Origin of the sequence: Lutibacter holmesii (genome assembly GCF_042679665.1) — a bacterium.
GTDB classification, from domain to species: Bacteria; Bacteroidota; Bacteroidia; order Flavobacteriales; family Flavobacteriaceae; genus Lutibacter; species Lutibacter holmesii.
The window spans coordinates 1-230,686 of sequence record NZ_JBHTMV010000004.1; the positions used below are offsets into that span (position 1 = coordinate 1).

Genomic DNA, 230,686 nt, shown 5'->3' on the forward strand with positions numbered 1-230,686 from the left:
CTTCAATTATTTTATTCATTTTGATTCTCAATTTATCAAACTTACTCAAATTTCATTTTTCGAGCCATTATTTACAACGGGCTTTTATAAGATTTGTGCGACTGGAAAATCGGAGATTTTTCGGACGTAGCAAATTGTTTGTTGAATGTTTGTCGGTTCGTTATTTATTTATATGTAAGCATAAATTTTATGAGTTGTTGCCTACAGTTATTTTAAGTACAATCATATGATGAAATCGTAAATGTTCCATCTTTGTGAATTATAATTTTTAATTCCTCTGTTGTACCTTCTGTTGTAAAAAATAACTCATTTTCTTTTTTTTCTTGAAATTGAGGTATTTCCATTTCATTTTCATTTTTAGTTTGGTTTATTAAATAATAAATAGATGTCATTAAATGATAAACCTCATTTGTCGACATTTTTTTTAGATTATAAATATGGTCAAAGCATCCATCAAACATTGAATAAATATATTCTCCATTTTCATATTCTGTTATTTCATCTTCTATTTCGTATTCTTTATTGTCAAATTTCTCAATTCTTTTTTCAATTCGTTTATTTTTTTCTTTCCCAATAATATTTGCAACGAAAATCCCATCATAAACATCTTTTATTTGAGGTTTAATTTTAGTCAAATCAGAGCTAAATAAATAACCAGAGTATGAGCCCGTTTGAATTCTAATAAAATTACCCCCAAGATAAAATCCTTCTCCAATCTTTTTTGATTGTCCTGTTTTTAAAATCTCTTTTGGAATAATTTTTTCTCCAACTTTTATTATTTTAAGAATCTTTGAATTCATACTAGGTTCTTGATATAATTCTGCTCCAAAAACATTAATTACATAATAAAAATCATTTTCGTCTTTTTCTTTTTGCTGAGAAGAACAAGAAACAATTTGAAGTACTAAAATTATTCGTAATAATATCTTTTTCATAATTGTAGGCAACGGGTTAGAATATGAAAAGTTGCGAATTTGATTACGCAATTTTCCGATGTTTAAATTTAAGTTTTTTATGTTTTAGAAACATTCTATTTTATTGAATTATGCAATTTTTTATATGCATTGTTGGGGGTAGTTATTTTTTTAATTCTATTTTTTGTTGTTTTACGGAATTTCCTGCAAGTTCTCTGACTTGAAAATAAATCTGCATTGAGTTTTCTGACAATTCTTTAATAGTTATATAGTTATCAGGCCATTTTATATTTGATATAAGTTTAATATATTTTCCATTTTTGCCTAATTTCCACGTTCCAGTAAAAATCACCTCTTTAGAATCCTCAATTTGGTCTTTAATTAGAATCCCTGATTTTTTAATGTTAAATGTATTTTCTTTTGAAAATGACATTTCAAATCTTTGATTTTTAAGACTATCATATTTTGAAGTTGATGGTTGAGGGATAGGGTTGTTAACCGCAATCCATTTACCAATTAATATAGATTTTATTGAATCTAATTGTTCATTATTTAAGGGAATCTGCTCTGTGAACTTTAATTTGTTATAAATTGGAGTTTTGTTTTCGTGCCACTCATTGAAAAAGAAATTCTCAGCATAGAAGACGGAATTGTTAAAATTATAAAAATGGTAAATGTTTTCCGCCCAATTTAGTGCATCAAATATTCCAATAAAGAAATGATTTTTATAAGAATCTATACCAAATCTGCCAACATTTGAATATCCAATTTCTCCAAAGTCATTTGTTATGATAACATTTTCATTGTCTAAAAAATCATAATATATTTTATTACTTAGAGAATTGGATTTAATAATCCATTGTGAATTATTAAAATAAGTACTATCAGGAATTTGAGATGAACTCAATTTAGATGGTTGCAATCTTCTCAAAAACACTTTTTTAATTGTAAAGCTATCAATGATACTACTAAATATTATTTGATTATCAGTAACTATTCCTGTAATATTTTCTTTATCTATTTTTATGTTTAAATCGTTATTTAACTTTTCATATTGATGTTCCTCTATATTATTGTTATATGTTTTGATTATTACATTTTGAGAATCAATAAAGTCTAAAAGTAAAAAAGAACTGTTAAAAGTTGTATCAGTTCGGTGAGTTCTTTTATAGATTTCCATTGAATATGCTGAAAACCAGATTCCATCTAAATTTTGTCCAATTAACTCACTCGTTAGGACTAAAAATATTGTCATTAATGTAAGAAATCTCTTTTTCATCGTAATTACCCCCAACGGTTTTTTATATGATTTGTGCGACTGGAAAATCGGAGATTTTTCGGTTGTAGCAAATCGTTTGTTGAATGTTTGTCGTTTGTTCTAGTTCAAATTTAAGCATAAATTATATGAGTTGTTGGCAATAGTTTTTTTTATTCAAATCTCCCATACCAATTCCAGTATTCTCCTGAATTTGTCAAATCATATTTCCCATAATCTGCTTTATCATTTTCATATACTCTAAAAGTATTCATATTTGGAAATATTTTGAGAATCGTTTTTATAGAATCAACGGTTTGTTTTTTTATATTTTTATCAATTATTAAGTTGAAATACATTTTGTCTTCTTCCGATTCTTTTCTAATTGCTCTTTCGGAATAGATAAAAGGTTCAATATTATCTAAAATTTTCGAATTATTAAATTGATTTGAGTAATCAGATTTTACAATTAGTTTTCCATTTTTTTGTGTGATGTATAAATTTACTCCTAAATCCATTGAATCGTTCTTTACAAGTTTGAAATCAGCTTTCGGTAAGTTAATTTCCATTTTCATTTCTCGTAAATAGTGTATCCAATAATTCTCTACTTTAAACAAAGCTGGAATTTTGAAAATCGAATCAAAATCATTCTTAATCAATAAAGAATCGTTTGATAATTTATAATTCAGTTTTATGTTTTCTCTTAAATCTGGGTGAATTTTCGGAAATTTTAAGAAAATTATAGATTCATTTGCTTTCCATTTTCCTGTTCTACTGAAATAATTTTCAGTTGAAACAACAGAATCATTGTAAAATTTGAAATCTGTCATTCCATTATTTGGAAGATTATTCCAATTTCCAATCAATTTTTTTTCATATTCGTTTCTCGAACAACTTGATAAAATAATCAGAAATATTATTATAATCTTTTTCATCGTAAATTATTGCCAACGGGTTTTTATAAGATTTGTGCGATTGGAAAATCGGAGATTTTTCGGACGAGGCAAATCGTTAGTTGAATGTTTGTCGTTTGTACTAGTTCAAATTTAAGCATAAATTTTATGAGGTGTTGTGCATAGTATTTTTTTAATCAAATCCAATTTCAGAGTAATACCATCTTTCGTTCAATTGGACAATTCTATATGATGCTCCAATAATTTCGTCATTCCCGTAATTCCGTGGGTTTTTATTGAAGTCATAAATTATTCGTTTCTCAGTTTTAATTATACTTCCAGACCTATTCACAAAAATAATCAGACTGTCATTTTCCTCTACAAATCCAGAATATCTCGGATTTTTCATTCCACTATTTTTTACAATTAAATCAATGTTCAAGTCACGAATATCTCCAATTATGAATTCATCCATTTCATCTCTGTCAAAAGTTCCGTTGTCATATTTGTCAATTTTTGAAATCAAATCAGTTAGTTCCGTTTTATAATCCAAAACTCTTTTTTCATTGAATGGATTACATGATATAAAAACGATTGTTAAAATGATAAGAATGAGTTTTTTCATATTATGCACAACGGTTTAGAGTTATGATTTCGTTGCGACAAATTCGGTAGAATTTTCGTTATAGTAATCAGGTTAAATATACAGAAAGATTGTCGGACAATTACCAAACCTAGCAATGAATTATACGCATTGTTGTACACTGTTTTTTTATTCCGTTAACAATCTTTTTATTTCAATCGTTGATTTTGTAAAATCATCCATTTTTTTACTCGTACCGATGTGAATTGGAACAGAATTTAATCCGCTAGCTAAATCAATAAATGGCATATTTTCATACTTCTCATAATCAACTTTCCAGCATTCTAAATTAGCTAATTTATGATTCTGAAATCCAGCTGTTTTTCTATCGTTATCTGTTGGATGAAATTCAATTTCTCCAATTATTTCATTTAATTTGTCAAACTCAATGTATATTCCATCATTTTTTAATTGCTCATAAAGTGAATCTTTAAACTTCTTATTTATCAAATTTAAATCAGCTGACTTAACATCTGGTAAGATCAAGCAATATTGAGTTTTCGCATTTGAAATTAGCCAACATTTTTTTCTATCAACATAAAATATTGTTGCATTCCATTTTCCTAGTATTCCACTTTCTGAATTTTTATCAGTCTGAATTATTTTTTTTATTGTTTTTTCTAATTTTTTCGTAGTGTAAATTGGTGTTCTCATCAAATAGTGTACAACGTTTATGTATAAGAATAGTGCGGTTTTGTGTGCGAGGATTTTCCGCAGGAAAATCAGACGTAACAAAAGTGCACGGACTCTTGATTAAGCACTAAACTAAGCATTATTTTTATACTGTGTTGTATGCAGTTTTTTATTCAATTCGTTTGAAAATAGCATAATCAGATGTGATAAAGTTGTTAGGTCTTTTTCCATCGGTTCCTCTTGCTAATAATATTTCATTTTTATTATTAAACTTTATTATACAAGGCCAAACTAATTTACGTCCACTTTTTAATTCCGTAAAAGTCAAATCGAGCTCAATTGGTTTCTTTTCAGATACTATTTTGTATTCTAAACTGAATTTCATTCCATTCTGTTCGAAATTCTCTCCGCCAAGAATTCTGTCTTCAGTTTCAATTATTGTTGAACCATCCTTTTTAAAAGTAAAATAGCCAAATCCAGAGTGATCTTCAGATTTCCATTTTCCGATAATTTCAAATTCAGACTTATTTTCATTTTGCGAAAATGATGTTTGAAATGCTGTAATTAATAAAATTATAATCAGTTTTTTCATAGGTTTCTTAAATTGCATACAACGGGCTAGTATAAGATTTGTGCGACTGGAAAATCGGAGATTTTTCGGTGGTAGCAAATCGGTTTGTTGAAATGTTTGTCGGTTTGTACTAGTTCAAATTTAAGCATAAATTTTATGAGTTGTTGTACTGCGTTTTTTTATATTATTTTCAAAAATGAAGGGAATTTCTCGGAATAAACTATTCTTAATTGACTTCCTTTCATTCTGTTTAATGTTAAAGTATTTTGTTTTAACTCAAACATTTTGTTCTCATAATTATCATCTTTCTCTGAATATCTAATCATTAATCCTTTTTGAATGGTTTTCTCATTGTTCTTGAATTTGATTAAATAAAAATCTTCTCTACCAGTTCTTTCAATCTCAAGTCTTTTCATTCCAATAATTACTCCGGTTGTCTCAATTGTATTATTACGTAAGTAAAAATCTCTCAACTTGTAATTAAAATATTCACCTGATTTTTCAAGTCCGAGAACCATTCCTAAAATGATTGTGTATAATAATCCGTTTCCAAAAATCCACAAAATCCATTTTTGAGGTACTTTTAAAAAAGGTTTTTTCGGTTTATTACTGAACTTGTCAAATAGCAAGAAAAACAATGCTGAAACTCCAAATAGAAATAAGAATAATGATAAATATTTTATCAAAACCCAATAATCAATATTATGATTGAGTAATGTCTTTAAAATCAATCCGATTGTTATCATTGAAGTTCCAATAATATATTTTAAATTCTTTCTCAATTATTCAGTTTTTTTCTTTTCGTAAATGCAGTACAACGGTTTTTTATAAGATTTGTGCGTTTGGAAAATCGGAGATTTTTCGGACGTAGCAAATTGCTTGTTGAATGTTTGTCGTTTGAACTAAATCAAATTTAAGCATAAATTTTATAAGTTGTTGTACAATGTTTTCTAATTCTAATCTTTAATCTTGTACGAATTAAATCGTCTAACATTTCTCATTTGTATGTTTTCTATTAATTGAAAAATTATAAATGGAATTGCAAATGCTCCGAGTAATTTTCCAAAACTAGAAAAGTTCTTTTTACTTTCAAATTGTTCTTTATATTCCAAGTAAAATTCTCCAATAAAATGATAAATCAGAATTGTTCCAATTACAAAAATTAAAAATCCAATTATCGAGATAACTCTATTTTTCTTTGCATTTATATCATTCGGATGGTGACAACTTTTAGTTGAGCATTCTTTACAGAATAATTCGATATTTTCTCCTTTTTCAAGACTCAATTCTGCTCGGTCAGAAACATTTTCAGTGAACTCAATATATTTTCCACAATTTTTGCATTTTGATTCGAGTTTCATCTTTTCTAGCAATATTTTTATTTGATTTAAATAAGTTTTGGTGGACCACCTCCTTGTAAATGATTCTCGGGATAACTCAATTCCCAAATTTCACCATCGTTTCTTTTATATCTAGTTATCCAACCATCCTCACTTGATTCAAGTTTAACAAACTCATTTTTAATCATTGATTCTATAATTCCACAATTTGAATCAGCAATCATTTTTTGATCTTTAAAAATCCATTTTCCTATGATTACTTTTTAATTCATCTAATATTGTACAACGGGCTTTTATAAGATTTGTGCGACTGGAAAATCGGAGATTTTTCGGACGAAGCAAATCGTTAGTTGAATGTTTGTCGTTTGTATTAGTTCAAATTTAAGCATAAATTTTATGAGTTGTTGTGTAATGTGGTTTTGAGTTCAAATTAATCTTTTCAGTAATAATTCTAACCGATTCAATTCTCAAATCCGTAATAATTGCTAAATCCTTGAATTTATCTTTCTAGTTTTAATTTTTCATTTTACTTTTCCGTTTCAATGAGTTTTTTCAGATTCAATGCTCATTTTCTCGGTTTTACTCGACTTTCTCCGTCTCAACTAATAATTCCGCTATTGTGCTAAAATCGTTGAGTTTAATTGAATTTATGTTCTAGTAATTTCTCTTTCTATTTTGGGAAATAAATATATCCAAATAGGAATATTTAATATTAAAAATAGTAATATTCTTAAATTTGATTCACTTTTAGTGCTCAGTAGGATAGAAGCTCCTAATAAAACGCCTGTGCAGAAAAATCCTAAAGCAATTATTAAAATTCCTTTTTTTGTTAAAATCAAATTTCCAATTTTAAATGTTTTCATAGTTATTAATTTTCGCTCGTGACTCTGACTGTTTATTATTTTAAACTCATTAAACTCAAATTTGGAATTTCGGAGGAAATTCCGCCATATTACACAACGGTTTAGAATAACCAAAGTTGTGTTTTGGTTTTTACAATTTTTCGTTTTATAAAAATAATAAAATTAGCATTAAGAAACATTCTATTTTACTAAATGAAACAATTTTGGTTATGCATTGTTGGGCTTAGTTTTATAAGTTGTTGATAGCATTAATTTTTTTGTCAATTCCATTAAAATAATCAACATATTCTGTTAAATCAGTATCTATCCATTCTAGCAACTCATACATTTCTTGTTTTATTAAAATTGCATCTGAAAAATCTATTGTATTTCCATTAAAACAGATTGGTTCATTATGGTAGACTCTGTTTCTAAACTCTCGAATTCTATTTAATTTTTGGTTTATAAGACTTCTATTCATAGTTGGTGGTTTATTAGGAAAGCAATGAATTATTACACCTCCAATTAATCGATAATGATGAGTGTCAAATAAACTTGTCCAAAAACCTAAAGATTGTTCTGCTATAATTTTTCCAGCGGTTACTGCTCCTCCTTTTCTTCTTATCGTGTTTTCTGCTTTTTGCACACTATTTTTTAAAAAATACCTAGATCTAGTTAATGATTGATCATTCATAAATCTATTTTTTTCTGTTATTATCCAATTTGGATTTGCAAAATGTGATGAGATTTGATAATTTACAATATTTCTCAAGAAAATCTCAAATAAATTAAAAACAGGGTAGAATGATTGTGAAACTCTTAAGTTTATCCTATATAGTTTTTGAGCTTTTGATTTAGAGTTATTAGTTGCTGATAAAAACCTATCTAATCTGGGTTGAGAGACAAAATATTCAAGTTTACTATATTCCAATTTGGGTTCGTTTTATTTGTGTAATACAAATATAATTAATATATTTGCAACGTAATGCTTGATAAAGCCTCTTTCTTTTTAAGAAACGTAATCAAGTTAAAGATACTAAAAGCCTTTCATTCATTTGAGAGGCTTTCTTTTTTAGTAATTAAGCCCAACGGGCTTTTATAAGATTTGTGCGACTGGAAAATCGGAGATTTTTCGGACGTAGCAAATCGTTTATTGAATGTTTGCCGTTTGTTCTAGTTCAAATTTAAGCATAAATTTTATGAGTTGTTGTGTAATGTGGTTTTGAGTTCAAATTAATCTTTCTTGTTGATATTTTAATCGTTTCCACTCTCAAATGCGTAATAACTTTTAAATCCTTGAATTTATGTTTCTGTTTTAATTTCTCATAAACACTTTTCCGTTTCTGCGAGTTTTCTCGTAATCAATGCTCTTTTTTTCGGGTTTAAGAGATTTTCTCCGTTTCAACTCATAATTCCACTGTTGTGCTAAAATCATTTCGATCCTCCGAGTTTTACGATTCTATTATTCATTTTCCAATTCGTTGCTCAAATCTAACGGCTTTAAATATTATTCAATAGAGTAGAAGTAGTTTTCAACTTTTTCTATCTCATTAATTTTATCGGTTTGTGACTCTGACAGTTTGATATTTTTAACTCATAAAACTCAAATTAGGAATTTCGGAGGAAATTCCGCCATTTTATACAACGGCTTCGTGTATTGTTAGTGTGGGAATAGAAAATCAGAGATTTTCGATTTAGCACTTAGTTAAAGCATTTTGTTTGCTTTTATCTTTTTTCTGTCAAAAGTCAAATCAAAATGATTTGACGGACTTAGTAAAAATGCAGAAAACTTTGGATTAAATACAAAAACCCGCATTAATTATACACATTGTTGTACAACGTATTTTTGTCAAAAGGAAGTAACCTTAATCGGAATTCCTAATCTTTCGTAAAGTCCTTTATACGTTTTTATTTTAATCAAATTAGATTCAATAGTAAGGTCTTTTGTTTTGAGTTGTATTTTCATTTCAACTTCCAAATCGCCTTTAGAATGACTTATAGTGTTAGAATGAAATAAAATATATTGATTTGGTGGTAATTCCATTGTCCAATAACTGTTTCCACAAGATGAACCAAAAGTCGTATGAAGTGTTTCCCATTTTTTATCTTTTTCAACTTTTGTTTCTAAATTTCCGATGGTTGCATCTATTCTCGGAATTTTGATTGTATCATTTGTGAAGTTAAATAAATAAACTTCCATATAAATTCCTTTATTTTCCGAGACGATTTGATAATCTTTCGGGATATGCATAAAAACGCCTTCTTTAGTTTTAAGGCTTTTTATTAATTCAGAGTTATAATCAATTGATTCAGTTTTTTTAAACCAACCGTTTATATTTCTCCAAATAAAGTCCATTTCGAAATTCATTTTTTTATTCGAAGTTTCTTGAGCATTTAAAGAAATTCCAATTCCAATGAATAATATTGTTAATAGTATGTTTTTCATATGTTGTACAACGTTGTTGTGTATGGTTAGTTGCGTGGTTAAGCAACTAAATTAGCAAACTTTTACGAACCCGAGAAAATTCCGCAGGAATTTTCGCAAGTAAGCACATAAAAAGCAATTAATTATACACGGTGTTGGGCATTGGCTTTTTTGATTTTCAGTTGATATCTTATTCCGTAAATCAGTCCAATTATTCCACCAATATAGCTGAAATTATGCATTGCTCCAGCAGTTAAAAAACTTTTTTGGTCAGTCAATTCAACTGATAGATTCCAATGAGCGTCTAAGTTTGAGATTATTAACTTACCAACCATAATTCCTATGACTCCAAATCCGATTGCGATTCCTAATGTCCGAACTGTTGCTCCGAAAGCGCTTTTCCACATAATTTTGGAATTCAGTTGGAACATTCCAACTATTCCGTTTATCAGTCCGATTAAAAGTCCGAACCACCAAGTTGATAATATTCCAACTAAAGAAGCTGTTAGTCTCGGTTGATTTTCTCCCATAAAATAGAAGTCAAATTGGCGGAACTTAAATTTTGTAAAATATTCAGGTGAGATTGAGTAAGAAATTTGATTGTGTAAAAATCCGTAAATCGAAGCGAGAATAATCGATAGAAAAATTATTAAAATTAAAAGTCCAATTTTTTTCGCCATTCTGTTTTTCAGCTTGTGCCCAACGGGCTTTTATAAGATTTGTGCGACTGGAAAATCGGAGATTTTTCGGTGGTAGCAAATCGTTTGTTGTATGTTTATCAGTTCGTTCTTTAGTTTAAAAGTAAGCATAAATTTTATGAGGTGTTGGCAACTGGCTTTTTATTCCTTACAATATTTTTCCATTGCTTCTAAAACCATCGAATTATCATCTCCAAGTGACACAGCTTTTTGTAAATCGTTACATATTTTAGTCAATTCTGATTCTGGTATTTCAGTTTCTTTTGAAGCTATTATTTGTATGTCTTTTGATTTTGATAAAATCCGACCATTATCGAGTTCGTGTTTTCTTAAAATTGTAAAAGCTCGATTTGAATACGCATTTGTAAAATATGGCTCAATTTCAAGTGTTTTATCAAAATCTTTAATTGCCTCGTCAAATTGAAAATCATTTAATTTCATAGTTCCTCTTGCAAAATATCCATCCGCCCAAGTAGGGTCTAATTCCAACGCTTTATTTAGTTTTTTAATCGCTCCTTTATAATTTACTTGTTTATACAGTTCTTGTGATTGGTTATAATAGTCAAACAACTTGTCGTTTATCTTGTCTTTTTGATAAACTCCATTTTTATATGTGTTTTTGCCTTTTTCCATTCCAGTTGAATAATAAGAAAAGGATTCTCCGTTCATTTCCCCATTTTCATTAAAAGTAGTTCGTTGTTTCAATTGTCCATTTGGATGATACATTTCCCAAACACCACTTTCTTTTCCATTTAAAAATTCACCTTTTTGTTTTAAAGTTGCATCCTCATAATACTCTTTTTCCAAACCATTTTCAATACCATTTGAATAAACTCTTTCCATTGATATTTGACCGTTAGGAAAATACATTGTTCTCACTCCTGAAACCTTACCATTATAAAAAACTCCTTCTCCTTGTTTCTTTCCAGTTAAGTAATAGTCAATAAATTTTCCTGAATATGGTGTTGAACTATCTTTTAAATACCAAGTTCCATTTTTTTTGGTCATTAAATTAGTTGTCGGAATAGCTTTTAAACTATCAGGTCTTTTTACATATTCTTTTGTAAAAACATAAATAACTCCATCCAAATCTTTGTAGCCTGATGATTCTATTATTTTTTTATCTTTTACAACAACAATATTATCAATTTCGTTTTCCGTTAAACTTCCAAATTCTTCTTTCGGTTCTTCTATTATTGGAATAGAATCTACAACGTATAAGACGTTTTCATTTGAGTTCTGACTAAATCCAATTGTTGATGATAAAGTCAGTAATAAAATCAGTATTTTGTTTTTCATTCGTGATTTTTTTTAGCTTGTTGCCAACGGGCTTTTATATGATTTGTGCGACTGGAAAATCGGAAATTTTTCGGTGGTAGCAAATAGTTAATTGAATGTTTATCGTTTGTACTAAATCAAATTTAAGCATAAATTTTATGAGTTGTTGTAGCACGTTTTTTTAATCATTTTATTTCTCTTATTCTCAAATATCTGTTTTTTCCAAATGTTAAGAAATAGAACGGATATATCAATCCGATTACAACAATTAAAATCAAAATATTCAATTGTTTATCAAATATATACAATGCTAAAAAATAAATCAATGCAAAAAATGCAGATATAATCGAAATTAATCGACCGTATTTATATCCTGATATTTCAAATTCTTTAGAATCGTTCTCGGTAATCTCGAAGTTAATTTTCGGGCTTTTACACCAATCAATTTTTCCGTTAATATCATAAGTTCCAGAATCTAAATCAAATTCCTTAGTTTCTCCATTTGCAATCGTTCCAATTTTTTTGTCATCGATATAAATTCCGTAATCTCTTAGTTTATTATTCCATTCAGAATTTCTTTTTAAAATCAATTTTGTCATTTTTCATAGTTTTTTTTCGGCAATGTGCTACAACGTGTTTTTATAAGATTTGTGCGACTGGAAAATCGGAGATTTTTCGGACGTAGCAAATCGTTAGTTGAATGTTTTTCGGTTCGTTATTTAGTTTAAATGTAAGCATAAATTTTATGAGGTGTTAGGCAAAGTTTTTTTTATGATGATATTTTTTATAAAAATCAATATACTGTTTATTTAATTCGATTATTTTAGAAAATACTCCCTCTTTATCAGAAGTTTGATTTAAAAGAAAAATATTCTGTCCTTTATAAACTTTTGAAACTAATTCTCCAATATATTTAGTCTCTAAACCTTTTACAGATTCATAATCCAATTTTTTTGATAAATCATAAATTGGTTGGATTTTATTGTTTTTTATTCTAAATAATGTGCCTATTCTTTTTTCTCTATTTATACAGTGTTGAATTAGATACGAATCATTAAAGTAATTTGTTTCATATTCTAATTGAGAATGAATTGGTTGATAAATTGTCAACACTCCTTTGTGTAATTTCAAATTGGTAATTTCAGGTTTGGTTTCTCTATCATATTTCCAATCAGATAATGATAATATTCCACTTTCTGTAAATTCCATTTTATTTGGATAAGGAAACCCACAATTTTGTGAAATTAAAAAATCATTTGAACCATTAATAATTAAAATGTTATTTATACGTAAAGCAAAACAAGATGGATTAACTTGGAAAGCAAAAGTTTCAACACCAAATGCATTTAATCCTTCAGATTTATTATTTGATTCTAAAAAGTGAATTTGCATAAACCTATCTTTTTTCCCTAATCGATTGTCAATACACAATTTAGGCTCAATTTGAGCTTTGTTATTTTCTAAGTAATAATAATTTATCCATAAGCCAATTCTGACTTTATCTAGCCAATCTAAAACCATTATTGCTTCAGTTGAAGTAATTTCAGATTTTTTAGACAGTTTATCAATTATTGGACTAACAATTCCCTCAAAATCAGCGTATTTATCATTGCATTTTGTACAAGAAGGAGAAGTGAAATTTTTCCAATTGAAAATGATATCTTTCTTTTTTATGTAGTCATAGCCAAATTGTACAACTCTATTTGGGTCTCCAGTCATTCTCAATAACCATTGAGGAAGTACGTGTTCTTTATTCTTTTTATTAGGTTTATTTCCACAAAAAACGCAAATTTTATTCATAGCAGGATTTTCGTTTTAATTTTGCCTAACGGTTTTGTGTATGATTTCGTTGCGTGTTTAAGCAACTAATTTAGCAAATACAAACCAAATAGAAAGTCCGCGAGGACTTTCGTAAGTAGGCTATAACTAGCAATGAATTATACACGGTGTTCTACACCGTTTTTTCTTTCCGATAAACATTTATTTCGCTACTTGTCGCTGTAATAAAATATTCTCCATTGGATGAAAATCCGAAAGCTCTTAATTCATAATCGTGAAAGATTCGGAAGCAATGTTTTCCATCATCTTCTTTATATATACTTTTAAAATTCGGTTCAAATATTAAGTCAATTATTGGCCATTCAGTTGCCATATATTGAATTCCATCTCCATATTGATTCAAGAGAGGTAATCCGCCTCCACATAATCCGCTAATAGTTATTTTTTCATTCGCAAGTTTTCCAATTCCCATAGACCAAAGTTCATAAGAATTAAACCAATCAAAATCGGCATTATTATCTCTTTCGGTCAATTCAAATGTCGAACAGTCAATAATTCCTCGACCTTGACTTGAAACAATTAATAGCCATTCAGGATGATTTTTTGAAAATCCAACTTCGCTTAATCCTCCAACAGCAAATGTTTCTTTTTTCCATCCAGTTGGAATGTCAGATTTCTTTGCATTATCGACTAATTTTTGAAGTCTTAATCGATTTTCGTGTTCTGGATTATTGTTTTTACTAAAAATTTTCATTGCGTTGTCAAATGGTGTAGAACGTGTTTGTATATGGTTTGTTGCGTGGTTTTAGCAACTAATTTAGTAAATAATTACCGACCAAGAAAGTCCGCGAGGACTTTCGTAAGTAGGCGAGAAGCCAGCAATAAATTATATACGGTGTTGTAAGCAGTTTTATATAATAGATATATTTTCTTTAAGAGGTATCTCTAAACCAGTTAAATTCATTAATCCTAATTTTAACAATTTTGTGTTTGCTTGTAAGGTCAATGTACTAATAAATGCACGTAGATAGGGAAACATAATTGCTATTGCATTTTTGTAAAAATAATTTGGAATTTCTGTGTATTCTATATTTGACTCAAACTTGAATACAGCAATAGAATTTAGTTGAAATATAAAATTCCCTAAATTATCCTCATTATGCGAAATGAAATTTAAACTTAAAATAAATTCTCCTGTTTTTGAATTATAAGTACCTCTAGGCTCTAAACCGATTTTTAGATTATTCCCATTGTTATTATTTTCATTATATGAAAATTGAGGAACCTTAAATTGTTCAAATGAAAACGCTGCTTTTTGTACTTCTTTCATAAGTCAAATGTATCAAAAAAAAAGACTCTGATAAAATATCAGAGTCTTTTTTATTATTTTCAATCAATCCTATGTCAGGTGGATACCATTCATAACACGATTTTTGTTCGTTAATGATTCCATATGTATCAATTTCATCAAATGAATAATCAATATTTTTTTCTTGAGAAATAGAAATATTTGCTATTGAGAATGAGTTTGATAAATTTTCTATATAAGAAAACACATCAGTACCAATAGAAATTTTTCTCATTTTCTCTAAGTCTAATTTTACTTGTTCTTTGTTCTCAAGTAAATGTTTTCTAAGTGCTATTTTAGCTTTTTCTATTGCTTTCATAACTTTATTCTATACTGCAAATTTACTAAAAGGTTTTTTATTATACACTATATCTTCTTTATTTTTATAAGATATGATAATTCTAGGGTTAAGTATTGTGTAACTAGTTCCTTTATCATTGAATGCAATTTTGATGCCAGAAGTTTCATTATTTTTGTAATCTACAGCTCTAATTACTTTATAAGGAAATACTTCTTCAGGGAAATTATCTCTTAAATAACTTACTATATAACATAAATCAATCCCTTTAGTTCCTTTACCATCTATTAATTCAAATTCTTTAAGTAATTCAACGAAACCGACTAAATGTTCTCTATTACCTGCTAAATCTAAATAATACGAATCATCTCTATAGTCTATAATAATTTCACTCTCAATTATAAAGTATGAATTGTTATAATGGTTTTTACCCCAAACTTTTGCGTAATCTAAATTATATTCCCAAAAATAATATCCTGCACCTATAAAGGGCTTTTTATTAGTTTCTATATCATACTCTGAATAAAATGGAGCATTTTCTATTGCAAAAGCCTCTCCTCCTTTATTTCCACAAGTGTGTTGAACTGTAAACACCATCCTTTATCTTTTCATATTTTGATTTCTCAGTAAATGTAATAAATTAAGTTTACTAGATTTAGGAAATTCATTTTTTTAATTGCTTACAACTTGTTTATATATGGTTTGTTGCGTGGTTTAAACAACTAATTTAGTAAATAATTACAGACAAAGAAAATCCGAGAGGATTTTCGTAAGTAAGCAAGAAGCCAGCAATAAATTATATATGTTGTTGTACAACGTTTTATTCAAAAAAAGGAATAATTTCATTTTCCTTTATATTTTCATATTCACCTAATTGACACCTGAAAGTTTTAGCATCTTTCCAATTTTGTTCACTAATTCTATTCCAAAAAAATGATATTACAATATTTCCTTTATTATCAGCTTCGTCAAAATTTATTCGGATATCAGAATATTTAGGTTTTAGTAAAGTTACTAATTCTGTAATTTTGGCTTTTTTATCGTCATTTGTCATATGTTCTTTTTTAGAATTGTTTTATAATTTGATGAAGAATTATATTCCTTTAATATTATTCTTTGATATTTCCATATATCATTAATAGTATCAATACTTACTATTCTAAAACTTGGTTTTATGTCTTCTTTTTTACAAATACTTAAAGGTTTTGCTTTCATAGCAGTATTTATCCCACATATATAAAGCTTATCCTCCTCTGTAAAAAAATGTAATGGAGTTTCATAATTTATTCTATTTTCTTTTGCCAATGAGGTTCCAGGTAATGCTGAATATAAAACATATCGTTTGTCTTCAGAAAAAATCCAAACATAGTTTCTATCATACCCCTCATATTTTACGTTATAGAGTCCTTCAAAAATTCGTTTATGATTAGTTTTTTCAGATTGTATTTCTTTCTTACAGTTTTGAAGACTTACTGTTAAGAATAGTAAAAAAAAATATTTTAAGAGGTTTTTCATAGGCTTAATGTTGTACAACGGGCTTTTATAAGATTTGTGCGACTGGAAAATCGGAGATTTTTCGGACGTAGCAAATCGTTTGTTGAATGTTTGTCGTTTGTTCTAAATCAGATTTAAGCATAAATTTTATGAGTTGTTGCAAGTTTTAGCGACACGCTATGCTGATAATTGAATTTTAGTACTTTCCGAGTTTTGTCATTCTAGTTCTCATTTTAAATCACTCTTATTTTTTTTAAATCTTTCATAAGCAGGTAAATAGAAATTAATATTGCAATTATATAAACAATTGCAATAGCTGGTTTCTCAAATTTCATATTTTCAAAATCGAATTTATCATATAATGCGTATCCTAAAATGATTATTATAATTACTGAAAAAAAGTTTGGAGTTTTCATATTCTTAATGTTTAAATAATTTTTTTGCGTTTCAATTCTCCATTCGGTAGAGTAGAAGTGAACTCAAATTTATCATTTTTATTTAATTTGTTATTGAACCAATTAAAAAAATCAATTTTCTCCTTTCACTATTTTTAATCAACTCAATTTTGTCATTTTTTTGAATTTATCATTGAACGAATATTTAATGAACTTAAATTTATCTTTTTAGTTTAATTTGTCATTTAATAAATTTTAAATCAAATCAATTCTCCGATTGGTTTTTATCTTAAAATCTATTTTATTAAACTCAATTTTATCTGTTTTGTTTCTGACCGAAAAAATTCATCCGAGCTATTACTTGCAACGGGCTTTTATAAGATTTGTGCGACTGGAAAATCGGAGATTTTTCGGACGAAGCAAATCGTTTGTTGAATGTTTGTCGTTTGTTCTAGTTCAAATTTAAGCATAAATTTTATGAGTTGTTAGCCACAGTATTTTTTCTTTAGTTCTTGAGCTTCATCATAACTTTTATATCCCATTAATAGTAATCCTTCCGTACAATTAATTTTCTTTTCTTTCAATTGTTTCCCAACATATTCTCGGTATTCCTCAAATCCCTTATATTGTTCTGGGATTAGCTTTATTGATTTCTTTCCATCAATATTTCTCAATTTATCGTTAATTACTAAATTATAAATATTTCTCTCAAGTACATTTTGATGAGATTTGCTCTCAAGTTTAAAATTAAATGTTCTCGTTTTAGATTTATGAGTAACTGTCAAAGAATTGCTTATTCCTAAACTCCTTTTTTCTGTTGGATTTCTATAAATCATATTAATCTTCTCATTGTAGTAAGCATCAATTGATAATTCGAAATCAGTTATTTCCTCATATATTATTTTCTCATTGTAGTTTATAATCAATTCGTTTGTGTCTAATTCTAGGAATCCATTTTTCTCATTTTTAATTTTCTCAAAATCATAAAACTGATAAAAATAGGTGAAAATAATTAATAAAAAACCTAGAAACATTATTGAAAATAAAAGAGTACTTCCGGAATCAATATGAAACACTTTTTTATAAATAAAAGTAAAAATCAAGCTTATTATTAATAGAAATAATCCCGAGAGAAAAATCGTTTCTGTATTCGATATTTCTTTCTTTATTATCTTATGAATGTAGGCTTTAAATGTCATTCAGTTTATTGTGGCTAACGTGTTTGTATATGGTTTGTTGCGTGGTTAAGCACGTAATTTAGCAAATAAAAACCGAATAGAAAATCCGCAAGGATTTTCGTAAGTAGGCTAGAACTAGCAATAAATTATATACGGTGTTGCCACACGTTTTTTTATTCCCAAAATTCATATTTGAAATATCTTGGTACATATCCACGAACGCTTTTTAAAAGTCCGTTTTCGAAATATTTATAATTCAGTTCATATTCATTAATTCGGTCATTCATAAATACGGACTTAATATCTGATTTTATAAGTTGACCTTTTTCGTTAAAACTGTTCTTAATGGTTTTATTATCCTCAAATCTTTGTAAATCGGTTTGGTCAGAATATGCCAAAGTATTTGTTATTCCGTTTTCCGTCGTTTTTACTTTTTTTAGTTTAGATTTTAAATAATAACCGAAAAATCTACTAACATAAAAGTCTTTTTCATATTCTTTTGTCTTTTCGTAGACCACTATTGAATCCTTTTTCTGCGTTGTGGTCGATTTAAATGGTTCGTAATAGTAATTCGTTTCATAAACAAAACTGCCTAAATTTTTTCTTGATGAAATAAGTTTATTATTTGTTCCATATTTAAATGTTGTTGAATCTTTCCATATTGAATCTATTATTTTAATTAATCGATTTTGAGAGTCGTATTCATAACGATTTATTTTGTCAGTTAATTTGTGTTTTCGGCTTTTACGATTATAAGATGCACTAAATTCAGTCGAGCGTATCCTTTTTCCATTTCGGTCAAATTCTACAATTTCGGATATATCTTTAGGTGAATTTAAATAGACAAATATTTTCTTTACTTGTCGGTTTACGTAAATACTATCAGGTTGCCATCTATTTTCAATTTGTCCAAAACTCCAAAATGGAATAGAAATAAATATTATAAAAAATAGTTTGTTCATTTTTATGGAATTCGGTTTTTATCAAATGTGTGGCAACGGTTTTTTATATGATTTGTGCGACTGGAAAATCGGAGATTTTTCGGACGTAGCAAATCAGTTTGTTAAAATGTTTGTCGGTTCGTGCTAGTTCAAATTTAAGCATAAATTATATGAGGTGTTGCCACACGTTTTTTACATATTATGGTTAATCATTATTATCAATTTTTCATTCGGACAAATTATAAAAAAGTCCACATTATTTTCTCCACGATTATTGTAAGCATAAAACGAACCTTCTTTATTTGCTAATTTTCTTACAAATTTCATTCGTTCAACAATTTCTCCTTTCCAACCTCCATAATGAGGAGTTGAATGTTCTAAATATTCAACTTCAGATTCAATAACAGGTGTTTTTTTCCAAGTTTTTCGTGTCCAATTTTCTCGGTAATCTAATTCGAGAGGATATTTTTCAAAAAAGTCAGAGTCTGGATTTTTGAAATATTCAGCCATTTCATCGTTAAACTCAAAAATGTCAATTGTATATCCTTCTCCACGAACTCCTAATTCTTCATAGTCATAAATTTCCCAACTCCAGAAATTTTTTCCAGTTAATAATTCTGTTTGTTCTTTAATGTAAAAATTTTTTGAAAATGGAAAAATTTGAAGATTCCAAGTTACAATTATTGTTATGACTGCTAGTATGGAACTTTGTATCCAAAATGATTTTCTGTTTCCGCTCTTGTATAACTTAAATAATCTATAAATCCAGATACAGAATCCAATAAGAATTGCAATTAAAATCAGAAAGATTATCAGGTAGAATATCATTTTTTCTTAATGTGTGGCAACGGGTTTGTATAACTAAAGTTGTGATTTGGTTTGCAATTTTTTCGTTTGATAAATTTAATAAAATAAATGTTTAGAATTAATCTATTTTACTAAAAGCAACAATTTTGGTTATACAGTGTTGTATAAAGTGGTTTTGAGTTCAGATGTTATTTATTTTGTTTAAACTTTAACCGTTTCAACTTTCAAATCCGTAATTATTGATAAAATGAAAAATTTGTCTTTTTAGTCTAATTTATCATAAATACTTTTTCGATTTAAAGCTCAAATTCCACGTTTCATTGATTTTTTCTGTTTTCATTGCTCAATATCCTTTTTTGATTTTCAAATCGACAATGATTAATAAAATCTGAAATTTCTCGTTTTAGATTAATTTATCATAAATACTTTTCCGATTCANAGTATAAGATTTGTGCGACTGGAAAATCGGAGATTTTTCGGTTGTTGCAAATCGGTTTGTTAGAATGTTTGTCGTTAATATTTAGTTTAAATTTAAGCATAAATTTTATACATTGTTACAACACGTTTTTTATTTCGTTTATCTTTTCTCCTTGTTCAATTAATTTGTCTGAATAATCTTTATTCTCATTAATGTTGAATATTTCAAATTCTACGTGTTTATAAAAGTACTTATTCAAATTTGTTTTAATATGCTTTTTATCTAAATCAATCTGTTTATATAATTCAATTCCAATAACAAAATAAGGTTCTTGATACTCCTCAACATTTACAAATAAAGCTACAAAGACATTTTTAATCGGAACAATATTCAAATCTGTTTTCTGTATTGCTTTAATAATGTTCTTTTTATCGGATTTATTAATTTTAGAAAATATGTTGTGAATAATCTGAATATTTACTTCTCCTTTTTCGAGATGTTCTTGAGTTAAATTTGTCAAAATATCTTTTGTTACATCAATTCCTCCATTTTTATTGACTTTATATGCATCATATGTTAAAAATGGTCCTTTAAATATAAACCAAGGCCCAAATATGAAATTTAATCGATTATATTTTTTCTTGAATTTTTCAATATTCTCTTCTCGTTTTATAAATATCGCAGGTGAAAATCGTAATAATGATATTAATCCTAATCCAATTCTGTAATTGAATAATATGAACTTTCCTCCAGAATCAACATCTTTCTTTAGACTATCTAAATCATTGTTTTTTATGTTCTGAAGTTTGTAAATCATATGTGTTGTAACGGGTTTTTATAAGATTTGTGCGACTGGAAAATCGGAGATTTTTCGGTTGTAGCAAATCGTTAGTTGAATGTTTGTCGGTTCGTTATTTAGTTTAAATGTAAGCATAAATTTTATGAGGTGTTGTGCAATGTTATTTTTTTTAGTGAACTCCAATTCCCTCAAACATTAAAAGACTTATCGCTGTATCTTTAAATTTATCTTCTTTGTAAATATCTAATATCTCAAATCGTAGTTTTGTCATTTTATTTGAAGGAAACATAATTTTATCAATTTCAATTGTTTGAATTTCAAATGAATCTAATAAGTTAATAATAGAGTAGGGTTTATCATTTATGTACATTTTAAGTTGTTTAACTCGTGAGTTATTTTTCCAATTGGTTTTATCTTTTTTGTAACCATTTGTCAATAAAATCTTATTTATTCCTAATCCTCCGTTATAATTTTTAAAATCAAAACGGTATTCTATAAATTCTCCAATTCCATAATCAGGTTTTCCCTCAATCCAAGCTGTATTTTTGTCAAAGTCGTGAGCATTTTTCGGTGAATAGTGTATTCCATTTTGTTCTTTCAGTTCTGAAGATACAATGATTTCTGTTACAGAACCACCGCAATACCAACTGCAACCTTTTAAAAACTCTAATTTTCCTATTGGGTTTTGGTTTTCATCATAATCCTCATATTCAAAGTAATCGGAATCTTTTCCTTGAATTGCACTAATTGTCTTAATACTTTGTGAGAAAATATTCGTTGTAAAGAAGATTAATATCAAAATCAGATTCTTATTCATATATTTTTTAATCGGAATATTGCACAACGGTTTTTTATAAGATTTGTGCGTTTGGAAAATCGGAGATTTTTCGGACGTAGCGAATCGTTAGTTGAATGTTTGTCGTTTTAGTTTAAATCAAATTTAAGCATAAATTTTATGAGTTGTTGTAAAACGTTTTTTAATTTTAAGTATTATCAGATAATGTATTTCTTTCAGCTTTTATTCTTGAAATTGAAAATCCTATAATCGCTCCTGTAGGTATTCCAATTAGGGCAAAAATAAACACAACTATACCTCCTGAATTATCACCGTTGATTGCTATTAATCCAAGTCCATATCCGGCAAACCACCCTATAATTCCACCAATAATAAATCCGATTGATTGTAATAGATATTTTCTTTTTTTGGATACTTGTTCCGTTAGTTTCCTATTAGGTATTATGAGCCAAAGAATTAAATATATTAATATTGGAAACGTCATTATTATAGAGGTGATAATGAAAATCGTTCTAAGTATCCAGTTTGGGAGGTTATATTTTCGAGAAATAGCAGAGCAAACTCCTCCAATAATTCTATTTTCACTTCTCGTAAATGCCTTGTTATTTGTCATTAATTATTCTATGTAAGTCGTTTTTCTTAATGTTTTACAACGTCCCGTGTAAGAAACGTAGGTGGTTAATAAGCGATACGTTTCAGATTGGTACTAAGCCAAATATAAATATTTTGCTTTTATCTTTTTTCTCATAAACACCAAATTTTATAGTTGGCGACTTTGGAAATAAGTTCAGACCTTTAAATTAAGCCCAAAAGCCCTATGTTTTCTTACACATTGTTGTGCGTTCGTTGTTTTTTATCCGCTAAATACAAAAATATAGTTTTCACTTTTTTCAGCTCGATCTAGTATTGATTTGAGTTGTTCAATTCCCTCAGCAATATGTTTTTTATTAAATACTTGGTCATCAGATTCGTCATCGTGCCATACTTCAGGATAAATTCTATTTTTATTCAATTCAACCGAGTTATAGTTCATTATAAATTCACTATTCGAGATAGCATTTAATATCACATTTATTTCTTTAATCAATTCAGGATTTAAATAATAAATAGAATTATCCTCTATTTCAGAAAAATCAATCTGTGAGAAATCAATATTTTCATAATCTACAGGCTCACCTAAATAACATTTTGGGTTAAAAATTTGATCAATTTTTTCAGTCAGTTTTTTGTCAATAGTTTTTTTTAAAATAAACTCAAGTCCGAAGAAATTTTGTTCAAAGATTGTATATGATTTTGATAAATCTGATTTAAATAAGGAAGTATCTTTTTTTACTTTCTCAAAGTTTAATTTATCTATTTCATATAGTGTAGAACTTTGTCCCATTTTATTTTATAGTTTTTTCAGAATGACGCACAACGGTTGGGCTATGGCATCGTATGACGTCAGCCGATAGGCTAGACGTCCTGCGAGGACAGAGACGAACGGACAAGCAAATAACTGCTGCCCGCTAGTTCAGCCCTGTAGGCTGCGGCATATGTGCTATAGCCTGTGTTAGCAATAGGTGTTTTTTTTATTCTCGATTAAATGAGATTGGTATTATTGTTTTATATCTAACTAATTTATTATTTATTGATGCGGGTTGCCATAAACCATTCATTAAATCAATAATTCTCAATGCTTCTTTAGTATAGTCAATACAAACACCACCAATATCTTTAAGTATTTCTACATTTGAAATATGGCTATCCTTTTCAATAATAAATGATATATAGATTTTTCCTTCACAATCTATTTCAGGGTGTCTTAATGTATCCTTTAAAAATTCGGTTACTCCAAGTTTTCCTTTTTTTTCTTTATACTTAAACACAGGAGCAGTTATCGCTTGATTGTTTTCAAGACCATAAACTGTTGTGTCTTTTTCTACTTCGATAGAAGTTTCTTTTATTTCATTTTTTTGAGAATAAGAAGAAACACTTAAAGTAAATAAACCCAATATGATTAAAATATTTTTTTTCATTGCTGCGTTTGTTTCTTACACTTATTGCTAACGGGTTTGTATAACTAAAGTTGTGATTTGGTTTGCAATTTTTTCGTTTGATAAATTTAATAAAATAAAAGTTTAGAATTAATCTATTTTACTAAAAGCCACAATTTTGGTTATACAGTGTTGTATAAAGTGGTTTTGAGTTCAGATGTTATTTATTTTGTTGAAACTCTAACCGTTTCAACTTTCAAATCCGTAATTATTGATAAAATGAAAAATTTGTCTTTTTAGTTTAATTTATCATAAATACTTTTCCGATTTAAAGCTCAAATTCCACGGTTCATTGATTTTTTCCGATTTCATTGCTCAATATCCGTTTTGATTTTCAAATCGACAATGATTAATAAAATCTGAAATTTCTCGTTTTAGATTAATTTATCATAAATACTTTTCCGATTCAAAGCTAAAATCTCACGTTTCAATGAGTTTTTTCGTTTTCATTGCTCAATTTATCCGTTTCAATTCATAACTCCGCAATTGTGCTAAAATCTATCCGTTTCGGTGAATTTTATCAGATTCAAGTTTATCAAATAGAGTAGAAGTAGTTTTCAACTTTTTCTATCTCATTAATTTTATCGGCTCGTGACTCTGACAGTTTGATATTTTTAACTCATAAAACTCAAATTAGGAATTTCGGAGGAAATTCCGCCATTTTATACAACGGGTTTTTTATAAGATTTGTGCGCCTGGAAAATCGGAGATTTTTCGGACGAAGCAAATCGTAAGTTGAATGTTTGTCGGTTCGTTATTTAGTTTAAAAGTAAGCATAAATTTTATAAGTTGTTGCCTAATGTGGTTTTGAGTTCAAATTAATTTATTTTGTAATAATTCTAACCGCTTCAATTCTCAAATCCGTAATATTTGCTAAATTCTTGAATTTATCTTTCTAGTTTTAATTTATCATTTTACCTTTCCGTTTCAATGAGTTTTCTCTGAATCAATGCTCATTTTCTCGGTTTTACTCGACTTTCTCCGTTTCAACTCATAATTCCGCTATTGTGCTAAAATCATTTGGCTCCGCCGAGTTTTCCGTTTCAAGTTTTCATTTTTCGATTCGTTGCTCAAATCTAACGGCTTTTAATAATTTTCAATAGAGTAGAAGCAGTTTCAATTTTTTTTAAATGGAGTAGAAGTTGTGTTCACTTTTTCAACTCAATATTTTTTTCGGCTCGTGTCTCAGACAGTTTAACTTTTTTAACTCATAAAACTCAAAATTGGAATTGTCGGAGATAATTCCGCCATATTTGGCAACGGTTTTTGGTATGTTTTTGTTGAGTGTTTAAGTACTAAATTTAGTAAATAATTACTGACCAAGAAAATCCGTGAGGATTTTCGTAAATGTGCTAGAACCAAACAATAAAATATACCAGTTGTTACCTGTAGTTTTTAATCATTTAGTTAATACAAAAAATGGTTCAATTCCACTATTTGATTCCCATAATAAATCATCATTAAGCCAGATTTTTCTTTGAAGTACAGCGTTTGAAGTTCTCTCGTAAATAGTTTCAATTTTATCTATATCATTTTCATCTTTACTCCACTGAACAAATGTTAAAGGTTTTTCCTCGGAATCAGTATTGTTTTGCCAAATAGCTATTCTATATTCATTTTGGTGCTCATAAATTTTAAAATTTCTTGGGTAATCATAATTTGAATTATAAACCTCTTTTTTTACTCCATCAATAAGGTAAAACAATTTAATATCTGATTTATTAATTGCATTCGGATTATTCGGATTTAGAATATCTTCACCATCAGAGTTAATGACAGAGAATTCTACACCAACATCTAGATTAAAAGCATTTACATTTTCATTCTGGTTGTCTCTGCTACATCCAATAATCATTAAACTAATCATTAAAATAACATACTTTTTCATTCGTTTCATTGTTTTTATTTTAAGTTATACAATTTTGTTCAATTACAGGTAACGGGCTCGTATATGAAACGTAGCGCGTAAAAAGACGCTAATTTTTCGGATTATGCACGAGCCAAATTTTTAAATTTTTCTTTTTATCTTAATTTTCTCAAAAGCCAAATTTAAAAATTTGGCGTTCTTTGTAAATACACAAAAACCTTTCGGAAAGCCTATAATAGCTATGTTTTATATACATTGTTGGCGGTAGTTTTTATTTTTTCTTTTTCAAATCAAAATTCCACGGTACTTGAATTCGTGTTAAATCTTCTTCTTTTATATTCATACTTAATCGTAAATGATTAATCGGAACGCATAATTCTTTTTGTAAAGTTTCAATAAATTGTTGATAATTGATTTGGATGGGATTATAATCAAGTTCGCTCTTGAAACTTTCCAAATATTCTATGTCGTGTTGTTTTACTGATACAAGTTTATAGGCTGTCATTTCAGTTTCAAAAACCTTCCAAGTCACTAATTCAAATTGGATTTCAATTGCCAACGTCATATTTGGTATTGATGGAATATAAAATAAGAATTCGTTAAATGGCTGTAGTTGTTTGTTAATAAATTCAAATGAATTCTCAAATTGTTTATTGCCCTGAAGTTGGAAAATCTCATCTATTAATTCACATTTAAAGTCTTCTTGTCTAAAATGACCTTTAGAGTTAAAGTAAATTTCAAATAATATTCCATTAAGAATATGATTTTCTCCATCGATAATAGTACTCTGAAGCCAAGTGTTTAAATTTTTAATTATTGAATTAGCAGAAAATTCTCCACCAATTGCAGTTTGCAAAATATTTCTTCCAAGAATGAATAATGTACTTGAATCAATAGTTTTTAAATCAATTCTTGATAGCTTTTTTATCGCAGGTTCTTGTTTATACCAATCACGAGATTTTAAACCTATAATTATTTCATCTATATCTGTTCCAGTTGATAGAAAGTTTTCATCTGCAATATGTTCCTCTTTATAAGGCAAATTAGTAGAATGAACTAATTGTCCTGAATTAAAACAAAAGTTACCAATTAAAGATGTGTGTTCCCAACTTGTTTGTTTGCCTTTAGACAACGTGTAAACTGATGTTCTTACTCTCTTAAAAAAGTCTTCAATCGGAATATTAACATCATCTATATGATTTAAAAATGCACCTGTGTAAATACTATTTCTTCCAGCTCCATAATCCATTGCTTTCTCTCCAGGTGAAGTTGAAAATGCTATTATGGTTCCTTTTGGTGCATAAATTGGTGCAAGACCTTGGCTATTTATTCCACGATATTGACTAGGAAGAGGATTGTCTCTACAAGCGTCAAGAATCAAAATGTTTATTATTGATTTTGCTCTTTGCATATATTCAATAATTTCACTTAAAGGAAAAGATGTATTTTTTGCCGAAATATCATCTTCAAAATTAGTATCGATTGAGGTTAAATAATTTATTCCTTCAATTTGCAATCCGTGTCCAGAGAAGTAAAAAACTCCAATATCATATTTTGTTAAATCGTTTCCGAATTTCCTAATATCTCTGTCAAAAGTTTCTCTGTTACAATTGATTGATTCGTTTACTATAAATCCTAGGTTTAAAAGCTTTTGAGATACATCTTGTGCGTCATTAACAGCATTAACTAGTTTGTCCTTATCTAAAGAATATTCTGCGTTTCCAATTACTAAAGCTAATGCATTCATAGGTGTTCGTTCAAATTACCGCCAACGGTTTTTTATAAGATTTGTGCGTTTGGAAAATCAGAGATTTTTCGGACGTAACAAATCGTTTGTTGAATGTTTGTCGGTTCGTTATTTAGTTTAAAATTAAGCATAAATTTTATAAGTTGTTAGCCACTGGCACTACATATCTAATTTTTTCTGATTGTTTTTAGGTTTTGACTTATGTAAAAGTACATTTTCAATTGCATAACTATTTTGGTCAATAATATATGTTTGTAATTCATCATCGAAAGTTCTCTTACGAGATAAAATCACTTTTAAACTATCTCCTTTCATAAAAGGTTCTTCACTTAATCTTTCTAGGAATTTAGTGTCTTTTATAATTGCTTTTATTGGATAACCTCTAAAAATAAATGCCCATTTTCCTTTTCCCTCAAAGTGAATTGTTTTAATAATCAAAATTTGCTCATCACTAACAATGTCAGTTTCTGGAATTTCATCTGTTTCAATTATTTTGGTTTTTTGAAGAAGCTCTGAAATCTCATTTTGATTTACATTTATTATTTCCTCATTATCTCGCTCGATTTTTAATCCAGAAATATTAGAATCATTGTTAACAACAACAAAAGTTTGATTTATTTTCTGTTGTGTTCCTGTATTTTGATAAATATTGTAAACGTATTGATTGACTTTCGGGTCTTTAATTTGGTGTTTTTCTAACAGAGTTTTAACTTCCTCGATAGAACTGTTTTCCTCCTCTTTTGTTGCGTGATAAATAATTAATCCAGACAAAGTAGAGACAACTAATGTTGTCAAAGAAGTCACTAATAAATCTTTATATTTTGGAGAAAGTTTTATTTTGAAACTCCCATTTTCTGGAGGAGAAACTTCGATTATTAAATCGTCAGGACTATAACCAAATTCTTGATTTATCTGATATAATAATATTTTGTAATTGTCTAAAAATTCGGTTAGAGTTTCAATTTTAATATTTCCATCTCCGCCAAATCGTATGGTTAGTTGTTCATTATTCATATCTTTTTCAATTTTCATCAATTTTTTAATCCGCTTGTGGCTAACGGTTTGTGGTATGTTTTGTTGAGTGTTTAAGCACTAAATTTAGTAAATAATTACTGACCTAGAAATTCCCTGTAGGATTTTCGTAAGTGTGCTAGAACCAAACAATAAAATATACCAGTTGTTGTAAGCAGTGCATACATCAGTATGTGTAGTAGTCATTATATTTTATCAAGTATATTCCGCCTTTTTCATCCAGTATTTCATAGTCATGAGAATTAGAAAAGCCTAATGTATCTATTGTTATTGACCTAAAATCAGTCCCTTTCCAAATTCTTAAAGAATCATTATATTGCAAGCCTATCCTACCTCTATGTAAGAATGCGCTATTAAGTTTATTCGAATCTAGATACTTTATCAGGTTAATAAATCTGCTTGCTTCACTTTGGGTCAATGTATCAAATGGTACTATGTCTTCGCTAATATTATTTATCCAGTCTGCTTTTTTAGACTCAGGGATTTGCAAGTTTCTAAAAACAGAATCATGAACTAAATCCTCAAACTTCCCTAACCAATAACGATTTAAAGTGAAATAATTGTGAAAATCACGATACTTTCTTATTTCGTAACTCATTTCATTATCTTTCCACCCTTTGGATATTTTAATCATAAAGTCTTGTAATACCAATATTGAATCTCTCACATTTTCAGGCCTCTCCTCAAAAGTCAAGTTATTTATCTGTGGATATTTTTTATCCAACTCTTTTTCTTCTCTAATTTCTATTAAAAGAAATCCAAAAAATAGAAGCGTTGTAAAAACGGGTATACTTATAATAAAATATCTTGTTCTCTTGCTAATCTTTTTAATTAAGACTAATCCAACTGGTAGAACATAGAGAATGACGAATCCTAAAAATATTTTTTGAAAAATTTCCATATATTTTTATTTGTTATTACTCGTGCAGTATTGCTTACAACGGTTTAGAATAACTAAAGTTGTGTTTTTGTTTTACAATTTTTCGTTTTATAAAACTAATAAAATTAGAATTAAGAAACATTCTATTTAGTAGAAAGAAACAATTTTGGTTATGCATTGTTGTATAAAGTGGTTTTGAGTTCTTATTAATTTTTTTAGTAATAATTCTAACCGATTCAATTCTCAAATCCGTAATAATTGCTAAAACCTTGAATTTATCTTTCTAGTTTAAATTTATCATTTTACTTTTCCGTTTCAATGAGTTTTCTCGGAATCAATGCTCATTTTCTCGGTTTTACTCGACTTTCTCCGTTTCAACTCATAATTCCACTATTGAGCTAAAATTATTTGGCTCCGCCGAGTTTACGGTTCAATTTTTCATTTTTCAATTCGTTGCTCAAATCTAACGGCTTTTAATAATTTTCAATAGAGTAGAAGCAGTTTCAATTTTTTCTAACTGGAGTAGAAGTTGTGTTCACTTTTTCAACTCAATATTTTTTTCGGCTCGTGTCTCAGACAGTTTAACTTTTTTAAACTCATAAAACTCAAAATTGGAATTGTCGGAGATAATTCCGCCATATTTGGCAACGGGTTTTGGTATGTTTTGTTGAGTGATTTAGCTATAAATTTAGTAAATAATTACTGACCAAGAAAATCCGATAGGATTTTCGTAAGTGTGCTAGAACCAAACAATAAAATATACCAGTTGTTGTGTGACGTTTTTTATTTACAATCATTCTTTTCATTTATTATCTGCCTTTTCGAATTCCAATAATCTTTATGTTCTTTATCCCTATTCTTGTCATTGTATGATGTATTCTCAATAATAAAATGAAATATCATTCCATCTCGTTTGATAAAAAGTGTATCGGAACATTTTTTTTTATATACTGAATCATTATCCTTTAAAAAACTAAATAATGATACATTTTCATAATCATAATTTCGGCTATTATTAATTCTTAATCTTTGGGCTCTATTAGAAATTTTAAGGTAAGTGTCTCCTCTTTCCTCATAAATATCTGTCACAATCCCATTAAATTGAGTGCTTAAATAGATTTCTTTATATTGTCCTTTTTGCATCATTCCGTAAATCATAAATCCAATTAAGAATGCGAATAACAAATAGACTGGTATATATTCTTTTTGTGTTTGTTTTTTGTCATCGTAGACTTCAATAAATTGTTTCATAGATTTTTCCTAAAATGACACACAACGGTTTTTTATAAGATTTGTGCGGCTGGAAAATCAGAGATTTTTCGGACGAAGCAAATCGTTTGTTGAATGTTTGTCGTTTTAGTTTAAATCAAATTTAAGCATAAATTTTATGAGTTGTTAGCGGACGTTTTCTTTTCGATTATCTCTCCTCAATTTTTAATGTTTATCGATACTCCCTTTAATTAATTTCTTCTCTGTCTCTTTTGAGATATTATTTTTTGAATTAACGGTGTCATTATGTTACTCCTCTCAAATTCCACTGTCATGTTTTTCCAATAATGAATTGTGAATTCATGAATTAAATAGTCTTCAATTAAGATTGGTTCCACTTTATCCCAGTAATTGACAAATTCAGTTTGATTAGGTTGTTCAGCAATTGCGTCTAAAATCATTTCCATGAGAGTGAATTTTTTATCCTCATTTGTTAGAATGACATAATAATCCAAATATTGTTGAATATCCTCTGGATTGCCTGGTGTATATGAATACCCAGCCATTGAGTCCCAATTTGGAATTCTTTCTTTTAGGTTTAACTCTGTAGCTAATTCATCTAATGCTTTTTTCGTTGTACATCTGAATTCTGGTTTGTCCATATTTTTTTTCGTAATGACCGCTAACGGTTTAGTATTAAGATTTGTGCGAATGAAAAATCGGAGATTTTTCGGTTGTAGCAAATCGTTTGTTAGAATCTTTGTCGGTTTTACTAAATCAAATTTAAGCATAAATTTTATACATTGTTACCAAATTTTAGCGACACGTTCTGCTTATAATTGAACTTTAGTATTTTCCGATATTTATCATTCTAGTTTTATTTTTGTTTGAACTCAATCAAATCATTTCTTTAATTATAAATTTATCTTTTTACTTGTTTTAGCGTTTTGCAATTTTTTCTCCGATTCAATTTTAATTTCTCCGATTAAATGCTCAAATCAGTTCTCATTTTAAAACTCCTCCGTTTCAATGAGTTTCCCGTTTTAACTCTAAAATCGATAGAGAGTAGAAGTGAACTCAATTATTCTCATTTTATATTTTCTCAGTTTCGAATATTAAAACTTTGTAAACTCAGGAATCAAACTATTAAAATGCAACAGTATTTTTCATATATTCTATCATTACAAAGTGAAAATAGATTATTGCTATCGGTATATTTAAAAGTATAATTCCAGCACTAATTAAATTCTTATTTCTATTCTCTTTTTCTTTGATAAATTTATTTATTAATCCTAATAATATTCCAGCATTTACAATTGCTGCAATAATTACAAAAAACATTCCTGGTATCATTAATTGGTATCTATAATCAGTATAGAAGAAACTCAAGAAAAATATTGAGCCTAAAACAAAAGAAATAATTGCAGTATAAATTCCAATTTTATTTATCATTTTTCTTTCGAGCTATTTTTGGTAACGAGTTTTTATATGATTTGTGCGACTGGGAAATCGTAGATTTTTCGGTGGTAGCAAATCGTTTGTTGAATGTTTGTCGGTTCNTTGTTATATCCAAGTGAAATTAACGTTTTATCATTCTAAATTTCCGGATAAACGTATGTTTTCTTTATTTTATCAATTAAAATAACTTGGTTATTAATTTTTGATCTAATTTAAAATGTTTTGTGCAATTAAGCTAACGTTTAAGTAAAAATTAAACAATACAAGTCTATTTAAAATGCTTCTATTTAATGTTTTTTAATAAATTAAGTAGCTTTTCTCTATTTATAGGTTTAGAAATATAACTGTTGCAGCCTACAGCCAATAATTTTTGTTTATAACTTTCTTGCGCAAATGCAGTATGACCAATTATATAAACATCTTTATTAAACGTTCTAATTATTTTAGTGGCTTCAAAACCGTTTAAATAAGGCATTTTTATATCCATTAAAATAACATCTGTAGCTGGATATTTTTTAGCCAATTCAACCACTTCATTTCCGTTTTTTGCATAATGTATACTTTTTGAAACATCTTTTAATATTTCTTTTAAAAAATAATAGGTAGTGCTATCATCTTCAGCAATAATAATATGGTAATGTGGTAAAGCTTTAGGTTTTGTAATTTGTGGTGCTTTAGGTTTGGTAACTATTTCTTTTTTAGAAGCATTTGGTATAAAAACATAAAAAGTTGTGCCTTTGGTTGGTGCTGATGTTAAATTAATTTTTCCGCTCAATAATTGTACATAGCCTTTTGAAATAGATAAGCCTAAACCTGAACCTTCATAACCACTTGAGTGCGATGAGTCTGCTTGTACAAATTCATTAAAAATGGTTGCTTGTTTATCTATAGGAATACCTATTCCGGTATCTGCTATCCAAAATTCAACTCCGTTTTTTGAGTAACGATACTTTAGTTCAATTCCACCATTTAAAGTAAATTTTAAAGCATTTTTTAATAAGTTGGTTAAAATAGAATTTAGTTTATAAGGATCACAATAAAATGGAGTAGATGAACCAGTAACTGGAGCATCTAACGTTAAATACAATCCTTTTTCGGTAGCTTCCTGGTTAAAAAAATCTACAAGTTCAGTAACCATAGTTTCAATTGCTACCTGTTTAATTTGAACAACTTCTAACCCCGAATCTAATTTAGAAATATCAACAATATTGTTAATAGTATTCAACATTCTGTTACCGCTTTTTTGAATAATATCAATAAACTTGGTTCTTTTTTCTGTAGAGTAATCTGCGTTTTTCAACAATTCTGTAAAGCCTAAAATACCATTCATTGGTGTGCGTATTTCATGACTCATATTGGCTAAAAAGGCCGATTTCATTCGGTCACTTTCTTCAGCTTTAAATTTTTGAATTTCTAACTCCTGCATTATATCAGCATTTACCTCAATTTGACGCCTCAAATCTTTAGTCTTATTGCGCACCTTGGTTCGTAAAATCCAATTAATTATTAAAAGAGCTAAAAATAAAGCAGTGATAATAAAAATATATTTTATGTAATCTTTCCAATTAAAATGTTGTTTTTCATAGTTTGAAAACCATTTGTTATAAATTTTTTCATACGTGCCATTGGCTAAAATTACTTCTAAACCATTGTTAAGTATTTGGGCTAGTTCAGGACTGTTTTTAGAAACTTTAAAACCCATATTTCGTTCTAAAATACGATGATCTAGTGTTTTTATATAGTCTTTTTTTAACTTATTGGCAAAATACAACCCACCAATTCTTTGCCCAAATAAACAAGTAATAGCATCGTTATCAATAGCTTCAATCAATTCTTCGTAATTTTTAATATAAATGAATTTTGCTGAAGGATTTAAGGATAAAACATAATGTACCAACACATCATTTTTCCACATAGCTACCAATGGGCTTTTAGTAGTTCTAAACTTTTCTAATGAAAAATTTGAGATATACTTTGTATTGTAAAAGAAACAATGTGATGTGTTTATAGTAGAACGTGTATAAATATAATTTTCATCAATACTACCAGGGTAATGCGCACCACCTATAGCGTTGGTTTTACCATTTTTTAATGCTGTATTAATGGCTGCCCAATTACCTGAACTTATTTGTATATCTGTAGTGTCATACAAATCATTAATAGCATTTAAAATATCTACGTTAAAGCCTACTAATTCTTGCTTTTCATTAGTAAAGTTAAATGGAGGGTAATTATTGCTAAAAGTAACTTCAAATTGAGGGTATAATTTACTCGTTGTACTAACAATGAATAAAAATAAGAAGATCAATTTACTTTTCATTAAAAATGTGGGGTTTTAGGTGCCACAAATTTAACAAACATTTTTACATATTTGTAGTTATCATCTATTATTTTTAATATTTAAAGTTTGCTAATCTTTTGATTTGTTGTGTGTTAAACCTTGTGTTTTTTGTGAGTAAAAAGGCAAAATCTACTTTTAATAATTTTCAGATAGCCTATTAATAGTGGGCATTTCATTGGTTAAACTTTTTAAAGCCATATCTAACGGGCTCTTAATTTGAAGTAGGTCTTTTTTGCTAACGTGCGTGTAAATCATAGTAGTTTCAGGTTTGGCGTGCCCTAACAATTCCTGAATGTATCTTAAATCTATACCGTTTTCTAATAGGTGAGTGGCATAACTATGACGCAATGTATGTGGTGTTACTTTTTTTGTAATTTTAGCTAATTTACAAGCTGTTTTTAAAAAACTTCGAATGCTTTCAGCCGAGTATTTTTTACCTTCAACAGCGCCTTCAACAAAATATGTTTTTGGAACATAACTGGTGATGTAATTTACCATTAACGGAATAAAACTTTCAGCTAAAATAATATGCCTATCTTTTCTTCCTTTGGCATTTTTTACAATAATTTGCCGCCTATCAATATCAATATGTTTTAGTTCTAAATTTAAAAGCTCGCTAATGCGTAACCCTGCAGAATAGATCATAGATAAAACAGCTCTGTGTTTTAAGTTTTTTGTACAGCGTAACAAATCAATTACTTCTTCTTTAGACAATACTGTTGGTAAAATTTTGTCCTTTCTTGGTCTTGTAAGTCGCACTTCATCAATAGCGCATTCCGGATAAAAAGCTTTAAATAACTTTATGGCGCTAATTAATTGTCGTTGGGTACTTACACTTAAATTTCGTGGTATAAAAACATCTTCAATAAACAATTCAACATCTTTGTTTGAGAGTGTTTGTAAAGGCTTATCTTTAATATAATCAATAAAGTCTGCTAATAAAGTAAAATAGGTTTTTACAGTACTTTCACTATAGCGCTTTCCTTTTAAATATTTTACATACAGGCGCAATACATTTTTGTTTTCTTCTGAAATGTTTCGTGGTTTTTTTGGTGTTTTTAGCAAAACAGTTTCATATACAGATGCATCTAAAATAAACGTTACATCTTGTTGTATTGCAGCTTTTAAGGTTGAAATACTTGCTGAAGTAAAACCGGTATACCATCCGCGTAGTGTTTTGCTCCATTTATAGTTGCCTATTGCTTTAATATTTTCTTTAATAGCAAAATTAAAATCAAATAAAACTAAAAGCTGTACTTCATTTCTATGTTCAACTTTTTTTAATAATAGTGTAGGTGTAGTGGTTTGTTTTTTCATAGCAAATCAAAAATACAAATTTGCAAACAAACACAAAAATAGAAGCACTAAAATTATTGATTTTGAAGGCTATAAGTACAAAGTGAAGGTGTATTTTTTAATTAAATTTTATAAAATATGTGTACAAACTACTTTAAAAGTAATTGCATCACATAATTTAATTACAAAAATTGATATACCAAGCGCTTAAATTGCGACAAACAATAGCGAGATTTGCATCAAACTTGCGGGAAAGTTTTGTATAAGTGCAGGGAGTTTTTTGTGAAACTAGTACAAATAGCTTGTTAAAAATGTACAATAATTTTACAAATATTGTAGATAAATTTTTAGAAAAATGTACATAATTTACAAAAGGAAGAAAAATACTGTAAAATATGTGTGTATAACGTTAATAAAAAGTTACAAAAAATTACAGTACGTTTTATTATAAATGATTATTTTTAGTAAAAAATTAGTGAAAATGGCCATACGATACAGAATTACAAAAAGAACCAATACCATAGCTTCTGAAAAGAAAGAACAATTTATTATGCAAGCGGTAAATACCGGTACTGTAGATTTAAAACGAATTTGTGAAGAAATTAGCAATGAGTGTACTTTAAGTATAGTTGATGTAGTAGGAGTAACCACCGCATTGGGAATAAAATTACAACAACATTTAGAAGAGGGGAAAATAGTAGATTTAGGAGATGTTGGTAAATTTAAAATTGGTTTTAAAAGCACCGCAGCAAATACCGCCAAAGAATTATCACCCAAACGTAGTATTAAAAAATTTCATTTAAACTATCAACCTTCTAGTTCCTTTAAACATCGTTTAAAAAAAGCGATTACCGTATATAAAGAAGGAAGCAGAAGTACCTAAAAAGGCCTTTGTTAGCTTAGTAAAACAACTTATTAATAAAACAAGCTATGCAACAATTGCAAATGTGGTTGTACGTTGTGTTATCAAAAAAAGGGCTATTACCTTTTTTTTAAAATTATGGCACAAAAAAAAGCCTATCACAATAAATGACAGGCTTGTACATTAAAAATAAAATATATACTTAAATTACTTTTACGTTTACGGCATTCATTCCTTTTCTACCTTCTTGTAATTCGAATTCCACTTCGTCACCTTCACGAATTTCATCGATTAAACCAGAAATGTGTACAAAATGTTCGCTTCCTGAACCTTCTTCTTTAATAAATCCAAAACCTTTAGTTTCGTTGAAGAATTTTACTGTTCCTTTACTCATGTTATTTATTGTTAAATTATATAAGTCACAAATATAACTTTTTTTAATATAAAACCATAAGAATTAATTGTCTAAATTTAAACTAAATGTTATAATAACATTAATAATTGTGTGTATTACGCAAACAATGTATAAAAAATAGCATTAATCAATATGTTTTAAGGTCATTCGTTTCTTATTATTTGTATAGAGCTGAAGTTCATTATTTTGAAGCGTATATTCAAGGTTTTTTAAACTTAAAATGCTATTTATTTTTTGTGTTATTGCTTCGTTTTTAATACAAGCCATCATAGTACTAGCCAAAGGCCCAACAAACAAACGGTTACCTTCATTATAAAAAGACCCTCTAAATGTATTGCATCCATCTGCACCCATAATACGTTTAGCTGTCATGTCAATTTCAACAACGGGCTTATTTTTACGAAAATCAGTTGGATCTATTTTTAAACTATCAACTTGTACAATTGCCCAAATATCATGCAATCTATAATCAGGTATATAGTTTCCACAAGCATTAAAATTGGTGTAGTCTTTTGCTGATGCGGCCTTATAATTTATACGAACCGTATAGTTACTTTCTAATTTGGTTGTTTCATTTACACAAGCTGAAGGTATAATTTGTACAATTAATTCTCCTTCTTCAGTAACAGTTCTATAGCGTTTTACAGGATGATCTTGCGCTAAAATAGGTATAACTGCAGGAGCTTTATACGCAATACCATTGGTGGTTTTAAAATAAAATTCGTTGTCAAAATCCATGGTTAAAATCCAAGCATCATTTTCACCTGCAGCATAAAAATCAATACCGTCTTGCTGCATTGTTATAAGTTTTTGTTGTGTATAGGTTGTTTTGTGAATGGTAGTGTCTTGCAAATTTTCTTGAGCAGTAGGTTTCATTTTTTGAGACTTTTGAGAGCAGGCAGTAAGTAAACATAAAATAATGCATACCAGTGTACTATTTAATTTCATAAGTGTATTTTTTAAGAAATATAAATTTAATACAATCTACTTTGCAAAACTAGTTTTATGCTAAGTTTTAAGTGGTAAGTAAAATGTTTTGTGCTGTTTAAAAGGTTAAATACCTGTAAAATAAGGCGGTTGAAAACAAATAGATCAATAAATTTATTTCAAATTCCCAATAAGTGTTATTGTAGGCCCACTAAATGACAAGTCAAAACTTCCGTTCCAAACATCTTTATTTACATTGGCATTCAACTTAAAAAACCTATAATCAATAGAAACTGCCAAGTTTTTAATAATTTGGTAGCGCACACTTGGCGAAATATCCCATAAGGAACCAGAGTAATCACCATAGGTTAATCCAAACCAATCCAATCTAGCGGTAAAAGCCCATTTTTTAGTAGGTGCATAATAATACCATATTGCAAGGTTTGGAAGCGGTGCTGTAGCTGAAACCGAGGCTGTACGAAATTCATTATCATTATTGTTAACAATAGCATTTCCTTCAATATAAGGTCCTATGTTTAATACGTGGGCACCTAAACCAGCACCTAATTCATGTTGTTGTCCTGTAGAAATTAATGTTCCAACTAACAAACGAAACAAATCTATTTTATATCCAATTTTTACTTCGCTACCTTTTCCAAAGGTATAATCACCTGCAACAATATCTTCCTCTAATTCTTTTTGTCTGCTATAACTTGCGTTAAAATATTCAGTTGAAAGTTTCCATTTTTTTGCAAAACGCCAATCAAAAAATGTATTAGGTCTAGCATTGTTGTTGTTAAAGTCAAAAGTTTCACCAAAATTTATTTCATTATTTTCTGAAGAAGCATTTACACCAAATTTAACTTTTTGGGTAGGAATAAATACACCAATTCCCAATTGAAATTTGCTTGTAAGAATTGGGTGTTTTTCTGTGGTACTTTCTTGACCGTAAAAATGAAATGGAAAAGCAATACCTATTAAAAAAAATAAAACAATTATATTTTTCATGTAAAATTGAATGTGGTTATTATTGAATACTCTAAATTACATGATTAAACGCAACTTACAAATAATTAGTTCAACTAAATAAATAGCTTTTATTAAAGTTTAATGTTTGTTTTAAATACAAGGTTTACTTTTATTACAAACGTTTAATTAACACAATTAAATGGGTGTTTTTTCAAAATAAACGGATAAATAAACCTTATTTCTAGGTTATATTTTCATCTGTCATCGTATATTTGCGAGAGTAAAAATTGATTTATCAAAAAAAAATATATAAGATGTCTGAATTTAAATACCAAAAGCCTTTTCCTATCACAAAGGACACTACAAAGTATCGTTTATTAACAAAAGAGCATGTTTCTGTAGTAGAATTTGACGGTCGAAAAATTTTAAAAGTAGCACCTGAAGGGTTAGAATTACTTTCGCAAGAAGCCTATCATGACGTTTCTTTTTATTTACGCGCTGCACATTTACAAAAATTAGAAAGTATTCTTAAAGATCCTGAAGCTACAGACAATGATCGTTTTGTAGCATATACAATGTTGCTAAATCAAATGGTGGCGGCTGCAGGAGAGTTGCCTACGTGTCAAGATACTGGAACAGCTATTTGTGTTGGTAAAAAGGGTGAAAATGTATTTACAGGTGTAGATGATGCTGCATATATTTCAAAAGGTGTATACAACACTTATGAAAGTGATAATTTACGTTTTTCTCAAATTGTTCCGCAAACAATGTTAAAAGAGAAAAATTCAGGAAACAATCTTCCAGCTCAAATAGATATTTACGCAGCTACAGGAAATAGTTACGAGTTTTTATTTATAACAAAGGGTGGTGGTTCTGCAAACAAAACATATTTGTATCAAATGACAAAATCGTTGTTAACAGAAGAAAACTTAACCAACTTTGTAAAACAACATATTATGGATTTAGGTACAGCAGCGTGCCCTCCATATCATTTAGCATTTGTGGTTGGTGGTACTTCAGCTGAAGTAAACCTAGCAACTGTTAAAAAAGCATCAGCAGGGTATTTAGATCATTTACCAACAGAAGGAAATGATGGTGGTCAAGCTTTTAGAGACCTTGAATGGGAAGAAAAAATCACCAAAATTTGTCAAGAAAGTGGTGTAGGAGCACAGTTTGGTGGAAAATATTTTGTGCATGATGTACGTGTAATTCGTTTACCACGTCACGCAGCATCTTGTCCTGTAGGATTAGGAGTAAGCTGTAGTGCAGATAGAAATGTGAAAGGAAAAATTACCGAAGAAGGAATTTTTCTAGAGCAATTAGAAAAAGACCCAAAACAATTTTTACCAAAAGAAGCACCACATTTAAAAGGAGCTATTGAGTTAGATTTAGATCAGCCTATGGAAAAAATACGTGCTGAATTGTCTAAATATCCGGTTAAAACACGTTTTAGTTTAAGAGGAACTTTAATTGTTGCACGTGATATGGCACACGCTAAAATTAGTGAAATGTTAGCCAAAGGAGAAGAAATGCCTCAGTACTTTAAAGATCATCCAATTTATTATGCAGGTCCTGCTAAAACTCCTACAGGAATGGCGTCAGGTAGTTTTGGACCTACAACAGCCGGACGTATGGATCCGTATGTGAATGAATTTCAACAGGCTGGCGGAAGTATGGTAATGGTTGCAAAAGGAAACAGATCTTTACAAGTAACTGAAGCTTGTAAAGCAAATGGTGGTTTTTATTTAGGGTCTATTGGTGGTCCTGCAGCAATTTTAGCAAAAAACTCTATCAAATCTGTTGAAGTAGTTGATTTCCCAGAGTTAGGAATGGAAGCAGTTCGTAAAATTAGAATTGAAGATTTCCCTGCATTTTTATTAGTTGATGATAAAGGGAACGATTTCTTTGCTGAATTTAAATAGGTTTTAAAAAACATTAAAATTCGTCGTTCTGAATAGGTCACACAAAGCTTGTTGAAGTGTTGATTCAGGATGTATGGATGTAATGATTAATTATTAGGAGAACCTTTATTTCGACTGCGCTCAATAACCGGTTACTGAGTGGAGTCGAATTACAGGTTGATTAAAATGTTACTTTTAAACAATCTCTTTTTTGGTCTAAAATAGTAACCATTGTGTTGCTGAACTTTTGATTATAGCGTTGCACTTTTATTTTTAATATTTAAATGAGAAATATCATCTAAAAAAAATAAAAAGTAGTTATGATTAATTAAAAATAAATACTAATTTTGTTTAAAATTTAAAACAAACATTTACAAATTATGGATTTATCTCAATTTTCAGGATTTTTAGTATTCTTAACAATATTCACCATGGGATTTTGGTTAATGATTTTTCTATTAACATTTGTAATTCCTTATTGGTTGTTTGGATCAGCAATGGAAGCTTGGAAACATAGAAAACAAAATAAAGTAGCCAAAAAATAAATAGCACTATATAGTATAAAAAAAAGCGTCTCTTTGGAGACGCTTTTTTTTGTGCTATGCTTTAAACATTTCTTCTTCACCACCATCAAAGCCTTGTTGGCGCTGGCGTTCACGTTTCTTTTTCTGATTGAATCTATAGGTGAAATTTAATCGGAAACTACGAGGTCTAAATCTAAAGGAAGAATCAGTATACGTAGTTTCAGTCGTTGTATTTGATTTACGTAATCTTGAATTTAATAAATCACTTACGTTAAATGAAATAGTAGCATTTTCATTTAAAATATCTTTGCTAAACGCTAAATCAATATTTAACATTCCTTCTCTTTTTGTTTGCGCACTTTCTGAGGGCCCTCTGTACATTGCACGGGTTTGCCAATCAATATTACCAGGTAAACGTACAGTAGAATTAATACGTGTAAACCAACTTCTGTTATCAGCATCATAATTTACATCGTCATAATCACCTTCAGTAATGGCTCTGTAAAAATTAAAACTGGTATTTAATTTCCACCATTTAAACGGATTGTAATTTGCAGTAAACTCAAAACCATACCTGTCTTGAGAGCTTAAATTAATAGGCATTGTAACAATTATCAATGTTGGCTCTCCGTTTATTTCTCTTGTTTCTTCGGTTTGTACATATTCAATATTATTTGTTGAATGTTGGTAGTATACAGATGAGTTTAATGTAAATTTATTCCAACGTTTTAAATAGCCAACATCAAAAGCACTAGTATAAGTAGGATCTAAGTTTATATTTCCTTTTCGTATAAAAGTTTCACTAGTTCTTGATTCAAACGGATTTAAAAAGCGAGATCTTGGTCTTCTTAGTCTTCTGTTAAAACCAATGGTTAAACTTTCCATATCGTTAAATTCTATTCCAACATTTACTGTAGGGAAAAGTTCTGTCCATTTCTTTTGATTGTATTCTTCAGTTTGCACTAAAAATATGGTTCTATCAGTAGTTTCAGCACGTAAACCTAACAGTACAGAAACATTGTTAAATTTTGTACCGTATTGTGTATAATATGAATAAATGTCTTGCGAAAATTCTAAGGTGTTAGAAAAATCAGTGTTATTTTCAAATTCACCAGAATCAGGATTAAAATCTTCAACAATATAATCTGATGTTAAGTCATTTAATACCATTTTAAAACCAGCCTCAAATTGTGCGTTTTTTCCTAAAGGAAGTACATAATCACTTTGTACTAAAAAATCGGTTGAAGCATCATTTGTAGCGTTTTTTTCAGGGTTATTATCTATAAGTGACGGATATGTAGTAAAATCTGAAACTGCAGCAGCCTCGTTATCTGTGTCGCTACTGTGTTGCACATCCACCGTTAATTTGTGCCCATCAGTTTTAAAATTATGTGTAAAGTTAAGAGAGTATTCTATATTTTTTCCTTTTTCATCTTCATCATTTGTACGAATACTTGTTTGTGTTAATACCTCACTTGGGTCAAATTCGTTTGTTGTATTTACGCTATAATTTGCACCTTTTGAATCTCTGTAAAAAAAGGTACCCGTAATTGAACTTTGGTCGGTAATATAATATTCAACACCCATATTTGTGTTAAATCTATTTCTTGAACGGTCATAATCTGCTTCCTCATTTCTGTATCCTATAACTTCATTATCAGAATCAAAATAGGTAGCGTAGTTGTAAGAATCTCCTGGATATTCAGTATAACTGTAGCCTGTATTTGTAAAGAAGTTGAATTTTTTAGTACGGTAATTTAAGTTTGCAGACCCTCCGTAATTGTCTGGAATTCCTGTGGTTGCAGTAACAGAACCATTAAAACCTTGTGCTTTTCCTTTTCGCAATACAATGTTTAAAATCCCCGATGTACCTTCAGCATCATAACGTGCAGACGGACTTGTAATTACTTCTACTTTTTGAATAGCATCTGCAGGTAATTGTTGTAAGGCATCAGCACCGCTTAAACCAATCATTCCTGATGGTTTTCCATTAATTAATATTTGAACATTGTCGTTTCCTCTTAAACTTATATTTCCTTCAACATCAACAGTTACAGAGGGTACATTGTCTAATACATCAGAGGCACTTCCACCTTTTACGGTCATATCTTTACCAACATTGTATATTTTTTTATCTAAACGAATTTCAACAGTACTTTTTTCAGCAATAATTTCAACTTCATCTAAAGCTTGCGCATCTAAAGCTAACTCTATTACGCCCAAATCTTTAGATTTTACAATGGCTACGTTTTTTAGTTGATAGGTTTTAAATGAAATATATTCAATTGATACGTCATAGTTTCCTGCTTTTAGGTCTATGTTAAAAAGTCCTTTGCTGTCTGTAATTCCTCCTGTTATTTGAGTTCCATTTAATGGTTTTAATACTACCGTAGCGTATTCTAAAGGTTCTTTAGTATCAAAATCAATTACTTTACCAGTAAATTTTACGGAAGCATTTTTTGAGCCTTTTTGTTGTGCAAAAGTTTGAAAAAATGCGGCAATACAAAAGATAAAAATTCCTAATTTTTTTAAATGCATGTTTCTGTTTTTTTTGTGAAACAAAGATATATTGAATTTAAGAGAAACAGTGTTAATCAGTGTTAACGCATATAAGCGTAATTTTTGTAGTGTGGGTAAGTAGTTTTACTTTAAAATAGAATAATGTGTTGATTTTCAAAGGGTGTTCACAAAAAATCCTATCAAAATGAATTGATAGGATACTTGTTGTTAATTGTTAAAAAATCCCTAAAATTTACAAGATTGTTTTAATATTTTCTGGAGGTCTTCCAATAACAGCTTTTCCATTATTCACAACTATTGGTCTTTCAATAAGTTTTGGATTGGCAACCATTGCTAAAATAATTTCTTTATCAGTAAGCTCTTTTCCTTTGAAGTTTTCTTTCCAAATAGCTTCGTTTTTTCGTACCAACTTTAATGGTGGAATGTTTAATAATTGGATAATCTCTGTTAATTCAGATTCAGTAATTGGAGTGTCTAAATATTTTATAATTTCAAATTCAAGGTTCGAGTTTTGTAAAATTTCTAAGCCTTGACGACTTTTACTGCAACGTGGATTATGATATATTTTCATGGATATTCTTTTTTTCAAAAATAAACAATTTTACGGTATGTATTAAAATTCAGGCTTGATATCTTTTTTGTTGTAGTTCAAGTTTCGGTTGTGTTTGTGTTGGTTGAAACGATAGGTAAATGAAAGTATAAAAGTAGGAAACACGTTGGTTACAAGTCCTTCAGCGTAATAATGTGCATCAAAACGATCGCGGGCTGTTTTAAAACTATTAAAAACATCATTTGAAGTAAGGCTTATAGAAGCTGCATTGTCCCAAAAATCTCTGTTTGCTGATATGCTAGCGTAGGTAAATGCTTTGCGTTTTGAAAAATTACTTTGTGAAAGCAATTCATGATTTATGGTTGTTTGAAAATCAAACACCTTCGGAATTTTAATTTTGGTTACTAAGCTTTGTGATCCTCCAAAATTACGACTTGTATAATCTAAATGAATGGCATCTCCAGCACTATTAATAGTTTCAAAAACACCATGTTGGTCAAAAATATGAAGATGCGCGTATGCTGTAAAACTTAACCACTTATTTGGTGTGTAAATAGCTGTTAAATCTATTCCGTAATTGTTTACATACCCAACATTTTCAGGAGTTGTAATTAATTTGTCAATGTTTTCAATTTGCTGCCCTGTTTCATAGGTTACACGTTGCCAATAATTATTGTAACGGTTAAAAAATAGAGAAGGAGCAAGGGTAAATTTAGGTTTGCTAAGTGTATAAGATAAACGAGTTAAATGGTAAAATACTGGCGCTAAATAAATGTTCCCAACAAAAGACCAAGTTTCAGTATATTTTTGTTCGTACGGTTGTAATTGAGTGTAAGAAGGTCTTCCAATTTTTTTAGTGTAAGAAAGCGTTATACTCTCATCATCATTAAACATATAATCTAAATAAACGGCAGGAAACAAATTGTTATAGGTGGTTTTGTTTGTTGCTGCTTCTGTTTCAAAATCAACGGTAACCGTTGAAAACTCAGCTCTTAAACTAATACCAGCATAAAAATCGCCAATAATATGTTCATATTCAGCAAAAAAGGCATGAATATTTTCCGTATACTCCATATTTTCTGAATAAGCTTCGCTTTTGTAGCTAAACGGAATTGTTCCAAATTCACCGTAATAACCGGTTACAAAATTTGAATCTTCAGTAATGGGTGCGGCATATTTAATTTCAGTTCTATAATTTTCAATATAATTATCTTCAATATAACTTTCATTGGTAAATGTTGGATTTGAGTTTAGAATGTCAAAATCATACATTTCATCATCATTTGAATAGCTAAAATAGGCAGAAAGTTTTTGTGCTTCGCTTTTAAAATAATGATCAAAACTCACGGTAGCTTCAAAAATAGTATTGTTAAACAACCCTTCATGAAGTCTATCGTTTGAACCGGTTTCAGTTTCTGTAGCATCAAGTAATATTGCTGTTGTTTGGGTGCAATTATTAGCATTAATTGAAGTGTAATTAAGTACTGTAGAAAGGGTAGATTTTTTTGATAGGTTAAAATCTGCGCCTAAAATTCCGCTAAAATCATTTTTTGTAGCATTAAAATCACTGGTTCTATCAATAACGGAATAAGGATCTCCTTGTGTAAGGTACGTGGTGGTTGTTAGCGCGTTTTTGATGTCGTTTTTATGAATAAAACTAGGGTAAAAATAAATGCTTGTTGTATTGGTGTTGTAGTTTAAGTTTACCAAGGCGCCATAATAATTTTTATAACCACCAGATAAGGTTGCTGAACTATGAAAACCTTCTTCTTTTCCTTTTTTTAATAGAATATTTATAATTCCTGTAGAGGTAGCTTGGTAACTAGCTCCCGGGTTTGATATAACTTCAACTTTTTCAATAGAACTAGCAGGCAATGTTTTTAAGGCATCAGCTTTAGACAATGCTGTTACTTTACCATTTATAAGCACTGTAGGGTTTGCCATTCCATTTAAACGAATAGCACCATTAGGATCAACCGTAACAGAAGGAATGTTGTTTAACACATCTGTGGTCATTTTACTTTCAGCAGCCACATCTTTATGAACATTAAAAACGAGTTTGTTTGCTTTTACAGTAACCGCTTTTTTTGTGCCTTGAATTTCAATTTCTTCAAGTGTTTTGGTGTCAAGTTCTAAGGCAATAGTGCCTAAGTTTAAATCGTGTTTAAATTCAGATATGGCTAGTTTTTTGGTTTTATACGAAACAAATTCAATATAAGTTTGGTAAAAACCACTTGTAATATCTATAGAAAAATGACCTTTTTGATTGCTAATACCGCCATATTTTATGGTGCCTGAATCTATAGATTTAAATATAATGGTAGCATACTCAATAGGTTTTTTTGAGGTAGCATCAATTATTTTACCTGAAATGGTCGCTGAACTTGTTGAATTATTTTGACTAAATAAAACAAGGGGTAATAGTAGGGTGTATAAAAAAAAGAGTTTTCGCATTCAAAAAATCTTCACTAGCTATTCATAACAATTTGTACTTACATATGTGTAAATACAATACAATTTATTTTGCACGAAAATACAAATTATTGTTAAATAATTGCTGTTTAGATTAAAAAAAACACCTTTTGTTGATTTTTTGGTGTTACTACGTTTAAAGTTTAATGTTGAGATCCTTTAAATCTTGCAGTAATTGTTCGTGATTTTGAAAATGAATTCCGTTGAGTTTTAATTGGTTGGAAGCTTCAATATTTTCTTTATTATCATCAATAAAAACTGCTTTTTCAGGAGTAATTTGAAATCTTTCAAAAATAATTTGAAATATTTTTTCAGAAGGCTTTCTACATTTTTCTTGACCAGAGACTACTACGCCATCAAAATCGTTGAAAAAAGGAAATAATTCTATGGCTTTGTCCCATTTCTCTGCGCTCCAATTAGTTAGCGCAAATACGCGATAATCTTTTGAAGCTTTAAAATGTTTAAATAACGCAACATTTTTTTCAAGTGTACCTTTAAACATATGTTCCCAATCTGTATAAAAGGCTCTAATTTCAGTTTCATATTCAGGAAATTCAGCTATTTTTTGTGCTTCACCATCAGCTATTTTTTGTCCGGCATCGTGGGCTAAGTTCCATTCAGGCGTGCACACATTGTTTAAAAACCATGCCATTTTTTCAGGGTTATCTTTAAAAATTTGTTGGTATAAATATGTTGGATTCCAATCTACCAATACACCTCCTAAATCAAAAATAATAGTATCAATTTGCTGTTTCATTACAATTCGTTTGAAGATTCGTTTTGTCCTTGTTGCATTAAATAGGCTTTTAAAAAGGCGTCAATATCACCATTCATAACCGCATCAACATTTCCAGTTTCGTAAGCTGTACGCACATCTTTCACCAATTTATAAGGATGCATAACATAATTTCTAATTTGTGATCCAAAATCAATTTTCATCTTACCAGATTCAATGTCTTCTCTAGCTTCTAATTGTTTGCTCAATTCAATTTCGTACAATTGAGATTTTAGCATTTGCATAGCTCGGTCTCTATTTTCATGCTGTGAGCGTGTTTCTGAACACGAAATTTGAATGCCTGTAGGTTTGTGCTTTAACTGTACTTTGGTTTCTACTTTATTTACATTTTGTCCACCTGCACCGCTTGAACGTGAAGTTACAATTTCAATATCAGCCGGATTGATGGTAATTTCAATACTGTCATCAACCAAAGGATACACATATACAGAGGCAAAACTAGTATGGCGCTTGGCATTGCTATCAAATGGCGAAATACGTACCAACCTGTGTACACCATTTTCTCCTTTTAAATATCCAAAAGCAAATTCACCTTCAATTTCAATGGTAACGGTTTTAATACCAACAACATCACCCGCTTGAAAGTTTAATTCTTTTACTTTAAAACCTTGTTTTTCACTCCACATTAAGTACATACGCATTAACATTTCAGCCCAATCACAGCTTTCTGTACCACCTGCGCCTGCAGTAATTTGCAACACAGCACTTAAACTATCACCTTCATCAGAAAGCATGTTTTTAAATTCTAAGGCTTCTAATAATGTGACAGTAGTGTTATAGAGTTTTTCAACTTCTTCTTCTGAAGCTTCTCCTTCGGCATAAAAATCAAATAGAATTGAAATATCATCAAAATTTGTGGCAACAGTAGTGTAATCTTCCACCCATTTTTTTTGAGATCGAAGCTCCTTCATAATCAATTCAGCTTCTTTAGGATTGTTCCAAAAATCTGGATTGGCAGTTTTTTCTTCCTCATTTGCAATTTCAATTATCTTTCTATCAATATCAAGGTAAGTTTTTAACTTGCCAATGCGTTGTTCTAATTTCTGTAATTGTTCGTTTGAAACCATGTGTAGTGTTAAGAATTACAAAAATAACTTTTCATATGAAATAAACACAATTATTATTAATTGAGTTTAATTATGAAATAGCTGTGTTTTATTGATAAAAATTAGTTAATTCCTGTCTTTTGTTAAAATAAATTTTAAATTTATCATCTTTTTAAACAATCTATTATGAAAAACAAAATAACCCTATGTTTGTTACTATTTATTTTTAGTCAACATTTTATTGCTCAAACATTTGAGAAAACGTCTAAAATGCAGTCTTTTAAAGGCTTTTTTAACTTTTATTATGATGAGAGCACTGATAAAATTTTTATTGAAGTTGCTAATTTAGAGCAAGAGTTTTTATATGTAAACGCGTTGGCTGCCGGTGTTGGTTCAAATGATATTGGTTTAGATAGAGGGCAACTTGGTAAAAGAGCCGTTGTTAAGTTTATTAAAACAGGAAATAAGTTATTATTAATTCAGCCAAATCAATATTATAGAGCGATTTCTGAGAATGAAGAAGAAAAAAAATCTGTAAATGAAGCTTTTGCAACATCTGTTTTATTTGGTTTTAATATTATAGAAACAAAAGGAGAAAGCTATTTAGTAGATGCCTCCAAATTTTTTATTAGAGATGCGCACGGTGTTTCATCAAAATTGAAAAGAACAAAACAAGGAAGTTATAAGTTAGATGCTAGCAAAAGTGCTTTTTATATGGAAAGAACAAAGTCTTTTCCTAAAAACAGTGAGTTTGAAGCCATACTAACATTTAAAGGCGAAGCAAAAGGAAGAGAAATAAGGTCGGTTTCTCCAAATGCTTCCTTAGTAACTGTTAGGCAACATCACTCATTTATTGAATTGCCAGATGATAATTTTGAAATGAGAGAATTTGACCCTAGGTCAGGTGCAATTAATTTTTCATTTTTAGATTATGCAACACCTATTGAGGCTGCAATTGAAAAGAAATACATTATTAAACATAGATTAAAAAAGAAAAACCCTGATGCTAAATTAAGTGAACCAGTAGCACCAATTATATATTATTTAGATAGAGGCGCACCAGAACCAATTAAATCAGCCTTATTAGAGGGTGGAAGTTGGTGGAATCAAGCTTTTGAGGCTGCGGGTTATAAAAACGCGTTTCAGTTTAAACTATTACCTGAAGGAGCTGATCCTTTAGATATTCGTTATAATGTTGTACAATGGGTGCATAGATCTACCCGTGGTTGGTCGTATGGGGCAAGTATTGTTGACCCTAGAACTGGTGAAATATTAAAAGGACACGTTAGTTTAGGTTCGTTAAGAGTAAGACAAGATTATTTAATTGCACAAGCTTTGTTAGGCGCATCTAATAAAACGGGTGCTGAAAACCCTTTGTTACAAATGTCGTTAGCAAGAATTAGACAATTGGCAGCGCACGAAATTGGTCATACACTTGGATTTGCACATAACTTTGCGGCAAGTTTTAATAACAGATCTTCTGTAATGGATTACCCACATCCATATATTGCGTTAAAAAATGGAAACATTGATGTTTCCAATGCTTATGATACTGGAATAGGTGATTGGGATAAAGTAACGGTTGCTTATACGTATCAAGATTTTCCAAATAATACGAATGAGAAAGAAGCTTTAGATAAGATACTTCAAGACGCTATAAAAGAAGGTTTTAAGTTTATTTCAGATAAGGATGCACGTGCCAAAGGAGGTGCTCATTTGTATGCTCATTTATGGGACAATGGTAACAATCCTGCTGAAGAGTTAGAAAGAGTTTTAGAGGTGAGAAAAACCGGAATTCAAAATTTTTCAGTACAAAATATTAAAGATAACGAGCCTTATTCTAAATTAGAAGATGTGTTTGTTCCGTTGTATTTTTTTCATAGATACCAAGTGGAAGCTACCGCAAAATTAATTGGTGGTTTAGATTATTCATATGCTGTAAAAGGCGATGGGCAAACAATTGTTAAACCGGTTGCTGCTGACTTAGAAAAAGAAGCTTTTCAAAGTTTGTTAAAATCTATAAGTGTTGAAACGCTAAAAATTCCTGAAGCTATTGTTTCATTATTCCCGCCAAGATCTTTTGGTTATAATAGAAATAGAGAATCATTTAAATCAAATACAGGTGTGGCATTTGATGCTTTAAACGCTGCTTCAACAGGAGCAGAGTTGGTAGTTCAATATTTATTTAATGCAGAGAGAGCTAATAGAATGATTCAACAGAAAGCGTTATTTAAAAATAACTTAGGATTTGATGAAATGATTGATGAGTTGTTTGAAAATACATTTGAAAAAAAGAATAAAGATGCGTATGGTGTTGAGGTTCAGCAAAATATAAATCAAACAATTCTTCAAAATATTTTTGAATTGTATAGTGCCAACATAACTTCGTTTCAAGTAAAAGCAATAATCAAATTAAAATTAAATGAATTAAAATCTTCACTTTCAAATAAAACAACTGATAAGAATGCCTTATATGCAGCCGGTTATATTGAAATGATTGATAGTTTTATGAAAAACCCAGTTAGCTACAAAAAACAAGATGCTCCTAAAATACCAGACGGTTCACCAATAGGAAGTGGAAGTTGTAATTTTGGCCATTATTAATCAAATTTTAAATACATTTTTTAGTTCAAAATAGTTTAAATTAGCTTTTAGAATTAAAATTAGAAAATGAAATAATGGATATCAATTTAATAAGTGATACGGTTACAAAGCCTACCAAAGGAATGTTAGAAGCAATGCTAAATGCTGAAGTTGGTGATGATGTTTTTATGCAAGACCCTACAGTAAATGCGTTGCAAGAGAAAGTAGCGAAACTGTTTGGAATGGAAGCTGCTTTATTTTTTCCTTCAGGAACAATGGCCAATCAAACCGCAATTAAAATTCATACGCAGCCAGGAGATAAAATGTTTTGCGATAAATGGGCACACGTTTATAATTTTGAAGGTGGAGGAGCTGCCTTTAATTCAGGTGTAACCTCACATTTAATTGATGGTGAAAGAGGTATGTTTACCGCAGCACAATTGCAAGAGGCTGTGTCTAGTGGTAGATCAGATATTCACGTGCCATATGCTCGCTTAGTGGCCATAGAGAATACCACCAATAAAGGAGGTGGTGCTTGTTGGAATTTTGAAGAAATTATTAAAATACAGCGTATTTGTGCAGAAAATGAATTGGCATTGCATTTAGATGGTGCACGTTTATTTAATGCAATGGTGGCTAAAGGTGAATCTCCGTTGCAGTATGGAAAGGTGTTTGATACCATTTCAATTTGTTTGTCTAAAGGCTTGGGCGCGCCAATTGGTTCGGTGTTAGTAGGTTCAAAAAAACATATGGAACAAGCGTTAAGAGTTCGTAAATTATTTGGTGGTGCTATGCGTCAAGCAGGGTATTTAGCGGCTGCTGGTATTTATGCTTTAGATCATCATGTAGAGCGTTTGGCGGTAGATCATAATCGTGCGAAAATATTGGGTAGAACACTACAAAATTGTGATTTTGTAAAAAGTGTTGAACCAATTGAAACAAATATTGTAATATTTAATGTGGTAGATAGCATTAGTGAAGAAGCATTTATTAGCAGGTTGCAAGATGCTGGTATTGGTCTTATTTCTATGGGACAAGGTAAATTAAGAATGGTAACACATTTAGATTTTACGGAGCAAATGTTAGAATCGGTGGTGCATACCTTAACACATATTTAATTTTTTTGGTAGTGTAATTTTAGTGAATTTGTTACGACTTATTGCATACAAATAGAAATGTATGAAAAAAACAATGTTAAGTATAAGTGTATTGTTAATGGTAGCAGTAACAAATGCACAATCAATTCAAACTAAAGAAAAAAGAATGTCAAAAAAATTAGAAACAGCCATTGTGGCAAATGGATGCTTTTGGTGTACAGAAGCGGTTTTTCAATTGTTAGAAGGTGTTACATCTGTAACTTCAGGATATACCGGTGGTACTACTAAAAATCCTACATACAAAGAAATTTCTACAGGACAAACTGACCATGCAGAAGCTATAAAAATAGTATTTGATCCTCAAGTAATTTCGTATCAAGAATTGTTAGAAGTATTTTTTAGTACGCACGATCCAACAACTTTAAATAGACAAGGATATGATAAAGGTACGCAATACCGCTCTGCTATTTTTTACAATTCTTCAACACAAAAAGAAACAGCAACAGCTTTAATTGAAGCACTTAGCAAAGCTGAAGTTTTTAATTCACCTATAGTAACTGAAGTTACTGCTTTAGGCGAATTTTATAAGGCAGAAGATTATCATCAAAATTATTACAACAACAATAAAACACAAGGGTATTGTGTGGCGGTTATAAATCCGAAATTAGAAAAGTTTATAAAGAATTATAAGGATAAACTAAAGAAACAATAATTGTGGTATATTAATTGTTATAGTTTTTATAATAAACTATGAAATGAGTAAAAAATACAAATTACTATTAGCAAGTATCTTGTTTGATGCTATTGGAATGTTATCTTTTGTAATCCCCGGAATTGGTGAATTTTCAGATGTTATTTGGGCACCGGTATCGGTCTATTTTATGACAAAAATGTACAAAGGTACTGTGGGTAAGGTAGGAGCAACTGTTTCTTTTTTAGAAGAAATAGGTGTATTTGGTACAGATTTGCTACCAACATTTACATTTACGTGGGTGTATACCTATTTTTTGAAGAAGAAAGATGATTAGGCTTCTTTTTTAAATAGAAACTTAAAGCCCATTCTAGACAATGTTTTTTTTGAAAAAGCTTTAAAGAATTTATATTGCCCAAAACAAAAACCTACTATAGGCAAGGTAAATTGGTAAATTAAAAAAATGAGCGCTATGCGTATAGGCCAAAATACCCAAGGGTTTGTTGTTTCTTGAGCCAAGCCAATAAATTCTGTCAACGGTTTTGCAATATAAGCAGCAAATGAACCATTAATTGAAAATACAATTATAATTAATACTACTTGAAAATTTGAAGTAAGTCCCCAGCGTTGTTTTAGTTTTTCCATGTAAAATAAAAATCTGCGCAAAAATACATTTATATTTTAAACTGAAAATTTTAAACGAAAAAAGGTTGAGAAGTTTAATTCTCAACCTTTTTTATTTGTAATTAAATATGTATTAACTAAACATACCGCCTAATAAATCACCAATTCCTCCTTTTTTAGAACCGCTAGCCATTCCAATAATATCATCTACAACACTACCATCTCCATCTGCATCCAATAATTGTGTAACTAAATTTTGTTCTTGTTGTGCGCCTCCGCCAAGCAATCCGCCTAGTAAGTTTTCAACACCACCAGCATCACTAACATTATTTTGACGTGTTTGTTTTCCTAAGTACCCTAATACAACAGGAGCAGCCATTTGTAATAATTTCATAGCTTGTCCCATATCCATTCCACTTTTTGCACCCACAGCTTGCGCTATGTTTTGTTCTTTTCCATTAAAAACGTGTCCTAAAATACCTGCACCATCAGTTATTTCGTCTGAGCTTCCTAAAAAGCTGTCTAAATTATCTAAAATGCTTCCATCATGTTTTGAATTTGAAAGTGCCCCTAACAATCCTTCTGCTCCTTGTGGAGTAGCGGCATTATTTTTCATAGCTCCTAAAATTAAAGGAAGTGCTGATGTTAATGCTGAACTTGTAGTTGATGCGTCTTGACCTAGTTGTTGGCTTGCACCATTTACTAAAGTTTTCCCTAAATCGCTGTTTAATAAATCTAATAATCCTGCCATAATATTTTATATAGTTTAGTTTTTTTGTTTTTTAACAATGCCTTTTAAATTAAGACACTAATATTTCTTAAAAGTCACCAATTTTTATGTTTTTTCCAACATAATTGTATTTATTTCAAAATTTCTTTACCAATTCTCAGGTATTTTCTATCTTTCCATCAATTATAAAATAAATATCTGAATGAAGAAAATAGCATTGCACTGGCAAATTCTTTTAGGAATGTTGGTTGGCGTATTAGTAGGAATTGGAATGACGCAATTTGAAGGTGGAAAAGAGTTGGTTCAGGATTGGATAAAACCATTTGGTAAAATATTTATCAATTCGTTAAAGTTAATTGCAGTGCCGTTGATTTTAGCTTCTTTAATTAAAGGAGTTTCAGACTTGAAAGATATTTCAAAACTTTCTAAAATGGGAGGAAGAACCATTGGTTTGTATTTATTAACAACAGTGGTAGCGGTAAGCATTGGTTTATTTTTGGTGAATATAATTAAACCAGGTAATTCTATATCTCAAGAAACACGTCAGGAGTTAGTGCAAAACTATACTGGCGATACTACAAAATACAAAGAAGAAGCTGCAAAACAAAAAGATAGCGGCCCATTACAAGCCTTGGTTGATATTGTACCCGATAATATTTTTGGAGCAGCCACAGAGAACAAAAACATGTTGCAAATCATCTTTTTTGCCTTGCTTTTTGGAATTGGCCTTATTTTAATTCCTGATGAAAAAGCGACACCAGTTAAAAACTTTTTTGATGGATTTAATGAAGTTATTTTAAAAATAATAGATTTAATTATGTTGGCAGCACCGTACGGTGTTTTTGCGTTATTAGCAGCATTGGTTGTAGAATCTCCAAGCGTTGATTTGTTTAAAGCTTTAGTTTGGTATGCTTTTACAGTAATTTTAGGCTTAACTTTTATGGTTACATTTTATATGTTATTAGTATGGTTATTTACTAAAAAAACACCGGCTACATTTTTAAAAGGAATTTCTCCAGCCCAATTATTGGCATTTTCAACAAGTAGTAGCGCTGCTACACTTCCTGTTACTATGGAACGTGTAACAGAACATTTAGGTGTTGATGAAGAAGTGAGTAGCTTTGTTTTACCAGTAGGAGCAACTATTAATATGGACGGAACAAGTTTATACCAAGCAGTAGCAGCTGTTTTTATTGCGCAAGCCTTTGGAATGGACTTATCTTTAAGTGTTCAATTAGGAATTATTGTAACTGCAACCTTGGCAAGTATTGGCTCTGCAGCTGTTCCTGGAGCAGGTATGGTAATGTTAGTTATTGTTTTAGGGCAAGCAGGAATACCAGAAGCTGGCTTAGCATTGATTTTTGCTATTGATAGACCTTTAGATATGTGCAGAACTACGGTGAATGTTACCGGAGATGCATCTGTGTCAATGCTAGTGGCAAAGTCTATAGGGAAACTACACAAACCTAAAGTAAAAGATTGGGACGATAATTATCCGAAAAAATAAATTTACTTTAAGAGTAGCCTAAGAAAGAAAACGTTGTTTCAATTTAGGGGTTGGTAGCATACATTTTTTTTGTTTTCCAAACCATTGATACCTATGTTTGGCTATAAAATTATACACTCCATCTCTGATAGGTAAAGGTAAATACTTAAAATAAATGAGCAGTTTTAAATTTGTTTGTAAGTGCTTTAAAATGAGTAAGGCTGCGGTAGATTTATCGTAAATAACACCGTTTTCAATTAAAAGTACCGAGTTGAAGTTGTATTTTTTTGAAGGAAACTGTAACAAAAGATCTTTTGCAGCGTCTGATTGAAGAGAAGCAAATAAAAACTGATTAGTTGTATCGTGTTTAATTATAAAATTAACAGATGAGTTGCACAAATTGCAAACACCATCAAACAATACAATTGATTTGTTTTTAAATTGTTTCATAAGGCAAAGTTACATGTTTATTGAGGTTTTAACATTTAATTAGTAACAACTCTCAATTGCTATATTTATTTTTAGTTTCAAAATTAACGACAAATGATTAGAATCGAAAATTTACACAAATCTTATCCAATAGGAAAAGATTCTCTACATGTTTTAAAGGGATTAAATTTACACATAAAAGAAGGCGAATTCGTTTCAATTATGGGATCTTCTGGGTCAGGAAAATCTACCTTGTTAAATATTGTAGGTTTATTAGATACACACGATGAAGGGAATTATTATTTGAATGGTCAAAAGATTGAAAATTTAAATGAGAAAAAAGCAGCCATTCTTCGTAATAAATTTTTAGGATTTATTTTTCAATCGTTTAATTTAATTACTTACAAAACAGCTTTAGAAAATGTTGCTTTACCTTTATACTATCAAGGTGTAGGTAGAACTGAGCGTGAAAAAATTGCGATGGAGTATTTAGACAAAGTTGGATTGAAAGATTGGTCTCATCACTTACCAAATGAACTTTCTGGAGGGCAAAAACAACGTGTAGCAATTGCACGTGCTTTAGCTACAAAACCAAAAGTGGTATTAGCTGATGAACCAACAGGAGCTTTAGATTCTTCAACATCTCATTCAGTAATGGAAATGTTAAAAGAGATTAATAGAGAAGGAATGACAGTTTTTGTAATTACGCACGAAGAAGATATTGCAGAACAAACGGATAGAATTGTTCGATTGAAAGACGGTGTTATTATTAGCGATGAGAAAGTTGATAAATCTGTAACAGCTTAATTATGTTTGATTTAGATCGCTGGCAAGAAATATTGCAAACCATTAATAAAAACAAGCTAAGAACGGCGTTGTCTGGGTTTACTATTGCATTTGCTATCTTGTTATTTACATTATTGTTTGGTGTTGGTAATGGTTTAAAACACACGTTTGAAGAACAATTTGCAGGAGATTCTCAAAATTCCATTTATATAAATTCAGGTACAACTACAAAACCGTACAAAGGTTTACAAAGTGGTAGAGACATTCAATTTAGAAATGGTGATTCTAAATTTATAAACGAAAAATTCTCTGATAAAATTCAATATTTCAGCCCAAATATTCAACGTAGTATGCAGGTGATTTATAAAGGAGAACAAAATAGATATACAGTAAGAGCTGTTTATCCTGATTATCAGCCTTTAGAATCAGCAGTGATTGAAGATGGTCGTTTTTTAACTTATTTAGATGTTGAACGTAAATCTAAAGTAGTTGCTATAGGACGCTTGGTTGAAAAGGATTTGTTTGGCAATTTAAGTGCCATGGGAAAAAACTTAAATATTGAAGGAATTTCATACAAAGTTGTTGGAGTTTTTAGTGATCCGGGAGGGGATAATGATGAGCGTTTTGTTTATACGCCATTTTCAACATTTCAAAGTATGTATAAACCAAATGATGAATTGGATTATATTGGTATGACTTTTAACCCTAATTTAAACGTAGATCAAGCAATAGCTTTTAGTAATTTACTAACTAAAATGTTAAAAGAAAAGCACAATGTAGATCCAAGAGACCAAGGTGCTATTCGAGTTCGAAATTATGCTGAAGGTACTAAAAACGTGCAATCGTTTATGATGGTATTAAATATTATTATTTTATTTATTGGAATAGGAACTTTAGTTGCCGGAATTATTGGTATTAGTAATATCATGGTTTACATTGTAAAAGAGCGTACAAAAGAATTAGGGATTCGTAAAGCCTTAGGTGCCACGCCTAAATCTATTGTAGGTTTGATTATGATGGAATCTATTTTTGTAACTGCATTGGCTGGGTATTCAGGATTAATGATTGGTGTATTTACCTTAAAAATTATAGGAAAAAGTTTAGAGAAATATTTTATTTTAAACCCTAGTGTTGAAACGTATGTAGTTGTTGGTGCAACCATAGTTTTAGTAATAGCAGGAACAATTGCAGGTTATATTCCAGCAAAAAGAGCAGCGAGTATTAAACCAATTGTAGCATTAAACGACGAATAGATATGATTAAATTTTTATTTGATTCAGATACTTGGCAAGAAATTTACAGTAGCATACGTAAAAATAAAATGCGTACTGGAATTACCATTATTGGTGTAATGTGGGGTATTTTTTTATTGGTAGTTTTACTTGGTGCTGCAAAAGGAGTAGAGAATAATTTTAATAAATTATTTGGAAATTTTGCAACTAATAGTGTTTTTGTGTGGGCACAGCAAACAAGTAAACCTTTTAAAGGATTTCAAGAAGGAAAGTCATTAACACTTAAAATGTCTGACCTTGAAAACATTAAAAATGAAATTGAAGGGTTAGAATTTGTAGTACCTCGCCATCAAACACAAGCAATGGCTATAAATAATTTTAAGTCTGGAACCTTTGGTGTATTTGGAGATTATCCTGAATTAGATAAAGTTCAGAAAAAAGATTTAGTCTACGGAAGATTTATCAATGATAATGATATCAAAGAAAGAAAAAAGGTTTGTGTAATAGAAGAAGAAATTTACAAACAATTATTTGATGAAGGTGAGTTTCCTATAGGAACCTATATTAAAATAAACGACATTAATTATAATGTTGTTGGAATGTATAAAGACGGACAAGTTGGTAGTGGAGGCCCGCAAGGAAATATTCACATTCCATTTACCACGTTTCAACAAGTATACAATAGAGGAGATAGTATTGGTTGGATGATGATTACAGGTGATATGGATCACGATATTTCTCAAATTGAAGCCGATGTAAAGTTGTTGTTGAGAAACTTACATAAAGTACATCCAAATGATGAAAGAGCCTTTGGTAGTTTTAATTTAGGTGAGCGCATTGCGCAAGTAACAGGCTTTTTAACAGGAATGCAATTTTTAACGTGGTTTGTAGGTATTGCAACACTTATTGCGGGTGTTTTTGCCATAGGAAATATACTCTTAATTACGGTTAAAGAACGAACAAAAGAAATTGGAATTAGACGAGCGTTAGGCGCAAAACCATGGGAAATAAAGCGTCAAATTATTTTAGAGTCGGTATTTTTAACAAGTATAGCCGGCGCTTTAGGAATTATATTTGGAGGCTTGGTATTAATGCTCATTGATTTAACATTGGGACAAGGTCCAGAAGCGGCGTTAACCAACCCAACGGTAGATATTCCTGTGATTATCACAGCAGCTATCACCTTGGTTGTGTTAGGAACTTTAATAGGAATGATACCAGCACAAACAGCAGTAAGTATTAGACCAATAGAAGCATTAAGAGAAGAGTAATATTTGACATTTTAAAAGGTGTTAAGGTAAATTTAGAAACAAGAGAACATTTAATAAGAAAAATAAGGAACCGATGAAAAAAACATTAATTTTTGGATCAATAGCAGTTGCACTTATCGCTGTTTTAGCATGGTTTGGTATGAAAAATACAAAATCACCAATTCAATATGAAACAGAACAGGCTTTTAAAACCAATATTGTTAAAAAAACAGTGGCTACAGGAAAAGTTATTCCGTTAGAAGAAGCAGAAATAAAACCTAAGGTTTCTGGAATTATTGAAAAAATATATGTTGAAGAAGGTGCTAAAGTAGAAGTAGGAGATATGATTGCAACTATTAGAGTTGTGCCAAATGTACAATCTTTAAATAGTGCTTCTGGAAGTGTAAAAACTGCTAAGTTACGTTATAATAATACCGAGATTTTATATAAAAGAAATAAAAATTTGTTTGAAAAGGGTGTTATTTCTCGTCAAGAATTTGAAACTTCAGAGTTGAATTTTGACAGTGCTAAGCAAGAGTTAAGAAATGCTCAAAATAATTTACAAATTATTCAAAAAGGTTCAGCAGCTGGAATGGGAAAAACAGCAAATACATATGTATTAGCTGAAATTGCAGGAACAATTTTAGAAATTCCTGTACGAAAAGGTACACAAGTAATTGAAAGTAACACGTTTAATGCAGGTACTACCATTGCTACCATTGCTGATATGACCAAAATGATTTTTGAAGGTAAAGTAGATGAAGCTGAAGTTGGAAAAATTAAAAATGGTACTGAACTAGAAGTTACATTAGGAGCCATTGAAAAGAAAAAATATCCTGCAAAATTAAATTTTATAGCTCCTAAAGGAACAGAAGAAAATGGTGCGGTACAATTCAAAATTAAAGGTGATGTAACCTTAGATGACGAATTTTATGTGAGAGCAGGTTACAGTGCAAACGCCGATATTGTGTTAGAAGCTAAAGACAGTGTATTATCTATTAAAGAAGCATTGTTACAATTTGATAAAAAATCTGAAACTCCTTATGTTGAAGTTGAAATTGGAGATCAAGAATTTGAGAAACGCGATGTTGAGTTAGGTATTTCTGACGGGATTAATGTGGAAGTTTTATCAGGGATTACAATGGATGATAAAATAAAAATTTGGAATAAAACATCAAAAAAAGAAGAGGAAGATGAAGGAGATAATTAATAGTTAATTTTCATCAATTAAAAAGCGTTTTAAATTATTTTAAAACGCTTTTTTTATATCTTTATAAAAGATCTTTGAAGGTTTTCTGTTAAATATGATTTTTATCAGACGATTTTTCAAATAAAAGTTAGAAATTTAATGTATAAATTTTAAAGAAAATCAAATATGGAGAGTCAGTTATTATTCTTAAGTGATTTAAACTTCAACCTTGACGTTTGGAAAAGAGAATTGAAGTTTCAAGAAAGCGAAATGGATTATTTTGAAGAAAAATTAGAGCATATTGCCATTAGAAATTTTGGTAGTGAAATGATGAGGCAGCTAGAATCTTTTCAAAATAAGATAATACGTGAACGTAAGGTAATAAGTGATTTACGACATAAAATAAGGATGAAAAGAAGAGAAATTGCACAAGCTAAATATGATAATAATGCAGAAGTAAAGTTTTATGAAAAGCAAGTGTTGTTAAAAGATGAAATGAAAACATTTGTAAAAATGCATTATGAACTAAAAGAAGATATGATGGATTTCTTCTTAAAATATTTACAATAAATAATTACTGAATACTAAAAAAGCCGCTTCACGCGGCTTTTTTAATTATATAAATTGTTTGGAAATTTTCTCAGCTTTTCTGCTTTCAGCATAATCGTAAAAACCTTCACCAGATTTTACGCCTAATTTACCAGCTTGTACCATATTTACTAATAAAGGGCAAGGTGCATATTTGGGGTTTTTAAAGCCATTATACATCACATTTAAAATAGATAAGCAAACATCAAGTCCTATAAAATCAGCTAATTGTAAAGGTCCCATTGGATGTGCCATTCCTAATTTCATTACGGTATCAATTTCTTTTACCCCGGCAACGCCATTGTAAAGCGTTTCAATAGCTTCATTTAACATAGGCATTAAAATCCTATTGGCAACAAAACCGGGATAATCATGTACTTCTACAGGATCTTTATGTAGTTTTTTTGAAAGCTCCATAATAGTCTTAGTAACTTCATTAGAAGTGTTGTAACCTCTAATAATTTCAACTAATTTCATAATTGGAACAGGATTCATAAAATGCATTCCTATTACTTGTTTAGGTCTTGAGGTTGCCGCAGCAATTTTTGTAATAGAAATGGAAGAAGTATTGGTGGCTAAAATTGCTTCAGCAGGAGCTTCTTCATCAATTTGTTTAAAAATTTTGAGTTTTAAAGCTTCATTTTCAGTAGCAGCTTCAACCACTAAATCAATATGCTTAACACCTTCAGTAATTGAAGTAAACGTATTTAAGTTACTTAAAGTGTTATTTTTAATGGCTTCCGAAATTTTTTCTTTTGCAATTAATCTATCTAAATTTTTTGTGATAGTTGCAATAGCTTTTTCTAAAGCAGTTTCAGAAATATCTATTAAGTTAACCTTAAAATTATTTTGCGCAAAAACGTGTGCAATACCGTTTCCCATTGTACCTGCACCAATAACAGCTATATTTTTCATAAGTTTAAGTTTTAATTGTCTTTTGAAGGAGGCATTGTTCCAAAAATGCGATCCCAAAGTGTATTTGAAACTCCAAATGCTTTATTTGGATATTTGTAATGATGCAAGCTGTGGTGCTTCCATAAAAATTTCAATCGCTTTGGTGGTTTTGCAACGTGGGTTGCTCTGTGTAAAAAAGAATACAATAAATAACCTAAGAAAAAACCTGGAAAAAATGCCCAAGTGTACGTAGAGAAACCAATTATTGTAAAAATAACGTAAAAAAAAGCAAATAATACTGAAGCCATTAAAATACCTGGTACAGGCGGCATTAAAAGGCGTTCAGTATCTCTTGGGTATAAATGATGTGAGCCGTGCATTATAAAATGAAACCGTTGTACCAATTTGTTTTCATTAATCCAATGAAACAAAAAACGATGCAATATGTATTCAGCAAAAGTCCAAAAAAACAGTGCGAAAATAAACAAACTTAAAAATTCATTGAAAGCTATTTCTTGAATATACAGTGCATTGTATATTAAAAAAAGAACAATGGCTCCGTAAATAATAATATTTGATTGAAGCGATGTTTTTGTTAAGCTTTCTAAAAATGGATTTTTAAAAATTGTTGCATTTCCTTTGTTGTTTTCTGTGGTTACTTTTGGGCTCATGTTTCATAAATAGTTAAAAATTATCAATTATTTGTTGTGCTACACGCAAAGCTTCAGTTCCTTGTTCTAAAGAAACAATAGGTGTAGTGTTATTGTTTACAGCATCTGCAAATGTTTCCAACTCATCTAATATAGCATTATTTGCTTCAACGGTTGGGTTTTCAAAATAGATTTGTTTTTTTATGCCTTCAGCATTTTGCAAAATCATGTCAAAATCTCCCGGTTGTTTTGGTGCATCTTTCATTTTTACTACTTCTGTTGCTTTTTCAAAAAAGTCAACGGCGATATATGCATCTTTTTGGAAGAAACGAGATTTTCTCATATTTTTTAATGAAATTCGGCTAGCAGTTAAATTGGCTACACAGCCATTTTCAAATTCTATACGAGCATTGGCAATGTCTGGAGTTTCACTAATTACTGAAACACCACTTGAATTAATATTTTTAACTTTAGATTTTACCACGCTTAAAATAACATCAATATCGTGAATCATTAAATCTAATACTACAGGAACATCTGTACCTCTTGGGTTAAATTCAGCCAATCTGTGTGTTTCAATAAACATTGGGTTTTCAATAGAATCTTTCACAGCGGTAAAAGCAGGGTTAAAGCGTTCTACATGGCCAACTTGTCCTTTAACGTTGTGTTTTTTTGAAAGTTGTATTAACGTTTCAGCTTCAGCAACTGTTTTAGTAATAGGTTTTTCAATAAATATATGTTTTCCTTGTTGAATGGCTTGTTGGGCACAATCAAAATGTGAAAGGGTAGGTGTAACAATATCTACAATATCTACAGCATTAATTAATGCCTCTAACGTATCAAATGCTTTATAGCCAAACTCTTTTTCAACTAATTTTGCGTTTTCAATGCTAGGATCGTAAAATCCAACCAATTCATATTTTTCAGATTGTTTTAATAATTTTAAATGAATTTTACCTAGGTGACCTGCACCTAAAACTCCAACTTTTAACATCATAATACTTTAAATTTTATGTAAACAAAAATAAGAATCTTTAGGCATTTATTCCTATTTTTAACAACTCAAATTTTATTTTTAGTGAAGGATACGCATAAACACCAAGGGCTTAGAAATCAGCTAGTAAAGACCATTTCGGCAAAAGGGATTACAGATACACAAGTTTTACAAGCTATAGGAAATATTCCACGACATTTATTTATGGATTCTGGTTTTGTTGATTTTGCTTATCAAGACAAAGCTTTTCCAATTGCAGCTGAACAAACAATATCACAGCCTTATACCGTGGCTTTTCAAAGTGAATTGTTAAAAGTAAAAAAGGGTGCTAAAATTCTTGAAATTGGTACAGGGTCTGGGTATCAAACCGCTGTATTAATTGAAATGGGAGCAAAGGTGCATACCATTGAGCGTCAGCAAGAATTGTTTAGAAAAACAAAATCATTTATTCTTAAATTAGGGTACAAACCAAAATCAATTATATTTGGTGATGGATATAAAGGATTGCCTTCAGAAGCTCCTTTTGATGGCATTATAGTTACTGCAGGTGCGCCTTTTGTTCCTAGTGCATTGTTAGCACAATTAAAAATTGGTGGAAGATTGGTGATTCCTGTGGGAGATGAAGTACAAATAATGACGTTGTTTATAAGAACAAGTGAAAAAGATTTTGAAAAACACGAACTTGGAGATTTTAAGTTTGTACCTATGTTAAAAGAAAAAAATTAAATACTATGAGAAAGATAATTATAATTTTAATGAGCATAATAGTTTTGGGCGCTTGTAAAGAAGTACCAAAAAAAGAAAAAATGGTCATAAAAAAAGTTATTGAAAAAAAGAAAGTTGAAAACGCAACAAAAGCCATAGATACTACTGAAATGGTATATTTTGAAGGTGGTGTTATTACCATAGGCTCTGTAAATGGTTTACCAAATGAGCAACCATTGTTTGAAAAAGAAATTGCTCCCTTTTATTTAGATAAAAACTTGGTGACTGTTGCTGAATTTAGAAAATTTATTGAAAGCACAGGGTATAAAACAGAAGCAGATACTTTTGGTGATTCAGGTGTTTTTTTATTTGAAACTGGCAATTGGATTTTGCAAAAAGGAGCTAATTGGGAATATCCGTTGGGTCCTAATAAACCAAAAGCAATAGACAATCATCCTGTTACTCAGGTAAGTTGGAATGATGCAAAATCATATGCTACGTGGATAGGGAAGAGGTTACCATCAGAATTTGAATGGGAATATGCAGCTAAAAACGGAGCCAATACAACAGATCCTTATGCGTGGGGAAGTAGTTTAGTAGTTGATGGTAGTTATAAGGCTAATGTTTGGCAAGGAAAAACAGTAAGTGAACAAACTGTTTTAGATGGTTTTTTGCTAACTTCGCCAGTTGGACATTTTGGAGCAACCAAAGCTGGATTAAATGATATGGGAGGAAATGTATGGCAATGGTGTGAAAATTATTACAAGCCATACCCTTATAATAATGATGCTGCACCACAAAATGTAACTATTAAAAGTACGCGTGGTGGTTCATTCATGTTTGATCAAGCTTTTGAAAAGAGTTATACCACTACATTTAGGGGACAAAATTCTGTAGATACTTCATTGTTTAATACGGGGTTTCGTTGTGCTAAATAAGTAATGAACAAAGCATAAAAAAAGGATCATCTTAACAAGATGATCCTTTTTTATTTAGGTTTGGTTTGGTTTACATGCGTGTCCAATATTGTGTTCTTCCTATTAAAGAAAAACCTAAATAGCCACGTACTTTTAATTTGTTGTCTTCTTCTAATACAATATAACATTTGTATAATTTACCACTTTTAGGGTCTAAAATTTTGGCATCATTCCATTCACCATCTTCATCTTCGGTCAATCCGTCAATAATTTCCATTCCCTTAATTGGTTGATTTTTTTTGGCGCCATCACAATTTTCACAAAGTTTGTCTGCTTTACCTTCTTCTAATAATTCTAGAATTTTAGCATATGCTTTTCCATCTTGCTCAAAAATTTCAACAATTGATTTTTCCTTTCCGGTTTCTTCATCAAAAGTTTTCCATTTTCCAAAAATTGTTTGGCTGTAACTGTTAACACTTAAAGTTAACACAAATACGGTAATAAGTAGTTTTACATTTTTTATCATAATTAATCATATTTAGCATTGAACTGATTTGCCCAATTTCCTTGTACTTTTAACACTTGTTCAATTACGTCTCTAACGCAACCATTTCCTCCTTTTTTTTGTGAAATATAATGAGAAATTCCTTGAATTTCAGCAACTGCATCTTTTGGACAAGCGGCTAGCCCAACTTTTTTCATCACTGGGAAATCTGGAATATCATCACCCATATATAATATTTCTTCAGCAGTAATATTTTTTTTCTGTACGTATTCTTTAAATTGATCTGTTTTATTATGCGCACCTAAATAAATATCTTCTATACCTAAGTTTGCCAATCTAACACGTACACCTTCATTAGAGCCACCAGAAATTATACACACATTATAACCTGCGTCAACAGCTGCTTTTAGCGCATAACCATCTTTAATGTTCATATTTCGAATTAATTCTCCGTTTGTGGTAATGGTAATTAAACCATTGGTTAATACACCATCAACATCAAACATAAACGTGGTTATTTGTGGCATTATTTCTTTATAACTTTTTTCCATAGGTGTTTTTAATAGATTGGGTGAGTAATTTATAAATTTTTTGTTGATTTTCACAAATTAATGATAAATGAGTTTCAATTGTTTGTGAATCGTTCCTTTTTGCAGGGCCGGTTTGCGCTTCAAAAGGTGACAAAGAGCTTAATTTTAAAGCGGTTTCTTGAATGAGTGGTGTTAATATTTCAAATGGAATTTGATGTGCATCACAAATTTCATTTCCTAATACATACATATGGTTCACAAAATTATTTACAAAAACTGCCGCTACGTGCAGGTGTTTTCTTTGCTCAGAATTGATTAAATAACATTGCTTTGAAATGGCTTTTGCCAACTGCATTAATAAATCTTCATCTTTTGTTCTATTGGCTTCAATACCAATAGGAATATTTGAAAAATTAACTTCTTTTTCTTTTGAAAAGCTTTGTAACGGATAAAAAACGCCTTTATTTGAAGTTGATTTTAGCGTATTTAAACCCATTGCACCTGACGTATGAACAACTAATTTATTTTTAAAAATAAGTTGTATCGAAAGTTCAGAAATGGCATTGTCTGATACACAAAGCATGTAAATATCAGCTTCTTTTAACTGCTTAATATCATTGGTAATAGCGGTTTTTCCCTTTAAATAACTAATGGAAGCTAAACTTCTGTTATACACTTGAACCAGATTTATTGCAGCATTATTTAAGAATTCATTGGTTAAATGATAGGCCAAATTTCCACCTCCAAGAAGTATCACATTTATCATATTGCGAATATAATAGATTTGTAGCTAAATTTTAGATGATGATTAAATTATGTAGATGATTTTCTGGTAGAATATGCTAATTTACAGTGTTCAGTAATTTTGTGTGTAATTTTTGAATTTCTTGTTATTCTTCTTCTTGCTTTATTAAATGCCCATCCCAGTTGTAGCCGTTTTTTGATACGGAGTAATATATTTTAGAACCTCTTACCTTATTAATTTTAACTGTTAGTCTATCTCCAACGTTGTATTTAAAGTTTGGTTCAGAGACCTTAAGTACGGTAGAAATATATTCACAGTCATTTATCCAGGTTATATTGCTTGTAATTATAAGTTTACCGTAGCCCCAATCCTCAGTCATAATATTATTTTTTATAACAATAGTTTGGTGCAATCTTTTTGTGTTTCCATAAAGGAACGTACCTTCAAGCATTATTGAACATGGGTTACTAGCTGTTTGAGCAAATGAAGTATGTGCTATGGTATACATCAAAGTTACAAGCAAACATTTAATGGCTGTTTTCATTATATTTATGATGGTTTTTAAGTAACTATATTTAAAAATCTGTACATAACTTCAATAATTTTTTTACTTTGAATTGGTTTTGAAAGGTAAGCATCGCAACCGTGACTAAAGGCTAATTCTTCATCAGCTAGAGTTGAATAAGCGGTTTGTGCAACAATTGGTAAGGTTGGGTGCATTTTTTTTATAAGTTCTGTAGCCTTGTAACCATTTAAAACAGGCATTTTAATATCCATAAATATAAGATCTATATCTTTATTTTGCGTGCAAATATCTACAGCTTCTTGACCGTTTTTTGCATGGATTAAATTTATTTTTAGCAAGTCGAACCTTGAAATAACAGATTCAAAATACAAGTAATTTACTTCTTCATCTTCAGCAATTAAAATGTTGTACTGCTTTGGTTGAGTAGTAGTTGGGTTTGTATTATTTTGGTTTAAATGTGCTGGATGGTAAGGTAAATTAACATAAAAAGTAGCTCCTTTTCCTTTTTTCGATTCAAAAGAGATTGTACCTCCTAAGAGTTGTGCATTTTCCTTTGAAATGGATAAACCTAAACCTAAACCACCGTGTGTGCTTGCCACGTCATTGGTTTCTTGTGAAAAACGTTCAAATATTTTATCTTTATTTTTTTGCTCAATTCCTATACCTGTATCTTTTACATATAAAATTAAGGTGTTTTCTTTAATAAAATATCCTAACTCTATAAATCCTTTATTTGTAAACTTTAAAGCATTTTCAAGAAGGTTACTTATAATTTTATGAAGTTTTATTTTATCTGTTTGAATAATACTTTCTTGATCAGATAAACTATTTTTTACATAAATAGGAATGTTTCTCTCTTTTGATTTTAAATCGAATACTGAAAATAATTCTAGGATAAAGTTATTCAAAGAAAATTCTTCCTTGTTTAATTTTATTTGTTTGGTGTCTAACCTTGAAATTTCTAAAATATCATCAATAATACGCAACAATTGTTTGCTGCTATTTTGAATTATAGTAGTGTAATAGTGTTGTTTTTCTGGATTGTTTTCTACGCCACTTAATAATTCTGAAAAACCTATAATACCATTCATAGGTGTTCGAATTTCATGTGACATGTTATGAAGGAATTCAGATTTTAATTGGTTGGATTCTTCAGCTTTTTCTTTAGCAATAATCAATTCTTTTTCTGTTTTTTTTAGATCCGAAATATCAATATGAATACCGCTGATTCTTAATGGATTTCCATCAATATCTCTATCAATAACTTTTGCTTTGTCTTGAATCCAAAAATAATTTCCATCTTTATTTTTTACACGCAGTTCAGCATTATAAACATCACTGCTACCTATGATATGACTTTTCATTAATTTTTTACATTTTTCAAAATCGTCAGGATGTGAATTTTGAATCCACCAATCCATATCGTGTATCACTTCGTTACTATCATACCCAAGTTTTTTCATCCATAATGGGCTAGTATATACATCATTTGTTTTTATATCCCAATCCCAAGTACCTATATTTGCACCTTCAATGGCTAAACTAAGATGTTCATCTTTTTGTTTTAATCGATTATCCATTTCAATACGTTCATGAATATCTATGGCCATAACCAAGTAACCGTTTAGCTCACCTAAAGAATTTCTTTTTGTTGTAACTAAAGTATCTACCCATTTATAGGTGCCATCTTTACATTTCATTCTTTTGTTAATGCGATAGGAGTCTTTTTTCCGTTCTTTTAATAGTTGTCGCTGCTGTAATTCTTTCGCTATATCATCTGGGTGAGTAATGTCTATAAAATTAAGGTTTAGTAATTCTTCATAGGAATAACCACTAATTCTAAGAAGCTCTTCATTTACATCAATAGGATTTCTTTCAAGATCACTTAATGCAATACCAATGCTGGCACCTTCAAATATTCCTCTAAATTTTTGTTCGCTTTCCTTTAAACGGTTATCCATTTCAATACGTTCAGAAATATCGAAAACCATAATTTGAAACCCTTCAATTTCGTTTAAAGAGTTTCTTTTTGCTGTAACTAAAACGTTTATCCATTTAAATGAGCCATTTTTACAGATCATTCTTTTTTCTAAACGATATGAATCTTTTATTCCGTCTTTTAGTAATTGTAATTGCGCAAAAACTTTTCCAAAATCATCAGGATGTGTAATTTCGTGTAAGTTTAAGTTTGTTAATTCTTCATAACTGTAACCACCAAGGAAACAAAATTCTTGGTTAATATCTTTTATATTTCCTTCAGCATCACTTAAAACAATTCCAACAACACTGTTTTCAAAAATTCCTCTAAATTTTTGTTCACTTTCTAATAAAGCTAGTTCAGCTTCTTTATGTTTGGTTATATCAACGGCAGTAAATATGATATTTGTTAAATTCTTATGTTTGTTATCCCACTGTGGTACACCTTTGTCTTTCACCCAAATTATAGCACCTGTTTTGGTAATAATTCTAAACTCTGAAACAACGGTTTTTCCTTTTTTTAAATTATTATTTCGTTCTTTAATTAATTCAAGATCATCAGGATGAAGAATTTTAATGACATCATTTTTTGTGTAAATATCTTTAGGTTGATAGCCGGTAATTTGTTCAAAGGCGCCTAAACACCATTCTAAAGTAGTAATTTCATTATTTTCAACTTTGTAGGAGTAATAATAGTCTGAAGAAATATTGGAAATTAGTTTGAAACGAGCTTCGCTTTCTAAGAGTTTTAGTTCAGTTTCTTTTTGAATTGTAATGTCTTGTGCAACTCCTATAATTCTTATGACTTTCTTTTTTTGTGAGTCCCACCCAGGAATAGCTTTATTTTTTATCCATTTTATTTTACCGTCTTTAGATTTGACTCTTATTTCAACAGTAACAGTTTCTCCTTGTAAAACTCTTTGCATTCTTTTTTGATATGTTGCAATATCATCTGGATGAATTTTAGAGGTTATTATTTCTAAAGAAGTAAATTCTTCAGGTTTATAGCCTAAAATTTCTTCAAACGCACCAAATGACCATTCTAATATAATTTTTCCTGTTTTGGTAATTTTGTGTGAATAGGAGTAGTCTGTAGAAATATTGGAAATTAATTTGTAGCGTTCTTCGTTTATCTTCAGTATTTTATTTTTTTCTGAAATTTCTAACTGAATTTCTTTTTCTTTTCGAACGTCTTTAAATGAGCAGAAAGTTGAACTATGAGGGCCTTCAATTTTTGTACAACCTTCAAAAAGAGCAATGATATAATCTCCATTTTTTTTTAATAATTTATATTCAATGTTTTTTTGAAGGCCTTCATTTAGAAACTTTTTAAAATTAACTTCAAAGTTTTCTAAAGAGTCAGGATGTACAAATTTTTTAAAGCTAGTGTTCAATACTTCATTTTTGGTATATCCTAAAATTTGAAGCCATTTATTGTTTACTTCTAGAATTTTACCGTTTTTATCTAATGACTGTAAGGCAAATGGAGATTGGTTATATAAAGCAAGGTATTTTTCATTACTTTTTTTTACAGCTTCTTTTTCTTTTTGAAGTTGTATTTCATTTTCTTTAAGTGAAGTAATGTTTTGGTGGGCACCTAACATTCTAATTGCTTCACCTTGTTCATTTCTAATAGCTAACCCTCTGCAGCGTATCCAAACTGTTGAGCCATTGCTATGTTTGTATCTTACTTCTTGGTCGTATGGAAATTTTGGGTCGTTTAAATGTTTGTTGAAATTAACAAGTGCTAATTTTAAATCATCTTGGTTAATAATATCTTGCCAGGCACTTGCTAAATGTTCTTTTGTTGTAGGATCATAACCTAAAACGGTCCAAAAACTAGGACTCATCCATTCTTGTTCAGGGTTTTCTAAATCCCAATACCATAAACCATCTAAGGAACCTTCAACTATAAAATCGAAAAATGATGTGTCTTTTTGTATTAAACTGTATAATTCTTTTTTTAAATAATTTTCCATAATAACCTTAATCTATGAGGGGTATAAAACAATATGTGTTTTAACCATTTAAAAAATAGTAGTGTATACAAAAAAATGAAGGCTAATTTATACACATAATGATAAATTTAAATTAAAATTGAGAGATCTGTAATGATAAAAGTCAGATTACTAGATTTTATTTAAAATTTCAGGAAATTTATTGTTCTATTTTAAATAAAATACTTGTTTTACAACATATAAAAAACCACCTTTTTTTTAAAGGTGGTTTTAAAATTAGAATATGTATTGATTTATTGTTGCGCTTTTATTGCCGCTTGGGCTGAAGCAATTCGTGCAATTGGAACTCTGTAAGGTGAGCAACTTACGTAGTTCATTCCAGTATTGTAACAGAACTCTACAGAACTTGGATCTCCTCCATGTTCTCCGCAAATACCAACTTTTAGTTTTGATTTTACGCTTCTTCCTTTAGAAGTACCAATTTGAACTAATTGACCTACACCTTCTTGATCTAATACTTCAAATGGATCAACTTTTAAGATGCCTTTTTCAATATAAGTTGGTAAAAATTTACCCGCATCATCACGAGAATATCCAAATGTCATTTGTGTTAAATCATTTGTTCCAAAAGAAAAGAAATCAGCTTTTTCAGCAATTAAATTAGCTGTAATAGCAGCACGAGGAATTTCAATCATTGTACCAACTAAATATTCTACCGTATCATTTCTTTCTTCAAAAACTTTATTGGCAGTTGCTCTAATAACAGCTTCTTGATGTTCAAATTCAGCAATTGTTCCAATTAAAGGCACCATAATTTCTGGTTTAGCTTCTATACCTTTTTCTTTTAAATTTAATGCCGCTTCAATAATAGCTCTTGCTTGCATTTCAGTAATTTCAGGATATGTAATTCCTAATCTACAACCTCTATGTCCTAACATTGGATTGAATTCTTCCAATTCAGCAACTTTAATTTTTACAGCTTCTAAGCTAATATGCATATCCTCGGCCAAACTTCTTTGTGTTTCAAGTTGGTGAGGAACAAATTCATGCAATGGTGGGTCTAATAAACGAACCGTAACCGGTAAGCCTTCCATAGCTTCAAAAATACCTTCAAAATCTTCACGTTGCATTGGCAGTAATTCATTTAAGGCTTCTTTTCTACCTTTTAAGGTATCAGCTAAAATCATTTCACGCATTGCTTTAATACGGTCAACTTCAAAAAACATGTGTTCAGTTCGTGTTAATCCAATACCTTGTGCTCCAAATTTAACAGCTACTTTGGCATCTTTTGGAGAGTCAGCATTTGTGCGTACTTGCATAGTTGCGTATTTGTCTGATAATTCCATTAATTCAGCAAATTCACCACTTAATTCAGGTTCACTTGTTGCTACTTTACCTTCAATAATATTTCCTGTAGAACCGTTTAATGAAATCCAATCACCTTCTTGATAAACTACACCATCAACGGTTAAAGTTCTCTTTTTATAATCAATTTTTAAAGCACCAGCACCAGAAACACAACATTTACCCATTCCGCGAGCTACAACGGCTGCGTGAGAAGTCATTCCACCACGAGCGGTTAAAATACCTTTTGCAATATTCATTCCTTCTAAATCTTCAGGAGAAGTTTCAATACGTACTAAAATACTACTTTTATAATGATCTGCTTCATCTGCAAAAAATACAATTTTACCAGTGGCTGCTCCCGGTGAAGCTGGTAAACCTTGTGCAATTACATTGGCTCTTTTTAAGGCTTTTGCATCAAAAACAGGATGTAGTAATTCATCTAATTTTGAAGGTTCAATTTGAAGTAATGCTTCTTTTTCAGAAATTAATCCTTCTTTTAAAGAATCCATTGCAATTTTAACCATGGCAGCACCCGTACGTTTTCCATTACGAGTTTGAAGAATCCATAATTTACCGTCTTGCATAGTAAATTCCATATCTTGCATATCACGGTAATGCAATTCTAATTTCTTTTGATATTCATTAAGTTCGTTATAAATAGTTGGCATTAACTCTTCTAACGAAGGGTAATTTTCTGCTCTGTCTTCTTCTTCAACTTTGGCTAATTCGGCCCAACGAAGTGACCCTAATTTTGTTATTTGTTGTGGTGTTCTTGTTCCGGCAACTACATCTTCACCTTGTGCGTTGATTAAGTATTCTCCATTAAAAACGTTTTCACCTGTACCAGCATCGCGTGTAAAACAAACTCCTGTTCCAGAGTTGAGTCCCATATTACCGTACACCATAGCTTGAACGTTTACGGCAGTTCCCCATTCTCCCGGGTATCCATTCATTTTTCTGTAATAAATTGCTCTATCACTATTCCAACTGTTAAAAACGGCTACTACAGCACCCCATAATTGATCCCAAGGATTTGTTGGGAAATTGTGGCCTGTTCGTTTTTTTACAGCTTCTTTAAAATCGTACACTAAATCTTTTAAATCTTGAATGGTAAATTCAGTATCTAATTCAATATTACGTTTGTGTTTTAAGGCCTCCATTATTTCTTCAAAAGGATCAATATCTTCTTTTGATTCTGGTTTCATACCTAAAACTACATCGCCATACATTTGAATGAATCTACGGTATGAATCCCAAGCAAAACGTTCGTTTCCAGATTTTTCAGCTAAGCCAATAACCACGTCATCATTTAAACCTAAATTTAATACAGTATCCATCATTCCGGGCATTGATACTCTTGCTCCAGAACGTACCGATACTAATAAAGGGTTTTCTTTGTCTCCAAATTTAGAACCCATTATTTGTTCTATATTTTCTATGGCATCTTCAACTTCTTGTGTGATCATTGCTATTACAGCATCTTGACCTAATTGATTGTATTCAGTACATACATCTGTAGTAATTGTAAATCCGGGCGGTACGGGTATTCCTATCAATCCCATTTCGGCTAAATTAGCACCTTTACCACCTAAAAGATTTTTCATTGTACTGTTTCCATCGGCTGTTTTATTACCGAATTTATACACTCTTGTTTTGACTTCTTGTGCGGTTTCCATCATATTATTAATTATTTATTTGTTTGGTATTTGTTATAAATTTAAGAAGAGCCTTTCAAATTAACTATGATTTATATCATTTTCTAAACCGGATGTTTTTCAAAGAAATGTTTGATACTTTCGTGTATATAAAGGTGCATTTGATTTGATTTTTAAGTACGTTTTTTAAAGGTTGTAATTAAAAATAATTGATTTAAAGTGTAACAAAATGTATGGTTTAAACGTCTCTTTAAAAGAGATGCATGAAAAAGCAGTGTAATAATTAAACTATGTTTGATATAGATCGTTGGCAAGAAATTTTTGAAACCATTCGAAAGAACAAGGTAAGAACCTTTTTAACAGGGATTTCTGTTGCTTCTGGTATCTTTATTTTAGTGATTTTATTGGGCTTTGGACAAGGCATGGAAAATGGAATTAGGAAAGAGTTTGAGGCTGATGCTACCAATAGAATTTGGGTTTGGACACGTATAACAACAAAAGAATATAAAGGATTAAATCCCGGACGAAGAATTGAGTTAAGTAATGAGGATTATGCCAATTTAAATGCACTGTACAAAGATGAAATTGAATACAAATCTGATTTGTTTAGAGTACGTGGTGCTACTATAAATTATAAGGAAGAATCTGTTTCTTACGGTATACATGGTATTAGTCCAAATTATCAGCAAATTGAAAATCAAAGTATGGTGTTGGGGCGCTATATCAATTATGCTGATATAAAAGGAAAGAATAAAGTGATTGTTATAAGTTCAAAAATCAAGGAAGAACTTTTTAAGAATGTTGATAATCCATTAAATGAGTTTGTACAACTTTCTGGAATTAATTTCAAAATAATTGGTGTGTACAGTGACGCCGGTGGAGATCGTGAAGAAGACCGTGTTTTTATTCCTATTTCAACTGCTCAAAGTATTTTTAATGGGGCAAATAAATTGGCAAATTTAGGGTTTACAGTGCAGCCTGAAGAAAATTTTGACAAGGCATTGGAAGCTTCTAATAAGTTTGCAAATAATGTAAAAACCTATTTGCAACAACAACATATTGTTTCACCTGATGATACAAGTGCTGTAAACGTACACAATGCTATTAATGAAGCCAAACGTTATTATACCTTAACCAATAATATTGCCGCTTTTTTCTGGTTTGTTGGTATTTGTACAATTATAGCAGGTGTTGTAGGCGTTAGTAATATTATGTTGATTATTGTAAGAGAACGAACCAAGGAAATTGGGATACGAAAAGCATTAGGCGCTAAACCGTGGTCTATAATTGGTATGATTTTACAAGAATCTATTTTTGTAACTGGAGTCTCTGGTTTTGCCGGTTTAATACTAAGTATGGGATTGTTAGAAATTGTAGGTCCACATATTGAAGTAGATTATGTTTTAAATCCGTCAGTTAATTTTTCAATGGCTATTACTATGGTAATTGTTTTAATAATTGCTGGTGCGTTGGCAGGTTTTATACCTGCTTGGAAAGCAGCACATATACAACCTGTAAAAGCTTTAAGCCACGAATAAATACTAAAAAATGTTTAATAAAGACCGTTGGAACGAAATAATTGAAGTGCTATCCAGTAATTGGGTACGAACACTGCTAACAGCGTTTGGTGTTTTTTGGGGTATATTCATTTTAATTTTGCTGTTGGCAGCAGGAAAAGGGCTTGAAAACGGTATAAAACAAGGTTTTGGTGATGCAGCAACAAATACAATGTTTATTTGGACACGTACCATTACAAAATCATATGACGGAATGGCAAAGGGAAGAAGGTATAATTACCGTTTGAGTGATGTTGCTGATATTCGAGAAAATGTACCCCATTTAAGGTTTATTTCCCCAAGAAATCAATTAGGTGGTTTTAGAGGAGCTAATAATGTAATACGTGGATTAAATGTTGGAGCTTACAATGTGTATGGTGATTATCCTGAAATTATAAAGCAAGAACCAATGGATATTACATCGGGTAGATTTATCAACTATGCAGATATAAATTCAAAAAGAAAAGTTGCAATTATTGGTGAAGGTGTACAAACCGGGTTGTATGATAAAGGTGAAAACCCAATTGGAACTTACATAAAAATTCAAGGTGTGAACTTTATGGTGGTAGGAACCTATAAGAAAAAAAATACAGGCGGTGATGGTGAGGAAGATCAAAGTCAAATATTTGTGCCTTTTACAGCATTTTCACAAGCTTTTAATAGAGGTGATAAAGTAGGATGGATGGCGATAACAGCAAATGATGATACTCCAATAACAGCATTAAAAAATCAAATTTTTGACATTATAAAAAAGAATCATAAAATACATCCTGATGATAAAAGAGCAGTTGGTTTTTTTGATTTATATGAAGAATTTAGTAGGGTAGAAAGTTTGTTTATGGCGTTAAGAGTAATAGCTTATTTTGTGGGAACGTTGGTTTTAATCTCTGGAATAATTGGTGTAAGTAACATTATGTTAATCGTGGTAAAAGAGCGAACTAAAGAAATTGGAATTCGTAGAGCATTAGGAGCTACACCCAATACAATTAGAGGTCAAATTTTAACTGAATCAGTTTTTTTAACTATTATATCAGGTATGGCCGGAATTGTTTTTGGTGCGGTATGTATTTACCTAATTAACTATGCGCTAAGTGCGTCAGGTCCTATTGATATGTTTGCCAATCCAAGTGTTAATTTAGGTGTTATAACAACCGCCTTAACTATATTAATTTTATCCGGTTTATTTGCAGGCTTTATTCCGGCACAAAATGCTATACGATTAAAACCTGTAGATGCTTTAAGAAATGAATAATTATCAATTATAAAGAATACAATTCAATGAAAAAATCAGTAACCATTTTTGTTTTAATTTTTATAGCCGTATCATTTACTGCTGCTATGTATTATTTATATCAAAAAAATGCAGAAGACCCTGTAGTGTATAAAACAGAAAAAGCTTCTATGCAAACTATTGTTAAAAAAACCGTAGCTACAGGAAGTATTATTCCATTAGAAGAAGTGTTAATTAAGCCTAACATTTCTGGAGTTATTGAAGAGATTTATGTTGAAGGCGGTGATATTTTGCAAGCCAATGATTTAATTGCAAAAATTAAAGTTATTCCAAATTCTTCAGCATTAAATAATGCAAAAAATGCTATTGAAACGTCTAAAATCACCTTGGATAATGAACGAAGAGATTACCATAGACAAAAGGAGTTATTTGCTAAAGGAGTGATTTCTAGAAAAGATTTAGAAGCTTCTGAAGTTGCTTTTATTCAAGCTGAACAAAAATACAAAGCAGCCAATCAAAATTACGATATTGTTAGAACAGGTTCAACAAGTGGTTTGGGAAATTCGGCAAATACATTAATTCGTTCTACAGTTCCAGGAATGGTTTTAGAAATGCCTGTAGAAGTTGGTAATCAAGTAATTGAAAGTAATAATTTTAATGATGGAACTACCATTGCAGTTTTAGCAGATATCAATAAAATGATTTTTGAAGGAAAAGTAGATGAATCTGAAATAGGAAAAATTAAAGAAGGTTTACCTTTAGAAATTACGGTTGGTGCTATTGAAGATATTGTATTTGATGCTGTTTTAGATTATATAGCTCCGAAAGGAAATTTAGAAAATGGAGCAGTACAGTTTGAAATTAAAGGAACTTTAAACAAGCAAGATTCTACGTTTATTAGAGCAGGTTTAAGCGCAAATGCTTCTATTATATTAGCAAAAGCTACAGATGTTTTAGCCGTTAAAGAAGCTTTGGTACAATTTGATGAAGAAACCAAAGAGCCTTTTGTAGAATTAAAAACTGGAGCTAAAGAGTTTACAAGAAAAGATATTAAAACAGGAATAAGTAACGGAATTTATGTAGAGGTTTTAGAAGGAATTACTTTAGATGATGAAATTAAAGTATGGAATGAAATTAAAACCAATGAAGGAAGAAACTAGTTGATTTGATTGATAATAGTTAATCTAAAAAGGCCTAAACATTGTAGTTTAGGCCTTTTTTTAGTAGTGTTTATGTAGTTAGAAATTATTGCATATTTGGTGCTGTACCTTCACCAACTGAAGCATTTTTAAACCATACTTCAGAATAGCAGCCATTTGCGTATTGTTTTGCAATGTCTCCATTATACGTTTCAGAACCTGTGTACCAAACAATATTATCTTCTGGGTTTTTTCCGTTAGTTTGGTTGTAAGCACCTTGTTTAAAGTAATTTAATTCACCTGCATAGGCGTTTTCTCTTTCAACACCATCACGTCCAATAGCCGCGTATAACTTCCATATTTGTTGAGGAATAGCTTCTTTAGTTGCAAATTCTGATTGTAATAAGTTTTTAGTGAATTTAACTGTTTTGTGCCCTTCACTGGTAAAAGTTAGGTACATAATACCTTTGTAAACATTTATTTCATACGTAAACTCTTCACCTAATGCAATACCATCTTGCGGTTCTTCAGGATAACTTGTTGAACTTTCACCAACTACTGACATATCATATCCCCAAATTGCTGTAGAATAATCCCATCTTTTTGAATTGTCACCAGCGGTATTAATTTCATAATTCCAAAAAAGTGATCCTTTTGTGTGTCCCGGAAATTTTTTGTAAAATATTTTAATTGGTTCATTTTCATGACCTTCATCACTATGAATTTGCCCTACAACTACAGAATAGGAAGCTGCAACTCTTGCATCACCTGAGGTTGATACGTGCATAACTTTTAGCGTTCCTGTTAGTTTTCCGCCAACTTCAGGAGTCCAATGTTTTTTTTGCCCTAATTCTGTTCTTGTATTGCTTGAAGTTCTTGAAGTAACACCAGAATTTGGTGTTTTGTAAACTACCCAATCTGTTTGTTCTTCATTTTCAACATAAAAGAAATCCTTTTTTTGATACTTATTTAATTCTTTAATAGATGTTCCATCACCTAAAAGAATTTTGAATTCATCCATAAACGGAATCACATCACTTGGATATTTGATAGTTTCTGTGACTGTAGTACTTTGTTTTTGAGCATTATTTTTACAACCAATTAAAAGCGCCAGTGCAGCAATTAAAAGTGATTGAGAGCATAACTTAATTAGTTTTGTATTCATTATAATTGGTTTTAAATCTTGAATTTATTTAGAATGTTATTTAAAAATTCGAAAATAATTGTTTTAAATAAGTTGATGTGTGATAATTGTCAGCATAAAAAAAAGACTTTCAAATATATGAAAGTCTTTTTAAATCAATTTTTATAGTATTTCTAAAACGCTGTATTTAATAAATCTCCGGTTAAATTAATTAGAAAAATTTCAGCATTTTTTGCATCGTATTTTGCTTGATTTAAATTGGATTGTGCGTTCAATAAATTTACTTGTGCCAATCTAAATTCAATGGAGGTAATTTGCCCTAATTTAAATTGTTCTTCAGATCTTTCAAAGTTTCTTTTATTGGTTTCAACATTTACTTCTTCTGCGTTCATAATAAAAATAGCGTTGTTGTACACTTCCAACGCGTTGGCAACATCGCGTTCTAATTCATTTCCTACTTGTTCTTTTTGAATTTTTACGTTTTCAGCAGAAATTTTTGCATTTTGAATTCTAGTTTTTGTAGCGCCACCATCAAAAATATTCCAACTTAAACTTACACCAGTATTTAAACCGTCAGATTCAATAGTTTTAAAAAGTGAAGTTTGGTTGTTTTTAGAATTATTATAGCCGTAAGAAGCATTTAAATTTAAAAAAGGGTAGAGGCTAGACTTACTAATTTTAATATCGTATTCACTTAGTAAAATGTTTTTATCTATTTTTTGAACTTCAATATTGTATTCTTTAGATTTTTCTAATAATTGGTTGAATTCAAAAAATAAATTAAATTCAACTTGTGTAAGCACGTTAAAATCGTGTGTTACATCTCTACCTAATAATAAGTTTAAATTACGTTTAGAGTTTGCTAATAAGCGTTGTTCATTTATTAAGCTAATACTGTCATTATTTACATCAACTTCAGCATTTAAAACTTCTAATTTGGTATTTTGCCCATAGTCGAAACCATAATTTACTCTATCTAAACGTTGCTTAGAAATGGTTAATGAAGCAGCAATATTTTTTTTGTTTTCAGTAATTCTTGCAACTTCGTAATAGTTGGTAAATATTTGAATAAGTGCATTTTGAATTACAGTTTCAGCTTCTAACTCAGAAAGATTGTATTCTTCTTTCAATCTTTTAAAATTATACGATCTTCCTAAACCATCAAACAACGTATAATTTACAGATAAAGAACCGTTGTAATTAGAAGATTCTGCATTGTTAATTTCAACAGTTGTTCCTTCTTGTCTTGTTGCAACAGAATTATCGTTACTATAACTTGCAGAACCGCTTGCAGAAACACTTGGCAAATAGCCGCTGTTGTAAATACTGGCGTTGTTTTCGGCTATTTTTACACTGTTCTCAGCCATTTTTATGCCGTAGTTGTTCTCTAAAGCAATGCTTACTGCAGCTTCTTTAGTTAAAACTTCTTGTGCTGAAATTGCTGAAACACTTAAAAGAAATAAGCCTATAATATTATGTAATTTACTCATTTTCACTTGTTTTAATATCCATACCTTTAAGTTGTTCTTCCTCATCGTGTACGCTTTTTTGTTCAATTACGGCACGTTCAACTTCTTCTTTGGTAATTGGTTTCCCTGTAATCATCCATTTTATAAACACTTTCACACTATTTGCAACCGAAAGAAATAAAGGAAGCATAACCAAGGTTAAAACTGTGGCAATAATTATTCCGTACGAAATTGAAATTGCCATTGGTTTTAAAAACTGTGCTTGTCTACTTTTTTCTAATAAAAGTGGTGCTAAACCTGCTACTGTTGTTACAGATGTTAAAATAATTGCTCTAAATCTTGATTTACCTGCTTGAATTAAAGCATCGTCAAATTTCAATCCGTCTTTTAAATAGCCGTTAAATTTTTCAATTAAAACCAATCCGTCATTTACCATAATTCCAATCAGGGCAATAATACCTAACCACGAAAGAATGTTAATTGGAAAACCGTGAATATAATGTCCCCAAACCACACCAATTAAACTAAAAGGAATCATTAAGATTAATAAAATAGGACTATCAAAAGATCTAAAGGTGAACGCAATGGTTAAATAAATAAGCGCTAAAATTATAAATCCTACTTTTTTTGCAGAATTGATTGTTTTATTTGCTTCTCTATTTTGACCTTCATAAGCAGCTGAAACCGTTGGGTATTTTGAGCTTATTTCAGGCATAACAGTTTCTTTAATATCATCAATAATATCGGTTGCACTTTCATCGGGTGATTTTAAATCTGCCGTTACTTGAATTTCACGTTTTCCGCTTAAGTGGTTAATTAATATTTCACCACGTTCAATTTCATAAGTAGCAATTTCAGAAAAAGGAACACGTGCATTTGTAGGTGTTGTAATCCACATATCATCTAAATTTTTAATAGATGAACGGTCTTCTTTTTTATAACGAACCCAAATTTTTATTTCATCTTGTCCACGCTGAAAACGTTGCGCTTGAAGACCAAAGAAACCTGAACGAACTTGTGTCATTACAGTTTGCAAGTTTAATCCTAATAAATACGCGTTGTCTTTTAACTGAATACGCACTTCTTTAATACCTGCCGGATCATTATCAGCAATATCTTTAAGCAATGGATTTTTGCTTAAAATTTCTTTCAATTCAATTTTTGCAGCCTTTAATTCAGTAATGTTATTTCCTAATAAAGATACTGCAACAGGACTTCCTCCAAAGTTTCCACCAGAGCCAAAAGTTAAGCTTTCAACACCGTAAACAGCACCAACTTTATCACGAATAGCATTGTTTATTTCTGCAGATGAAAAGTCACGTGTTTCACCAGGTAGCAAGTTAATTGTTAAGCTTCCGTATGAAGAACCCGGACCAATTCTTTTTATAATATTTTGAATTACAGGTTCATTTCCGGTTTGTTTTTGTGTAAATTCATCATTTACTTCCCAAGCAGCAACTTCAATTTCAGAAATAATAGAATCTGTTATTTTTTCATTGGTTCCTTGTAACATTTTTAAATTAATTGAAACTCGGTCACTAGCAATAGAAGGGAAGAAGGACGTTCTCACTATTCCACCACCAATTGCACCAATACTAAAAACTAGTAAGGCAATTGGAATTGCAAAACCTAATGCTTTATTTTTTAAAAAGAATGTTAAATAAGGTATGTATAATTTATCTCTAAATGCGAATAAATATTTCTCTGCACCTTTATTTATTTTGAAGAAAAACTCGTTCATTTTAGAACGTTTGGTTTCTTTTTTTACCAATGCTTTTGAGTGAGCAATATGTGCAGGAAGTATAATTAATGCTTCAATAAGTGAAACACCTAGCGTAAGCATTACAACCAACGATACTTCGCTAAAAAAGTTTCCAATTCTTCCATCTAAAAAGAAGAATGTTGAAAAAGCAATAATGGTAGTTAAAATTGCTGAAACAATAGGAGGAATAACCTCTAAAGTTCCATCAATTGCTGCTTGTATTGGTGTTTTTCCTTTTTCAAAATGGTGGTAAATATTTTCACCAATTACAATACCATCATCCACCAAAATACCAATTACAATAATCATCCCGAATAAGGACAATACATTAATGGTAATTCCTAAATTGGCAGCAAACATAAACATTCCAAAGAAAGCAATTGGTAAACCTGCTGCTACCCAAAATGCCAAACGTACGTTTAAAAATAAGGCTAAGAAAAACAATACTAATAAAACTCCCATTATGGCGTTGTCTCTTAGTAATTCTGTTCTTTGATTTAGTGTGATAGAGCTATCACTTGAAATATTTATGTGAACATTGTCATATTGTTGGTTAAATTTCTCAATGTATTCTTTTACGCTATCTGCTGAAGAAATTAAATCTTCACTGTTAGTATTACTTACAGTAACACTAATTGACTTTTTACCGTTGTAAAATATTCTGTCTGGAGTTTCAGACCAGCTATCTTTCACATCTGCAATGTCTTGTAAACGAATAATGTTTCCTGTAGCATCTGCTTTTACAACAATGTTTAAAATTTCATTACCGTAATAGTTTCTGTTTCTGGCTCTAATTAAATAATCTTCGTCTTCGGTTTTAATATTTCCACCAGAAATTAGCAAATTTGTTCTGCTTACAGCTGCAGAAACTTCGGCAAAAGATAAGTTATATGCTCTTAAATCTTTTTCTCTAACTGCAATTTCAATTTCTTGATCAGGAAAACCAGATAAGCTAACTTGAGAAATACCTTCAATACCTCTTAAATCATTTTCAACGGTACGTCCGTATTCTTTTAGCGTAGCTAAGTTAATGTTGTCTCCAGTGATAATGAAGCTAATGGTTGATCTAATATTTTCAATTTTAGCAACAACAGGAGGTTCCATTCCTGAAGGAAAGGAAGGAACTCTATCAACCGCATTTTTAACATCAGCTAAAACAACATCAATATTTTTTCCTTTAACAACTTCAACATTCACGGTTGCTGAATTTTCTTGTGAGACCGATGTTACTCTATCTATACCAACAATTCCTTTTAAATTGTCTTCAATTTTAAGTACCACACCTTCTTCCATTTCTTGAGGTGAAGCTCCTGGATATGTTAAGTTAATAGAAATGTTTTGCGAATCAGTTAATGGGAAAAAGGACGATTTCATAGAAAGCGCACCTATAGCACCAAAAACTAAAAATGCCAGTATAAAAATATCTACCGCAACAGGGTACTTAATAAAATAAGTGATTATTTTTTTCATTATTTTATTGTTTTTCTGTATGAATTTTAACCAACATTCCTGTGTGTGCTCCTGGAACTATTTTAGATAATAACTGTGTTCCGTTTGGTAAGTTTTTAATTACAACAGTATTTTTGTTTTCAAAAGCAATATCTACATCAATTAAATCAAGAACAGTGTCTTTTACAATAAACAGCTTTGAGTTGTCAATTAATAGTTTTCTAGAAACTTCGTAGGCATTTTCTTCAGATTTAGCTTCTAACACTACTTCTAAATATTGACCTTCTTTTAATTCTTTACCTTTAACTTGAATAAACGCTTGAATAGTTTGTGTAGCGGCATCAACTTTTCCGTTGATACGTATTACTTTTCCCATCCATTTTTTAGTTTTTTCTAGATTTTGTAATTCAACGTTTTTACCAACTTCTAATAAATTACGGTATTCAGATTTTACAGATACACCAACTTCATACACAGACGGATCAATATATTCACCTAATTTTTGTCCAGATCTTACCAAAGATCCCGGATTTACAGATGCTTCTGTTAAAATACCATTAAAAGGAGCTCTTAAGTTGTATTTAGCTAATTTAACTTCTAAATTTTTAACGTTGAAATAGCTGGTTAAAATTCCACGTCCTGAGATAAAGAATTTCTCTTTATCTGAAACAGTTAAAGGAAGTGGTTCAATTGGTTTATTAATAGAAAATGTATTAACATATTTTTCCCATTTGCTATATTCTTCAGGGTAATCCATTCTAATATCTGGCATAATAGCCGTTAAAGTATTGAATAAATTACTTTTTTGAGCTTGTAAATTTGTGTAAAACTCGTCGCTATTAATTTTTATAATAGTTTCTCCTTTTCTATAAGAAGTTCCTGGTTTAAATTCTTTTGAAGTATTAATTAAAACACCTTGCACTTCAGAATAAATTTCAATTTTATTTTTAGCCACTAAATTTCCATTAGCCGTAATTAAAATTGGTGTGTTTTTATTTTGAACAGTTTCTGTAAATACGGTTTTAACAATTTTATCAAAACGTGGTTTTGGTTTGTTTTTATTGTCTATTAGATATTTTGCTAATAGAACAGATCCTGCTATTAGTAAAATTGCAAGTACTATAGAAATTCCTTTTCTCATTATAATAAATTGGGTTGTTTTAGGTTATTTGGATTGATTTGTTAGATTTTGTTGAATTTTGTTTATAATATTTCTAAATGATGTCATTTCATCATCAGTAATTCCTTCCTGTATTTTTTGAATGCTATTAAGCATTAATGGTTTTGTTTTTAAAAATAGTTCAGTTCCTTTTTCTGTGCTGTACACAATATTTTTTCGAGAATCTAATTTAGATTGAATTCGTGCTACCAAATTTTTTTTCTCCATTCCGTTAATTAAACGTGTTAAAGAAGCTTTATTTCTTTCTGTTATAAAGGCTAATTTATTTTGAATGATCCCTTCAGGGTTTTCGTTCAAAATTTTTAAAATAATCCATTGCTGTTTGGTTATAGAAATGTTGTTGCTGTTTAAAACATCTGAAATATAGCCGTTTAGCATTTTTGAAGTTCTACCTATCCAAGGAGCAAGGGTTTTATTAAAATCTGATTTTTCTAAGTCTAGGAGCATTGCAAATTTTTACCACAAATATACTTATGTTAAAAATAGTTGCATATACAACTATGTTAAAATCTTCATAAAAAAAGACCACTCCAAAGAGTAGTCTTTTATTTTTAAAATAAATGAATTATTTTATTGGGGAATAATGCTAGTTTGTGAAACAGGATAAGCATCTGTTTCAATTTCTTTAGGGTTGTTTCCGTATTCAATTACACTTAATAAAGGTAATTGCTTAATGCCATTACTAATTGTAGCGTTTAGTCTGTTGTTGTTTAATAATAACATTTCTAATTTTGATAAATTTTCTAGCGAATTAGGAATTTGACCTTCAAATAAGTTATTAGATAAAGTTAATTCAGTCAATTGCGTTAGTGAACCAATTTCACTAGGAATATTTCCAAACATAGAATTATCAAATAAGCTTAAAACTTTTAAATTGCTTAAGTTTTGAATATCGTTATTTATTTTTCCAGATAATTTATTACTACTAATATGTAAAATTTCTAAATCTTTTAAATTGTAAATTGAAACAGGTAATTCACCACTAATAAAGTTATTGTACAATGATAAATCTTTTAAATTATGTAAGTTTCCAATGTTTTGTGGAATTTCTCCATCTAAATTATTCATAAACAATTGAAGAGATTCTAAATTTGATAATTCACAAATTTCAGTAGGAATAGTACCTTGCAGTTTATTAAAGCCTAAGTTTAATTTTTTTAATGAAGTTAAATTTGAAATAGAAGTAGGGATTTTTCCATTTAAATTATTCATTGTTAAATCTATTGCAGTAACTGTATTGTTGGTAATTGTTACACCGTGCCAAGTGTTAGCGTCTTCATTAAGATTCCAAGTAGAATTCCACTGTTCACCATTTGTTGCATCATATAAATCAATCAAAGTATTTTTCTCTACCTCTGAAATTTGCGAAAAGCCAATAAATGAAAATGCAAATAATATTAGGAATAGGGTTGAATATTTTTTCATAATTCTGGGGTGTATAGGGTTTTTTACTCTAATTGTTGAAGCTAATATATAAAACAATATCTGTTTATACAAATAAATACCACCATTTATTGTAAAAAACATACCGTTTATTGAAAAACCTTACTTTTTAAAGGTTTTTCATTTTATCAATATTCTAATTTTGTACGAAGTATAACTTGCTGTAAATAATGTTATATTTGTTTCATAAAAGATGGAATACATGAAATTAGATATATTAGCTATAGGTGCGCATCCTGATGATGTTGAATTGGGTTGTGGTGGAAGTATTGCTAAAGAAATTGCCTTAGGGAAAAAAGTAGGTATTATAGATCTAACTAGAGGAGAACTTGGAACAAGAGGTTCTGCTGAAATTAGAGATGTAGAGTCTAGTAATGCTGCTAAAATATTAGGAGTAGCTGTAAGAGAAAATTTGGCATTTCGTGATGGCTTTTTTTTAAATGATGAAGCACATCAATTAGAGGTTATTAAAATGATACGAAAATATCAGCCTGAAATAGTTTTATGCAATGCTGTTGATGATAGACATATAGATCACCCAAAAGGAAGTAAATTGGTTTCAGATGCTTGTTTTTTATCAGGACTTATTAAAATTGAAACCAGTGTAGCTGGTATTTCCCAAAAAGCTTGGAGACCAAAACAAGTTTATCATTATATTCAATGGAAAAATATAGAACCAGATTTTGTTGTAGATGTTTCAGGTTATATACATACAAAGTTAGAAGCAGTAAAAGCTTATAGTTCTCAGTTTTATGACCCTAAAAGTAAAGAGCCAAGTTCACCAATTACAAGTAAAAATTTCTTAGATAGTATTGTTTATAGAGCGCAAGACTTAGGGAGATTAATAGGTGTTGAGCACGCAGAAGGTTTTGTTTCAGAACGTTATGTTGCAGTAAAATCTTTTGATAAATTATTTTAAAAAAATTGTTTGCATGAACTAAGAAATGTACTATATTTGCATCCGCAATATGGTGGTTGTAGCTCAGTTGGTTAGAGCATCGGTTTGTGGTACCGAGGGTCGCCGGTTCGAATCCGGTCTTCCACCCAAAATTAAAGATCTGTTTTTACAGATCTTTTTTTGTTTCTATACTTTTTTTTATGAAAATATTTAGAAATAGTACCTATAATATTTAATAGTTTTACAATTAATTAAAATTTTTAATATGAAGAATCTTTTATACGTTTTAACTTTTATTATTACAACAACTGTAATAGCACAACAAAGTAATACCATAGCCTTTGAAAAAAGTAAATTGCAATTAGCAAAATCATACGGAGACGAAAGTATGATTACGTCTTCAATTTATAATATAATTGCTTTGGAAGGTCCTCAAAGTACTTATAAAGATAGTTTGGCCTACATTTATTTTAGCGAAAGAGCGTATGTTTCTTGTTTTTTGGTAACAAATGATTTATTAAAAGGTAAACCTGATCATATTGAGTTTTTAGAAATGAATGCAGTTTCTTTAGAATCTATGGGTGCTTTAGAAAAAGCAATTGATGTTTATAAAAAGATATTTGCTAAAACTAATAATAACTATCAAGGTTATAAATTGGCAAGTATTCAATATAGAGCAGGAAAAGATGAAGATGCGTATGCAACTATTAAAAAAGCAGACCAATTACCTGATGATGGTACATTAAAAATGACCTTTCAGGTGAATGAAAATTACAATCAAAACGTTGATTTAAAACCTTCAATTGCTTATTTAGAAGGTTTAATTGCACAAAATTTAAATAAAACTGCTGAAGCAAAAATTTGTTATGAACGCGCTATTCAACTTTCACCAAAATTTGTATTGGCAAAAAGTAAATTAGAAATATTAAATGCGCAGGAAGAAGCGCAGAAATAATGATAACGACATAATTAAACAATAATAATTGTTTTTTTGAAATGATAAGGTGAGTTTTTATAAAGCTCACCTTTTTTTGTAGCGTTTTTAATTTTTGCAAATTTATTTTTGGTGATTTTCTTAGTAAAACCAATACTTCGAGGTGTTTTATTAGTTATAAATGGCGTGGTATTGTAAATAAATGGTAAATTATTTCAAATATATGGTTGAATATTTGAAATTGTTTTGTACATTTGATGTATTAAAACATTATAACCCCAAATATTTAATTTGAGTTTTAATTTACGTTAAGTTGTTTGAATTAATTGATGTAACCCCTAATTGATTAAGGATATCAAAAAAAATCATTAAACTTAATTTGATGCAAATTAAGTTTAATGATTAAAAAAAAGATTTCGATTTCATAACCTAATCCCCAAGATAATGAATTCTACTTTAAAATCAACCCCGGCAGACTTTATAAATACTGAAACCACGTATTTAAAAGTTATCAAACGAGAAATCAAAAAGGAAGTTCCAGTTAAACGAATTAAGATTAACACATTAATGCCAAATTTTAGCTATACAAATAGCTCTGGAGCATTAACTAAACCCGAAAAGTGCGTTTTACTATAAAAGCGAAACAAAGTCCCCACAATGTTCGTTAAGTTTGAGTTCAAAAGCAATTGTATTTCTACAATTGCTTTTTGAATTTATAATTTTTCAGCTAAAAAAGGTGCGGTGTAGGAGCTAGGATTTTTAATTAAATCTTCTGGCGTACCTTCAAATAATAGCGATCCACCATTTTTTCCACCTTCTTTTCCTAAATCAATTACATAATCGGCGCACTTTATTAAATCTATATTGTGTTCAATTACAATAATTGAATGGCCGTTTTCAATTAAAGCGTTGAACGACTTTAATAATTTTTTAATGTCATGAAAATGCAATCCAGTAGTTGGTTCATCAAAAATAAATAATGATTTGCTTTGGTTACTTCCTTTTACTAAAAATGATGCTAACTTAATACGTTGAGCTTCTCCGCCAGAAAGGGTAGAAGATGATTGCCCTAAAGTTACATACCCTAAACCAACGTCTTGTAATGGTTGTAATTTTCTTACAATTTTAAATTCTTGATGTTCATTAAAAAAAGCAATTGCATCATCAATGGTACTATTTAAAATGTCGTTTATAGATTTTTGATGAAATTTTACTTCTAAAACTTCTTTTTTAAAGCGTTTTCCTTTGCAAGTTTCACATTCTAAATGCACATCGGCCATAAATTGCATTTCAATAGTTACTTCACCTTCACCTTTACAAACTTCACAACGGCCACCTTCTACATTAAATGAAAAATGTTTGGGCTGATAATTTCTAATTTTTGATAATTTTTCTGAAGCAAATAAAGCTCTAATATCATCGTAAGCTTTTATGTAAGTTACAGGATTAGATCTACTTGAGCGTCCAATAGGATTTTGGTTGATAAACTCAATATGTTCAATTTTAGAGAAATTTCCTTTAACTTCAGAAAACTGACCTGCTTTTTCGCCATAGCCGCCAATTTTTTTCTGAATTACAGGATATAAAATTTTACTTACCAAAGTACTTTTTCCACTTCCAGAAACTCCAGTAACAACGGTTAAACAGTTTAAAGGAAAAGTAACATTAATATTTTTTAAATTATTTTCACGAGCTCCAATTATTTGAATGCTGTTTTTTGTTACGCGTCGTTGTTTAGGAACTTCTATTTGTAATTGATTATTTAAGTATTTTGCTGTTAAAGACTCAGATTTTAAAATTGTATCAAAGTTTCCTTCAGCAACAACTTCTCCTCCAAAAGTACCAGCTTCAGGTCCAATATCTATAATTAAATCTGATGCTTTCATTATGTCCTCATCATGCTCTACTACAATTACGGTATTTCCTAAATCTCGTAAATCTTTTAAAACTTTTATTAAGCGTTCAGTATCTTTAGGGTGTAAGCCAATACTTGGTTCATCTAAAATATACATAGATCCTACCAAGCTACTACCTAGTGATGTTGCTAAATTAATGCGTTGACTTTCTCCACCTGATAAAGAATTAGATCTTCTGTTTAATGTTAGATAACTAAGTCCAACATTATTTAAAAATTGCAATCTGTTATTAATTTCAACTAATAAACGTTTTGCTATTTTTTCTTGATGTGGTTCAAGTGTTAAGTTTTTGAAAAAAGTGGCGAGTTCATTTAATGGCACATCAACAAGTTCACTAATGCTTTTACCGTTAATTTTTACATTGTTAGCTTCAGCGCGAAGGCGTTTTCCCTGGCAAGTAGTACAAGTTGTTTTTCCGCGATAGCGAGATAACATAACTCTGTATTGAATTTTATAGCTTTGCTCTTCTAAAAATTGAAAAAATTGATGTAAGCCTTCAAAACTTGAATTTCCATTCCAAATAAGTTCTTTTGCTTCATCAGAAATTTCAAACCAAGGTTTATGAATTGGAATACCAAATTTATAGGCGTGTGTAATCAAATCATTTTTAAATTTTAAAAATGAATCTGATTTCCAAGGTAAAATAGCATCTTCATAAATGGATAATGAAGTGTTTGGAATTACTAAATCAGCATCAATACCAATAATATTTCCATAACCTTCACAGCTTGGACAAGCACCATACGGATTGTTAAAACTAAATAAATGTGTATTTGGCTCTAAAAACTGAATGCCATCTAGTTCAAATTTATTATTGAATAAAGTTTGTTCTTCGGTGTCAAGCGTTTCAATAATGCAAGCACCTTTGCCTTCAAAAAAAGCAGTTTGCACAGCATCAGCTAAACGATTAAAAAAATCTTCATCATCTTTTACTACAATTCTATCTATAACTAAATAAAAATTATGCTCTAATTCGCTATCAACTTCTTCAATACGAATAACTTTTCCTTTGTATTTTATTCTTGAATAACCTTGTTGAGCTAAAATTTTTAGGGTTTGTATAACGCTACGATCTTCAGGAATATGAACTTTAGCTAATAATAACAATTTAGTTTTAAGTTCTAATTCTTTTACATAGTTAACAACGTCACTAACAGTGTGTTTTTTTACAATATTTCCTGAAATAGGTGAGTAGGTTACTCCAATTCTTGCGTATAATAATTTTAAATAATCATAAATTTCAGTTGAAGTTCCAACTGTTGATCTAGGATTAGTAGAATTTACTTTTTGTTCTATAGCAATTGCAGGAGCAATTCCTTTAATATAATCTACTTTTGGTTTGTTCAATCTTCCTAAAAATTGACGTGCATAAGACGACAAACTTTCAACATATCTACGTTGTCCTTCAGCAAATAATGTGTCAAAAGCCAAACTAGACTTTCCAGAACCTGAAAGCCCTGTAATAACCACCAATTTGTTTCTTGGAATAGCAACATCAATATTTTTTAAATTATGAAGTTTAGCTCCTTTAATTAAAATGTTTTCTTTAGGATTTAGTGTTGCTAAGTTTTTTGTCATTTGAATTGAGAAAATTGAATAAATGCAAAGATAACTACAAAATTTCAAAATTTAGAGAAAGCTTTTGGCAGTTTTTTTAATAATAGAAGGTTTTAATGAAGCTAAATTTGTAATTCTAAAAAAAATACTTGATATTTGATTTTTAATCCAAAAAACAAAACGCGTATAAAACACTATTACTTTTTATAATAATAAAATAAACACAAAATTAATCCCCTAAAGTGTATTTTAGTATGGAAAGTAAAGTTATAGCCGACAGCGTTTTGGTTAGCAATTATATTCAAGGAAACGAAAAATCATTAGAGATTCTAATTGTACGTCATAAACAACGTATTTATAGTTTTATTTTGTCTAAAGTTTTAGACAAAGAGGTAGCAGAAGATATTTTTCAAGATGCTTTTATAAAAGTAATTAATACGCTTAAAAAAGGAGCGTACAATGAAGAAGGAAAGTTTTTGCCTTGGGTAATGCGTATTGCTCATAATTTAGTGATTGATCACTTCAGAAGAATGAAAAGAATTCCAAAATTTAACAATACGGATGAGTTTGATATTTTCTCTGTAATAAGTGATGAAGTTTTGAATGTTGAAAAGCAACTGATTAAAAATCAGGTGTTAGAAGATGTAAAACATTTGATTTTAGAATTGCCAAATGATCAAAAAGAAGTATTGATAATGCGTATGTATAAAGATATGAGTTTTAAAGAAATCTCAGAAAACACCAACGTAAGTATTAATACAGCTTTGGGAAGAATGCGATATGCTTTAATTAATTTGCGAAAGCTGGTTGATAAACATCAGATTAGTTTGATTAATTAAACAATATATAAAAAGTTTTATCGTTAATTAAGTATAAAAAGATACTATATGATGAAACTTTACACTGAAAAGTCTTCTTGTGAGGAGCAACCAAGAAATGAAATAATTCAATATTTACTAGATTATTCTCAACAGTTAAGAATAGTTAAAACCAACAAAAACAACCATATTGAATTACATTTAAATTAATGTTCTTAACCCATTTCAATTTTTGAAATGGGTTTTTTTAGCTTTTTATTAAGATAAATTTTAAAAGCAGATTTTTACCTTTGAATAACTAATTTTAAAAATAAAAAAATGAAGAATTTAATTAAATCCATTACTCTAATTTTGTTTTGTGTAGTTGCTATTGAGCCTGCTACTGCTCAAATAACGTATGATTATGACAAAGAAGCTGATTTTACAACATATAAAACCTATAGCTTTGGTGGTTGGCAAGAAAATTCAGAAAAATTGATTAATGATTTAGATAAAAAAAGAATTTACAGTTCTTTTAATGATGAATTGAGTAAAAGAGGGATGACATATGTTAAAGAAGGTGGTGATTTGGTAATTACTTTTTTCTTGGTGATTGATGAGAAAACTAGCACAACAGCTTATACAAGTTATATGGGTGCAGGAATGGGTTACGGACCTCGTTATGGCGGATATTACAGACCAGCTTGGGGTTGGGGTGGAGGATACTCTACAACATCGTACAGCCAAAACGATTATAAAGAAGGTACTTTTGTAATGGATGTTTATGATACGGCTACTAAAAAATTAATTTGGCAAGGTGTTTCTAAATCTACTATTAAAGAAAATGCTAATAAAAGAGAAAAGTCTATTCCAAAAGGTGCTAAGAAGTTAATGAAAAAATACCCTGTTGCTATTGTTAAAAAATAGCACTAAATATACTACTATTATAAAAATGCGCTAATTGTTTAATTAGCGCATTTTTTATTTATTCATCTTCTAAAGCTCGTTCTAACAAACGATCATTAAAATTCTTTGTTCCTTTTGCTCCAAGTTTTTTAATGTTTTCTACTTTTCTAATTAAATTACCATTTCCGGTTAATTTTTTCATAGTCACATCATAAGAACCTTGTACTGTTTTTAATTGGTTTCCAACTTTTATAAGGTCGTTGGTTAGGTTCACAAATTGATCATAAAGTCTACCTGCCATTACAGCAATATCAATAGCGTTTCTCTGTTGTTTTTCGTTGTTCCACATACTGTCAATAGTTCGCAGTGTAGCTAATAGAGTGGTAGGTGTTACAATTACAATATTTTTTTCAAAGGCTTTGTTGTATAATTGGTTATCACTTGTTAAAGCTGCTGCAAATGCAGGTTCAATAGGAATAAATAGCAATACAAAATCAGGAGAATCTATTTTGTAAATATCTTCATATTTTTTTTCGCTTAATTGTTCAATATGTCTTTTTAAAGAGCTTACGTGTTCCTTTAAAAGTTGTGCTTTTTCATTTTCATCATCAGAGTTTACAAATTGTTCGTAAGCAGTTAAAGAAACTTTAGAATCTATAATCATTTTCTTTTCATCTGGTAAATGAATTACCACATCAGGTAAAATTCTTTTGCCTTCATCATTTGTAAAACTTTGTTGCACAAAGTATTCACTGTTTTTTTGCAATCCAGATTTTTCTAAAACACGTTCTAATACCAATTCGCCCCAATTTCCTTGTGCTTTACTATCACCTTTTAAGGCTTTTGTTAAATTTAAGGTTTCTTTACTCATTTGAATATTTAAGTCTTTTAAACCTAAAATTTGCTCACGTAATGCTGCGTGATAGTCAATACTTTCTTTATGAGTGGTGTCTACTTTTCGTTCAAAAAGCTGAATCCTTTCTTGAAGCGGATTTAAAATTTGTTTGATATTTTCTTTGTTTTGCTCAGTAAATTTGGAAGACTTTTCTTCCAGAATTTTATTTGCTAAAATTTCAAAATCTTTGGTAAATTTCTCTTGAAGTTGAGATACTTCAGCTTTATTTTCTAGTAGCTTCTCTTCTAGATTTTTTAGTTCTGAAACTTTTTCAGTATACTTTAAATCTACCGCATGTTTTTGCTCGCTTAGTGATATTTTTTCTTTAGTTAAAACACTTATTTTGTTGTTATTGTCTTCTTTTTCTTGAAGTAATACTTTATTGTTGATTTCTAACTCGGAATTGATTTTTTCTAAGCTGTTTTTAGTAACTAATTTTCCTATTACAAAACCAATACTTATGGCAATAATAAATACAATTGCAATACTAATATAAAGCTCCATAATTTAATTAAAATTTATAATTTGATATCCGTTACTTTGGTATTCAACTAAAGCAGTTAATGCTGAAAGTGATACTTTAACGTTTTTTGAAACATCCTCTAAATCAAATTTATTAAATAATAAGGACTGTCCGCAAACAAATATTTCAACATCTTTTTTTTGTAAAGCTTCTATAAGTTCAGTATTTGGGTTTTTAGCATCGTATTTTTTTTCATACGCTTTCATACTTAAAGCGCTTTTAGTTGCTGCTCCGTGTAAAATAACAACTACCTTCATGTTTTCTTCCTTAATACCTTGTTGTCCGTGCATATTTAAAAAACGTGCGACCGTATTTATCAATGGATTTTCTTGTCCTTCTTTTGATCTGTCGGTATAAATGTCAAAAATAACCTTATACTCTTTCCCTTTTTCTAATTTTAATTCTGCTTTTTTAATGGCGAATGAAGCTCCGTAATCATTAATTATTGGACCTGTTTTTGGTTTTTCTGATTGTGCAATTACGGTGAATATGCATAAATAAAAAATAACCGTTGATATAATTCTCTTCATAAAATAAAATATAAATGTTGTAACAAATGATTTTATAAAAGTAAGATTTTTATATTTGCGGCCATAACCAACAAATAAACTTTAAAGGTTGAGTTATTAACAGTATTATGAAAGGAATTGCACGATTTATATTTTACACATTATTGGGATGGAAAACGGTAGGGAGCTTTCCTTCAGAATTAAAAAAATATGTGATAATTGGTGCGCCACATACGCATTGGTTAGATTTTATGGTTGGTTTGGCTCTTAAGTTTGCTGAAAGTTTACCAGCAAATTATATTGGAAAAGCATCATTATTTAAACCTCCTTTTGGGTTTTTCTTTAGATGGTTGGGTGGTACACCAATTGATAGGAGTAAAAGCAATAATAAAGTTGAAGCTATTGTTGATGTTTTTAATGCACACGAGAAATTTATTTTGGCCTTGTCTCCAGAAGGAACTAGAAAAAAAGTAATCAAGTGGAAAACAGGGTTTTACTATATTGCTAAAGGTGCAAATGTGCCAATTGTAATGTTTACTTTTAATTTTAAAGACAAAGAAGTGAAAATCTCCGAACCTTATTATTTAACTGATAATATGGACGAAGATTTTAAATATTTTCATAAGTTTTATGAAGGAGTTCAGGGGAAAGTTCCTGAATATTCTTAGCCTTTATAAAAAGGTAATTTTACAGTAATAGCTGGAATTGTTTTTTTACGAACTTGTATAAATATTTGAGTGTCTTTTTTAGCAAACGCTTTTTCAACGTAACCTAAACCTATTCCTTTTTTAAGTGAAGGACTCATAGTTCCTGAAGTTACTTCTCCAATAACAGCACCGTTTTCAGTTACAATTTTATAGCCATTTCTAGGAATTCCTTTTTCTGTTAATTCAAAAGCAACTAATTTTTTGGTAACGCCTTCTTCTTTTTGTTCTTTTATAGCTTCGCTATTTACAAAATCTTTGGTGAACTTGGTAATCCAGCCTAATCCAGCTTCAATAGGAGAGGTGGTATCGTTAATATCATTTCCGTACAAACAGTATCCCATTTCTAAACGCAATGTATCACGTGCTGCCAATCCAATTGGTTTTATACCAAAGTCTTTTCCTGCTTCAAAAACTTTATTCCAAACTTGTTCAACCTCACTGTTTTTACAATAAATTTCAAATCCGCCAGAACCAGTGTATCCTGTTGCTGAAATTATAACGTGTTCAATTCCGGCAAAATCACCAACTACAAAGTTGTAAAATTTAATAGCTGCTAAATCTACTGAAGTAACACTTTGCATAGCTTCAACTGCTTTTGGTCCTTGAATTGCTAATAAAGAATAGTCTTCTGAAATATTTTTCATTTCAGCATTCATAGTATTGTGACTGCTAATCCAGTTCCAATCTTTTTCTATATTTGAAGCATTTACTACCAATAAATAAGTTGTTTCTTTAATTTTGTAAACAATTAAATCATCAACAATTCCGCCTTTATCATTTGGCATACAGCTATATTGAGCGTTTCCAATTTCTAATTTAGATGCATCGTTTGAAGTAACTATTTGAATTAATTCCAATGCATTTTCTCCTTCAATTAAAAACTCTCCCATATGCGAAACATCAAAAACACCAACACCAGAACGAACTGTTTCATGTTCAATATTTATACCTTCATATTGCACAGGCATATTGTAGCCAGCAAATGGAACCATTTTAGCTCCTAATTCTTCATGTACGTGAGTTAATGCAGTATTTTTCATTTTTGGATATCTGTTTTAGTGCTGCTAAAATAATAAAATAAGAAGAGTTTGGTTGGTATTAATTTACCTTAAAAAGATCATATTTTTTAATATATGGTTTTAACAAAACTGTTAGAAACAATAAAGCTAGGTGATTTTTCAAATTAATATATGAAAATACACCTAGCTTTATTAGTTGAACGAATTATAAAAGCAATTACTTTGTATCAAGCAAGTACTTTTTTAGTTCTTCGTATGTTGAAATTTCAACTGCGATTTTCTCTTTATCCATAACTGCTGTTATTTGTGGAGGAAATTCAATAGTTTCATTTAATATTGGCTCAACAACATCTAAGAATTTCACGGGATGTGCCGTTTCTAAAAATAAACCTTGAGCTTTGTTCTTTTTTAAATATTTTTTCAAACCTAAATAACCTACAGCTCCGTGTGGATCAGCAATGTATCCAGATTTCTTTTTAATTTTTTTAATTGCTTTACGTGTTTTTTCATCTGAAAAAGAATACGAAGTCAAGTTTTCTTTTAGAAAAGAGTCATCATTATTATAAATCTCTTGGATACGAATAAAATTACTTGGATCACCTACATCCATAGCATTTGAAATGGTTTGAATTGAAGGTTTTGGAGTGTATACACCCGTTTTTAAGTAGTTTGGAACAATATCATTTACATTGGTTGCAGCAATAAATTGTTTAACTGGTAAACCTAATTGTTGCGCCATAATACCCGCACAAATATTTCCAAAGTTTCCACTAGGAACAGAAAACACCAAATCTTTCTTTTTATTTTTTAATTGTTTGTATGCAAAAAAGAAATAAAACATTTGTGGTAACCAACGTGCAATATTAATTGAATTTGCTGACGTTAAATTACGCTGCGAAGTAATTTCAGTATCTAAAAAAGCTGTTTTTACCATAGCTTGGCAATCATCAAAAGTACCGTTCACTTCCAAAGCTTTAATATTTTGACCTAAAGCTGTTAATTGTTTTTCTTGCACATCGCTAACTTTACCGCTAGGATATAAAATTACAACATCAACACCATCAACTCCTAAAAAACCACTTGCTACAGCACCACCAGTATCTCCAGAAGTTGCTACTAAAACAGTAACTTTCTCAGCGTTTTCATCTTTATTAAAAGCTCTAAAACAACGTGCCATAAAACGTGCTCCAACATCTTTAAAAGCCATTGTTGGACCGTGGAAAAGCTCTAATGAGGCAATATTTTTTTTAATTTCAACAATTGGAAAATCAAAACTTAACGTTTCTTCAATAATTTGTTTTAGTTCAGCTTCAGGAATTTCATCACCAACAAATTGTTTAATTACTTCAAAGGCAATTTCATTGTTTGAGAAATATTCAATATGATTGAAAAAATCCTTTTCTAACGGTGTAATACTTTCAGGAAAATATAATCCTTTATCAGGAGCTAATCCTTTTACAACAGCTTCTCTAAAAGAAACATTTGGTGCGTTTTTATTTAAACTATAATAGTTCATACTATTCTTATTTATGAAATTTCGTCTTTTTAAAATTACTTAAATTTTTAAGTTTTTAAATTATAAATTGACATTTATTTATTGTTCTTGTAGTTTTCTATTGTAAAACCACAGTTAATTAATTTAATATTTTTATACCTTGTTTGTTCACTTTTGAAACGTGAATATCATAATCTATTCCAACCTTGTTGTAAACCGATTTCATTGCATTGGCAACTTCTAAGGCTTTTTCTTCTCCTTTACTCAAAGCAAAAATAGAAGGACCTGAACCTGAAATTCCACATCCTAAAGCACCTGCTTTTATGGAGCTTTGCTTAACAGCATCAAACGCCGGAATTAAAATTGAACGAATAGGCTCAATTATATGATCTTCTAAAGAACGACTAATTAAATTGTAATCTTCTGTATACAAACCGCTTATCAATCCACCAACATTTCCCCATTGTTTAATGGCGTCTTTTAGCGGAACTGTAGTTTTTAATATTTCACGAGCGTCAGACGTTTTTACTTCAATTTGTGGATGAATTACTGTGGCATACAATTCACTAGGAGTGTGTATGCTTATTACGTCTAAAGGCTCATTACTTCTAACCAATGTAAATCCGCCAAAAAGGGCAGGAGCTACATTGTCTGCGTGTGCAACGCCTGTTGCTAAACGTTCACCTTCCATAGCAAAACGTACTAAATCTGAAATCTCAAAAGGTTTTCCTAATAATTCATTTATAGCCCAAACTGCACCTGCTGAACTAGCAGCACTGCTTCCAATTCCGCTTCCTGGTTTTATACGTTTGTCTATTTCAATTTCAAAACCAAATTCACTTTCTGTTTCTGCTAACAATGCTAATGCAGCAACACCAGCTACATTTTTATGGGTTTCTAAGGGTAAATCCTGACCAATAATTTTGGTAATTACTACGCCTTTTTTTGAAACTTTCTTAATAGTCATTTCGTCACCAACGGTATCTAATGCCAATCCAAGAATGTCAAAGCCACAAGAAACATTGGCAATGGTTGCAGGAGTAAATATTTTAATTTCTTCCATCATTTAGTTGTTTCCAATTCTAATAATATCAGCAAATAGGCCAGAGGCAGTTACGTCAGCACCAGCACCGGCACCTTTTATAATTAAAGGTTGAATAGGGTATCTTTCAGTAAAAAACAATACAATATTGTCACTTCCATCTAAATTATAAAAAGGATGATCTGAAGGAATCTTTTGTAAACCTACATTTGCTGTTCCGTTGTCAAATTCTGCAACAAATTTTAATCTACAATTATTAGCATCAGCATTTTGTTGAATTTTATTGAAATGCTCAGCTTCTAATTTTAATGTTTCTAAAAAGTCTGAAACTGAATCAGCATCTAAAGAAGATTGTGGTAAAAACGAGTTATTTTTAATATCGCTTAATTCTAATTGTGTACCACTTTCACGGGCTAAAATTAAAATCTTTCGCATTACATCAATACCACTTAAATCAATACGCGGATCAGGTTCTGTATAACCTTGAACACCTGCTTCATTTACAACATCTGAAAAGCTTGTTTCTGCATCAAAATTATTAAATATAAAGTTTAAGCTACCTGATAGAACTGCTTGTATTTTAGTAACTTTATCTCCTGAAGCTATTAAGTTTTTAAGTGTGTCAATTATAGGTAAACCTGCCCCAACATTTGTTTCAAATAAGAACGGTGCATTGTACTCTCTTGCCAAATATTTTAAATTTAAATAGTTGTTGTAACTTGAAGAACAAGCAATTTTATTACAAGTAACTACAGCAACACTTTCTTTTAAATAATTAGCATATAATTTTGAAACACTTTCATTTGCTGTATTGTCAACAAATATGCTATTTCTGTAATTTAAATCGGTTACATTTTGGTGAAACACTTCCATATTTAAAGGTTCACCATTTGGTAATTGTGATTCCCAAGTGTCTAAATTAATACCATCCTCATTGAACAACATTTTTTTAGAATTTGTTAATGCAATTACACGTACTTGTAATTTTAAATTTTCTAATAAATATTGTTGTTGTTGTTTAATTTGTTCTAACAATTTACCACCTACATTTCCAACACCTACTACAAATAAGTTTAATTGTTTTGTTTGATTTTCAAAAAATTCAGAATGCAAGGTGTTTAGCGCCTTTTTAATGTCTTTATGAGAAATAACAGCAGAAATATTTTTTTCAGAAGCACCTTGTGCAATTGCTCTAATATTCACATTGTTTTTTCCCAATGTGCTAAACATTTTACCACTAATACCTTGGTGACTTTTCATATGGTCTCCAACCAATGCTATAATAGCGTTGTTTTGTTCAACAACTAATGGTTCAATTCTATTTTGTTTTATTTCGTATTCAAATTCTTTATTAATGGCTTCAGTTGCTTTTTCTGAATCACTATTATTAATTGCAAAACAAATTGAATATTCTGAAGAAGCTTGTGTAATTAACGAAACGCTAATTTTTTCAGTAGACAATGCTCCAAATAAGCGTTTTGAAATTCCAGGAATACCAATCATTCCACCACCTTCAAGTGTAATTAAAGCCATATTTTCTATATGACTAATTCCCTTTATTGGGTTTTCGTTAGAAGATTTTTTTGAAATTAAAGTTCCTTCAGCCTCAGGCTCAAATGTGTTTTTAATGCAAATTGAGATTTCCTTTTTTAATACAGGCTGAATTGTTGGCGGATATAATACTTTTGCTCCAAAATGCGATAATTCCATCGCTTCTTGATACGAAATGTTTTTAATAGGGAAGGCCTCACGAACAAATTTAGGGTTTGCCGTGTACATACCGCTTACATCTGTCCAAATTTCCAAAACACTAGCGTTTACTGCAGATGCAATAATAGCTGCCGTATAATCTGAGCCGCCACGTCCTAAAGTTGAAACTTCTCCTTGTTCAGTTTTAGCAACAAAACCAGGTAACATTACAATTTTAGCTGAATTTTGTTTGAAGAAATTTTCAATATTTTTATTTGTTTTAGAGAAAATTACAGCTGCGTTTGAAAAATTATCATCTGTTACAATTAGTTCTTGTGAGTTTTTTAATTCACTATGTAAACCATTGCTTTTTAAGGCTTCACAAATAATAAATGAAGAGAATAATTCACCAAAACTTACTATTTTATCGGAAGTTTTTGCAGATAATTCATTGATTAAGAAAACACCTTCTAACGTGTTTTCAAGAGTGTTTAGCATTTTTTTAATTTGCCCTAACACACCACTTTGATTGTTAACAGGTATTAATTCTCTAATGATATCAATATGTTTGTTTTCAATAATTTGAAAGCTGTTTTTGTAGCTCTCATCACCTTTGCAAGCAAGTGCTCCAGCATTTAACAATACATCAGTTATACCTCCTAAAGCTGATACTACTACAGCAATATTTGTTTCTGCTGAACTATTTTTAACAATGTTTATTACTTTATTTATGTTTTCTGAAGAAGCTATTGATGAGCCTCCAAATTTTAATACTTTCATATTAATTTTTTAAAATGATATTGTTTTTTTTAAGACTACTTATTCCTTGTTTCATTTTTATGAAAACGAATAGGTATATGGATGATATGAATAGAATATAACCCCTAAAGGGTTGTAGTAGTGGTAGTAGCAATAATTAAGTTGCGCATTTGGTTTGCGTTTTGAGTAAACTTATATGTTGTTGCTGTTTGCATAGTTCAAAAGTAATAGTTTTTTTAAAACTACAATACTTTTAAGTGAATTTTACTGAAATTTTATTTTTCAACCACAATCACTAAACACTCATCATTATTTTAAAGAACTTTTTATGAATACCAAAAAACTCCAAAGTGATCTTTGGAGTTTTTTGCATTTATTATAAATCTAGAATTACTTGATTTTTAATTAAATCATCAAACGTTTCACGCTTGCGAATTAAATAATCTTCACAGTTATACACCATTACTTCTGCAGGTCTAAACCTTGAATTGTAATTTGATGCCATTGAAAAACTGTAAGCACCAGCATTGTGAATACACAAGATATCGTTTTCAGAAATTTTGCTAACACGCCTGTTAGATCCAAAAGTGTCATTTTCACAAATATAACCTACAATATCATATATTTTTTCTTCACCCTCAGGATTTGAAATGTTTGTAATATGGTGGTAAGCATCGTACATCATTGGACGAATTAAATGGTTCAATCCGCTATCAACACCAATAAAAACAATGTTTGGCGTTGGTTTTACCACATTAACTTTTACTAATAAACTTCCTGAAGCACTGACTAAAAATTTTCCTGGTTCAAAAATTAAGGTTAAATCTCTGCCGTATTCAATACAAAACTCATTGAAACGTTGACTTAAAGTTGCACCCATTTCTTCAATGTTAGTTTCAATATCACCTTCTTTATAAGGTACTTTAAAACCGCTTCCAAAATCTACAAACTCAATAGTATCAAACTCTTTTACCGTATTTAATAAAATTTCAGTAGCAGTTAAAAAAGCTTCAATATTGTAAATATCAGAACCAGTATGCATATGAATACCATTAACAACTAAGCCAGTTTCGTTTACAATTTTCTTTACATCTTCAATTTGGTGTATAGAAATTCCAAATTTAGAATCGATATGACCAACAGATATTTTATGATTTCCACCAGCCATAACGTGTGGATTGATACGTAAACAAACTGGAATGTTTGGATGTTTTTGCCCAAATTTTTTGGTTACAGATAAGCTGTCTAATGTGATTTGAACACCTAGTTGGGTGGCTTTTTCCATTTCTTCAATAGAAATACCACTTGGTGTAAAAAATATTTTTTCTACTGCAAATCCAGCCTCAATGGCCAATAATACTTCTTGAATAGAGACACAATCTACACCAGTATCTAAATTATTAAGTATTTTTAAAATGTTGATGTTTGAATTGGCTTTAACCGCATAATTTATTTTTAAGCTTTTTACATTTGAAAAAGCATTTTTCATACGGTTGTATTGCGATTCAATTTTATTTGCGTCGTATACATATAAAGGGCTACTGTATTTTTCAGTAAGCGCTAGTAGTTGTTGATTGTTCATTCCTTTAATTTTTGAAGTGTCAAAAGTATAAAACCCTTTTTGTTTTCAAAATATATTGTCCTATTATAACAATATTTAACACATTGTTAAATAATTAAAAACTCCCTTTTGTTGAGAAGGGAGTTAAAACAGTATTTTGATGTGGTTATTTGTATTTTTTTGCTGTTAATTGCGCAATATTTACAATTACATCGGTAGCTAGTTGTAATGATTCTGCTGCGATATACTCATATCTACCATGAAAATTATGTCCACCTGCAAAAATATTAGGGCAAGGTAAGCCTTTGTAAGATAATTGAGATCCATCTGTTCCTCCTCTAATAGCTTTTATTAATGGCGTAACTCCAACATTTTTCATTGCTTCTTCAGCAATATCTACTATATGCATAACTGGTTCAATTTTTTCACGCATATTAAAATATTGATCATTTATTTCAACTTCAATTAAATTATTTCCCAATTTTTCATTTAAATCATTGGCTATTTTTTGAAATTGAGCTTTTCTTCCTTGGTACAATTCCATATCGTGATCACGAATAATGTATTCAAGAACTGTTTTTTCAACTTCTCCATTCATAGCGTGCAAATGGAAAAAACCTTCGTAACCAGTAGTTTCTTGCGGAATTTCATTTTGCGGTAACGCAGCAATAAATTCGTTTGCAATTAGCATAGAATTAATCATTTTTCCTTTTGCGTAACCAGGATGTACAATTTTACCATTTATCGTAACCGTTGCGCCAGCTGCATTGAAATTTTCGTATTCTAATTCTCCAACTTGGCTACCATCCATAGTATAAGCCCACTCAGCACCAAATTTATCTACATCAAACATATGTGCTCCTTTTCCAACTTCTTCATCAGGCGTAAATCCAATTCGAATTTCTCCGTGTTTAATTTCAGGATGTTGAATTAAGTATTCCATTGCTGATACAATTTCAGCAATTCCTGCTTTGTCATCGGCACCTAAAAGGGTAGTACCATCGGTTGTAATAAGGGTTTGCCCTTTATAAAGTAATAAATCGTCAAAGTAACTAGGTGATAAAACTATGTTTTCTTCTTTGTTTAAAACAATATCTTCACCATTATAATTAGGGTGAAATTGTGGTTTTACGTTGGTTCCAGTATAATCTGGACTTGTATCAATATGCGCTATAAAACCAATTGTTGGCACTTTGTAATCTACATTTGATGGTAAAGTTGCCATAATATAGCAGTTATCATCAAGTGTAACATTTTCCATTCCAATGTCTTTTAGTTCTTTAAAAAGAACATTTGCTAAATCCCATTGCTTTTCTGTGCTTGGAAAATTTGGATTGTTCGGATCAGATTGTGTGTCAATTGTAATGTATTTTACGAAACGATCTATTATATGTTGCATTCTATTTAATTTTTGCTCAAAAATAAGCATTCAATTAAACAGTCACAACGGATAGGTCTTAAATTATTCCAAAAACTCAATGTTCTCTAAAATGGAAATAGCATCACAAAAACGCTCGTCAATATTTTTATCTCCATATACTTCAATATAACAATTGAAATAGGTGTTTTGACTTAGCAGTACCGTAATATTAAATTGGTGATAATCAAAACCGTTTTTTGCACCATTTGCAACATACCAAAAGCTTGGTTTGTTTTGAAATAAGGTGGTGTTTGATTTGATTATTTTTAAGTTTTTAGCTTTTAAAATTGAATCGTTTTTTGAGTGGAATTTATTACTGAATTCAATTGTTCCTAAGTTGTAAGAGGCGTCTAAAATGTAAGTGTTTGTAAGTTGCTTTACTGTATCAGCTGAAATTATTTCGGATTGATAATTATTATAATAAAGTGTTGTTTTCCAATTTGATGGAATATTTAGTTTAAAGTTTTTATGAAAGTCGTATTGCTCGGATTTTTGCTCAGAATTTATATTGTTACAATTAAAGTTTTTTCTTAATTCAGACTGTTTTGAACAGCTTGCAAGTACCATAATTAAAACAAGAAATTGAAGTAGGTGTTTCATAAAAAAATTAATTGAAATTCAGTTTAGCAATTACTTCATTTCCTGAAAGCCAAGCAGTGTTTTTATTTGCAATTCTAATACTGTAAAAACCTTCGTCGCTCACTTTTTTCCAATTTTCACCTGAATTATTTGAAAAGAAAATTCCGTTAGTTGAAACGGCAAAAAGTTCTTTTCCTTCCGAATTTGGTACATATTGTACACAACTTACATAATGAGGAGCAGAATTTTCAGCAACTAAACTCCAAGTTTTTCCTCCGTCATTAGTAATTGCTTTATTTGCACTTTCTCCAAATTTATTTAAGTAATCGCCACCACAAATTATACCTTGTTTGTTGTTGTAAAATGCAGCTGTGTAAATTCCTGTGGTTTCTTTCCCTTCAATTATTGGTGTATTGTAAACATTCCAAGTTCTTCCCATATCTGAAGAGTGAAATACTCTAGCTCTTTTACCTCCAGTAACAATCCAAGCGTTTTTTCCTTTAACTACAATGTTTGTGTTGCTTGCGGCAAAAGCAGCTTCACCTGGTTCAATTTCGGGTAAAAATTCACATTTTACTTTATTCCAAGTAGTTCCACCATCGCGGGTAATTAAAATTGATAAGCAATTATCTACAGGATCTCCCATTGCAATTCCATTTAAATCGTCAAAAAATTTCATAGCATCATAAAACACCTTTTCATTGTCTTCTTTATATACAAGTTCAATGCGGTTTTCAGTGTTTCTATATAACAACGCAGGATTGGCAATGCTTAACATAAATATATCAGACTCTGTTAATGCTAGTGATCTAAAGTGTGGAACAATGGTGTCGGTTTTAATTTTACTAGCTATTGGAATAATTTCATTTCCTCTTACAACTCCTAAATCGCCTCTTGAACCAGCGTAAACAACTGTTGAGTCATTAATTATTTCTATGGCGCGAATACTTGAACTATCAATTTTGTATTTTTCTAATGAAATTTGAGTTATTTCACGAGGTTTTTCGGTTTTTGTACAAGCTGTTAATGTGATTATTATTGAAGTGATAAAGAGTAATTTTTTCATTTAGAAGTCTATTTAAAACAAAAGTACTTAAAAATTAGGCGTAAAAAAAGCAGGAAGAATCCTGCTTTTTTATACTTAAATGTTTAGATGTTTATTTGTTGAAAAAATCTGAATCTATATACATTTCTTTTTCAAATTTCTTTTCAAGTTTAGACATATCTAAAGCTTCTGCACGTTGCGCTCCTTTTTCAGGACCTCTGGCAGATAAACCTCTAATATGATCTAAAGCACCTTTTAAAACAGTTTCATTTTCATCACCAAAAGGTAAAATATTGTTCCAACTATTGTATTCAACTACTTCAATATCTGGCTCAAAACCTTGTGTGTAATCACTTTCACCACTTTTATTATAAATTTGAAACACAATTGGCTGCATAGCATTGTAATGGCTTGTGTTTGCGCTATCTACGTTGGTGTAGTCTGAGCTTGGTGAATCGTATAAAGTAATAGATCCTACATTTTTACCGTATGTTGTAGTTCCTACAGTCACAACAGGAATAAATGGCTTTAATCCGTTGATGATCATTTCACTAGCAGAAGCAGTGCTTCCTGATGTAAGTACGTATAATCTATCAATATTACTTAATCTATTCACTGTTTCCTCTCTTAAGAATAAACCGTTTTCATCATAAATATTCATTGAGTTCCCAAAATAGTAAGAGCTACTTGCATCTGTATGTTTAAAGTTGAATTTTAATTCAGCAAATTCATCGTCACCAGCACTTTCGTTAATCATACTTGCTAAATAAGCCGATGTTTGTACAGATCCACCACCATTTAATCTAAAATCAAGAATTAGCTCGTTTACACCTTCGCCTTTAAAATAAGCAAAAGCTTCATTTAATTCATCATTATAAGAAGATCTAAATCCGTTATAAACTAAATATCCTACTTTTCTACCATTAATATCTTCAAAAACTTTTTTAAAGTAAACAGGATCTTCAGCTAGTTCAACAGCAGTAATTGTTTTATCTTCAATTACAGTTAATACGCCATTGCTTTCAGAAACCATAGTTAAAGTAACGCTTGGGTTTGATAATTTTCCAACGGTTTCGCTATAGTTTCCGGTAGTAAGTACAACTCCGTCCAAAGCGTTTATAATATCACCTCTTTTAATTCCAGCGTTAAATGCAGGTGAATTATCAGCGACATATCTTACGTAAAATATTACGTCATCTTTGTCAGCATCAATTTTTACAGCTTGTAATCTAAAACCAAAAGTTGTTGAAATTCCTTGAAAAGATTTTTGTTGCTCAACATAATCTTCAATAAACCAAGAAAATCTATCAATAACACCTTCATTATAAATTAATGACTCAAATAAGTCTTCAGGTGTATCGTATTTATTTAAATAAGTGTAATAGTCATCTTGATCATCACTTTTAGAATCTAAAAGGTTTGGCACTTGTTGTTGCCAGTTATACCAAGAATTCATTGCTTTCCAAACAAAATCATTTTTAGGTTCGTTAAGCGTTACCGCTTCTTCAGTAGGATCCGGAGTTTCTTTTTCAGTTCCTTCATCATCGTCATCCTTACTACAACTTGCAAATGCAAGTGCAAACCCAATGTAGGCTAAAAGCAAATAGTTAGTTTTTTTCATGTTAGATATAAATTTTATTAATTTTTCTGCAAGATATCATTTTTTGAAACAAAAAATAAATACAAGTGTTACAAAATTGTAACTTGTTCGTCATACTAGAAACGGCAACAAAAATAATGCCGAAATTATTAATTAGAATGAAGCAATCAGAGTTTTTAAAAACAGTAACGCCCTTTAAGGATAAAGTGTTTCGGTTAGCGAAGAGATTATTGGTGTCTACAGAAGAAGCTGAAGACGCCACGCAAGAGCTTTATTTTAAGTTGTGGAAAAACAGAGGTAAATTAAAAGAGTATAAAAGTGTAGAAGCTTTTGCAATGACTATGACAAAGAATTATTGCTTTGATCGTTTAAAATCTAAACAGGCAAGTAATTTAAAATTAGTTCATAGTAATTATAAGGAAAACGACACTTCGTTATCAAGAAAAATAGAATTAAATGATAGTGTAAGTTTGGTGCATAAACTAATTGAAAATTTACCAGAGCAGCAAAAATTAATAATACAGTTAAGAGATATTGAACAATATGAGTTTGAGGAAATAGGTAAAATGCTAAATTTAAAACCTACAGCTATTAGAGTTTCATTGTCAAGAGCTAGAAAAACAATAAAAGAACAATTAATAAAGCAACATAATTATGGAATTGGATAACATAGAAAAGTTGTTACAAAAATATTTAGATGCAGAAACTTCTATTGCAGAAGAAAATGAACTAAAGCGTTATTTTTTAAGTAACAATGTAGCGCCACATTTAGAACAGTACCAAGCATTGTTTGGGTATTTTTCTATTAGTAAACAAGAAGTGCATACAAAACCATTGCAATTAAAAACTCAAAAGAAGAATTGGAAATGGTTATCTGTAGCGGCTTCAGTAGTATTACTGGTTGGATTGTATACAGGGTATCAAAAAAATGAACAAAGAAAGGCTGAAATAATATATAACGAAACTCAAGTTGCGTTTAATATGCTTTCAACAAATTTAAACAAAGGAAATGAAGCTATTGCACAGTTGCAATACTTTGAAACAGCAAAAAGTAAAATTTTTAAATAAACTAAAAGCACAAAATAATGAAAAAAATAATTTTATCAATCGCAATAGTATTAATGGCTTTCACAAGCTACTCCCAAACTTCAATTTTTGATAAATTTGAAGAAATGAATGATGTATCATCAGTTATTGTAAATAAAGAAATGTTTAAAATGCTAGCTAAATTTAAAGGCGGCGGAGAAGAAGGGCAAGAATATTTAGAAATGGTACAAGGATTAAACTCTTTTAAAGTGTTTACTACAGAAAAACCAGAAATTGCAGCGCAAATGTCTTCAGTAATTAAGAAATATTTAAGTTCAGCTAAATTAACTGAGTTAATGCGTGTTAAAGATGAGGATACGAATGTGAAAATTTATGTTAGACAAGGAAAAGATGAAGATCACGTAAGTGAATTACTAATGTTTGTAAATGGTGTTGGAAAATACATGGAAGATTCTAACAGCCCGATTAAAGCTGAAACTGTAATTTTATCATTAACAGGAGATATAGATTTGAATAAAATTTCAAAGCTAACAGAGAGTCATATTCCTGATAGTGGAAAACATTTAAAATCAGAATAAAAAAATAATGAAGCGGCTTGTTTTAACAAGTTGCTTCATATGTTTAAATAAACTAAAACAAATAAAATGAAATCGATTTTAAAAATAGTAGGAGTTGTTTTTGTGGTTGCAACATTGTTTACAGCTTGTAATGGAACGCCTTCCCTTCAAAAATATATTGTAGAGAGTAAAGAGAATGACGAATTTATTTCAGTAGATATACCTTCAAGCATATTGCAATTAAAAGATTCAGAAGTTTCTGAAGATATAAAGAGCACGCTGGAAACAATAAAAAAAGTAAATTTTTTAGCGTTGCAATTATCTGATAGCAATCAAGGTTTTTATGAGTCAGAAGTTTTAAAAGTTAAAGCTATTTTAAAAAACCCGAAGTATCAGCAGTTAATGCGTGTTAAAATGTCTGGTACAAATGTAACAGTTAATTTTTTAGGTGAAGATGATGCTATTGATGAAGTAATTATTTTTGCTGCAGATAGTGAAAAAGGCTTTGGAATTATTAGAGTTTTGGGTGAAAACATGAATCCTTCAGATATTATGAAATTGTCGCAAGAAATAAAGTTAGATGGTGATTCAAATGAATTGAAGCAAATAGAAAATATTTTTAAGGATATTTAGTAGAAAAAACGTACATATTGAAATTTATAAAAGTCACACCATAAAAGGTGTGGCTTTTTAACTGCTTTTTAACTTCATAGCATAATATTTATATTATTTTTGAGGCTTTAAATTTAAAAATACAGAATGAGAAAATTATTACTGACACTTTTACTATTAACCTCAATTGTAGTAGGTGCTCAAGACAAAATCTATCAACCCGAAAAAGAAAAAGTAAATAATTTAATTCACACCAAATTAAAAGTAGATTTTAATTTTAAAGAAAGTCAGTTAAATGGTGAAGCTTGGGTTACTTTAAGTCCGCATTTTTACGCAACAAATAAAGTTGTTTTAGATGCAAAATCATTTGAAGTAAAAGCAGTAAAAGTAAATGAGAAAAAAGCAACATTTAACTATGAAAATGATAAGTTAACGGTAGATCTTGATAAAAGCTATACTAGAACTGAAACATTTACAGTATATGTAAAATATATTGCCAAACCTGAAGAAGTAAAACAAAAAGGAAGCGCTGCTATTAATGATGCAAAAGGACTTTATTTTATTGATCCTTTAGAAGAAGACCCTTCAAAACCAACGCAAATTTGGACACAAGGAGAAACAGAATCAAGTAGCTGTTGGTTTCCAACAATTGATACTCCAAATCAAAAAACTACACAAGAAATTTATATGACGGTTCCAGATAAGTTTGTAACCTTATCAAACGGACTTTTAATTAACCAAACAAAACATAGCAACGGTAGCAGAACAGATTACTGGAAAATGGATGAGAAACACGCGCCGTATCTTGTTTTTATGGGTGTAGGTGAGTTTAGTGTGGTAAAAGATTCTTGGAATGATTTGGCTGTTGATTATTATGTAGAACCTGAATTTGAAGATGTAGCCAAAGATATTTTTGGAAATACACCTGAAATGATGACTTTTTTCTCTGAACTCACTGGAATTCCTTTTCCGTGGGATAAATACAGTCAAATGGTGGTGCGTGATTACGTAAGTGGAGCAATGGAAAATACAACGGCAGTTGTTCACGGTGAAGATGCGCAACAAAAGAAAGGGCAATTAGTAGATCATAATGAATGGGAGGGAACCGTAGCGCATGAGTTATTTCACCATTGGTTTGGAGATTTAGTAACAACTGAGAGCTGGGCTAATTTAACTGTAAATGAATCATTTGCTACGTATAGTGTGTATTTATGGTATGCTCATAAATATGGAAAAGATGCTGCTGATGCGCATATGAGCGAAGATATTGAAGTGTATTTGCAAAGTCAAAGTGAAAATAAAGATTTGGTGCGTTTTTATTATGAAGACAAGGAACATATGTTTGATCCTGTAAGTTACCATAAAGGAAGTGCAATTTTACATATGTTAAGAAATTATTTGGGTGATGGAGCGTTTTTTGAAGCGTTTAATTACTATTTAACAAAACATAAATACGGTACTGCAGAAGCTCATGATTTGCGTTTAGCGTTTGAAGAAGTTAGTGGTAAAGATTTAAATTGGTTTTTTAATCAGTGGTATTTTGGTAGTGGGCATATTCGATTAAATGTGACGTATGACTATAATACAATTAATAATACGGTAACAGTCAATTTAAATCAGCAAGGAAAAGTGTTTAGTTTTCCATTGTCAATTGATATTTATGGTGAAAATGGTGTAAAGCGTGAAGAAGTTTGGTTAGATAAAAAACAAAATTCGTTTACATTTCCATTCGTAAAAAAACCGAAACTTATTAATATTGATGCGAAGCATATTTTATTGGCTGAAATTGACGATAAAAAAAGTTTAGAAGGATATATTTATCAGTTTAATAATGCGCCTCATTATTTAGATAGAAAAATAGCTTTAGAAGCTATAGTAAAGGAGCAGCAAACCAGTAAAGAAGCATTTAATACAGTTTTAAAAGCTTTTGATGATCCTTTTTATAAAATAAGAGTGTTGGCTTTAGAACAAATAGATTTGTTTCAGAAATATACTAAGAAAGATGCAATTGCAAAAATTGAGCGTATTGCACAATATGATAAAAACACTTTGGTTCAAGCGGAAGCAATAAATGTTTTAGGGAAACTTATAGATCCTATTTATAAGCCTGTTTTTGTTAGAGGTATAGAAAGTGAATCTTTTTCGGTAAAAGGGAAATCGTTGGTTTCTTTGTATCAAATAGATAAAGCAACCGCTTTGGTAGCTTTAGAGGATATTGATGAAGTTGTAAAAGAGCAAATTCCTGATGCAATTACTACTATTTATATTAATGAAAAAGATAAAACAAAACTTCCTTTTATTGCAAATCACGTGCTAAAAGGTATGTTTTTGTCTCAAAATCCTCGTACACAACAGTTGTATGCCGGGGCATTTAAATGGATTTCTGAGTGTGATAATGAAGAGGCAATCACAAATATTACAGCAGATTTTGTAAAACTTGGAAAGCAGTATAAAAAATACAATTTTGATAAAATGGCTGTGAATATGCTAAACCAAATGGTTGCGACACAGCAAAATTCAACTAACGCAAATAAAAAAGATTTAACGGTTATTTTAAAAACTGGTATTGCTGAGTTGATAGAATAGATATAAGTTTCTTAATAATAAAAAAGCTTCTCAATTTGAGAAGCTTTTTTTTGTTTTATGAAGTATAACTTTTAAAAGAGCCGTCTTTATAAAAGATAACAATGCGCTCAATGTCTGAATCTTTTGTTATAGCAATGTTTGGTTGAATATCATTTTTGATTGTTGCTTTAGTGTTATGCTGAATAGTAGGAGGTGGTAATGGAGTAGTGTTTTCTTCTTGTTTAGTTTTAGGAAAACTACCAGTACCATTTAATAACCAATACAATTCTACCTCCGGAAAAGCATTTAAAATTTTCATTACAAAATCTAAGCTAGGTTTATTTCTGCCTGATAGAATATGTGAAATGCTAGAGCGTTGCACCTTCATTTTTTCAGCCAATATTGCCGCAGAAATATTGTAGTGTTCTATAATAATTTTTATTCTTTTTGTAAACTCTTCTGTATTTACCATTGTAAACTAATTGTATTTTACAAATGTAACTTATTATTTTTAAACAAACAATCATAGTTTTAGAAATAGTGTTGATGTGGTTTAAATATTAATTACTTGTTTAAGTGGAAGGTGTTAATTAATTAAAAATAAATAAATTATGGTTTACTTATAGGTTTTACCTATATAAAGAAACGTTGTTTTTTTAAAGTATCGCAGGTTGTATACAAATGTAATTCACAATTGTAATCATAAGTGTAGATTATCTGTTTACATTTGTAATAAGTGATTTGTTTACAATTAACAATTAACATATTTCTTGTTAATTATTTAAACTACTTTTTTATATCATGAAGATTCATATACTTTTGTTATATGAATAGTTTAAACCCAAACATATTAGAAAGTTGGTATGCTTCTAATTTTCAAAATGAATTAAAAGGAAGGCAAATTTTATTTGAAGATATTGCTCCTTTAATCCAAAACTTATCTTCAATATTTGAGAAAGAGATTATAGGTCATTCAGAAAACAATATTCCTATTTATAAAATTTCTATTGGTAATGGCTCTAAAAGAATTTTATGTTGGTCTCAAATGCATGGAAATGAAAGTACAGGAACAAAAGCATTATTTGATTTGTTTAACTTCTTTGATTCAGAAGATTTAGCCATAAAAAATATTGCATCAACTATTCTTAAAGAATGTAGAATGGAGTTTATTGTATTGTTAAATCCTGATGGAGCTATTAAATTTACTCGTGAAAACTTTAACAATATAGATTTAAACAGAGACGCGGTTGATATAAGTGCTATTGAAAGTAAACTATTAAGAAACTGTTTAGATACCTTTAACCCTGAGTTTTGCTTTAATTTACACGATCAACGTTCAATTTTTAATGTTGATGGACAACCAAATCCTGCTACTATATCGTTTTTAGCGCCTTCTGAAGATTTAGAAAGAACGTTAACAAATGGAAGAAAGGAAACTATGAGTGTAATTGTTGCAATGAATAGTTTGTTGCAGCAAATGATTCCTAATCATATTGGAAGATATACTGATGAGTTTTATCCAACGGCAACGGGTGATAATTTTCAAAAACTAGGGCACAATACAATTTTAATAGAAGCAGGTCATTTTAAAGATGATTATAACCGTGAAAAAACACGCGAATATAATTTTTATGCATTGGTGCAAGGGTTGTATTTTATAGCTTCTACTTCAAATTATTCCAATTACGAGCCTTATTTCGATATTCCTAATAACAATAAGCTATATTTAGATATCATTTATAAAAACATAAAAGATTCTGACGATAATGTAATAGATGTTGGTGTTCAGTTAAAATACAGTGTAATTAACAGCGTATTAAGTAGTTACAAGTGTATTGAGTGTACTGGAGACTTATCTAACTACTATGCCAATACAATCGTAAATGGAGAAAATCTAAATATTAACGATTTAAAATTGTCAAATTCGTAAATATTATGTTTGTTTTTCGAATTATTTTAATAAATTTGTATTTTACATCATTTAAATAAACATCATGAAAAAATTTGTGTTAGATGAGATTGATCATCAAATTTTAGATATTCTTATTGAGAATGCTAGAACACCTTTTACAGATATTGCAAAGAAATTAGTTGTTTCAGCAGGTACAATCCACGTAAGAGTTAAGAAAATGGAGGATGAGGGTATTATTAAAGGATCAACTCTTACGCTTGATTATGAAAAAATGGGATATTCGTTTATTTCGCATATTGGGATTTATTTGGCGAAAACTTCAAAAACTAAATTAGTAGTTAATGATTTAAAGAAGATTCCAAATGTTACAGTTGCTTTTATTACAGCGGGTAAATACAATATTTTCTGTAAAATTAGAGCACGTGACACTACTCATGCCAAAGAAATAATTTTTGAAATTGACGATATTGATGGTGTTTCTAGAACTGAAACAATGATATCTTTAGAAGAAAGTATTAACGATAAAAAGCGTTTAATGCACTCTATCTTTAGAGAAATATAGTCTACTACTACTTACTAATTTTAAAATACCTTTTCATTTATTTGAAAAGGTATTTTTGTTGTTTAATTTGTACAAAACAGTTATAAAATTCTAGCTGTATAAATTAAAATGAAACGCTAATTACGGTTGGTAAAATACTGTTTTTTAAATATTTACTTTCGTGAGTGATTTTTATCATAATTTTAAAATGTAAAAAAAATTAACTTTAACATTAAAATAGTCTTCTAAGGATATAGAAGCTTAAAATTGTATGAGCTTAATGTATTTGTTACCCCATTAAAATACATAGATTTAAATATTATTAAAAATTGTGTAAAATATTTTTAATAGTTGTGTGCATAAAGGAATTATTTTAACAGTGAATAACTAAAAATAGTTGCACCATGAAAAAGAAAGTGCTTTTAATTGAAGATGATAAAACTGTAAGAGAAAATACATCGGAAATTTTAGAATTAGCCAATTATACCGTTAAAACTGCAAAAAACGGAAAAGAAGGCGTAGCATTGGCAAAATCATTTTTACCAGATATAATTATATGTGATATTTTAATGCCATTATTAGATGGCTATGGTGTATTGCAAATTATCTCAAAATCACCATTATTAGAGCATATTCCATTTATTTTTTTAACTGCAAAAACTACTCACGACGATTTAAGAAAGGGAATGGAGCTAGGTGCTGATGATTATATTAGTAAACCTTTTGGAGAATCTGAATTATTAAGAGCTATTGAAAGTCGTTTGAAAAGAGTAAAAATATTAGAACAAAATTCAAAACCAATTGAATTTAAAAATGTGTCAGGTTGTTTAAATATAAAAAACATTGATCAGTTTTTAGCTACAAAAAAGGTATTTACATTTAATAAAGGAGAAACTATTTATTGTGAAGGAAATTTAAGTAATCATATTTTTTTAATAAAAAAAGGTATGGTGAAAACTTATAAAATAAACGAATATGGAAAAGAGTTAAACACTGGTTTTTATTCCTCTAATCAATATTTTGGTTTTTCTTCTTTTTTAAAAAACACACCGCATTTTGAAAATTCAAAGGCAATGTCTTTTACGAAGCTCTACAAAATAAATAGAGCAGAAATAGCTTCTATCATTAAAAATAACAACCATATTTTATATGATTTAGTTATACACCTAGCGGGGAATTCTGTTGAGTTAAAAAACAAATTAATGTTATTTGCATATGGATCTGTTCGAAAAAAAACTGCTGTAATTTTATTAAATTTACATGAAAGTTTTACTGAGGTAGTAGATAATGAAATTTTTATAACTCGCTTAAATTTAGCAAATTCAATAGGTATAGCTAAAGAAACACTCGCAAGAACACTTCATGATTTTAAAGAAGAGAAATTAATTGATATTTCAACCAAAAGCATAAAAATTTTAAATAAAATGAAGCTTTCAAAAGTAGATTAATACATTTTAATTAATGATAACAATCATTACTTTTATTGATGAGCGTCATTGTACGTACTTCTATTTTGACATAAATTAGCAATATAAAATCAAAGTAAGGTTTCATAAAGATGAGTTTTATTAAAGTGAAATTTGTTATTTATAATTACAAAAGATTTTATGAAGAGGGTTAAAGGACTATGAATTGTTGATTGATATTTTGAATTAACAATAATGGTTAAGATGAAATAATCTTCTTTAATGAATTCGAGGGATTTAAGGATTAAATTCCTCGGATTCTATTAAAACTAAATAAATGAAATAATGAAACGAATAATTCCAATACAAAAGTCATCTACATTTACCAATAGTGTTGAACATTTATTGTTTAAAACTAACAAATGGATGTCTGAAATTGAGTTTATTGAGGTTGAACAAAATTTTTTAAAGGAATTATTATCAGAACATATTATTAGTTTATGCGAAACACATAATTTTCAAAAAGCAAAATTATTGTTGAATGGCTTAGAGCACGAAACAAAATTGGGTAAAGTGTTATTGGCTAGCATAAAAGATCATAATATAAATTTATCATTATTAATTGAAAATATATATTTAAAGAGAGAAGATAATTTTAGAAATCATCATGAATCTCTTAAATCTGAAGTTATTAATTACCTTGATAACTTTAAATATTTGAAAGAACAAGTGTTTGAATTAGTTTTATTTATAATGAAAAAAGAGAAAAAACAAAAATTGTTAACTAGTTAAAATTCAAATACTTTGCCGTTTTCAAACTTTGATTCTTTGATATTTTGTATATAAATTATTAAATCAATATTGATTTTTTTAGCAATAAACGTAATTGTTAAAAAGGTTATTAATTTATAATGAAAAAATATTTTAACTGAATTATTTTATTTGGGGTGAGATTAATTTACAAGAAATATTTGTACAAAATTATTCAAAAATGTTTGTATTAAATTGAGAATCAAATTTTGAAAACGGTTTTTTTATTCAAAACTTTTCCAGCCAAATTTCTTCATAACAAAATTCCAATCATTTGGTAATTTTGCTGTTAACTCAATTTTTTGTTGTGTTATTGGGTGCTGAAACTTTAAAGAAATTGCGTGTAAAAACAAATTGTTGCAATCAAATTCATTTTCAAACATGCGATTATGAAATCTATCTCCATATTTATAATCACCAACCAGTGGATGACTAATTTTATTCATATGAATTCTTAGTTGATGCATTCTTCCGGTTGCAGGTTTTAATTCAACTAAGCTATATCTTGACGTTTCATAAGGGTGAACAGGTATATTTAGCACAACTTTTTGCATTGGTTTACAAAGTGTTTCGGCATTTTTATAAACTTGTGTGTCAGGGTTTTTAACAGGTGAATTAATTAATTTTGATTCTTCAACAAAACCTCTCACAATTCCCACATAGGTTTTTTCAATTTTATTAGAATTAAATAATTCTTGAAAAATAGCAACATTTTCTTTTTGTTTAGCCAATAATAATACACCTGATGTTTTACGATCTAACCTATGAACAGGGTACAAAGGAAATCCCAATTGATTTTGAAGTACATCTAAAATAGTTGCATCCTTTATATTTCTTGCATAATACGAGTTATGAATCAATACATTGTTGGGTTTATTTACTACAACAATGGTTTCATCTTCAAAAATAATTTCAACTATCATTGGGCAAATATAAGTATCTTGCGTTGTTCAAAAAACAAAATGAATGTTAGAATTAATTAGCCAATTTCAACTTACAAATTCACAATGGTTTATTGCTTATTTAGGTGTGTTTCTGTTAGGTTTTAGTAAATCTGGAATTAAGGGAATTGGAGTTGTTATTGTGTTGTTAATGGCTTTTGTTTTTGGAGGGAAAGCTTCAACAGGAGTTTTAATCCCTTTAATGATAGTTGCTGACGTTTTTGCTGTAATTTATTATCATCGACATACACAATGGAGTTTGTTATTAAAATTATTACCTGCAATGGTAGTTGGCGTATTGTTTGGAGTTTGGTTTGGGAATGACATTTCAGAAAAATTTTTTAAACAAATAATGGCTGTTTTTATTTTAATTACTGTAATTATTATGATTTTTATGGAGCGCAAAAAAAATAAAAGTGTTCCTACAAATAAGTTTTTTTCTAACGGAATGGGATTGTTATCTGGTATAACTTCTATGATTGGAAATTTAGCTGGCGCTTTTACTAGTATTTATTTTTTGGCAATGCGTTTACCTAAAAATGAATTTATAGGAACGGCTGCTTGGTTGTTTTTTATAATCAATGTTTTTAAGTTACCCTTTCATATATTTGTTTGGAAAACTGTAACTGTTAATACAATTTTATTGAATTTAATTTTATTTCCTGGTGTAATTCTTGGGTTTTTAGTAGGTGTACAATTGGTAAAATTAATTAAAAATGATGCTTACCGTAAATTTATATTACTAGTGACAGCCGTTGGAGCGTTAGTTATTTTATTAGGTTGAAAAAAATGTATATTCACAATATTATTAAATAAAAAAAGAAGAAGTTAAAATATGAGTAGTATAGAAAAAAACAATGAAAACTTTGTTCACGTAGTTTTATTTTGGTTGAAAAACCCAAATGATGAAGCTGATAAAGAAGCGTTTAAAAAACATGTTCAAACGTTGTTAGAAACATCAAAACATGCAAAAAATAAACATTTAGGAGTTCCTGCTCAAACGGCAAGGTTTGTTGTTGAAAGTAGTTATACCTTTTGTTTAAAAGTTACTTTTGATAATTTAGCTGATCACGATAAGTACCAAGTTGAAGCAGCACATAAATTATTTATTTCAGAAGCAGCTTATTTATGGGAAAAAGTATTAATAATTGATTCTGAAGTATTTTAAATATTTTATTGCTGTAATGCCTGTTTTAGTTGGGCTACAGATTGCATTCCTGACTGTCTCCAGGTTTGTTTACCATTTTTAAAAATTATAAATGTTGGCACACCTTGCACTTGATATTTAGCAGCAATAGATTGGTTGTTGTCAACATTAATTTTTATAATACTTATTCCATCTTTTAATTCAGATTTTAATTGCTTTAAAATAGGAGCCATAGATTTACAAGGTCCGCACCAATCTGCATAAAAATCTACCAATACAGGTACGTTTTGATTGATAATATCTTGAAATGATTTTTTCATACATTAAATTTTTAATATTTAAAATTACAAAATTATTGTAAAATAAAGTTCAAAAAAATATAAAAGTAGAGTAGTGGCTATATTGAAGTTTTTAAGGCTAGTTTCTTTTCTTTAAACTTAACACGTTTTAAATAAACCAATATTAAAATTGAAAGAAAACCACAAATAGAAAAACCTACAAATAACGGAAGTGCTGTGTCTTCAGTAAAACTACCAATATAAGTACTAATAGGCACAGCCATTATAGTTGAAGCAAAACCAGTAATAGCAGCACCAATTCCTGCAATATGGCCAATTGGCTCCATGGCTAAAGCTCTTAAATTTCCAAATAAAAATCCAATTGAAGAAAATTGCAATCCAAAGAAAAGAAGTAAAAATCCAATATGTGGATTACTTGTATTATAAAATAGAACCACATAAAGTAATGAAATAATAAAAAATGAGGTAAGTGCTACAGTTACCAATTTGTCCATTCCATATTTTAAAACAAGACTACCGTTTAAAAAAGTTGAAATTCCCATAGCAACTGCTAAGCCTGCAAATATGTAAGGAAACTCAGTTTTTAACATATATTGTTCTTGAAAAATATACTGCGAAGTACTTAAATACACCATAAAAGAACCGGTAATAAAACCCGAAATAATAGTAAAACCAATAGTAACTTTAGATTTAGAAATTTCTTTTAAACCATCAATAAAAATATGATGGGTAAACTTAATTCTGTGTTCTTTAGAGAGTGTTTCAGGTTGTCGTTTCCAAAACCAAAAACTGATTAAAATACTAAATAATAGTTGAATATAAAAAATTGCTTGCCAATTATAATGATTTAATACAAATTGTCCCATTGCAGGAGCTACAATTGGTACTAACAGAAAAACAACCGTTATAAACGACATAATTCTGGCCATAAAATCACCATTAAAAGTATCTCTAACCATAGCAATACTAATGGTTCTAGGTGCTGAAAGCCCAATTCCTTGCAAAATTCTTCCAGCAATCATAACCTCTAAACTTTTAGCATAAATACAAATAAAACTTGCTATAATAAATATTAAAATACCTAAATACACCATTGGTTTTCTACCCAAACTATCTGAAATAGGCCCAAATAATAACGGTCCAACTCCTAAGCCTAAAAATATCATTGTAATTAATAGTTGCGTATCTGTTGATGCTGTTGTTCCTATAGAAAAACCTATAAAATTTAATGCAGGCAATAAAGCATCAATAGCCAATGCTACAATTGACATTAATGAAGCCATTAATGCTATAAACTCTAGTTGAGAAGGTTTTTTTTGCATTTGACAAATGTACTTTAAATGTATTTAATGAAATATTTTCTTAGATAAAAATGTTACGAATTCATTAAAAATTGTACTTTGCTTTGTAAAAATAAATACTATGAACATTTCACTTTTAAAGCAAGCTATTGGAAATATTGATATCTATTTAATAGATCAAATTTTAAAAGAAAGGTTTAAAGTGGGAGACAAAATTTTAGATGCTGGCTGCGGAAAGGGTCGTAATTTAAAATGGTTTTATAACACAGGTTTTCAAATTTATGGTATAGATCTAACTGAAGAGTGTATAGATTTGTGTAAAGAAAATTTTTCAGCCCAAAAAGATCATTTTAAAGTAGCTTCATTAAATAGTATATCATTTGATGAAAATTATTTTGAATATATAATTTGTAATGCAGTTTTACATTTTGCAATTGATTTTGATGATTTTAATAAAATGTTTTCAAATTTATTAAGTGTGCTTAAGCCAAATGGAATGTTGTTTATTAGAATGGCTTCTAATTTTGGAATGGAATTAAACGTTGTAGATTTGGGTAAAGGAAATTATTTGTTACCAGATGGCTCTCAAAGATTTTTATTAACGGCTGAAATTTTGGATGAGCTAAAAGATTTAGATCAAATTTCTTTTGTTGATGATGTTAAAACTACAATAGTAGAAGGTAAACGATGTATGACCACATTGATTTTGAAAAAGCTTTAAATTATTAAGTTTAAGATATTCTATTTAACATAATATAAATTATAATACAAATTACAACATTTTCATTTATACAGGTATTTAGCCAATTGTAAGTTATAATTGAGTGTTAAGTTAAATAAATCATTTTAGTTTATTAAATTTAATATGAAATCTTATCTAATTTAGATGAACATATTTACGCTAATAAAAAATAAATGAATTGAGAAAAATAAAAAAGATATTATTTGCACTTTTGATAATAATAGCAATTGGACTGATCTTACCTCAGCATTTTAAAATGCCAGTTGAAAATGCAACAAATAATGATTTTAATAAGGACTCTTTTTGGTATTATCCTTGGGGACAATCTGTAACCCACAAAGGAGTGGATATTTTTGCCAAAGATGGAACGAAAATTAATTCTTCTGTGAGTGGACTAGTATTATTCTCTGGAGAAATTCCAGTTGGAGGAAATATCATACTAATTATTGGTCCAAAATGGAGAATTCACTATTACGCTCATATGAAAGAAAATATGACATCCGTTTTGTCTTGGGTTAATCAAAAGACGACAATTGGTAAAGTTGGAACAAGTGGAAACGCTAAAGGAAAACCACCTCATTTACACTACTCAATGTTAACTCCAATTCCATATCTTATGAGATATGACTCTGAAAGTAAACAAGGATGGAAAAAAATGTTTTATTTAAATCCAATAAACTATTTGACTAGTAATTAGCATCCTGGAATAAGTTTTTTAAGATTAACTAATTACGTTTAAAGCATTGTAATTAAGAGATTTAACTTAATTTATCCAAGATTCTCTATGAAATAATTAAAAGCTCTTAAAACTACCCTAAGTTATTAACTGCCTACCGTGCAGGCGTACAATATTATCTTCCAACTTTCCATATCTTCCATAGAATATGTTTTTTTATTGATTATTTCTAATACTTAATAAATCTAGAATCAATCTAAACTAGCTTGTTAACTAATAATAAACATTCTATATCTAGTAATAATTTTAATAGTTTCTTAAATTTACTATAAAAATACACTACTCAAACAAAACTACTTTATTATTTCTAACAGTGATTATTATATCATTGCAAGGTTATATGTCGTGTTGATATTATAATAATTAGTAAAAATTTGTGTAATAAATTAAATAATATGAAAAAGTTAATGCTTAAATTAGGTATATTAATGATAATGGTTTTGTCAATATCAATGATTAGTTGTTCAGATGATTCAGATGATACATTTTTAGGGAGGTTTGATGGAACTCAATGGGAATTTTTTAAAAATGGAGAATCACAAGATATTTTTTTCGAGTTTAATGACAATATAAAAAACCCAGTAACTGAATGGTTTGATGAAATAGGCAGTTGTTACTATAAATATAATTGGGCTGCTAAAGTTGAATTTGAAGTGTTAGAAAATTCATATGATACTTTTATTGTAAAATGTGAATATAATGACGGATATAATACTACAGTTTACAATTTTACCGTTATAGATGGTGAAATTGTTGTGCAAGTAGGTGTTAGTGATGACGGATATAGAGGTAGCTATGCAGGGGTATTACTAGATCCAACTACAAATATAGATGACCTGTCAATATGTTATTAAATGAATAAATTAAGAATAGTGAAATTAAAAGAAACCGATTATTAATAGTTAAAATTTTTTTAATTTATGTTTAAAAACCCATTTTCGTTTGAAGGCAGAATTAGAAGGCTTGAATATGGTTTAAGCCTTATCATAGGATTCGTCTATGTTATATTTTTATTTCTAGTTTTCGCTAGCTCTAGTGTTGATTCATTTGATATTATTATTCCATTTGCAATTATGCTGATGCTCCCCTATTTCTGGTTTATATGGGCGCAAGGGGCAAAAAGATGCCACGATCTTGGAAATAATGGATGGACTCAATTAATACCATTAGAATTTTTTGATTTGTTTTTTGATGATAGTGTAAAAGGCCCAAATAAATACGGAGATAACCCTAAAAATAAGGTTGTAAATACAAATATTAATTATTCTAAACCTTTTTCTAATTCGAACATTGAAACAGATATATTCAAATGCAGAGAATCAAAAAAAAGCCATTATAATATAATTTCAAATAATTCTATCGTAACAGTTTTATCATCTTCATTTATTAAAATTGGAACAACTCCACTTAATTTAGATAGAAGTCAATTTGAAGGCAAAAAAATAATAGTATCGAACGGGGAAGAAATCAAACATATTTTATTAGGCACTTCTCAATTTGATATAGTTGTAACTTTTAATAAATAATACATATGTATTATAAAAAACCTCAGATTATATTTTAATCTGAGGTTCTTAAGTTTAGTTAGTAATGATTCTTAATTCTTTAAATTCTTATTATTTCTATATCCAGATTTATCTTGATACCAATCTGAATACGTTGAACCACCTGTAGTAGCCCAATCAGCAAAATAGTTATAAGCATCGGTAATAACAGTGCTTTCTTTTGGAGCACTAAAATCTCCAGTAACATTTATAGCCCAAGGCAATCCTTCAGGTGTTTTAAAATTACCATCAGCATCTTTAACTGTTGGTAAATCGTCTATAGTTGTTGTAGTTGGAAAATATGTTGTAGGTTTATTTGGTAAATGTATTTCAGTAAGTCTATCTTTATTAACAATTAAGAAAGGATTAAAAGGCGCTGTACCTAACGTTTCCGTGGTTATAGGTTCAGAAAATATAACAGAAATAGTATTGAATAAATTTTCATTTTCTTGTGCGTTATCAAAAAATATAATTACTGCGTTTGGTTGATTTTGTTCTGTTCCGTTTGAATTGTTTGTTATAATTCCTTCAGTTAAATTCATTCCAGTTACACTTGAAATTAATGATGGTGATACACCTTCAAGTTCCACACCAAATCCATTAGTATAACCGGCTCCAATTGATTCTACTTTGTAATTAAAGTCTACTTGTGTTACTTTATTTTGAGCATTTAAAAATGTTTCAATATTGTAACTAATAATTAAATCATTAAAATCATAATCACCAGAATATGGCCAAAGATCTTCAAATGCTATTGTACTTACTGCAAATTTAGTAGGATAAAATATTTTATTAACTACTTCAGTACAATCACCTGCAACTGTTTCTGTAATAACAACATTATCAATAAAATTACCAACACTTATACTACCTGCAGTACTTACAGCTTCAAATAAAAAATAAGTATCTATTTGTCCTTCTGGCACTTTATATGTTCCAGAGTATTTTTTCCAGGCTGTATTATCCGTAATCATTGTAACTTCAGTAGTCGCAGTTGCCAAATTTTCTCCTATTCGAACCACAGCTTTGTCTGTTCCTGCTCTTCCCCTATGCCAAACAGACCAACTTATTTCTGCACCTGGACTTGTACAAATACGCTGATATAAGGCTGCATTTTTATTTGCATTTAGTTCGGCAAAATAGGTTCCGTTTTGTGCAGGAACTCCATTGAATCCAGAATTCCATAACTCTATTTTACTATCAGTAGCTGTTGTAGACCAGCCTTCAACATTATTTTCACTTGTAATAATAAAGGTTTTAGGTAGTGATGGTCCGTTTTCAAAATCTCCATTTAAAAAGAAATTGTCTTCACATTCTACACATCCGTTATCATTAGTTTTATACGATTCATTGGTTTTTCTTGAAGATTTAGATGAATTAGAAATATTAAAATCAATTTCATTATTTATGATGTCAATAATTTCTGAGGAATACTCTAATCCATCTTTTCTTGATATGTATACTTTATTATAAACGGTAGATAGACTAAAAACGTGAACAATACTTCCGTTAGATGGTTTTCCTGAATAAAGTAAATTATTAAGTGCTTCAGAAATATTTTCTTCTTCTGAACTATAATTAGTTGAATACGCGAAAATTTCATATTTTACATATGGTGTTGCATCATTAATTGTTAATGTTACATTTCTTTCGGTTTCAAAATTAAAATCACTTGGAATTGATAAATTTTCTAAAATTTGTTTTGAAGTCTCTACAATTATTTCAGTTTCAGGCTCTTCTATTTCATCTGAATTTGGAGTGCATGAAATATAAATCACTAAAAAAGACAATAGCACGTATAGGTTTAAAGATTTCATAAAATATAAGTTTGAGGTTCTGCAAAAATTATTATTTCTTTTCTTAGCATTAAATTTACAAATAAAATTGCAGATTTTTTTAAAAAACAATAACAAATGTCATTATTTACATAATAAACGGGGTGTAAATAATAATAAATGGTATATTTCACATGTGAGATACCTCCTTCAATTATTTTTATTACATATTTCAAAATAGAAATTAGAAACTTCTTCCATTTATTTTAATACAATCTTATATTTGCATAAACTATAATAAACTTATAAAATGCCTTTTAAAAAATTACATTTAGAGATTCAAGAAAAATTAAAGGATCAAGAAATTGTAACACCAACTACTTTTCAAAGTAAAAGTATTCCGGTAATTAAAAGTGGTTCAAATGTTTATTGTACCGCCCCAAAAAATAGCGGAAAAACAACTACACTAATTTTAACTACTTTACAAAAGTTAAAATATGAGGCTGTTGGAGACCTTCCTAGAGCTATAGTTCTAGTTGAAAATAAAGAAAAGGCTAAAGAATTGTATGATGCTTTTTTAACCTATACCAGACATAGTAGTTTACGGGTTTATGTAGGGCTTGATCACGTGTATCTTGATTTGCAAAAATCAGAAATATTTGAAGGTATTGATATTCTAATTTCTACACCAACAAATATGAATAAATTGTTTTTGTTAAACGGAGTTAGTACTTCACAATTAAAGATTTTTAGTATTGATGATGCTGAATTTTTAACTCAAAAAAAAGCATATAATTCATTAATGTCTATTAGTCAAAGTATTGCAAAATGTCAGTTTGTAATTTATTCAGAAAAAATGCTTCCTGTTTTAAAGAGATTTGAGTCGTATTTTATGGAATATTCTAAGAAAATAGCTGTTTAAAACACAAAAAAGAATGTTTACTCTAATTGTTTAATGAATTATTTGAAATAAATTCTAAGAATTTTGGTTTGTACTGCTCGGACACTGTAATTCGTTTGTTATTTATTATAATTTGACTACGTTCAATTTCTTCTATGTTTTTTAGTGAAACTATGAATGACCTGTGCACTCTCATAAATTTAGTTTCTTGAAGTTCTTCTTCTAAAGATTTTAAACTCATTAGCGTTAAAATAGGTTTTGGATTGTCTTTTATCCAAATTTTTATATAATCTTTCAATCCTTCAAAATACAAAACATCAGCTAATTTAATACGTAATTGTTTGTATTCAGATTTTACAAAAAGAAATTCTTTTTCTTCAGAAAGTACTGTTGGCTGTTGACCTTTTACCAATTCAAACCATTTATTCGCTTTATTTGCGGCAACTAAAAACTCTGCATAATCAAAAGGTTTAAGCAAGTAATCAAGTGCTTCAACTTTTATACCTTCTAAAGCGTATTGATCAAATGCTGTTGTAAATATAATTCGAGTTTCTTTAGGTAACATTTTAGAAAACTCCAAACCCGTTAAATCTGGCATTTGAATATCTAAAAACAGTAAGTCTACAGGATCAGTTTTTAAATATTCCAATGCTTCAATGGCACTACTGCATTTTTGTTTAAGTTCTAAAAACGCAGTTTTTTCTACATAGCTTTCAACTAAATTAATAGCCATTGGTTCATCATCAACAATAATGCAAGAGATTTTTAATTTGCTCATATTTAGTCAGTTTCAATTTGTAGCGTTACTTTAAAGCGATTGTCTTGAATTGCCGTTTTAAATATGTGTTTTTTTGGATATAATAATTGTAAACGTTTTTCTAAATTTTGTAACCCTATTCCTGAACCGCTTTTATCATTGGTTTTTTTAGGTAAATTATCATTTTCTATAGTAAAAAAAACAGTTTTATTTTCACAGGTCATATTAATATCAATACTACTTTCTTTATTTGCAGCAACTCCATGTTTAAAAGCATTTTCTACTAACGAAATAAATAATAATGGTGCTATTTTAATTCCAAAATCAGTTGATGGAAATTTATAATTAACCACGGTTTTATCTGAAACTCGCAACTTCATTAAATCTGTATATTTTTTCATGAAGTCTATTTCCTTTGAAAGTGGTACTAATTCCATATTGGTTTCGTACAACATATAACGCATTAATTTTCCTAAACCGTGTATAGATGTTTTTGCCTGTTCAGGCATTACATCAACCAATGAATAAATATTATTTAAAGAGTTAAAAAAGAAATGTGGTTGTAATTGGTAATGCAAATGTTGCAATTCTGATTGTAATTTTACATTTGCCGCATCTTTACGTTCAGCTTCAATTTTAACCCATCTTTTTGTACTTTTTATTGCTATTGCAAACAGTAAGGGCGCCATATAAGAAATTGATTGAATGTAAATAAACATTCTTATTGGCGGTCCTTGGTTCTTTTTATCAACTTGGAAATTACGCGATAATTCTTCAAAAAAAGTGCTTTCTATTAACTCTTTTAAAAAAACAAATAATGCAATTATTAAACAATTAAAGGCAATGAATTTAAGTGTTTTTTCAACAAATAAATATCTATCAATTAAAACAAAATAATTGAAATAAAATATAACAGCATAAAACCCTAAAGGAATCCAAAAGTGAGCTACTACTCTATTGATATTTAGTTGCTGCGTTGATGCTGATAACATATAAGGCATACTAACTAATACAATCCAAACTAATAGGTGAGAAAATACTGTTATTTTTTTGTTTTTATCCATAATTAATTATTCGTATCTCAACGCTGTAATTGGGTCTAAAGCTGCAGCCTTTCTTGCTGGGTACCATCCAAAAAATATACCTGTTATAGCACATACTGCAAAAGATATAACAATAGAATACAATGCAACACTTGTAGGCCAATGTAAGAAATTTTCAATAAATAAAGTAGCTCCAAGGCCTAAAACTACACCTATTAAACCACCAGTAATACTTATTAAAATAGCTTCAATTAAAAATTGCATTAAAATATCAGATCCCTTACCTCCTACAGCCATTCTTAAACCTATCTCTTTTGTACGTTCTTTTACAGAAACATACATAATATTCATAATTCCAATACCTCCAATTAATAATGAAATACTTGCTACCGCAACCAATAAAATTGTTAGCATTTCACTAGTTGAACTAAATGTTGAAATTAATTCTTCCATAGATCTTACGGTAAAATCATCGTCTTCATTGTCCAACAATTTGTGTTGATCTCGTAAAATTTCAGTGACTTGAGTTACAGCTTCAGGTGCATCATCTTCACTAATTGCTGAAGCTACAATTTGATTTAAATAATCTATTGCTAAAATTCGTTTTTGAACAGTAGTATAAGGTGCAATTACGACATCATCTTGATCTTGACCAAAGGTGTTTTCACCTTTTTCTTCTAAAACACCAATTATTTTAAATGGAATATTATCAAAACGAATCATTTGTCCTACAGGTTCTTCACCATCAGGAAAAATATTATCTACAACTGTTTGTCCAATTAAAGCCACCTTTGCTGCAGATTTTACTTCAGCATCTGTAAACATACTTCCACTTTGAAGATCTACCACTTTAATATTTAAATAATCTGGATTTACACCGTAAATTGTACTTGGCCAGTTATTAGAACCATTAATTACTTGTCCGCCACCATTTACCATTGGTGTAATGTAACTTAATAAATTAGTGGTTTCCTCTTTTATTTTGTAGTAATCTTTTAATGTTAAGGTTTGCACATTCCCACCACTTCCTCTTGCCGGACCTCTATCATCTGCTCCTGGTCTAATAGTAATCATATTAGAACCCATACTTGAAATTGTTGTACGGATACTTTCTTTAGAACCTTCACCAATAGCTAACATTGCAATTACAGATGCTACACCAATTATAATTCCTAACATGGTAAGCAAAGTTCTTGTTTTATTAAGAATAATGGCTTTAAATGCAATTTTAAATAAATTTAATAGTCTCATAATTAATCTTCTTGTTTTGGTAATTTAGCCAATTCAACTGCAGCAGATTGCACATTGTTATTTTTATAATCTTGAATAATATTTCCATCTTTTAAAACAATGGTTCTGCTACTAAATTCAGCAATATCAGGCTCATGAGTCACAAAAGTAATAGTGATTCCTTTTTTGTTTAACTCTTGAAATAAAGACATTATTTCGTAAGATGTACGTGTGTCTAAGTTTCCTGTTGCTTCATCGGCTAAAATCATTACAGGGTTGTTTACAAGTGATCTTGCAATTGCCACACGTTGTTGTTGCCCTCCTGAAAGTTGTGCTGGTGTATGATCCATTCTTTCACCTAAACCAACCATTTTTAACGCTTTTATAGCACGTTCTCTTCTTTCTTCATTTGAAACTTTACTATTGTATAATAAAGGTAATTCTACATTTTCAATAGCTGATGTTCTGGCTAACAAATTATATGATTGAAATATAAAACCAATTTTTTCATTTCTAATAGTTGCTAATTCATTTCTACTTAAGTCTTTAACTCTTACACTGTCTATTTCATAAGTTCCTGAAGTTGGCTGATCTAAACATCCTAAAATATTTAGCATTGTACTTTTACCAGAACCACTTGAACCCATTATTGTTACAAATTCACCTTCTTCAATACCAAAAGATATTCCTTTTAGTGCGTGAACCGTTTCGGTTCCCATTGTAAAATCACGCTTTAAGTCTTGAATTTTTATAATTTCTTTTTTCATAACGGCTTATTTTTTACCTGGTGGTTTTGGCATAAATGGACTTTCACCTGCACCTTTAGGTCCGGCTTCAGCTCTTGATAAACCTTTTAAGCTGTAAACCAATTTATCACCTTCATTAACTCCACTTAAAATTTGTACGTGTACACCATCACTAGCACCAAGTTCTACTTTTTTTGAAGTAATACTTTTATTAGCTCCAAGTACCCAAAGTGTAGTTTCTTTATTAGAATTGTTATTTGCATTGTTAGGTAAATTATGGTGTGTATTGTACATTGCTAAAGTTTCAGAAACAGGTTTAAAATTAATAGCTTTCGCTTCAGCAGTTAATACATCTTTTAATTCTAATGTATAGATTGAAATTGTTGCAGTTAAACCTGGTTTTAACTTAAAATCTGGATTGTCAGCTTTAATTACCACAGTATAAGTTACAACATTAGAAGAAATAGTAGGATCTAAGCGAACCTGAGTAACTTTCCCTTGAAATATTTCACCTAAATAAGCATCAACTGTAAATGTAACACGTTGTCCTTCTTTTACGTTTCCTATATCAGCTTCATCAACATCAGCTTCAACTTGCATTTCTTTTAAATCTTGTGCAATGGTAAAGAGTGTTGGTGTGCTATAACTTGCCGCTACTGTTTGGCCTTCATCAATATCTCTTGAAAGTACAACACCATCTATTGGTGCGTATATATTTGCATAACTTAAATTAGTTTTTGCTTTTTGAAGATCAGATAAACGTTCTGTTACTGTTCCTTTTGCTGTTTCAAAATCATAAATAGCATCGTCAAAATCTGATTTACTAATTACCTGACTATCAAATAATAATTTTTGTCTGTCGTAAATTTTTTGAAGGTAGTTTTTTTGAACTACAGCATTGTCATATGAAGCTTGCGCCTGATTTTTTGTAGCTATTAAGTTTGTTTTATCTAACTCAGCTATTAATTGTCCTTCTTTCACTTCGCTGTTGTAATCCACATAAATTTTTTCAACAACACCAGAAACTTGTGTACCAACATCTACTTGGTTAATTGGTTCAATTGTTCCGGTAGCAGTTACCATTGTTGTTACATCAGCTTTTTTAGCAATAACTGTTTTTGCTTCAATTATAACAGCTTCATCGCCTTTAAAAAAGTTGTAGGCAATAATTGCAAGAAGTATAATTGCAATGCTACTTATAATAATTTTTTTATTTGTTTTCATGTTGTAATTAATTAAAGTTTAATATCGTTTCCTTGGTAAAATTGTAATAATTGGTGGTATAAAATATTTAGATATTTTGATTGTAAATATGTTTGTTGTGCATTGGTATATGTGTTTTGACTAATAACCAAATCTGTTGTGCTTAAATCTCCTAAATCATATTTTTTTTGTGCAAGAATGTATGATTGTTCTGCAGCAACTTTAGATGCTTCAGAAGCAATAACTTGCTCTTGAGCTGATACAGCATTTTGATAAGCAGTTTCAACTTTTTTATACACTTCTTTTTCAGTATTTGTTTTTTGAATTTCAGCTTTTTCAATATTTATTGTAGCCGTTTGTACTGCAGCTTTGGTTTGATTTTTATTGAAAATAGGAATGCTTAATGATAAACCTAAACTTTGGTTGAAATTTGTATCAAATTGATCTGAAAATGAATAGTCATACGTACTAGAATATCCAGTTCCTAAATTCCCTGTTAACGATAAAGTTGGTAAGTAACCACCTTTAACAATATCTAGTTCTTTTTCATTTGCTTCAATATCTAAAGCGCTAACCTTAAGTTCAGGTAAATAGTTGATAGCGTTTTCATATATTTCTCTTTTATCAAGTTTATAATTAGCCAAATCTTGATTTTCATTTATTGACTCAATTTCAATATCTTCCAAAGGAGGAAGTTCTAATAATTGTTTTAAAACAATAATATTTTGTTGATAGTCATTTTTGGCTGCAATAACATTAAATTTGTTTGTAGCTGCTTGGCTTTGCGCATCTGTATAATCATTTAAAGCAATTGTTCCTGCATCTAAACGTGATTTTGCTCTTACTACCTCATTTTCTGAAGCAATTAAATTATTTTCAGCAATTGTAATACTTTCTTTGCTGTATAATGTTTGCAAATACGTTTCTAAAATATTTAAAACAATATTATTTTTTTCAACTTCTTCTTGAAGAATACTTTGGTTTAATAATACTTTGTTTTGTTTAATTTGATTGTTTATTTGGTTTCCTTGAAACAAGGTCATTGAACTTGAAATACCAACATTTGTACTACTAATTTGATCTGTTACAAAATCACTGGTAATTGGATCAATACTATTACCATTTGTAAAACTTTGTGAAGCATTACCATAAACACCCGGTAATCGTGATGATTTAGAAGTGTTATAATCTACTTCAGAAATGTTGGTGTTTAATTTAGCATCTTTAACAGTAATGTTATTCTCAAGTGCGTAGTCAATACAGTCTTGTAATGACCATACTTTTGGTGTTACTGAATTTGAAGCATCTTGAGCAAAAGCTATTTGCGCAAAAAGTAAGCTTATTATAATGAGATATGATTTCATTTTTTTTGAGTGTTTTAATTTAACACTTCAAAGATGATATTATCATACTTTATTATGAAAGGCAATATACGTTTGAGGTTATTTGCTATACAAATGCTGCTGTTTTATCGATGAGATTATTTTAAAAACAACAACTATATTTCTTTTGTGAATTTAATTGCTTTGTGGAATTTTAATGTTCTTTTCACCAGTAAACAAAGGAAATACTACGTTAAACCTCTTTTCTTAAAACTTCTAAAGGCGCACTTTTTAAAACACTTCTTATATTACTTAAACCAATTAACAACACTAACATTGTAATTCCTGGTAGAAATATTAAGAATGGAATTATAGAAGGAATAAAAGGTTCTTTAAATAAAAATAATGCTAATAATTGACTACTTAAAAGTGACAACAAAATACCTACTAAACTTCCTATAACACCTAAATACAAATACTCTAATGCTGTAATTTGTAAAATTTGTTTACTTTTTGCGCCCAAAGTTCTTAATAAAACACTTTCTTTTATACGTTGGTATTTGCTGTTTTTTACCGAACCTATTAAAACAATAATACCAGTGAAAATACTAAAGAACGCCATAAAATTAATAATCCAAGAAATTTTATTTAAAATATCTTCTATTATAGTGTAAACCTGTTGTAAATCTAATACTGAGATATTTGGAAATTTTTGAACCAAATCTTGTTGCAAGTTTGCTGAACTAACTTCATTAGCAACGTTGGTAGTTAAAACATTAAATTGTGGGGCATTTTCAAGCACTCCTTTTGGAAAAACTACGGTAAAATTTAATTGCATTCTACCCCAATCAACCTTTCTTATGCTGCCAATTGTAGTTTTCATTAAAACACCTTGAACATTAAAAACTAGTTCGTCTCCAACTTTTACATTGGCATCTCTTGCAATATTATCTGATATTGAAATAACTATAGGTGTTCCTTGTGCAACGCTACCTGTCCAATTTCCTTCTACTATTTCTTCTGAAGCTATTAAAGAATCACGGTAAGTTACTCTAAATTCGTGATTTAAAAACCATTTTCTATTTTTTGAAGTAGTATCTCTTCTAATTGTATTAACCAATTCACCATTAATTTTATGCAATCGCATGGTAACAATTGGAATGTCATCTATAATATTTAATTCCTTAGAAACTACGGTGTTAATAACTGCTTGCTTTTGGTTGTTTTGAACATCCATTAAAATAATATTGGCAGTTTCTTGATTGTTCTCAATAGATGTTTTAGCCAATAAAATATCTTTCGTAAAATATAAAGTGCTGATTAAAAATGTACCTAAACCTATGGCTAAAATTAGCACCATTGTTTGGTTATTTGGTCGAAATAAATTTAACAAACTTTGACGTTTTGTAAATCCCCAATTACTAGGAAAATACTTTTTAATAGCATTTATAAATAGGCTTGCAATACCTGCCATTATAGAGAATGTGATTAAAATTCCAACGGTAAAAACCAATCCGAAAATTATATCTTTTAACAACCAAATAGAAAATAAAAACACAAAAAGTAAAATAGCTGCAAAGGTTAAAATACGTGCTTTTCTTGGTTTTACTAAGTTCTCTTCAGTATTTCTTAAAACTTCCAATGGCGAAACATACCAAGTACCCAATAGCGGTAATAATGCAAATAAAACCGACATTAAAACACCCAATGTTATTCCAATAATTAGAGGTTGTAAAGTAATTACTATTTGCACATCAAAAGGTAAAAAACCTTTTAAAATATAAGGAAAAGCGTATTGCAAACCAATTCCAATAACAGCGCCTAAAACACCACCAATTAAACCAATAGCAATCACTTGAATAAGGTAAATTAAAAAAGTTTGCTTTCTTGTAGCTCCTATACATTTTAAAACTGCCACATTTTTTAATTTTTCTTTAATATAAATATGTACAGAACTTGCAATACCAATACAACCCAACAAAAGCGCAATAAAAGCAGCTAAATTTAAAAATTTACTCACATTATCATACCTTCTTCCTAATCTATCGCTTGTACTTGTATGTGTATCTAAATCGGCATTTTCATCATCTAAAATAGGATCTATTTTTTTATCTAATTCTTCTAGGTCTTGGTTTGAAGTTGCCTTGAAAAAATATTGATATTCTTTTCTACTTCCTAATTGTAACAATTCTGTTTTTTCTATAAATCTAAACGGAATTAAAACTGTTGGCGCAACTGAACTTGAGAAAGCTGTACTACCCGGAATAGATTTTAAAGCACCAATAATAGGAATGGTAAGTTTTCCCAATTTAATAGAGTCACCAGGTTTAACATTAAATTGTAGCATTAAAGTTGCATCTACCACTGCTCCACCCAATTCTTGATACGAAGAAGCTGCAGTTTCTGGTTCAGTATCTAAAGTTCCGTAAAAAGGAAAATTACCTTCAATAGCACGCACTTTTACTAATTTTGTTCCATTGTTTTTTGAAAAAGCAGCCATAGAAACAAAATTAACTTCAGATGCGGCTGCACCTAAAGAATCTATAATTCCTTGCACTTTTTCTGTAGGAAGCTGTCTACTGTCAATAATAAAATCAGCGCCCATCAATGCTTTTGATTGGTTTTTTATGTTTTGTTTTAAGTTATCACTAAATAGTTGAATGGAAACAACAGCTGCAATTCCTAAAATAATTGATGCCATAAACAACATAAGCCTAGAAATACTTGCTTTTCCATCTCTCCAAGCCATTTTTAATAGCCATTGTACCGATGCTTTTGAGGTTAAATTACTCATTAACCAATAGTTGTTTTTTGATTAGACAAAATTGAACCTCCTTTTAACCTTAAAATTTGTTGAGTTCTATTCGCTAAATCTAAGTCGTGAGTAATAATTACAAGTGTTGTACCAGCTTCTTTATTTAATTGAAATAGTAATTGAATTACTTTTTCACCTGTTTCTTCATCTAAATTTCCTGTAGGTTCATCAGCAAATAAAATACTTGGTTTGTTAGAGAAAGCGCGCGCTAAAGCAACTCTTTGTTGTTCTCCACCAGATAATTGCGATGGATAGTGATGAAGTCTATCTGCCAATCCAACTTTTTGCAATAGCTCTTTACCAATTTTTGTTGCGTTTTTTTCGCCTTGTAATTCTAAAGGTACAATTACATTTTCTAAAGCAGTAAGTGTTGGCAATAATTGAAAGTTTTGAAAAATAAAACCAACCTCTTTATTGCGTAATTTGGCACGTTCATCTTCATTTAAATTTTCTAAATTACTTCCACATAATTCTATAGAACCGGCACTTGGATAATCCAATCCAGCACATAAACCTAATAAAGTAGTTTTTCCACTTCCTGAAGGACCAACAATTGAAAATATACTTCCTTTTTCAACTTCAAAAGAAATATGTGATAATACAGTTAATTTTTTTGAACCACTTGTATAAGTCTTCTCTAGTTCATGAATCTTTAATATCTTTGTCATTCTATATGCTTAAATAATTTACCAAATATGCTGAAATTGAAAATTAGACAATTGCTTTTAAATTTTAATACTATTGTAACGAAGATTTTCTTAAAATTTTGTTATTTTTCATTGTTCTTGTTTTTATTTTCATGTGGATCAGATACTGTTAAAAAGGAAAATTCTTCTGAAAGCGCTAATATTGAAGCAACTAAGAGCCAAACAAAAACTATTTTGTTTTTTGGAGATAGTTTAACTGCTGGTTATGGTTTGGAAGATGTAAACGATGCATTTCCTGCACTTATTCAAAATAAAATAGATTCACTTTCTTTGGATTATACGGTAATAAATTCTGGATTAAGCGGAGAAACAACCGCTGGTGGAAAGAATAGAATAAATTGGGTGTTGAATCAAAAAATTGATGTTTTTGTTTTAGAATTAGGTGCTAACGATGGTTTGCGCGGTGTTCCTTTAGCAGAAACCAGAGCGAATTTACAAGCAATTATTGATGTTGTTTTAGAGAAAAACGCAGCTACCAAAATTATTTTGGCAGGAATGCAATTGCCTCCAAATATGGGGCAAGATTATACGGAAGAATTCAAATCTATTTTTCCTGAGTTGGCGAAAAAAAATAACCTTGCATTAATTCCTTTTTTATTAGAAGATGTTGGAGGAATTGCTGAGTTAAATCAAGCCGATGGAATTCATCCTACTGTTGAAGGACAAAAAAATGTAGCTAATAATGTTTGGGCAGTTTTAGAATCAATTATTAGTTTAGAATAGCCTATCTAAAAATTTAACAATCAGCTAATTAATATTTTATATAGTAAGATTTTTATAAATGTTTATACCAAAATTACATTACATATCACAAGGAGATTCTCCAAAAGATCATATAGAAAATATACAAAAAGCTTGTACTTCAGGAGTGGAATTGGTACAACTGAATTTGAAAAATATTTCAGAAAAGAAATATTTAAAAACAGCTAATGAAGTAATAAAAATTACCTCACATTTTCAAACCAGACTCATAATTCTAAACCATTATAAAATTGCCAAAGATATTAAAGCCGATGGTGTGTTTTTAGATAATTTGACAATTTGCCCTTCGGAAGTAAGAAAACATTTATATACTTGGCAATTAATTGGAGTTGCCACAAATACACTAAAAGATTGTGAATTTTTAATAGCTAAAGAAGTAGATTATTTATGTTTAGGTCCGTTTAAACAAGTTACAAATACAAACAATTCAACTACTGAATTAGGCTTAAATGGGTACAGTTTAATTACAGAAGCTTTGCAAACTTCAACGCCAATTATTGCTTTTGGAGGTGTTACAACTAAAAATGTATTGGAATTGTTAAAAGCAGGTGTTTCGGGTGTTTCTTCTTCAAAAGAAATTACTTCCAATTTTAATAGCATTCAAACATTTAACCAATTATTAAATGCTTCTTCAACAAAAGAGCAACGTTATACGTTTGAATAAATGCGTTTTAAGTTAAAACTATTTATTGTTTAAAATAATTTCTCCAATGGAACCATTTTCTGTTGGAACTAATTTATAAATGTTTTTTGGGATTAATCCCTTTTCTTGTTGGTGCGAAACATAAATAATGGAGGTTTCGCTTTCTTGTGCAATTTTATTTACTAAACTTGTAATTATTGACACGTTAGCATCACTTAATCCTTGCGTTGGTTCATCTAAAATTAATAAAGGCGGATGTTTAACCATTGAGCGTGCAATTAAAACCATACATTTTTGTTCTTCCGAAAGTGCTGAAAACCAACTAGTTTTATGGGCTGTTAAACCAATTAATTCTATCCATTCATTTGCTATTTTTTTTTTAGCAATTGTAGGCTGTTTGTACAGACCAATAGAATCATAAAATCCTGAAATAATCATTTGTTCAACAGTGTATCTACCATTAAATAATGAAGTCATTGCGGGTGTTATGTAACCAATTTTTTGTTTCACTTCCCAAACGCTTTCTCCACTACCTTTTTTTTGTCCAAATAAAATTAAATTTTTACCATAAGCTTTAGGGTTATCACCGGTTACCATTGTAAGCAACGTAGTTTTTCCTGATCCATTTGGTCCCATTAATTGCCAAAAATCGCCTTTGTTAATTTGCCAATATATATTGTTTAATATGGTTTTGCTTGCATAATTTACAGATACATTTTTAAATTCTATGAGCGGATTTTTAGTTATTTTAAATATATTAATTGCTGGCGGAATTGTTTTATTTAACTTGAAATTTTGCTCGACTTTAATTTGAGCTTTATATGCATTTAGAGTGCCTGTAAAAACAATTGATTCTTCTTTAAATTGTAATACATTGTTTATAAAAGGTAAAACCGTATCAACTCGTTTAAAAATTTGAATGAATGTTATGTGTTTTGATAACTCCTTCAATTTCAACAATAATTCTTTTTGAAACGCTTGATCTAATAAATCAAACGGATTGTCTAAAATTAAAAAGTCTGGATTTTTAGATAACAAATAACTTAGTAAAGCTTTTTTTTGTTCACCGCTTGAGTATGTTGTAATACTACGTTCGTTTTTATTGGTAAGCGTAAAAATATTGTGTTGAACTTCTTCTTTAATAAAGTTTGTTAAAGTGGATTTTGAAAATAACAATCCTTTTTTGTTTTTTAAAAACGTTAAGGGAGCTTTACCTTCACCTTTTAACATTTGTTTGATGAAATTTGATTCCATTGAAAAATTAGAACCATCTATTGCCCAATGTTTTTGTTGTTCCATCTTGTAAATTTAAAACAATCTTTCAATTCATTTTATGGTTTTCACCCAAAAAGAACAAAAAAATAACCATTATTTTAAACCTTAATAATTTAAAACAACGGCTATTAAAAATATAAAAGCCCATCAAAAGATGGGCTTTTATTAAACATGTAAGATATATATTTTTAGATAACTTTTACGTTTACTGCGTTTAATCCTTTTCTACCTTCTTGTAAATCAAATGAAACTTCGTCTCCTTCACGAATTTCGTCAATTAATCCAGAAATGTGAACAAAATGATCTTTTTCTACTCCTTCTTCAGTGATAAAACCAAAACCTTTTGTTTCATTGAAGAATTTTACTGTTCCTTTACTCATTGTAATGTAATTTAATATTTATATTTTTACTTTTGCAAATATGCTGCTATTAATTTAAAAAACAGATAATTAGTTTGTTTATTTTTTATAATAATTTTAGTACCTGTTTTTAGAATAAAATTCCCCCGTAAATTATACTTATTTAGGTGTTTAGATTCCATAATAAACAAGTTATATTTGTGGCTTAATAATTAAGAATCACTATAACGTGCTACAAATTAAAGAGTATCTTGAACAAATTGCCACCATCTCAGATGCTGATTGGGAGTTTTTTACATCAAGGTTACATAGAAGAGTTATTCCTAAAAAAGAAGTTTTTTTAGAAATTAATATGGTTGAAAATCATATTTCATTTATAGAATCTGGTGTTGTTCGTTTATTTATTCCGAAGGAAAACCCAGAAAAAGAGATAACTTTTGGTTTTAGTTTTAAAGATCAATTTATAAGTGCTTACGATTCTTTTCTTACCAGAAAACCTTCATTATATCAATTACAAGCTTTAACAGACACCACACTTTTAAGCATAACTTATAATGATTTACAAGAAGTATATAAAACCACTCAAATAGGAAATCTTATTGGACGACTAACCGCAGAACGATTGTTTTTAATTAAATCTAAACGAGAACAAAACTTGTTAAATTTAACTGCAGAAGAACGTTATATGAAGTTGTTTAAAGAAAGACCAGAGTTGTTAAAAGTTATTCCTTTAAAATATATAAGTTCATACATTGGTGTAACTGCGCAAGCTTTAAGCAGAATTAGAAAGCGTATTTCTTGACTTAGGTTCATTGTTTTGGCTTTTTAATGAAATTATATTTGCCAAAAATATAAATATGGCCATTTTAATTCTTGTTTTTATACTTTGGTATGGTGGATTGTTTTTTCAATCCTTTTTTTTACACAGATACGCTGCACATCAAGTGTTTACAATGTCTAAAACTATGGAGCGAATCACTTTTATTTTAACTTGGATTTTTCAAGGTCCTAGTTATTTAAGTGCTTATGGTTACGGAATTATGCATAGAATGCATCACGCATATACTGATACGAAAGATGATCCGCACTCACCTGCTTTTGATCCAAATATGTTTGCAATGATGTGGAAAACTAAAAATATTTATCAAGACATAAATAACAATCGAGTTGAAATTGACAGTCGATTCACAAAAAATGTTCCGCAATGGGCTAAATTTGATGCATTTGCAGGTTCCAGATTTTCAAGATTATTATGGATTGTTTTATACCTACTGTTTTTTATTTATTTCGCTACAGCTTGGTGGCAGTGGTTGTTATTGCCGCTTACTTTTTTAATGGCTCCTATTCATGGCGTAATTATTAATTGGTTTGGACATATTTATGGATATGTTAATTTTAAAATGGATAATACAAGTAAAAATTTATTTCCTTTTGACTTTTTAATGATGGGTGAAGGTTATCATAACAATCATCATAAACATGCTAGTAATGCTAATTTTGGATTTCGTTGGCATGAAATTGATATAACATATGTTATTATGGTTTGTTTAAATTTTGTGGGTGTTATTCAGTTGAAGAAGTAATTTTTACTAATTACTGTTATTAGCAACTACAAAACTTATTTCAAATACTTTATTTAGAATATATTTGAATATATTAGCTTATCTTTTTGTTTGTAGCATTAGAAATTTGTTTTCTTTTGCTACAATTGTTGTTATAAGTGAAAAAATATGGCATTCTAACTATTTTTAATAGTAATACTATTATATTTGCGACTAAAATATTCATAAATGGATAAATTACTATCAAATATTAAAATAGAAATACCAACAGGTATTTATTTAAAAGACCCTGAATCATCTTTGTTAGGAAAAAAAATTATACAAAATAGTATTGTTTTAATTGAAGAAATTGGGTTTGAAAATTTTAATTTTAAAAAGTTAGGAAACCTTATTCAATCAAATGAAAGTTCAATTTATCGTTATTTTGAAAGTAAACATCATTTATTAACCTATTTAACTTCGTGGTACTGGAGTTGGATAGAATATCAACTTGTTATTGAAACTTTCAACATAACTAACGCTGAAGAAAAACTTTACAAAGCAATTCATGTAGTTACCAAAACCACAGAAGAAGACAGTAATTTTAGTCATATAAATGAAGTGTTATTAAATTTAATTATGATAAACGAAAGTTCAAAATCATTTTTAACAAAAGATGTTGATATTGAAAATGACGAAGGTTATTTTATTGCTTACAAACGTGTTGTACAAAGGTTTTCAGAAATTATGAAGGGCTTAAACCCTACTTATAAATATCATTTAAGTTTAGCAAGTACAATTATTGAAGGCGCATTGCATCAACAATTTTTAAAAGTGCATTTTAAGTCTATAACCAACTGCGACAAAACGGTTACACCAACACATTTTTTTACCAATTTAATATTTAAAACATTATCTAATGAAGAATAAAATATGGACACCTTGGAGACGGCTAATGAAATTATTGGAATTAGAGCGAAAAGTTGTTTTTCAAATTGGTTATTACGCTATTTTTGAAGGTCTTGTAGCACTTTCATTACCATTAGGAATACAAGCCATTATTAATTTACTACAAAGTGCTGTAATTTCTGCATCTTGGATAGTTTTAATTGTATTGGTTACATTAGGTGTTACCTTTGCAGGTTTATTAAAATTAATGCAAATGCGTATTATTGAAACCATACAACAACGCATATTTACTAGAGCTTCTTTTGATTTAAGCTATCGGTTTCCAAAAATTAAAATGAACGAATTAAGAAATTATTACCTTCCTGAGTTGGCCAATAGATTTTTTGATACGTTAACCATACAAAAAGGATTGTCAAAAATTTTAATTGATGTTCCTTCAGCTTTATTGCAAATTATTTTTGCGTTAATTTTACTTTCATTTTACCACGCTTTTTTCATCTTTTTTGGTCTTTTATTACTTGTGTTAATTTATATTATTTTTAAGTACACGGCTCAAAACGGATTAAATACAAGTTTAGTAGAATCTAAAAGCAAGTATAAAGTAGCGCATTGGTTACAAGAAGTTGCGCGTACAGTGGTTAGTTTTAAACTTTCAGGAAAAACAAGTTTAGCCTTACAAAAAACAGATGATCTTGTAAATGAATATATTGATTCACGAGAGAAACACTTTAAAGTATTGATTTTGCAAGTGGCTCAAATGATTGGTTTTAAAGTGCTTATTACCGCAGGATTACTTGTTATTGGTGGTTTTTTAGTATTAAACCAACGTATGAATATTGGTCAGTTTGTAGCTGCAGAAATTATTATACTTTTAGTAATTAACTCTGTAGAAAAATTGATTTTAGGTTTAGAATCTCTTTATGACGTGTTAACTTCTATTGAAAAACTAGGTCAAATTACTGATAAGCCAATTGAGTTGCAAAGTGGAGAGTTGTTAGAAGATAATTCAGCATTAACCGTTGAACTAAAAGATTTGGATTACAGCACCAATGCCGGTAAAAATCCAATTTTAAATGGAATATCGTTTACAATAAAACCAAATGATAGAATTCTTGTAAATGGTGAAAGTGGCTCAGGTAAATCTAGCTTATTACATCTTATTTCAGGTATAAACCTTCCAACCAAAGGACATATTTATGTGAACAACCTTTCCATTGAAAGTTTATTTATTAATGAATATCGTTCTAAATTAGGATTATCTCTTTCTGAAGAAACACCTTTTGAAGGTACAATTAGAGAAAATGTTACTTTTGGAAATAAAAAAATTAGCGATAAAACTATTCAAAAGGTTTTTGAAGAATTAGAATTAATAGATTATTTAAAACAGCAACCTAAAGGCTTAAATACCATTATGAAACCTGAAGGAAAGCAAATTGCATATACTATTTCTAAAAAAATTGTTTTGGCCAGAGCTGTAGTAAAAAGACCAAAATTATTGATTTTAGAAAATCCTTTAGATCAATTTCATAGAGATGAAGCTGAAAAAATAATCGCATTTTTAACAAAGCCTTCTCAACCTTGGAGTTTAATTGTTGTTAGCAATAAAAATCAATGGAAAGAAAAATGCAGTAAACATATTACAATGCAAAAAGGAAGTATTATTAATATTGAAAAATTGTAAGTTATGTTAAATATTTCAAGCAATAAAGTATCTCAAAACATAGACTTAAATTCATATAAATCAGGAAAAAAAATATTCTCTAAAGAATATCACACAGGATTTAAAAAGTTTTTAATGTATTTTTCAATTGTATTATTTATAGTGTTGTTTTTACCTTGGACACAAAATATATCAAGTACTGGTATTGTAACTACTTTAAAACCAAATCAGCGTCCGCAAACATTGCAATCACAAATTCCTGGTCGTATTGAACAATGGTATGTGCAAGAAGGAGATTTTGTACATAAAGGCGATACTATTTTAAGAATTTCAGAAATAAAAAGTGAATATTTTGATGAGAAATTGGCTGAACGTACAGATAGTCAATTAACAGCCAAATCATCATCTGTTGAAGCTTATAAAAATAAAGTTATTGCCTTACAAAATCAGTACAATGCGTTGCAACAGGAGCGTACTTTAAAGCTTCAGCAAGCAAAAAATAAAGTAATTCAAGCAAAACTGAAAGTTAAAAGCGATAGTATAGATTTAGAAGCTGCAAAAATTAAAGCTACAATTGCAGAAACACAATTCAATAGAACGATTTCATTACAAGAAGAAGGTTTAAAATCTGTAAAAGATGTTGAGAACTCTAGAAATAAATTGCAAGAAGCCAATGCAAAATTAGTGTCGCAACAAAATAAATTTTTAAGCACTAAAAATCAAGCGATTAATAGTGAACTTTCCATAGCAACTTTAGAAGCAAGTTATAGAGATAAATTATCAAAGTCTCAAAGTGATTTATATACTGCAAAATCTAGCGGATATAATACGGAAGTTGAAGTTTCTAAACTTGAAACTAATTTGGCAAATTATAAAAAGCGAAGTAGTTTATTATATGTTACAGCACCTCAAGATGGGCAAATAAATAAAGCTTTAAAAGCCGGAATTGGTGAAACGTTTAAAGAAGGTGAGCAATTGGCAAATATAATGCCATCAAATTATGAATTGGCTATTGAAATGTATGTGCAACCAATAGATTTACCATTAATTCATATTGGTGAAAAAGTACGTGTTCAGTTTGATGGTTGGCCTGCAATAATTTTTAGCGGATGGCCAAATGTTTCTTACGGAACCTATGGTTCAAAGGTTGTGGCTATAGAAAATTTTATTAGTACCAATGGAATGTATAGAGTTTTGTTAAAGCCAGATGAAAATGATGTAGAATGGCCAACAGCAATTCGTGTAGGTTCAGGAACTAAAACAATTGCTTTGTTAGAAAATGTACCAATTTGGTTTGAATTATGGAGACAAGTTAATAGCTTCCCTCCTAACTTTTATCAACCTGTAAAAACTGATGAGTCAACTAAAAAGAAAGCCTAATGAAAAGATTATTCATCATTTTATCCTTTTTAACTTTCGGTGTTTCTTTTGCTCAAGAAGTTACTAATATTCTAACATTAGAAGAATATTTGGGTTATGTAAAAAAATATCATCCTGTAGTAAAACAAGCGCAATTAATTACAAGTGAAAGTGAAACAAAATTATTGAAATCACGTGGCGCTTTTGACCCTAAACTTGAAGTTGATTACAGCAGAAAGAAATTTAAAAACACTACTTATTATGACAAGTTAAATGCTTCATTTAAAATTCCAACGTGGTACGGAGTACAATTTAAAGCCAACTATGAAAATAATGAGGGTGTATATTTAAATCCTGAGTATAAAACACCTGAAGATGGATTGTATAGTTTAGGAGTTTCAGTTTCTTTGGCAAAAGGCTTACTTACAAATAATAGAATGGCTACTTTAAAACAAGCCAAATTGTATGTAAAACAAGCTGAAGCAAAACAAAAAATAGCAGTGAACGAAGTTTTGTACGCAGCAATTACTTCCTATTTTAACTGGTTAAAAAACTACCAAGCAAAATTGATTTATACCAATTATATGCAAAATGCGAATGAACGTCTTCAAAATGTAAAAATAAGTTTTATTGAAGGAGATAAACCTGCTATTGATACGCTTGAAGCTAGTATTAATTATAAAAGTAGATTGGTAGATCTTGAAAAAGCAAAAATTGGGTATTTAAAATCTAAATTAGAACTTTCAAATTATTTATGGTTAGACAATAATTTACCGTTGGAATTAGAAGAAAAAATGATTCCTGATAGTTTAACAATTACAAAAATTGATTTAGTATTAAATAGTTCTATCTTAAATATAGATGACGAACTTGTAAACAACAATCCTAAATTACAGGCACTTGAACTAAAAAAAGAAAGTTTGATTTTAGATAAAAGGTTAAAGTCAAACAACTTATTGCCTAAAGTAGATTTAGAGTATAATTTTTTATCTTCTGATTATGAAAACACAGACTCTTTTAATACAGCAAATTATAAAACTGGCTTAAATATGAGCTTTCCTTTATTTTTAAGAAAAGAACGTGGCGATTTAAAATTGGCAAAACTAAAATTACAAGATGTTGAATTTGATATTTCAGCAAATAGAGTAAGTATTAAAAATAAAATTGAAAGCACGCAACAAGAAATAATATCCTATTCTAAACAATACACTATTTTAAATGATTTAGTGAAGGATTACAAACAATTAGTACACAAGGAAGATAGAAGATTTATGTTGGGTGAAGGTTCTTTATTTCTTGTAAATTATAGAGAAGTAAAACTAATTGAAAGTCAGCTAAAAAAGATTGAGAGTGAATACAAACTATTTAATAGTAAGTCTAATTTACTGCGAATTTTAACAGCGTTGTAATTTTTTTTACTGAGTTTTTTTAACTTTTATAGAAGCTATAAGTAAAACACCTAAAAAAAGTAAATTTAAATAACCAATATAGCCATAAGAGCCTAGTTTTGTGTAGCAATAACTAAATAAACTTGGAGCAATTGCACTTGCAATCACCAAAAAACTCATTACTTTACCAGAAATTGCTCCTAAGTATTTTCTACCAAAATAACGTGGCCAAGTTACAGCATTTATAACTCCAAATAAACCACTTAAAATTCCTAAACCTCCAATTAATAAATAAATTCCAATTGGTGAAGCTAACCATAAAAGTCCTAGTGAAGCTATAATTCCACTAATTAACATCAAATATAAATATATTTTATGTTGAATATAATCGCTTAAAATATTACAAATAGTAGAAACTATAATTGCTATGATTGATATAGGTAAAAAAATGGCAATAGCTTGTGCTCTTGAATAGTCTTGACTTGAAAAAATAGAAACAATGTGAAATGTAAATCCGGTGGTAAAAAAACTGCTAAAAGCTAGCACTAAACCAAACATCCAAAAAGCTCTTGTTTTTTTTGCTTCATTTAGCGTTAAGTTATTTTCTTGGTCAACTTCAACTTTAATATCAGTATGTTTTACACCATCAGGTTTCAAATTAAAATCTTCAGGTTTGTTTCTATAAAATTGAATTATACAAAAACTGAAAATGAATAAACTTAGAGCTAATAATTGCCAACTTACCTCCCAACCATTGTTTTCAATTAATCTATTTAAAAAAATGGGTGAAGAAGAAAATCCTAAGGAAATGGCTATGCTGCTAATAGAGTTTACTTTACCTCTATTTTTATTAAACCACATCATAATCATATTTCTTGAAGCCATAGTTAACACACCTTGGCCACTAAATCTCATAAAGAAAAAAAGCAATGTCATAATTCCAAAAGGAACTGTCCAAGAATTACTATTTAAAATAGTTTTAATGCCTTCGCTAATTTGAACAGAAATAGATGCAAGAAGTAATGAAATTCCTAAAATAACAGTTGCAAAAAAAGCAACATATCTTGCACCAAATTTATCAAATAAAACACCTGATTTAGAAACAAAAAAGGAACTTAATAAAGTTCCAATCATATATGCATTACTAAATTGATTTCTGCTTAAGCCTAAAGCATCTTTTAAAGGATCTGTAAAAACAGATACTCCAACAGTTTGCCCAGGAATACTGGCAAAAATTCCAATTGTTCCCATAATAAGAACAATATACCCATAGTAAAAAGGTGATTTGCTAGGCTTTACAAATGAATATTTATTTGGATTTAGAATCACTTATTTTTACGAGATTTATACAAAATATTTAGTATCAATGATCCTATAATTAAAGTAATACCTAATAAACTCCAAATAGAATAAATTTCATCAAATAATAGCAATCCAAATATTACGGTAAAAACTACTTCAGCATATTTAATTGGTGCAATTTGATCTGTTTTTCCAGTTTGAAAAGCTTTGGTCATAAATACTTGGCCAAAATACCCAAACACTCCCAAACTAAATAATAAAACCCATTCAAACCCAACTGGATTTACCCAATTATTTATGGAAAGTGCCAATCCTGTTAATGTTGCAATGGCCATAAAATAATTAACCACAACAACCGGATGTTCACTTGTACCAATTTTATTGATAATAATAAAAACCAAACCACTTGTTATAGCAGCAATTAACACAAATAATAAACCTGTTGTATTAATTTGAGAATCAAAACCTTTTAAAACTAAAACACCTATAAATGCCATTACAAAAAACAACCATTGCAAAGGCCAAATTTTCTCTTTTAAAAATAAAACGGCAAATATTCCAGCAAATATTGGCGCTAAATATCTTAGAGAAACAGCGGTACCTACTGACAAATATTTTATAGACATAAAAAATAACGTCATAGAAGTTACACCTACTAAACCTCTAAGTATTAACCATTTTTTATTATTTCCAAGAATGGGAATTCTATTTTTTAATAAATATGTAAAGGTGAAAACAAATGAACTTATAGATCTAAAGAATACAATTTGATAAGCACTTACGTTTTCTAAATATTTAACAATTACATTCATACAAGCAAATGCAAAAGTGCTTATAAGCATAAATTGAATAGATTTTTTAGTATTTGAGGCCATTTTACCTACTTCCATAGAAATAAACTTTTTTAAGTGGCAAAAATACATTAATTATTTACTTACGTTGGTTCTGTTGAAGTTTAATACCTGATTTCACAATAAATTAAACCATTTTTTATAATTAAATGATTAGTTATTTGGTGTAATTGTGTACTGCTGTTTTTAAATGAACAACTGTAACTATTAAGCGTTTACAGGTGGTTGCAAAGTTTTAATTTAATAAGAAGATAAAATTAAACGAAAACGTTATCGTAAATTATTCGGTTTACTGATAAAAATCAGCTAGTTAACACATTAAATTTAGGTATTTTCGCATTTTTAAAAATTATAACAAATAAAAAATATGAGTACCGTAAAATTAGGAAATCCAGCGGTTGTTGGTTTAGCAGGATTTGGATTAACAACGTTATTATTACAATTTCATAACTTAGGGTTATGTGGATTAGGACCAATAGTTGCTATGGGTTTTATTTTTGGAGGATTGGCACAAATGATTGCCGGTTTTATGGAGCAAAAAACTGGAAATAATTTTGGGTTTGCTGCATTTACTAGTTATGGAGCTTTTTGGATTGGTTTAGGAATTATTTGGATTTTAAATCATCTTGGTGTTTATGAATCATCACATACTGATGTTGGTTTTTACCTTGTAGGTTGGACATTATTGACATTTATTTTTTGGATTGGATCATTGTTTATTCACACTGCTATGGCTATTACTTTTACTACCTTATTATTAGGTTTTGTATTTTTAGATTTAGCTCATTTTGGCTTTCCAATTTTCACAACATTTGCAGCTTACATATTAATAGTTTGTGCTTTAGCAGCTTGGTATATGATGGCAACAGTAATTTTAAATGATGTTTCAGGAAAAGAATTATTAAAATCAGGAAAACCTTGGATTAAAAAATAATAAGTCGACTAAAATTATATTATTTTTAAAAGGCATTACTTTAATTAGTAATGCTTTTTTTATGCAATTTCATAAAAAAAACTCTTTTGAATTAAGCATCAAAAGAGTTTTATTTATGTTTTATAAGACTGTATTAATCTTCAGGTGGATATCCGTGAATTTTCTCAAAGTCTTCATCAAAATTAGTCAATAAATAAGAACGTAATTTTTGTCTGTAATCAGTATTTAACCATTCAATAAAATTATGTGTACTTTTACAAATACAACGAATATATTGTTGAATTCTATAGGTAATATCATCATCTAACAATTGAGATAATGCCAATGCATCATATACATCTTCACTATTTTCAATACAAATTTTAGCCTGTTGTTCTATAGAACGTTTCAATACTTCTTTTGATGACAATCCTTTTTGAATAACATCAACATAAGCTGCTTTTACATTAAAAAACACTTCTTCAGATTTTCCAAACTGTTTCCTTACTTCATCAGGCATTTCATATCTAAAGTTGCTCTCTAAATCTTCGTCATTAATTAAATTGTCTAAATAATAGTTAGGAGATTTAAATATTTTTTGCCAATTTAAACTTGCTCCCCACATTCCAAATCTGTGAAAGTTATTACCTAAATCAATTACTGTAAAAGAAGTTTTTCCTTTTGAAATACGAGAACCACGACCAATCATTTGGTAATACAAGGTTAAAGAACGTGTTGCTCTATTTAATATAATTGTATCAACAGTTGGCTCATCAAAACCAGTAGTTAAAATACTTACAGATGTTAAAATGGCATTTGGAGTTTCTTTAAACCATTTTAAAATGTGTTCTCTTTCAGATTTTGAAGCAGTATTATCTAAATGCATTACAGGATATCCTGCAATTTTAAATGTATGATATACGTTTATTGATGTGCTAATACCGTTGTTAAAAATTAATGTTTTTTTGTTTTTTGAACGCTCTTCGTAAGCTTCAACTAACTTATTAAGCATATTTCCACTCGTATATAAATCATCTGAAGATTTCACTGTGTAATCTCCATTTGCACCAACTACCAATGAAGTTAAACCAACATTGTACGAGTACGTTTTTGCACGTGCTAAAAAGTTGTTTTTTATTAAAGACTCTATAGTTTCTCCAACAATTAACTCTTCATAATTATCAGTCATAGGTAACTGAATATTTGAGCTTAATGGAGTTGCTGTTACACCTAAGAAAAAAGATTTACTAAAAAATTTAAAAATTTTAGTGAATGAATTATTATGAGCTTCATCAATAATAACTAAACCAATATCAGAAATATCTAATTTATTATCATTTAAACGGTTGTTTAAAGTTTCAACCATTGCAACATAACAACTATATTTTTGTTGATCGTCTAGGTTAGCTTTACTATCAATTACTTTACTTTCAACTCCAAATTCAGTAAGCATTTTTGAAGTTTGTTTACAAAGCTCAATTCTATGTGTTAAAACAAGTACTTTTTTTTGATGATGTTTTAAGTATTGTCTAACCATTTCAGAAAAGATAACCGTTTTACCACCACCAGTAGGTAATTGGTATAATAAATGGTAATCTTCTTTAGCTTCTTCAAACCTTTTGAAAATTTTATCAATAGCCTCTTTTTGATAGCTATATAAATCTTTACCAGCCTTCCTTTCTTCTAATTCAATATTTGTTAGCACCACATTTCAAATTTAAAAACCCACAAAAATACAGCGTTTAAAGGGTTATCACAATTTTTAAAGCAAAAATATTCTTAAATAAAAAGTTAAAATGCCTTATCTCTTTAAATATAAGGTGTTTAATGTGTAAAATTATTTTTTAAATCTTGCGAATAAAATTAATTTTCTTTTGGTGTTTATAAAATAAACACCTGTTAATAATACAACCGCTGCTATTATAGATTGTGTTGTAATTTGTTCATTTAAAACATACCAACCTAATAACAGCGCAATTATTGGATTTACATAAGTTGAAGTTGCTACCTTTTCAGGTGAAACAACTTTTAATAAATAATTAAATGCCGTAAAAGCAATTATACTTCCAAATACAATTAATAGAATCATAGATCCTAAAACAGGTGCGCTCCAATTAGTGGGTGAAGTCCAAGTTTCACCAAAAGTTAAACTTAAAATACATAACATAACTCCACCTGTTAACATTTGGTATCCTGTATTTACAAAGTAATTTTTGGGGAAATTAGCCTTAGCCACAAATAAACTTCCGTATGCCCAACTTAACATACAAGCAAAAATGGTTAACATCCCTAAAGCCATTCCTTCTTGTTTAATAAGTTCTTTTTGACTAACTAACAGATAAATACCTATGATGCCAAAAATAACACCTATTAACGACATTGGTTTTATTTTTTTTCCTTCCAAAAAATACATCATTAATAAAACAACCAATGGTTGTGCTGAAATTTCAAGCGCTGTAAATCCGCTATCAACAAATTTTAATGCCCAAACTACGCCTCCATTTCCAAATGTTAAAAATAAAAAACCAATTATAGAACAATTTAACAACTGCTTTTTTGTGATTTTTAAACTAGTTCCTGCAATTTTAGCAATTATAAAAATAAAAATACTTGCTACTGTAAATCTTATAGATGCCAACATAAATGGAGGCAACTCTGCAACCGCAATTTTATTTAATAAATACGTAGATCCCCAAATAACATAAATAGCAAAAAATGCTAAAACTATAAGAAGCTTATTGGTGTTTTTAGACATTAAAACTTAATTGTTATAATCCAATAAAATATTATTCTGAAATTAATTCATATCCTTGATTGATTCCTTTTTCAATAGCAGGAACACCTTTTTGCATCCAAACAGGCATTTTAGCTCCTTTTAAATAATAATCAAAAAATTGTGCCATACGAATATTAAAATCTTTTCTGTTTTGCATTTTTAAAGGCCAATGTGGTTCTTCATTGTAATTTAAAAACCAAGAAGGTTTTCCTAATCTTCTTAATGAAACAAAGAACTCAATTCCTTGATACCAAGGCACGTGACCATCAGCATCATTATGCATAATTAATAATGGAGTTGTAATTTTATCAATGTTAAAAATTGGTGAGTTTTCAATATATCTATCAGCAACTTCCCAAGGTGTACCTCCTATTCTACTTTGTGTATGTTCATATTGAAATTGACGACTTAAACCTGTCCACCATCTAATTCCGCCATATGCACTTATCATATTTGCAACTGGCGCACCTGATTCTGCAGCTTTAAAAATATTGGTTTTTGTAACTAAATGTGCAATTTGATATCCTCCCCAACTATGACCTTGTACACCAATATTATCTTTATCTACAAATCCTTTTTCAATTAAAGCATTTACACCAGGAATTACACAATTGTAAGCACTTTCACCTGGATAACCAACTTTATACACCACATCTGGATTGAAAATTACATAACCACGACTTGCATAAAAACTATAATTTATAGTAGAACGTCCTGGTGATGGTGCAATGTGTCTGTGCAATCTATCTGAACTTCTTTCATAAAAATTCACAATCATTGGATATTTTTTAGACGCATCAAAATTTTCTGGTTTAATTAGCATTCCTGTTAACTCAATTCCATCTAAAGATGTCCAATGAACCAATTCAGCTGTTCCCCAATTGTATTCACTTTGTTGTGGATTTGCATTAGTTAGTATTTTTTCACTTTTAAAAGATAAATCTGAATAAATTAAATCAGGAAATTGAGTGAATGATTCTTTGGTAAACACAATATTGTTTGTGTTTTTTGCTTTTAAAGGTTTTGTAAAACGGTTAGGTCCTTTAATAAGTTGTTTTCCTTTATTGTTTTTTGAATTGTATTCATAATATCCAGCATCCATTGTAACTCCATTAAAAGTACTTAAAAGCCATTTTTCATCCTTCGGAATAAAACGTTCTTCATCATTTAATTTTAGATATTTATACGTGATTTTTGAAGCTCTACCATTGGTTAGTTTTACTGCTGTACCATTTTCAGGGTTAAATTTCCAAATATCATATCTGTCATAAATTAAAAACGCATCATCATTAGTTGTCCACCCGGCAGCTCCATAAGATCTTGGATGTTTTGGAGAATCGTTTAACTCGTCATAAAAACTAGTTTCAGCAGTTAAATTCACCAATTTATTGGTTGCCACGGAATATGCGAACCAAGTGCTATCAACAGAATTGTAACCATACGCATATTTTCCAGCAGGGCTTAAACGAACTCTACCAGCAATATTATTTAAAATTTCTGTTGTTTCTCCGGTAGCAACGTTTACCAATGCATAATCGCTAGCGGTGTAACCTTTCCACTGACTCTCAAGTTGATATGGCTCTGAGTTACGAACCAAACTATAAGCTGCATTCCCTTCATTTCCAATATTGGCATTTGGATATTCTTTAGTTGCCAATTGCACTATTGAATTATTGTTTAAATGAAGAACTGTTTCATAAGATTTTTTTTGATCATCTTTTACTTGTAATTCTTGTACTGTATATAAACGTGGCTCGTTATAGGTCCAAACTTCTACATTTACAATTTCTTCATCAATTAAAGTAGTATCTTTTACAATAGGTGGTGTTGCCAATCCAAAATACATTTTTGAAGCATCTTTTGAAAAGTGAATTTTCCCATCTGAAGAAACTCTATATCCTTTTGGTGAAGATTTAGCATCTAATATTTTTTCAGCAAGTGGTTTTCCTTCACTCCAAACATATAATTCATTGGGTCTTACTTGCACTTTTGTAGTGTCTGCATCTACAACAAAACCAATATTTTTACCAGTATCACTTATACTTAATTGATGGTATTTTGCTTTTTTTGATGTGTAAATATTTTTTGATGTATTTTCTTTTAAATCAACAACATAAACACCTTCAATTAAAGTAGAATCTAACCCTGTAGTTGTATATGTAAAATAGGCTCCTTCTTTAGCAAAAAGATAATCTTTTACAAATTTAATGGTATCTTGTTTGTTAGTATTTAAATTTCTTAATACCAAATGATAGCCGTTTTCTTTACCAACTTTTTTAAGCTTCTTTTTGCTTTTCTTTTTATCTGATTTCTTTTTTGAAGTATCCTTTTCTTTTTTAATATCTTCTAATAAATAGGCTACATATCCACTCCATTCCTCCGGAACTTTATACGATTTTACATTTCCTATTTTTGTAAGCGTTTGGCTGTTTAAATTATAAATACCTAATGAGTCTTTTGGTAATTTATCTTTTTTTATTTTTTTTCTTTTTAATGCAACTACACTATCTTTCCAAGGTTTAATAGTGAACAATGCAAATTTAGAATTACTTGTAAAAATACCTTTTTGGGCTCTTTCTTGTTGAAAAATAGTTGTAGCCTTTGCATCTTTAATTTGAAGAAAATTATCTTTTTCTCCTTTCTCTAAAGAATACATAACGTATTTTCCATTAGCTGAAATTTGTTTGTTTTTTATGGAGTTCCAAATTTCAAAATCTTTATGATCTAAAACTTTTTTTTGTGCAAATGTTGCAACCGACAATAAAATAAATAGTGAAGTTAATTGTGCTTTCATTAAAAGTGAATTTTTATAAAAGCATAAATATAAGTATTAACATTATTAAATTGGTGAGCTGTTTAAAATAATTACTAAAAAAGCAATTCATTTGAATTTCACAGCATTGTAAAATTTAGTATATTTGAGAAGCAATTTATCTAATTATTGAAATCCCAAAAAATAACCTCAAAAACAATAATTAAGATTATTGCACTCGTTTTAAGGAGTTTAATTTAAATTTCTTAAAATTTATATAGAATACTTTACTACTACTAAATTTAAATAGCGTTTAAAATTAACATAGGTAATTACACCTATTTTTTGCATTGATTTAAATTAGAAGTTATGGGTTGGTTTCATAAAAATAAGGATAAATTCTATAAATTTAAGAGCTTACAAACCTATGCTTGGGACAGAACTATAAATAATAACAGAAAATATAGAACTGTTTTTGACAAGCAAGAGTTAAATTATTTAAGCGTTGGCTTAGAGTTTTACAATAAACTTTTTGATGAAAAAGACTGGAAAGCAATTGTAGTTTTTAAAGCCTATAAAATTGATGACGATAAAAAATCTACCTTACTTTGTGAAAAAGAAGAAGAATATACCATAACCAAAGATCTTAATATTGCCGTTTGTGATTATGGTTGGGGAAATGACGATTATGGAAGCTTTTGGAAAAAAGGAACTTACTGTTGGGACGCATATATTGATGAGAAATATATAACATCAACCAAATTTTATATTGAAGATGTTGGTAAAGTTTCAACTGAAGAAAACCCATATTTTGGTGTAGTTTCAGCCTTTACTTATGAAACTGATGATGAAAATGACACTCCTGAAAAACGTTTGTATTTAAAGCAATTTATGTACAAGCAAATTGAATATGTTTTTACTGAGTTTAAATTTATAAGTAAAGTAGATCACGATTGGTTATGTGAACTTTTCTTTAATTATTATGACGATTCTGGTCTTTTAATAGGTACTTCAAATACTATTGAATATATAACAACTAGTGTAAATCCAAATGAGTTGCAAGAAGTTGTTTGTGCTTGGGGAAGCACAGATAATACTGTATGGCTAAGAGATAATTACCGTGTTGAAGTTGTTTTTATGGATACCGTTGTAGCAAAAGCAAAATTTAGTATTGGAGACGATTTAATAAGCATTTTTGAAACTATTGATGATTTAGTTGAACCAGAATTAGATGAAGAAGATCCGCTTTTAAAAGAGGTTGTTTTAGCCAAACCTGAAGAAATTTCAGCTAAAATTGAAAATAGACCATTGCCTGAAATTTTAGAAGAATTAAATAGTTTGGTTGGCTTACAACAAATAAAAAATAAAATAAAAGAATATATAGATTATGTAACCTATTTACAGCTTCGAAAAAACAAAGGAATTGAAGATGATGACGAAATAAACTTGCACAGCGTTTTCACAGGAAATCCGGGAACTGGAAAAACAACAGTTGTAAAATTACTTGGTGAAATTTACAAAGCAATGGGTTTATTGTCTAAAGGACACGTGCTAACAGTTGAAAGCAACGATTTAATAACGGGTTATGTGCGTCAAACTGGTGAAAACACCAAAGAAATTATTGAAAAAGCACGCGGTGGAATTCTATTTATTGATGAAGCTTATATGCTTTTTAAAGATGGCGCACCTAACGATTTTGGACCAGAAGCTATTGCAGCACTTATTACTGAAATGAGTGATGGTATTGGAGATATTGCAATTATGGTTGCGGGCTATCCCAAAGAAATGGAACGTTTTATGGCGTCAAATCCTGGGTTAAAATCTCGTTTTAGAAATTACTATCATTTTAAAGACTACTCACCTAACGAGCTTACAGCAATTGCAATGTACGCAGCTCATAAAAAAGAAGTAGTTTTAAGTGAAGCTGCTATTTCTAAATTATCTAAAATAATTACCAATGCCTTTAGAGATAGAGATCACACTTTTGGAAACGCACGATTAATAAATGCTTTGATAGATGAGGCAAAAATGAATTTAGGAATTAGATTGGTAAGAACTCAGCAAAAATCAAAGCTTACCAAAGAAGTACTTTCTACAATTCAAGAAGAAGATATTGAAGATGTTTCTGAAATTATAAACACAAATAGTCTAAAACTCCCTATTGATACCGCTTTACTTTCTGAAGCTGTAAACGAATTGAATAATTTAATTGGTTTAACTCACATAAAACAAGAAGTTGAAGAGCTAATTAAATTAACTAAATATTACAAAGAAATAAATAGAGATGTTTTAAAAGCTTTTTCTATGCACAGTATTTTTTTAGGAAATCCTGGTACAGGTAAAACAACAGTGGCAAGAATCATTGGAAAAATTTATAAAGCGTTGGGCTTACTTGAACGTGGTCACGTGGTTGAAGTTGACGGAAGTAGCTTAATTGCCGGTTATGTTGGTCAAACATCTTTAAAAACAAAAGAGCTTATAAAAAAAGCAATGGGTGGCGTTTTATTTATTGATGAAGCTTATGCAATAACAGAAGGTACAGCAACTAATTCTGCAAATAATTTTGGAAAAAAAGCCATTGCCGCACTTATAAAAGAAATGGAAGATCATAGAGGGAAATTTAGTGTAATTGTTGCTGGTTATACTCAAAATATGAAAGGATTTATAAAATCAAATCCAGGATTAAAATCGCGTTTTGATAAAACCTTCCACTTTAATGATTTTACTGAAAATGAAATGTGGGAAATTACAAAAGTAATGTTGCATCAAAAACAGTTAAAAACTACAAATGATGCAGAGCTACATCTAAAAAAATACATCAATGTATTGTATACACACCGCTCACCTTATTTTGGAAATGCTCGTTCTATTCGGAAAATTGTTGAAAAAACAGTGCGTAATCAAGAATTAAGAATGGCTAATTTGACTAAAAAACAAAGAACTAATCAAATGATTTCTACTGTTGAAATTGATGATGTTATAGAATTTAATTCAGATAAAATAGAAGAAAACAAAAGTGTACGAATTGGTTATAAATCAAATTCATAACGTATTAAAAACAGTTGTAATCCACCAGTAAATTCTAAATAATGAAAACACAAAATATATCTACAAAGTTTCAAACATTCGCAGCAATTCTACTTTTATGTAATTGCTTATTTATCAATGCTCAATCTGCTCCAATTGAGCCTATAAATCCAATTGATGAAGTTTGGAGAAAAGACAAAAATATTCCTGTAAGTGGAGAAATTAGAACAGGATTGGTTTATAACATTGACGAAACTACAGCTATAAAAGAGTATTTCTTTGTTAATTTACCAAATGAAAAATTTGATTTTCTTTTTGTTGAAATTACTTCAAATGATGGACGTTACAACGCTTCTTTAAGTTTTGATATTAAAAATAAACCCGCTGGTGAACTTAAATTAAAATGGAGTACTGAGTATTACAACGATTTAAAAAACTTCAACAGTAAAGAGTTAACCATTCTTTCGTGGCTTGCAAATAGTGACGATTCAATGCGTAAACACTTTGTTATCTCAAATTGGTCTTCTTTTAATTCTGAAGAATTTGTATACATTATTTTAAATTCAGAACAACAAGCAACTATCAATGTTTACAACCCAAATACAAATACATCGCTAGATTTTAAATGTGAACAATTCATCAATCAGCCTAAAGTTTCTTTTTGCGCTTACTGTAAAATTCCAATTAAAGTAATTTCAAAAGATAGCGAAGTCTCTGTAATTCAACGAGCACGAAAATCTTTCAATAGGTATCCAATGAATTTGAAACTATAACAATGGCGCATCTTCTACATAAAAAAAACATTATAAAAGGTTTATGGATAACACTTGGTTTGGGTACTTTGTCATTTATTTTGTACTTAATATTGTTGGTGTTTTTTGACAATATTAATACGCTTTTTAATATTACAGCACATACTGAAATTATTAAATTTCAAACAGTTAACAAACCAATAAGCAGGTATAATTTAAACAACGCTTCTATTCACGTAACAGACAATTATAACTTTAAAAATATTTATAATTCTTTTAATGGAAGTTTAGAAATTAATAAAAATGTAAAGGTTGAAATTGAACGTATTTCACAAGGAAACATTATTTTTTTATTAGAAAGTGACAACGGTACGTCAATTGGAAATTTGTACAACAGCAGCAATGAAAACATATATGCAGCCAAAGATTATATGTTAATTGAAATTAAAAAGGTTGATAGTCTTTTAAATAATGGTATTAGCATTGTTTTTCCATTGTCTGGCTATGTTGAATTAGGGAAATCTGTAGATGTAGAAATTTTGAATGAAACCAACCCTGTTGTAAGAACAGGAGATATTACAATGACAGGTTATTCAAATTTTGGAAGTGGTCAATATTTTGAAGCAGGTAATAAAAAGCTGTATTTGGGAGATTGTTTAGAGTTTGAAAACAAAGATGCCATTGGGTTTGTTGCTGTAAATGATAGTCCGGCATTACAAGTTGCTTATAGAATTGAAGCAAATGAAGCAATTATAAGAAAACCTGGGCCAAAAGGTAAAAACAGCGGTTATAGAATTTCTGCCTCTGTGTATGATAAATTTATCAATGATAGGTTTTTCCAAGGATTGTCAATGATTTTTGCTACATTACTGGTAATTACCTCATTAACAGACTTTACATTGAATATAATTAAACGTAAAAAAAGATAAGTTATGAAATTTTTTAGTCAATTATTTTTATGGATATGCATACTATTTTTTCAAAATATATTTAGTCAATCTACCGTTTATGTTCAAACCAATCAATTTGGAAGAGGCTTTTTAAAAATGCGCGGAAGCGAGTGTTTTGTTGTAACACCGAACCATTTGTTAAAAAATTACAACGGCCCAATTTCTATTTATGGTGAAGGTCGTCAAAGGGCTAGAGCCGATTTGTTTAAAACATATGTTGGTGATTTAGCCTTACTTGAATTTTCAGAAGAACACAATCAAAATTGCACAAAATGGCAACTAAATAAAAATTATAACACAATAGTTAATAATATTCACAAAGGTTATTTAGAACTAAGAAACAAAGATGGAAGTGCAACAAAAGTCTCGGTAAAAATTACAGATATTGATGTACAATATATCACTATTGAACCTGAAGACGTTAAAGATAAATTTTATCAAGGAATGAGCGGCTCTACTCTATTTGTTGAATACCAAGGACAGAAAGTATTTTTAGGAATGTTACAATCCATTTCAAGTGATGGAATTGGATACGGAGAAGTAATTAGAGCTGATGAAATGGATAAATTATTAGAAAGTTTTTTTAATCCAATAACACAGCAAAAAAAATCGAATGTAATCACAGATAAAGATTTAACCAAAGAAGTTTCAGATTTCAGGTTTGAATTATTAGATATTGAAAAAAGTGGTAACCGAGTTACATTTATTATGGATGTTACAAGCTTAAATAATGACAAAGAACTGCATTTAGATAACAGAAATATTTTTTTATATGAAAACAACGGATTGGAATACAAGCCAACAAATATTACTTTAGGAAACCACTCTTATTGGACTGTAGATTATAATTTGATAAAAGATACGCCTGTTCCTTTAAAAATTACGTTTAATGAAATTGCTTCAACAGCAAAGTTTGCTACATCTTTCAAAGTTGGATTTTCATCAAATAAAATAGCAAGTAACTTTAATTTTAACGATTTGTATTTTGGAGATGAATCTGAAGATTTTTCAACAGTTGTTAAAGAAAAAGGACATTGGAGCGAGGAAACATTAGATTTTAAATTTGATTTACTTTCAGTTGAAAAATTAAATTCAGATGTTGTCCTTACATTCACTGTTACAAGTTTAAACCTAGATAAATTGATAAAAATTAATACACGAAACATATTTTTATACGATAATAATGGATTTGAATTTAAATCTAATAATATTATAATTGCGAATAAATCTTATTGGAGTGTAGAATATAATTTAATAAAAAATATTGCGGTTCCTTTAATTATTTCATTTAAAGAAATACCTGCAACTACATCAAGTATTTCAAAACTAAAAATTGGTTTTTCAGATAAACAAAACCAAGGAAGTTTTGCAATAGAAAATGTTCCTTTTATGGTGAAATCTTCAGAAAATAACACTTCAAATACAAGTAATACAAATGAAACTACAAATTCATCAGCGTGTAGTGAAATTTATTTCTACAGAAAAAATGGTTTTTTAGAATGTGAAGAAACAGTGTATTTATACAATCACGGTGAATTATTAGCTAAATTACAACCTGGAACACGTTATAAATCAACTGTTTGTGATGATAGGTCTTTTAAATTTTCTGTACGAACAAACCCAAATGAAATGGCACTTTCATCAAATAGACCACAAATTGAATTGGGCACAAATTATTATTTTAAAATTAGTTGTGCAGTGGGAGTATCAACCATAACGCAACAAGAACCAGCAAAGGGTAAAAAAGAAATTGGAAATAATAGTAAATTTAAAAGAAAGCTACAAGCACTTCCGTTAACCGAATATTAATTGCTTTTTTCATCTCTAATTACAGATTGAGAAATGTATTTACCAACAACAATTGCGGTTAAAATAACCATATAAAATTGACCAGCTAAACCAGTTATAATAGTTGCTTTTTGAGCAATTAAAGTAACTGGTGTAATTTCTCCATAACCTATGGTTAATAACGTTATATACGAAAAATATAAAAATGAATCTACTTGCGAAGTGCTTTCATGTAAATTTAAATTAGCAACTGTAAAAGAACCCGGACTTGAAATTTCAATAGCTAAAAAAATAAAAAAACCTATTAAACCCAAACATATATAACCTGACATTAAACCAATTATAATGTTTTTGGTTATAATTTTAGATTTCCAAACTTGCTTAATTAATTCAGAAGTTACTGTAACATAAAACACAAAATATGCAGCTAATCGAACAAAATCATTTGAATTAGTTTGATCTTTTAATACCTGAGCTCTGTAAAATACAATTATAATTATGGCTAGTAAAAACAAAAATAACCTTCTTAGTTTTTTTGTTTTTGAAATCATTAAAATTCCTGATAAGAAATTTATTATAAATAAAATTGGAGATAAAATATCTTCAATCAATTTGTTTGGAAAAAAAATAGCACCAAACAAAATTGTAATTAAACTAATAAAAAATATTTCGAAACGATATGGATATATTTTATCTACCACAACTAAAATTCACAAATTATTAAACTAATTATTAGCAGCTTTTCTTTGCTGTTTTTCTAATTTTCGCTGCTCTTTCGCCATCTCTTTTCTTAATTTCTCTTGATCAGGAGTTAAGTAATAATCTACAATTTGACCTTGATAAAACAATGTTTCCTTATCAATTGGATCTACATCTACACCTTGTTCATTTGCTACTTGCGAAGCGTATTTATCTAATTCTTCAGGAGTTATCCATCCGCCTCCAAGCGCTTGATATAAATTCACATAAGAGATTAGTAAATCTTGATAATTTCTTGAATATTTTAATTCTGCTTCAAACTCTTGACGTTGATTTTCAATAACTTCCAAATAACTTGTAACACCTTGGTAGTATCTTTCATAAGATAACTTACTTGCATTTGAAGCGGCATCAACCATTGCTTTGTAAGCAGCTAATTCATTTTTATATGTTGAAATTTCAATTAAAGCATTATTTACATCACTAAAAGCTAGCAATACATTTTTCTCATAACTAAGTAAATATTGATTAGCTCTTTCTCTTTCAATATCAACTCGCCTTGCATTTTTACCCCACTCAAATAACGGACTTAATAAACTAGCACCTGCGCCCCATCCTAAACCGTTAGAAATTAAATTTGAAATGTCTGAGCTTCCAACTCCTAATAAACCAGTTAAACTAATAGATGGAAATCGTAAAGCAGTTGCCACACCAATTAATGCATTTTGTTGTCTTAATAATTGTTCACTTTGAAGTAAATCAGGTCTTCGTTGTAATATTTCTGAAGGAATTCCAGACGGAATAGCTTCAGGAAAAGGATACGCTTCGTAAGAGATGTTTACCGCAACGTTTTGTGGGTTCACTCCTAGTAAAACACTTAAGTTATTCTCTATAAATGCAATTTGACGTTTATAAACTGGTATTGCAGCTTGTGCAATTGATTTTTGAATTTGAGCTTGATTTACATCAATAATATTGGTTGTTCCAAAATCAAATCTGTTTTGAATAATTTTAAGTGCATTTTCTCTAATTTCTAAGGTGTTTTCAGAAATTTTTAAAGACGTTTTATAATTTAATAATTGGAAATAGTTAGTTGCTATTTCTGAAATTAAACCAATCTCCACCATTCTTTTTCCATAAAAAGAACTAAGCATTGCTGCTTTAGCGGCTTCATTACTACGTCTATATTTCCCCCAAAAATCAAGTTCCCAATTAAATGTTGCTGAAGCTTCAAAAGATTTATACGTTGTACCAGAGACCACATCAGTCACTCCAAAATTTGTACCGCCTGCACTAGCTTGCACACCTAACTTTGGGCCAGAATCAGCTTTTGTAAATCCTAAATTAGCTCTTGATTCATTAATTCTACTAGCGGCAATTAATACATCTTTATTTTGTTTTAAACCTACGTAAATTAAAGAATCTAACACCGGGTCTTGAAATAATTCCCACCATTTTAAATCAATGATACTGTCTAAACTGTTTTTTTCGTACTTGAAAACTTCTGGAGTTTCTACTACCGGTTTCTGATAGTTTGGTCCAACCTTACAAGATGTAATTGTTATTAGTAGTAAAAAAACGCTTGTATATAAACTAAATTTCTGTTTCATTATTTGGCGGTATTAGCATTTTCTAATTGTACATTCATTTGTTTATCTCTTTTCTTTTCGTAGCCAGCAATTTTACCAATAAAAACAAATAGTAAAGGGTACAAAAATACACCTAAAAATGTGGCTATTCCCATTCCTCCTAGTAACGCCATTCCCATAACTTTTCTAGCTTCGGCACCAGAACCCGATGCAACAACTAGCGGAAATACTCCTAAAATAAATGAAAAAGCTGTCATTAAAATGGGTCTAAACCTTGATTTAGAAGCTGCCATTGCTGCATCAAATAAACTTAAACCTTTTTTAAATTCGTCATTGGCAAATTCTACAATTAAAATAGCATTTTTTGCAGCCATACCAATTAACATTACAAAGGAGACTTGAGCAAAAATATTATTTTCAAAAGTAGGACTAATTAAACGCCCAATCCAAAGTGCAAATAAAGCTCCAAATATAGCAAATGGTGTTCCTAATAAAATGGCAAAAGGTAACGACCAACTTTCGTATTGTGCAGCTAAAATTAAAAATACAAATACTAAAGAAAATGTAAGAATAGTTGTTAGGGAACCTGAAGCTTTTTCTTCTTGAAATGACATTGCATTCCAAGAATAACCCATTTCTGGTGGTAATACTTCAGCTGCTACTTCTTTTAATGCTTGTCGTGCTTGATCAGAAGTAAAACCTTCAGCAGGTGCTCCGGTTACTTCTACAGATCTGTATAAATTAAATCTAGTTGTATAATCTGGACCTGAAATTGGTTTTATAGTTGCTAATGTTGACAGCGGAACCATATTTCCTTCATTATTTTTTATAAAGAAATTATTAATCTGTTTTGGATCAACTCTGTATTCAGGCTCTGCTTGAATGTAGGTTTTATACAAACGCCCAAAGCGGGTAAAATCATTTACATAAGCACCACCCATAAATGCACCAACAGTTGTATATAAATCGTTCAACTTTACCCCTAGTTTAAGGGCTTTTTCTTTATCAATATCCATAAAACGCTGTGGAACTGATGCTTGAAAAGTAGTTGCTGCTCTGCCAATTTCTGGTCGAGCATTTGCAGCCTTCAAAAATTTCATAGTATTTTCAGCTAGATATTGAGGTGTATTTCCAACTTTATCTTGCAGCATCATACTAAACCCAGAACCATTCCCTAAACCAGGGATAGCTGGTGGTCCAAATGCAAATGCCTGTGCATTTTTAATTCTAGTAGCTAATTTTTTATTTACAATATTAATAATGTCTTTAGCAGTTTTATCACGTTCTGCCCAATCTTTAACTCCAACAAATAGAAATCCTGTATTTGAGGTCATTGCACCAGATAAAATACTATAACCAGTTGCTGTAGTAATAAATTCAACTTCAGGAATTTCCTCTAGAATTTTTTCAATATCTTTTGTTACTTCATTTGACCTTTGTAAAGATGCAGCATTTGGTAATTGAACATTTACATAAAAATATCCCATATCTTCTTCAGGAATAAAACCTGCAGGAACTAAGCTTCCAAAAATACCCGCACCAATTGTCATTATTACAATAAATACAATTCCGCGTTTAATTTTTCTAGAAACTATATTGGTGTAACTCATATAAGAATCGGTGGTTTTATCCATTCCATTATTAAATTTATTGAAAAACCAGCCTAACGGACCTCCATAAGGTTTTGGTTTTTTTAATAATAATGAACATAACGCCGGACTTAATGTTAATGCGTTAACTGATGAAACTAATACAGAAACTACAATTGTTATTGCAAATTGCTGGTAAAGTAAGCCGGTAATTCCAGCCATTCCGGCAACGGGAATAAATACTGCAACCAACACTAATGTTGTTGCAATTACGGGAGCTGTTACCTTTTGCATAGCATCTAATGTAGCTTCTTTGGTATTCATTCCTTTGGCAATATTTACTTGAACAGCTTCAACCACCACAATAGCATCATCAACCACAATACCAATGGCTAATACAAGTCCTAATAAGGATAATACATTAATTGTAAAACCTAATGAAGGGAAAAATATAAATGCTCCAATTAATGAAACTGGTATTGCTAAAGTTGGAATTAATGTAGCTCTCCAATCTTGAATAAAAATAAAAACAACTAAAACTACTAATATTAAGGCAATTATAAGTGTTACCGTAATATCACTAATACCTGCCTCAATTGCTTTTGTTGTGTCTAAAGAAACTTCATATTTTATACTTTCAGGGAAACTTTCAGAAAGTAAATTCATTTCATCTTTTACTTTTTTAGCAAGTTCTAATCCGTTTGAACCTGGAGCTTGGTATAAAGCAATAATTGCAGCTGTTTTACCATTTACTCTAGGAATCATATTGTAAGTTTCAACACCTAAATTTACGGTTGCAACTTGACCTAATTTAATTTGAGAACCATCAGGCTGTGTTCTTACAACAATATCTTCAAATGCTTCAGCTGAATTAAATCGTTCAGGTAAACGTACTGTATACGTAAACTCTGTTCCAACAGGTGAAGGTTGCGCTCCAAATTTTCCGCCGGGAACAATAATATTTTGCTCATTTATGGCATTAATAATTTCAGGAACCGTTAAACCTAAATGTGATAATTTGTCTGGTTTAATCCAAATACGCATCGAATAATCTGAGGCTCCAAGTACACTTACGCTTCCAATTCCTTTTAATCGAGCAAGTTTATCTTTAATATTAATAAGAGCATAATTTCCTAAAAAATCTTGATCGTATCTTCCATCTTCAGAACTTAAAGCAACAATCATTAAAATATTAGGCAGTGATTTTTCTGTAGTAACTCCTAATTTAGTAACAGAACTTGGTAATTTTGCTGATGCTGCTGAAACTTTGTTTTGTGTTAAAACGGTGTTCATATCAGGATCTGTACCTACATCAAACGAAACTTGTATGTTCATACTACCATCATTTGCATTGGTAGATTTCATATAAATCATATTATCAACACCATTAATTTGTTGCTCTAATGGTGTTGCTACAGACTCTTCAACATTAATTGCGTTTGCACCTGTATAGCTTGCTCTTACTTGAACAATTGGCGGTGTTAAGTTAGGATATTGTTCAATTGGTAATCCAATTAATGAAACAGTTCCTACAATTACTATAACAATAGCAATAACAATGGCAACTATTGGACGGTGAACAAAAAAGTTTCCTTTATTTTCAGACATAGCTTTATTGAGTTTTAATTTGACTTTCAAAAACAGTTACTTCAGGTACAACGGTCATTCCTGAACCTACTTTTTGCAAAGCTTCTAAAACAATTTTATCGCCTTTTTTAAGTCCTTCTTTCACAATATAATAATCATTGTATTTATTATCTATAATAATTTTTCTTGATTCAATTTTATTTTCAGCATTTACAACAAATACTGAATATTCCCCTTGCAATTCAGAAACCACTCTTTGCGGAATTAAAAGCGCATCATTTTCATCTTTATATTTTATTTTTACTCTTACATATTGTCCTGGCTTTAAAATTAATTCTGGGTTTGGAAAAGTAGCTTGAATTAAAATTGCTCCAGTAGAAGCATCAATTTCTCTGTTAACAAAATCCACTTTTCCTTGATATGGATGTACACTTCCATCAGTTAGAATTAATTCAATTTCAACTCTCTCAACACGTTCTCCTAATTCACCACCAAATCGTTTTTGATATTCTTTAGCTAAAGTTAAATAGCTAGTTTCATTTATAAAAAATTGAACTCTCACATTTTCAACTTTTGAAATGGTATTAACAATTACAGGGTTTGGACTTCTTCCAACAAAATCTCCAACACGAGCTAAAGTTTTACCAATAAAACCTGAGATTGGTGCTTTTATTTTAGTGTAACTTAAATTAATTTGAGCCATTTTTAAGGAAGCTTCAGCAGCCTTTCGTGCTGCTAAAGATGCATCTCTATCTGCTTTTGCAAAATCTAAATCACTTTTACTTACTGCATCCATTTCAGCTAAAGGTTTTATTCTAGCTAAATTATTCTCGGCATTTAAATATTTTGTTTGAGCTTCAGTAACCAAACTCATTTGACCTGCAATTGCGGCATTAAAAGGTTCTGGATCTATGGTATAAAGTAAATCTCCTTTTTTTACTCTTGTTCCTTCAACAAAATGAATTCCCATTAAATAGCCTTCAACTCTTGCATTGATAGAAACATCTTCTTGACCAAAAACTTCACCTACAAAATAATTAAATATGGGAACGTTTTTAGTAAATACTTCAACTACTTTAATTTGAGGTACTGGTGGTGCTTTTTGTGTTGTTTCTTTACAAGAGAAAAATAATAAAAAAGGTACTGCAAGAATAAGTGATCTTAGTTTCATTTAATAAGTTTTTAAATTTAAATGTAAGAATATTATTTGAAAATTTAAATGTAACCATTTTAAAAACATAAAACTAAAGTGTGAGTTTAATAATTTTACCTATTCCAAGCGCTTCCAAAAACAATTGTAAAAGCAAAATCCTTGTTGTTACTCCAAGCAAAGTCAATTCCAGCATCTATTCCAAATAGTTTTGATAACGTATATCTAAACCCTAACCCATAATTATAAACCCAAATTGCTGGGTTAAATTCATTAAAAGATTGGAAGGCTTTTCCTGTACCGGTAAAAAAGTTTAACGACCAACGATTGTAGACATTGAATTTCCATTCAGTTTCAATTAGCATTGTATTATCGCTTTGGTATTTCATTGCTGGTACTCCTCTTAAATTAATAAATGGTTTGGCATAAAAAGGAGCATCACCAAACATAAAGTTTCCATCAAACCTAATTGCTGAAGAAATATTTTCTGTAATTTTCTTATAACCAATAAAATAAGGGTTTATTTGATGATACGTGTTGTCTGCACCTAGCCAAGTTGCGTTGTATGAAAATTCAATTCCAGAGTTGATTCCATTTATAGGTGTAAAAATATTATCTCTACTATCAAAATTTGCCATTGGACGAATCATACTAATGGTAGATTTTCCATTTAAATCAGCTAAAAGTTTTTCAAAAATTGGATTGTTTGGAAAAGGATCAAACTTTGTATTTCCTTTAAAATATATATAAGAGCCACCTAAAAATAAATTGGTTTTAGCAATTCTAACATTAACACGTTGTAGTAAATACCAAGCATCTAAATTAAATTCAACAGGGTTTTTACTTAAAAAATCATTATTATTTCCATAGTATTTAATATTGATATTTGGTTTTGCAATCATTCCAAAATATCGAATTTTATCTGGACCCCAAACATGAAAATGAAATAACGCCGCCATCCAAGTTTTATTAGAGGTTCCTAAACCTATTATTCCAGAAATATTTGGTGGAACCGGTATATCATATTCTTTTTTTTGAGGTGTTAAAAACAATGCTGCCAAACCACCACCATAACCCAAAGCAGGCTCAGTTATTATAATTGGAACAGGAAGAAAACCTTCTGGTTCAAGTAAAAATTCGCTTATATCAAATGCACCATCAATTGAATCTTTAAATGAAATTTTTGATGTTTTATTTGGAAGACTTTTAGTGTTTTGAGCTAAAATTGAATTTGTTGAAATAACTAAAACTAGTGTAATACATCTAAAAAAATGTAAATATTTAGCAGCAAAATTCATTTTACAATTTTTGTTGCAATTTCTTTTTTTCATTTTCAGCTTTTTTAGCCGCTCTTTTAGCTGCAGCTTCGGCATTTTTAGCCTTGGCTTTTTCACCTGCTCCTATTGGAATACTGGCAACTACATAAAAAGATGTGTTATATTGTGGATCTCCTAAATTATCTTTTTTAGTATCAATTACTCCGTGATAATATTTTACTGCTAAACACATATTATTCATAGCTTTTAGTTGATAACCAATACCAACTTGTGCTCCTAAATCTAATGTGTGATAATTATCTTTTATTTTGTTTTGGTATTGTAACTCTCCATCTTCATTTTCAAAATCTGTTTCTGTAAATTCATCATGAGATTTTTTCAACATCCAGCCTAACATTGGTCCAGCTTCAATAAAAACATTATTCTTAAATTTATACCTTGCATTAATAGGAATGCTAAATAAATTTATTTTTCTACGAACATCGGCGTCCTCTAACACTGCATTTAAAGACTCATTATCCAATGTATACGAATCTATTTTAGCACCCATTGTTGATTTTACAATAACACCTGTGTGCAAATACCAATTGGTATTTTCTTTTAATAAAATATCGAAATAAAATCCTAAATTAAAATTAGATGCTGCTTTTGCTGATTCTAAATTAGTTATGTTTGATAGATTGTAACCTCCTTCTAATCCAAATTTTAATTTTTCAGTATTTAATTTATCTCCTAGTAATAAGGAAATAAGCACTTGACTTTGTGCGGCTTGTAATGTAAAACCGATTAACAATAATGTTATGATATTTTTTTTTGTCATAATAGTGTTATTAATACATCAGAATTTTTAAAATGCATTTTGCATAAAAATATGAAATAAATGATACTTTATTTTAATTCTAAAAAATAATTTATTTCATAAAAAAACTCCTAATAAATTCAATTAGGAGTTTTAGAGTAAAAATTTAGTTGTAACTATTTTTTCTTTTTATTGATAGCTACAGGGTATTTTTTCATAATTTTAGCTACACCTTTAGGAATGGTTCTAGCTCGTTTGCTTGCGTTTTCATTAATTGTTTTTTGAGAAACACCTTGCCAAATTAGTTTTTTAGTTTTAGCATCGTAAATATCAATTACAAAAGTACCTTCTTTATAATCGTTTTCGCTGTAACTAGTTGTAGAGTATCCTCCACCCCAGCCCCAAGCTGGTCTGTAATAACCTCCGTAACGGCCACCACCGTAACCATATCCGTAACCCATACCTGCACCCATATAATCAGTATAAGCAGTTGTACTAGTTTTATGGTCTACTACAAAAAATAAAGTAATTACTAAATCAGCTTCAGCTAATTGATAATCTAAATCTCTTTTTAATAATTCAGATTTAAATGATGATAAAATTCTTTTTTTGTCTATATCATTAATTATTTTATCACTATCATCTTGCCAACCACCAAAACTGTAGGTTTTATATACCGAAAAATCTACGTCTTTGTCGTAATCGTATGTAATTTGTGCTTCAGTATTTGTACTAAACATGAAACAAATAGCGATAAAAAATATTGTTTTATAAAAATTCTTCATAATTAATTTATATTTTATTTAAAATTATAAAACAAATATAATAGTTCAATTGACATATTCGTTCATTTCTTACTTATTATTCAAAATTTTTTTATTTTTTATAAAGTCTTTATTTACCTTGTTCAGATTAATACCAAAGAAAAACCTGCAAATTGCAGGTTTTTTTTAAGTCTATTTTTTAAGTATTTTATCTAATACTTCATCTTTATCTAACTTCCTTGTACAAAAGTACCATTCTTTACAATCCATATCTTCATTTCCTGCCATTCTGTTTTCAGCTGTTCCACAAGAACCTGCAGGACCAATAATTACATCGTCACCAGGGCGCCAATCAGCAGGTGTTGCTACTCCAAATTCATCGGCTGCTTGCAATGCAATAATTACACGGTACAACTCATCAAAGTTTCTTCCTAAGCTTAATGGATAGTAAATAATACTTCTTATAATTCCTTGTGGATCAATAAAAAATACAGCTCTAACAGCTTGAGTAGCTGCTTCGTTTGGTTGTACCATACCGTATTTGTTAGCTACATTCATTGTAATGTCTTCAATTAAAGGGAATTTAACTTCAACATTTTTCATGCCTTTGTATTCAATTTTTTCTTTTATTGAACGTAACCAAGCAATATGACTGTATAAACCGTCAATAGACAAACCAACTAATTTACAATTAGCTTCTTCAAATTTATCAGCCATTGATGCAAATGTCATAAATTCAGAAGTACAAACAGGTGTAAAATCTGCTGGGTGACTAAATAAAATAACCCATTCTCCCTTATAATCATTTGGAAAATGTAAATCTCCTTGTGTGGTTACGGCTTTAAATTCTGGTGCTTTATCTCCTATACGCGGCATTGGCGTAATTTCTTTTTGTTCTTCCATTCTATTCGTTTTTAAATTAATAATAATTGTTAAAACTCAAAGTTAGATTTTGAAAGCTAAAAAGTTGGTTACTAAAATTACTTAAGCTTGTTAAATTTAGGTTAAAAAAAATCCCGCTTGTAGCGGGATTTTTAATATTTAATTAAATATTTTATTGATACCTAGAAATTATTTCTTGAACCTTAATTCCCCAAGTTTGGCCAGCAACCATTCCTTTTTGGGTAAGTGCACCTGAATTATCAGCCATCTTTTTTCCAACCGGAGTTGCGTAAAACTTTAACAATTCAAGAATTTCGTCATGTGTAAATTGATCCATGTAAATTTTTGCCATTTCACTGTATAAACCAGGCAAAGTTGCTTCAATCTCTTTTTTAAAATCTTCTTGTTTTTCTGCTGCAACCATTGATGCAAATTGATCAATATAAGGTTTAAAAGCATTTTCAGAAATTACAGCCACTAATTTTTCAGTATCTGTTTTATATGAAGTGTCTTCTTGTGCGTTTACATTAAATGCACATAGAAATACAACTACTATTAAAATTATTTTTTTCATATTATAGAATTACATTTTAAATAAAGGTCTGTTAGCCATCATTGCATTTACTTTTTCAGCAACTTCTTCTAACTTTTCTTCATTTTCATAATTTTCTACAACTTCATTAATTAATTCAACAACTGCAAGCATATCAGATTCAACTAAACCACGTGTTGTAACTGCTGCTGTACCAATTCTAATTCCTGAAGTAACGAACGGAGATTTATCATCAAAAGGAACCATATTTTTATTTACAGTAATATCAGCTTTTGTTAATGCGTTTTCAGCATCTTTTCCGCTAATACCTTTACTTCTTAAATCAATTAACATACAATGGTTGTCTGTTCCACCTGAAATAATTTCGTAACCTTTTGTAACAAAAGCTTCTGCCATTGCAGCTGCATTTTTCTTTACTTGAATTTGATAATGTAAAAACTCTTCAGTTAAGGCTTCACCAAAGGCCACTGCTTTTGCAGCAATAACATGCTCTAATGGTCCACCTTGATTTCCTGGGAAAACAGATGAATTAATAAGTGTAGACATTTTCTTTAATTTCCCACTTTTTAATTTCAATCCAAATGGGTTATCAAAATCTGTTCCTATCATAATCATTCCTCCTCTTGGACCACGTAAAGTTTTATGTGTTGTTGTAGTAACAATATGACAATGTGGAATAGGATCATTTAATATTCCTTTTGCAATTAAACCTGCAGGATGTGAAATATCTGCCATTAAAATTGCTCCAACTAAATCAGCAATTTCTCTAAACTTTTTAAAATCTATATCTCTAGAATAAGCTGAAGCACCTGCAATAATTAATTTAGGTTTGTGTTCTAAAGCTTGTTGCTCTAAATGGTTGTAATCAATTCTTCCTGTAGCTTTATCAACTCCATAAAAAACAGGATTGTATAGTTTACCTGAGAAATTTACTGGAGAACCGTGCGTTAAATGTCCACCGTGAGATAAATCAAAACCTAAAATAGTATCACCTGGTTTTAAGCAGGCAGCAAAAACCGCTGTATTTGCTTGTGAACCTGAATGTGGTTGCACATTTACATATTCAGCACCAAAAAGTTCTTTAGCTCTATCAATTGCAATTTGCTCAACAATATCAACTACTTCACAACCACCATAGTAACGCTTGTTTGGGTAACCTTCAGCATATTTATTTGTTAATATTGAACCTTGAGCTTCCATAACTTCATCACTCACATAGTTTTCTGAGGCTATTAATTCTAAACCATTTGTTTGTCTTTCTCTTTCGTCTTCTATTAAATCGAAAATAATTTGGTCGCGTTGCATAGTATTTTACTGTATTAAACGTTAAATTTTCGCAAAAATAGTAATTTCATTTTGCTTTTGGGTAGAATCTTATATATTTGATAAGAAATATATTAACTAAATACCTTACTTATTAACAATGAAAATAGCCGCAAATGATCCAAACAGAAAATCATGGTTAAAAGGTACTGCTGGGTGTGATTTCCCTATTCAAAACATTCCTTTTGGTGTGTTTATAACCAAAGATGATATTATTACAATAGGAACCCGAATAGGTGAATATGCCATAGATTTAGGTGCATTTCATCAATTAGGTTACTTTGAAGGTATACCTTTAACAGATGATATATTTATGCAAGACTCTTTAAATGATTTTATTGCTGACGGAAGAAAAACTTGGCGTTTGGTACGTAATAGAATTTCAGAAGTATTTGATGAAAACAATCCTATTTTACGTGAGAATGCTAAGCATAAAGGAATTATTGTATTTGATGTAAATGAAGTAGAAATGTTATTGCCAATTGATGTGGGTGATTTTACAGGTTTCTTTTCTAGTAAACACCACGCAAATAACGTTTCAAACATTTTTAATTTTAAAAACACTGAAATTGAATCTAATTGGTTACATATGCCATTAGCTTTTAATCAACGTTCTTCAACAGTAGTGGTTTCAGGAACTTCTATAAAAAGACCTTTAGGACAAACAATTTCTGACGGAAGAGTTGCACCTGTTTTTGGTGCTTCAAAAAAAATTGATTTTGAGCTAGAAACTGCTTTTATTACTACAGCTGCAAATCATTTTGGAGAGCCAATTCCTGTAAATGAAGCTGAAGAATATATTTTTGGAATGGTGCTTATGAATGATTGGAGCGCTAGAGATTTTCAAAAATGGGAAACAAAACCTTTAAGTCCGGCAGCGAGTAAAAGTTTTGCAACAACTATTTCACCTTGGATTGTTACTTTAGATGCTTTAGAACCATACAGATGTGAAAATCCAAACCAAGAAATACAAAACATACAATTACTACCATATTTAAAGCAAACATCTAAAAACAACGCTTTTGATATTAAGCTTCAAACATTTATTGAAACTGAGAATAGCGAAGTGAATAGTATAAGTGCCTCTAATTTTAAAGATATTTATTGGTCAATTTCACAACAGTTGGCGCATTTAACATTAAATGGTTGTAACGTTAGAGCTGGTGATTTAATGTCGAGCGGAACACTTTCTGGTGCAACTAAAAATAGTTATGGTTCTTTATTAGAAATTACAAAAGATGGTGAAGAGCCAATTACTTTAAAAGATGGAACTAAACGCGCTTATGTAAATGATAACGACAATGTTATTATTAGAGGGTATTGTGAAAACGAAAATGGTAGAATTGGTTTTGGAAAATGTACGGGCAAAATAATACCTGCTATTAAACATTAGTTGTACATCTTAAAATAAAAATAGCTCTAAAATTAATTTTTTAGGGCTATTTAGTTTTTAATACATTTTTTATTTCTTCAACAGAAATTCCATAATGTGAATCGTGGTAAATTACTTTTTCCTTATAAATTACAATTGCCTGTGGAGATTGATGTTGCACGTTAAATTCAGCAACAATTGTATTAGATATTTCTCTAAACCGCAACAAATCTAAAAAGTAAATTGTTAACTCCTCCTCTGCTATATCAAAGCTTCTTTCAAAGTTTTTTAACGCCATACTACTAATACCACACCTTGTACTATGTTTAAAAATAAGAATTGGCTTTTTATTTGAAGCTGCTTTTAGTTCACTCAATACATTTATTTCATTTAAAGGAATCCAATTTAATTGAGGTTTTTTATTTGTTGAAGTATTTGAATTAAAAATGTTTTTAAATAAACTCATTGTGTAAAAAATTAAATTAACATAGACAAAATGACATTTAAACCCTTGTAAAACAAGACTTTTTGTCTGTTTTGTGCCATTCATATCAAATGGAATATTGTTTGAAGTGTCAAATATAAATACAAAAAAGATAAAACGTTATGAACTTTAATAAATTTACAATTAAATCGCAAGAAGCTATTCAACAAGGACAGCAAATTGCACAGAGTTTAGAAAATCAACAAATAGAAAATGCTCATATTTTAAAAGCAATTTTTGAAGTTGATGAAAATGTAACTCCTTTCATTTTAAAAAAATTAGGAGTAAATATAGAATTACTAAAAAGTTTAATAGATAAAATAATTGAGAGTTATTCAAAAGTTTCAGGAGGTGATACAATGCTTTCTAGAGGTGCTTCAAAAATGCTAAATAATGCTACAAGTGAAGCTAAAAAAATGAATGACGAATATGTATCTATTGAACACTTATTATTGGCTCTTTTAAAAACAAAAGATACTATATCTCAATTATTAAAAGATCAAGGTGTAACCGAAAAACATTTAAAAGCAGCTATTGATGAATTAAGACAAGGTGGAAATGTAACATCACAAAGTGCAGAAGAAACCTATAATTCTTTAAATAAATATGCTAAAAATTTAAATCAATTAGCAAAAGATGGAAAATTAGACCCTGTAATTGGTCGTGATGAAGAAATTAGAAGAATTCTTCAAATTCTTTCACGAAGAACCAAAAACAATCCTATGCTTGTAGGTGAACCTGGAACTGGTAAAACAGCTATTGCTGAAGGTTTAGCACATAGAATTATAAAAGGTGATATTCCAGAAAATTTAAAAGATAAACAAATTTATTCTTTAGATATGGGTGCATTAATTGCTGGTGCAAAATATAAAGGTGAATTTGAAGAACGACTAAAAGCAGTAATTAAAGAAGTAACATCTGCAAATGGTGAAATTGTATTGTTTATAGATGAAATTCATACACTTGTGGGTGCCGGTGGCGGCCAAGGTGCAATGGATGCTGCAAATATTTTAAAGCCTGCTTTAGCTCGTGGAGAATTGCGTGCAATTGGCGCTACTACTCTAGATGAGTATCAAAAATATTTTGAAAAAGATAAAGCGTTAGAAAGAAGATTTCAAAAAGTAATTGTTGATGAGCCAGATACAGAAAGTGCCATTTCAATTTTACGTGGAATTAAAGATAAATACGAGCAACACCATAAAGTACAAATTAAAGATGAAGCTATTATTGCCTCTGTAGAATTGTCGCAGCGCTATATTTCAAATAGGTTTTTGCCAGATAAAGCCATTGATTTAATGGATGAAGCTGCATCTAAATTACGTATGGAAATCAATTCAAAACCAGAAGAACTTGATGTTTTGGATAGAAAAATTATGCAAATTGAAATTGAGCTTGAAGCTATTAAACGTGAAAATGACGAGAAAAAATTGGCGCTTCTTAAAAAAGAATTGGCCAATTTAAAAGAAGATAGAAATGAAATTAGCGCAAAATGGACAAGTGAAAAAGATTTGGTTGACGCTATTCAAGACTCTAAAGATGCCATTGATAATTACAAATTAGAAGCTGAACGAGCTGAGCGCGAAGGTGATTATGGAAAAGTAGCTGAAATTCGTTATGGTAAAATTAAAGAAGAACAAGAGCATTTAAATGAGCTTCAAAAAGAATTGGATGAAAACTCAGAAACGGCGCTTATTAATGAAGAAGTAACGCGTGATGATATTGCAGAAGTTGTTGCTAAATGGACCGGAATACCAGTAACTAAAATGTTGCAAAGTGATCGTGAAAAATTATTGCAATTAGAAGTTGAATTGCATAATAGAGTTGTTGGTCAAGAAGAGGCTATTGTTGCTGTTTCTGATGCTGTTAGACGTTCACGAGCAGGTTTGCAAGATACTAAGAAACCTTTGGGGTCCTTCTTGTTTTTAGGTACAACTGGTGTAGGAAAAACAGAGTTGGCAAAAGCTTTGGCTGAGTATTTATTTGATGATGAAAATTCAATGACACGTATTGATATGAGTGAATATCAAGAGCGTCATTCAGTAAGTAGATTAATTGGTGCGCCTCCTGGATACGTTGGTTATGATGAAGGTGGACAATTAACTGAAGCTGTTAGAAGAAAGCCTTATTCAGTAATTTTATTAGATGAAATTGAAAAAGCGCATCCTGATACATTTAATATTTTATTACAAGTATTAGATGAAGGAAGATTGACAGATAATAAAGGTAGAATTGCAGATTTTAAAAACACCATTATTATTATGACATCAAATATGGGAGCTCATATAATTCAAGATAAGTTTGATAATATAAAAATGGAAAATAGAAATCAAATTACTGAAGCTGCCAAAGTTGAAGTTTTAGGATTGTTAAAACAAACTGTACGTCCTGAATTTTTAAATAGAATTGATGAAATTATAATGTTTACGCCTTTAAATAAAAGTGAAATCCATCAAATTGTAGAAATTCAATTAAAAGGTTTGGCTAAAATGTTGAAAGAAAAAGATATTTCAATTGAATTTACAACTGAAGCTATTGAAACATTAGCCAACAAAGGGTTTGATCCTCAATTTGGGGCAAGACCAGTGAAAAGAGTAATTCAAAAAGATGTTTTAAATTCATTATCTAAAGAATTATTGGCTGCAAGAATTACTGCTGAAAGTCATATTTTATTGGATGCTTTTGATGATAAAATTGTCTTCAGGAATAAATAAAAATGCTACATAAAATTAATAGAACTCCTTATAATTCATTTTATAAGGAGTTTTTTTATGTATCTTCGATTTTAAATTTATCACCATGAAAAAACAATTCTTATTTATAGTTCTTTTTATTTGTGTATTTAGTTTAACTGCACAAACAACAAATACTACTACTTACTATTTAATAAGGCACGCAGAAAAGGTACGTACAGATAAAACAAATAAAAACCCAAATTTAACTGCAAAAGGACATCTAAGAGCTAATAATTGGAGCGTTGTTTTTGAAAATGTAAATTTTGATTTAATTTATGCTACAAATTACAATAGAACCAAACAAACTGCGGCGCCTACTGCTACAAGTAAAAATTTAGAAATTCTATATTATAGCCCAAAAGAATTATATAATTCTGATTTTCAAGAAGCGACAAAAGGTAAAACTGTTTTAGTTGTAGGTCATAGCAACACTACACCGCAATTTGTAAATGCTATTTTAAATGAAGAAAAATATCAAGACATTGATGATAAAAACAATGCCAATTTATATATTGTAACTGTTACTGATAGTCAAAAAAGCAGTACTTTAATAAAAGTACCTTATTCCAAATAACTTGAAATAACACTTAATTTGAACACACTAAATCGTGTGTTTCAATTTGATTTTATAGTATATTTGCACAATATGCAGAAGAAAATAAACATACAAAATAAAAAAGCTCGTTTTGAATACGAGATTCTAGATACATACACCGCAGGAATTCAATTAACAGGTACTGAAATTAAGTCTATTCGTGAAAGTAAAGCGCGTATAACAGAAAGTTTTTGTGAGTTTAATGATCAAGGTGAGTTGTTTGTTATTAATATGTTTATTGAAGAATATTTGTACGGACATTCATACAACCATAAACCAAAAAGTGAGCGTAAATTATTGCTTAATAAAGGTGAATTAAAAAAACTTCAAAAAGAAGTGCAAAATGTAGGTTTAACAATAATTCCGTTAAAATTGTTTTTAACTGATAAAGGTTGGGCAAAATTAAATATTGCATTGTGTAGAGGTAAAAAGAACTACGATAAACGTGAAGTAATAAAGGATCGCGACAATAAAAAGAACTTGGCAAGGATTAAGAAAAACTTTAATTAAATCTTATGGATTTAAAGGTTTATTTAAAATGTATTCGTTGGAAAAACTTATTGTTAATTGGTTACGTTTTCATTTTAATAAAATTTGTTTTATTTCCTTCTTATCAAATTCACACCATATTATCTAATTTTCAATTTTTTGTTTTATTAGCATCAGTAGTGTTTATAACTGCTGCTGGTTATATTATTAATGATATTTTTGATATTACCACAGATTTTATAAACAAACCTAAAAAAGTAATTATACCCAATTTAGTTAGCGTAGAAAAAGCAAAAACTTGGTATAAAGTAACCAATGCTTTAGGAGTTACTTTAGGTGTTTTTTTATGTCTTAAAATTGAAAAACCTAATTACTCATTTATATTTTTAGGAAGTAGCCTACTACTCTATTTTTACTCTAAAAAATTGAAAGGATTACCTTTTATTGGGAATGTTGTTGTTGCCTTTTTAGTTTGCAGTAGTATTTTTATTATTGTCATTTTTGAGCTAAACTATCCTGTTGAAAATCCTGCTCAATTTATAGTGTTGCAATTTATTGTATTACTTTCTTTTGTTGCTTTTCTTATTAATTTAATTAGAGAATTAACTAAAGATTTAATTGATGTAAATGGAGATTACAAAATGAAAATGAACACATTACCAATATTAATTGGAATTTCAAGAACAAAAAAAATAGCACTTTTTATTTGTTTAATTATTATTTTATTCTTGTTGTATTTTGTTATAAATTATTCTTCAGAATATAAATATCTCAACTTATATTTAGTAGTGTTTATTTTGTTACCATTACTTTATACTTCTATAAAATTAAATAAATCAACCACTAAAAAACAGTTCCAAAAAATAAGTATTTGGCTTAAAATAATTATGTTTTTAGGGGTGAATTCAATTCTTATTTTTTCAAAATTCTAGAATAATGCTTTCAAAAAAATTAAAAAACAAACATATAATTTTAGCTTCAGGTTCTCCAAGAAGACAGGAGTTATTAAAAGGCTTAGATATTGACTTTTCAATTAAAGTAAAATCTATTGACGAAGTATATCCGCAAAGCTTAAAAGCTGAAGAAATTACCAACTATTTGGCAGAATTAAAAGCAGAAGCTTTTGATAATTTGTTAAAGGATAATGAAATAGTAATTACTTCTGATACTATTGTTTGGCATCAAGACAAACCACTTGAAAAGCCTAAAAATGAAGCACAAGCAATTGAAATGCTTCAAGAACTGTCAAATAAAGTGCACAAAGTAATCACTTCTGTTTGCATAAAATCAAACGATAAGCAAAAGGTGTTTTTTGATGTAACAAAAGTTCATTTTAAAGCATTAACCAATAATGAAATTAGTTATTATGTTAAAAAATACAAGCCTTTTGACAAAGCTGGTAGTTATGGAATTCAAGAATGGATTGGTTTTATAGGTGTTACAAAGCTTGAAGGTAGTTATTTTAATGTTATGGGCTTACCTGTTCATAAATTATATGAAGAATTATTAATATTTTAGTTAGTTCAAATTTATATCATTATTTTTGAACGATTTTTATTTAAAACAACAACATGAAAAAATACACATTTACTGAACAAAAAGACACAAGATCAGGTTTTGGAGCAGGTTTAGCTGAATTAGGAAGAACAAACCCAAATGTAGTTGCCTTGTGCGCTGATTTAATTGGTTCTTTAAAAATGGATAAATTTATTGAAGAAAACCCTGAACGTTTTTTTCAAATAGGTATAGCTGAAGCAAATATGATTGGTATTGCGGCAGGATTAACAATTGGAGGTAAAATTCCTTTTACTGGTACATTTGCAAACTTTTCAACCGGAAGAGTTTACGATCAAATTCGCCAAGCTGTTGCGTATTCAGATAAAAATGTAAAAATATGTGCTTCACACGCTGGTTTAACTTTGGGTGAAGATGGAGCAACACATCAAATTTTAGAAGATATTGGGTTAATGAAAATGTTACCTGGTATGACAGTAATTAATACTTGCGATTACAACCAAACAAAAGCTGCAACCATTGCAATTGCTGAATATGACGGACCAGTTTATTTACGTTTTGGTCGTCCAGTAGTTCCAATTTTCACTCCAGAAGATCAAAAATTTGAAGTTGGGAAAGCAGTTCAATTAACTGAAGGAACTGACGTTACTATTGTTGCTACTGGACATTTAGTTTGGGAGGCATTACAAGCTTCAGAGCAATTAGAAGCTATGGGAATTAGTGCTGAAGTTATTAACATTCATACAATTAAGCCTTTAGATGAAGAAGCTATTTTAAAATCTGTTGCAAAAACAGGTTGTATAGTTACTGCTGAAGAGCATAATGTAATTGGTGGTTTAGGTGAAAGTGTTTCAAGAGTATTGGTTCAAAACAATTTAGTACCGCAAGAATTTGTTGCTGTAAATGATAGTTTTGGTGAATCTGGTACACCAGCACAATTAATGGAAAAGTACAAATTAAATGATAAGGCTGTTGTGGCTGCTGCACAAAAAGTTATTGCAAGAAAATAATTTTACCTGCACATCGTTATTAAATACATAACTCAAAAACATATATTATGACAAAAAAAGGTTTTACATTTCTGTTTATTTTAATGACAACTTTAATTTCTTTGAATGCACAATCTAGTTGGGGTATTAAAGGAAGTTTGCTTTTTAATTCAAATGGAGAATTACTTGACGATGCAGAAGATATTATTGACAACAAAGGAAAAGGAGAATCTGGGTTTAACGTAGGTATTTACGGAAAATTAGACTTAGGTCCTATTTATTTAAGACCAGAGCTTGTTTATTCGCAAGCATCAAGTGAATATACTGTAAATGGAAATTCTGAATCTTTTAAAATGTCATCTATAGATTTACCTGTTTTAGTTGGTATTAGAATTATTGGCCCTTTAAACATTGTTGCAGGTCCGGCATTTAAATTTATAACAAGTAATGAATTTAATAGTATTGAAGGTGATTTAGATAAAGATGTAACAGTTGGTTTAAATTTTGGTGTTTCGGCTAATATTGGAAGATTTGGTTTTGACGTAATTTATGACCGTGGAATAAACTCTAATGAAGCAGATTTTATTGGCCAAGAAGTAGTTGATAATTTTACTTTAGACAGTAGACAATCACAAATTAGAGTTGGTGTTTCTTATCGTTTATCTGATAAATAATAGTTACTCTTAAAATAGTTATAAAAAAAAGCTTCTCATTTGAGAAGCTTTTTTTATTTGTATAATATCTTAATTATAAATCTTCAATACTTTCTGTATCGTCAGCATCTAAATAATTAGGAATTCCATCTCCATCTGTATCATCATTCATAGGATTTCCATCTCTATTAATATCTTCATACTTTGTTAAAACACCATCGCCATCATCATCAGAATCTATAAAATTTGGAGCTCCATCGCCATCAGTATCATCATCAACCATTGACCTATTATTATTTAAATCTTCTTCAAAAGAAGGAACTAAATCTAAATCTTGATCGGCTCTATTTACATCTTGTAAAGTCATTTCAAAAATTAAATTAGCATTTTTAGGAATTGAACCTTGTTCATTGTTACCATAAGCTAAACCTGAAGGAATAAACAAAATACCTTTTCCGTAATCTTCAAAATAAAAAGATTCATCATCATTCACTACAATATTACCTCCTTTAAAATTGCTAAATCCGTAACCCCAACCTGGTATTGTTCCTGTTAACGAAAACCATCTTAATGAAGAACCTATGTCAAAAACAGTACTGTCTAAAAGCATTCCAACGTAAGTTGTGTAAACAGAATCTACAGTTGAAGGAGAAATGGTTGCTCCTTCATTTTCAGATAAATAATACAATTTATACGAAATATCATTATAATCAATATAATCAACATCTACTTGCTCCATTAAAGGTGTTTGCCCAGCATCAATTGTCCAAATTCCACCATCTTCTTCATTTAAATAATGTGTTTGTAAATATTCAACCAAAGCTTCATCATCTATCAAAGCTTGGTCTTCTTCATTATAATTGTCATCATCTTTACCACAAGCAAAAACAAACAAAAAAATGGCAAGTATTATAAGTAAATTTTTAATTTTCATTGATTAAATTTTTAAACGTCGCAAGATACTATTTTCATATCTTTGTTAAAAGCTAAAAGTTAAATTTAACTTTAATATATGAGAATTGATAAATATTTGTGGTGTATTCGTTTTTTTAAAACAAGAAACATTGCAACTGAAGCTTGTAAAAAAAATCAAGTTAAAATAAATGATGGCGCTGCAAAAGCATCAAAATTAGTTTATAATGGCGATAAAATTTCAGTACGAAAAAATCAAATAAATTATGAATTAGAGGTTTTAGATATTCCAAAAAGTCGCTTAGGTGCTAAATTGGTTGATTTATACCGAAAAGATATAACTCCTGCAGAAGCTTTTGAGAAGTTAGAATTATTGAAATATTCTAAAGATTATTATCGTAAAAAAGGTACAGGAAGACCAACCAAAAAAGACCGAAGAGAACTTGATGAATATGCTGATGAAGACCTGTAATTTTTAATTTATGAACACTAATTTTAATAAAGATTATTGGGAAACTAAATATAAAAACAATAAAACAGGATGGGATATTGGTTATGTTTCAACACCAATGAAATTGTATATTGATCAATTAACAAATAAAAATCTTCAAATTTTAGTTCCTGGTGCAGGAAACGGACATGAAATTGAGTATTTGTACAACAAAGGATTTAAAAATATTTCTGTAATTGATATTGCAGAACAACCTCTAAAAAATATTAAAAGTAGAATCCCTAATTTTCCAAATAATAAACTGTTCCATCAAAACTTTTTTGAGCATCAACATTCATATGATTTAATATTAGAACAAACTTTTTTTTGTGCGCTTCATCCAAGTTTAAGAAATTTATATGGTCAAAAAATGTTTGAGCTTTTAAACAAGAAAGGCAAAATTGCAGGAGTGTTATTTGATTTTGAACTTACAACTGCAGGTCCACCTTTTGGAGGTAGTGAAAAAGAATACAAAAGTATTTTTGAACAAAAGTTTCAAATAAAAGTTTTAGAAAAATGTTTTAATTCAATAAAACCAAGACACGATAGAGAATTGTTTTTTATATTTGAAAAAAAATAATATTTAATGGAAAGTTCAGTTATTTTAAATCACGAGCAAATTACTAACAAAACACGACGTATTGCTTATGAAATTTACGAATCTAATAGTAATGAAAAAGAAATTATTATTGCAGGAATAAATGGTAATGGCTATATTTTTGCTGAAAAAATAACTGCTATTTTAAAAGAAATTTCAGATTTAGAAATTCAATTATGTTTGGTTAAAATTGACAAGAAAAATCCGTTAAATAAAATTACTACAGATATTGATTCAAAACTATATACAAACAAATCTTTGGTGTTAATTGATGATGTTTTAAGCTCTGGAGCCACTTTAATTTATGGAATTAAACATTTTTTAGAGGTTCCTTTAAAACGATTTAAAACAGCAGTTCTTATTAATAGAAACCATAAAAAATTCCCAGTAAAAGCAGATTTTAAAGGGTTATCACTTTCTACTTCTATGCATGAAAGAGTTGATGTTGTTTTTGAAAATGGCGACTCTTACGTTGTTTTAAACTAATTCCTCAATAGCTTCTACAATAGTATTTAAACTTTTATTGTCTACTGAAATTGTGAAATCGGCTTTTTGATAAAAAGGGTTACGCTCAAACAAATGTTTAGCCAAATATTCTTTTAAATTTTCTTTTCCTATGGTAGCTACTAATGGTCGTTGTGAAGTTTCACCTTCTAGCCTATCAAAAATTGTTTGTATAGACGCGTTTAAATAGAACGAAACCGATTTGTTTTTCAAATATTCCATGTTATTTCCATAGCACGGAGTGCCTCCTCCTAGTGAAATAATACAATTTTCAGATAAATTTAATACTTCCTCCAAATATATTGCTTCAACTCGTCTAAAATAGATTTCACCATGCAAGTCAAAAATATCTGAAATTGATTTTCCTTCTTTCTTTTCAATAAAATCATCTAAATCAATAAATTGCAAATTCATTTTTTTTGCTAATACCTTTCCTACAGCAGATTTTCCACTTGCCATATAACCTAATAAAACAATCTTCATTTGAATAATTTATATTGAAATTAAAAAAAAACAAATATCGTTTAAAAAAGTACATAAAAAAACTTGCAGAATACATTTTTGATAGTATATTTGCACTCGCAATAATGAAAGGGATATTTGACCTGGTAGCTCAGTTGGTAGAGCACCTCCCTTTTAAGGAGGTGGTCCTGGGTTCGAGCCCCAGCCAGGTCACAAAAAAAGTTAAGCATTTGCTTAACTTTTTTTTTATACATAATGCACATATGGCGGAATTGGTAGACGCGCGGGCTTGAGGGGCTCGTGTCCGAAAGGACGTGCAGGTTCAAGTCCTGTTATGTGCACTTTTATGCTACAATTCTTCTTTTTTGAAATGCTTTTACATTAGTATATTCAATTTCTACAGCTTATAGCTTTTATTTTTCTTAAAATTTCACCAAAATAATTTTGAATATAAATAGCTTAAATAATTGCTCTAAAGATTTTTTAAAAATCATTTTTAACGAATTTTAATTACGGTTTAGTATAATAACTTATATGAATATAATCTACTCATAATGAATAAGATACTCAGCTTTCATCTATTTTATTTCCTTGTTATTTATTACTACCAAAAAATTTGTATATTGCAAATACCCTAATCTAAAATTATATGCAAAATAACTCCCATTTAACTAAAGAAGAGCTTATAATTAAAGTAAATCAATTAGAAACTAAACTTTCTAAACTAGAGGTTTCATTAGAAACTTCAAGTAAACATCAAACTGAAGATTTTTTAATTGAGAGCAACCAATTTCTTGATTTTATTTCTCAAAAAACAAATGTTAATTTGGAAGTAGATATTGATTCTTTAGAGCTTTCTGAAATTATTGATATTGAAGTAATGCAATCAATAATGTCTGATTTTTATGATATTACTGGTATGGTAGGTGCTATTGTTGATGTAAAAGGGAATATTTTGGTTTCAGTTGGCTGGCAAGACATTTGCACAAAATTTCACAGGTGCAACCCAGATACGTTAAAAAATTGTGTAGAAAGTGATGTGGTTTTAACAAAAAATGTTCCTAAAGGCACATTTAAAGCATATAAATGTAAAAACAATTTATGGGATATTGTTACACCAATAATCATTGGTGATAAACATGTTGGAAATGTTTTTATGGGACAATATTTACTAAACAATGAAAAAGTAGATATTGAGCTTTTTAAAAAACAGGCAAAAAAATATGGATTTGATGAAGATGAATATCTCTCAGCATTAAAACGTGTACCCAACTTTAATAAAGAAACTATTGAGTCTGGAATGAAATTCTATTCTAAACTTGCCGTACTTATTTCAACTTTAAGTTTTAATAGTTTACAACAAGCTAAGTTATTGAACGAGAAAAAACAATATGAAATAGAACTGCGTAAAAGTGAAGAAAAATACAGAGATTTAATAAATTTAACACAAGAAGGGATTTGGGTTATAAATGAAAATAATATTACAAGTTTTGTAAATCCTAGTATTGAAAAAATGTTGGGGTATTCCGTGAATGAAATGATTGGAAAACCTTTAGTTGATTTTATGGATATAACTGTTGCAGAAGAGATTAATAGTTGTTTAAAACAAACAAACATAGAATTAAATGAACAGGATGATTTTGAGTTTATTTGTAAAAGTGGAAATCGTATTTTTTGTAATATATCAACAGCACCAATCTTCAACAAGGATAATAACTATGAAGGAGCAATAATTGGTATAATAAATGTTACCAAACGAAAAAAAGCAGAACAACTTTTATTGAAAAATAAAAACAGGCTAGATTATGCTTTAAACGCTATAAAAACTGGAGCTTGGGAACTAGATTTAGAAACCTTTGAATCATGGAGGTCTTTAAAACACGACCAAATTTTTGGTTATAATGAACCTATTCCTGAATGGACATTCAATGATTTTTTAGATCACGTGCATCCAATTGATAGAGATGAAGTTAATGAAAAATTTCAAAATGCTGTTAAAACAAATACGGATTGGGATTTTGAATGTAGAATTCAGCATAAAAATAGTGGTGAAATTCGTTGGATTTGGGCTAGTGGTAATCAAGATGAAAATGGTAAAAAAATGTTTGGGATTGTTCAAGACATCACCAAAAATAAATTAGCTGCCGAAAAACATAGAAATCAAGAGAAAAACTTAAAAAATACTTTTGACATCTCTCCTAGTATAATCGCCAGAGGTGACGCTACTAAAAAACGCTTTATTGAAGTAAACAAAGCTGTTACAAGAATATTAGGGTATTCAATTGAAGAATTTACATCAAAAAACATTGATGATTTTATTCATCCTGATGACAGACAAAGAACACAAAATGAAATATTAAAGCAACTAAAAGGAAATAAAACATATTCCTTTGAAAATCGCTATTTATGTAAAGATGGTAGCTATAAATGGATTAGTTGGCATAGTACCAAGGCAAATGAGCAAGGTATTGTTACACTTAATGGTTCTGATATTAGTCAACAAAAAATAATTGAACAAGAAATTATAAAAACAAAACAATTTTATGAAGATATTACAGAAGGAGTTCAAGATGGAATAATAGTAACAGATGAAAATGATTTTGTTTATTATATAAATTCTGCCATGGAAAAAATTTCAGGTGCAAGCCGTGATCAAATTCAAGGTAAAAATTTACTGAATGGTTTTTTAAAAGATAATATAGAAGAATTTAACAAATATTACAAAAAAGCTAAAAAAAGTAAAAAACCTACTTGGTTTGAGGCGAAAGTAATAACACCTGCACAAAGAGAAACTTGGCAAAATGGATGGATATTACCGCAATATAAAGATGATGTATTTACAGGTGTAATTTGTACCATACGTGATATTTCTATAAGAAGAAAAGCTGAAGTTGACATACTAAAACTTTCAACAGCAGTACAGCAAAACCCTGCTGTTGTTTTTATTACAGATACACAGGGATTTATTGAGTATGTGAATCCTAAATTTACAGAAATAACAGGTTTTACAAATTCAGATGTATTAGGGAAACATTCTAATATTATGAAATCTGGAATGCAAGATGCCTTATTTTACAAAGAATTATGGGATACTGTAAAATCTGGAAATATTTGGAAAGGTCAATTTCAAAATAGAAAGAAAAACGGTGAGTTATTTTGGGAATCTGCTTCTATATCTACCATTTTAAATGAATCTGGAGAGGTAATTAATTATATTAAAATTGCCGAAGATATTACTCAACAAAAATTAATTGAAAAACAGCTAAATACAGCATTAGAAAAAGCATTAGAAAGTGATAGACTTAAAAGTGCATTTCTGTCTAATATGAGTCATGAAATTAGAACACCAATGAACGGTATTCTTGGCTTTATCAATTTATTGAATGAACCAAATTTAAGTAAGTCTAAAATTGGAGAATATTCCGCAATTATTAATAAAAGTGGAGAGCGCTTGTTAAACACAATTAATGATATTATTGATATAGCCAAAATTGAAGCTGGTGAGGTAGTTATCTCAACATCAGAAGTTTCTGTTGAAGCACAAATTCAAGAACTATATGCATTCTTTTTACCTGAAGCAAAAGAGAAAGGATTAACATTTTCTGTAAAAACATCAAACAAAATAAAAGATTTAACTATTGTTACAGATGGTCATAAATTACACGGAATACTTACAAACCTTATTAAAAACGCCTTAAAATTTACTGAAAAAGGAGAAATATCTTTAGGCTATTATTTAAAAGAAAATACAATAGAATTTCAAGTAAAAGATACAGGAATTGGTATTCCTAAAAATAGGATAAACTGTATTTTTAATAGGTTTGAACAAGCAGATATTGAAGATTCTAGAGTGTTTGAAGGTTCAGGTTTAGGTTTAGCTATTACAAAAGCATATATCACAATGCTTGGAGGTGAAATATTTGTTCAATCTACTGAAGGTAATGGATCTACTTTTACGTTTAGTTTACCTCACACACAAAAAACAACTGAAGAAGCAGTACTCACTCAAAATACCATAGAATACGGAAAATCAACAATTAAAAATTTAAATTTACTTATTGTTGAAGATGATACGGTTAGTTCTTACTTTTTAGAAACTATTTTAAAGGATGATTTTTTAAATATTACAATTGTTGAAAATGGTATTGAAGCCATTGCATATTGTAAAAACAACCCAGATATAGATTTAATTTTAATGGATATTAAAATGCCATTAATGAACGGTTATGATGCAACAAAAGAAATAAGAAAGTTTAACAAAGATGTTTTAATTATAGCTCAAACTGCTTATGCGATGTCAGGAGACAAAGAAAAAGCATTAGAAATTGGTTGTAATGACTATGTTGTTAAACCAATAAATAAAGAGCTATTATTTCAAACAATAGAGAAACTTTTGGTTGAATAAATCCCTATAAAAAAGGGAAGTAAAACAATTACTTCCCTTTTTTAGTTAGTTTTAAAGTAGAAAACGATAATTTGCTGAAAGCATAAATGATTTTCTATTTCCTATTATTCCGCCTTCGGTTCTAAATTGCCAATTTTTATTTAATTGAAATTGAGCTCCAATAATTCCATTCCACAAATCTTTAGTTTGTTTATCCATTGCATACCTCACTACTCCATCTCCAACTACATTATCAATTGCATTTACTATAGGATCTAAAACTGTATTAACAATAACTTTTTGTTTTGCAGTTAAATCATCAAAAGCAGGTGAGTTTTTCCAATCTTCATAATCACTAACTATTTCATCTTTTCTATCCCAAACATCACTGGGTAAAGCCTCATTTAAAGTAATTTCTCCTGAAGTTTCAGAACCCATTTTAGCTCTCATACCACCAACCCAAACAGCAAAGTTTCGTTTTGGATTATGTTTAAACACAAACGTATGTCCAACTCTAATTCCCATAACATTCACTTTTACAGGTTTATCTAATAATTTTGGCTTGTTCCAAGTCCAATTTGCATCAACTGAAATCCATACAGGTCCTACTCCACCGGCTCCCATAATACCAAATCCTGAAGTTCTTAAATCTTGTTCTACAACGGCATTTAAGTTAATTGGCGCAATTACATTAACATCAGTTGTTGAACTTCCAAACCCAAATAATCCGTATACATTTAAAAAAGGTAATACCCAAACATCTGGTCTAACCGTATAATTTTGAGAATTATTAGTGTTTTGCCCAAATTTAATAAAATCAACATCCGTTAATGGAATATCTCTATTGTCATTTTTAAAACCAAGTTGAAAATTACTAAAAACAATGTCTTGACGCATCCAAATAGAATTTGTCATTATACCAACCGGATAAGGAATATCAAATCCTTTTTCATACACTTTTTGTCCTAAAGCAGGGAAAATATAATCATAATCAACTTGCTTTAAACTATCTGTATAGGCTTCGTATTTTGTTTTAATTTTTTTTGAAGAGTATTGTGCACTTATTTTATTTGAGTGTAAACCAATTACAAACAACAATAAAAAAAATATTTTAGAAACTAATTTCATAAATTTTATTTAAACTTTAGAAAACAAATATAGTAACATTATTCAAACTAGCTTAGTTAATAAATTTTACCCTTTAAATAAGAAACCAGTTGAAACACTGATTAGTAAATAAATTTATTTAATTTTATGTTTTAATTACCAATTAAATAAAAAAATCTATGGATTTGAAAAAGGATGATTCAAAATTAATTATTGCTGGTGTTGCTGGCGGAATTGCAGGCTTATTATTAGGCGCTTATATTTGGCGAAACGATGAAAAAAATGCAATTTCAAAAAAACTAAAAACAATAACTAAAGTTATAGAGCAACTTGAAAACTTAGATTCAGAAGACGCTATTGTTTTAAAGGATAAACTAAAAAATTTACTTTTAAATTTAAATTATGAAGAATCTAAAGAATAACATAGCAGACATTTCAAAAAATGGTGAAAGTTTAATTCAAAATTATTTGAAACTTTTTGGAATGCGACAATCTGAAAGATTAGCTACTTTTTTGGGTGGAATTTCTTCAGTATTTCTTATTTCAGTACTTCTTTTAATTATTATTGTTTTTGGCTCAATTGTGCTGGCTGATTTTTTAAATTCATTATTTGAAAGTAAATATATGGGCTTTTTATTAATTTCTATATTATATTTAATTACCGTTGGAATTTTACTTTTAAAAATGAAAGCAACAGGTAAACCTTTGTTTACCAATTTGTTTATGAAATTTGTGTTGCCATTATTAAATATAGATATTAACCAAGAGCCTACTGTTAAAGGTGTTGAAATAGAAAGAATACAAATAGAAGAAAAAATTGAAAACGATAAAGAATTTATAAATGTACATACGCAGTTGATTAAATATGCCATTTTTGAAGATTTATTTGGTGTTTTAACAGGTTTTTTTCAAACTAAATCTGATACCGAAAAACAAACTAATGACAAAAAAGAATCAAACGATTAAAGTAAATATTCTTTTACTAAAAGAAAACAGGTTTTCATAGAATTGAAAACCTGTTTTTGTTTGTATATTAAGTTCTATTAATTTCTGTGGTATCCATTACCTCTTCCCATTCCGTTCCCGTTACCATTTCTATTTCTGTTTCCATTTCCGTTTCCGTTTCCCATTCCATTTGGGTGTTCTTCTGTAAAATGCTGTTCAAACCAACTAGGAGCTTCTAATTCATTTTGATACATGTAAGCTGCTATAATACGTATTTCATCTTCGTTAAAAGGTTGCTTTGGCATTATATTAAAATTTGAAATAGCTCCTCTCATTAACGCATTTTGTTCTTCAGGGTTCATAACCCAACTTGTTAATCCATTAACAAAATCATTTTCATTTGAAAAAGACATTTGATACCTCCTTTTAACAGCAATCATTGGAGGTGCAATAATTTCATCATGAGATTTTGAGGTAATTGAATGACAAGCATAACACTTTTGTTGTAATAATTTTAATCCATTCTCATTAGTATTAGCATGAACTAAATCTGTAACAATCTTATGATCAGTATTTTTAGCTTCCTTTTTTTCTGTATTACAACTAAATAATAGCGCTATTAACATTACTAAAACACTTGTTTTTTTTAATATTTCCATAATTTTAATTATTTGTACATTTTTCATTTGATGTTGAAACTATTTCTTCGAATTCACTTTCAGATATATACATAGGACTGTATACAACGTTTTTTTTAATCAATTGCTCATAATAATTTCTTAAATGATTTCTTGACCCACATTTTAGTGCCCCATAAGCTGTTAATAAATCTGTTTTAATAGTTCTTTCTTCATTTAACTGTAAGTCTTTAATGTCTAAATCTTCAATTATATTTCCAACTTTTAAAGCTTCAACTTCTGAAATTGATGATTGCTGAATTAAATGTTCATAAATTTCTTGCAATTCATTATTGTAAAACTCTCCTTTTACGTTTGATGCAGGATCATTGATATTGTATTTATTAAGTAATGCTAATACTGTATCCATGTGAGTTTGTTCACTATTTGATATGTTTTTAAAAATTGGATTACCATATAATTCATACGAATATAGATATACATCTCGTGCTAATTTTTCTTCTTCTCTCAAAAAAATCAAATCGGTAATTTCTTCATTTGTTAATGCTGAACTAACACTCAAATTTAGATCCTCTTGAATGATCTCAGAATCGTTACTTGAACAACTGGTAATCAATGTAAAAGTAGCAATAAAGCCGTATAAAAATAAATTTTTCATGGTATCTTTTTTATTAGATTATACATTGTTAGACCCTAAGTTTTTAATATAGTTTGAATTGCTAATGGTAACAATAGTTACTAAAATTTTGGTATTTCTTTTAAACATAAAGCTTATTTTAAAGCAAAAAAAAAGCTTCCAAATTGGAAGCTTTTTTTGTTGTAAATAATTATGTATTATCTAAAGTTTATTTTACGAATTCTTAAACTTAAAGGTGTAACCTCTAAATACTCGTCAGTTTTAATATACTCCATACATTCTTCTAAAGAAAATTCTTTTTTAGGAGCAATATTTACTGCTGAATCTGTTCCAGACTTACGAACGTTTGTCAACTTTTTACCTTTTGTTAGGTTAATAGACATATCTTCTTGTCTGTTATTTTCACCAACAACTTGTCCTTTGTAAATTTCTTGATTAATATCGATAAAGAATATTCCTCTATCTCCTAATTTATCTAAAGAATAAGCAGTTGCTTTACCAGCATCACCTGAAACTAAAGCTCCATTAACTGAAGTTTCAATATCTCCTTTATACGGGTCAAAACCACGTAATCTATGGTTTATAATAGCTTCACCTTGCGTTGCTGTTAAAATTTTATTACGTAAACCAATTAAACCACGAGAAGGAATATCAAATTCTAAATGTTGCATATCACCTTTTGGCTCCATTACTAACATATCTCCTTTTCTTAAACTTACTAAGTTAATTGCTTTACTTGCCAATGCTTCAGGTACATCAATTACTAAAGTTTCATAAGGTTCACATTTAACACCATCAATTTCTTTGATAATTACTTGTGGTCTACCTACTTGCAATTCATATCCTTCTCTACGCATTGTTTCAATTAAAACTGATAAATGCAGAATTCCTCTACCGTAAACATTAAATTTATCTTCAGTATCAGTATCTTCAACTCTTAAAGCTAAATTTTTCTCAGTTTCTTTGTATAATCTATCACGTAAATGACGAGAAGTTACATATTTACCTTCTTTTCCATAAAACGGAGAATTGTTAATTGTAAATAACATACTCATAGTAGGTTCATCTACCTTTAACCTTGGTAATGGTTCTGGGTTTTCAAAATCTGCAATGGTATCTCCAATATCAAAACCTTCAACACCAGTAATAGCACAAATATCACCACTTCTTACAGATTTCACTTTATTTTTACCTAAACCTTCAAAAGTGTGTAATTCTTTAATTCTAACTTTTTTATTTGTACCGTCAGCTTTACAAAGCATATAATCTTTACCTTCTTCTAAATCACCTCTAAATACACGTCCAATTGCAATTCTTCCAACAAAAGATGTAAAATCTAATGAAGTAATTTGCATTTGTGGTGTACCTTCTAAATAAGGAGCTGCAGGAATATTTTCAATAATTGAATCTAATAATGGAACAATATTATCTGTTTCATCTTTCCAATCATAACTCATCCATCCATTTTTGGCCGAACCGTAAATTGAAGCAAAATCTAATTGCTCTTCAGTTGCATCCAAAGCAAACATTAAATCAAATACTTTATCGTGAACAATATCTGGAGTACAATTTGGTTTGTCAACTTTATTAATAACTACAATTGGTGTTAATCCAAGTTCTAGTGCTTTTCCAAGTACAAAACGTGTTTGTGGCATTGGTCCTTCAAAAGCATCAACTAAAAGTAAAACACCATCAGCCATTTTTAAAACACGCTCTACTTCACCTCCAAAATCGGCGTGACCTGGTGTATCAATTACATTAATTTTTACATCTTTATATGTAATTGAAACATTTTTAGATAATATAGTAATTCCACGTTCACGTTCTAAGTCATTATTATCTAATAATAATTCTGTACGTGCTTTACGCTCATCTAAAATGTGAGCTTGGTCAATAATTTTATCAACCAATGTAGTTTTACCGTGGTCAACGTGAGCAATAATTGCTATGTTTCTGATAGATTGCATATTCTGTTTTTTAAGAAGTTGCAAAAGTAAGTGTTTTATTTTGTTTATTACTACAAAACTGAAAGAATGATTAATATCATAAAAAATTAATTTTCAACTAATTAAGTTTGTGTAAAATTAATTATTATGAATTTAACAAATAGTATTGCATTATTTAATTGGAATTGGGGAATTATTGGAGCAATTTTTATGTTGCTTGTTTTTATTGGTTTAATAGTTATGTTGCTGTTATTTTTAGGTACAGGAAAAAAGAAATAAAAAAAGGTACTGTGAAAACAGTACCTTTTATAATATATTTTTAAACCTTACGTCTTTCACGCTCTCGCTTTAAAAGCTGTAGTTCTCTACTTGTTTGTCCTGCAACAGAAGTATTTTCTTCAGCCCTTCTAATTAAGTAAGGCATTACATCTCTTACTGGGCCGTATGGTAAGTATTTAGCTACGTTATATCCGTTTTTAGATAAATTGTAACTAATATGATCACTCATACCATATAACTGCCCAAACCAAATTCGTTTATCATTTTTATCAACACCAGATTTTGCTAACAAATCCATTAATAAATAAGAGCTTTCTTCGTTGTGCGTACCCGCAAAAACAGCCATATCATCAATGTTTCTAAACATATAAGTTAGCACATCATTAAACATTTTATCGGTTGCTGCTTTATCAACACAAATCGGGTCTTTATAGCCTTTCTCTTCTGCACGTTCACGTTCTTTTTCCATATACGCACCACGAACCAATTTCATTCCTATTTTAAAGCCTTGCTCTTTTGCTCTTTGATGCAATTTTTTTAAATAATCTAATCTATCCCAACGATACAACTGTAACGTACCAAAAATAATTACTTTTTCAGTATTGTACTTTGCCATCATTTCTTCTATTAAATCATCGGCAGCTGTTTGCATCCAAGTTTCTTCAGCATCAATTAATAAAGGTACATCTCTATCATATGCAGCTTTAGAAACAATATCATAACGTTCTTTAATACGTTCCCATTCGGTTTGTTCACTTGCATTTAAAGGCTCTCCTTCTGTTAGTTTTCTATAAATTTCTAATCGTCCAAAACCTGTAGGTTTAAATACTGCAAACGGAACACTTTCTTTTTCTTTACCAAACTTTATATTGTTTAGTGTTTTTTCCATAGTTAAATCAAACTGCGCCTCATCTTCTTTTCCTTCTGCAGAATAATCTAATACTGAGTGTACTCGCTTTGTAAACATTTTTTCAATTACCGGCATGCAGTCAATTTCAGTTACACCGCCACAAAAATGATCAAACACTGTAGATCTTATTAATCCTTCAACAGGTAAATGTGTTTTTAGTGCAAATTTAGTCATTGCAGTGCCTATTTTTACTAAAGGCTCACGCTTAATCATTTCAAACAAATAAAAGGCTCTATCTATCTCTGAATCTGTTTTTACTTCAAAGGCAACCTCTGTATTGTTAAATATTTTCTCCATTGTTAAATTGTCTTTTAACAAAGATAATTACAAACAGTTTATTTTTTCATTTTTTTACCCTTAATTTGCACAAAAATATTATCCAAAATGCAGCCTATATTATCCAATAACTACTATGTGAATTTTCAAGAAGATGCTTATATGAAATTGAACGCATATATAGCAAAATCTAATCCTTCAAAAATATTTATTTTAGTAGATGAAAACACAAATGAAAATTGCTTGCCTATTTTATTACAAACTATTGAAACAATTAAAGAGATAGAAATTATTGAAATAGAAGCAGGCGAAGAAAACAAAAATTTAGATACTTGTACAGGTGTTTGGCAAGCATTAACTGAACTTGGTGCCGATAGAAAAAGCTTGTTAATTAATTTAGGTGGTGGAGTTATTACAGATTTAGGAGGTTTTGTAGCTTCAACTTTTAAAAGAGGAATTTCATTTGTGAATATTCCTACAACACTTTTAAGTATGGTTGATGCTTCAGTTGGTGGTAAAACAGGTGTTGATTTAGGTGTTTTAAAAAATCAAATTGGTTTATTTTCTGACCCTGAAATGGTGCTAATTGACACGCAATATTTAGCAACTGTTCCTGAAAGAGAAATAAGATCTGGACTTGCAGAAATTATTAAGTACGGATTAACTTATGATGTTACTATTTGGGAGAAAATTAAAAATTTCAACACACTTTCACTTGAAAATATTAGCACACTAATTCATCGTTCTATAGAAATTAAAAATGAAGTGGTTACTGAAGATCCAAAAGAAGGTGGTTTACGTAAAGTATTGAATTTTGGACATACATTAGGTCATGCGGTTGAATCATATTTCTTAGAATCAGAAGAAAAAGAAAAACTTACTCACGGTGAAGCCATTGCTATAGGTATGATTACAGAGTGTTTTATTTCTGAAAAACTTTTAGGTTTTCCTTTAAATGAAGTAGCATTAATAAAAGATGAATGTCTTAAAATTTATAATAAAGTTCAAATTGACACTAAAGATTACGACGCTATTTTAGAACTTTTAATCCACGATAAAAAGAATGTTGGCGGTCAAGTAAACTTTGTGTTACTAAGCAATTACGAAAAATACAAATTTGATTGTAAAGTTGACAAAGCGTTGTTAATTGAAGCGTTAAATTACTACAATTCTTAATAACAATTTTTAGAAACTTTTCGGTAAACTTCTTGGTATGCAGGTAAAACGTTTTGTAAACTAAAACGTTTTGCTTGTTCCAAAGCATGTTGTTTAAATTCTTGAAGTCTTTCTAAGTCTTTTAAAATAAATATCCCATTTTTAGCCATATCATCGGTATCTCCAACGTTGCTTAAAAAACCTGTTACACCTTCAATATTTACTTCAGGTAAGCCACCAGAATTTGTTGATATTACAGGAGTTCTAGCTGCCATAGCTTCTAAAGCTGCCAAACCAAAACTTTCTGTTTCTGAGGGTAATAAAAACAAATCGGAATAGCACAATAGTTTATTTACTTCATTGCTATTTCCTAAAAATAAAACTCTATCTAATATACCAAGTTTTTTTGCTTGGCACTCAATAGTTTCTCTATCAGGGCCTTCTCCAACTAATAATAATTTTGAAGGAATTTCTTTTTGAATTTTATAAAAAATATCCATCACATCAGTAGCTCTTTTTACAGGCCTTAAATTACTAATGTGTGTTATAATACGTTCATTATCATTTGCAATTGTATTACGTTTACACTCTTCTGCATGAATTTCAGGGTACTTTTCAAAATCTATGAAATTATGAATTACATGAATCTCTTTTTTAATAGTAAACAAACGCAACGTATCTTTCTTTAAACTTTCAGAAACTGTTGTGACCACATCAGAATTATTAATACTAAATTCTACAGCTGTTTTATAGTTTGGATGACTTCCAACTAAAGTAATATCTGTTCCATGTAAAGTAGTAACCACTTTTATATCAATTCCTTTTTCTTTGAGCATTTGTTTTGCCATATAAGCGGCATATGCGTGTGGTATTGCGTAATGAACGTGTAAAATATCTAAATTATACATTTCAACAACTTCAACCATTTTACTTGATAAAGCTAACTCATACGGTTGAAAATGAAAGAGAGGATATTCTTCAACAAAAACTTCATGAAAATGAATGTCATTTGAAATAAAATCTAATCGTACAGGTTGTTTGTACGTAATAAAATGAACATGATGTCCTTCTTGAGCCAATGCCATTCCTAATTCTGTAGCTACTACTCCGCTTCCTCCAAAAGTTGGATAACAAACAATTCCTATTTTCATTTATAAAGATTAAAATGTTTTGTGAACAGTCGTAAATATAAATTTATTCTTACAATTAAACTTATTCGTTATGATAAAATAATCACAAAAAAACCTCTTTCAAAATTAAGAAAAGAGGTTTTGTAATGTATGTATAAAAACTAAAGTGTTTTTACTAATAATCTCCTAAAGTTGCAGGGTTTTGATTTAAAGCATCTTCTAATTGTGCATCATTTGGCGCTTTTCCGTGCCAAGCGTGCGTATGCATCATAAAATCAATTCCGTTACCCATTTCTGTTTTTAATAAAATACAAACTGGTTTTCCGTTTCCTGCTAATGATTTTGCTTCAGCCAATACTTTTTGAATACTTTCAATATCATTTCCTTTTTCTTCTTCTAAAACAATCCATCCAAAAGCTTCAAATTTAGCTTTCAAATCTCCTAAAGGAAGTACGTGATCTGTAGAACCATCAATTTGCTGACCATTATAATCAACCGTTGCAATTAAGTTATCAACTTTTTTACCTGCAGCATACATAATTGCTTCCCAATTTTGACCTTCTTGTAACTCACCATCACCAAGCAAAGCATATACAAATCTGTCATCTCCATTCAGTTTTTTAGCTTGCGCAGCACCAATTGCAACACTCATTCCTTGTCCTAAAGATCCTGAAGCCATACGAATACCTGGTAAACCTTCATGAGTAGTTGGGTGCCCTTGTAAACGTGTATTTAACTTTCTAAAAGTTGCTAATTCTTCTACTGGAAAATAACCACTTCTTGCCAAAACACTATAAAAAACAGGTGAAATATGCCCGTTTGATAAAAAGAATAAATCTTCGTTTTTACCGTCCATTGTAAAATTAGAGGAGTGTTTCATTACATCTTGATAAAGAACAGTTAAAAATTCATTACATCCTAATGAACCTCCTGGGTGACCAGAATTTACTGCGTGCACCATACGTACAATATCTCTTCTAACTTGTTGTGCAAAATCTTTTAATTCTTGTGTAGTTGACATTATCTATAGTTTTATTTGAAGTGGTAAAAATAGCTATTTTAAATAATTAGGCAATAAAATTCAATTAATTCTTTGGCTTAAAAAAAAGATAATCATATTTTAATATGATTATCTTTTATAAATATAAAAAGCTTTTAAATTTAATCTATTCCATTGGTTTGATAAATACTTATTCCTTCAGTTGTAGCGACCACCAATTCATCATCACTCCTACCAATATTATTGATGGAAATACCTGGGTCAGAATCTACATGATAAAAGTTTTCATCAAATTTAACATCTGTTGTAACATATGGAATAATATAAATTCCTGCACCACCTGCAGCTACATAAAACATATCTGCATGATAAACAATAGAATTTACAACATGATTTGGCTCACTAGTATCTAAAATTTCTTCTTTTAGTTGATGCTTTAAAGTTGCTGTAGCTTTATCATCACTAGTTGTAACTTTATAAATACCCATTCCTTCACTTCCTAGACTTACTACAAGAACATCTTTTCTTGGTAATACCAGACTATGTTTAGCTTCAACATTTAAATCAAAAATACCTAAACTAACTTCATAATTTAAGGTCATTATATTTGTTTCAATAGATATTAAATAAGAAAATGCTTTTAATTCTTTTGTTGAATCATTATAAGCTATTGCAACAAAATAATATAAACCATCTCTTTTTTCAATTGAAGTATCTAAAATATATAACCCATTAGTTTCATTTGATTCATTTAAAATTAAAGTTTCCGTATTTTCATCAAATGCAAAAATCACTCCAGAATTTCCTCCACCTGAACCAGTAATTATTGATTTATCAGATTTTATATTTCTTAATTTATTTCCAAAAACAGAATGAAAAACTTGATTTTCTTGTAAACTAAGCATATCAGATTTTTCATTGTATTTAAATTCATATCCTGCGAAAAAAGAAGGATGATCACCACCATAAAACTCTGTTGCATCAAACCCTCCTCCTAAAAATAAGTTGCTTGAATCAAATAAGCTTACAGCATCAATATCTCTGTGAGGTAATAATAAAGTACCTTGTAAATTAACTAGTTCTCCACTATCATATAATATATCAACTGCTCCTGAATATGGTTCCCCTGCTAAACTATATGATGCTGCAATTTTTTTTCCATATACTGATACATGGTTTGCGTTTAACATAACCTCCTGCTCTTCATGAGTAATATACAAAGGTGCTAATTTAGCTTTAAGTATTAATGAAATATCTTCAACTTTTGAAGTAGTATTTTTTGATTTAACTCCACGTTGAGAAAGAGTAACTGTTTGATTGTATTGGGTTAAACGATTTGAATCTTTTACTATATCAATATCACAATCTTCACAAATTAAATCTGGATCAATTGTATCATCTGTAAGAACATCAGTTTCATTCTCACACGAACATAATAAAAGTAAAAAACTAAAAAGGAATAGATATTTTTTCATGATATAAGGGTTTAAAAATTTATAATATCTTGTATCGAAAGTACAAAATTTTAAACAATTAAACAATTAAAATTACCATTCATTAAATAAAGTAAGCTGTTTACCTTGAAAAACCTTCTGTTTATTATGTTTTTTGCTTTTTCTTTTTAGCGGCAGGAAATAAAACATTATTTAAAATTAACCTGTAACCAGGAGAATTAGGGTGTAAATCTAATTCAGTTTTAGGATCTCCTACTCTGTGTTGGTAATCTTCTGGATCGTGCCCTCCATAAAATGTAAACATTCCTTTCCCTTTTACACCATGAATATAACGCGCTTCTCTATTTGATTTAATTTCTCCCATTACTAACACATTAGATTTAATGGCATCTCTATCAAAAGAGGTAGTTTGCCCCATAAAACCTTTTATTAATAAGGTATGATTTTGGCATAACATAGTAGGAATAGGATCCCATTTTGCTGAATATTCTTTTAGCGAAAAATAATCTGAAGTACGTTTTATGCTCGTTCTTTTGCGTGTCATATCAATTGATGAAAACTCATATTCTCTTGGGTTTTTAACCAACGTATAATCTTTAAAAGCAAATGTTTTACTATAATCAATTTTAGATTGATATTCTTTTTCTGATGGATCTCCGTCAAACATAGGTTCACAAATATCTACACCTTCAGCAGAGAGTGCTATATCAAAACTATCGGTTGCTGAACACATTGCAAACATAAATCCGCCTCCAACTACAAAATCTCTAATTTTTTTAGAAACTGCTAATTTTTGCTGTGACACTTTTGAATACCCTAATTTAGTGGCTAAAGTTTCAGCATCTTTTTTTTGTTCAATATACCAAGGAGCCATTCTATAAGCGCCATAAAATTTTCCATATTGACCAGTAAAATCTTCATGATGTAAATGCAGCCATTCATATAAAAGTAATTTTTCATTTAATACTTCTTCATCATAAATTACATCAAAAGGAATTTCAGCATATGTTAAAACAAGAGTAACCGCGTCATCCCAAGGCATTTTTCCTTTAGGAGAATACACTGCAATTTTTGGTGCTTTTTCTAAAACAACCGCTTCCATATTTTTAGAAGGACTGCTAATTTCACTTAAAATTTGTGCGGCTTGAGTATCTGAAATTACATGAAATGTAACACCTCTAACTTTACACTCATTACGTGTAGCTTCATTATCCTCTAATAAAAAAGAACCACCTTCATAGTTTAACAACCATTTTGCTTTATTGCCTTTTTCCAAAGACCAATATGTAATTCCGTAAGCTTTTAAATGGTTGGTTTGGGTAACATCATCCATTGGAATTAAAATAAATGACGCAAAAATTGAATTTGAAATCAAACAAAAAAATGCAAACAACACGTATTTTAGTATTGGTTGTATTGTTAATTTGTATTTAATGTTTTTAAAAAGGAACATCACCATCATCTAAATTATCTGGAACTCCAAAGGCATCTTGTGCACTACTAGGAATACTACTTTCAGGAATTACATTCATTTTTGATTGAAATTCATTCCCCATATCTTCATCTAAATTACTAAACTGTGCTAAATGCCCAGTAAATTTTAAACGAATATTTTCTAGTCCTCCATTTCTATGTTTTGCAACAATAAATTCTGCTTGCCCTTCACAAGGAGAATGTTCATCATCATCCCATTCAGTTAATCCATAATATTCTGGTCTAAATATAAACGAAACAATATCTGCATCTTGTTCAATTGCACCAGATTCACGTAAATCTGATAGTAACGGTCTTTTACTTCCTCCACGTGTTTCAACCGCACGAGATAACTGAGAAAGTGCAATTACTGGTATAGATAATTCTTTAGCTAAGGCTTTTAAGTTTCTAGAAATCATAGAAATTTCTTGTTCACGATTTCCTCCTGTAGAACCACCTGCAGTCATTAATTGTAAATAATCAATAATTATAATTTTAATTCCGTGTTGAGAAGCTAAACGACGTGCTTTTGCACGTAAATCAAAAATTGATAATGAAGGTGTATCATCAATAAAAATTGGTGCTTTTGATAAGTTTTTAACTTTCACATTTAACTGTTCCCATTCATGAGGCTCTAGGTTACCTTTTCTTAATTTCCCCGAAGAAATTCCGGTTTCACTAGAAATCATACGCGTAATTAATTGAACTGATGACATCTCTAATGAAAAAATTGCAGCTGGTGTTCCAAAATCAATAGCCATATTTTTCGCCATAGACATTACAAATGCAGTTTTTCCCATACCAGGACGAGCAGCTAAAATAACTAAATCTGAAGGTTGCCATCCAGAGGTTAATTCATCTAAACGTGTAAAACCAGTAGCAACACCACTCATTCCACTTTTATTAGAAATTTCTTGAATTTTTTTAATCGCTTGGTTAACCAAACCTTCAGCATCTTCAGATCCTTTTTTTAAGTTTCCTTGTGTTACTTCAAAAAGTTTTGTTTCGGCATTGTCTAACAAATCAAAAACATCCATTGTTTCATCATATGCTTCTTCAATAATTTCAGAAGAAATTGAAATCAATTTTCTTTGAATAAATTTTTGAAGAATAATTCGGGCGTGAAATTCAATATGTGCAGATGATGATACTTTTTGCGTTAATCCAACCAAATAGAAATCGCCACCAGCGGCTTCTAAATTTCCGCTACTTCTTAATTGATTTGAAACAGAAAGTAAATCAATAGGTTCCGTATTTTGAAACAAAGCGTAAATAGCTTCATAAATTAATTGGTGAGCTTCTTTATAAAATACTTCAGGGTGAATAATATCAATCACATCATCTACCCCTTTTTTATCAATCATCATTGCACCCAAAACAGCTTCTTCCAAATCCATAGCTTGAGGTGGTAATTTCCCCTTCTCAAGACTTATTACTGAACTTTTTTTAAACTTTTTTGCGGGTGTTGGCTGTAAATTCTTCACTCAATTAACTTTATAAATGGTTGTTTATTAGACTCTTGATTTTTGATGTAAAATCGTAAATTTTTGTTGCAATATAAAAACATATTGTTTAGAAAAACAATAAGAATTATGTTTTTTTAAGTAAACAAAAGTAATTTTTAAAACACAGTTTTAACCACTTTTTTAGAACTTTAGTTGTACACAAATGTTGTTAACAAGTTCCTTTTTTGTTAATAACTATTTAATCGCGAATTACTCTTAATAATTTCATATTTTTGGAAGATGAAATTTGAAAAATCGTATAAAGTATTAACTGTTTTTTTAATAATACAATGGGCTTTTGTACAAATTATTGCGCAACACCCTACTTTTGTTGAGCAATATTACTCTAACGGTCTTTATATTTTTATTTCAAAATCATTACGATTAATTTTAGGAAGATTACCATTTTCTGTTGGAGATGTTTTATATGCATTTTTAATTATATTCATATTAAAATCTATTTACATTGCTATTAAAACCAGAAAATTAAGTTTCAAAAAAACATTTTTTAAAACAGGTGCTGTATTGTCTATTCTCTTTTTTCTATTTCATTTAAATTGGGGGTTCAATTATTTTAGAACACCTTTATTTGAACGGTTAAATTTTAACAAAACAGAATATACTGACACTGAACTTATTGAATTTACCGAAAAGCTTATTGTTAAAATTAACAAGGTACAAAGTTTAATTACTTCAAATGACAGTTTATTAGTTGAAAATCCTTTAACCAAAAAAGAAATACAAAAAGAAGCGCCTTCCATTTATGATAATTTACAGAAAACAATGCCGCAGTTTGCATACATAAACCCAGCTGTAAAACATTCATTATTTAGTGTTCCTTTAACGTATATGGGCTTTGCAGGTTATGTAAGTCCACTAACCAATGAAGCGCAAGTGAACTATTTAATTCCTAAGAATAATTACCCAGCAACAACGTGTCATGAAATTGCACACCAATTAGGAATTGCTTCAGAAAAGGAGGCTAATTTTGTTGGGTATTTAGCAACAACAAATTCTAACAATGTATATTTTAAATACTCTGGTTATTTAATGGCTTTAAGATATTCTTTGTTTGAAGTGTACCGTAAACAACCAGAAACTTTTGAAAAATTAAAAACTACATTAAATAAAGGTGTTTTAAAAGATATGCAACGAAGTCAAAACTTTTGGAAATCGTATCAAAATTGGTCTGAACAATTTTTTAAAATATTTTACGACTCTTATTTAAAAGCAAATAAGCAACAACACGGAATTGATGGTTACAATAAAGTTGTATTGCTTTTAATAAATTATCACCTAACTGAAGAATTATAGTTTTATAAATCTTATTTTTGTACAATGTTTAAACAAATTACAAGTCCACAAAATTCTTTTGTAAAAGAGCTGGTTCAGTTAAAAGAAAAATCGCGTCTTCGAAAAAAAACCAACACTTTTATTATTGAAGGTTTACGTGAAATTACATTGGCTTTAAATGGTGATTATGAAATAACCACAATTTTAGCTGATTCTTCAATTATTTATGAAGATGATTTTGAAACTTTAAGCAACTTATTACCTGCAGAAGTTGAAATTATTGAAATTTCAAACGATGTATATAAAAAAATTGCTTTACGAGACAGTACCGAAGGAATTTTAGCGGTTGCAAAAGGCAAAAATTTGGCATTAAATAACATTAACTTCAAAAATAAAACTCCGTTAATTTTAATTGCTGAAGCTCCAGAAAAACCAGGGAATATTGGTGCATTATTAAGAACTGCTGATGCCGCTGGTGTTGATGCTGTTTTTATAGCAAACCCAAAAACAGACCTTTACAACCCAAATATTATTCGTTCAAGTGTAGGTTGTGTGTTTACAACAACTATTGCTACAGGTTCTACTTCAGAAATTATTGATTTTTTAAAAGAAAACAATATTCAAATGTACGGAGCCGCTTTAACAGCTTCTGTAGAATATCAAACAATTGACTACAAGCAGGCAACAGCCATTATTGTGGGTACTGAGGCTACAGGTTTAAGCAATGAATGGTTAAATAATACTACTAAAAATATTATTATTCCAATGCGTGGGGCAATAGACTCTATGAATGTTTCCGTAAGTGCTGCAATTATTGTTTTTGAAGCAATTAGACAACGTAATTTATAAAATAAAAACATGACAGCTCAAATTATTTTTTATATTCTTATTGCTATAATTATTGTTAAGTTTTTATTTGACACCTATTTAGACGCGTTAAATGCCAAACATTTTGATGATAAAATTCCAACCGAGTTAGATGGGATTTACAATGAAGAAGAGTATGTGAAATCTCAAAATTATAAGAAAACAAATTATCAATTTTCTGTTATAACTAGTACATTTTCAATTATAACTACCTTACTATTTTTTATTTTTGATGGGTTTGCATTTGTTAATACTATCGCAAAAAATATAACAAATAACACTTTACTTATTACACTTATTTTCTTTGGAATAATTCTATTTGCAAGTGATATTATAAATACACCTTTTTCATATTATAAAACATTTGTAATTGAAGAAAAATTTGGTTTTAACAAAACCACTAAAAAATTATTTATTCTTGATAAATTGAAAGGTTGGCTTATGTTAGCTATCATTGGAGGAGGAATTTTAGCTTTAATCACTTGGTTTTATCAATTAACAACAACTTCGTTTTGGTTGTATGCTTGGGCTTTGGTTACAGCATTTAGCATTTTTATGAATATGTTTTATTCAAAATTAATAGTTCCTTTATTTAATAAGCAAAGCCCGTTAGAAGATGGCGAACTTAAAATAGCTATTGAAAATTTTGCTCAAAAAATTGGCTTCAAATTAGATAATATTTTTGTAATTGACGGTTCTAAACGTTCTACAAAAGCAAATGCATATTTTTCAGGTTTTGGTTCTCAAAAAAGAATTACTTTATATGACACTTTAATTAAAGATTTAAACACAAACGAAATTGTTGCCGTTTTAGCTCATGAAGTTGGTCATTACAAAATGAAGCATATTATTTACAATTTACTATTATCCATAATTTTAACTGGATTAACACTTTATATTTTATCTTTATTTGTTGGAAGTGAGCTACTTTCACAAGCATTAGGTGTACAAACTCCTAGTTTTCATATTGGATTAATTGCTTTCGGAATTTTATACAGTCCTATTTCAGAAATTACCAATTTATTTATGAATGTATTGTCTCGTAAATTTGAATATCAAGCAGATGATTATGCAAAATATAATTTTGGTGCTGAACCTTTAATCTCATCTTTAAAAAAACTTTCAAAAAATAGTTTGAGTAATTTAACACCAAACGCTTTATACGTTAAAATTCATTATTCTCATCCTACTTTATTGCAAAGAATCATAAATTTGAAAAAATAATTGATAACTATTGTTAAATAGATTTTAAATAGTATTTTTAATTCATGGCGTACGATTTAAATCAAGAAGAAGAAAATAAAGAAATTGCAAGAAGGTATAAAGACCTTTTAAAAGGTGCTTATCAAACTTTTACAGACTCTGATAAAAAAGAAATAAGAAAAGCTTTTGATATTGCATTAGAAGCACATAGCAGTCAACGCAGAAAATCAGGTGAACCTTATATTTTTCATCCTATTGCTGTTGCTAAAATTGTGGCTTATGAAATTGGTTTAGACACTACTTCTATTGTGTCTGCTTTACTACATGACGTAGTTGAAGATACTGATTATACCATAGAAGATATTGAACAATTGTTTGGAGAAAATGTAGCTAGAATTGTTAGTGGACTTACCAAAATATCTTTTTTAAACAAAGAGCAAGACGCTTCAATACAAGCAGAAAACTTTAGAAAAATGCTTTTAACTTTGCACGATGATGTACGTGTAATTTTAATAAAAATTGCTGATAGATTGCACAATATGCAAACTATGGATGCAATGCCACATCACAAACAAATTAAAATCTCTTCAGAAACACTTTATATTTATGCGCCTTTAGCACATAGATTAGGTTTATACAATATTAAAACTGAACTTGAAAACCTTGGTTTAAAATATACTGAACCTGATGTTTACAATGACATTTTAGATAAAATGTCGCAAAGTAAAGAAGAGCAAAATATTTATATAGATAAATTTTCAAGTATTATTCAAGAAACATTGGATGCTGAAAATTTTAAATACACCATTAAAGGAAGAAGAAAGTCTATTTATTCCATTCGAAAAAAAATGCTTTCTCAAGGTGTAACCTATGATGAAATTTACGATAAATTCGCTATTCGTATTATTTACGAATCTACTTTAAAAGCTGAAAAATTTGATGCTTGGAAAATTTATTCTATTGTAACAGACCACTTTAGACCAAACCCAAGCAGGTTACGTGATTGGATTTCACAACCTAAATCTACAGGTTATGAGTCACTTCATATTACTGTAATGGGACCTCAAGGAAAATGGGTTGAAGTTCAAATTCGTTCTGAAAGAATGGATGAAATAGCTGAAAAAGGATACGCTGCACATTACAAATATAAAAACAAAGAAGAAGGGGAAAACGGATTAGATGATTGGTTAAACAAAATTAAAGAAACACTTGAAAGTCCAGATTCAAATGCCATTGATTTCGTTGAAGATTTTAAATTAAATTTATATTCTAAAGAAATATTTGTTTTTACTCCAAACGGTGATTTAAAAGCTTTACCAAAAAATGCAACAGCACTAGATTTTGCATTTACCATTCATACACAAGTAGGTATGAATTGTAGAGGCGCAAAAATTAATGGTAAGTTAAAACCAATTAGTCATCAGCTAAAAAGTGGTGATCAAGTAGATATTATTACTGCAAAAAATCAAAAACCTAATGTTGGGTGGCTTGAATTTGTTGTAACAGCAAGAGCTAGAACAAGAATTAAAAACGCTCTTAAAGAAGATCAAAAGAAAATTGCTGAAGAAGGAAAAGAAATATTAGCTCGTAAATTAAAACATCTAAAAATAAATTTAGATGAAAAAACGGTGAATGAATTAGTTACCTTTTTTAAATTAAAAACTAGTTTAGACCTATTTTACCGTATGGGAATTGGCTCAATTGACAACAATCAATTGAAAGAATTTATGTCTAAACGAAGTAATGCTTTTGTAAATTTCTTTAAAACAAGAATTAAAAGATCTGTAAAAAATCCGGCGTATATTGATAAGGATGAAGTAACAGAAAATTATGATTCACTAGTTTTTGGAAAAGAAGAAGAACGTTTAGATTATAAAATTTCTAAATGTTGTAACCCTATTCCTGGAGATAAAGTTTTTGGATTTATTACCATTAATGACGGAATTAAAGTACACAAAAAAGATTGCCCAAATGCAATTAGTTTACAAGCAAACTATGCCTATAGAATTTTAAAAGCAAAATGGATAGATTCTACCAAACAAGAATTTAAAGCTATTATTAAAATATATGGAGTTGATCACGTTGGTATGGTAAATGAAATTACCGAAGTAATCTCTAAACATATGAGTGTTAATATTCAAGGGCTTAATATTTCAGGTAACGATGGCGTATTTGAAGGTAAAATAACAGTGAGTGTAAAAAACAAATCACAACTTCAAAAACTGTGTGATAACTTGAAGAAAATTGATGGTGTTGAAACAGTTGATAGGATTTATAAACATTAACTTTATTCACAATTAAAGTTAATAAATATGATTTATAACATAGGTTTAATTAAAAATTAAAATTAACTTTGCATTTATAGTTTTATGACTCTATTTATACATAATTATGGGGAACGATAATCAAAAAATTGTTAAAAGTGTTTTTGTGAAATATTTGGAAACAAATAATCATAGAAAAACACCTGAACGTTTTGCAATTTTGCAAGAAATATATGATTTAGATCACCATTTTGATATTGAATCATTGTATATTCAAATGAAAAATAAAAACTATAGAGTTAGTAGAGCTACACTCTACAATACTATTGAACTTTTATTAGAATCTGGTTTGGTACGTAAACACCAATTTGGCCAAAATCAAGCACATTACGAAAAATCATATTTTGACAAACAACATGACCACGTTATTTTAACAGATACTGGTGAAGTTATTGAATTTTGTGATCCAAGAGTTCAAATAATTAAAAAAACGATTGAGGAAACGTTTGACATAGACATCTACAATCATTCACTATATTTCTACGGAACAAAAAAACAAAACAAAAACTAACATTTATAAAGCAATGGCTGTAAATTTATTACTAGGACTGCAATGGGGAGATGAAGGAAAAGGGAAAATTGTAGACGTCCTTACTTCTAATTACGATATAATCGCACGTTTTCAAGGTGGTCCAAATGCAGGTCACACATTAATTTTTGATGGTCACAAACACGTTTTACACACAATACCTTCTGGTATTTTTCATGAAACTGCAATTAATGTAGTTGGAAACGGTGTTGTAATTGACCCTGTAATTTTTCAAAAAGAAATAGACAATTTAGCAAAATTCAATTTAGATTTTAAATCTAAATTATTAATTTCAAGAAAAGCACATTTAATTTTGCCTACGCACAGGTTATTAGATGCTGCAAGTGAAGCTTCAAAAGGAAAAGCCAAAATTGGTTCTACTTTAAAAGGTATTGGTCCAACTTATATGGATAAAACTGGAAGAAATGGAATGCGTGTTGGAGATCTTGAATTGTCTGATTGGAAAGACAAATACAAGGCTTTAGCAGCTAAACACATTAAAATGATTGACTTTTATGAAGCTGATATTGAATATGATTTAGATGAATTAGAAATTGATTTCTTTAAAGCTGTTGAAGACTTAAAAAAGTTAACATTTATTGATAGTGAAGAGTATTTAAATAGTGCCATGAAAGCTGGAAAAACAATTTTAGCTGAAGGTGCACAAGGTTCTTTATTAGATATTGATTTTGGAACATATCCTTTTGTAACATCTTCAAATACTACTGCTGCAGGTGCTTGTACTGGTTTAGGTGTTGCTCCAAACAAAATAGGAGAAGTTTTCGGAATTTTTAAAGCTTATACTACAAGAGTTGGTTCTGGCCCATTCCCTACTGAACTGTTTGATGAAGTTGGTGAAACAATGTCTAAAGTTGGTCATGAGTTTGGTGCTACAACTGGTAGAGCAAGACGCTGTGGTTGGTTAGATTTAGTAGCTTTAAGATACGCTGTTCAAGTTAATGGTGTAACACAATTAATGATGATGAAAGGTGATGTACTTTCTGGTTTTAAAACTTTAAACGTTTGTACTTCTTACAACTATAAAAATGAAGAAGTTAGTCATTTACCTTACAATATTGAAGCACACAACGTAACTCCTATTTATACTGAATTAGATGGTTGGGAAGAAGATTTAACACAAATGACAAGTGTTGACACGCTTCCAAAAGCATTATTGGATTACATTAAATTTATTGAAGATTTTGTTGAAGTTCCAGTGAAAATTGTTTCTGTAGGTCCTGATCGAAAGCAAACAATATTAAGATAAACTAAAAAAAGCTTCAATTAATTGAAGCTTTTTTTTTACAATCATTTTATAATTTACAATCAACTTTTTCGTTAATTTGTAATAAATTATAGCAATTTGAAAAAAATACTAATTTTTAGTTTTATACTATTGAGTTTTACTTCATTTTCCCAATCTAAAAAGATAAGGATTTTGAAAGCAGACAACACAATGGCTGATCCTAAATATCCCGGAGCAACAATCTCTTTGGGAAATGTTTTTGTTGAACATGAAGGTGCAACACTACGTTGTGACAAAGCATATATTTATCAAGAAACCAAGTTAATTAAAGCAATGGGAAATGTTGTTGTTAACCAAGGTGACACCATTTTTCAATATAGCAAATACACAGATTACGATGGAATAAATAAAAAAGCTACTTCTTGGGGAGATGTTTTCTTAAAAGATGACATTATGGAACTTAGAACAGATACACTTTATTTTGATCGTGTTAAACAACATTTATATTATAAAAGTGGTGGAACTATTAAAGATACTACCAATGTTTTAAAAAGTAAAATTGGAAATTATTATTTAGCCGAAAATAAATTTCAGGCATTTACAAATGTTGATGTTACTAATAAAGACAGCAAATTAGTTTCAAATCATTTAGATTATTTTACTGATTCTGGTATAGCAGAATTATATGGCCCATCAACTATTACAAGTGAACAAAATAAAGTTTATACAGAAAGAGGCCATTACAATTCTAAAACAAACATTTCATACTTCATTGAAAATTCTAAAATTTATTACGATGATAGAACTATTGAAGGTGACAGTTTGTACTACAATAAAAATAAAAGTTTTGCATCTGCAACAGGAAACATTGTTGTTAATGATACATTAAATGACACTACTATTAAAGGTGGATATGCAGAATTATTTCAATTAAAAGACTCTGTATATATTACAGATAGAGCTGTTGCAATTTCTGCTGTAGAAAATGATTCTACTTATATTCACGGTAATGTATTAATGGTTACTGGCCCTACTGATGAGCGCATAATTAGAGCATTTAATTATGTGAAATTTTTTAAAACTAATATGCAAGGTAAATGTGATTCATTAGTTACCAATGAAAAAACTGGATTGACTGAATTGCTTAAAAACCCTGTTATTTGGGCCGAAGGAAATCAAATTACCGGAGATACTATTCATTTAATTTCTAATATAAAAACCGAACAATTAGATTCGCTAAAAATTATTTCTAACGGATTTATGGTTCAAAAAGACTCTATTGGTTATAGCCAAATGAAAGGTAAATTTATGTTTGGAAAATTTAAAGACAATTCTTTAATATCATTAGATGTGTTTGGAAATAGTGAAGTTATATTTTATGGTAGAGATGACAACCAAAAGTTAATTGGAATTACTAAAATGCAGACTAGTAAAAACATATTTATAACTTTAGATAGTAACGAAATAAATAGCATTAATTTTTATGTAAGTCCTGATGGTAACACCTATCCTCCTTCTAAATTCCCTGAGAATGAAGCCTTGTTAAAAGGATTTATTTGGAGAGAAGATGAAAGACCTTTAACAAAAGAAGCTATTTTTATTAGAGATGATAAAACTCCTGAAAAAACTGAATTAAAACCTACTGATACTACCATAGAACCAATAAAATTATAAAAATTGAAAGCAGATTTTTTTAATCATCAAGCACAAACATCTCCACATCCATTAGCTATTGAAATTTCAAAAGCTAAAGGTAGTTATGTATATGGTTCAGATAAAAAAGCTTATTTAGATTTTATTGCAGGGGTTTCAGCAAATACATTAGGTCACAACCATCCAAAAGTTTCTGAAGCCATTAAAACCCAAGTTGATGCGTATACACACGTTATGGTTTATGGTGAGTTTATTCAAAAACCACAAGTTGGTTTATGTAAGTTATTAGCTGAAAACTTACCCGCTACTTTAGATACTGTTTATCTTACAAATTCAGGAACAGAAGCTACAGAAGGAGCTTTAAAATTAGCAAAACGATTTACAGGTAGAAGCGAAATTGTTGCTGCAAAAAATGGGTATCACGGCAACACACAAGGTTCCATGAGCGTTTGTGGTGCCGAACAACAAAATAGCGCATTTAGACCATTAATACCGGGAATTAGATTTATTGAGTTTAATAATGTACTGGATATTGAAGGTATTACAACTAAAACTGCTGCTGTTATTTTAGAAACTATTCAAGGTGGTGCAGGTTTTATAGAACCTAAAAACAACTACCTTTTTCTTGTTAAAAAACGATGTGAAGAAGTTGGTGCGCTTTTAATTTTAGATGAAATACAATCAGGTGTTGGAAGAACAGGAAAATTATATGGTTTTCAAAATTATAATGTTGTTCCGGATATTCTTGTAACAGGAAAAGGTTTAGGTGGCGGAATGCCAATTGGAGCATTTATTTCATCTAATAAGATGATGAGTTGTTTGCAAAGTGAACCAAAATTAGGACATATAACTACATTTGGAGGACATCCTGTTATTGCTGCCGCGGCAGAAGCTACTTTAACTGAATTGTTACAAACAAATTTAATTGAAGAAACACTTCAAAAAGAGAAACTTATACGAAAACTATTAATTCACCCTTTAATAAGTGAAATTCGTGGAAAAGGACTTATGCTTGCTGCAATGGTTGAGTCTCCAGAAATGGCTTCTAATGTAATATTAAAATGTATGGATAAAGGTCTCCTTTTATTTTGGTTGCTTTTTGAAGGTAAAGCTATTAGAATTACACCTCCATTAACTATTTCTGATGATGAAATTTGTAGTGGATGTACAATTATTATTGAAGCCTTAAATGAAGAATTAAAAAACTATTCTTAATCTTTCTAGTTTTATTTATTATAACTACTTATAAATTAGTTGTTTCGTTAAAAAATTGTTAATATAGTACTTTGCAATGCATAATACCGTAACAAAAGTAATTGTTGTACGTCATTTAGATAAGAAACAATTACTTAAAACTACAAATTATGAAAACTATAGACGTTAACACAGGACAAGAAAACAACAAAAAAGCATTATTTATCAATTTCACTAACACCAAACGAATTCAATGGGATCGATATAGAAGATATGGATTGTACAACGCTTAATAAATGAACATAAAACCTGTAGAAACTTCTACAGGTTTTATTTTGAAATTAAATCATTTAATAAATTCCTTACTTTTTCACTATTCCAATCTGCTGCTCCAGTTTTACTTATTAAAATATTACCTTTTTGATCTAACAAATAAGATGCAGGAATACTATTGGTTTCTGTAAATTTATTTGGAGGAGAACTAACCGAATTATAAGTTGGCAAATTGTATGAATTCTTTTTAAAAAAAGCTTCTACAGTAGCCCAATTTTCACTTGTAACAAAAACAAAAGCCACATCGTCTTTATAATCATTATATAACTTTTGAATCATAGGCATTTCAGCTCTACAAGGAGGACACCAAGTTGCCCAAAAATTTACAAAAACTACTTTTCCTTTAAAGGAATTAAAATTTACTGAATCAGTATTCAATCCTTTTAAATTCCAATTATAAGTAGCTATTTTTTCTGCTTCTGCAACTTCGTTTACCGAAGGAGAAAAAGCTATTTGACGTTGAAACCATTCTCTTGAAGGTGGATATAATAACAATGCAGCAACCACAATAAATATAATATTAGATGTGGAAAAATTCTTTTTATTGAAAATTTTATTCATAAAACTGTTTAATATATTGTAGTTCTTCTTAATACCTAATTACAAACAAATATAACAAAAAAGCGATGCTACAATGTAACATCGCTTTCAAAAAAGAACTGCATCAACTATCTCGAAACGGTTCCTGTTGGGAAATTTAAATTTTGTCCCATATCATAGGTTGTATGATCAATTGCACCAGAAGGAATGTTACCTACTAAAGGTTTTAGTAAGAAAGGGGCTGCACTATTGTCTGGGTAAGGTTCAATTGAAATTACCGCTACTCCTGATTCAAGATCAACCGGAAATGTTAATCCGCTTGGAGCGTTCTCTAAAAAGTCTTCACCTGGAAAAGGAGGTCCTGCATTCATACCGCTAAATCCGTTAAAATCATCAGCAACATCAAACGCTGTAAATGTTCCTGTAGAAACAGGCGTTCCGTCTATTACTGCCCAACCTTCATATTTCCAACCATCAGGTAATGTTGGTAAATCTAGGCCAACTGTAGGAGAACCTGTTTCCAAACTTAAAAACCAAAGACCACTATTTTCATTGGTATCTAAATCATCTGTAGGTGTTGCTAAAATATATTTTCCTGCTGCTGTTGTATAATCATTTCCTAAAGCTGCTGCATGCTCAATACTTAAACTTCCTGATGTACCATTAAAATCTCCAGCTAAAATATGAACTGAACTTGGAGCTGGATCATCCCCTACTGAAGGTTCAATTGTTAATACAAATGTTGATGCATTTGATACGTCTTCATAATCTAAAGAAAAAGATTCTTGTGAAAGTTCACCATTTGCATCAACCGAAAATCTTCCAGTTGTTACAGGTGTACCATCAACTATAATCCATCCTTCATACACATAATCGGTTCCTAAATCTTCTAAACCTGAAATGTTTAATTCTAAATCTTTGTACTTTGGGGTATCGTCATTATCATCACAAGATGCAAAAGCTAATCCCAACGCTAGTAAACTAAATAATACTTTAATTTTTGCCATATCTAATATTTTTTAAATTGTTATATGACAAATATATTTCGATTAGAAATCTTAAAATGTTAGCTAGCTAACACTAAGCAGATTTTTTTAAAAAAAGTATTTGTTTTCCTTTAAAATCAATAACTCCCTCCTCTTTTAATTCGTTCATTATTAAATTTAATGTTGGTCTTGATGTACCTAATAAATTAGCTATGTCCTTTTGAGTATATGGATGTTCAGCCTTCATTTTTCCTGTTTGTTCACAACAAACACCATAATCTTCACATAATTCATCTAAAAAATCTAATAATCTTGTTTTAGCATCTTTAAACAATAATAACTGCAAACGACGTTCTAATTTTTGAATTCTAAAACTAATAAATTTATAGATTTTCAAAGTAAAGGTTTGATTGTCTCTCATTAAATCGTGTAAAGTTTCAACACCAATAGGACAAATAGAAGTTTTACTGTCTATGGATTGTGCAAACTCATTACGTTTATCTTCACCCAAAATAGCCTTTTCACCAAATAATTCTCCTTTACATAAAATTGCTTTTACAACTTCATTTCCATCTTTTGTATAATAGCCTAATTTAACCTTTCCTTTATCAATTAAATATACGGTTGACGATGCGTCTTCCTCAAAATAGATATAATCATTTTTTGAATACGCATTAAAATTATGACAATCTTTATATTCTGAATATTTGTGCGGACATAATATTTTAAAAAGATTTACATTTTCTAAAAACCAAAGCTTACTCATAATTACAATTTTATATGTTTTTAGAAGTTGTCGAAATAAAAAACAAAAGCTTACAAAAAAAGCCTCTTAAATTAAGAGGCTTTTTTTGTGTTATAATAAAATTACTATTCGCTAATAATATGCAATTCTCTAAAGTCTTTTGTGATTTCAAAAGTTACATCACCATTTAGTAATTGAATTTCAACTTCTTCATTATCTACTTGGATAGATTTAATTTTAAATGGTAAACCGTGAATATTAATTTTAAAGGTTGAATAGCTTGTTATAAATTTACCTGACTTATATTGTTGAATAATAAAAGAATTACTTTTCCCAACTTGAGTAAAGTTTCTTAAACTATATCTTCCTTTTTTATAGTCATAGCCATCTTGGGCATCTTCATAAACATCAGAAGATTCTTTACCTCTTTTATAGTAAACATCTAGTTCTAGTTGTTCAATAACTTTTTCTCCAACATATTGTTGAATTGGATACTTAGGAATGATAGCTCCTTCTTTTACAAAAATTGGCATGCTATCAATATCTGCATCTACCCAAATTTCTTCACCTCCTTCAATAATTGTATTATCCCAAAAGTTATACCATCTTCCTATAGGAAAATACATTCTTCTTCCTTTTGCATTTGGTTCTAAAATTGGACAAGCTAATATTTTTTCTCCAAATATAAATTCATCATTTCTATAATGTGTATGCGGATCTTTTTGATCATAAAGTACCAACGATTTTAAAATTGGAATTCCTTCACTTGCATATCTCCAAAAAGCAGTGTACAAATATGGTAATAACTGATATCTAATTTCAATAAATTTTCTAACAATATCTGTCATTGTTGGTCCAAATGTCCAAGGCTCTTGATCACCGTGATCACCTGAAGAATGTACTCTAAAGAATGGATGAAAAACACCTAATTGAACCCAACGTGTAAATAGTTCTCCGTTTGGTTGTTCAGCAAAACCACCAATATCAGAACCTACAAAAGAAAAACCAGACATACACATACGTTGTGCTTGATTGTTTGCTAATGATAAATGATCCCAAGTAGCAACATTATCACCTGTCCAAGTTGAAGTATAACGTTGTGTACCTGAATATGCTGCTCTTGTAATTACAAAAGGACGTTTAGGGTAAGAAAACTTTTTTAAACCGTGATAGGTTGCACGTGCCATTTGCATTCCATAAATATTATGAGCTTTTCTATGGCTACAAGGATTTCCATCATAATCATGACGAACATCTTTTGGAAAAGTTTTACCAGGAACATCCATTACTGCAGGTTCATTCATGTCATTCCAAACACCTTTTACTCCAATATCTTCAATTAATTCTCTAAACAACTCAGACCACCATTCACGTACTTCAGGATTTGTAAAGTCTGGAAAATAACATTCACCAGGCCAAACTTTTCCTTTCATATAAGCTCCATCTGCACGTTTACAAAAATAATCTTTTTCAAGAGCTTCTTTATAAACGCCATAATTGTTATCAATTTTAATTCCTGGATCAATAATAGCTACAGTTTTAAAACCATCATCAGCTAATTCTTTTACCATTCTTTTAGGATCTGGAAAATACTCTTTATTCCAAGTAAAACATCTAAAGCCTTCCATGTAGTCAATATCTAAATAAATTGCATCACAAGGAATTTTTAATTCTCTAAATTTACTTGTTATTTCTTTCACCTTACTTTCTGGATAATAACTCCATTTACATTGGTGAAAACCTAATGACCAAAGTGGTGGAATGTGTTGTGGACGCCCTGTTAAATCGGTATAATTTGATACAACTTCAGACATTTCAGGTCCATAAATAAAATAATAATTCATTTCTCCACCTTCAGACCAAAAACTTGTAACATTTCTTTTTTCATGGCTGAAATCGAAAAACGAACGAAATGTGTTATCAAAAAATATTCCGTAAGCTTTTTTATGATGTACACCTAAGTAAAAAGGAATTGTTTTGTATATAGGATCTGTGCCTCTACCGTAAGCATAAGAATCTGTAACCCAATTTTGAAATCTTTTTCCTTTCAAATTTACATCAACAGGTTTATCTCCTAATCCATAATAGCTTTCTCCTTCTTGTGAAGTTTTAGACATTTTAACTATATCTCCACCTTCTTCATAAAATTCTTCCCAATGAAATCCTAACTCATCTTCACAAATAAGAGTTTTATCTTTTGCATCAAAAATAGCTGTACGCATATCTTGTTTAGAAATATGACATATTAATTTTGATGTTGTAATTATATAATTATCATCATCTTCATCAATATCTAATCTATTATATCCTTTGCTTGCGTATTTTGTAATTCCATAAGAAAAGTCTTTTTCAAAAATGGCAGTAGTTGCAAAACGAAATCGAATTACACTATCTCTTTGAACAGTAACTTGTAAGGCTACTCCATTTTCACTTTTAAAATATAATGTATCTACATCCTTTTTATAAAAGACAATTTTTGTTGGAAATAAGTTTCCTTTATACTCTAATTCTGTATTTAAAATCATAATTTAACTTTAATGCACTAATTGCAAACGTACTAAAATTTATATTTTATTACCATTTCTTTTTACTAAAAAAACACTTGTTAAATTATATAATTTATAAAATAACAAGTGTAATATTATTCAAATTAAATTTAGATACTATTTTAACTTTAAAACAGTAATTCCTAGTGGTGGTAACTTTAATTGTGCTGAATATTTTTTACCATTCCAAGGTGCTTTTTTTATTGAAATTTGTCTTGAATTTACAACTCCACTACCTCCAAATTTTTCTGCGTCACTATTTAAAACTTCTTTTAATTTACCGGCCCTGTGTACGCCAACTAAATAGTTATCATGAACAATTGGTGTGAAATTACAAACAACAATAACGTCATCTTCTGGATTGTTTCCTTTTCTTATATATGAAATTACTGAATTTACATTGTCTTCATAACTAATCCATTCAAAACCATCATTTTCAAATGCTTTTTGAAACAATGAAGGTGTATTTCTATAAAATTTATTCAATTCTTTATAGAACGTATTTAATTTTTTATGTGGTTCATATTCTAATAAATGCCAATCTAAACTTTTCTTAAAATTCCATTCATCATATTGACCAAATTCACCACCCATAAATAATAATTTTGTTCCTGGATGCGTAAACATATAACCATACAATAATCTTAAATTTGCAAACCGTTGCCATTCATCACCTGGCATTCTTCCTAAAATAGATTTTTTACCATATACCACTTCATCATGTGATAATGGTAGCATAAAATTTTCTGTAAATACGTAGGCCAAGCTAAATGTAATCTCATTTTGATGATAACGTCTGTAAATAGAATCTCTTGAGAAATACTCTAGTGTATCGTGCATCCAACCCATCATCCACTTCATTCCAAATCCTAAACCACCCATAAATGTTGGCTTTGAAACCATTGGAAAAGCCGTTGATTCTTCGGCAATTGTTTGAACATCAGGAAATGATTTATACACTTCTTCATTCAATTCTTTTAACAAAGAAATTACAGCTAAATTTTCATTTCCACCGTATATATTTGGTTGCCATTCACCCTCTTCACGAGAATAATCTAAAAATAACATAGATGCTACTGCATCAACTCGCAATCCATCTGCATGAAATTGATCTAACCAAAAAATAGCATTACTAATTAAAAATGAACGAACTTCATTTCTTTCATAATTAAAAATTAAACTTTTCCAATCTTGGTGATAACCTTTTTGTTTATCAGGATGTTCATACAAAGCAGAACCATCAAAATAGCCTAAACCATGTATATCTTCTGGGAAATGTGAAGGCACCCAATCTAAAATAATTCCAATACCATTTTCATGAAGTTTATCTACCAACAATTTAAATTCATCAGGATATCCAAAACGTGAAGTTGGTGCAAAATAACCCGTTATTTGGTATCCCCAAGAAGGGTCGTATGGGAATTCCATAATTGGCATGAGTTCTACATGGGTAAAATTCATTTCTTTTACATAATTCACCAAATCATCGGCCAATTCAACATACGACAAAAATCTATCTTCTGTTGCGTGTCTTTTCCAAGAACCTAAATGAACTTCATATACTGAATAAGGTGCATCTAAAGCATTGTACTCTTTTCTAGTTTTTAACCATTTTTTATCATTCCATTTATAATCATCTTCCCAAATAATGGAAGCTGTTTTTGGATTATGCTCATATCTACGTGCATAAGGATCTGCTTTTTCAGAAATATAACCTTGATTATTGGAATGGATTTTATATTTATATGAATCTCCTTTTCCAACAAGAGGAATAAATCCTTCCCAAATACCTGATGAATCCCAACGAACATTAAGTTTGTGTTCTCCATCATGCCAAGAATTAAAATCACCAATTACAGATACTTGATTTGCCGTAGGTGCCCAAACAGCAAAATAAGTTCCTTTTATACCGTTAACTGTAGTAATATGTGATCCAAATTTCTCATATAAACGGTAATGTTTTCCAGATTTAAATAAATCTACATCAAAGTCAGTAAAAAGGCTATGTGCTATTACTTCATTCATGTATTATATAATTGTACCGTTAGTAATTACAGCTCCTTTTTTAACCACTACAATACCATCTCTAACAACATAAGTATCTGTTTCTACATCTTTTAAACTTTTACTTCCATTTATTCTAACATCATCACCAATACAACAGTTTTTATCTAAAATTGCATTTTTAATAAAACATCTTTTTCCTATTCCCATAGAAGGAATATTCTCATTCATAATATCTTCTAAAGATTGGTAATAATCACTACCCATCATATATGTATTAATAACTGTAGATTCTGTATCTATTTTAGATCGAATTCCAATAACTGAATGTTGAATTTTACTAGCATTAATTATACAACCTTCTGCAATTACAGTTTTATCAAGGTTTGTACCTGATACTTTTGTAGTTGGTAGCATTCTGGCGTGTGTATAAATACGCTTTTCTTTACTATATAAATCAAATTTTGGAAACTCATCTGTCAACCCTAAATTGGCTTCAAAAAATGAGTCTATATTACCAATGTCAGTCCAATATCCTTCATATTGATGACTGAATACTCTATTTTTTTCAATAGCCTGCGGAATAATTTCTTTCCCAAAATCAATTGTTTCAGGGTTTTCCATTAACTTAACTAAAAGCTCTCTATTAAATATATAAATACCCATTGAAGCTAAGTAGTTTTTACCTTCAGCTTTCATTTCATCACTTACTTCTGAAGCCCAATCAGGTAATAAACTTGCTTCAGGTTTTTCAATAAATGAAGTTATTTTTCCTTTTTCATTTGTTTTTAATATTCCAAAAGAAGTGGCATCTTTTGCATTAACCGGAATTGTTGCAATAGAAATTTCAGCATTATTTTTTTTATGCACTTTTACCATTTCATTAAAATCCATTTGATACAATTGATCACCTGATAATATTAAAGCATAATCAAAATCATGTTGTAAAAAATGGTGCATACTTTGTCTTACAGCATCTGCCGTACCTTGAAACCAAGTATCATTTCCTGGAGTTTGTTCTGCTGCCAATACATCTACAAAGGCCGAACTAAAAAAACTAAAATGGTATGTATTTTTTATGTGTTTATTTAATGATGCTGAATTAAATTGTGTTAACACAAAAATTCTTTTTATATCTGAATTAATACAATTAGAAATTGGAATATCTACTAATCTATATTTTCCTGCAATAGGTACAGCTGGTTTTGAACGATCTTCTGTTAAAGGATACAATCTTGAACCCTGTCCTCCTCCTAATATTATTGATAATACTTTTTCTCCTGCCATAATTTAAGCGTTTAATGTTTTGTATAAGTTGGTATATTGTTTGGCTGAAAAATCCCACGAATGGTCAATTTTCATAATTTGTTTTCTAATATTTTTATATGAAGTTTTATCTTTATAGAACTCAACTCCTCTTTGAATTACTTCTATTATTTCTGGAACGGTTACTTCGTTATGACAAATACCAGATCCATTTTCTTTTGAAATATCAATTACGGTATCTTTTAACCCTCCAATGCTACGAACAACAGGAATAGTTCCATAACGCAAAGCGTACATTTGATTTAACCCACAAGGTTCAACTCTTGAAGGCATTAAAAGAAAATCGGCACCTGCATAAATAATATGTGAAAGTCTTTCATCATAACCAATAAAAGCATTGTAAGTACCTTTAAAATCTTCTTTTAAATCGTTTAATTGTTTTTCAACTTCTTTATTTCCTGAACCTAGTAATAAAATAGTACATTCATTTTTTTCTAAAACTGCTCTAAACACTTCTGGAAATAAGTCTGAACCCTTCTCGCCTACTAATCTTCCAATAAAGGCAAATAATGGTTTATTTACATCTAGATTAAATTCATTACAAAGCCATTTTTTATTTTCTTTACTACCAGACTGAACGGTACTAATTTTGTAGTTTTTAATTAAAAAAGGATCTGTTTCTGGATTCCAAACATCTACATCAATTCCATTTAAAATTCCAATGCACTTTTCACTCTCTGAACTCAAAAGACCTTCTAATCCATTAGCTTCAAGTTTTAGCTCCTCCATATAACTTGGCGAAACCGTATTAACTCTAAACGCACATTTAATTGCTGCCGCTAAAGGATTGATACAGCCATCCCAATCTAATAATCCTACATTATCAAAGTTAAATTCAGGAAAAATATTCATTCTATCATGTGAAAACCATCCTTGATATTGTGCATTATGTATTGTAAATACCGTTGGAATATTTTTAAGTTCGTTATACACATAACATTGCGAAATTAAAAAAGGAATTAAACCGGTATGGTGATCGTGACAATGAATGGTTGTTGGTTTGTTCTCCCATTCTAAAATCCAATTTAAAACTGCTAATTGAAAGGTAAAAAAACGATCTGTATCATTTTCTGTATAAACATTTTCAGTAAACAATAATTCTGGAATATCTACTAAATACAAATTATATCCTAAATCAATATTAGTAGGTTTTAAAATTTTAAAATCATAATTTGTAGTATCTACTGTAACTGTTCCTTCATAAATTGAAACAAATTCATGCCCATTTGTAAACTTATTGTTATAAAAAGGCATTATTACTTCTGCAGTATTATTTTTATTGTTTTGATATTTGGGTAATGAACCAACAACATCAGCTAATCCACCAACTTTGGCAACAGGATAACATTCAGCACTAATGTGAAGTATTTTCATAAAATTTATATTTTTTCTTAAATCAGTAAAAAATCAAAAGTCTAAGCCTATCTATTTCACGAAATTAATTTTGATAAAAATCAAAACCAACACCACCTTAACTCTTGAAAACCAAAAACTTACAGTAAATTACCTGTAATTAAATTCACTTTGTTTAATATATAAAAAAAAGAGGATATAGAGTTCCTCTTTTTTATAAAAAAATCATAAAAAGAAAATTACTAAGCCATACCATTTTTTTAAATAAATTTTAGTTTTTACATATACAAAAACTAAAAATAATTGCTGTATTCTTTTATATAAAAAAAGCCCGAGTATTACACTCAGGCTTTTAATTTTATTTAATAAGTAATATTAACTCACTAATTTTTTGCTTGATGGTTTAAATTTAGTTAAAACAATTCCTTCAACAGCAGCTTGATATTCCTCTAAAGTTGGAGTTCTACCTAATATTGTAGATAATACAACAACTGGTGTAGAAGACAATAATGACTCACCTTTCTTTTCATTAGTATCTCTTACAACTCTTCCTTGGAATAAACGCGTTGATGTTGCCATTACTGTATCTCCTGGTTCAGCTTTTTCTTGGTTACCCATACATAAATTACATCCTGGACGCTCTAAATACAACATATTTTCATATTTAGTACGTGCTAACCCTTTAGGTGCGTTATCATCAAATTCAAAACCAGAATATTTTACTAATACATCCCAATCTCCTTCTGCCTTTAACTCATCAACAATATTATATGTTGGAGGCGCAACAACTAAAGGTGCATTAAATACAACTTCACCTTGTTGTTTCTCAATGTTCTTTAACATTTGAGCTAAAATCTTCATATCTCCTTTATGAATCATACAAGAACCAATGAAACCTAAATCTACTTTCTTAGTTCCACCATAATATGATAATGGCTTAATATTATCATGAGTATAACGCTTAGACACATCTTCATTATTTACATCTGGATCAGCAATCATTGGCTCAACAATCTTATCTAAGTCTATAACAACTTCTTGATAGTATTTAGCATCTGAATCTGGTTTTAAGGCTGAATTTTTCCCTGATTTAATATCAGCAATACGATTGTTTGCTTTATCAACTAATCCTTTAAGATCTTGCTTAGGATTATCCATCCCCTTATCAATCATAATTTGAATACGATCTCTAGAGATTTCTAACGATTCAATTAAAGTATCATCTTCTGAAATACAAATAGATGCTTTCGCTTTCATCTCAGCAGTCCAATCTGTAAATGTAAATGCTTGATCTGATGTTAACGTTCCTATGTGTACCTCAATAATTTTTCCTTGGAAAACATTCTCTCCTTCAAACTGATCTAACATTTGCTCTTGAGTAGCGTGAACAACATCACGGAAATCCATATAAGGTTTCATTTCTCCTTTAAAAGTAACCTTTACAGATTCTGGAATTGGCATTGTAGCTTCACCAGTAGCTAATGCTAAAGCAACTGTTCCTGAATCTGCTCCAAAAGCAACTCCTTTTGCCATACGAGTATGAGAATCTCCACCAATAATTACATCCCAATCATCAACTGCAATGTCATTTAATACTTTATGAATTACATCTGTCATTGCATGATATTTCCCTTTTGGATCACGTGCAGTAACTAATCCAAAGTCATTCATAAACTTCATTAATCTAGGAATATTCGCTTTAGATTTATCATCCCAAACCGATGCCGTGTGACACCCAGATTGATAACCACAATCTACAATTGGAGAAATTACTGTAGCCGCCATCATTTCTAATTCTTGAGAAGTCATTAAACCTGTAGTATCTTGAGACCCTACAATATTTACTTCAACTCTAACATTTGAACCAGCGTGCAATGTTTTACCTGGTGTAGTACCAACAGCATTTCTATTAAATATTTTTTCAACAGCCGTTAAACCTTGTCCTTCTATAGAAACTTCTTTTGAAGGAGCATATACTTGAGGAACAGCAATATTTAAAACCTTACAAGCAAATGTTTGTAATTTTTTACCAAAAACAACAGCATATGAACCTCCTGCTTTAATAAATTCCATTTTTGGTGGAGTTAAAGCGGTTGAAATATCTTTTAACTCTTTATCTCCGTTGTATAATTTTTTTGTTTTTGTATTAATAGTAAGAACTGTACCTGTAGCTACAGAATACTCTTCTTTTAAAATTGGTTCACCATCTTCATCTACAATAGTATTTCCTTCAGCATCTTTTTCCTTTACCCAGTTTTTTAAATCAATTCCTATACCACCTGTTACACCAACCGTAGTTAAGAAAATAGGTGCAATACCGTTTGTACCAGCAATTACAGGTGCTATGTTAATAAATGGCACATAAGGGCTTGATGAAATACCTGTCCATAAAGCAACGTTATTTACACCAGACATTCTTGAAGAACCAACTCCCATAGTTCCTTTATCTGCAACTAACATCACGCGCTTATCTGGGTGTTTCTCTTTTAATGCTAATAATTCTTGTTGCATTTCTTTATTATGCTCAAACATACATTGACCGTGCAATTCACGATCAGATCTTGAGTGAGCATCTGCTCCAGGTGATAATAAATCTGTTGAAATATCTCCAATACCAGCTACAAATGTTACTATTTCAATTTCTTCATCAACCTCTGGTAGTTTGGTGAAAAATTCTGCTTGAGCATAACTTTCTACTAACTCTTTTGCTATAGCATTACCTGCATTAAAAGCTTGCTCTAATCTATCAGTATCTGCTTCATATAAGAATACTTGCGTTTTTAACACCTTAGTAGCTTCTTTTGCTATTGCAACATCTTCTCCTAAAGCTAAATCTAACAATACTTCTACTGAAGGTCCTCCCTTCATATGAGATAATTGTTCAAATGCAAAAGCCGGAGTAATTTCTTTTACTACTTCTTCACCTAAAATAATTTCTTTTAGAAACTTAGCTTTTACACCTGCAGCACTTGTAGTTCCCGGCAAAATATTATAGATAAAAAAGTTTAAAGAATCTTCTCTATACTCATTATCTAAATCTTTAATTTGATCAATGATTGCACTTGTTAATTCAGCACTATCAATTGGCTGTGGGTGTAACCCTTGCCCTTTTCGGTCTTCAATTTGCTTAAGATAATCAATATACGTATTCATAGTATGTTTGGGAATTTTAAAAAGATACTTAACTTATAAGGCGTCAAATATCATAATTATATAATTTTAGTTTTTTTAATCAAGCGAAGTTACAAAAAATGATGTTTTTAAATAGTATATTTACCTAATCACTAGTATTTTTACAAATATAAACCTCACATCCGTTTATTTTTTTTGATAATATAAAAACATCTTACGAAAACGTTATAATTATTAATATTTGATAAAATCACTTTCTTAAATTTTTATAAAATATTGACAAAATGTATAGCTAGCTTTGAATTTACACCTTTAAAATGTCTTTTTAATAGTGCATATTATTACTCTAAAAATAGCTATGAATTGAATAATTACCTTGTTTGAAGTAAAAAATTAAGTAGGTCTGTAAGCTGGATCCTGTTCTTTAAAAAAAGTTCTTATCATTTATCTAGGCTATAATTTACATTATAGCTCAAGCTGCCTACCCCTTGAAATAAAGCGAGTAACTTTAAAATTTCAATATACGTGGCATTTCACCGCATAGAGTTTACCTGGTTTCACTACAGCCTAACTGTACTTGCTTTCTGTTGCACTTGTCCTCAACTCACGCTGGACGGATGTTATCCGCTATGCTACTCTTTGGTGTCCAGACTTTCCTCTTAATAAAAAGCGATAAGACGACCTACTTAATGTTGCAAATGTACATGTTTTAAACAAGAAACCCACTCAAAATTTGAGTGGGAAAATTGCTTTGAAAAAGAAAAATTATTATTGGATATTTCACCAATAATTATGTCAAATATAATTTATTTTTAATACTTGTTGAAAACACTATGAAAACATGTCTTTTACCTTTTCAAAAAATGATTTATCATATTTTGAAGGTGAAGGCTCAAAATTTTCATCACTTTTCATAGATTCAAAAAACTTCTTTTGTTCTTTATTAAGGTTTTGAGGTGTCCAAACGTTTATATGCACTAACAAATCTCCATTTCCATAATGATCAATGCTTGGTAAACCTTTACCTCTTAATCTTAAAATTTTACCAGACTGTGTACCTGGTTCAATTTTAATTTTTACTTTTCCAGAAACTGTATCAATATTTTTACTTTCTCCTAAAACAGCTTCAGAAAAATTAATATACAAATCATAATGTAAATTGGTGCCTTCACGTTTTAGTGTGTCATGCTTTAATTCTTCAATAACAACAATTAAATCACCATCAATAGCATTATTTCCTGGTGCGGCGTTTCCTTTACCATTTACTTTCAATTGAACACCTTCAGTTACACCTGCTGGTATTTCAATAGAAACCGTTTCTTCACTAACTACTAATCCGCTACTATCTGCATTTTTTGGTTTTTTATCTATAACTTCTCCTGCTCCTTGACAAGTTGGACAAGTTGATGCAGACTGCATACGACCTAAAATAGTATTGGTTACACGCATTACTTGCCCTGAACCGTTACAAGTTGAACAAGTTTTAAAAGTAGCACCCTCGGCCATTACCTTTCTTCTAACTTTTACCTTCTTCTCAACACCTTTGGCAATTTCTTCTAATGTTAATTTAACACGTATACGTAAGTTACTTCCTTTAACACGAGCTCTTCCTCTTGAGCCTCCGCCACCAAAACCACCGAAGCCTCCGCCTCCGCCGAAAATATCACCAAATTGACTGAATATGTCATCCATATTCATTCCGCCACCGCCGAAACCACCTCCACCTTGAGGACCTTCAAAAGCAGCATGACCATATTGATCGTATCTCGCTTTTTTATTTTCGTCACTTAAAATTTCATAAGCTTCTGCAGCTTTTTTAAATTTTTCTTCAGCAGCTTTATCATCAGGATTTTTATCTGGATGATATTTTACAGCCATTTTTCTATAGCCTTTCTTAATTTCTGCAGGGGTAGCATTTTTTGAAACGCCTAAAATCTCGTAAAAATCTTGCTTCATTTTGTCTAATTTATTGTCCTATAACAACTTTTGGATATC

209 protein-coding genes, 3 tRNA genes and 1 other RNA gene (1 of these 213 cut by a window edge) are annotated in these 230,686 nt (G+C 29.6%); 81 read left to right on the plus strand and 132 right to left on the minus strand.

The window, feature by feature from the left end:
* Nucleotides 1–212: 212 nt before the first annotated feature.
* The 40 genes from ACFQ5N_RS08290 to ACFQ5N_RS08485 form a co-directional block, all read right to left on the minus strand.
* Nucleotides 213–935: a hypothetical protein gene (locus ACFQ5N_RS08290; RefSeq protein ID WP_386809033.1), complete on the minus strand. Its 723-nt coding sequence runs from the start codon at nt 933–935 to the stop codon at nt 213–215.
* A gap of 142 nt (nt 936–1,077) precedes the next feature.
* Nucleotides 1,078–2,169 carry a hypothetical protein gene (locus ACFQ5N_RS08295; protein ID WP_386809034.1) on the minus strand — a complete coding sequence of 364 codons (1,092 nt, stop codon included), beginning with the start codon at nt 2,167–2,169 and terminating at the stop codon, nt 1,078–1,080.
* A 173-nt stretch (nt 2,170–2,342) separates the two neighbouring features.
* On the minus strand, nt 2,343–3,035 hold the full coding sequence (locus tag ACFQ5N_RS08300) for a hypothetical protein (protein WP_386809035.1): 693 nt from the start codon (nt 3,033–3,035) through the stop codon (nt 2,343–2,345).
* A gap of 220 nt (nt 3,036–3,255) precedes the next feature.
* Complete coding sequence (locus tag ACFQ5N_RS08305; RefSeq protein ID WP_386809036.1) at nt 3,256–3,615, minus strand: hypothetical protein; 360 nt, start codon at nt 3,613–3,615, stop codon at nt 3,256–3,258.
* 219 nt (nt 3,616–3,834) lie between these two features.
* Entirely contained in the window at nt 3,835–4,359 is a 525-nt protein-coding gene (locus tag ACFQ5N_RS08310; protein ID WP_386809037.1) for a DUF6933 domain-containing protein, read from the minus strand.
* Nucleotides 4,360–4,507: 148 nt separating this feature from the next.
* On the minus strand, nt 4,508–4,930 hold the full coding sequence (locus ACFQ5N_RS08315) for a hypothetical protein (RefSeq protein ID WP_386809038.1): 423 nt from the start codon (nt 4,928–4,930) through the stop codon (nt 4,508–4,510).
* Nucleotides 4,931–5,088: 158 nt separating this feature from the next.
* Nucleotides 5,089–5,691 carry a hypothetical protein gene (locus ACFQ5N_RS08320; protein WP_386809039.1) on the minus strand — a complete coding sequence of 201 codons (603 nt, stop codon included), beginning with the start codon at nt 5,689–5,691 and terminating at the stop codon, nt 5,089–5,091.
* A 174-nt stretch (nt 5,692–5,865) separates the two neighbouring features.
* Nucleotides 5,866–6,270: a hypothetical protein gene (locus ACFQ5N_RS08325; protein WP_386809040.1), complete on the minus strand. Its 405-nt coding sequence runs from the start codon at nt 6,268–6,270 to the stop codon at nt 5,866–5,868.
* Nucleotides 6,271–6,296: 26 nt separating this feature from the next.
* Nucleotides 6,297–6,506 (minus strand): Imm27 family immunity protein, encoded by a 210-nt coding sequence (locus ACFQ5N_RS08330; RefSeq protein WP_386809707.1) that lies wholly within the window; start codon nt 6,504–6,506, stop codon nt 6,297–6,299.
* Nucleotides 6,507–6,896: 390 nt separating this feature from the next.
* On the minus strand, nt 6,897–7,112 hold the full coding sequence (locus ACFQ5N_RS08335) for a hypothetical protein (protein WP_386809041.1): 216 nt from the start codon (nt 7,110–7,112) through the stop codon (nt 6,897–6,899).
* A 229-nt stretch (nt 7,113–7,341) separates the two neighbouring features.
* The gene (locus ACFQ5N_RS08340; protein WP_386809042.1) at nt 7,342–7,785 is read right to left on the minus strand and encodes a hypothetical protein; all 444 of its coding nucleotides are present in this window, start codon (nt 7,783–7,785) and stop codon (nt 7,342–7,344) included.
* Between the two features lie 1,155 nt (nt 7,786–8,940).
* The gene (locus tag ACFQ5N_RS08345) at nt 8,941–9,537 is read right to left on the minus strand and encodes a hypothetical protein (protein WP_386809043.1); all 597 of its coding nucleotides are present in this window, start codon (nt 9,535–9,537) and stop codon (nt 8,941–8,943) included.
* Nucleotides 9,538–9,659: 122 nt separating this feature from the next.
* Nucleotides 9,660–10,196 (minus strand): hypothetical protein, encoded by a 537-nt coding sequence (locus ACFQ5N_RS08350; RefSeq protein ID WP_282032674.1) that lies wholly within the window; start codon nt 10,194–10,196, stop codon nt 9,660–9,662.
* Between the two features lie 159 nt (nt 10,197–10,355).
* Entirely contained in the window at nt 10,356–11,513 is a 1,158-nt protein-coding gene (locus ACFQ5N_RS08355) for a hypothetical protein (RefSeq protein WP_386809044.1), read from the minus strand.
* 164 nt (nt 11,514–11,677) lie between these two features.
* Nucleotides 11,678–12,091, minus strand: a complete 414-nt coding sequence (locus ACFQ5N_RS08360) for a hypothetical protein (protein WP_386809045.1) — start codon at nt 12,089–12,091, stop codon at nt 11,678–11,680.
* Between the two features lie 154 nt (nt 12,092–12,245).
* On the minus strand, nt 12,246–13,292 hold the full coding sequence (locus ACFQ5N_RS08365; RefSeq protein WP_386809046.1) for a hypothetical protein: 1,047 nt from the start codon (nt 13,290–13,292) through the stop codon (nt 12,246–12,248).
* A 151-nt stretch (nt 13,293–13,443) separates the two neighbouring features.
* Nucleotides 13,444–14,025, minus strand: coding sequence for a hypothetical protein (locus ACFQ5N_RS08370; RefSeq protein WP_386809047.1), 582 nt, complete (start codon nt 14,023–14,025; stop codon nt 13,444–13,446).
* A gap of 156 nt (nt 14,026–14,181) precedes the next feature.
* Nucleotides 14,182–14,601 carry a protein-export chaperone SecB gene (locus ACFQ5N_RS08375; RefSeq protein WP_386809048.1) on the minus strand — a complete coding sequence of 140 codons (420 nt, stop codon included), beginning with the start codon at nt 14,599–14,601 and terminating at the stop codon, nt 14,182–14,184.
* Entirely contained in the window at nt 14,567–14,938 is a 372-nt protein-coding gene (locus ACFQ5N_RS08380) for a hypothetical protein (protein ID WP_386809049.1), read from the minus strand. Before ACFQ5N_RS08380 ends, ACFQ5N_RS08375 begins: the two co-directional genes overlap by 35 nt.
* A gap of 9 nt (nt 14,939–14,947) precedes the next feature.
* Complete coding sequence (locus ACFQ5N_RS08385) at nt 14,948–15,514, minus strand: hypothetical protein (protein ID WP_386809050.1); 567 nt, start codon at nt 15,512–15,514, stop codon at nt 14,948–14,950.
* 223 nt (nt 15,515–15,737) lie between these two features.
* Nucleotides 15,738–15,971, minus strand: coding sequence for a hypothetical protein (locus ACFQ5N_RS08390; RefSeq protein ID WP_386809051.1), 234 nt, complete (start codon nt 15,969–15,971; stop codon nt 15,738–15,740).
* Complete coding sequence (locus tag ACFQ5N_RS08395) at nt 15,968–16,432, minus strand: hypothetical protein (RefSeq protein WP_386809052.1); 465 nt, start codon at nt 16,430–16,432, stop codon at nt 15,968–15,970. Before ACFQ5N_RS08395 ends, ACFQ5N_RS08390 begins: the two co-directional genes overlap by 4 nt.
* Before the next feature lie 212 nt (nt 16,433–16,644).
* Nucleotides 16,645–16,827, minus strand: coding sequence for a hypothetical protein (locus tag ACFQ5N_RS08400; RefSeq protein ID WP_386809053.1), 183 nt, complete (start codon nt 16,825–16,827; stop codon nt 16,645–16,647).
* Nucleotides 16,828–17,291: 464 nt separating this feature from the next.
* Nucleotides 17,292–18,005 carry a hypothetical protein gene (locus ACFQ5N_RS08405; protein WP_386809054.1) on the minus strand — a complete coding sequence of 238 codons (714 nt, stop codon included), beginning with the start codon at nt 18,003–18,005 and terminating at the stop codon, nt 17,292–17,294.
* A gap of 152 nt (nt 18,006–18,157) precedes the next feature.
* Nucleotides 18,158–18,946 carry a hypothetical protein gene (locus tag ACFQ5N_RS08410; protein WP_386809055.1) on the minus strand — a complete coding sequence of 263 codons (789 nt, stop codon included), beginning with the start codon at nt 18,944–18,946 and terminating at the stop codon, nt 18,158–18,160.
* Nucleotides 18,947–19,117: 171 nt separating this feature from the next.
* Nucleotides 19,118–19,753 carry a hypothetical protein gene (locus ACFQ5N_RS08415; protein ID WP_386809056.1) on the minus strand — a complete coding sequence of 212 codons (636 nt, stop codon included), beginning with the start codon at nt 19,751–19,753 and terminating at the stop codon, nt 19,118–19,120.
* Nucleotides 19,754–20,286: 533 nt separating this feature from the next.
* Entirely contained in the window at nt 20,287–20,967 is a 681-nt protein-coding gene (locus ACFQ5N_RS08420; protein WP_386809057.1) for a hypothetical protein, read from the minus strand.
* A gap of 151 nt (nt 20,968–21,118) precedes the next feature.
* Entirely contained in the window at nt 21,119–21,766 is a 648-nt protein-coding gene (locus ACFQ5N_RS08425) for an NADase-type glycan-binding domain-containing protein (protein ID WP_386809058.1), read from the minus strand.
* A gap of 166 nt (nt 21,767–21,932) precedes the next feature.
* Nucleotides 21,933–22,358: a PspC domain-containing protein gene (locus tag ACFQ5N_RS08430; RefSeq protein ID WP_386809059.1), complete on the minus strand. Its 426-nt coding sequence runs from the start codon at nt 22,356–22,358 to the stop codon at nt 21,933–21,935.
* Nucleotides 22,359–22,598: 240 nt separating this feature from the next.
* Nucleotides 22,599–23,129: a DUF1877 family protein gene (locus tag ACFQ5N_RS08435; RefSeq protein WP_386809060.1), complete on the minus strand. Its 531-nt coding sequence runs from the start codon at nt 23,127–23,129 to the stop codon at nt 22,599–22,601.
* Between the two features lie 187 nt (nt 23,130–23,316).
* On the minus strand, nt 23,317–23,763 hold the full coding sequence (locus ACFQ5N_RS08440; RefSeq protein WP_386809061.1) for a hypothetical protein: 447 nt from the start codon (nt 23,761–23,763) through the stop codon (nt 23,317–23,319).
* A gap of 1,417 nt (nt 23,764–25,180) precedes the next feature.
* Nucleotides 25,181–25,678: a hypothetical protein gene (locus ACFQ5N_RS08445; protein WP_386809062.1), complete on the minus strand. Its 498-nt coding sequence runs from the start codon at nt 25,676–25,678 to the stop codon at nt 25,181–25,183.
* 241 nt (nt 25,679–25,919) lie between these two features.
* Nucleotides 25,920–27,395, minus strand: coding sequence for a caspase family protein (locus ACFQ5N_RS08450; RefSeq protein ID WP_386809063.1), 1,476 nt, complete (start codon nt 27,393–27,395; stop codon nt 25,920–25,922).
* Between the two features lie 159 nt (nt 27,396–27,554).
* Nucleotides 27,555–28,427, minus strand: coding sequence for a hypothetical protein (locus ACFQ5N_RS08455; protein ID WP_386809064.1), 873 nt, complete (start codon nt 28,425–28,427; stop codon nt 27,555–27,557).
* 166 nt (nt 28,428–28,593) lie between these two features.
* The gene (locus tag ACFQ5N_RS08460; protein ID WP_386809065.1) at nt 28,594–29,328 is read right to left on the minus strand and encodes a hypothetical protein; all 735 of its coding nucleotides are present in this window, start codon (nt 29,326–29,328) and stop codon (nt 28,594–28,596) included.
* A 762-nt stretch (nt 29,329–30,090) separates the two neighbouring features.
* The gene (locus tag ACFQ5N_RS08465; RefSeq protein WP_386809066.1) at nt 30,091–30,558 is read right to left on the minus strand and encodes a hypothetical protein; all 468 of its coding nucleotides are present in this window, start codon (nt 30,556–30,558) and stop codon (nt 30,091–30,093) included.
* Nucleotides 30,559–30,767: 209 nt separating this feature from the next.
* Nucleotides 30,768–31,178, minus strand: a complete 411-nt coding sequence (locus tag ACFQ5N_RS08470; RefSeq protein WP_386809067.1) for a hypothetical protein — start codon at nt 31,176–31,178, stop codon at nt 30,768–30,770.
* A 484-nt stretch (nt 31,179–31,662) separates the two neighbouring features.
* The gene (locus tag ACFQ5N_RS08475; RefSeq protein WP_089381948.1) at nt 31,663–31,968 is read right to left on the minus strand and encodes a hypothetical protein; all 306 of its coding nucleotides are present in this window, start codon (nt 31,966–31,968) and stop codon (nt 31,663–31,665) included.
* 289 nt (nt 31,969–32,257) lie between these two features.
* Nucleotides 32,258–34,294: an ATP-binding protein gene (locus ACFQ5N_RS08480; RefSeq protein ID WP_386809068.1), complete on the minus strand. Its 2,037-nt coding sequence runs from the start codon at nt 34,292–34,294 to the stop codon at nt 32,258–32,260.
* A gap of 156 nt (nt 34,295–34,450) precedes the next feature.
* The gene (locus ACFQ5N_RS08485; RefSeq protein ID WP_386809069.1) at nt 34,451–35,632 is read right to left on the minus strand and encodes a tyrosine-type recombinase/integrase; all 1,182 of its coding nucleotides are present in this window, start codon (nt 35,630–35,632) and stop codon (nt 34,451–34,453) included.
* 460 nt (nt 35,633–36,092) lie between these two features.
* On the opposite strand from ACFQ5N_RS08485, the gene ACFQ5N_RS08490 reads away from it, so the two are divergent.
* Nucleotides 36,093–36,494 carry an HU family DNA-binding protein gene (locus tag ACFQ5N_RS08490; protein ID WP_386809070.1) on the plus strand — a complete coding sequence of 134 codons (402 nt, stop codon included), beginning with the start codon at nt 36,093–36,095 and terminating at the stop codon, nt 36,492–36,494.
* Between the two features lie 181 nt (nt 36,495–36,675).
* On the opposite strand, the gene ACFQ5N_RS08495 is transcribed toward ACFQ5N_RS08490, so the two are convergent.
* The 3 genes from ACFQ5N_RS08495 to ACFQ5N_RS08505 all read right to left on the minus strand — a co-directional run bounded on the left by ACFQ5N_RS08495 (nt 36,676) and on the right by ACFQ5N_RS08505 (nt 38,823).
* The gene (locus ACFQ5N_RS08495) at nt 36,676–36,867 is read right to left on the minus strand and encodes a cold-shock protein (RefSeq protein WP_386809071.1); all 192 of its coding nucleotides are present in this window, start codon (nt 36,865–36,867) and stop codon (nt 36,676–36,678) included.
* A gap of 144 nt (nt 36,868–37,011) precedes the next feature.
* Nucleotides 37,012–37,836 carry an META domain-containing protein gene (locus tag ACFQ5N_RS08500; protein WP_386809072.1) on the minus strand — a complete coding sequence of 275 codons (825 nt, stop codon included), beginning with the start codon at nt 37,834–37,836 and terminating at the stop codon, nt 37,012–37,014.
* Nucleotides 37,837–37,989: 153 nt separating this feature from the next.
* Nucleotides 37,990–38,823, minus strand: a complete 834-nt coding sequence (locus ACFQ5N_RS08505; protein ID WP_386809073.1) for a hypothetical protein — start codon at nt 38,821–38,823, stop codon at nt 37,990–37,992.
* Between the two features lie 275 nt (nt 38,824–39,098).
* On the opposite strand from ACFQ5N_RS08505, the gene ACFQ5N_RS08510 reads away from it, so the two are divergent.
* Complete coding sequence (locus tag ACFQ5N_RS08510; RefSeq protein WP_386809074.1) at nt 39,099–40,706, plus strand: fumarate hydratase; 1,608 nt, start codon at nt 39,099–39,101, stop codon at nt 40,704–40,706.
* A gap of 359 nt (nt 40,707–41,065) precedes the next feature.
* A complete protein-coding gene (locus ACFQ5N_RS08515; RefSeq protein WP_386809075.1) occupies nt 41,066–41,230 on the plus strand; it encodes a hypothetical protein in 165 nt (54 codons plus the stop codon).
* 54 nt (nt 41,231–41,284) lie between these two features.
* On the opposite strand, the gene ACFQ5N_RS08520 is transcribed toward ACFQ5N_RS08515, so the two are convergent.
* From ACFQ5N_RS08520 to prfB, 5 genes are all read right to left on the minus strand, one after another.
* Entirely contained in the window at nt 41,285–43,747 is a 2,463-nt protein-coding gene (locus ACFQ5N_RS08520; protein WP_386809076.1) for a TonB-dependent receptor domain-containing protein, read from the minus strand.
* 214 nt (nt 43,748–43,961) lie between these two features.
* Entirely contained in the window at nt 43,962–44,300 is a 339-nt protein-coding gene (arsC, locus tag ACFQ5N_RS08525; protein ID WP_386809077.1) for an arsenate reductase (glutaredoxin), read from the minus strand.
* A gap of 42 nt (nt 44,301–44,342) precedes the next feature.
* Entirely contained in the window at nt 44,343–46,733 is a 2,391-nt protein-coding gene (locus tag ACFQ5N_RS08530; protein ID WP_386809078.1) for a TonB-dependent receptor domain-containing protein, read from the minus strand.
* A 154-nt stretch (nt 46,734–46,887) separates the two neighbouring features.
* The gene (locus tag ACFQ5N_RS08535) at nt 46,888–47,508 is read right to left on the minus strand and encodes an HAD family hydrolase (RefSeq protein WP_386809079.1); all 621 of its coding nucleotides are present in this window, start codon (nt 47,506–47,508) and stop codon (nt 46,888–46,890) included.
* Entirely contained in the window at nt 47,508–48,614 is a 1,107-nt protein-coding gene (prfB, locus tag ACFQ5N_RS08540) for a peptide chain release factor 2 (protein ID WP_386809080.1), read from the minus strand. Before prfB ends, ACFQ5N_RS08535 begins: the two co-directional genes overlap by 1 nt.
* Before the next feature lie 165 nt (nt 48,615–48,779).
* On the opposite strand from prfB, the gene ACFQ5N_RS08545 reads away from it, so the two are divergent.
* The 4 genes from ACFQ5N_RS08545 to ACFQ5N_RS08560 all read left to right on the plus strand — a co-directional run bounded on the left by ACFQ5N_RS08545 (nt 48,780) and on the right by ACFQ5N_RS08560 (nt 53,301).
* Nucleotides 48,780–51,197 (plus strand): zinc-dependent metalloprotease, encoded by a 2,418-nt coding sequence (locus ACFQ5N_RS08545; RefSeq protein WP_386809081.1) that lies wholly within the window; start codon nt 48,780–48,782, stop codon nt 51,195–51,197.
* Between the two features lie 74 nt (nt 51,198–51,271).
* On the plus strand, nt 51,272–52,294 hold the full coding sequence (locus tag ACFQ5N_RS08550; protein WP_386809082.1) for a threonine aldolase family protein: 1,023 nt from the start codon (nt 51,272–51,274) through the stop codon (nt 52,292–52,294).
* A gap of 61 nt (nt 52,295–52,355) precedes the next feature.
* Nucleotides 52,356–52,985: a peptide-methionine (S)-S-oxide reductase MsrA gene (gene msrA, locus ACFQ5N_RS08555; protein ID WP_386809083.1), complete on the plus strand. Its 630-nt coding sequence runs from the start codon at nt 52,356–52,358 to the stop codon at nt 52,983–52,985.
* 43 nt (nt 52,986–53,028) lie between these two features.
* On the plus strand, nt 53,029–53,301 hold the full coding sequence (locus ACFQ5N_RS08560; RefSeq protein ID WP_386809084.1) for a hypothetical protein: 273 nt from the start codon (nt 53,029–53,031) through the stop codon (nt 53,299–53,301).
* On the opposite strand, the gene ACFQ5N_RS08565 is transcribed toward ACFQ5N_RS08560, so the two are convergent.
* Nucleotides 53,298–53,609, minus strand: a complete 312-nt coding sequence (locus ACFQ5N_RS08565; protein ID WP_386809085.1) for a DUF6787 family protein — start codon at nt 53,607–53,609, stop codon at nt 53,298–53,300. The two genes, ACFQ5N_RS08560 and ACFQ5N_RS08565, sit on opposite strands and share 4 nt — an antisense overlap.
* 112 nt (nt 53,610–53,721) lie before the next feature.
* Nucleotides 53,722–54,339 (minus strand): DUF937 domain-containing protein, encoded by a 618-nt coding sequence (locus tag ACFQ5N_RS08570; RefSeq protein WP_386809086.1) that lies wholly within the window; start codon nt 54,337–54,339, stop codon nt 53,722–53,724.
* Between the two features lie 181 nt (nt 54,340–54,520).
* On the opposite strand from ACFQ5N_RS08570, the gene ACFQ5N_RS08575 reads away from it, so the two are divergent.
* Nucleotides 54,521–55,825: a dicarboxylate/amino acid:cation symporter gene (locus tag ACFQ5N_RS08575; protein WP_386809087.1), complete on the plus strand. Its 1,305-nt coding sequence runs from the start codon at nt 54,521–54,523 to the stop codon at nt 55,823–55,825.
* An 18-nt stretch (nt 55,826–55,843) separates the two neighbouring features.
* On the opposite strand, the gene ACFQ5N_RS08580 is transcribed toward ACFQ5N_RS08575, so the two are convergent.
* Nucleotides 55,844–56,254 carry a thiol-disulfide oxidoreductase DCC family protein gene (locus tag ACFQ5N_RS08580; protein WP_386809088.1) on the minus strand — a complete coding sequence of 137 codons (411 nt, stop codon included), beginning with the start codon at nt 56,252–56,254 and terminating at the stop codon, nt 55,844–55,846.
* A 93-nt stretch (nt 56,255–56,347) separates the two neighbouring features.
* Here ACFQ5N_RS08580 and ACFQ5N_RS08585 point away from each other — a divergent pair, with 93 nt between their 5' ends.
* The 5 genes from ACFQ5N_RS08585 to ACFQ5N_RS08605 all read left to right on the plus strand — a co-directional run bounded on the left by ACFQ5N_RS08585 (nt 56,348) and on the right by ACFQ5N_RS08605 (nt 61,260).
* Nucleotides 56,348–57,040, plus strand: coding sequence for an ABC transporter ATP-binding protein (locus ACFQ5N_RS08585; RefSeq protein WP_386809089.1), 693 nt, complete (start codon nt 56,348–56,350; stop codon nt 57,038–57,040).
* A 2-nt stretch (nt 57,041–57,042) separates the two neighbouring features.
* On the plus strand, nt 57,043–58,272 hold the full coding sequence (locus ACFQ5N_RS08590; protein ID WP_386809090.1) for an ABC transporter permease: 1,230 nt from the start codon (nt 57,043–57,045) through the stop codon (nt 58,270–58,272).
* A 5-nt stretch (nt 58,273–58,277) separates the two neighbouring features.
* The gene (locus tag ACFQ5N_RS08595; protein ID WP_386809709.1) at nt 58,278–59,522 is read left to right on the plus strand and encodes an ABC transporter permease; all 1,245 of its coding nucleotides are present in this window, start codon (nt 58,278–58,280) and stop codon (nt 59,520–59,522) included.
* 73 nt (nt 59,523–59,595) lie between these two features.
* On the plus strand, nt 59,596–60,711 hold the full coding sequence (locus tag ACFQ5N_RS08600) for an efflux RND transporter periplasmic adaptor subunit (protein WP_386809091.1): 1,116 nt from the start codon (nt 59,596–59,598) through the stop codon (nt 60,709–60,711).
* Nucleotides 60,712–60,876: 165 nt separating this feature from the next.
* A complete protein-coding gene (locus ACFQ5N_RS08605; protein ID WP_386809092.1) occupies nt 60,877–61,260 on the plus strand; it encodes a hypothetical protein in 384 nt (127 codons plus the stop codon).
* A 45-nt stretch (nt 61,261–61,305) separates the two neighbouring features.
* Here ACFQ5N_RS08605 and ACFQ5N_RS08610 read toward each other — a convergent pair whose 3' ends face one another.
* Genes ACFQ5N_RS08610 through ACFQ5N_RS08620 form a run of 3 tightly spaced genes read right to left on the minus strand, consistent with a single transcriptional unit; the run spans nt 61,306 to nt 63,816 of the window.
* Nucleotides 61,306–62,193, minus strand: coding sequence for a 3-hydroxybutyryl-CoA dehydrogenase (locus ACFQ5N_RS08610; protein WP_386809093.1), 888 nt, complete (start codon nt 62,191–62,193; stop codon nt 61,306–61,308).
* An 11-nt stretch (nt 62,194–62,204) separates the two neighbouring features.
* On the minus strand, nt 62,205–62,843 hold the full coding sequence (locus ACFQ5N_RS08615) for a sterol desaturase family protein (RefSeq protein WP_386809094.1): 639 nt from the start codon (nt 62,841–62,843) through the stop codon (nt 62,205–62,207).
* 13 nt (nt 62,844–62,856) lie between these two features.
* Nucleotides 62,857–63,816 (minus strand): Gfo/Idh/MocA family protein, encoded by a 960-nt coding sequence (locus ACFQ5N_RS08620; protein ID WP_386809711.1) that lies wholly within the window; start codon nt 63,814–63,816, stop codon nt 62,857–62,859.
* Nucleotides 63,817–63,900: 84 nt separating this feature from the next.
* On the opposite strand from ACFQ5N_RS08620, the gene ACFQ5N_RS08625 reads away from it, so the two are divergent.
* Both ACFQ5N_RS08625 and ACFQ5N_RS08630 read left to right on the plus strand, forming a co-directional pair.
* Nucleotides 63,901–64,542: a protein-L-isoaspartate(D-aspartate) O-methyltransferase gene (locus ACFQ5N_RS08625; RefSeq protein WP_386809095.1), complete on the plus strand. Its 642-nt coding sequence runs from the start codon at nt 63,901–63,903 to the stop codon at nt 64,540–64,542.
* A gap of 5 nt (nt 64,543–64,547) precedes the next feature.
* Nucleotides 64,548–65,459, plus strand: a complete 912-nt coding sequence (locus tag ACFQ5N_RS08630) for a formylglycine-generating enzyme family protein (protein ID WP_386809096.1) — start codon at nt 64,548–64,550, stop codon at nt 65,457–65,459.
* A gap of 70 nt (nt 65,460–65,529) precedes the next feature.
* Here the strand turns inward: ACFQ5N_RS08630 and ACFQ5N_RS08635 are convergent, their stop codons facing one another.
* From ACFQ5N_RS08635 to ppdK, 6 genes are all read right to left on the minus strand, one after another.
* A complete protein-coding gene (locus tag ACFQ5N_RS08635; protein ID WP_386809097.1) occupies nt 65,530–65,964 on the minus strand; it encodes a DUF2147 domain-containing protein in 435 nt (144 codons plus the stop codon).
* A gap of 2 nt (nt 65,965–65,966) precedes the next feature.
* A complete protein-coding gene (locus tag ACFQ5N_RS08640; RefSeq protein WP_386809098.1) occupies nt 65,967–66,494 on the minus strand; it encodes a KdsC family phosphatase in 528 nt (175 codons plus the stop codon).
* Nucleotides 66,478–67,239, minus strand: coding sequence for a Rossmann-like and DUF2520 domain-containing protein (locus ACFQ5N_RS08645; RefSeq protein ID WP_386809099.1), 762 nt, complete (start codon nt 67,237–67,239; stop codon nt 66,478–66,480). Before ACFQ5N_RS08645 ends, ACFQ5N_RS08640 begins: the two co-directional genes overlap by 17 nt.
* A 124-nt stretch (nt 67,240–67,363) precedes the next feature.
* Entirely contained in the window at nt 67,364–67,762 is a 399-nt protein-coding gene (locus tag ACFQ5N_RS08650; RefSeq protein ID WP_386809100.1) for a hypothetical protein, read from the minus strand.
* A gap of 17 nt (nt 67,763–67,779) precedes the next feature.
* On the minus strand, nt 67,780–71,700 hold the full coding sequence (locus ACFQ5N_RS08655; RefSeq protein ID WP_386809101.1) for a PAS domain S-box protein: 3,921 nt from the start codon (nt 71,698–71,700) through the stop codon (nt 67,780–67,782).
* Between the two features lie 272 nt (nt 71,701–71,972).
* Complete coding sequence (gene ppdK, locus ACFQ5N_RS08660; RefSeq protein WP_449284334.1) at nt 71,973–74,705, minus strand: pyruvate, phosphate dikinase; 2,733 nt, start codon at nt 74,703–74,705, stop codon at nt 71,973–71,975.
* 266 nt (nt 74,706–74,971) lie between these two features.
* Here ppdK and ACFQ5N_RS08665 point away from each other — a divergent pair, with 266 nt between their 5' ends.
* Genes ACFQ5N_RS08665 through ACFQ5N_RS08675 form a run of 3 tightly spaced genes read left to right on the plus strand, consistent with a single transcriptional unit; the run spans nt 74,972 to nt 78,628 of the window.
* Nucleotides 74,972–76,219: an ABC transporter permease gene (locus ACFQ5N_RS08665; protein ID WP_386809102.1), complete on the plus strand. Its 1,248-nt coding sequence runs from the start codon at nt 74,972–74,974 to the stop codon at nt 76,217–76,219.
* Nucleotides 76,220–76,229: 10 nt separating this feature from the next.
* Nucleotides 76,230–77,489 (plus strand): ABC transporter permease, encoded by a 1,260-nt coding sequence (locus ACFQ5N_RS08670; protein WP_386809103.1) that lies wholly within the window; start codon nt 76,230–76,232, stop codon nt 77,487–77,489.
* A 26-nt stretch (nt 77,490–77,515) separates the two neighbouring features.
* Nucleotides 77,516–78,628, plus strand: coding sequence for an efflux RND transporter periplasmic adaptor subunit (locus tag ACFQ5N_RS08675; RefSeq protein ID WP_386809104.1), 1,113 nt, complete (start codon nt 77,516–77,518; stop codon nt 78,626–78,628).
* An 85-nt stretch (nt 78,629–78,713) separates the two neighbouring features.
* Here ACFQ5N_RS08675 and ACFQ5N_RS08680 read toward each other — a convergent pair whose 3' ends face one another.
* From ACFQ5N_RS08680 to ACFQ5N_RS08705, 6 genes are all read right to left on the minus strand, one after another.
* On the minus strand, nt 78,714–79,772 hold the full coding sequence (locus ACFQ5N_RS08680; protein WP_386809105.1) for a polysaccharide lyase family 7 protein: 1,059 nt from the start codon (nt 79,770–79,772) through the stop codon (nt 78,714–78,716).
* A 152-nt stretch (nt 79,773–79,924) separates the two neighbouring features.
* Nucleotides 79,925–81,241 (minus strand): TolC family protein, encoded by a 1,317-nt coding sequence (locus ACFQ5N_RS08685; protein WP_386809106.1) that lies wholly within the window; start codon nt 81,239–81,241, stop codon nt 79,925–79,927.
* Complete coding sequence (locus ACFQ5N_RS08690; RefSeq protein ID WP_386809107.1) at nt 81,234–84,452, minus strand: efflux RND transporter permease subunit; 3,219 nt, start codon at nt 84,450–84,452, stop codon at nt 81,234–81,236. The genes ACFQ5N_RS08685 and ACFQ5N_RS08690 overlap by 8 nt, the downstream gene beginning before the upstream one ends.
* A gap of 4 nt (nt 84,453–84,456) precedes the next feature.
* Complete coding sequence (locus ACFQ5N_RS08695; protein ID WP_386809108.1) at nt 84,457–85,572, minus strand: efflux RND transporter periplasmic adaptor subunit; 1,116 nt, start codon at nt 85,570–85,572, stop codon at nt 84,457–84,459.
* A gap of 24 nt (nt 85,573–85,596) precedes the next feature.
* The gene (locus ACFQ5N_RS08700) at nt 85,597–86,058 is read right to left on the minus strand and encodes a MarR family winged helix-turn-helix transcriptional regulator (RefSeq protein WP_386809109.1); all 462 of its coding nucleotides are present in this window, start codon (nt 86,056–86,058) and stop codon (nt 85,597–85,599) included.
* Between the two features lie 123 nt (nt 86,059–86,181).
* A complete protein-coding gene (locus ACFQ5N_RS08705; RefSeq protein ID WP_386809110.1) occupies nt 86,182–87,036 on the minus strand; it encodes a leucine-rich repeat domain-containing protein in 855 nt (284 codons plus the stop codon).
* A gap of 220 nt (nt 87,037–87,256) precedes the next feature.
* On the opposite strand from ACFQ5N_RS08705, the gene bshB1 reads away from it, so the two are divergent.
* From bshB1 to ACFQ5N_RS08720, 3 genes are all read left to right on the plus strand, one after another.
* On the plus strand, nt 87,257–87,973 hold the full coding sequence (gene bshB1 / locus ACFQ5N_RS08710) for a bacillithiol biosynthesis deacetylase BshB1 (RefSeq protein WP_386809111.1): 717 nt from the start codon (nt 87,257–87,259) through the stop codon (nt 87,971–87,973).
* 51 nt (nt 87,974–88,024) lie between these two features.
* A tRNA-His gene (locus tag ACFQ5N_RS08715) sits at nt 88,025–88,100 on the plus strand.
* A gap of 117 nt (nt 88,101–88,217) precedes the next feature.
* A complete protein-coding gene (locus tag ACFQ5N_RS08720; protein ID WP_386809112.1) occupies nt 88,218–88,907 on the plus strand; it encodes a hypothetical protein in 690 nt (229 codons plus the stop codon).
* A gap of 692 nt (nt 88,908–89,599) precedes the next feature.
* Here the strand turns inward: ACFQ5N_RS08720 and uvrA are convergent.
* Entirely contained in the window at nt 89,600–92,380 is a 2,781-nt protein-coding gene (uvrA, locus tag ACFQ5N_RS08725; RefSeq protein ID WP_386809113.1) for an excinuclease ABC subunit UvrA, read from the minus strand.
* A 233-nt stretch (nt 92,381–92,613) separates the two neighbouring features.
* On the opposite strand from uvrA, the gene ACFQ5N_RS08730 reads away from it, so the two are divergent.
* The 3 genes from ACFQ5N_RS08730 (at nt 92,614) to ACFQ5N_RS08740 (ending at nt 94,083) form a co-directional block, all read left to right on the plus strand.
* Nucleotides 92,614–93,198 (plus strand): RNA polymerase sigma factor, encoded by a 585-nt coding sequence (locus ACFQ5N_RS08730; protein ID WP_386809114.1) that lies wholly within the window; start codon nt 92,614–92,616, stop codon nt 93,196–93,198.
* A gap of 48 nt (nt 93,199–93,246) precedes the next feature.
* A complete protein-coding gene (locus tag ACFQ5N_RS08735; protein ID WP_386809115.1) occupies nt 93,247–93,387 on the plus strand; it encodes a hypothetical protein in 141 nt (46 codons plus the stop codon).
* A gap of 108 nt (nt 93,388–93,495) precedes the next feature.
* Nucleotides 93,496–94,083 carry a DUF4136 domain-containing protein gene (locus ACFQ5N_RS08740; protein WP_386809116.1) on the plus strand — a complete coding sequence of 196 codons (588 nt, stop codon included), beginning with the start codon at nt 93,496–93,498 and terminating at the stop codon, nt 94,081–94,083.
* 58 nt (nt 94,084–94,141) lie between these two features.
* On the opposite strand, the gene rmuC is transcribed toward ACFQ5N_RS08740, so the two are convergent.
* Both rmuC and ACFQ5N_RS08750 read right to left on the minus strand, forming a co-directional pair.
* Entirely contained in the window at nt 94,142–95,461 is a 1,320-nt protein-coding gene (gene rmuC, locus ACFQ5N_RS08745) for a DNA recombination protein RmuC (RefSeq protein ID WP_386809117.1), read from the minus strand.
* A gap of 3 nt (nt 95,462–95,464) precedes the next feature.
* Nucleotides 95,465–96,010, minus strand: coding sequence for a DsrE family protein (locus ACFQ5N_RS08750; protein ID WP_386809118.1), 546 nt, complete (start codon nt 96,008–96,010; stop codon nt 95,465–95,467).
* A gap of 107 nt (nt 96,011–96,117) precedes the next feature.
* Here ACFQ5N_RS08750 and ACFQ5N_RS08755 point away from each other — a divergent pair, with 107 nt between their 5' ends.
* The gene (locus tag ACFQ5N_RS08755; RefSeq protein ID WP_386809119.1) at nt 96,118–96,657 is read left to right on the plus strand and encodes a 1-acyl-sn-glycerol-3-phosphate acyltransferase; all 540 of its coding nucleotides are present in this window, start codon (nt 96,118–96,120) and stop codon (nt 96,655–96,657) included.
* Here ACFQ5N_RS08755 and gcvT read toward each other — a convergent pair.
* The 9 genes from gcvT to ACFQ5N_RS08800 all read right to left on the minus strand — a co-directional run bounded on the left by gcvT (nt 96,654) and on the right by ACFQ5N_RS08800 (nt 108,926).
* Entirely contained in the window at nt 96,654–97,736 is a 1,083-nt protein-coding gene (gcvT, locus tag ACFQ5N_RS08760; protein ID WP_386809120.1) for a glycine cleavage system aminomethyltransferase GcvT, read from the minus strand. The genes ACFQ5N_RS08755 and gcvT overlap by 4 nt on opposite strands.
* A gap of 196 nt (nt 97,737–97,932) precedes the next feature.
* Nucleotides 97,933–99,231, minus strand: coding sequence for a threonine synthase (thrC, locus tag ACFQ5N_RS08765; RefSeq protein ID WP_386809121.1), 1,299 nt, complete (start codon nt 99,229–99,231; stop codon nt 97,933–97,935).
* Between the two features lie 118 nt (nt 99,232–99,349).
* Nucleotides 99,350–100,273 carry a homoserine kinase gene (locus ACFQ5N_RS08770; RefSeq protein WP_386809713.1) on the minus strand — a complete coding sequence of 308 codons (924 nt, stop codon included), beginning with the start codon at nt 100,271–100,273 and terminating at the stop codon, nt 99,350–99,352.
* A 3-nt stretch (nt 100,274–100,276) separates the two neighbouring features.
* Nucleotides 100,277–102,721 carry a bifunctional aspartate kinase/homoserine dehydrogenase I gene (gene thrA / locus ACFQ5N_RS08775; protein WP_386809122.1) on the minus strand — a complete coding sequence of 815 codons (2,445 nt, stop codon included), beginning with the start codon at nt 102,719–102,721 and terminating at the stop codon, nt 100,277–100,279.
* A gap of 355 nt (nt 102,722–103,076) precedes the next feature.
* Nucleotides 103,077–104,282 (minus strand): diaminopimelate decarboxylase, encoded by a 1,206-nt coding sequence (lysA, locus tag ACFQ5N_RS08780; protein WP_386809123.1) that lies wholly within the window; start codon nt 104,280–104,282, stop codon nt 103,077–103,079.
* 145 nt (nt 104,283–104,427) lie between these two features.
* Nucleotides 104,428–105,660 carry a peptidase T gene (pepT, locus tag ACFQ5N_RS08785; protein ID WP_386809124.1) on the minus strand — a complete coding sequence of 411 codons (1,233 nt, stop codon included), beginning with the start codon at nt 105,658–105,660 and terminating at the stop codon, nt 104,428–104,430.
* Nucleotides 105,661–105,723: 63 nt separating this feature from the next.
* Complete coding sequence (locus ACFQ5N_RS08790) at nt 105,724–106,281, minus strand: hypothetical protein (protein ID WP_386809125.1); 558 nt, start codon at nt 106,279–106,281, stop codon at nt 105,724–105,726.
* 7 nt (nt 106,282–106,288) lie between these two features.
* Nucleotides 106,289–107,326, minus strand: coding sequence for a sialidase family protein (locus ACFQ5N_RS08795; protein WP_386809126.1), 1,038 nt, complete (start codon nt 107,324–107,326; stop codon nt 106,289–106,291).
* A 91-nt stretch (nt 107,327–107,417) separates the two neighbouring features.
* Nucleotides 107,418–108,926 carry a S41 family peptidase gene (locus ACFQ5N_RS08800; protein WP_386809127.1) on the minus strand — a complete coding sequence of 503 codons (1,509 nt, stop codon included), beginning with the start codon at nt 108,924–108,926 and terminating at the stop codon, nt 107,418–107,420.
* Between the two features lie 137 nt (nt 108,927–109,063).
* On the opposite strand from ACFQ5N_RS08800, the gene ACFQ5N_RS08805 reads away from it, so the two are divergent.
* The 5 genes from ACFQ5N_RS08805 to ACFQ5N_RS08825 all read left to right on the plus strand — a co-directional run bounded on the left by ACFQ5N_RS08805 (nt 109,064) and on the right by ACFQ5N_RS08825 (nt 113,707).
* Nucleotides 109,064–109,573 carry an RNA polymerase sigma factor gene (locus tag ACFQ5N_RS08805; RefSeq protein WP_386809714.1) on the plus strand — a complete coding sequence of 170 codons (510 nt, stop codon included), beginning with the start codon at nt 109,064–109,066 and terminating at the stop codon, nt 109,571–109,573.
* Complete coding sequence (locus tag ACFQ5N_RS08810; RefSeq protein ID WP_386809128.1) at nt 109,560–109,973, plus strand: hypothetical protein; 414 nt, start codon at nt 109,560–109,562, stop codon at nt 109,971–109,973. The genes ACFQ5N_RS08805 and ACFQ5N_RS08810 overlap by 14 nt, the downstream gene beginning before the upstream one ends.
* A 17-nt stretch (nt 109,974–109,990) precedes the next feature.
* Nucleotides 109,991–110,530 carry a DUF4252 domain-containing protein gene (locus ACFQ5N_RS08815; RefSeq protein WP_386809129.1) on the plus strand — a complete coding sequence of 180 codons (540 nt, stop codon included), beginning with the start codon at nt 109,991–109,993 and terminating at the stop codon, nt 110,528–110,530.
* Between the two features lie 66 nt (nt 110,531–110,596).
* Nucleotides 110,597–111,142, plus strand: coding sequence for a DUF4252 domain-containing protein (locus tag ACFQ5N_RS08820; RefSeq protein ID WP_386809130.1), 546 nt, complete (start codon nt 110,597–110,599; stop codon nt 111,140–111,142).
* 126 nt (nt 111,143–111,268) lie between these two features.
* The gene (locus ACFQ5N_RS08825) at nt 111,269–113,707 is read left to right on the plus strand and encodes a M1 family aminopeptidase (RefSeq protein ID WP_386809131.1); all 2,439 of its coding nucleotides are present in this window, start codon (nt 111,269–111,271) and stop codon (nt 113,705–113,707) included.
* Nucleotides 113,708–113,762: 55 nt separating this feature from the next.
* Here ACFQ5N_RS08825 and ACFQ5N_RS08830 read toward each other — a convergent pair whose 3' ends face one another.
* The gene (locus ACFQ5N_RS08830) at nt 113,763–114,158 is read right to left on the minus strand and encodes a helix-turn-helix domain-containing protein (RefSeq protein ID WP_386809132.1); all 396 of its coding nucleotides are present in this window, start codon (nt 114,156–114,158) and stop codon (nt 113,763–113,765) included.
* A 354-nt stretch (nt 114,159–114,512) separates the two neighbouring features.
* On the opposite strand from ACFQ5N_RS08830, the gene ACFQ5N_RS08835 reads away from it, so the two are divergent.
* The 4 genes from ACFQ5N_RS08835 (at nt 114,513) to ACFQ5N_RS08850 (ending at nt 118,337) form a co-directional block, all read left to right on the plus strand.
* The gene (locus ACFQ5N_RS08835) at nt 114,513–115,616 is read left to right on the plus strand and encodes a M14 family zinc carboxypeptidase (RefSeq protein ID WP_386809133.1); all 1,104 of its coding nucleotides are present in this window, start codon (nt 114,513–114,515) and stop codon (nt 115,614–115,616) included.
* 64 nt (nt 115,617–115,680) lie between these two features.
* The gene (locus ACFQ5N_RS08840) at nt 115,681–116,160 is read left to right on the plus strand and encodes an Lrp/AsnC family transcriptional regulator (RefSeq protein WP_386809134.1); all 480 of its coding nucleotides are present in this window, start codon (nt 115,681–115,683) and stop codon (nt 116,158–116,160) included.
* Between the two features lie 383 nt (nt 116,161–116,543).
* Nucleotides 116,544–117,587, plus strand: coding sequence for a response regulator (locus tag ACFQ5N_RS08845; protein WP_386809135.1), 1,044 nt, complete (start codon nt 116,544–116,546; stop codon nt 117,585–117,587).
* Between the two features lie 303 nt (nt 117,588–117,890).
* Complete coding sequence (locus ACFQ5N_RS08850) at nt 117,891–118,337, plus strand: hypothetical protein (RefSeq protein WP_386809136.1); 447 nt, start codon at nt 117,891–117,893, stop codon at nt 118,335–118,337.
* Between the two features lie 242 nt (nt 118,338–118,579).
* Here ACFQ5N_RS08850 and ACFQ5N_RS08855 read toward each other — a convergent pair whose 3' ends face one another.
* Nucleotides 118,580–119,278, minus strand: coding sequence for a pseudouridine synthase (locus ACFQ5N_RS08855; RefSeq protein WP_386809137.1), 699 nt, complete (start codon nt 119,276–119,278; stop codon nt 118,580–118,582).
* Between the two features lie 43 nt (nt 119,279–119,321).
* On the opposite strand from ACFQ5N_RS08855, the gene ACFQ5N_RS08860 reads away from it, so the two are divergent.
* Both ACFQ5N_RS08860 and ACFQ5N_RS08865 read left to right on the plus strand, forming a co-directional pair.
* Nucleotides 119,322–120,080 carry a sulfite exporter TauE/SafE family protein gene (locus ACFQ5N_RS08860; RefSeq protein WP_386809138.1) on the plus strand — a complete coding sequence of 253 codons (759 nt, stop codon included), beginning with the start codon at nt 119,322–119,324 and terminating at the stop codon, nt 120,078–120,080.
* Nucleotides 120,081–120,131: 51 nt separating this feature from the next.
* Nucleotides 120,132–120,464 carry a Dabb family protein gene (locus tag ACFQ5N_RS08865; RefSeq protein ID WP_386809139.1) on the plus strand — a complete coding sequence of 111 codons (333 nt, stop codon included), beginning with the start codon at nt 120,132–120,134 and terminating at the stop codon, nt 120,462–120,464.
* 5 nt (nt 120,465–120,469) lie between these two features.
* Here ACFQ5N_RS08865 and trxA read toward each other — a convergent pair whose 3' ends face one another.
* Both trxA and ACFQ5N_RS08875 read right to left on the minus strand, forming a co-directional pair.
* The gene (gene trxA, locus ACFQ5N_RS08870) at nt 120,470–120,763 is read right to left on the minus strand and encodes a thioredoxin (protein WP_386809140.1); all 294 of its coding nucleotides are present in this window, start codon (nt 120,761–120,763) and stop codon (nt 120,470–120,472) included.
* 77 nt (nt 120,764–120,840) lie between these two features.
* Nucleotides 120,841–122,064 (minus strand): multidrug effflux MFS transporter, encoded by a 1,224-nt coding sequence (locus ACFQ5N_RS08875; RefSeq protein ID WP_386809141.1) that lies wholly within the window; start codon nt 122,062–122,064, stop codon nt 120,841–120,843.
* 100 nt (nt 122,065–122,164) lie between these two features.
* Here ACFQ5N_RS08875 and ACFQ5N_RS08880 point away from each other — a divergent pair, with 100 nt between their 5' ends.
* From ACFQ5N_RS08880 to ACFQ5N_RS08895, 4 genes are all read left to right on the plus strand, one after another.
* Nucleotides 122,165–122,764, plus strand: coding sequence for a class I SAM-dependent methyltransferase (locus ACFQ5N_RS08880; protein ID WP_386809142.1), 600 nt, complete (start codon nt 122,165–122,167; stop codon nt 122,762–122,764).
* 199 nt (nt 122,765–122,963) lie between these two features.
* Nucleotides 122,964–123,482 carry a M23 family metallopeptidase gene (locus ACFQ5N_RS08885; RefSeq protein ID WP_386809143.1) on the plus strand — a complete coding sequence of 173 codons (519 nt, stop codon included), beginning with the start codon at nt 122,964–122,966 and terminating at the stop codon, nt 123,480–123,482.
* A gap of 434 nt (nt 123,483–123,916) precedes the next feature.
* Nucleotides 123,917–124,375, plus strand: coding sequence for a hypothetical protein (locus tag ACFQ5N_RS08890; protein WP_386809144.1), 459 nt, complete (start codon nt 123,917–123,919; stop codon nt 124,373–124,375).
* Between the two features lie 66 nt (nt 124,376–124,441).
* The gene (locus ACFQ5N_RS08895; protein ID WP_386809145.1) at nt 124,442–125,047 is read left to right on the plus strand and encodes a DUF805 domain-containing protein; all 606 of its coding nucleotides are present in this window, start codon (nt 124,442–124,444) and stop codon (nt 125,045–125,047) included.
* A gap of 71 nt (nt 125,048–125,118) precedes the next feature.
* Here ACFQ5N_RS08895 and ACFQ5N_RS08900 read toward each other — a convergent pair whose 3' ends face one another.
* Nucleotides 125,119–126,882, minus strand: coding sequence for an LruC domain-containing protein (locus ACFQ5N_RS08900; RefSeq protein ID WP_386809146.1), 1,764 nt, complete (start codon nt 126,880–126,882; stop codon nt 125,119–125,121).
* Nucleotides 126,883–127,150: 268 nt separating this feature from the next.
* On the opposite strand from ACFQ5N_RS08900, the gene ACFQ5N_RS08905 reads away from it, so the two are divergent.
* Complete coding sequence (locus ACFQ5N_RS08905; protein WP_386809147.1) at nt 127,151–127,762, plus strand: DEAD/DEAH box helicase; 612 nt, start codon at nt 127,151–127,153, stop codon at nt 127,760–127,762.
* Nucleotides 127,763–127,784: 22 nt separating this feature from the next.
* Here ACFQ5N_RS08905 and ACFQ5N_RS08910 read toward each other — a convergent pair whose 3' ends face one another.
* From ACFQ5N_RS08910 to ACFQ5N_RS08945, 8 genes are all read right to left on the minus strand, one after another.
* On the minus strand, nt 127,785–128,519 hold the full coding sequence (locus ACFQ5N_RS08910) for a LytR/AlgR family response regulator transcription factor (RefSeq protein ID WP_386809148.1): 735 nt from the start codon (nt 128,517–128,519) through the stop codon (nt 127,785–127,787).
* 2 nt (nt 128,520–128,521) lie between these two features.
* Nucleotides 128,522–129,562, minus strand: a complete 1,041-nt coding sequence (locus ACFQ5N_RS08915; RefSeq protein ID WP_386809149.1) for a sensor histidine kinase — start codon at nt 129,560–129,562, stop codon at nt 128,522–128,524.
* Nucleotides 129,563–129,568: 6 nt separating this feature from the next.
* On the minus strand, nt 129,569–130,792 hold the full coding sequence (locus ACFQ5N_RS08920) for an ABC transporter permease (protein WP_386809150.1): 1,224 nt from the start codon (nt 130,790–130,792) through the stop codon (nt 129,569–129,571).
* 2 nt (nt 130,793–130,794) lie between these two features.
* Nucleotides 130,795–131,538, minus strand: coding sequence for an ABC transporter ATP-binding protein (locus ACFQ5N_RS08925; protein WP_386809151.1), 744 nt, complete (start codon nt 131,536–131,538; stop codon nt 130,795–130,797).
* Between the two features lie 6 nt (nt 131,539–131,544).
* On the minus strand, nt 131,545–132,741 hold the full coding sequence (locus tag ACFQ5N_RS08930) for an efflux RND transporter periplasmic adaptor subunit (RefSeq protein WP_386809152.1): 1,197 nt from the start codon (nt 132,739–132,741) through the stop codon (nt 131,545–131,547).
* Between the two features lie 11 nt (nt 132,742–132,752).
* Nucleotides 132,753–134,084, minus strand: a complete 1,332-nt coding sequence (locus ACFQ5N_RS08935) for a TolC family protein (protein WP_386809153.1) — start codon at nt 134,082–134,084, stop codon at nt 132,753–132,755.
* 211 nt (nt 134,085–134,295) lie between these two features.
* Nucleotides 134,296–136,791 carry an ABC transporter permease gene (locus tag ACFQ5N_RS08940; protein ID WP_386809715.1) on the minus strand — a complete coding sequence of 832 codons (2,496 nt, stop codon included), beginning with the start codon at nt 136,789–136,791 and terminating at the stop codon, nt 134,296–134,298.
* Between the two features lie 44 nt (nt 136,792–136,835).
* The gene (locus ACFQ5N_RS08945) at nt 136,836–137,525 is read right to left on the minus strand and encodes an ABC transporter ATP-binding protein (RefSeq protein WP_386809154.1); all 690 of its coding nucleotides are present in this window, start codon (nt 137,523–137,525) and stop codon (nt 136,836–136,838) included.
* Between the two features lie 27 nt (nt 137,526–137,552).
* Here ACFQ5N_RS08945 and ACFQ5N_RS08950 point away from each other — a divergent pair, with 27 nt between their 5' ends.
* Together ACFQ5N_RS08950 and ACFQ5N_RS08955 are read left to right on the plus strand one after the other, a co-directional pair.
* Complete coding sequence (locus tag ACFQ5N_RS08950) at nt 137,553–138,287, plus strand: arylesterase (protein WP_386809155.1); 735 nt, start codon at nt 137,553–137,555, stop codon at nt 138,285–138,287.
* 58 nt (nt 138,288–138,345) lie between these two features.
* Entirely contained in the window at nt 138,346–138,990 is a 645-nt protein-coding gene (locus ACFQ5N_RS08955; RefSeq protein ID WP_386809156.1) for a thiamine phosphate synthase, read from the plus strand.
* A gap of 18 nt (nt 138,991–139,008) precedes the next feature.
* On the opposite strand, the gene ACFQ5N_RS08960 is transcribed toward ACFQ5N_RS08955, so the two are convergent.
* Nucleotides 139,009–140,268: an ATP-binding cassette domain-containing protein gene (locus ACFQ5N_RS08960; protein ID WP_386809157.1), complete on the minus strand. Its 1,260-nt coding sequence runs from the start codon at nt 140,266–140,268 to the stop codon at nt 139,009–139,011.
* A gap of 164 nt (nt 140,269–140,432) precedes the next feature.
* On the minus strand, nt 140,433–140,624 hold the full coding sequence (locus tag ACFQ5N_RS08965) for a cold-shock protein (protein ID WP_386809158.1): 192 nt from the start codon (nt 140,622–140,624) through the stop codon (nt 140,433–140,435).
* 208 nt (nt 140,625–140,832) lie between these two features.
* Here ACFQ5N_RS08965 and ACFQ5N_RS08970 point away from each other — a divergent pair, with 208 nt between their 5' ends.
* The 6 genes from ACFQ5N_RS08970 (at nt 140,833) to ACFQ5N_RS08995 (ending at nt 147,481) form a co-directional block, all read left to right on the plus strand.
* Complete coding sequence (locus ACFQ5N_RS08970) at nt 140,833–141,405, plus strand: Crp/Fnr family transcriptional regulator (protein ID WP_386809159.1); 573 nt, start codon at nt 140,833–140,835, stop codon at nt 141,403–141,405.
* A 55-nt stretch (nt 141,406–141,460) separates the two neighbouring features.
* Nucleotides 141,461–142,186 (plus strand): acyl-CoA desaturase, encoded by a 726-nt coding sequence (locus tag ACFQ5N_RS08975; RefSeq protein ID WP_386809160.1) that lies wholly within the window; start codon nt 141,461–141,463, stop codon nt 142,184–142,186.
* A gap of 207 nt (nt 142,187–142,393) precedes the next feature.
* Nucleotides 142,394–143,074 (plus strand): TetR/AcrR family transcriptional regulator, encoded by a 681-nt coding sequence (locus ACFQ5N_RS08980; RefSeq protein WP_386809161.1) that lies wholly within the window; start codon nt 142,394–142,396, stop codon nt 143,072–143,074.
* A complete protein-coding gene (locus ACFQ5N_RS08985) occupies nt 143,064–144,734 on the plus strand; it encodes a peptidase domain-containing ABC transporter (RefSeq protein WP_386809162.1) in 1,671 nt (556 codons plus the stop codon). Before ACFQ5N_RS08980 ends, ACFQ5N_RS08985 begins: the two co-directional genes overlap by 11 nt.
* Nucleotides 144,735–144,737: 3 nt before the next feature.
* Nucleotides 144,738–146,093, plus strand: a complete 1,356-nt coding sequence (locus ACFQ5N_RS08990) for an HlyD family secretion protein (RefSeq protein ID WP_386809163.1) — start codon at nt 144,738–144,740, stop codon at nt 146,091–146,093.
* Complete coding sequence (locus ACFQ5N_RS08995; protein WP_386809164.1) at nt 146,093–147,481, plus strand: TolC family protein; 1,389 nt, start codon at nt 146,093–146,095, stop codon at nt 147,479–147,481. The genes ACFQ5N_RS08990 and ACFQ5N_RS08995 overlap by 1 nt, the downstream gene beginning before the upstream one ends.
* A 6-nt stretch (nt 147,482–147,487) precedes the next feature.
* Here ACFQ5N_RS08995 and ACFQ5N_RS09000 read toward each other — a convergent pair whose 3' ends face one another.
* Together ACFQ5N_RS09000 and ACFQ5N_RS09005 are read right to left on the minus strand one after the other, a co-directional pair.
* Nucleotides 147,488–148,711, minus strand: coding sequence for an MFS transporter (locus tag ACFQ5N_RS09000; protein WP_386809165.1), 1,224 nt, complete (start codon nt 148,709–148,711; stop codon nt 147,488–147,490).
* A 74-nt stretch (nt 148,712–148,785) separates the two neighbouring features.
* The gene (locus ACFQ5N_RS09005; protein WP_386809166.1) at nt 148,786–149,652 is read right to left on the minus strand and encodes a DMT family transporter; all 867 of its coding nucleotides are present in this window, start codon (nt 149,650–149,652) and stop codon (nt 148,786–148,788) included.
* A 328-nt stretch (nt 149,653–149,980) separates the two neighbouring features.
* On the opposite strand from ACFQ5N_RS09005, the gene ACFQ5N_RS09010 reads away from it, so the two are divergent.
* Complete coding sequence (locus tag ACFQ5N_RS09010; protein ID WP_386809167.1) at nt 149,981–150,547, plus strand: acetate uptake transporter; 567 nt, start codon at nt 149,981–149,983, stop codon at nt 150,545–150,547.
* A 133-nt stretch (nt 150,548–150,680) separates the two neighbouring features.
* On the opposite strand, the gene ACFQ5N_RS09015 is transcribed toward ACFQ5N_RS09010, so the two are convergent.
* The 3 genes from ACFQ5N_RS09015 to ACFQ5N_RS09025 form a co-directional block, all read right to left on the minus strand.
* Nucleotides 150,681–152,234 carry a DEAD/DEAH box helicase gene (locus tag ACFQ5N_RS09015; RefSeq protein WP_386809168.1) on the minus strand — a complete coding sequence of 518 codons (1,554 nt, stop codon included), beginning with the start codon at nt 152,232–152,234 and terminating at the stop codon, nt 150,681–150,683.
* Nucleotides 152,235–152,363: 129 nt separating this feature from the next.
* Nucleotides 152,364–153,281 carry an EamA family transporter gene (locus ACFQ5N_RS09020; protein WP_386809169.1) on the minus strand — a complete coding sequence of 306 codons (918 nt, stop codon included), beginning with the start codon at nt 153,279–153,281 and terminating at the stop codon, nt 152,364–152,366.
* Between the two features lie 31 nt (nt 153,282–153,312).
* Nucleotides 153,313–156,096 (minus strand): alpha/beta hydrolase family protein, encoded by a 2,784-nt coding sequence (locus ACFQ5N_RS09025; RefSeq protein WP_386809170.1) that lies wholly within the window; start codon nt 156,094–156,096, stop codon nt 153,313–153,315.
* Nucleotides 156,097–156,423: 327 nt separating this feature from the next.
* Here ACFQ5N_RS09025 and ACFQ5N_RS09030 point away from each other — a divergent pair, with 327 nt between their 5' ends.
* The 4 genes from ACFQ5N_RS09030 to ACFQ5N_RS09045 are packed head-to-tail and all read left to right on the plus strand — an operon-like array spanning nt 156,424 to nt 162,592.
* A complete protein-coding gene (locus ACFQ5N_RS09030) occupies nt 156,424–159,102 on the plus strand; it encodes an AAA family ATPase (RefSeq protein WP_386809171.1) in 2,679 nt (892 codons plus the stop codon).
* 41 nt (nt 159,103–159,143) lie between these two features.
* The gene (locus ACFQ5N_RS09035) at nt 159,144–159,854 is read left to right on the plus strand and encodes a hypothetical protein (RefSeq protein ID WP_386809172.1); all 711 of its coding nucleotides are present in this window, start codon (nt 159,144–159,146) and stop codon (nt 159,852–159,854) included.
* Between the two features lie 2 nt (nt 159,855–159,856).
* Nucleotides 159,857–160,762: a hypothetical protein gene (locus ACFQ5N_RS09040; RefSeq protein WP_386809173.1), complete on the plus strand. Its 906-nt coding sequence runs from the start codon at nt 159,857–159,859 to the stop codon at nt 160,760–160,762.
* A 3-nt stretch (nt 160,763–160,765) separates the two neighbouring features.
* On the plus strand, nt 160,766–162,592 hold the full coding sequence (locus ACFQ5N_RS09045; protein ID WP_386809174.1) for a hypothetical protein: 1,827 nt from the start codon (nt 160,766–160,768) through the stop codon (nt 162,590–162,592).
* Here the strand turns inward: ACFQ5N_RS09045 and ACFQ5N_RS09050 are convergent.
* The 10 genes from ACFQ5N_RS09050 to glyA form a co-directional block, all read right to left on the minus strand.
* Nucleotides 162,589–163,182: an ion channel gene (locus ACFQ5N_RS09050; RefSeq protein ID WP_386809175.1), complete on the minus strand. Its 594-nt coding sequence runs from the start codon at nt 163,180–163,182 to the stop codon at nt 162,589–162,591. The two genes, ACFQ5N_RS09045 and ACFQ5N_RS09050, sit on opposite strands and share 4 nt — an antisense overlap.
* A gap of 114 nt (nt 163,183–163,296) precedes the next feature.
* Complete coding sequence (locus ACFQ5N_RS09055) at nt 163,297–164,880, minus strand: efflux transporter outer membrane subunit (RefSeq protein ID WP_386809176.1); 1,584 nt, start codon at nt 164,878–164,880, stop codon at nt 163,297–163,299.
* Nucleotides 164,880–168,056 (minus strand): efflux RND transporter permease subunit, encoded by a 3,177-nt coding sequence (locus ACFQ5N_RS09060; protein WP_386809177.1) that lies wholly within the window; start codon nt 168,054–168,056, stop codon nt 164,880–164,882. The genes ACFQ5N_RS09055 and ACFQ5N_RS09060 overlap by 1 nt, the downstream gene beginning before the upstream one ends.
* A 4-nt stretch (nt 168,057–168,060) precedes the next feature.
* A complete protein-coding gene (locus tag ACFQ5N_RS09065) occupies nt 168,061–169,206 on the minus strand; it encodes an efflux RND transporter periplasmic adaptor subunit (RefSeq protein WP_386809178.1) in 1,146 nt (381 codons plus the stop codon).
* A gap of 95 nt (nt 169,207–169,301) precedes the next feature.
* Nucleotides 169,302–170,516 carry a hypothetical protein gene (locus tag ACFQ5N_RS09070; RefSeq protein ID WP_386809179.1) on the minus strand — a complete coding sequence of 405 codons (1,215 nt, stop codon included), beginning with the start codon at nt 170,514–170,516 and terminating at the stop codon, nt 169,302–169,304.
* On the minus strand, nt 170,485–171,282 hold the full coding sequence (locus tag ACFQ5N_RS09075; protein ID WP_386809180.1) for a porin family protein: 798 nt from the start codon (nt 171,280–171,282) through the stop codon (nt 170,485–170,487). The genes ACFQ5N_RS09070 and ACFQ5N_RS09075 overlap by 32 nt, the downstream gene beginning before the upstream one ends.
* Before the next feature lie 155 nt (nt 171,283–171,437).
* Complete coding sequence (locus tag ACFQ5N_RS09080) at nt 171,438–172,046, minus strand: DUF4136 domain-containing protein (RefSeq protein WP_386809181.1); 609 nt, start codon at nt 172,044–172,046, stop codon at nt 171,438–171,440.
* A 171-nt stretch (nt 172,047–172,217) separates the two neighbouring features.
* On the minus strand, nt 172,218–172,928 hold the full coding sequence (locus ACFQ5N_RS09085) for a peroxiredoxin (RefSeq protein ID WP_386809182.1): 711 nt from the start codon (nt 172,926–172,928) through the stop codon (nt 172,218–172,220).
* A gap of 151 nt (nt 172,929–173,079) precedes the next feature.
* On the minus strand, nt 173,080–173,481 hold the full coding sequence (locus tag ACFQ5N_RS09090; protein WP_386809183.1) for a DUF2059 domain-containing protein: 402 nt from the start codon (nt 173,479–173,481) through the stop codon (nt 173,080–173,082).
* A 9-nt stretch (nt 173,482–173,490) separates the two neighbouring features.
* Nucleotides 173,491–174,765 (minus strand): serine hydroxymethyltransferase, encoded by a 1,275-nt coding sequence (glyA, locus tag ACFQ5N_RS09095; protein ID WP_386809184.1) that lies wholly within the window; start codon nt 174,763–174,765, stop codon nt 173,491–173,493.
* A 118-nt stretch (nt 174,766–174,883) separates the two neighbouring features.
* On the opposite strand from glyA, the gene fahA reads away from it, so the two are divergent.
* The gene (gene fahA / locus ACFQ5N_RS09100) at nt 174,884–176,176 is read left to right on the plus strand and encodes a fumarylacetoacetase (protein WP_386809185.1); all 1,293 of its coding nucleotides are present in this window, start codon (nt 174,884–174,886) and stop codon (nt 176,174–176,176) included.
* Nucleotides 176,177–176,222: 46 nt separating this feature from the next.
* Here the strand turns inward: fahA and ytxJ are convergent, their stop codons facing one another.
* Nucleotides 176,223–176,621, minus strand: a complete 399-nt coding sequence (ytxJ, locus tag ACFQ5N_RS09105) for a bacillithiol system redox-active protein YtxJ (RefSeq protein WP_386809186.1) — start codon at nt 176,619–176,621, stop codon at nt 176,223–176,225.
* 140 nt (nt 176,622–176,761) lie between these two features.
* On the opposite strand from ytxJ, the gene clpB reads away from it, so the two are divergent.
* The 7 genes from clpB to ACFQ5N_RS09140 all read left to right on the plus strand — a co-directional run bounded on the left by clpB (nt 176,762) and on the right by ACFQ5N_RS09140 (nt 183,633).
* The gene (clpB, locus tag ACFQ5N_RS09110; protein ID WP_386809187.1) at nt 176,762–179,350 is read left to right on the plus strand and encodes an ATP-dependent chaperone ClpB; all 2,589 of its coding nucleotides are present in this window, start codon (nt 176,762–176,764) and stop codon (nt 179,348–179,350) included.
* An 85-nt stretch (nt 179,351–179,435) separates the two neighbouring features.
* On the plus strand, nt 179,436–179,945 hold the full coding sequence (locus ACFQ5N_RS09115; RefSeq protein WP_386809188.1) for a SixA phosphatase family protein: 510 nt from the start codon (nt 179,436–179,438) through the stop codon (nt 179,943–179,945).
* 72 nt (nt 179,946–180,017) lie between these two features.
* Complete coding sequence (smpB, locus tag ACFQ5N_RS09120; protein WP_386809189.1) at nt 180,018–180,476, plus strand: SsrA-binding protein SmpB; 459 nt, start codon at nt 180,018–180,020, stop codon at nt 180,474–180,476.
* Nucleotides 180,477–180,481: 5 nt separating this feature from the next.
* Nucleotides 180,482–181,387 carry a geranylgeranylglycerol-phosphate geranylgeranyltransferase gene (locus ACFQ5N_RS09125; RefSeq protein WP_386809190.1) on the plus strand — a complete coding sequence of 302 codons (906 nt, stop codon included), beginning with the start codon at nt 180,482–180,484 and terminating at the stop codon, nt 181,385–181,387.
* Nucleotides 181,388–181,391: 4 nt separating this feature from the next.
* Nucleotides 181,392–181,973 (plus strand): Maf-like protein, encoded by a 582-nt coding sequence (locus ACFQ5N_RS09130; protein WP_386809191.1) that lies wholly within the window; start codon nt 181,392–181,394, stop codon nt 181,971–181,973.
* Nucleotides 181,974–182,026: 53 nt separating this feature from the next.
* Nucleotides 182,027–182,980: a transketolase family protein gene (locus tag ACFQ5N_RS09135; RefSeq protein WP_386809192.1), complete on the plus strand. Its 954-nt coding sequence runs from the start codon at nt 182,027–182,029 to the stop codon at nt 182,978–182,980.
* 47 nt (nt 182,981–183,027) lie between these two features.
* Complete coding sequence (locus tag ACFQ5N_RS09140) at nt 183,028–183,633, plus strand: outer membrane beta-barrel protein (RefSeq protein ID WP_386809193.1); 606 nt, start codon at nt 183,028–183,030, stop codon at nt 183,631–183,633.
* A gap of 73 nt (nt 183,634–183,706) precedes the next feature.
* Here the strand turns inward: ACFQ5N_RS09140 and ACFQ5N_RS09145 are convergent, their stop codons facing one another.
* A complete protein-coding gene (locus ACFQ5N_RS09145) occupies nt 183,707–184,546 on the minus strand; it encodes an FKBP-type peptidyl-prolyl cis-trans isomerase (RefSeq protein WP_386809194.1) in 840 nt (279 codons plus the stop codon).
* Nucleotides 184,547–184,624: 78 nt separating this feature from the next.
* On the opposite strand from ACFQ5N_RS09145, the gene ACFQ5N_RS09150 reads away from it, so the two are divergent.
* Genes ACFQ5N_RS09150 through ACFQ5N_RS09160 form a run of 3 tightly spaced genes read left to right on the plus strand, consistent with a single transcriptional unit; the run spans nt 184,625 to nt 186,098 of the window.
* The gene (locus tag ACFQ5N_RS09150) at nt 184,625–184,996 is read left to right on the plus strand and encodes an RNA-binding S4 domain-containing protein (RefSeq protein WP_386809195.1); all 372 of its coding nucleotides are present in this window, start codon (nt 184,625–184,627) and stop codon (nt 184,994–184,996) included.
* Between the two features lie 10 nt (nt 184,997–185,006).
* Nucleotides 185,007–185,594: an SAM-dependent methyltransferase gene (locus ACFQ5N_RS09155; protein WP_386809196.1), complete on the plus strand. Its 588-nt coding sequence runs from the start codon at nt 185,007–185,009 to the stop codon at nt 185,592–185,594.
* 6 nt (nt 185,595–185,600) lie between these two features.
* Nucleotides 185,601–186,098: a phosphoribosyltransferase family protein gene (locus ACFQ5N_RS09160; protein WP_386809197.1), complete on the plus strand. Its 498-nt coding sequence runs from the start codon at nt 185,601–185,603 to the stop codon at nt 186,096–186,098.
* Here the strand turns inward: ACFQ5N_RS09160 and ACFQ5N_RS09165 are convergent.
* Entirely contained in the window at nt 186,090–186,599 is a 510-nt protein-coding gene (locus tag ACFQ5N_RS09165; protein WP_386809198.1) for a shikimate kinase, read from the minus strand. The genes ACFQ5N_RS09160 and ACFQ5N_RS09165 overlap by 9 nt on opposite strands.
* A gap of 119 nt (nt 186,600–186,718) precedes the next feature.
* Here ACFQ5N_RS09165 and ACFQ5N_RS09170 point away from each other — a divergent pair.
* The 3 genes from ACFQ5N_RS09170 (at nt 186,719) to ACFQ5N_RS09180 (ending at nt 190,983) form a co-directional block, all read left to right on the plus strand.
* Nucleotides 186,719–186,791: transfer RNA gene (locus ACFQ5N_RS09170), tRNA-Lys, on the plus strand.
* A 44-nt stretch (nt 186,792–186,835) separates the two neighbouring features.
* Nucleotides 186,836–186,919, plus strand: a tRNA-Leu gene (locus ACFQ5N_RS09175).
* 308 nt (nt 186,920–187,227) lie between these two features.
* Nucleotides 187,228–190,983 (plus strand): PAS domain S-box protein, encoded by a 3,756-nt coding sequence (locus ACFQ5N_RS09180; RefSeq protein ID WP_386809199.1) that lies wholly within the window; start codon nt 187,228–187,230, stop codon nt 190,981–190,983.
* Nucleotides 190,984–191,034: 51 nt separating this feature from the next.
* Here the strand turns inward: ACFQ5N_RS09180 and ACFQ5N_RS09185 are convergent, their stop codons facing one another.
* The gene (locus ACFQ5N_RS09185) at nt 191,035–192,090 is read right to left on the minus strand and encodes a hypothetical protein (RefSeq protein WP_386809200.1); all 1,056 of its coding nucleotides are present in this window, start codon (nt 192,088–192,090) and stop codon (nt 191,035–191,037) included.
* A gap of 158 nt (nt 192,091–192,248) precedes the next feature.
* On the opposite strand from ACFQ5N_RS09185, the gene ACFQ5N_RS09190 reads away from it, so the two are divergent.
* Together ACFQ5N_RS09190 and ACFQ5N_RS09195 are read left to right on the plus strand one after the other, a co-directional pair.
* Complete coding sequence (locus ACFQ5N_RS09190) at nt 192,249–192,491, plus strand: hypothetical protein (protein ID WP_386809201.1); 243 nt, start codon at nt 192,249–192,251, stop codon at nt 192,489–192,491.
* Nucleotides 192,472–193,035, plus strand: coding sequence for a hypothetical protein (locus tag ACFQ5N_RS09195; RefSeq protein WP_386809202.1), 564 nt, complete (start codon nt 192,472–192,474; stop codon nt 193,033–193,035). The genes ACFQ5N_RS09190 and ACFQ5N_RS09195 overlap by 20 nt, the downstream gene beginning before the upstream one ends.
* 77 nt (nt 193,036–193,112) lie before the next feature.
* Here the strand turns inward: ACFQ5N_RS09195 and ACFQ5N_RS09200 are convergent, their stop codons facing one another.
* The 3 genes from ACFQ5N_RS09200 to typA form a co-directional block, all read right to left on the minus strand.
* A complete protein-coding gene (locus tag ACFQ5N_RS09200) occupies nt 193,113–193,673 on the minus strand; it encodes a c-type cytochrome (protein ID WP_386809203.1) in 561 nt (186 codons plus the stop codon).
* A 4-nt stretch (nt 193,674–193,677) separates the two neighbouring features.
* The gene (locus ACFQ5N_RS09205; protein WP_386809204.1) at nt 193,678–194,310 is read right to left on the minus strand and encodes a DUF2202 domain-containing protein; all 633 of its coding nucleotides are present in this window, start codon (nt 194,308–194,310) and stop codon (nt 193,678–193,680) included.
* Between the two features lie 176 nt (nt 194,311–194,486).
* A complete protein-coding gene (typA, locus tag ACFQ5N_RS09210) occupies nt 194,487–196,256 on the minus strand; it encodes a translational GTPase TypA (RefSeq protein ID WP_386809205.1) in 1,770 nt (589 codons plus the stop codon).
* A gap of 126 nt (nt 196,257–196,382) precedes the next feature.
* Between typA and ACFQ5N_RS09215 the strand changes: the two genes are divergently transcribed.
* Nucleotides 196,383–196,514: a hypothetical protein gene (locus tag ACFQ5N_RS09215; RefSeq protein ID WP_386809206.1), complete on the plus strand. Its 132-nt coding sequence runs from the start codon at nt 196,383–196,385 to the stop codon at nt 196,512–196,514.
* Nucleotides 196,515–196,554: 40 nt separating this feature from the next.
* Here ACFQ5N_RS09215 and ACFQ5N_RS09220 read toward each other — a convergent pair whose 3' ends face one another.
* Complete coding sequence (locus tag ACFQ5N_RS09220; RefSeq protein WP_386809207.1) at nt 196,555–197,721, minus strand: proline dehydrogenase family protein; 1,167 nt, start codon at nt 197,719–197,721, stop codon at nt 196,555–196,557.
* 87 nt (nt 197,722–197,808) lie between these two features.
* Here ACFQ5N_RS09220 and aroB point away from each other — a divergent pair, with 87 nt between their 5' ends.
* On the plus strand, nt 197,809–198,876 hold the full coding sequence (gene aroB / locus ACFQ5N_RS09225; protein ID WP_386809208.1) for a 3-dehydroquinate synthase: 1,068 nt from the start codon (nt 197,809–197,811) through the stop codon (nt 198,874–198,876).
* Here the strand turns inward: aroB and bshA are convergent.
* The 5 genes from bshA to dnaB form a co-directional block, all read right to left on the minus strand.
* Nucleotides 198,873–200,006 carry an N-acetyl-alpha-D-glucosaminyl L-malate synthase BshA gene (bshA, locus tag ACFQ5N_RS09230; RefSeq protein WP_386809209.1) on the minus strand — a complete coding sequence of 378 codons (1,134 nt, stop codon included), beginning with the start codon at nt 200,004–200,006 and terminating at the stop codon, nt 198,873–198,875. The two genes, aroB and bshA, sit on opposite strands and share 4 nt — an antisense overlap.
* A 154-nt stretch (nt 200,007–200,160) precedes the next feature.
* A complete protein-coding gene (locus tag ACFQ5N_RS09235) occupies nt 200,161–201,006 on the minus strand; it encodes a transketolase (protein WP_386809210.1) in 846 nt (281 codons plus the stop codon).
* A 140-nt stretch (nt 201,007–201,146) separates the two neighbouring features.
* Nucleotides 201,147–202,460 (minus strand): hypothetical protein, encoded by a 1,314-nt coding sequence (locus ACFQ5N_RS09240; RefSeq protein ID WP_386809211.1) that lies wholly within the window; start codon nt 202,458–202,460, stop codon nt 201,147–201,149.
* 124 nt (nt 202,461–202,584) lie between these two features.
* Entirely contained in the window at nt 202,585–203,772 is a 1,188-nt protein-coding gene (locus tag ACFQ5N_RS09245; protein WP_386809716.1) for an asparagine synthetase B, read from the minus strand.
* Nucleotides 203,773–203,878: 106 nt separating this feature from the next.
* Nucleotides 203,879–205,396, minus strand: a complete 1,518-nt coding sequence (dnaB, locus tag ACFQ5N_RS09250) for a replicative DNA helicase (protein WP_386809212.1) — start codon at nt 205,394–205,396, stop codon at nt 203,879–203,881.
* Nucleotides 205,397–205,657: 261 nt separating this feature from the next.
* Here dnaB and ACFQ5N_RS09255 point away from each other — a divergent pair, with 261 nt between their 5' ends.
* The 9 genes from ACFQ5N_RS09255 to ACFQ5N_RS09295 all read left to right on the plus strand — a co-directional run bounded on the left by ACFQ5N_RS09255 (nt 205,658) and on the right by ACFQ5N_RS09295 (nt 216,019).
* The gene (locus ACFQ5N_RS09255) at nt 205,658–206,731 is read left to right on the plus strand and encodes a DUF3810 domain-containing protein (RefSeq protein ID WP_386809213.1); all 1,074 of its coding nucleotides are present in this window, start codon (nt 205,658–205,660) and stop codon (nt 206,729–206,731) included.
* A gap of 24 nt (nt 206,732–206,755) precedes the next feature.
* Nucleotides 206,756–207,559 (plus strand): TrmH family RNA methyltransferase, encoded by an 804-nt coding sequence (locus ACFQ5N_RS09260; protein WP_386809214.1) that lies wholly within the window; start codon nt 206,756–206,758, stop codon nt 207,557–207,559.
* Nucleotides 207,560–207,568: 9 nt separating this feature from the next.
* The gene (locus ACFQ5N_RS09265) at nt 207,569–208,801 is read left to right on the plus strand and encodes a M48 family metallopeptidase (RefSeq protein ID WP_386809215.1); all 1,233 of its coding nucleotides are present in this window, start codon (nt 207,569–207,571) and stop codon (nt 208,799–208,801) included.
* A 44-nt stretch (nt 208,802–208,845) separates the two neighbouring features.
* Entirely contained in the window at nt 208,846–211,065 is a 2,220-nt protein-coding gene (locus ACFQ5N_RS09270; protein ID WP_386809216.1) for a RelA/SpoT family protein, read from the plus strand.
* 106 nt (nt 211,066–211,171) lie between these two features.
* Nucleotides 211,172–211,615: a Fur family transcriptional regulator gene (locus ACFQ5N_RS09275; RefSeq protein ID WP_386809217.1), complete on the plus strand. Its 444-nt coding sequence runs from the start codon at nt 211,172–211,174 to the stop codon at nt 211,613–211,615.
* 13 nt (nt 211,616–211,628) lie between these two features.
* Complete coding sequence (locus tag ACFQ5N_RS09280; RefSeq protein ID WP_386809218.1) at nt 211,629–212,900, plus strand: adenylosuccinate synthase; 1,272 nt, start codon at nt 211,629–211,631, stop codon at nt 212,898–212,900.
* Nucleotides 212,901–213,029: 129 nt separating this feature from the next.
* Nucleotides 213,030–214,553: an OstA-like protein gene (locus ACFQ5N_RS09285; protein ID WP_386809717.1), complete on the plus strand. Its 1,524-nt coding sequence runs from the start codon at nt 213,030–213,032 to the stop codon at nt 214,551–214,553.
* Nucleotides 214,554–214,556: 3 nt separating this feature from the next.
* Nucleotides 214,557–215,747, plus strand: coding sequence for an aspartate aminotransferase family protein (locus ACFQ5N_RS09290; RefSeq protein ID WP_386809219.1), 1,191 nt, complete (start codon nt 214,557–214,559; stop codon nt 215,745–215,747).
* Between the two features lie 149 nt (nt 215,748–215,896).
* A complete protein-coding gene (locus ACFQ5N_RS09295) occupies nt 215,897–216,019 on the plus strand; it encodes a hypothetical protein (protein ID WP_386809220.1) in 123 nt (40 codons plus the stop codon).
* A gap of 37 nt (nt 216,020–216,056) precedes the next feature.
* Here ACFQ5N_RS09295 and ACFQ5N_RS09300 read toward each other — a convergent pair whose 3' ends face one another.
* From ACFQ5N_RS09300 to ACFQ5N_RS09350, 11 genes are all read right to left on the minus strand, one after another.
* Nucleotides 216,057–216,620, minus strand: coding sequence for a TlpA family protein disulfide reductase (locus tag ACFQ5N_RS09300; RefSeq protein ID WP_386809221.1), 564 nt, complete (start codon nt 216,618–216,620; stop codon nt 216,057–216,059).
* 107 nt (nt 216,621–216,727) lie between these two features.
* Nucleotides 216,728–217,606: an anti-sigma factor gene (locus tag ACFQ5N_RS09305; RefSeq protein ID WP_386809222.1), complete on the minus strand. Its 879-nt coding sequence runs from the start codon at nt 217,604–217,606 to the stop codon at nt 216,728–216,730.
* Between the two features lie 73 nt (nt 217,607–217,679).
* Nucleotides 217,680–218,351, minus strand: a complete 672-nt coding sequence (locus tag ACFQ5N_RS09310; RefSeq protein WP_386809223.1) for a Crp/Fnr family transcriptional regulator — start codon at nt 218,349–218,351, stop codon at nt 217,680–217,682.
* 104 nt (nt 218,352–218,455) lie between these two features.
* Nucleotides 218,456–220,855 carry a glycoside hydrolase family 31 protein gene (locus ACFQ5N_RS09315; RefSeq protein WP_386809224.1) on the minus strand — a complete coding sequence of 800 codons (2,400 nt, stop codon included), beginning with the start codon at nt 220,853–220,855 and terminating at the stop codon, nt 218,456–218,458.
* A gap of 138 nt (nt 220,856–220,993) precedes the next feature.
* A complete protein-coding gene (gene glgB, locus ACFQ5N_RS09320) occupies nt 220,994–222,901 on the minus strand; it encodes a 1,4-alpha-glucan branching protein GlgB (protein ID WP_386809225.1) in 1,908 nt (635 codons plus the stop codon).
* Between the two features lie 3 nt (nt 222,902–222,904).
* On the minus strand, nt 222,905–224,167 hold the full coding sequence (locus tag ACFQ5N_RS09325) for a glucose-1-phosphate adenylyltransferase (protein WP_386809226.1): 1,263 nt from the start codon (nt 224,165–224,167) through the stop codon (nt 222,905–222,907).
* A gap of 3 nt (nt 224,168–224,170) precedes the next feature.
* A complete protein-coding gene (locus ACFQ5N_RS09330; protein WP_386809227.1) occupies nt 224,171–225,580 on the minus strand; it encodes a glycogen synthase in 1,410 nt (469 codons plus the stop codon).
* 354 nt (nt 225,581–225,934) lie between these two features.
* On the minus strand, nt 225,935–228,712 hold the full coding sequence (locus tag ACFQ5N_RS09335) for a bifunctional aconitate hydratase 2/2-methylisocitrate dehydratase (protein ID WP_386809228.1): 2,778 nt from the start codon (nt 228,710–228,712) through the stop codon (nt 225,935–225,937).
* Nucleotides 228,713–229,081: 369 nt separating this feature from the next.
* Nucleotides 229,082–229,380: RNase P RNA component class A (gene rnpB, locus ACFQ5N_RS09340), an RNA gene on the minus strand.
* 142 nt (nt 229,381–229,522) lie between these two features.
* The gene (gene dnaJ, locus ACFQ5N_RS09345) at nt 229,523–230,647 is read right to left on the minus strand and encodes a molecular chaperone DnaJ (protein ID WP_386809229.1); all 1,125 of its coding nucleotides are present in this window, start codon (nt 230,645–230,647) and stop codon (nt 229,523–229,525) included.
* A gap of 10 nt (nt 230,648–230,657) precedes the next feature.
* Nucleotides 230,658–230,686, minus strand: partial view of a nucleotide exchange factor GrpE gene (locus tag ACFQ5N_RS09350; RefSeq protein ID WP_386809230.1) — the end only. The gene runs 502 nt beyond the window's last position; the window shows 29 of its 531 coding nt (coding positions 503–531); the start codon falls outside the window, past its right edge — the gene reads right to left on this strand; the stop codon is at nt 230,658–230,660.

What these genes read in the sequence shown, in the direction of transcription:
- ACFQ5N_RS08290 (WP_386809033.1), bottom strand. Translation starts at nt 935, where the DNA reads ATGAAAAAGATATTATTACGAATAATTTTAGTACTTCAAATTGTTTCT.
- ACFQ5N_RS08295 (WP_386809034.1), bottom strand. Translation starts at nt 2,169, where the DNA reads ATGACAATATTTTTAGTCCTAACGAGTGAGTTAATTGGACAAAATTTA.
- ACFQ5N_RS08310 (WP_386809037.1), bottom strand. Translation starts at nt 4,359, where the DNA reads ATGAGAACACCAATTTACACTACGAAAAAATTAGAAAAAACAATAAAA.
- ACFQ5N_RS08315 (WP_386809038.1), bottom strand. Translation starts at nt 4,930, where the DNA reads ATGAAAAAACTGATTATAATTTTATTAATTACAGCATTTCAAACATCA.
- ACFQ5N_RS08325 (WP_386809040.1), bottom strand. Translation starts at nt 6,270, where the DNA reads ATGAAACTCGAATCAAAATGCAAAAATTGTGGAAAATATATTGAGTTC.
- ACFQ5N_RS08335 (WP_386809041.1), bottom strand. Translation starts at nt 7,112, where the DNA reads ATGAAAACATTTAAAATTGGAAATTTGATTTTAACAAAAAAAGGAATT.
- ACFQ5N_RS08340 (WP_386809042.1), bottom strand. Translation starts at nt 7,785, where the DNA reads ATGAATGATCAATCATTAACTAGATCTAGGTATTTTTTAAAAAATAGT.
- ACFQ5N_RS08345 (WP_386809043.1), bottom strand. Translation starts at nt 9,537, where the DNA reads ATGAAAAACATACTATTAACAATATTATTCATTGGAATTGGAATTTCT.
- ACFQ5N_RS08350 (WP_282032674.1), bottom strand. Translation starts at nt 10,196, where the DNA reads ATGGCGAAAAAAATTGGACTTTTAATTTTAATAATTTTTCTATCGATT.
- ACFQ5N_RS08355 (WP_386809044.1), bottom strand. Translation starts at nt 11,513, where the DNA reads ATGAAAAACAAAATACTGATTTTATTACTGACTTTATCATCAACAATT.
- ACFQ5N_RS08360 (WP_386809045.1), bottom strand. Translation starts at nt 12,091, where the DNA reads ATGACAAAATTGATTTTAAAAAGAAATTCTGAATGGAATAATAAACTA.
- ACFQ5N_RS08365 (WP_386809046.1), bottom strand. Translation starts at nt 13,292, where the DNA reads ATGAATAAAATTTGCGTTTTTTGTGGAAATAAACCTAATAAAAAGAAT.
- ACFQ5N_RS08370 (WP_386809047.1), bottom strand. Translation starts at nt 14,025, where the DNA reads ATGAAAATTTTTAGTAAAAACAATAATCCAGAACACGAAAATCGATTA.
- ACFQ5N_RS08375 (WP_386809048.1), bottom strand. Translation starts at nt 14,601, where the DNA reads ATGAAAGAAGTACAAAAAGCAGCGTTTTCATTTGAACAATTTAAGGTT.
- ACFQ5N_RS08380 (WP_386809049.1), bottom strand. Translation starts at nt 14,938, where the DNA reads ATGAAAGCAATAGAAAAAGCTAAAATAGCACTTAGAAAACATTTACTT.
- ACFQ5N_RS08385 (WP_386809050.1), bottom strand. Translation starts at nt 15,514, where the DNA reads ATGGTGTTTACAGTTCAACACACTTGTGGAAATAAAGGAGGAGAGGCT.
- ACFQ5N_RS08390 (WP_386809051.1), bottom strand. Translation starts at nt 15,971, where the DNA reads ATGACAAATGACGATAAAAAAGCCAAAATTACAGAATTAGTAACTTTA.
- ACFQ5N_RS08395 (WP_386809052.1), bottom strand. Translation starts at nt 16,432, where the DNA reads ATGAAAAACCTCTTAAAATATTTTTTTTTACTATTCTTAACAGTAAGT.
- ACFQ5N_RS08400 (WP_386809053.1), bottom strand. Translation starts at nt 16,827, where the DNA reads ATGAAAACTCCAAACTTTTTTTCAGTAATTATAATAATCATTTTAGGA.
- ACFQ5N_RS08405 (WP_386809054.1), bottom strand. Translation starts at nt 18,005, where the DNA reads ATGACATTTAAAGCCTACATTCATAAGATAATAAAGAAAGAAATATCG.
- ACFQ5N_RS08410 (WP_386809055.1), bottom strand. Translation starts at nt 18,946, where the DNA reads ATGAACAAACTATTTTTTATAATATTTATTTCTATTCCATTTTGGAGT.
- ACFQ5N_RS08415 (WP_386809056.1), bottom strand. Translation starts at nt 19,753, where the DNA reads ATGATATTCTACCTGATAATCTTTCTGATTTTAATTGCAATTCTTATT.
- ACFQ5N_RS08420 (WP_386809057.1), bottom strand. Translation starts at nt 20,967, where the DNA reads ATGATTTACAAACTTCAGAACATAAAAAACAATGATTTAGATAGTCTA.
- ACFQ5N_RS08425 (WP_386809058.1), bottom strand. Translation starts at nt 21,766, where the DNA reads ATGAATAAGAATCTGATTTTGATATTAATCTTCTTTACAACGAATATT.
- ACFQ5N_RS08430 (WP_386809059.1), bottom strand. Translation starts at nt 22,358, where the DNA reads ATGACAAATAACAAGGCATTTACGAGAAGTGAAAATAGAATTATTGGA.
- ACFQ5N_RS08435 (WP_386809060.1), bottom strand. Translation starts at nt 23,129, where the DNA reads ATGGGACAAAGTTCTACACTATATGAAATAGATAAATTAAACTTTGAG.
- ACFQ5N_RS08440 (WP_386809061.1), bottom strand. Translation starts at nt 23,763, where the DNA reads ATGAAAAAAAATATTTTAATCATATTGGGTTTATTTACTTTAAGTGTT.
- ACFQ5N_RS08445 (WP_386809062.1), bottom strand. Translation starts at nt 25,678, where the DNA reads ATGAAACGAATGAAAAAGTATGTTATTTTAATGATTAGTTTAATGATT.
- ACFQ5N_RS08450 (WP_386809063.1), bottom strand. Translation starts at nt 27,395, where the DNA reads ATGAATGCATTAGCTTTAGTAATTGGAAACGCAGAATATTCTTTAGAT.
- ACFQ5N_RS08455 (WP_386809064.1), bottom strand. Translation starts at nt 28,427, where the DNA reads ATGAAAATTGAAAAAGATATGAATAATGAACAACTAACCATACGATTT.
- ACFQ5N_RS08460 (WP_386809065.1), bottom strand. Translation starts at nt 29,328, where the DNA reads ATGGAAATTTTTCAAAAAATATTTTTAGGATTCGTCATTCTCTATGTT.
- ACFQ5N_RS08465 (WP_386809066.1), bottom strand. Translation starts at nt 30,558, where the DNA reads ATGAAACAATTTATTGAAGTCTACGATGACAAAAAACAAACACAAAAA.
- ACFQ5N_RS08470 (WP_386809067.1), bottom strand. Translation starts at nt 31,178, where the DNA reads ATGGACAAACCAGAATTCAGATGTACAACGAAAAAAGCATTAGATGAA.
- ACFQ5N_RS08475 (WP_089381948.1), bottom strand. Translation starts at nt 31,968, where the DNA reads ATGATAAATAAAATTGGAATTTATACTGCAATTATTTCTTTTGTTTTA.
- ACFQ5N_RS08480 (WP_386809068.1), bottom strand. Translation starts at nt 34,294, where the DNA reads ATGAAAAGTAAATTGATCTTCTTATTTTTATTCATTGTTAGTACAACG.
- ACFQ5N_RS08485 (WP_386809069.1), bottom strand. Translation starts at nt 35,632, where the DNA reads ATGAAAAAACAAACCACTACACCTACACTATTATTAAAAAAAGTTGAA.
- ACFQ5N_RS08490 (WP_386809070.1), top strand. Translation starts at nt 36,093, where the DNA reads ATGGCCATACGATACAGAATTACAAAAAGAACCAATACCATAGCTTCT.
- ACFQ5N_RS08495 (WP_386809071.1), bottom strand. Translation starts at nt 36,867, where the DNA reads ATGAGTAAAGGAACAGTAAAATTCTTCAACGAAACTAAAGGTTTTGGA.
- ACFQ5N_RS08500 (WP_386809072.1), bottom strand. Translation starts at nt 37,836, where the DNA reads ATGAAATTAAATAGTACACTGGTATGCATTATTTTATGTTTACTTACT.
- ACFQ5N_RS08505 (WP_386809073.1), bottom strand. Translation starts at nt 38,823, where the DNA reads ATGAAAAATATAATTGTTTTATTTTTTTTAATAGGTATTGCTTTTCCA.
- ACFQ5N_RS08510 (WP_386809074.1), top strand. Translation starts at nt 39,099, where the DNA reads ATGTCTGAATTTAAATACCAAAAGCCTTTTCCTATCACAAAGGACACT.
- ACFQ5N_RS08515 (WP_386809075.1), top strand. Translation starts at nt 41,066, where the DNA reads ATGGATTTATCTCAATTTTCAGGATTTTTAGTATTCTTAACAATATTC.
- ACFQ5N_RS08520 (WP_386809076.1), bottom strand. Translation starts at nt 43,747, where the DNA reads ATGCATTTAAAAAAATTAGGAATTTTTATCTTTTGTATTGCCGCATTT.
- arsC (WP_386809077.1), bottom strand. Translation starts at nt 44,300, where the DNA reads ATGAAAATATATCATAATCCACGTTGCAGTAAAAGTCGTCAAGGCTTA.
- ACFQ5N_RS08530 (WP_386809078.1), bottom strand. Translation starts at nt 46,733, where the DNA reads ATGCGAAAACTCTTTTTTTTATACACCCTACTATTACCCCTTGTTTTA.
- ACFQ5N_RS08535 (WP_386809079.1), bottom strand. Translation starts at nt 47,508, where the DNA reads ATGAAACAGCAAATTGATACTATTATTTTTGATTTAGGAGGTGTATTG.
- prfB (WP_386809080.1), bottom strand. Translation starts at nt 48,614, where the DNA reads ATGGTTTCAAACGAACAATTACAGAAATTAGAACAACGCATTGGCAAG.
- ACFQ5N_RS08545 (WP_386809081.1), top strand. Translation starts at nt 48,780, where the DNA reads ATGAAAAACAAAATAACCCTATGTTTGTTACTATTTATTTTTAGTCAA.
- ACFQ5N_RS08550 (WP_386809082.1), top strand. Translation starts at nt 51,272, where the DNA reads ATGGATATCAATTTAATAAGTGATACGGTTACAAAGCCTACCAAAGGA.
- msrA (WP_386809083.1), top strand. Translation starts at nt 52,356, where the DNA reads ATGAAAAAAACAATGTTAAGTATAAGTGTATTGTTAATGGTAGCAGTA.
- ACFQ5N_RS08560 (WP_386809084.1), top strand. Translation starts at nt 53,029, where the DNA reads ATGAGTAAAAAATACAAATTACTATTAGCAAGTATCTTGTTTGATGCT.
- ACFQ5N_RS08565 (WP_386809085.1), bottom strand. Translation starts at nt 53,609, where the DNA reads ATGGAAAAACTAAAACAACGCTGGGGACTTACTTCAAATTTTCAAGTA.
- ACFQ5N_RS08570 (WP_386809086.1), bottom strand. Translation starts at nt 54,339, where the DNA reads ATGGCAGGATTATTAGATTTATTAAACAGCGATTTAGGGAAAACTTTA.
- ACFQ5N_RS08575 (WP_386809087.1), top strand. Translation starts at nt 54,521, where the DNA reads ATGAAGAAAATAGCATTGCACTGGCAAATTCTTTTAGGAATGTTGGTT.
- ACFQ5N_RS08580 (WP_386809088.1), bottom strand. Translation starts at nt 56,254, where the DNA reads ATGAAACAATTTAAAAACAAATCAATTGTATTGTTTGATGGTGTTTGC.
- ACFQ5N_RS08585 (WP_386809089.1), top strand. Translation starts at nt 56,348, where the DNA reads ATGATTAGAATCGAAAATTTACACAAATCTTATCCAATAGGAAAAGAT.
- ACFQ5N_RS08590 (WP_386809090.1), top strand. Translation starts at nt 57,043, where the DNA reads ATGTTTGATTTAGATCGCTGGCAAGAAATATTGCAAACCATTAATAAA.
- ACFQ5N_RS08600 (WP_386809091.1), top strand. Translation starts at nt 59,596, where the DNA reads ATGAAAAAAACATTAATTTTTGGATCAATAGCAGTTGCACTTATCGCT.
- ACFQ5N_RS08605 (WP_386809092.1), top strand. Translation starts at nt 60,877, where the DNA reads ATGGAGAGTCAGTTATTATTCTTAAGTGATTTAAACTTCAACCTTGAC.
- ACFQ5N_RS08610 (WP_386809093.1), bottom strand. Translation starts at nt 62,193, where the DNA reads ATGAAAAATATAGCTGTTATTGGTGCAGGTACAATGGGAAACGGTATT.
- ACFQ5N_RS08615 (WP_386809094.1), bottom strand. Translation starts at nt 62,843, where the DNA reads ATGAGCCCAAAAGTAACCACAGAAAACAACAAAGGAAATGCAACAATT.
- ACFQ5N_RS08620 (WP_386809711.1), bottom strand. Translation starts at nt 63,816, where the DNA reads ATGTTAAAAGTTGGAGTTTTAGGTGCAGGTCACCTAGGTAAAATTCAT.
- ACFQ5N_RS08630 (WP_386809096.1), top strand. Translation starts at nt 64,548, where the DNA reads ATGAGAAAGATAATTATAATTTTAATGAGCATAATAGTTTTGGGCGCT.
- ACFQ5N_RS08635 (WP_386809097.1), bottom strand. Translation starts at nt 65,964, where the DNA reads ATGATAAAAAATGTAAAACTACTTATTACCGTATTTGTGTTAACTTTA.
- ACFQ5N_RS08640 (WP_386809098.1), bottom strand. Translation starts at nt 66,494, where the DNA reads ATGGAAAAAAGTTATAAAGAAATAATGCCACAAATAACCACGTTTATG.
- ACFQ5N_RS08645 (WP_386809099.1), bottom strand. Translation starts at nt 67,239, where the DNA reads ATGATAAATGTGATACTTCTTGGAGGTGGAAATTTGGCCTATCATTTA.
- ACFQ5N_RS08650 (WP_386809100.1), bottom strand. Translation starts at nt 67,762, where the DNA reads ATGAAAACAGCCATTAAATGTTTGCTTGTAACTTTGATGTATACCATA.
- ACFQ5N_RS08655 (WP_386809101.1), bottom strand. Translation starts at nt 71,700, where the DNA reads ATGGAAAATTATTTAAAAAAAGAATTATACAGTTTAATACAAAAAGAC.
- ppdK (WP_449284334.1), bottom strand. Translation starts at nt 74,705, where the DNA reads ATGATGGAAACCGCACAAGAAGTCAAAACAAGAGTGTATAAATTCGGT.
- ACFQ5N_RS08665 (WP_386809102.1), top strand. Translation starts at nt 74,972, where the DNA reads ATGTTTGATATAGATCGTTGGCAAGAAATTTTTGAAACCATTCGAAAG.
- ACFQ5N_RS08670 (WP_386809103.1), top strand. Translation starts at nt 76,230, where the DNA reads ATGTTTAATAAAGACCGTTGGAACGAAATAATTGAAGTGCTATCCAGT.
- ACFQ5N_RS08675 (WP_386809104.1), top strand. Translation starts at nt 77,516, where the DNA reads ATGAAAAAATCAGTAACCATTTTTGTTTTAATTTTTATAGCCGTATCA.
- ACFQ5N_RS08680 (WP_386809105.1), bottom strand. Translation starts at nt 79,772, where the DNA reads ATGAATACAAAACTAATTAAGTTATGCTCTCAATCACTTTTAATTGCT.
- ACFQ5N_RS08685 (WP_386809106.1), bottom strand. Translation starts at nt 81,241, where the DNA reads ATGAGTAAATTACATAATATTATAGGCTTATTTCTTTTAAGTGTTTCA.
- ACFQ5N_RS08690 (WP_386809107.1), bottom strand. Translation starts at nt 84,452, where the DNA reads ATGAAAAAAATAATCACTTATTTTATTAAGTACCCTGTTGCGGTAGAT.
- ACFQ5N_RS08695 (WP_386809108.1), bottom strand. Translation starts at nt 85,572, where the DNA reads ATGAGAAAAGGAATTTCTATAGTACTTGCAATTTTACTAATAGCAGGA.
- ACFQ5N_RS08700 (WP_386809109.1), bottom strand. Translation starts at nt 86,058, where the DNA reads ATGCTCCTAGACTTAGAAAAATCAGATTTTAATAAAACCCTTGCTCCT.
- ACFQ5N_RS08705 (WP_386809110.1), bottom strand. Translation starts at nt 87,036, where the DNA reads ATGAAAAAATATTCAACCCTATTCCTAATATTATTTGCATTTTCATTT.
- bshB1 (WP_386809111.1), top strand. Translation starts at nt 87,257, where the DNA reads ATGAAATTAGATATATTAGCTATAGGTGCGCATCCTGATGATGTTGAA.
- ACFQ5N_RS08720 (WP_386809112.1), top strand. Translation starts at nt 88,218, where the DNA reads ATGAAGAATCTTTTATACGTTTTAACTTTTATTATTACAACAACTGTA.
- uvrA (WP_386809113.1), bottom strand. Translation starts at nt 92,380, where the DNA reads ATGACAAAAAACTTAGCAACACTAAATCCTAAAGAAAACATTTTAATT.
- ACFQ5N_RS08730 (WP_386809114.1), top strand. Translation starts at nt 92,614, where the DNA reads ATGGAAAGTAAAGTTATAGCCGACAGCGTTTTGGTTAGCAATTATATT.
- ACFQ5N_RS08735 (WP_386809115.1), top strand. Translation starts at nt 93,247, where the DNA reads ATGATGAAACTTTACACTGAAAAGTCTTCTTGTGAGGAGCAACCAAGA.
- ACFQ5N_RS08740 (WP_386809116.1), top strand. Translation starts at nt 93,496, where the DNA reads ATGAAGAATTTAATTAAATCCATTACTCTAATTTTGTTTTGTGTAGTT.
- rmuC (WP_386809117.1), bottom strand. Translation starts at nt 95,461, where the DNA reads ATGGAGCTTTATATTAGTATTGCAATTGTATTTATTATTGCCATAAGT.
- ACFQ5N_RS08750 (WP_386809118.1), bottom strand. Translation starts at nt 96,010, where the DNA reads ATGAAGAGAATTATATCAACGGTTATTTTTTATTTATGCATATTCACC.
- ACFQ5N_RS08755 (WP_386809119.1), top strand. Translation starts at nt 96,118, where the DNA reads ATGAAAGGAATTGCACGATTTATATTTTACACATTATTGGGATGGAAA.
- gcvT (WP_386809120.1), bottom strand. Translation starts at nt 97,736, where the DNA reads ATGAAAAATACTGCATTAACTCACGTACATGAAGAATTAGGAGCTAAA.
- thrC (WP_386809121.1), bottom strand. Translation starts at nt 99,231, where the DNA reads ATGAACTATTATAGTTTAAATAAAAACGCACCAAATGTTTCTTTTAGA.
- ACFQ5N_RS08770 (WP_386809713.1), bottom strand. Translation starts at nt 100,273, where the DNA reads ATGGAAGAAATTAAAATATTTACTCCTGCAACCATTGCCAATGTTTCT.
- thrA (WP_386809122.1), bottom strand. Translation starts at nt 102,721, where the DNA reads ATGAAAGTATTAAAATTTGGAGGCTCATCAATAGCTTCTTCAGAAAAC.
- lysA (WP_386809123.1), bottom strand. Translation starts at nt 104,282, where the DNA reads ATGAACAATCAACAACTACTAGCGCTTACTGAAAAATACAGTAGCCCT.
- pepT (WP_386809124.1), bottom strand. Translation starts at nt 105,660, where the DNA reads ATGCAACATATAATAGATCGTTTCGTAAAATACATTACAATTGACACA.
- ACFQ5N_RS08790 (WP_386809125.1), bottom strand. Translation starts at nt 106,281, where the DNA reads ATGAAACACCTACTTCAATTTCTTGTTTTAATTATGGTACTTGCAAGC.
- ACFQ5N_RS08795 (WP_386809126.1), bottom strand. Translation starts at nt 107,326, where the DNA reads ATGAAAAAATTACTCTTTATCACTTCAATAATAATCACATTAACAGCT.
- ACFQ5N_RS08800 (WP_386809127.1), bottom strand. Translation starts at nt 108,926, where the DNA reads ATGAAAAAAACTAACTATTTGCTTTTAGCCTACATTGGGTTTGCACTT.
- ACFQ5N_RS08805 (WP_386809714.1), top strand. Translation starts at nt 109,064, where the DNA reads ATGAAGCAATCAGAGTTTTTAAAAACAGTAACGCCCTTTAAGGATAAA.
- ACFQ5N_RS08810 (WP_386809128.1), top strand. Translation starts at nt 109,560, where the DNA reads ATGGAATTGGATAACATAGAAAAGTTGTTACAAAAATATTTAGATGCA.
- ACFQ5N_RS08815 (WP_386809129.1), top strand. Translation starts at nt 109,991, where the DNA reads ATGAAAAAAATAATTTTATCAATCGCAATAGTATTAATGGCTTTCACA.
- ACFQ5N_RS08820 (WP_386809130.1), top strand. Translation starts at nt 110,597, where the DNA reads ATGAAATCGATTTTAAAAATAGTAGGAGTTGTTTTTGTGGTTGCAACA.
- ACFQ5N_RS08825 (WP_386809131.1), top strand. Translation starts at nt 111,269, where the DNA reads ATGAGAAAATTATTACTGACACTTTTACTATTAACCTCAATTGTAGTA.
- ACFQ5N_RS08830 (WP_386809132.1), bottom strand. Translation starts at nt 114,158, where the DNA reads ATGGTAAATACAGAAGAGTTTACAAAAAGAATAAAAATTATTATAGAA.
- ACFQ5N_RS08835 (WP_386809133.1), top strand. Translation starts at nt 114,513, where the DNA reads ATGAATAGTTTAAACCCAAACATATTAGAAAGTTGGTATGCTTCTAAT.
- ACFQ5N_RS08840 (WP_386809134.1), top strand. Translation starts at nt 115,681, where the DNA reads ATGAAAAAATTTGTGTTAGATGAGATTGATCATCAAATTTTAGATATT.
- ACFQ5N_RS08845 (WP_386809135.1), top strand. Translation starts at nt 116,544, where the DNA reads ATGAAAAAGAAAGTGCTTTTAATTGAAGATGATAAAACTGTAAGAGAA.
- ACFQ5N_RS08850 (WP_386809136.1), top strand. Translation starts at nt 117,891, where the DNA reads ATGAAACGAATAATTCCAATACAAAAGTCATCTACATTTACCAATAGT.
- ACFQ5N_RS08855 (WP_386809137.1), bottom strand. Translation starts at nt 119,278, where the DNA reads ATGATAGTTGAAATTATTTTTGAAGATGAAACCATTGTTGTAGTAAAT.
- ACFQ5N_RS08860 (WP_386809138.1), top strand. Translation starts at nt 119,322, where the DNA reads ATGTTAGAATTAATTAGCCAATTTCAACTTACAAATTCACAATGGTTT.
- ACFQ5N_RS08865 (WP_386809139.1), top strand. Translation starts at nt 120,132, where the DNA reads ATGAGTAGTATAGAAAAAAACAATGAAAACTTTGTTCACGTAGTTTTA.
- trxA (WP_386809140.1), bottom strand. Translation starts at nt 120,763, where the DNA reads ATGAAAAAATCATTTCAAGATATTATCAATCAAAACGTACCTGTATTG.
- ACFQ5N_RS08875 (WP_386809141.1), bottom strand. Translation starts at nt 122,064, where the DNA reads ATGCAAAAAAAACCTTCTCAACTAGAGTTTATAGCATTAATGGCTTCA.
- ACFQ5N_RS08880 (WP_386809142.1), top strand. Translation starts at nt 122,165, where the DNA reads ATGAACATTTCACTTTTAAAGCAAGCTATTGGAAATATTGATATCTAT.
- ACFQ5N_RS08890 (WP_386809144.1), top strand. Translation starts at nt 123,917, where the DNA reads ATGAAAAAGTTAATGCTTAAATTAGGTATATTAATGATAATGGTTTTG.
- ACFQ5N_RS08895 (WP_386809145.1), top strand. Translation starts at nt 124,442, where the DNA reads ATGTTTAAAAACCCATTTTCGTTTGAAGGCAGAATTAGAAGGCTTGAA.
- ACFQ5N_RS08900 (WP_386809146.1), bottom strand. Translation starts at nt 126,882, where the DNA reads ATGAAATCTTTAAACCTATACGTGCTATTGTCTTTTTTAGTGATTTAT.
- ACFQ5N_RS08905 (WP_386809147.1), top strand. Translation starts at nt 127,151, where the DNA reads ATGCCTTTTAAAAAATTACATTTAGAGATTCAAGAAAAATTAAAGGAT.
- ACFQ5N_RS08910 (WP_386809148.1), bottom strand. Translation starts at nt 128,519, where the DNA reads ATGAGCAAATTAAAAATCTCTTGCATTATTGTTGATGATGAACCAATG.
- ACFQ5N_RS08915 (WP_386809149.1), bottom strand. Translation starts at nt 129,562, where the DNA reads ATGGATAAAAACAAAAAAATAACAGTATTTTCTCACCTATTAGTTTGG.
- ACFQ5N_RS08920 (WP_386809150.1), bottom strand. Translation starts at nt 130,792, where the DNA reads ATGAGACTATTAAATTTATTTAAAATTGCATTTAAAGCCATTATTCTT.
- ACFQ5N_RS08925 (WP_386809151.1), bottom strand. Translation starts at nt 131,538, where the DNA reads ATGAAAAAAGAAATTATAAAAATTCAAGACTTAAAGCGTGATTTTACA.
- ACFQ5N_RS08930 (WP_386809152.1), bottom strand. Translation starts at nt 132,741, where the DNA reads ATGAAAACAAATAAAAAAATTATTATAAGTAGCATTGCAATTATACTT.
- ACFQ5N_RS08935 (WP_386809153.1), bottom strand. Translation starts at nt 134,084, where the DNA reads ATGAAATCATATCTCATTATAATAAGCTTACTTTTTGCGCAAATAGCT.
- ACFQ5N_RS08940 (WP_386809715.1), bottom strand. Translation starts at nt 136,791, where the DNA reads ATGGCTTGGAGAGATGGAAAAGCAAGTATTTCTAGGCTTATGTTGTTT.
- ACFQ5N_RS08945 (WP_386809154.1), bottom strand. Translation starts at nt 137,525, where the DNA reads ATGACAAAGATATTAAAGATTCATGAACTAGAGAAGACTTATACAAGT.
- ACFQ5N_RS08950 (WP_386809155.1), top strand. Translation starts at nt 137,553, where the DNA reads ATGCTGAAATTGAAAATTAGACAATTGCTTTTAAATTTTAATACTATT.
- ACFQ5N_RS08955 (WP_386809156.1), top strand. Translation starts at nt 138,346, where the DNA reads ATGTTTATACCAAAATTACATTACATATCACAAGGAGATTCTCCAAAA.
- ACFQ5N_RS08960 (WP_386809157.1), bottom strand. Translation starts at nt 140,268, where the DNA reads ATGGAACAACAAAAACATTGGGCAATAGATGGTTCTAATTTTTCAATG.
- ACFQ5N_RS08965 (WP_386809158.1), bottom strand. Translation starts at nt 140,624, where the DNA reads ATGAGTAAAGGAACAGTAAAATTCTTCAATGAAACAAAAGGTTTTGGT.
- ACFQ5N_RS08975 (WP_386809160.1), top strand. Translation starts at nt 141,461, where the DNA reads ATGGCCATTTTAATTCTTGTTTTTATACTTTGGTATGGTGGATTGTTT.
- ACFQ5N_RS08980 (WP_386809161.1), top strand. Translation starts at nt 142,394, where the DNA reads ATGGATAAATTACTATCAAATATTAAAATAGAAATACCAACAGGTATT.
- ACFQ5N_RS08985 (WP_386809162.1), top strand. Translation starts at nt 143,064, where the DNA reads ATGAAGAATAAAATATGGACACCTTGGAGACGGCTAATGAAATTATTG.
- ACFQ5N_RS08990 (WP_386809163.1), top strand. Translation starts at nt 144,738, where the DNA reads ATGTTAAATATTTCAAGCAATAAAGTATCTCAAAACATAGACTTAAAT.
- ACFQ5N_RS08995 (WP_386809164.1), top strand. Translation starts at nt 146,093, where the DNA reads ATGAAAAGATTATTCATCATTTTATCCTTTTTAACTTTCGGTGTTTCT.
- ACFQ5N_RS09000 (WP_386809165.1), bottom strand. Translation starts at nt 148,711, where the DNA reads ATGGGAACAATTGGAATTTTTGCCAGTATTCCTGGGCAAACTGTTGGA.
- ACFQ5N_RS09005 (WP_386809166.1), bottom strand. Translation starts at nt 149,652, where the DNA reads ATGGAAGTAGGTAAAATGGCCTCAAATACTAAAAAATCTATTCAATTT.
- ACFQ5N_RS09010 (WP_386809167.1), top strand. Translation starts at nt 149,981, where the DNA reads ATGAGTACCGTAAAATTAGGAAATCCAGCGGTTGTTGGTTTAGCAGGA.
- ACFQ5N_RS09020 (WP_386809169.1), bottom strand. Translation starts at nt 153,281, where the DNA reads ATGTCTAAAAACACCAATAAGCTTCTTATAGTTTTAGCATTTTTTGCT.
- ACFQ5N_RS09025 (WP_386809170.1), bottom strand. Translation starts at nt 156,096, where the DNA reads ATGAAAGCACAATTAACTTCACTATTTATTTTATTGTCGGTTGCAACA.
- ACFQ5N_RS09030 (WP_386809171.1), top strand. Translation starts at nt 156,424, where the DNA reads ATGGGTTGGTTTCATAAAAATAAGGATAAATTCTATAAATTTAAGAGC.
- ACFQ5N_RS09035 (WP_386809172.1), top strand. Translation starts at nt 159,144, where the DNA reads ATGAAAACACAAAATATATCTACAAAGTTTCAAACATTCGCAGCAATT.
- ACFQ5N_RS09040 (WP_386809173.1), top strand. Translation starts at nt 159,857, where the DNA reads ATGGCGCATCTTCTACATAAAAAAAACATTATAAAAGGTTTATGGATA.
- ACFQ5N_RS09045 (WP_386809174.1), top strand. Translation starts at nt 160,766, where the DNA reads ATGAAATTTTTTAGTCAATTATTTTTATGGATATGCATACTATTTTTT.
- ACFQ5N_RS09055 (WP_386809176.1), bottom strand. Translation starts at nt 164,880, where the DNA reads ATGAAACAGAAATTTAGTTTATATACAAGCGTTTTTTTACTACTAATA.
- ACFQ5N_RS09060 (WP_386809177.1), bottom strand. Translation starts at nt 168,056, where the DNA reads ATGTCTGAAAATAAAGGAAACTTTTTTGTTCACCGTCCAATAGTTGCC.
- ACFQ5N_RS09065 (WP_386809178.1), bottom strand. Translation starts at nt 169,206, where the DNA reads ATGAAACTAAGATCACTTATTCTTGCAGTACCTTTTTTATTATTTTTC.
- ACFQ5N_RS09070 (WP_386809179.1), bottom strand. Translation starts at nt 170,516, where the DNA reads ATGAAAAAAAGAAATTGCAACAAAAATTGTAAAATGAATTTTGCTGCT.
- ACFQ5N_RS09075 (WP_386809180.1), bottom strand. Translation starts at nt 171,282, where the DNA reads ATGACAAAAAAAAATATCATAACATTATTGTTAATCGGTTTTACATTA.
- ACFQ5N_RS09080 (WP_386809181.1), bottom strand. Translation starts at nt 172,046, where the DNA reads ATGAAGAATTTTTATAAAACAATATTTTTTATCGCTATTTGTTTCATG.
- ACFQ5N_RS09085 (WP_386809182.1), bottom strand. Translation starts at nt 172,928, where the DNA reads ATGGAAGAACAAAAAGAAATTACGCCAATGCCGCGTATAGGAGATAAA.
- ACFQ5N_RS09090 (WP_386809183.1), bottom strand. Translation starts at nt 173,481, where the DNA reads ATGAAAAAAATAATTTTAATAGTAGTTGTATTTCTATGTGCATTTAAT.
- glyA (WP_386809184.1), bottom strand. Translation starts at nt 174,765, where the DNA reads ATGCAACGCGACCAAATTATTTTCGATTTAATAGAAGACGAAAGAGAA.
- fahA (WP_386809185.1), top strand. Translation starts at nt 174,884, where the DNA reads ATGAAAATAGCCGCAAATGATCCAAACAGAAAATCATGGTTAAAAGGT.
- ytxJ (WP_386809186.1), bottom strand. Translation starts at nt 176,621, where the DNA reads ATGAGTTTATTTAAAAACATTTTTAATTCAAATACTTCAACAAATAAA.
- clpB (WP_386809187.1), top strand. Translation starts at nt 176,762, where the DNA reads ATGAACTTTAATAAATTTACAATTAAATCGCAAGAAGCTATTCAACAA.
- ACFQ5N_RS09115 (WP_386809188.1), top strand. Translation starts at nt 179,436, where the DNA reads ATGAAAAAACAATTCTTATTTATAGTTCTTTTTATTTGTGTATTTAGT.
- smpB (WP_386809189.1), top strand. Translation starts at nt 180,018, where the DNA reads ATGCAGAAGAAAATAAACATACAAAATAAAAAAGCTCGTTTTGAATAC.
- ACFQ5N_RS09125 (WP_386809190.1), top strand. Translation starts at nt 180,482, where the DNA reads ATGGATTTAAAGGTTTATTTAAAATGTATTCGTTGGAAAAACTTATTG.
- ACFQ5N_RS09130 (WP_386809191.1), top strand. Translation starts at nt 181,392, where the DNA reads ATGCTTTCAAAAAAATTAAAAAACAAACATATAATTTTAGCTTCAGGT.
- ACFQ5N_RS09135 (WP_386809192.1), top strand. Translation starts at nt 182,027, where the DNA reads ATGAAAAAATACACATTTACTGAACAAAAAGACACAAGATCAGGTTTT.
- ACFQ5N_RS09140 (WP_386809193.1), top strand. Translation starts at nt 183,028, where the DNA reads ATGACAAAAAAAGGTTTTACATTTCTGTTTATTTTAATGACAACTTTA.
- ACFQ5N_RS09145 (WP_386809194.1), bottom strand. Translation starts at nt 184,546, where the DNA reads ATGAAAATTAAAAATTTACTTATAATACTTGCCATTTTTTTGTTTGTT.
- ACFQ5N_RS09150 (WP_386809195.1), top strand. Translation starts at nt 184,625, where the DNA reads ATGAGAATTGATAAATATTTGTGGTGTATTCGTTTTTTTAAAACAAGA.
- ACFQ5N_RS09155 (WP_386809196.1), top strand. Translation starts at nt 185,007, where the DNA reads ATGAACACTAATTTTAATAAAGATTATTGGGAAACTAAATATAAAAAC.
- ACFQ5N_RS09160 (WP_386809197.1), top strand. Translation starts at nt 185,601, where the DNA reads ATGGAAAGTTCAGTTATTTTAAATCACGAGCAAATTACTAACAAAACA.
- ACFQ5N_RS09165 (WP_386809198.1), bottom strand. Translation starts at nt 186,599, where the DNA reads ATGAAGATTGTTTTATTAGGTTATATGGCAAGTGGAAAATCTGCTGTA.
- ACFQ5N_RS09180 (WP_386809199.1), top strand. Translation starts at nt 187,228, where the DNA reads ATGCAAAATAACTCCCATTTAACTAAAGAAGAGCTTATAATTAAAGTA.
- ACFQ5N_RS09185 (WP_386809200.1), bottom strand. Translation starts at nt 192,090, where the DNA reads ATGAAATTAGTTTCTAAAATATTTTTTTTATTGTTGTTTGTAATTGGT.
- ACFQ5N_RS09190 (WP_386809201.1), top strand. Translation starts at nt 192,249, where the DNA reads ATGGATTTGAAAAAGGATGATTCAAAATTAATTATTGCTGGTGTTGCT.
- ACFQ5N_RS09195 (WP_386809202.1), top strand. Translation starts at nt 192,472, where the DNA reads ATGAAGAATCTAAAGAATAACATAGCAGACATTTCAAAAAATGGTGAA.
- ACFQ5N_RS09200 (WP_386809203.1), bottom strand. Translation starts at nt 193,673, where the DNA reads ATGGAAATATTAAAAAAAACAAGTGTTTTAGTAATGTTAATAGCGCTA.
- ACFQ5N_RS09205 (WP_386809204.1), bottom strand. Translation starts at nt 194,310, where the DNA reads ATGAAAAATTTATTTTTATACGGCTTTATTGCTACTTTTACATTGATT.
- typA (WP_386809205.1), bottom strand. Translation starts at nt 196,256, where the DNA reads ATGCAATCTATCAGAAACATAGCAATTATTGCTCACGTTGACCACGGT.
- ACFQ5N_RS09215 (WP_386809206.1), top strand. Translation starts at nt 196,383, where the DNA reads ATGAATTTAACAAATAGTATTGCATTATTTAATTGGAATTGGGGAATT.
- ACFQ5N_RS09220 (WP_386809207.1), bottom strand. Translation starts at nt 197,721, where the DNA reads ATGGAGAAAATATTTAACAATACAGAGGTTGCCTTTGAAGTAAAAACA.
- aroB (WP_386809208.1), top strand. Translation starts at nt 197,809, where the DNA reads ATGCAGCCTATATTATCCAATAACTACTATGTGAATTTTCAAGAAGAT.
- bshA (WP_386809209.1), bottom strand. Translation starts at nt 200,006, where the DNA reads ATGAAAATAGGAATTGTTTGTTATCCAACTTTTGGAGGAAGCGGAGTA.
- ACFQ5N_RS09235 (WP_386809210.1), bottom strand. Translation starts at nt 201,006, where the DNA reads ATGTCAACTACACAAGAATTAAAAGATTTTGCACAACAAGTTAGAAGA.
- ACFQ5N_RS09240 (WP_386809211.1), bottom strand. Translation starts at nt 202,460, where the DNA reads ATGAAAAAATATCTATTCCTTTTTAGTTTTTTACTTTTATTATGTTCG.
- ACFQ5N_RS09245 (WP_386809716.1), bottom strand. Translation starts at nt 203,772, where the DNA reads ATGGATGATGTTACCCAAACCAACCATTTAAAAGCTTACGGAATTACA.
- ACFQ5N_RS09255 (WP_386809213.1), top strand. Translation starts at nt 205,658, where the DNA reads ATGAAATTTGAAAAATCGTATAAAGTATTAACTGTTTTTTTAATAATA.
- ACFQ5N_RS09260 (WP_386809214.1), top strand. Translation starts at nt 206,756, where the DNA reads ATGTTTAAACAAATTACAAGTCCACAAAATTCTTTTGTAAAAGAGCTG.
- ACFQ5N_RS09265 (WP_386809215.1), top strand. Translation starts at nt 207,569, where the DNA reads ATGACAGCTCAAATTATTTTTTATATTCTTATTGCTATAATTATTGTT.
- ACFQ5N_RS09270 (WP_386809216.1), top strand. Translation starts at nt 208,846, where the DNA reads ATGGCGTACGATTTAAATCAAGAAGAAGAAAATAAAGAAATTGCAAGA.
- ACFQ5N_RS09275 (WP_386809217.1), top strand. Translation starts at nt 211,172, where the DNA reads ATGGGGAACGATAATCAAAAAATTGTTAAAAGTGTTTTTGTGAAATAT.
- ACFQ5N_RS09280 (WP_386809218.1), top strand. Translation starts at nt 211,629, where the DNA reads ATGGCTGTAAATTTATTACTAGGACTGCAATGGGGAGATGAAGGAAAA.
- ACFQ5N_RS09295 (WP_386809220.1), top strand. Translation starts at nt 215,897, where the DNA reads ATGAAAACTATAGACGTTAACACAGGACAAGAAAACAACAAAAAAGCA.
- ACFQ5N_RS09300 (WP_386809221.1), bottom strand. Translation starts at nt 216,620, where the DNA reads ATGAATAAAATTTTCAATAAAAAGAATTTTTCCACATCTAATATTATA.
- ACFQ5N_RS09305 (WP_386809222.1), bottom strand. Translation starts at nt 217,606, where the DNA reads ATGGCAAAAATTAAAGTATTATTTAGTTTACTAGCGTTGGGATTAGCT.
- ACFQ5N_RS09310 (WP_386809223.1), bottom strand. Translation starts at nt 218,351, where the DNA reads ATGAGTAAGCTTTGGTTTTTAGAAAATGTAAATCTTTTTAAAATATTA.
- ACFQ5N_RS09315 (WP_386809224.1), bottom strand. Translation starts at nt 220,855, where the DNA reads ATGATTTTAAATACAGAATTAGAGTATAAAGGAAACTTATTTCCAACA.
- glgB (WP_386809225.1), bottom strand. Translation starts at nt 222,901, where the DNA reads ATGAATGAAGTAATAGCACATAGCCTTTTTACTGACTTTGATGTAGAT.
- ACFQ5N_RS09325 (WP_386809226.1), bottom strand. Translation starts at nt 224,167, where the DNA reads ATGGCAGGAGAAAAAGTATTATCAATAATATTAGGAGGAGGACAGGGT.
- ACFQ5N_RS09330 (WP_386809227.1), bottom strand. Translation starts at nt 225,580, where the DNA reads ATGAAAATACTTCACATTAGTGCTGAATGTTATCCTGTTGCCAAAGTT.
- ACFQ5N_RS09335 (WP_386809228.1), bottom strand. Translation starts at nt 228,712, where the DNA reads ATGAATACGTATATTGATTATCTTAAGCAAATTGAAGACCGAAAAGGG.
- dnaJ (WP_386809229.1), bottom strand. Translation starts at nt 230,647, where the DNA reads ATGAAGCAAGATTTTTACGAGATTTTAGGCGTTTCAAAAAATGCTACC.